The organism is Flavobacterium sp. 11 (assembly GCF_002754315.1).
GTDB classification, from domain to species: domain Bacteria; phylum Bacteroidota; class Bacteroidia; order Flavobacteriales; family Flavobacteriaceae; genus Flavobacterium; species Flavobacterium algoritolerans.
In genome coordinates this window covers 173,015-403,700 of the sequence record NZ_PEFE01000001.1, presented here as the reverse complement: position 1 = coordinate 403,700, position 230,686 = coordinate 173,015, and the positions used below count along the sequence as shown (strand labels likewise).

The window sequence follows — 230,686 nt, the reverse complement described above, 5'->3', positions numbered from 1 at the left end:
ATACAGCCGATAACACTTGTGTAACTTCATCTGGATCTGTAACAACAATTAATGCAATTCCAACTCCACCAGTAGTTCCAACAACGGCAAGTGTAACTCAACCTACGTGTGGAATGCCATTAGGAAGCATTACCATAACAGCACAAACAGGGGTAGAATATAGTTTGAATGGTACAACGTATCAAGCTTCAAATCTCTTCACAGGATTGGCTCCAGGAACTACTTATACTTTGTATGTAAGAAATCTTTCTGATCCTACTTGTGTCACTTCTTCGGCATCAACAACAACAATTAATCCTATACAAGTAGTGCTAGTGCCAACAGCAGTTAGCGTGGTACAACCAACATGTGCTGTGCAATCAGGAACTATTGTAATAACTACACAACCTGGAGTTGCGTATAGTTTAAATGGTTTAACGTATCAGGCTTCAAATACATTTGCAGGATTGGCTCCGGGTAATTATACCTTGTATGTAAGAAACACAGCTGATATTAGCTGTTTAAATACATCAACATCTGCGGTAACGATTAATGCAATTCCAACTCCTCCCGTAGTTCCAACAACTTCTAGCGTTGTTCAGCCAACATGTTCCGTTACATCTGGGACTATTGTAATAGCAGCTCAATCTGGAGTCGAATATAGTTTGAATGGAACAACCTATCAAGCTTCAAATACATTTACAGGATTAGCTCCAAATAATTATATATTATATGTTAGAAATATTGCGGACAATACATGTTCAGTTCAAAGTCTGACAAGTGTAACTATTAATCCACTTCCTTTATTACCGTCAACTCCAACTTTGGTTCAAGTTGTACAACCAACATGTTTAGTACCATCAGGAAGCATTACAATTAGTACTCAAGCAAACGTTCAGTACAGTTTAGGTAATGGTTATCAAAACAGCAATGTGTTTAATAATTTGGCGCCAGGGAAATATACAATGAGTGTGCGATTTACAAATAGTATTGCCTGTATAACTATAGGTGCTGAAATAACTATAAACGCGATTCCTCCACAAATTCAATTTGAAACAATAGGTGATTGCGAAAATAAAGAATATGTTATAACAGCAAATCCACTATTAGGCTCATATGATCCAAACAATGTGTCTTACCAATGGAAGGATAATACTGGAGCTCCTATCGGAACTAATTCAAATGTGTTAAACGTAACTGATGTGATAGCATCAACTCCAAGCGGACAAGTAGTGTTCCCTGTAACATATACCCTTACTGTAACTTCTACGAATACGGGTTGTGAAACATCAAATAATGTAGTTATAGAGTCTGTTTATTGTAATATCCAAAAAGGAATTTCCCCTGATGGGAACGGTTCAAATGACTTCTTTGATTTAAGATTGATGGATGTTAAAAAACTGGAAATATTTAATAGATATGGTATCAAGGTTTACAATCAGACCAATTATACAGACCAATGGAAAGGTCAGTCAAACAAAGGAGAAGATCTTCCAAGTGCTACCTATTATTATGTGATAGAATTTAATAGTGGAGAACCAAAAACAGGTTGGATTTATTTAATCAGAGAAAAACAGTAATTAATATATTTATTTGTCTGTAAATTTTTAAATAGACCAATAAACCGAAAAATAAATAGATATGAACAAAAAAATATTGATGTCTCTTTTAATTCTTATTGCCTATATGGATGTAAAAGCGCAACAAGACCCACATTATACTCAGTACATGTATAATATGAATGTTATTAATCCAGCCTATGCAGGTTCTAATGAGAGTATTTCTTTTGGTCTTTTATATAGAAAACAATGGGTAAACATTGAAGATTCACCAGCTTCATTTACTTTCGCAGGTCATACTCCAGCGGGAAAGAATGTAGGTGTTGGTCTATCATTTATATCAGATAAGATTGGACCGGTAACAGAGCAAAATGTATTTGGAGACTTCTCTTATACTTTGAAATTAGGAGACACACAAAGATTGGCATTTGGTTTAAAAGCTGGAGTCTCTTTTCACAAAGTAGGGCTCAGGGATATTCAATCCAGTTTGCCAGACCCTAATGAAGGTATTTTTGGAGAAGATATCAACGATACATCATTTAATTTAGGATCAGGGTTGTTTTATTACACAGACAAATATTACGTATCTTTTTCGATTCCAAATATGATTAAATCAGCGCACTTAGATTATAATGGACGTGAATATGGTTCAGATGTGTCTCACTATTTTTTAACCGCAGGTTATGTTTTTGATCTTAATTATGAATTGAAATTCAAGCCTTCGTTAATGTTAAAATCGGCGTTTAATGTATCTCCGTCTTTAGATGTTTCCGCCAATTTTTTATATCAAGAAAAATTTGAGATTGGAGCAACTTATAGATTGGAAGACAGTTTTGGCGGAATGGTCAATTTTGCTATCACACCTGAATTAAGAATTGGGTATGCTTACGATCATATTATTTCAGATTTGAAAGTAACTTCTCCATCATCACATGAATTCATATTGTTATATGATTTATTTGAATCGAAAAAAGTTTCACGTTCTCCTAGATTTTTCTAAAATTTAATTTTTATAATTAATGAAAAAAAATACACTTTTACTGTTTTTTGTGCTGGCAGGTTTCTCACTTTGCGCACAAAATAAAGAGACTAAAAATGCAGATAAATTATTTGAAAGCTACGATTATGTTGAAGCTGTTGAAGGATATCTAGCTTTAGTTGAAAAAGGAAATACAGATGCTTATGTGACTAAACAACTTGGTGATAGTTATTATTATATGCACAATACCGTAGAATCCGAAAAATGGTACGCCAAAGCTGTACAAACAAAACAAGATGCAGAAACGTATTATAGATACGCTCAAATGTTGAAATCTAACGGTAAATACGCGGAGTCTAATGCTCAAATGAAAACATTTTCAGCTTTAGTACCAGACGATCAGAGAGCTAAACAATTCAATAAGAATCCAAATTACCTTTCGGAGCTATTGAATAAAGAAAAACTTTTTGTTGTAGATAAAATTTCAGTTAATTCTCAAAGATCAGATTTTGGAGCAAGTCTTTATGGAGATATACTCTATTTTGCAAGTGCCAGAAATGAAAGCAATAAAATATACGGTTGGAATAACGAACCTTATTTAGACATTTATCAGTCTACTTATAATGCTGATGGAAGCTATTCAGAGCCAATTCCTGTAGATGAATTAAACAGTAGGTTTCATGAAGGTCCTGTTACAATGACCAAAGACGGTAATGTTGTTTATTTTTCAAGCGAAAGTTTCAAAGATAAATTATTCGAGAAAGATAAAACACACAAGCTGAAATTTGGTCAAGTGAATCTTTACAAAGCTGTTAAAGAAAACGGTAAATGGGGATCTATTACTCCACTGCCATTCAATAGTAAAAGTTATTCTATGGGGAATCCATCTATAGATGCAGATGGGAAGGTTCTTTATTTTGCTTCTAATATGTCTGGTTCTGTAGGAGGAACTGATATTTGGAAAGTAACAGTGAATAATGATGGAACATATGGCGTGCCAGAAAATCTAGGGAATAAAATTAATACAGCTGGTGACGAGAATTTTCCTTTTGTAACAGAGGATGCTATTTTATATTTTTCTTCAAACGGCTTGACTGGTTTTGGAAGCTTAGATGTTTTTTCTGTTGATTTAAATAAAGATGAGGAACCATATAACATTGGAAAACCTGTAAATACGGAGAAAGATGATTTTGCTTTTACATTTAATAAAGAAAAAAATATTGGTTATTTATCCAGTAATCGTAGTGGTGTAGACCATATCTATAGTTCTATTCCAGTATGTAAAGGGCAGATTCTTAGTGTGGTAAAAAATGCCAAAACTGGAGAGTTATTAGCTAATTCTAAAGTTGTTATTTTAGATGCGACTAACACAGTTTTAGATACTCAAATGTCTAATATGAATGGAGAAGTTCTTTATGACGTAGAATGTCAGAAGCCATATACTATAGAAGTTTTTAAAGATGGTTATGTTTCAAAATCTTTTCCTGTAGCTAAAATTAGTGAAGGGAAAGTTACCGTTGATGCAGTAATTGATCCAATTGAAGTTATAATTACTGAAACCGAAATTATTTTAAATCCTATTTATTTCGAATACAACAAAAGCAATATAACTAAGAATGGTGCTGCAGAACTTGATAAATTGGTTTATGTAATGTCTCAAAATGATAAACTGAAAATTTATGTTAAGGCACATACTGATTCTAGAGGTACTGATGAATTTAACTTAGATCTTTCTGAGAGAAGAGCAAATGCTACTGTAGCATACATTATTTCAAAAGGAATTAGTGGTGATAAAATAACTGGAAAAGGTTTTGGCGAATCAGAATTTAAAGTGGATTGTCAGGAAAATTGTACCGAAGAAGAACATGCCTTAAACAGACGTTCTGAGTTCATGATTGTGAAATAAGCTTCTTATAATAGTAAATATTAAAAAACAGGATGCCGTAGAGCATCCTGTTTTTTGTTTAATATAATATTTTTTAATTAACCGTGAATCGTTTCTTGTTTACCATAATTCGTGATAATCGAAGTTTCAAATTCAATCCATTCCTTCCAGCGTTTGTCTACATCAATGTTGTCAGCATATTTTCGAGCGAAACCCAAGAAAGTGGTATAGTGTCCCGCTTCGGAAATCATGAGGTCTCTGTAAAAAGTGGCTAATTCGACATCTTTTATGTTTTCTGATAAAACTTTAAACCGCTCACAACTTCTGGCTTCAATCATAGCTGAAAATAACAATCGATCACAAAGAGCATCTTTTCGGCTGCCATCTTTTTTCATAAATTTAAAAAGTTCATTTACATAATGATCTTTCCTTTCTCTGCCTAAAGTCAGTCCTTTGCTTTTGATTAAATTATGAACTAATTGCAAGTGATCTAATTCTTCTTTTGCAATAATCAGCATCTCGGTTACTAATTCTTCCAATTCGGAGTTATAAGTAACCAGACTTATCGCATTTGATGCTGCCTTTTGTTCACACCAAGCATGATCCGTCAAGATTTCTTCTATATTCGATTCGACTATATTTACCCAACGAGGGTCTGTGGCTAATTTTAATCCTAACATGATACTGAAATTTATTTAGAACAAAATTAGTGTTTTCTAATCTATTTTTTGTCCAAATGACGGGATTGAACACAAAATAGCATTATTTTGCAATTGAAATTTATAATAATATGAATCAGGTTCAAAAGCTTTTAATTATTGGTTTTGTTTGGCCGGAGCCAAATTCGTCCGCAGCAGGAGGAAGGATGATGCAGCTGATTTCACTTTTTAAAGCACAAGGTTTTAGCATTACGTTTGCCAGTCCTGCGCAAAACAGTGATTTTATGGTTGATTTAGGCGAATATGAGGTGGATAAAAAATCAATCGAACTGAACAATTCCAGTTTTGATATTTTTGTAAAAGAACTGAATCCAGCTGTAGTTTTGTTTGATCGTTTTATGATGGAGGAGCAATTTGGTTGGCGTGTAGCTGAAAATTGCCCTGATGCGTTGCGAATATTAGATACTGAAGATTTACATTGTTTGCGATTGGCTCGCCAGAAAGCGTTTAAGGAAAATCGTTCTTTTAGTACAACTGATTTATTTGTAGAAGAGGTTGCGAAACGTGAAATTGCCAGTATTTTACGTTGTGATTTGTCTTTAATGATTTCCGAATTTGAAATGGAATTATTAGAATCTACATTCAAAATAGATAAAGCATTATTGTATTATTTGCCTTTTCTATTGGAACCAATCTTGAGTTCTGAAATAGAGGAACTGCCTTCTTTCGAAAATCGAAAAAACTTTATTTTTATCGGAAATTTTCTTCATGAGCCCAATTGGAATGCGGTTCAGTATTTAAAGGAAACGATTTGGCCTTTAATAAAAAAGCAAGTGCCAGAATCTGTTTTGAACGTATATGGTGCTTATCCTTCACAAAAAGTAATGCAATTGAATAATGGCAAAGATAGTTTTTTAATTATGGGACGAGCTAGCAACGCTCAAGACGTAGTTAAGGAAGCGCGAGTTGTTTTGGCTCCTTTGCGTTTTGGAGCCGGTATTAAAGGGAAGTTATTGGAAGCGATGCAATGTGGAACGCCAAGCGTAACGACTACTATTGGTTCAGAATCCATGCACGGGGATTTGCCTTGGAATGGCTTTATTACGGATGATGTAGCTGATTTTGTCGATGCAGCAGTACAATTGTATCTAGACAAAACAGTTTGGGTTAAAGCCCAAAAAAACGGAATTGAGATTGTCAATCAACGATATTCTAAAGGTTTGTTCGAAACTGACTTTAGTACTAAAATAGAATTTTTACGAACTAATTTTGAGCAACATCGGTTGAGCAATTTTATGGGAGCTATGTTGCAACATCATACTTTAAAAAGTACCAAATATATGTCTCGTTGGATTGAGGAGAAGAATAAATAAAAAATCCCGTCAAGTTTTTGAAACAAGACGGGATTTGTATTTTAAGAACCAAGTTATTACGCAAGCATTGTAACTGGGTTTTCTATAAATTGTTTCAATGTTTGTAAAAATTGAGCTCCAGTTGCACCATCAATTGTTCTGTGGTCGCAAGCTAAAGATAACATCATTGTGTTTCCTACGACAATCTGACCATTTTTCACAACCGGTTTTTCTACAATAGCTCCTACGGATAGGATAGCAGAATTAGGTTGATTGATGATAGAGTTGAATTCTGTAATACCAAACATTCCAAGATTAGAAACTGTAAAAGTACTTCCTTCCATTTCTGTAGGCAATAATTTTTTGTTTTTAGCTCTTCCTGCAAGATCTCTAACGCTTCCGCCAATTTGAGATAAACTCATAGCATCTGTAAAACGTAATACAGGAACTACTAATCCGTCTTCAACAGCTACAGCAACTCCAATATTCACGTGATGGTTGATGATGATAGCATCTTCTCTCCATTGAGAATTTATTTTTGGATGTTTTTTCAATGCTAATGCACACGCTTTTATCACCATATCGTTGAATGATACTTTTGTATCAGGAACGCTGTTAATGATAGCTCTTGATTTCATTGCTTCGTCCATAGTTACCTCAATTACTAAGTTGTAATGTGGAGCAGTGAATAAAGACTCTGCTAAACGTTTTGCAATGATTTTTCGCATTTGCGAATTTTTGATTTCTTCTGTGAAAACTTCTCCTGCAGGTACAAATGGTTTTGCAGCAGCTACAGTTTCTGCTTTGGCTGGAGCAGCACTTGTCGGTGCTGGAGCAGCGCTAGTTTGTGGTGTGAAGTTTTCGATATCGCTTTTTACAATACGTCCGTTTTCACCAGAACCTTTTACTTGAGTCAATTGAATTCCTTTGTCACTTGCAATTTTCTTTGCCAATGGTGATGCTAAAATTCGTTGACCGTCAGTTGATGGTTCTTGAACGATTGGTTCCGAAGCTTTTTCTGTTGAAGCAACTTCTTTTTCTTCTGCTACGGCAGGAGCTGCTTGTGGCGCTCCGCCAGTTTTATAATTTTCAGCAATTCCGCTGATATCAGTTCCTGCAGGTCCAATGATTGCCAAAAGACTATCAACTGGTGCAGTATTTCCTTCTTCGATTCCTACGTATAATAAAGTTCCTTCGTTGAAAGATTCGAATTCCATTGTTGCTTTGTCGGTTTCGATTTCAGCAAGAATGTCTCCTTCGCTTACTTTATCACCTACTTTTTTCAACCAGGTAGCTACTGTTCCTTCTGTCATGGTGTCGCTTAAACGAGGCATCGTGATAACTACAACTCCTTTTGGTAATGAAGCTGTAGCAGGTGCTGCGGCTTTTGTAACTTCTGGAGTAGTTGCTGTTTCTTCAGTAACTTTTGTTTCTTCTTTAGCTGGAGCTGCATCAGCTGGTTTTCCTGCTAATAATGCCGAAATATCCTCGCCTTCTTTTCCTATAATTGCTAATAAAGAGTCAACCGGTGCAGTTTCACCAGCAGGGATTCCTATGTGTAAAAGTGTTCCTTCGTTGAAAGACTCAAATTCCATTGTTGCTTTGTCAGTTTCAATTTCTGCAAGGATATCACCTTCGCTTACTTTATCACCTACTTTTTTTAGCCAAGTCGCTACCGTTCCTTCCGTCATCGTATCGCTCAAACGAGGCATTGTAATTATTGTTGCCATAATTGATTTATAGTTTATGAGGTAAAAATGGATAGTTCTCTTGTTCGTATACTACATCGTATAGCTGTTCAATAGGAGGGTATTCAGATTCTTCGGCAAATGTTACACACTCTTCCACTAAATCTTTTACTCTTTGATCAATTGCTTCGATTTCTTCTTCTGTAGCATATTTTTGATCTTTAATTACATCTAAAACTTGAGTAATTGGATCAATTTTTTTGTACTCTTCTACTTCTTCTTTCGAACGGTATAATTGTGCATCCGACATAGAGTGACCTCTATAACGGTATGTTTTCATTTCTAGAAAAGTTGGTCCGTCTCCACGACGTGCTCTGTCAATTGCTTCAGTCATTGCTTCAGCAACTTTTACAGGGTTCATTCCGTCAACTGGTCCACAAGGCATTTCGTATCCTAAACCTAATTTCCAAATATCAGTATGATTGGCTGTTCTTTCTACAGAAGTTCCCATAGCGTAACCATTGTTTTCAACAATGAAAACCACTGGAAGTTTCCATAACATAGCCATGTTAAAAGCTTCGTGTAAAGATCCTTGACGTGCTGCTCCATCACCAAAATAAGTCATAGTAACACCGCCAGTTTCAAAATATTTGTCTGCAAAAGCTAATCCTGCACCTACAGGAATTTGCCCTCCTACAATTCCGTGCCCACCATAAAAACGGTGCTCTTTTGAAAAGATGTGCATAGAACCACCCATACCTTTTGAAGTTCCGGTAACTTTTCCTAAAAGTTCTGCCATTACGCGTCTAGGATCAACTCCCATACCTATTGGCTGAACGTGATTTCTGTAAGCAGTAATCATTTTGTCTTTTGTCAAGTCCATTGCGTGCAATGCACCAGCTAATACGGCCTCTTGACCATTGTATAAATGTAGAAATCCTCTAACTTTTTGTTGGATGTATAATGCTGCAAGTTTGTCCTCAAACTTTCTCCAAAGCAGCATATCTTCATACCACTTTAAATATACTTCTTTTGTAACTTCTTTCATCTGAATTTTTCTTTTGCTAAAGTGTTATTGTATTATCAATTTGTACCTATAACGCAAAATAGTTTCCTCCCACAAATTTGCGAAATGCAAAAATAAGACATTCCAAGTAAGAACTAAAATTTAATAGGCAATTTTTGGAATTTTTACAAGAATTTTTTATCGAACATAAATGGAAGCAAGTTTTTCAGGGATTCTGATTTGTAAATTGCACCAATTTCTCCCATAAAATAGATTTCGATAGGGGTCTCTTGTTTGATTTCGTATTCGGCGATAGATTGTCTGCAAGATCCGCAAGGAGGAATCGGAGCTGTAGTTTGATTCGAGTCAGAAGCAGCTGTAATTGCCATTTTTAAAATTTTGGCTTCCGGATACACTGCTCCGGCATAAAAAATAGCGACACGTTCCGCGCACAGTCCCGAAGGATAAGCTGCATTTTCTTGGTTTGAACCTAAGACAATTTTACCGTTGTCTAAAAAAATTGCAACTCCAACTCTGAATTTTGAATAGGGAGCGTAAGCATTTTTTCGAACTTCAACGGCTTGCGTCATTAATTCCTGAATGTCATTTGGTAAATCTTGAATAGAATCGAATACTTTGAATTGAGTGGTAATTGTTATTTCTTTCATACTTTTTTAAGGAAAAAAAATCCAAACTTCATAGTGTTGAAATTTGGATTGTTATTTGTGGATTTTATTTATGTTTAATATTCGTCATATTTGTCTCCAAAATTGAAGGTAAGAGAAAAACGAAGCGTGTTCTCTAAAGGGTTTTTTACTTTTGATGCCGAGAATAAATACGAAACATCTACTTTGACAACATTGTATTTGAAACCTGCTCCAAGCGATAAAAATTGTCGAGCTCCTTTTAGAGGGCTTTCGTGAAAATATCCTAAACGCATCGCAAAGGAATCTTGGTACAAATATTCGGCACCTACAGCGTAAGTAACTTCTTTTAATTCCTCACTAAATCCATCAGGAGCATCACCAAATGATTCGAAAACACCGGAAGTCCACCCAATAGCACGGTAATTCTGGTTGTTTTGATTGCGTTCTTCAGTTGTTACGGTTCCGTCACCATTTAAATCAGGGTCTTGTGGTGTAGGAACTAACAATTTGTTAAATTCAACATTGACAGCAACCTTATTATAGTCGTCTAAAATAAAATCAAAACCAGTTCCAATTTTTAAATTGGCAGGTATGAAGTTATTGTTAAAGTCATCGTTGTCATAGCTGATTTTTGGACCTAAATTTTGGATATTAAATCCCGCTCTCCATCTTCCGTTGAATTCGTTGTACGCTATTTCTTCGGATTGGTAAAAACCGGCTACATCAACAGCAAATGTGCTTGCAGATGATGCGTCGTTATTATCTGAGGCCACTTTTAGATTTGAATTTATAAACCGTCCAGCAATAGCCATAGAGAATTTCTCGCTTAGCTTTAAGGAATAAGAACCATCAATAGCAAACTCGTTTGGAGAAACTATTCTAGGTGCTTCGTTAGGATCACCTGTTTCGCGTAATTCAATTTCACCTAAACCAAAGTAACGAAGGCTTCCTGCAAAGGCACTTCTTTCATTTAATTTTTGATAATAGGTCAATTGTCCTAATGATATATCATTAACCAGGTCAGTAAGGTAAGGTGTGTAGCTTATAGAAAATCCTTTTTGGTCCGTTGCAAAAGCATATTTAGCCGGATTCCATTGTTGTGAAAAAGCATCAGCTGATGTTGCAACTCCTACGTCTGCCATACCTGCAGCTCTAGCGTCGGCTGCAACTAATAAAAAGGGAACCCCCGGGTTTATAACTCTATCTTGTGCTTTTGTAAAAGAAATTACAAATAAAAAGATAAAAAGTAATGTTATTTTTTTCATTATTGTAGGAAGTTTTATTAAACAAATATAGTATTTTATTAAAGTATAACAAGTTTTTCAAATTTTTCAGTTTTCTTATTTGTTAGACTTGATTTGACGGTTAGTTTGTAGACATAAACGCCTTTCCCTATTTTATCTCCAAAATCATCTTTGCCATCCCAAGTGATTTCTTTTGATAAAAATCCTTCAGTTGTGATAATTTGATTTTTTGTCCAAACCACTTTTCCTGTTATTGTCATTACTTGAACCTGAACGTCCAATGGTTCAAATGGTCTGTTGTGTGTAAACCAAAACTCAGTATAATTAACGAACGGATTTGGATAATTCAACACATGTGTCAATGTTATCGTTTCATCACCTACAACAATAAACTGAATCTCAGCGGTTATCGGGTTGTTGTATACATCCCACGCTTTGAATGTTATAGTGTGTAATCCCGGAGCTAAATTGCGCAACGGAAACCGGAGAGTTCCACTTGTAAAATCGTCTAATGTTGTTTGATAATAATCATTCAGTACAAAGGGATTGCTTACATCTCCATCAAGAATAGCAACAATATCATGACCTATTCCGCTTGCCGTATTTATTCCGTTTTCATCTTCAAGCAGTGCAACAAGAAATGGGGATTCATTAGTTGTTCCGCCAGAAACAAAAGTCTCGTCATTCATATATAACTTAACTCTTGGACTAATATTGTCTGCGGTTGCATTTTCATTTATTCCGCCTATTTTTATTGTTGAATCATACCCGGTTTCGTTCTGTAATAACTGATTTTTTTTGGAATAAAAACTAATCCTTCCGTTGGCCAATGGAACTCTAATGTCTCTAGGTACAACAAAACTAAACTCAAACTGGCCATTAGTGACTGATGCGTTTCCTCTGAATATTGTTTCGCCTAAAACATTGAAATTAATAGGCGGACTATTACCGTCATTGTTATATGTTGTTCTTGAAACTGTTTTGTCAAAAATAGTTGTAGAAACTTCTCCGTTATAATTCGTCAACAAGTTATTGTTTTCATCTGTAACTTCTCCTGTCAGTTTCATTTTTGCCAATGATTTGAAGTCGTCGATGGTTTGGGTTACCGGAATGTCATTTACTTTAGTTAATCTAATTTTTGGTCTTGGAATTGCAAGCATCAATGCTGGATCGCCAATATAAAAAACAACATTGGTGGCTGAATTTGGATTGCTGTTTTTTGAAATTCGCAGCGCCTCTGCAATTGAAGTATATTGGTTCGAATTGTACGATAATAAATTTTTTGTCAGAGCGTCGTTGAAATTTTCTGCACTGAATTGTCCAATGGATCGAATGGTAGTAATCATTGCGATTGCTCCGCCTTTAGGATTCCAATAGGTATATTCTCCAGCGGTTGGTCTTAAAGGATTGTCAAAACGGGAAAATTCACAAGTGATAGTTATAAATAAAGGATACTTGTATTGATTGCTCAAGTTCTGTCCATCTGATTTTTCCCAAATGCGTTCGCCTGATAAGCCATCTTCGCCACCGTGTCCTAAATAATTAAAGACCAAAGCCCCTTTTTCGAAAGCATTGAAGAAGTCCGTTCTTGCTTTTGGATATCTGGAACCTCCTGCGGATGCTTCTTGGACATAAGAATCTAAAAGAATTTTAGTCACATTTAGAAATGGTTTTTCGGAAGCAATTGTATTTGCAAGGCTATTTTGTCTGTTTTGTAAACTGGCATCAGATGCTATGTCTGAATCATCAGAAACCAATGCGAAGTTATTTCTCCAGCTTCCGTAGGATTTCAAGTCGTGATATTCGATGACTTTATTTACCATTTCGTCAGCTTGTTTGGCATCATTCACCAGCATTCTGCCCACAGCAATATCAATTCCTCCAAAATACGAAACAACATTTCCTTCTGTAGCATCCATTAATCCAAAAAAATCATCTGAAGCAAAAGAGGATTCACCCGTAGTGCTACTGTTTAAGGCGTGGTAAATGGGTACGACATTAGTGTTGTTTGTGATTCTATTTTTAAAATCATAAGAGGCATCTCCAAAAAGATTGACAAACTTTACTCTTTTCTCCGGTGCCGAAGCATTTTCATAGATGTACTTAATGCAATTTCGGATTGCTGCAACATCTTGCTTTCCAGAAGAAAATTCTTGATAGATGGACTCTAATGAAATTACTTTTACATTTAAATTGGATTGGGTGCGATGAAAAGTGGCTAATTTTTCAGCTTGTGTGGCTAAAAAAGTGGGTGTGATAATCACGTAATCGATGTCTTGAAATTGACCTTGTCCGTTTTTTAATACTGTTCCTTTTAGGTTTTGATTAGTGACTTTTGATTTGGTATCTTTTAAAGGAGTGTAATAATCCGAAGCATCTAAAGCAATATATTTTCTGAGCTCTCCCAAGTTTGCTTTAAAATTTATTGTGCTTTGATTTGAGTTTTCGATTGTGGTTACATTATAAATATCGGTGACATCCCAAATTTGTGGAATATCTGTTGTGTTTGAAAGGCTGTAATTCACAATTCCAAAACTTGAATTGGATTGATCGTATTGAAAATGAAACTGTTTTCCGTAGCCTTGCAGTTTTCGCTTGGCGATAAGCCTGATGTTGTCCAGAAAACCTTTGGAACCCGGAACACCATTATTATTGTATTTCAATTTTATTTTTATGTTTTCGGCACCATTAAAGCTGGTGTTGTTTGGTAAAGAACCTAAATAAAACTCAGTTCCGGAATTATTGTTTAAAGCAGGAAAAGAAATAGTGCCAACTGCAGTTCCATTTGCAGTCACATTCAAAGTAGTTGGGGTAAATGCAGCTGAAGCGGCCGTTAATAGTACTTTTACAGGAGTTGAAGGATCAAAATTCGGAAAATTAAAATCGAATTCCTGTTCGTCTTTGACTTCAAATGATTCACCAAACCATTGGCGACCTAATCGCGCTACATTAATAAGGTCTACCTCGTGGTATTGTTGATTGTCAAAAGAAGTGATGTTTAAAGTGCTGCTTCCGGAAGGTTGAGCCATAGGAGCGATTCTTTTTCCATCGGCACCTTGAATAGTAATGTAATAATAAGACTTTGTATCGTACAGATTAGTAAAAGTCAAACTTTCTTGGTTCCAAGTGTCAACTCCTTCGGCATAAAAAAGAATATAATCGTCGTTGTTGAAAATTCCGTCAACTTCGCCATTGATTTGAATTGCGTTTTCGGATAGGTCGTTTGGATAAAAAATATTGTTTGATAACGGAAGCATTCGTCCTCCATTACCATAAATTTTTATTTTTCGCGGGTCTAATGTATTTGGGTCTAACCCTAATTGTTGTAAAAAAGTTTTAGTGATTTTATATACACCGGATTTTTCAACATAAAATTGATACCAGTTGCCTGTTGCTAAAACAGAATTGATGATGCTATTTGTGCTTGCGCTTTTGCTGGATTGTGATATTCTTGCAGTATTGGCGTCTACTTCATAGGAAAAAGACTTTATGCGTTTAAAACCGAAATCGTCCTTAATTATAGGTGAAAGATTGATAAAAGCGTCTTTGATATCTCTTGAAATGCTTACATTTAGAGATGCATTTATTGTTTTAGGAATATTTTCGGAAGCCAAATCACCAAGTTGTGAAGTTGTGATTGTTTCGTAAGCTACATTTGTGATTGTGACTTTCCCTTCGTTAAAAGAGATTGGCTCTTTTATTTTTAAGGTATAAAGCAATGCCTTTTGGGAAGCATCATAATGAAAATTATTTCCTGTAAATTGAGGGATAATGACTTTGAAATCGCCATAGGACATTTCTTTTTTATCTGTCCATTCAATGACTGCGTCACCTTTAATTTGAGCAAAAGAAACAAAAGGAATCAGGCATAAATAAGCCAAAAGTATTTTTCTCATCGTTTTTTTAACGTGATTAATAGTGAGTTATTATTTATCAGTAAAAATAAACCATTTCGTGTGATTTAAATAATAAATATTATAAATTTGCGTTTTGATATATAATTTATTGTTAAAATTACATCGGCGAAAATTATTTAAAAGTATGATGTTGATTAATGGTTAATTATTATATTGCGGCACTTAAATTATTACCTACTATTATTACCTACTAAAGAGTATGAAAGCAAACAAAATTATGGGCTTACGATTGTTGATATCAATCCTGTTAGTAATTGGTTTTTCCAGTTGCAGTAAAAAGTCCAGCTCCAAAAACACCTCAAGAGCAACCGGTTGGAATATGGACAGCAAAAAAGCAGGTTCAAGTAAAAAACAACAAGCAGGGCCAGGTTTGGTTTTTGTGGAAGGTGGTACATTTACTATGGGAAAAGTAGAGGATGATGTTATGCATGATTGGAATAATACGCCAACACAACAGCACGTTCAGTCTTTTTATATGGATGAGACTGAAGTTACAAACTCTATGTATTTAGATTACTTAGATTGGTTGAAAAGTGTTTACCCACCCACTGAAGAAAATTATAAAAACATATACGAAGGCGCCTCACCTGATACGTTAGTTTGGAGAAATAGATTGGGTTACAATGAAACGATGACTAATAATTATTTAAGACATCCTTCTTATGCAGAATATCCTGTTGTTGGAGTAAATTGGATTCAAGCAGTTGAATTCAGTAACTGGAGAACGCAACGTGTAAATGAAGCACTTTTGGAAAAAAACGGATATCTTAAAAAGAATGCAAAGACTTTAGATGTAACAGCTGACAGTAATTTTGATACAGAAACGTATTTGAATTCACCTACTTTGGCATACGGAGGAAATGAAGAAATTGTATTAAAAGGAAAAAATGGAGGTAAAAAAGCTCCTAAAGCTGGAAAAGACGGTAAAGTTATTGAGCCTAAAAATGTTTATGCACAACGCTCTTCTGGAATACTTCTTCCTGAATACAGACTACCAACTGAAGCAGAATGGGAATATGCAGCTGCTGCCGATGTAGGACAAAGAGAATACAATATCTATAAAGGTCAAAAAAAATACCCTTGGTCAGGAGGTTATACTCGTTCAGGTAAAAGACAAAGTAAAGGAGATCAGTTAGCCAATTTCAAACAAGGTAATGGAGATTACGGTGGAATTGCAGGTTGGTCCGATGATGGTGCAGATATTACCAATGAAGTTAAAAAATACCCTGCAAATGATTTTGGATTGTATGATATGGCTGGAAATGTTGCTGAATGGGTACAAGATGTTTACAGACCTATAATCGACAATGAAGCAAATGATTTTAACTATTTTAGAGGAAATCAATACACTAAAAATAAAATCGGAGCAGACGGTAAGGTTGAAATTGTTACTAAAGAGAATATGAAATTTGATACTTTAAGTAACGGTAGAATAGTTGCCAGAAAATTCCCGGGTCAAATTGCTCAAGTTCCTGTTGATGAAAAAGAGACGTATTTGAGACAGAATTTCGACAAAAGTGATAATACTAATTACAGAGATGGTGATAAACAATCTACCAGATATTATAACTTTGGATCTTCTGAAGCGGATACTGAAAAACAAAAAGATGAGAAAATCATGTATAACTCACCTAAACACAATGTTACTACAGACAGTTTAGGTAAAATGGTTAGAAAATATGATAAATCAAGCAAGAGAACAACTTTGATAAATGATGAAGTTAGAGTTTATAAGGGTGGTTCTTGGAGAGATAGAGCTTATTGGTTAGATCCTGCACAAAGAAGGTATTTTCCACAAGATATGGCTACAGATTACATCGGTTTTAGATGCGCTATGTCTAGAGTAGGGCCTAAAGCAGACAAGAAAAAAACAGCTAGAAATTAATTTTTTTATAAAATAAAAATAAAAGCCCTTTGATTAGGGCTTTTATTTTTTTAAATCGTTTCAAATGGATATTAGTTACATTCATAGTTTATTTTTAAAATGTAAATCGGTTTCGATTGATACCCGTAAGATTGAGTTCAACTCCTTATTTGTCGCCATAAAAGGGGAGCGTTTTGATGCTAATACATTTGCGAAAGAAGCATTAGATAAAGGTGCTTCTTATGTAATAATTGACGATGAATCTTATTTTATTGACCAAAGAACAATCTTAGTTGATGACAGTTTAATAGCCTTACAGGAACTGGCTAAGTTTCACCGTGAATATTTGAAACTCCCTATAATTGCCCTTACCGGAAGTAATGGAAAAACTACGACCAAAGAACTGATTCATGTTGTTCTTTCTAAAAAATTTAATATTAAAGCTACCGTTGGAAACCTTAACAATCACATTGGTGTTCCGTTGACATTGCTTTCGTTTAATTCAGAAACAGAAATTGGAATTGTTGAAATGGGGGCGAACCACAAAAAAGAAATTGAATTTCTATGTGAATTAGCAAAACCGGATTATGGCTACATCACTAATTTTGGAAAAGCGCATTTAGAAGGTTTTGGTGGTGTTGAAGGAGTGATTGAAGGAAAAAGCGAAATGTATCAGTACCTTTCGGTAAATGATAAACTTGCTTTTATAAATCTAGAAGATCCTATTCAAGTTGAAAAGTCAATGTCGTTAAAGGCCTATTCTTTTGGCATAAATAAAACAAACGCGAATGTAAATATTACCTCAGTCAAAGCAAATCCATTTGTGGCAATAAACTATTCTGATCTAACTATTTCAACGCATTTAATAGGCTTGTATAATGCCAATAACATCAATGCGGCGCTTACTATAGGAAAGTATTTTAAAATTGATGATATCGCAATAAAAGAAGCTTTAGAAAGCTATGTCCCTGAGAATAACAGGTCGCAATTATTGACAAAAGGAACTAACCAAATTATTCTGGACGCCTATAATGCAAACCCAAGCAGTATGGCTGTAGCTATTGAGAATTTTCTGCAGTTAGAGAGTTCAAATAAAGCAATGATTTTGGGAGACATGTTTGAGTTAGGAAGGGAAAGTCAGCAAGAGCATAAAGCAATAGTTGACCTGCTTTCGAATGAAGATAACGTGAAATGTTATTTTATCGGTTCAGCATTTTATGCCAATAAATTTGAAAAAAGCAACTTTTGGTTTTACAATACATTTGAAGAATTTTCAAATCATTTACCAATGACTGAATTCAATAATTGTACTATCTTGATAAAAGGATCCAGGGGAATGGCATTGGAGCGAACTTTAAATTTCTTGACATAAAGAACAGCTGTTTTTATAATAGAAATGCCATCATAGTAATTTATGATGGCATTTTTGGTTTTTATTAAATGCTCATTAGAAATCCAATTAGATTTTCTTTTTTATTGAGTCCTAGTTTTTTTCTCAATCGGTAACGTGCCAGTTCTACTCCTCCGTTTGAGATATTCATGATTTCGGCAATCTCTTTCGTTGACATATTCATTAATAGATAGGTTGATAAATCCAGTTCTCGAGGAGATATTGTAGGATATTTTTCCTTTAATCTTTTCAGGAAATCAAAATGGACATTCTTAATGTGTTTTTCTAAGTCTTTCCAGCTTTTGTCTGCATTCACTTCTTTGGTGATGCTTTTATTCAATTTTGTAAATTGAAACTTGGTAGAATCATCAAAAGATTCGACATTGATATCTTTTAATTTGTAAATGATGCCATTTAGGATTTTGTTTTTCTTAACTACTTGCAGCGAATTATTGACTAATTCTTTGTCCTTAGCTAAAATCTTAATTTGCAACTTGTCACTTTTTAATTTTTCGATTTCTTTTTCCAGTTCGTATTGTTCCTGTCTTATTTTTGATTCCTTTTCTAAATAAAGTCTTCGTTGTTCAATTGTCTCATAATATTTGTTTTTTCGTATCTTCATTTTTACTCTGTTGCGAATGAAAAACACAGAAGCAACAATTAGTAAAAGATAAAATAAATATGCCAAAAAATGCCTGTACCAAGGTGGGGAAACAGTAAAAGTAGCAATTGCTTCTTGCGATTGAATCCCATGACTGTTTCTCACTTTTAATTTCATTTTGTAATCACCTTCTCTTAAGTTAGTGTATTCTTTAATTGAAATGGAAGACCAAGCGCTCCATCGATCATCAAAACCTTCCAGTTGGTAGGAGAATTCTACATTCTCCAGATTTTCATAAGTTGGAGACGAGAACGTGAATTTTACGCGATTTGCTGAATAAGGTATTTTGAGCATGTCAATCTTATTTTGCCCGTTTCCTAAGATTATTGTATCTCCAGGATAAGAAAAACTTCGTATAAATGCTATTGGTTTTGACACGGAATAATTCTGTAGTTTCGGATTATAATGGGCTAAACCATCGGTTAAACCAATTAATATATTTTCAGGATTAATCGTGTTTACGGAGATGTAGTTGTTTACGAGATTGCCTGTTAAACTGGAAAAAGGCGCAATAGAGTTTTTATAAGTGCCATTTTTCTGTTTCATTAAAACGCCTAATGATTCGCTGAAAATATACCAGATATTACCATAATTATCTTCAGTTAAAGAATATATTTTTGGAACATCTTTAAATACCGCGCTAATTTTTTTATCTTCAAAAAACAAATCTTGTTCTTGTGAATACTTATAAAAACGATTATCTGTTTGAAAGTATACGTTGTTTTTCATTCGTTGTAAACTCCCTATTCCCTTAACTGAGTTGGATAGATTTTTATGTGTTTTTATAGATTTAAATTTGTTTAAACCATCTGATAGGGTTAGCTGGTAAAGTAAATTGTCTTTTTTTAACCATAAATTAAGCTCATCTATTTCAAATGTATTGGCCGATAGGTCAAATCCTTCTACTTGATTTTTATAGCTCCATCCGCCGGATGTTTTTTCAAATATGGTAAATCCGTAGTAGGTTGACCCAATTAAGTAATTAGGGCGGTTAGGAATTGGCTTAAAGCCAAAATGCCCTTTGTTGTCTAATGTTTTAATAACTTTTCCTCCCGAAACCAACAAAGCGCCTCTATTGTGAGCACAGATTAGCTGATCGTCTATCACTTGAATATTCCAAGCCTGACCTGTAGTTCCTTCAACAAGTTTAAAAGTGTCTTCTTTAATGCTATTGCTCCAAGAATGGTAAAAAAGACCTTGATTAGTGGCTACGTAAAGGTTTCCTTTATAAGCAGCAGAAGCATAAACGGTACTTAAATCATAACTGAAACCAAAATAGGTAAATGGAGAATTTTCATTAATAAAGGCAATTCCATTGTCTAGTCCCAGCCAAAGGTTGTTTTTACTGTCAATAAATGAAGTCAGTACGGTGTTGTTTTGCAATCCCTTTTTATGATTGATGTGCTGAATTATATTTCCGTTTAAGTCGCAAATGATCATGCCGTCTAATACGGAATTCAGAATGATGAACTTATCTTTTATAGTTACCCCGCCAAGGGAACTGTTTTTTTTGATAAAATAATTTGCTTCGGTATTCCATGAAGTGATTTTTTCATTGTCATATATAAAAAGCCCTTTGTCTAAAGTTGTAATAAGTATTTTATTATCTGGCATAGGGAACATTCCCCAGATTTCTGTAGTGTTCAAAACGGTAGTTCCTTTTAACGGAAACAATTTTCCATTTTTATATTCCAATATTCCTGCAGAAATATCCTGAAAATAAAGTTGGTTTTTTACGTGAAATGAAAACTGAAATCTGTTTGGGGATTCCAGTAATTTAAGCTTCTGGTTTTTGAAAATATAGGCTCTTGTGAACGATTGAAATAGTACTTCTCCTTTGTGAATATGAATTTTCCAGATGAAGTCAATTGCCTTGATGTTGTCCTTGTTTATTAGTTTTGAAACTGAAAAATAAACCAGTTTTCCTTTAGAATCAGCTTTGAAATATCCAAATTCATCATAGCCTCCAACAAAAATTCTCCCGGAGTCATCAATCTTCAAACATCTGATAGCAGATAAATTTGGTAAACTGTATTTTTTCCATGATGATCCGTCAAATTGGAAAAGACCATTATTATTCGCAAAATATAAATTGCCGTTTTTATCTTGATCTATGTTCCAGTTTTGAGTACCACCTTTATAGTCGGTTCTTTTATAGTTTCTAATTTCCGGCAAGCCAATATTTTTCACCTGTCCATAGATTGTTGTAAAGGATGATAAAATCAAAAAAATCAGAATATGGAGTTTGGTAAATCTCATGATTGAAGTCTAAGTGTAATGAGTTGATTGTTATTAAAAAAGGGCAATTATTATTGTTTATAAAACGATGGTTTTTCAATGAATTCAATAAATAAAACGCAATTTCTCTTTATTTCATAAATGTAGTGGTTTTTATTTAAATTAACATTTAAATAACAAAGCAAAAAAATATTTAATCTATTTAAAAACAAGTATTTATAAATTTTTTGATGTGTTTTTGTTAAGTATTAAAAATGTATTTGATGTGTTTTTGTAGTAAATAATTAAAATGAATATAGAAAAAATAGTGATAATATTGCTTCAAATTACTAATTAATTAACCAAAATTTTTAGAAATATGAAATTTACAAAACTGTTCATTTTTTGTCTTTTATCTATTCTATTCTCAGTTTATGCACAAGCACAAGATGTTACTGTAAACGGAAAAGTATATGACGAAAACGGGCTGCCCATCCCAGGAGTAAGCGTTTTAATTAAAGGAACTTCCAAAGCTGCGGCTACGGATTTTGATGGGAACTATCAAATTAAGGCTGATTCAAAAGCCACTTTAGAGTTTAGCTATGTAGGCTATATTACTTCAAAGGAAGCTATCAATGGAAGAAGTCGAGTTGATGTTAAACTTAAATCTTCAACAGAAAACTTGCAGGAAGTTGTCGTTGTAGGTTACGGAACTCAAAAGAAAAGTGTTGTTACTGGAGCAATATCGAGCGTAAAAGCAAAAGATCTTGAGAAAGTACCAAATGGTCGTATCGAGCAAGCTTTACAAGGTAGAGTTTCCGGTGTTACTATTGCTGCCAGTTCTGGGCAACCAGGTTCTGGATCAACAATCCGTGTCAGAGGGGTAACTACTTTTGGCGATGGTGGTAATAATCCACTTTGGGTTGTAGACGGAGTTGTTGTAGATGGTGGTGGAATAGGATTCCTTAATCAATCTGATATTGAGTCGATTGAAGTACTTAAGGATGCTGCTTCTGCTGCGATTTATGGTACTCGTGCTGCAACAGGAGTAATTTTGGTAACAACCAAAAAAGGAAAATCAGGAAAAATTTCTGTGAACTACAATGGTTTTTCAGGAATTTCATCTCCAGAAAAAACGTTAAATTTACTGAACGCCACACAATATGGTGCTTTGTTAAATGAAAAATCAGTTGCGGCCGGTGGACCTGCAATATTCCCTAATTTATCTGCTTTAGGAGTTGGTACAGATTGGCAAAAAGCAATTTTTAATACAAGCGCTTTCCGTTATTCACATGAATTGAGTATCAGCGGTGGATCTGATGTTTCTAATTTTTATGCTTCTTTTGGACTTCAAGAACAAGAAGGAATTGTTTCAACAGAAATATCAAATTACAGCAAAAAGAATTTCCGTTTAAACTCAACACATAAAATATCTAAAGTATTTACTTTCGGACAAACATTGGGTTTTTCGAGACAAAAAACAATTGGTATCGGAAATACAAACAGTGAGTTTGGTGGGCCGTTAAGTTCAGCAATCAACTTAGACCCAACTACTCCTTTGGTAGAAACGGATCCTGTAAAAGCGAATGATGCGCCTTATGCTACTAATCCTGTAATTCGTGATGCAAACGGAAATCCTTATGGAATTTCAAGTTTGGTTGGTCAAGAAATGACGAATCCTTTGGCTTATGCCAAAACAAGATTAGGAAGTTATGGAACTTCAGATGACATCGTTGGTAACGCATATATTGAAGCGGCTATAACAAGTCATATAAAAGTGAGATCAACTTTTGGAGCAAAATTAGCAACATGGGGAGGTCAAGGATTTACACCTGTTTTCTATTTAAGTGCAACTTCAAATGTGCTAAAAAATAACTACAGCAAATATGAAAACAAAAGTTTTGCGTGGAATGTTGAAAATATATTGACGTATACAAATCAATTTGGGGATCATAACTTAACGGTTTTATTGGGTCAGGGATCTTATGTTGATAATATTGGTGGAGGTCTTGGTGCTACATTGTTTGGATTGCCTGTGACCAATTATAAAGATGCCTCTTTTAACTTTGATATACCACAATCTGACAGAAGCAGTTATACGTACGATTCTACGCATCATAAATTGAACTCTTTATTTTCACGTGTGAATTACGATTACAAAGAGAAATATTTATTTACAGGGATTATTCGTCGTGATGGTTCTACACGTTTCGGTGGTAACAATAAATTCGGTGTATTTCCATCGTTTAATTTAGGGTGGGTTTTAACCAAAGAAGATTTTTGGAAAGAAAGTAAAGTACTTAATACTTTTAAAATAAGAGGTGGATACGGAGTCGTTGGAAATGATGCCATACCAGATTTTAGATACCTTTCTCTAGTTGAAGGTGGTTATAATTATTCTTTTGGAAACGCAGGAGCAATTACGACTGGTTATGCTAACCTTACACTTGATAACCCAGATTTGAGATGGGAGGAAACTTCTCAGGCAAATGTTGGTTTTGAATCCAAACTTTTTAATGACATAAGTCTTACTGTAGACTTGTACAAAAAATCAACCAAAGGGATTTTACGTCCAATAAATATTCCGGGTTATGTAGGTGTGACTGCAAGTCCAATAGGTAATGTTGCCGATATGGACAATAAAGGAATCGAGGTTGAATTAGGATATAAAAAGACTTTTGGTGACTTTAATTTCTCTGCTAATGGGAACGTTGCTTACTTAGAAAACAAAGTTACTTATGTGGCAGCAGATTCTAATTATTTAGTGGGCGATGCTTCTTTTCAATCTATGGGAGCAGTAACAAGAACACAAGTTGGACTATCATATAATTCATTTTATGGATTTAAAACAGCAGGTATTTTTCAAAATCAAGCAGAAATTGATGCTTATACAAATTCATCTGGAGGTTTGATTCAGCCAGCTGCCCGTCCTGGAGATTTCCGTTGGGTAGATACAGACGGTAATGGTTCAATTGGAGATGATGACAAACAATTTTTAGGAAGTAATATTCCAAAATACACTTTTGGTCTGACCTTAAATTTAGATTATAAAAACTTCGATTTGATGGCATTTGCTCAAGGAGCAGCAGGAAATAAAATTTTCCAGGGCTTGCGAAGACTGGATGTAGGAAATGCAAACTATCAAACGATTGCTTTAAGCAGATGGACAGGTGAAGGAACTTCAAATGATTATCCTAGACTAACTAATGATGATACCAATGGAAATTTTGGAAAGATGTCAGATTTTTACTTGGAAAAAGGAGATTATCTAAGACTTAAACTAGTTCAACTTGGATATTCATTGCCTAGTAGTGTGGTGAGTAAAATTGGAGCCAATAAAGTACGTTTTTATTTAACTGCCGAGAACTTATTGACTATAACTAAATACACGGGTTATGATCCAGAAATTGGTGGCGGTGTATTCGGGATAGACAAAGGAATTTATCCACAAGCAAGAACATTTATGCTTGGAGCTAATTTACAATTTTAATACAATCAAGAATTATGAAAACGATAAAATTTAAATATTTATTTATTGCAGCAGCTGTGGTTTCATTCGGTTCCTGTACGGAAGAATTTGTAGATATAACGCCAAAGGGGTCATTTCTTTCGGATAACTATTATGCGAATCAAGACCAAGCTACAGCAGCTTTGGTAGGAGTTTATGATGCGATTAGAAAAAACACGGGTGGTTTTGAAAACATGGTAGGTATGATGAATGCTGGTTCTGATGACTTCTACGCAGGTGGAGGTGGTTCTACAGATGGAGCTGGAATACAGGGTTTTTCTACGCATACACTTACAGGTACAATAGTTCCGGGAAGTTTTTGGAATGATCATTACCAAGGAATTTTTAGAGCAAACACTTTATTATTGAAATTACCGGGTGTTGCCATGCCAGATGATGTGAAAGCGCGATTTGCAGGAGAATCAAAAGCATTGAGAGCCATGTATTATTTCAACTTGGTTAGATTGTTCAAGAATGTTCCATTATTATTGGAGCCTTTGACCGCTACTAATATGTATGAAGTGGAGCAAGCGACATCAGAAGCAGTTTATGCTCAAATCGAGAAAGATTTGATTGAGGCAATAGCCACTTTACCAACAACTGTTCCTGCTGATACAGAATCTGGACGTCTAACAAAAGGTGCTGCACAGGCATTGCTTGGAAAAGTGTATTTACAAGAAGGTAAAAAATCCGAAGCAGCAGCTATTCTTGCCTTAGTAAATGGTACGCCGGGTGGAACAAATCAATATGGGAATAAATTGCTGACCAATTTTAGTGATTTATGGGTAGTTTCTAATAAGTTTAATACGGAGTCACTTATTGAAGTTTCTCACACCAGTGCCGGTAATTCTGACTGGGGATTCTGGGGTTCAGGTAGAGACGAAGGGAATTCATTGAATGTTATGGTAGGCCCTAGAAGTTATTCAAGACCATCAGGTTCAACAGCACCTGATTTACCATCAGGATGGAGTTTTAATGTTATCACTCAAGATTTATATGACGCCATTAAGTTAGACCCAAGATTTGGTGCTACAATATTGGATTTGAAAGCTTTAAAAGCAGCTGGTAAAGCTGATTATATTGGTGGATATCAAGATACAGGATATTTCTTAAACAAATTCCTTCCTAGAAAAGAAGATGTAAGAACTGGTGGTGGAGCAGCAGAATTGAATTACAGACAAAATTCTTATATCATAAGATTAGCAGATACTTATTTGATGGAAGCCGAAGCATTAGGTTCAGGAGCAAGAGCTCAAGCTTTACTTGATGCAGTTAGATCAAGAGTTGGTTTGCCTTCTGTTCCGGTTACACTTGCAGCCATTAAAAATGAAAGAAGAATGGAACTTGCAGGTGAAGGACACCGATTTTTTGATCTTGTTCGATGGGGTGATGCAGCGTCTAAATTATCAAACAGAGGTTTCGTTGCCGGTAAAGATGAAATTTTTCCTATACCAGTAAGAGAACTTCAAGGGACTAAATTGAAACAAAACCCTGGCTATAATTAATAAAAGATAAAATTATGAAAAAGATAAAATTAATTTTCAGCTTTATACTAGTACTGCTTGTAGCTCTAAGTTGTACTGTGGAGGGAATCAACGAAGATACTGCTCTTTTAGGTGCGGAATCATCGGCTAATCTCAATAAGATATTTGACATCAGCACTGATAATTCAGGAAAAGTAACAATAACTCCTACTGCAGATGGAGCTGTTTCTTTCAAAGTAGAATACGGACATGGAACAGTATCGTCAGTTAAAGTAGCTCCTGGAGCAAGTACAACCCATGTTTATCCAGAAGGGAAATATACGGTAAAAATCACTGCGACATCAATTTCTGGATCGACAACTGAGCAAACATTCCCGTTAGATGTTGTGTATAGAGCGCCAGAAAACTTAGCGGTTACTTTAAATAAAAACATTCACAATTTAAAAGTAAAAGCCAAAGCGGATTATGCAAAATCGTATTTAGTTTATTTTGGAGATGTTCCTAATGAAGTTGGAACGCCATTAGCTACTGATGGAGAAGTTGCTCATGATTATGCAGTTGCCGGAACGTATAATGTAAAAGTTGTTGCGTTAAGCGGTGGCGCTGCCAAAACCGAAAAAACGACACCAACTATTATTTACAATGCGTACGGGTTACCAATTACCTATGAATTAACAACTCAAAATTATGGAGTTGGTGGAACTTTTGGTGGAATTTCAACTGCAGTAATAGCAAATCCTTTTCCAACAGGATTAAACACTAGTGCTACAGTTTGGAAATATACAAAATCAACAGGAGCAGAAACTTGGAGTGGAACTTATACTCCTTTAGATTCTCCGATAGATTTTGCAACTGGAAATAAAATCAAATTATTGATGTATGCAACAGAAGTGGGTAAAAATCTAAATGTAGAATTAGAATGGGCAGTAGGCGGAACACCTGCAAATGGTGTTGCAGTTTTAAAAGTAGCCAATACTGTTGCCAATTCTTGGCAAGAATTAGTATTTGATTTCAGTACAATTGCAGCAATTCCGGCTAATGCCAAATTTACTCAACTTGTATTTAGATACGATGATTCAGCAAAAGGATCAGGAGAAGTAATTTATATAGACAATATTAGATTAACTAATTAAAAAAAATATGAAAACAAATATCAAATACATTTTAGGGCTTTTCATAGTAGCACTAACATTTATTAGCTGCAACGAAGAAGAGTATAGTTTGGGGGAATTATCGGCACCAGCAAATGTTGTCATAAATGCTGAGGTTGTCGGAGTAGATGCGACGCATCCAAACGGTGATGGTTCTGGAAGTGTAAAAATTTCGGTGACAGGAGACAATGCTCTTTCGTATAAAATCGATTATGATGCAAGTACTCCATTGGATTTAGTTTATTTACCAACAGGTAAGGCTACTAAGAAATACACTTCTGTTGGGGTAAACACTTATAGAATAACTGTTGTAGCTTATGGCAAAGGAGGATCTTCTACTAATGTTACTAAAGACGTTACTGTAAGAAGTGATTTTACTGTTGCTCCGGAAATTGTTACTGCATTAACAAATAATGCTTCAAAAAGGTGGGTAGTAGATAAAAGTGTAGCAGGTCATCTTGGCGTAGGTCCTTGGAATGTTGCTTCTATCAGACCAGAATGGTGGGCCGGTGGTGTTAATGAAAAAGTAGCTTCTGCAAATTGTTTTTACACAGCCACTTTTACTTTTGCTAAAGTTGCAGCTTCGGGAACATACTCCTTGCAAGTTACTACTCCGGACGGTGCATTTACAAAAACAGGTTCACTAACAACTCTTCCGGGTATTCCGGGTTCAGGAGATGAAGGATGTTATAATTACGGAGGCGGAACTTCTGCTTTTAGTTTTGTACCCGCATCATCAGGTGCGCCGGTAGTAGTTACTAATGCTGATAATTCAACGTCTACCCAAACGAGTATTTTATTGTCAGGTGTAGATACTTTCATAGGATATGGTGCAGTTCAAAAAGAATATGAAATCTTGGTTATTACATCAACTTACATGTATCTTAGAGTACAAGGAACCGAAACTGGAAATGCTTGGTATCTAAAATTGAAACCAGCACTTTAATAAATTATAAAATGTAAGCTCAGAATTGTCAAAAATTCTGAGCTTTATTTTAATCATAAAAAGCTTTTAAAGGATGGGAAATAATATGGTACTTCAATTTTCGAAAAATAAAAATTATATGTTTTTATTGGCTTTGGCTAATTTTTTCATGTTGTTATCATGCAGTGGTAGTAATAATACCGAAGAAGAAACGGTAACTGCGCCTTCAAATCTTTCGGTTTCAGCAACAGTAGCTGGTGCAACTGCACAAAATCCAAATGGCGATGGAAGCGGAACAGTAAATTTTAACATCAGTGCGACTAATGCGACTTCTTATAAAATTTTACTTGGTAATGGAGAAACTAAAGAGCTAACAAATGGAAGTTTTACTTATACCTATACAACAGCGGGTACAAATACCTATGTTATATATGTGTCAGCATATAATTCAGGACAGTTTGTTTCTTCCACTATTTCAGTAACGGTTTTTGTGGGTTCTGCTTTAGTTTGGTCAGATGAGTTTAATGTCAATGGCGCTCCCGATAGTTCAAAATGGGGTTATGATTTAGGTGCTGGTGGCTGGGGAAACAATGAATCCCAATATTACACGAACAGACCGGAAAATGTAATTGTTCAGGATGGTTTGTTAAAAATTAAAACGCTGAAAGAAAGTTTTAGCGGAAGCAATTATACTTCGGCTCGAATTCTTTCAAAAGATAAATTTTCGTTCAAATACGGAAGAGTGGAAATTAAGGCAAAACTGGCTTTGGGTGCTGGAACTTGGTCTGCTTTATGGATGTTAGGAAGTAATATAAGCACAACTGCTTGGCCCGCATGTGGAGAAGTTGATATTATGGAGCATGTTGGCAACAGCCAAAACAAGGTTCATGGGTCTTTGCATTCTCCCGGACGTTCAGGAAATACTCCTGATACAAGTACGGTTATGGTTCCTAATGCTTCAACAGAGTTTCATATTTATTCAATAGATTGGTCAGCTACATCAATTAAGTTTTACGTTGATAATCAATTGTTTTATACGTTTGCAAACTCGGCTAGTCTTCCTTTTAATCAGAATTTTTTCTTAATCATAAATTGTGCAATGGGAGGGAATTTTGGCGGAGCAATAGATCCTAATTTTACGGCTTCCACTTTTGAGGTCGATTACATTAGGGTTTACAATTAATTATATTTTTGTTTAGTTAGGTCTTCATTGGGAGCTTCTATTTGTAAGTTGGATAGAAGCTCTAATGAAGTGTTATATTTGGTATCAAATATTAATTCATCAAAAAATAGTATACATGAATCAGGTAAAAAAAATAATTGTTTCGGGAGTTTTTCTGCTAATGGGAATTTTTTCTAATGGGCAAACATTGAAAGTGATGACGTATAATATTCGCTTAGATGTCGCCAGTGACGGAGAGAATGCTTGGAGTCTTCGCAAAGATTATTTCATTTCTCAAATTCAATTTTACAATCCTGATATTTTTGGAGTCCAAGAAGCAAGACCCAATCAGGTTGTTGATATTACAAATTCACTTCCGGAATATAATAATGTAGGTATTGGAAGAGACGGAATTGGGCAAGGAGAATCGTCTAATATTTTTTATAAAAAAGAAAGATTTACAGTTAAAGAAAGCAATACGTTCTGGCTTTCTGAAACACCCAACACAATTTCAAAAGGTTGGGACGCTGCCTACAATAGAGTTTGTACGTATGCATTGTTCAAAGATTTGAAAACAAAACAATTCTTTTGGATTTTTAACACACATTTGGATCACATAGGCGAAGAAGCCAGAACCAAAGGAATCCAATTAATTCTTTCGAAAATTAAGGAACTAAACACAAAAAAATATCCTGTGATTCTTATGGGTGATTTAAATTCAGAGCCTAAAGAGGACAGAATAATACTGCTTAAAAAAGCAATGGATGACGCAAGAGAAGTTTCGCAAGAGAAACCTTTCGGGCCTTATGGAACATTTAATAATTTTAAACACAACGAACCCGTAACTAAATTGATTGATTATATTTTTATTTCGAAGAATAGCATTTTGAAAGTAAAAAAATATGCCGTTTTGAGTGATTCAAAAGACTTGAAATATCCATCAGATCATTTGCCGGTTTATGTTGAAGTAAACTTTAAATAAATTATGAACACTATAAAAAACACTATGAAATTTTTAGTTGTATTAACCCTTATGTTGCTTATGTCAAAGTGTTCTCCGTCTGGAGATACTGTTGATCCGGCTCCAGCACCTACGCCAACTCCGCCAGTGGCAGTCACAAATGAAATGGATTTTTGGTTGACAAAAGGCAATCAAAATGCGGTGCTTCAAAAACAAACATCAGTTTTAGCATTTGGCACAGCCTATAATACCTATGCTAATATTGAGGTTGACGATTCTAAAGTGTTTCAAACAATCGATGGTTTCGGATATACCTTAACAGGAGGAAGCGCTCAGGTTATTAATCAATTAAATACCCAAAAGCGACAAGAATTATTAAAAGAATTATTTGGAACCAATGACAATTCCATTGCAATAAGCTATTTAAGAATTAGCATTGGTGCATCCGATTTGAATGCCGCGCCATTTACGTATGATGATTTACCAAGCGGGCAAACGGATATGAATCTGGACAATTTTAGTTTAGCATCAGATAAAACGGATTTGATTCCAATGCTGAAAGAAATTGTAGCAATCAATCCAAATATTAAAATAATGGCTACTCCGTGGTCTCCTCCAGTTTGGATGAAAGACAACAATGGTTTTGTTGGCGGAAGCTTGAAGCCAGAATATTATGCGGTTTATGCAAAATATTTTGTAAAATACATTCAAACTATGAAAGCCGAAGGGATTGCCATTGATGCTGTTACGCCTCAAAACGAACCCTTGCATCCGGGCAATAATCCAAGTATGTTGATGATTGCATTACATCAGGCTGATTTTATAAAAAATCATTTAGGTCCTGCTTTCAAAACTGCAAACTTATCGACTAAAATTGTGGCGTACGACCATAATTGCAACAAACCGGAATATCCTATTGCAGTGCTGAATGATCCAGGAGCAAATCCTTATGTTGATGGTTCTGCATTTCATTTGTACGAAGGAGATATAAGTGCTTTGTCTACAGTTCACAGTGCTTTTCCCAATAAAAACATCTATTTCACGGAGCAATACACGTCTTCAACAGGAAGTTTTGAAGGGGATTTGAAATGGCATGTGAAAAATGTAATTATCGGCTCGATGCGTAATTGGAGTAAAACAGCATTAGAATGGAACTTAGCCAATAATGCTTCTTTTGGACCAAATACTCCGGGCGGTTGTACCACTTGTAAAGGCGCATTGACGATTAACAGCAGTGATAGTTTTACAAGAAATGTAGGATATTATATCATTGCCCATGCTTCTAAATTTGTTCCTGCCGGTTCAGTGAGAATTTCGAGTAACTTTAGTGGAAATTTAAACAATGTGGCTTTTAAAACGCCAAGTGGGAAAAAAGTTTTAATTGTTGAAAATGATGGAAATACTTCCGAAATTTTCAATATCAAATACAATGGAAACTGGGTAAAAACTTCACTCGAAGCAGGTTCGGTAGGAACGTATATCTGGTAAATAAAATAGATAATAATATCATGAAAAGAATAACGACAGTAGTACTTTTGGCAACATCTTTTTTTGCTTTTTCTCAGCAAAAAAGCCAAGCTAAACTTAAATCTTTTTCTACAAAAGACAAAACGATTACCGTTTATACTACAGCAGAAAATACAAAGTTGCGATTAACACAAACCGATAAATTGAGTTTTAGCAGTTCCAAACAACCTTTAGAAACAGAGATTTCTGTTTTTGTGGAACCAACTAAAACATTCCAAAACTTCATGGGAATCGGTGGAGCAATCACGGATGCAAGTGCTGAGGTTTTTGCAAAATTGAGCAAAGAGAAACAGCAAGAACTTTTGAATGCCTACTATGATAAAGAAAAAGGTATTGGGTATTCGTTATTGAGAACCACCATTCATAGTTCTGATTTTTCGAGCGGAAGCTATACGTATATCAAAGATGGAGACAAGGATTTAAAAACGTTCAATATTGATCACGACAGACAATATCGCATTCCAATGCTTAAAGAAGCCATAAAAACGGCTGGTGGAAAATTATTGCTTTATGTTTCGCCATGGAGTCCTCCCGCTTTTATGAAAAGCAATGGCAACATGCTAAAAGGAGGAACGTTACTTCCGGAATACTATCAATCTTGGGCAAATTATTACACAAAATTTATCAAAGCGTATGAGAAAGAGGGAATGCCAATTTGGGGATTGACCGTTCAAAACGAACCTATGGCAACCCAAACCTGGGAATCATGTGTATATTCTGCAGAAGCCGAAAGAGATTTCTTGAAGAATTTCCTTGGGCCAACAATGAAAAAAGAAGGTTTAGGAAGTAAAAAAATTGTGGTTTGGGATCACAACCGTGATTTGATGAACCAGAGAGCCAATGTTATTTTTTCTGATCCGGAAGCTTCAAAATATGCTTGGGGAATGGGATTTCATTGGTACGAAACTTGGGCAGGAGGTGAACCAATGTTTGATAATGTTCGAAAAGTACACGAAGCCTATCCATCTAAGAATTTAATGTTTACCGAAGGTTGCGTCGAAAAATTTGATGCTAAGAAATACCAATTTTGGGCAAACGGAGAACGATATGGAACTTCTATGATTAATGATTTTAATAATGGAACTGTCGGTTGGACGGATTGGAATATTCTTTTGGACCAAAATGGTGGACCAAATCACGTAGGGAATTTTTGTTTTGCACCCATTCATGCAGATACTAATTCAGGAGAATTAATTTACACACCTTCGTATTATTACATCGGACATTTTTCAAAATTCATTCGACCAGATGCTAAAAGAGTCAGTACAGCAGTAAGCCGAAGCAGTTTGATAAGTACTTCATTCCTGAATAAAGATGGAAAAATGGTTACTGTAGTAATGAATCATAGCGATAAAAGTGTTACGTATAATTTAATTATTGCTACTGAGAAAACGGTTGTTGTAATTCCTGCTCATGGGATTCAAACATTAGTGTATTAAATTTTAAACGGTCTTATTCTAAAACCTACTTTATGAAGAAAATAGTTTTAATGGTCTTTATTTCTTTTTCAATTGCCTCGTTTGGACAGGGATTTTTACATAGAAATGGACAAGAAATTGTCGATGGAAACGGGAAAAATATTGTGTTGCGTGGTTTGGGATTGGGCGGATGGATGGTTCAGGAAGGATATATGCTTCAAACCGGTTCATTTGCAGGTCCTCAACATGTAATTAAACAAAAAATAACGGATTTAATTGGGGCCAAAAATACCAAAGAATTTTATGATGCCTATAAAGCAAATGGAATAACAAAGAGAGATATTGATTCATTGGCGGCTTGGGGTTTCAACTCTGTTCGTTTGCCAATGCATTACAATTTATACACCTTGCCTCTTGAACAAGAAGCGGTTTCTGGTCAGAATACTTGGCTGGAGGAAGGTTTCAAAATGACCGATGATTTATTAAGCTGGTGTGCTGCCAATAAAATATATCTGATTCTGGATTTGCATGCAGCTCCGGGTGGACAAGGAAAAGATGCTAATATCTCTGATTATGATTCTGCAAAACCATCACTTTGGGAAAGTAAGGCCAATCAGGATAAAATGGTGGCGCTTTGGGAAAAATTAGCAGAGCGTTACAAAGACAATCCTTGGGTAGGAGCTTACGATATTATCAATGAACCCAATTGGAATTTTACGGGAACAAATCAAAATGGTTGCGATGAAACATCGAATGCGCCTTTAAGAGCTTTGCAAGTTAGGGTTACAAATGCCATTCGAGCCATCGATAAAAATCATTTAACTTTCATTGAAGGGAATTGCTGGGGAAATAATTACAACGGAATGTTTCCGCTTTGGGATGAAAATATGGCGTTGAGTTTTCATAAATATTGGAATCAAAATGACACAGCTTCGATACAAAAAATGTTGGATTACAGAACCCAATACAATGTGCCAATTTGGTTGGGAGAAAGTGGTGAAAATTCTAATGTTTGGTTCAAGGAAGCTATCTCTTTAGTGGAGACAAATAATATTGGTTGGGCTTTTTGGCCAATGAAAAAAATTGAAAATTTAGCTGGAGTTACTTCGGTTACAAAAACTCCGGAATACGATCAATTGTTGAAATATTGGAATAATGAAAGAGCGAAGCCTACTGTAGATTTTGCCAAAAAAGGAGTAATGGATATCGCTGAAAACTTCAAAATGAAAAATCTGACTATAAGATATGATGTGATTGATGCCATGTTCAGACAAGTTCAAACAACCGATACTAAGAAATACAAAAAACATTCTTTGCCAGGGAAAGTATTCGCAACTGAATATGATTTAGGACAAAACGGATATGCTTATTTGGATAAAGATGTCGCTAATTATGACGGGACAAAGTTTACTAAATGGAACAAAGGCGGAATGATGCGAAATGATGGAGTTGATATTGAGTCTTGCAATGATACAATGACAAACGGATTTCAGGTTGCTTTTATTGAAGATGGTGAATGGTTGCAATACACCGTTGAGGTGAAATCGAAAACTACTTTTGATGTTGCTATTCGTTATGCGAGTGAGGCTTCAGGTGGAAAACTTTATTTAGAAGATGAAAACGGGAAAATCTCTGAAACAATAACAATTCCATCTTCAGGCGGAAAAGACAATTGGAAAACGGTGATTTTAAAAAATGTGGTTTTAAAACAAGGGACGAATAAAGTTAAAGTACATTTCGAAAAAGGAAATTTCAATTTGAACTTTTTGGAATTTAAAAAAGCAAAAAAATAAAGGCATACAAGACTATAAACTCGTTTCATACTATTCTAAATAGCTAGTGAAACAACAAAGAAATTTGAAATGAAAAAAATAGGAACTACAGTTCTTTTATTGGTTTTTTTTATTGGGTTTTCCCAACAAAAAACAGTTGACCAAAAAGTGAATGCTTTGCTTAAGCAAATGACACTCGAAGAGAAAATTGGACAACTTAATCAATATACGGGAAACAATCAAGCGACTGGACCTATAACCATAAATCCAAATAAGGAAACCGAAATTAAAAAAGGTTTAATTGGATCGATGTTGAATATTTTAGGAACTAAATATACGCGACAGTATCAAGAATTAGCGATGCAATCTCGATTAAAAATCCCATTGTTGTTTGGTCAGGATGTGGTGCATGGATACAAGACTACATTTCCACTTCCTTTAGCAGAAGCTGCAAGTTGGGATTTAGAAGCGATGGAACTTTCAGCAAGAATTGCTGCTGTAGAAGCATCGGCAAGTGGAATTCACTGGACATTTGCGCCCATGGTTGATATTTCTCGTGATCCGCGTTGGGGACGAGTAATGGAAGGTGCTGGAGAAGATACTTATTTAGGTTCGAGAATTGCTTACACCAGAGTCAAAGGTTTTCAGGGTAATTTAGGTGATGTCAATTCGGTAATGGCTTGCGTGAAACATTTTGCAGCCTATGGAGCAGCTGTTGGCGGGAGAGATTATAACTCAGTAGATATGAGCGAAAGAATGCTTTGGGAAACGTATTTGCCTCCTTTTAAAGCAGCGCTAGATGCAGGAGCCGCAACATTTATGAATTCGTTTAATGATATTAACGGAATTCCAGCTACAGCAAATAAATACCTGCAAAGAGACATTCTTAAAGGAAAATGGAACTTTCAAGGTTTTGTAGTTTCTGATTGGGGTTCGATAGGAGAAATGGTCAATCACGGATATTCAAAAGACAATAAAGAAGCCGCGTTACAAGCCATAACTGCAGGAAGTGATATGGATATGGAAAGCAATGCGTATCGATACCATTTAGCGGAGTTGGTTAAAGAAAATAAAGTGCCAATTGCCTTGATTGATGATGCCGTAAAAAGAATTTTACGCAAAAAATTTGAATTAGGACTTTTTGATAATCCTTATAAATACTCGAATCCGGAGAGAGAGCAAGCTGCATTGAACAATCCGGAGCACAGAAAAGCAGCAAGGGATATTGCGGCAAAAAGTATCGTGTTATTGAAGAATGAGAAAAACATTTTACCACTTTCCAAAGACACAAAAACAATTGCTTTTATTGGACCTTTGGTTAAAGAGCACAAACAAAATATGGGTTTTTGGGCTGTAGAATTGCCAGAACTAGATTATGACAAACAAGTGGTTTCGCAATGGGAAGGTTTTCAAAATAAAGTAAGTAGTTCAACTAAATTGCTTTACGCCAAAGGGTGTGAAATTGAAGGGGATAACAAAGATGGTTTTGCGGAAGCAATTGCTGTTGCCAATCAAGCCGATGTTGTGATTTTGAGTATTGGTGAAAGAGCAGATATGAGTGGCGAAGCTAAAAGTCGCAGTAATATTCATTTGCCTGGAGTTCAGGAAGAACTGGTAAAAGCGATTCAAGCAACCGGGAAACCTGTCGTGGTTTTGATTAATGCGGGAAGACCGCTTGTTTTTAATTGGACTGCAGATAATGTCCCAGCAATTGCTTACACCTGGTGGTTAGGAAGCGAAGCAGGTAATGCTATTGCTGATGTTTTGTTTGGCGATTACAATCCTTCGGGAAAATTGCCAATGTCTTTTCCAAGAGAAGAAGGACAAATTCCTATTTATTACAATCATTTTAATACAGGAAGACCAGCTCCTAATGAAACGGCTTCCAATTATGTTTCTGCGTATACTGATTTAAAAAATAGTCCTAGATTTCCTTTTGGCTTTGGATTGAGTTATACCACTTTCGAATATTCAGATTTGAAATTATCCAAAAATAAAATTAAAAATACTGAAAAAATCGAGGTTTCATTAAACGTGAAAAATTCTGGAAAAGTAGCTGGTGAAGAAGTAGTTCAGTTGTATTTGAGAGACAAAGTAGGATCAGTTGTCAGACCAATAATTGAACTGAAAGATTTTCAAAAGATAAAACTGAATGCGGGTGAAACAAAAACCATCAAATTTATCATTGACAAAGAAAAGTTATCTTTTTACAATACTGCACTACAATGGATTGCTGAGCCGGGAGATTTTGATTTGATGATTGGTTCTTCTTCTTCAGATATTCGTTTAAAAACGACTTTTGAATTAGTGAAATAAAAAAAACTCAATCGACAGTATTTCTAAGAATACTGTCGATTGAGTTCTAAAATAAAAAAAAGTATTGACTCTACATCTATTGCCTAACGAACTTGTAGTTATGGTATTTAATTAGGGAAATAGACTTGATGAGAGGGAATTTAATTTAGATGTGCTCTATAGACGATATCCAATTAAATTCTTTTTCAATACTTTTTTAACAACAATTAATAACAATTTTTAATTTTGGTTGACAGCTTTCAAAATACCATCCAGATTTTCTTCTGTGAATTTTCCTCCTGATAATAAAAGAAATTTATTGATTGGCATATCGGCTAACATTGCCTCTAAAAATGAAGCTGCTTTTTTCTCATCTTCCGTTTCTGGTTTTTTATTGGCACCAGTGAAACTTTGAACCAGTTGTTCGTATATCGCTTGACTGTTTGGAGATTTTTTGAATTCCTTAAATAATGATTCACGTGTCAGCACTATTTTTGCAGCTTTTGTAGATTCAATAGTGATGGTTTGTTTTAAAGGCAAATCACGAGAGGAACTTCCAATAAGGATGTCAAATTTCCCTGATTTTATAGCCCAATCATGAGATTTTGAATTGAAATAAGCAAAGTCACGTGAAGTCAATTGAAATGTAACTGTTTTTTCTTCTCCGGCTAGCAATGCTACTTTTTCAAAGTGTTTCAGTTCGTTTTCGGGTCTTGATACTTCGCTTTCTTGTTCATGAACATAAAGTTGAACAACTTCTTTACCTGCAATTTTACCTGTATTTTTTACTTTTACTGATATGGTGATTGCATCAGAATCTTTAGCTGCTGTAGTATTGGCTTTAATATCAGAATACGAAAAAGAGGTATAACTCAAACCATAACCAAAAGGAAAGTTAGGTTCGATTTTCTTTTTGTCATAATAACGGTATCCAATAAAAATTCCTTCACCATAATTTGCATTTCCGTCTTTTGAAGGGAAATCCATTGCAGTTGGAGTATCTTCCAAGCGTGTAGGAAAGGTTTCAGATAATTTTCCGGAAGGGTTTACTTTTCCAGTCAACACGTCAGCAATTGCACCACCACCGGCTTGACCACCAAGATACGCTTCGACAATTGCAGCAACATCGTTTTTCCATGGCATAGAAACAGCAGCGCCATTCATCAATACCACTACAATGTTTTTGTTAACTTTTGCTACTTCTGAAATCAATTTGTTGTGACCTGCAGGCAAGTCCATGTTGTTTCTGTCAAAACCTTCTGATTCATAACTGTCCGGTAAACCAGCAAAAACAATCACTAATTCTGAATTTTTTGCATTTTGAACTGCTTCAGCAATTTTAGCATCATCTGTTTCTCCAGCAGTATTATACCCTGTTGAAAAGGAAAATTGAGTTCCTTTTGCCATTTTTTGTAATTCATTCAGTGCATTTACAATTTGTGTAGGTCTCACTTGTGAGCTTCCTGCTCCTTGATAACGAGGATTTTTCGCAAAATCACCAACAATAGCTATCTTTTTTAAAGCTGATTTTAGTGGTAAAATCGCATTGTCGTTTTTCAATAGAACAATGCATTCGCCACTTACTTGTCTGGCTAATTCATTGTGTTTTACTTTGTCCACAACGATTCCTTTTTTGTGGCTGTCTTTTGCTTTTAGAGTAATGGCAAGTAAATCAGTTACAATTTCATCCAATCTGGCTTCCGCCAAAGTTCCTTTTTTTACAGCTTCAACAATTTTTTTATCATTAAAACCTCCGCTTGCAGGCATTTCTAAATGCAATCCGGCACCAACTCCTAGAGCTCTTTCGTTTACTGCGCCCCAATCAGAAACTACAAAGCCTTGTAAGCCCCATTTTTCTTTTAGCATTTGATTCAATAAATAGGAGTTTTCAGATGCGTATGTTCCATTAAGTTTATTGTATGAACACATTACCGTCCAAGGTTGTGCTTCTTTTACGGCCATTTCAAAGGCTGGAAAATATATTTCGTTCAAGGTACGTTCGTCAACATTAGAACTATTAGACATACGTTCAGCTTCCTGACTGTTTGCTGCAAAGTGTTTCATGGAAGTTCCCACACCTTGACTTTGAACTCCATTTATAAAACCGATAGCGATTTTTCCGGCTAGAACTGGATCTTCAGAAAAATACTCAAAGTTTCTTCCACCAAGAGGGGAACGCTTCATATTTACTCCTGGGCCTAATAATATTTGAACATCGTTAGCTTGAGATTCGATTCCTAAAGCTTCTCCCATTTTTTGTGCCAAAGCAGGATTCCATGAGGAAGCAAGTGCAGATGCGGTTGGGAAACATGTAGAAGGAACGCTGTTGGTAAAGTCAAAACCTTCCGCTTTACGTAAACCATGTGGCCCGTCAGTCATAAAAATAGAAGGAATTCCTAGTCTGGTTATGGCTTTTGTGGACCAAGCTGTTTCACCGGAACACAAAGAAGCTTTTTCTTCTAAGGTCATTTGAGAAACTAATTTTTTTGCCTTAGCGCGATAATCTACTGCTTGGGCATACGATTGTGAAGACAATACAAGTCCAATAAGTAGTAAAATGATTTTTTTCATAGTCTTTAATTTGGTTGTTTTTTGGTAACTATTTTAAATAATAATCTTATGTGTTATTTTGACGCAATGTACATCTTTTTTTGATTCACAATGCATTCACTATAAAATTTCACAATTTTTTTTGTAAATGATTTTTTTTTACTATTTTTTTGTGCAAATATGTTTTCTTGTTGATTGGATTTGTTTCTTTGCCGAAATATTTTTTTGGTTTAAACCAAAAAGTAATAATGATGAATTTTCAAAATTGGGCGCACTTTTATTTTCTTAAAAAAAATAAACTAAATTGCGTCTTTCAAAGGGTATATTAATTACTAGAATAAATCACATGTTAAAAACCATTTTAGATAACAAGGAAGAATATCAGCCGGGTTTATCAATAGATTGTGTGATTTTCGGATTTCATGACAATCAACTCAAAGTGTTATTGATAAAAACAAAGTACAGCGATAAATGGGCTTTGCCTGGCGGTTTTGTACCTGTAAATGAAGATATTGATGAGGCTGCTGTAACTGTGTTACATGGCAGAACAGGATTGAAAGGAATTTTTCTGAGGCAGTTTTCTACCTTCGGAGCAGCTAGAAGGTGTAGTGTTGATGTTAGTAATGCTGTTCTGGATTTTTACGGAATCCCTTTAGACGAAGGAAAATGGTATGCTAGTCGTTTTGTAACGGTTGGGTATTATGCCTTAGTCGATTTTTTACAAACGGTTCCGCAGCCTGAAGGCAAAAATGAAATTGTGGAGTGGATTGACCATAATTCGGTACCGGAATTGATTTTGGATCACAGACAAATTCTGGACACAGCATTGGAAACCCTTCGCATGGAGTTGAATTTGATGCCGGTAGGATATAATTTACTTCCCGAAAAATTTACTATTCCGGAATTACAAAAATTATATGAAACCATATTGGGCCGAAAACTCGACCGTAGAAATTTTCTGCGAAAGATAATGGCAATCGGAATCTTGACAAAGTTGGACGAGAAGAAGAGTAATGTAGCGCACAAAGCTCCAAATTTATATAGTTTCGATAAAGAAAAATATGAAGAAGTCGTTAAGAACGGATTGACGCAGGGTTGGTAATCTGAAGAAATAAACATAAAAAACTCCATTAGAAATAATGGAGTTTTTTGTGTATTGCTATTTTTTTTGTTGAGGTTATCTAATCTTTTTATATGACCTCCAACTTTTGAACTTGATCCTATTACAGGAGGGGGAAATATTTGACATAAAAAAACTCCATTATTTCTAATGGAGTTTCTTGTGGGCGATGAGGGGTTCGAACCCCCGACCACTTCCGATAGAATCGGAATGCTCTGAAGCAGCAAAACTAATCTTTTTTTGAAATTAGTTTCTGAATTTTAATCCTGCTTTTCCAAGATTTGATTTGTAATTCTCTTTGTTGAGCTAATTCTTTTGTTTCGTGTTTTTCGATATAAACAACTTTCCAATCATTTACGTTGCCGGTAAAACCTTTGCTTTTTTGATTGTGTCGAATAATACGTTCTTCTAAATTAGAAGTGAAACCAATATAATATCTATTTTTAATTCCGCTAAAAAGGATGTAGGTAATGTGTTCCATAAACTATTAGACATAAAAAAAACTCCATTATTTCTAATGGAGTTTTTTGTGGGCGATGAGGGGTTCGAACCCCCGACCACTTCCGATAGAATCGGAATGCTCTGAACCAGCTGAACTAATCTTTTTTTGAAATTAGTTCCTGAATTTTAATCCTGCTTTTCCAAGATTTGATTTGTAATTCTCTTTGTTGAGCTAATTCTTTTGTTTCGTGTTTTTCGATATAAACAACTTTCCAATCATTTACGTTGCCGGTAAAACCTTTGCTTTTTTGATTGTGTCGAATAATACGTTCTTCTAAATTAGAAGTGAAACCAATATAATATCTATTTTTAATTCCGCTAAAAAGGATGTAGGTAATGTGTTCCATAAACTATTAGACATAAAAAAAACTCCATTATTTCTAATGGAGTTTTTTGTGGAGTATCAGGGATTGGAATCGAACACTTAATACCAATTTTGACATTTTTTGAAAGTATAAAATGATATTCTAAATTTTAGAATTTAAAAAAATTACGTTCCAAAGATTTATATCTTTTGTGTATTTTTAAACTAGTGTCAAAAAAATAAACAAAAGTTAAAAAAAAGCAAAGCCACTGTCTTCCACTGGCTTTGTTTGTCTTTCTGTGGAGTCGATGGGGCTACAATGGAACACCTTATACCGATCTTAACTTTTTTTGATTGCTTGAAATTATGAGTTAGTTTATTGTTTTGCAGTTATTTGATTTTTTTTAATGATTCATCTTTAATTTTAAAATATTTAGCTAAGTGTTTATAACGTTTTTTAATAATTCCAAGTTTTTTAAAGGTAAAAAATTGTAGCCAAAAGAGATGTTAGAATTTTACAGTTAAGCACTTTAGGGATTAAAGTAATAGAAAAAATCGCATAATTAAACTTACCTTTTAATGTTAATATTTTAGGAGGGTATAGTTTTATCTAAGTATGATTCTTAGTATGTAACTTATTTCCCAATTGAGTTTTGACTACTATTTTCAGAAATTGTAGATCCTGATATAAGCGTTCTAAATACCTGTTTAGTAATCGATTTTATTTTTTTACGAACCGTTTTTATATTCTCCTTTATTTGCCCAATATATTTTCGTTTTATAATATAATATTGTATTGCTATTTTTCCCTTATTTCATTCTAATCAGAATATCTAATTATGCTTTAAATAGCAAATAATTTAATATGCTAAGACGCAATTTTTAGATTGTAAATTGTTATTATACTATCAATTCTAAAAATATTAAAAAGTTATTTTTACTTTATTTTAATTTAATTTTTTTTGAATGATACTAAAAAATTTTTTGTTACTTTTTTTTCTATACTTTGGTTTATCTTGCTCTGCCCAAATAGATGATATAAACGATACTTTTCATTATGCTGGAAGAGTAGAGTTACAAGAGAATAACAAAGTATTATTAATAGCTTCAGCTTCCTCAGTTTCTTTTGATTTTGAAGGAAGTACTTGTGTTATAAACTTGCAAAGTGTCGATACTTATGAACATCATAATTTTGTTTCATTAGAATTAGATGGTGAATATATAGGAAGAGTTCTAATTAAAAAAGGGGTAGCTCAAAAAATTCCTGTAACTATTACAAACAAAAATAAAAAACACCGTTTAACCATATATAAAGCTACTGAAGCGGCAAATGGAGCCGTATTATTCATTGGAACTACCGCTAAATTAATAGAAAGTGTAGTGCCAAAGAAAAAGAAAATTGAATTTATAGGTGATTCTATTACTTGTGGTTTTGGTAATGATACTGCCGAAATTCTATGTGGGAATGGCGAATGGTATGATCAACATAATGGGTATTGGGCATACGGAGCTATAGCATCACGTAGTTTAGATGTTGATTATGTATTGAGTGCTGTATCTGGATTTGGGATGTATCGCAACTGGAATGATGAGCATAAAGAAGAAGCTATTATTCCTGATGTTTATGAAAATTTATATTTAAATAAAGACAATTCTAAACCATACAATTTTGTTTTTCAGCCGGATTTAGTGAGCATTTGTTTGGGAACAAATGACCTTTCTGATGGAGATGGAAAAAAAGAAAGATTGCCTTTTAATGAAGAAAAATACGTGTCAAATTATATTGCTTTTATCAAAACGGTATACAAACATGCACCTAAAACTAGAATTGTTCTATTGAACAGTCCTATGGTTTCTGGAGATAGAAATGTAGTTTTAGTACGTTGTTTGAAAAAAGTAATTGAGGCTTTTGATCATGACAAACAACATAAAACGATTGCTTTATTTGAATTTAAATCGATGAAACCAAACGGTTGTGGCTCTCATCCTGATATTGCCGACGACAAAATAATGGCTGACCAATTAATTCCTTACTTTAAAAAATTACTTGATGAAAAATAATCTTCTTGCCTTAACTCTTATACTAATGTTGTCAAATACTGTTTTCCCAAATGTTACGCTTCCAAATGTGTTTTCAGATAATATGGTGTTACAGCGCAATACCGAAGTTACCATTTGGGGTTGGGCAAATCCACAGGAAGAGGTAGTAGTCACGCCAAGTTGGAATCATCAAGAATATAAATTTAAAGCCAACAATCAAGCCAAATGGGAAATTAAAATTCCAACTCCAAAAGAAGGAGGGCCTTACATTGTCATTGTAAAAGGCTATAACGAAATCATATTAAAAAACATCCTAATTGGCGAAGTATGGATTTGCTCTGGACAATCGAATATGGAAATGTCAGCAAGTTGGGGGATAGAAAATGGGGAAGAGGCGGTAAAAAATGCCACTAATCCCAATATCCGTTTTTTTTCTATACCTAAATTAACAGCTACATCACCACAAAATAATGTGCCAGGAAGTTGGACCGAAAGTACTCCAGAAACCATTAGAAATTTTAGTGCTGCTGGTTATTTTTTTGCAAAGCGATTACAAGAAGAATTAAAAAATGTTCCAATTGGTTTGATATCATCCAATTGGGGAGGAACGCCAGCAGAGATTTGGATGCCGGAAGAAGTCATTCAAAATGATGCGGTTTTACTAGCAAGCGCCAAAACAAGAAAAGAAGAAACCTATGGTCCCAACCAACCAGGACGCGCTTTTAATGCGATGATTTATCCTTTGGTAGGATTTAAAATTGCAGGTGTAATTTGGTATCAAGGGGAATCAAATGTTGGATCTGCAGTTTATGATAAAACTTTTTCGGCTTTAATTTCTTCTTGGAGAAAATTATGGAATTACGAGTTTCCTTTTTATTATGTACAAATTGCTCCTTATCAATATGGTGATGATCATTTTGGCGGAGTCGAAGTTAGAAATGCACAGCGTAAAGTGTTGCAAGAAATTCCTAATACCGGAATGGTATTGACTAGTGATATTTCACCAATTGATGACATACATCCTAAAGATAAGAAAACAGTAGGAACTAGATTGGCTAATTTGGCTTTGGTGAAAACATATAAAACTAACACGGATTTGGTAAACGGACCGCTTTATAAAAATATTAAAATAGAAAAAAATACAGTAATTGTTGCTTTTGATTATACTGAGGGATTGCATTTTTTAAATAAGAAATCAAATCAATTTGAAATTGCAGGTGCTGATAATGTCTTTTATGTTGCAGACGCAAGTATAAAAAACAATGCTGTTTTATTGACCTCTAAAAAAGTTCCAAATCCATTAAAAGTTCGTTTTTCATGGAAGAACACAGCACAATCTGATTTATTCAATAAAGCAAATTTGCCTGCATCGTCTTTTATAACAGAATAGTAATAGGAAATTATGACTGCGTGAGGGATTCCTTAACTATATTCTATTTTTGAAGAGGAGTTCAGTGATTATAGTTGTAGGCTATATCCTCGTAACGGAGTGAAGAGATAAAGCCGTGTAGCCCGGTCCGAAGTTTTTAAGAAGAGTCACGCCAATAAAAAAACCAAACCAAACTAAAATAAATTATGAACGCAAAAAAATTAATTACAACAGGGATTTTTACCCTGATTACCATTGGAACTATGAATGCACAGAATAAATCTTATTTAGATAAAACAAAACCTACTGAAGAACGTATCGATTTGTTGGTGAGACAAATGACGCTGGAGGAGAAAGTAGGACAAATGAATCAATACAACGGTTTTTGGGAAGTGACTGGACCGGCTCCCACTGGAGGAAATGCCGAATTGAAATACAAGCACTTGCGTGCTGGATTAGTAGGATCCATGTTATCTGTTCGTGGAGTGAAGGAGGTAAAAGCGGTACAAAAAATTGCTGTTGAAGAAACACGTTTAGGGATTCCATTAATCATTGGATTTGACGTAATTCACGGCTATAAAACGTTAAGTCCAATTCCGCTCGCTGAAGCAGCGAGTTGGGATTTGGAAGCAATTAAAAAATCAGCTCAAGTGGCTGCAGCCGAAGCTTCGGCAGTGGGGATTAACTGGACTTTTGGACCTAATGTTGATGTATCACATGATGCACGTTGGGGTCGAGTAATGGAAGGAGCAGGTGAAGATGCCTATTTAGGAAGTAAAATAGCGACTGCTAGGGTTACCGGTTTTCAAGGTGATTCTAAAGCTGATTTGCTAAAAGTAAATACCATCGCGGCTTGCGCCAAACACTTTGCTGCTTATGGTTTTGCCGAAGCAGGGAAGGAATATAATACTGTGGATATTAGTAATTCTAGATTGTATAATGAAGTATTGCCTCCGTTTTATGCAGCTAAGGAAGCGGGTGTTCGTACGTTTATGAACTCGTTTAATATCTTAAACGGGGTTCCCGCTACAGGAAATGCTTTTTTGCAAAGAGATATTTTAAAAGGAAAATGGAACTTTGACGGATTTGTGGTTTCAGACTGGGCTTCGGTTCGTGAAATGATTAACCATGGTTATGCAAAAGATGGTGTAGATGCCACACAAAAAGCCGTAACAGCTGGTTCAGATATGGATATGGAATCCTCTATGTATGTAGCTGAATTGGCAAAATTAGTTCAAGAAGGAAAAGTAAAAGAATCATTAGTTGATGATGCCGTTCGTAGAATTTTAAGAGTGAAATTTGAATTGGGATTATTTGATGATCCTTACAGATATTGTGACGAGAAACGGGAAAAAGCTACAATTGGGAACAAAGCCAATAATGACGGAGTATTGGACATGGCCAAAAAATCGATCGTGTTATTGAAGAATGAGTCTAATTTACTTCCGCTAAAAAAATCAGGACAAAAAATTGCTTTAATTGGTGCTTTGGCAAATGATAAAAACAGTCCGTTAGGAAGCTGGAGAATAGCTTCTGATGATAATACTGCAGTTTCGGTATTAGAAGGAATGCAACAATATAAAGGGAATCAGTTGACTTTTGAAAAAGGAGCTGATTTGACTATCGGTAAAACTGCATTTATCGAAGAATTGGTTTTTAATACTACTGATAGAAGCGGTTTTGATGCTGCTAAAAAAGCAGCAGCTAGTGCTGATGTTGTAGTGATGGTATTAGGAGAACATGGATTTCAATCAGGGGAGGGACGTAGTAGAACAAATCTTGATTTACCAGGTTTGCAACAAGAATTATTAGAAGAAATATATAAAGTAAATCCAAATATTGTTTTGGTTTTAAACAATGGAAGACCCTTAGCATTGCCTTGGGCAGCAGCGCATATCCCTTCTATTGTTGAAGCATGGCATTTAGGAACTCAAACAGGAAATGCGGTAGCTCAAGTTTTATATGGGGATTATAATCCAAGTGGTAAATTACCAATGTCATTCCCTAGAAATGTAGGCCAAGTACCAATTTACTACAACAATTACAGTACAGGAAGACCAACTAATGGAGAAGGAAATGTGTTTTGGTCTCACTATACGGATGTTGAGAAAACGCCACAATTTCCTTTTGGTTTTGGATTAAGTTATACGACTTTTGAGTACAAAAACTTAAAATTAGATAAAACTGCTATTGCTTTAGGAGAAGCGGTAAAAGTATCTGTAGATGTTACTAATACAGGAAATTATGATGGTAAAGAGGTCGTTCAATTATATATTCATGATGAGGTAGCAAGTTTAGCTCGTCCGGTAAAAGAACTGAAAGGTTTTGAATTAGTTGATTTGAAAAAAGGGGAAACTAAAACAATAACGTTAACATTAACAGACAAAGAATTAGGTTTCTTTGATAATGATGGTAATTACCTTGTAGAGCATGGGACTTTTAAAATCATGGTAGGAGGAAGCTCAGACAAAGGTTTAGAAAGCAGTTTTGAGATAAAATAATTTTTATAGAATACAATATTTAAACCCGACAGCTTAAGAAACAGGTCGGGTTTATTTGTGTTATATACTTATGAATGCGAATTTTACGAATTAGAAAATTGAAATCAAATTTTTTAAATTAATGCAATGGAATACAATAGATGCGGAAAAAGTGGTTTATTATTACCACAAATTTCTTTAGGATTATGGCATAACTTCGGTTCAGTAGATAATTTTGAAAACGGAGAAAATATTGTCAAAGAAGCTTTTGATAAAGGAATAACACATTTTGATTTAGCCAACAATTACGGACCAATACCAGGTTCTGCAGAGACTAATTTTGGTAACATTTTAAAAAATAATTTCCAAGGCAATTTGCGTGATGAATTGGTGATTGCTACAAAGGCAGGCTATAAAATGTGGGAAGGTCCTTATGGAGAATGGGGATCAAGAAAATACTTAATAACGAGTTTAAATCAAAGTTTAAAGAGAATGAACCTCGATTATGTAGATATCTTTTATTCACATCGTTATGACTCAAATACGCCTTTAGAAGAGACTATGATGGCATTAGACTATGCAGTACGAAGCGGAAAAGCGTTGTATGCAGGAATTTCTAATTATCCAGCAGAACAAACGAATCAAGCTACTGAAATTTTGCAACAACTAGGGACACCTTGTTTAATTCATCAAGAAAAATACTCCATGTTTGTGCGTACCTGTGAGGAAGGTTTACTGGACGTTTTAGAAGATAAAGGAGTAGGATGTATTGCTTTTTCGCCATTGGCACAAGGACTACTTACCGATAAATATTTAAAAGGAATTCCAGAAAATTCTCGTGCTTTTAATCCTAATGGTCATTTACAATTAGAAGAAGTATCTGATGAGAAAGTGGTCAAAATAGTGGCCTTGAATAAAATTGCAAAAAACAGAAATCAATCTTTGGCACAAATGGCTCTGGCTTGGTTGTTAAAAGATAACCGTATCACTTCGGTCCTAATTGGAGCGAGTTCAGTAGGGCAGTTAAACAATAATATTGATAGTTTGCAAAACCTTGATTTTACTCTAGATGAGTTGAATGAAATTGAGCAAATTTTAAAATAAACAAACGCTATTCCGTAGTTACTAAATTTAAGATTAAAAACTAAGGCTCCATTTTTTAGAATTGGAGCCTTTTTTTAATTTTAGGGTAAATTGATTTAAAACGATACCTAATTTTGAGGTATTGTCTAATCAACTGTATCAGTTTAAAATTAGTCTTTAAAAAAGTGTATTTCGGTAATTTACTTAAATTTAAATTAGAGTTAGTTTTAAAAATAATGGATTGGTTTTTAAATATTTTTTTCTTTTTTCACCTCGTACGGAGCTGAGTTAAATAGGTTGTCGATTTAGGGGCGGTGATTACTTCTTTGGTTCCCCATCACTCATTTATAAATTGAGTAAAAATAAAACAAATAAAAGCCAAAAAAGTTGTGTTTTTTTACTGTGTTACAGGCTTGTTATTTTGAGTAATATGCTTGTCTGATTGAAAATTCTAGATAAAAAAGTAATATCCGCAGGGGTGATCTTATCTGAGAATCAATTGATAAAAAAGTATCATCATATTTAGGTTAATAAGCTTAATTTTCAGAATTCAAATAAATATTTTTAATTATGAATAAAAAAGTATTTTATAATACTCTATGTACAGTATCCTTTTTATTGGTAGGAAATTTTGTTTCCGGTCAGATCGACAAAGATGCAACTAAAGAAACCAAAGCCTTATACAAAAACCTGAAGGATATCTCTAAAAGGAGCATACTGTTTGCACATCAACATGCTACTGAATATGGACATGGTTGGAGTGGTGATGCCAATCGCTCAGATGTAAAATCGGTTACTGGATCATTTCCTGCAATGGTTGGTATCGATTTTAGCGGATTATCTGGGAGATCAGAAGCAGATATCGAAAAAACTAAAGAAGGCTTAAAAAAAAATGTTGTAGATACTTACAATAGAGGCGGGGTAACTACAGCTGCATGGCATTTTTCAAATCCAGCTTCTAAAGATGGGTTTTATTGGAAAGAGGGGGTATCTTTAGCTTCAATGCCATTGATCAAGCCTGGAGGTTCAAAACACGAAGAGTATAAAAAAATTTTAAAGACAATTGCAGATTTTGCTAATTCTGTAAAAGGGAGTAACGGCAAATTGGCTCCTATAATCTTTAGGCCTTATCATGAATTTGACGGAGAATGGTTTTGGTGGGGAAAACCGTATGCCTCTCGTGAAGATTTTATCGCCGTCTGGCAGTTCACAGTTTCTTACTTAAGAGATACTTTAAAGGTTCATAATTTTATATATGCATTTTCACCCGATAACAAATTTAATACGGAAGAGGAGTTTTTAGAGCGTTTTCCCGGTAATGATTATGTGGATATGGTAGGTATGGATAATTATGGTGACTTTGGAAGAGATGGGAATTATAATATTGAAAGAGCTATCAAGAAACTTAAAATAGTTTCAGACTACGGTATTAAGAGTAATAAATTAGCAGCGTTAACAGAAACTGGATTAGAATCGATTCCAAATCCAATATGGTGGACAGAAACTTTGCTAAAAGTATTGAAATCTGAAAACATGCAATTGTCATATGTGTTAGTTTGGAGAAATGATACACAAAGTCCAACACATTATTATGCACCATTTCCTGGGCAAAATAGTGTTCCTGATTTCTTGAAATTTTATAATGACCCCTTTACTATTTTTGAAAAAGATTTAAAGAAAATATACAAGCGTAAATTTTTAGGGATATTCTAATTTTTCAAAATATACTGTCCAGAGCTGAAAGAGCGATAGTGGATTAATAAAAAGTATAATTTTTTAAACAGTAGTAAACCAATGTTAACTACTGTTTTTTTGTGTTATAAGTTCTTATTTTGATTTGCTCATAAAATTAACCCGTTGGTCGTAATTCGAAAATATTTCTTTTTACTAATAATTTTGGAGAAAGAATTTTTGTTGCAAAAGTAAATTTATAACTACGTCCGGAACAAGAATGAATTCATGAACTGGAGAAAAAGGCTCAAAAATGCCGAGTTAGAGCGAGATATATTGAAAAAAGTAATAGGTGTTTTTGCCAATAGCGGTCGATGATTAGTAGTTTCATTAAAAACAGGAAATGCTAAAAAATAAAAAGGACAACATTAAAGCCTATGTTTTTTATGTTATGAATTTAAAGTAGTGGACTATGTTTCTATTTAAGTTTCAAATTATATTTTTTCACCAATTCCAATGTTAATTTGTCTGTCGAGAAAACAGTATTCAAACCTTGTGGTTCCTGCGGTGGATCAGTAGTAAAAGGGTCACCAATATTCCATTTCCCGGAAGTATTAACAGCTTTTCCTTCGCCGCCAAAACCCCAAAAATTAACACCGCGCAACGCCTCATTATTGCTGCGACTTAAAATCAATTTTTCAAAGAAAGCTTTGTAAAATGCGTTTCTATCCAATACCGAGGAATTTGGTAGTAGGCTTTCATAGGCTCTTGGTAATCCAAATTCTTCAATAACAATGGGGCGACCTAATTTTTTGGCTACATCGACATGCTCGTTTATGTATGCTGTAGCTTTTTGAATCGCAATTTGCAAAGTAGTTTTTGCGTCTTCAGCGTTGAACCAACCCCAGTTTTTTGGCCAGATATGCATAGTTAAATAATCAATCTTCGGATTCATGTGCGTGCGTTCATAGGTAGCCAAATCATCATTTGATCCCGCTTTACCTTCAGAACCTGTTGAAATCAAATGATTGGAATCTAAACTATCAATCAAATCAACAGTTTTGTTCAGCCAAGCCGTAAATTTTTTTTCGTTTTCGATACTAAGAACGCGGGGTTCATTGCCTATTTGCCATGCCATAATCGCATTGTCTTCAGTATATTTCTTGTTTGTATAGGCATTAGTTCGGCCCAAAATATATTTTATATGATTTTCAAAAGCCACCATACAAGGCTCACAACTGTGGTACTGTTTTACATAATCCATGAATTGAGGCCAAGAGTTGGGTTTAATGTTTGGATTCGGAATTTTTCCGAAGCCGTTCCATTCTAAATATTGCGACATACCGCCTGACCATTCCCAGTTGTTGTTGAGGTATAAAACCGCATACATATTGCGTTTTCCCATTTCGGCAATCAAGAAATCCAAACCATCCAGCAAATCGGCATTGTATTTTCCCTGCTCGTATTGTAAGGCTGGACTAACCGTGTAATCATAGGTTCCACCATCAGCGCCCACTAAGATTCTTAAATTGTCAATACCATTTTTCTTCATTAAATCTAGTTCCCGAAGCAGTCTTTTTCGGTCGCCTACTTTTTTAGATGCCAATAAACCACCATACCAATAATTGGTGCCAACATACGAATACAATTTGTCACCTTTGTAAAATTGCGTTCCTTTTACAGTTATTGCAGGCTGTTGTTTTTGTGCTTGGCAACTAATATTGGTCAAACAAAAAATTCCAAAAAATATTTTTAATACTAATTTCTTCATAATTAATTTATTTCAGGAGCTTTTTCCTGCTATTCGTTACAATCTTTTTTTGGTTGTAAAACCTCAAAAAAAGGATTTTCATGGCTATTATGGCTTCGTTATTTGTTATTATTAAAAAGTTAGACTTTGACTTTTGGTTTTAATTAGGTAGAACATACATTTTAGGCAATGTATTCACTAATACCGACTTTGGTTTACTGGTAAAACTTGTGAAGTCAGGTGCATTAGTAACAGAAGGAGTTGGTACATAATAACCATCTCGAGTATTGTTCCAAAACATTACAAAACTAATCTCGATATTATTTGCAGTTAGAGCATTGTATAAATAATTAGAGAACCATCCAGATATAGGAGTATTTGTAGTTGTTACTTGGTAACCAGTTTCGGTCAATGCGGCAATTTTCACCTTGCTTTTAGCTAAATCGGAGACCATCTTCAATTTTGTATTGGCTCTGTCTGAACCGGCTTGTCCTTGATTGTTAAAATCACCATAATTATCCATACCTAAAACATCAACAAACGCATCGCCTGGGTAGCGACTCAAATAATTAGTTGATGTTGAGTATGTATTGTCAGGAGAAAATGCATACAATACATTGTGAAGACCTTTGCTGTTTTTAAGATAATTAACAGTAAACTGAAAACCGGTTTTGTATTCCTCGGGTGAGCAATAATCAGCACCCCACCAAAACCAATTTCCGTCAAACTCATGAAAAGGTCTAAAGATGATAGGGATTAACTCACCATTGCTTCCTTTTAAATTAGAAATTACCGATGCTATTTTATCGAGTTTTAACTTATACCAATCATGCTTTGAGCCTCCAGGCAAAATACTTTTGAAAGCAGTAGCTTTTTCGGCTGCACTCATGTCATTAGCATAGAAACTGTCTTCTTTGTTTGGCTCTCTCAAATGCCAGCAGAAAACATTAATCATACCTTTTGCGTAAGCTTGTTTGGCATCATCCGTAATCTTTTTTTCTTGTTGGTAAAACCAGTTGTCGTTTTGACCCGTATTATTTTTATCGGTAATAAACATGAAGTCAGAACCTAATAGTGCAGGATCATTTCCGGTTGTTTTTTTGATGTCGGACAGTGATGATGAACCATTGTTGTAAAAAGCATTGAATGCATCTTGTTGTCCAATGGCAAATTTAGTTTTAGCAAGTTTCTTTAGATTGTAAAATAAAGCAACCGTTTCTGCTGTAGCACTAGCATCAACCATATGTGTTTTTACATTCACGGTAGTTAAAGCATCTGTATCAGAAACTGGTGTAGTGACTGGTGGCGATACAATAGTATCAGGAGTATCAAGACCTGAAGAGCAACCTGAAATAAAGAATGTATAGCAAAGTACTGTTATTAAAAGATATAATTTATTCATTTTTAATTGATTTAATGCGGTTAATGATTTCTATACAAGCACGACCATTGTGATACGGGCATTTCCAGAAACCAGCTTTGTCTTTTTTTATTACTGAATAATCAGCATTAATCCCCAATACCATTCTCCATTAAGGGTATCAAGAATATATGTTTTAACAAAATCCCAATTTTTTAATACAATATCTAAATAGGATGTATCACTTGTTAATTGATAAGCATTAAAAAAACCTATCATCAGTTCTGCTTGTGGCCACCAGTGTTTTTCGGCAATTAATTGATTGCTTTCTGGGTCTAATTCATACCATAAACCGCCATCTACATCAATTCCTTCTTTTGTACTGTTAGTGAGTTGAATAGCGTGTATTTTGTAACGTGCAATCAATGTAGCGTCTTCTGAAATCTCGGCACATTGTAATAGGAGCCAGGCAGCTTCAATATCATGGCCATAAGAAATTACGTCGGGTTTTTCTATCCAGTTTTCATCAAAAAATAGCTTTAAATGCCCCGTTTCTTCGTTTATAAAATGAGTGTCGATAACCTGTAATATTTCGATGATATCTTTTTGTAAGGTCACATCTTTCCATACTTTATACAAATTTGCATAGGCTTCCACTATATGCAAATGTGTATTCATTGTTTTCTTTTCATTAGCGTCTTTGTCACTTAAACGTAAATCGTCAATGTTTTTCCAGTTTTGGGAGAAGGCTTCAAGATATCCTTTGTTAATTGAATCAAAACTGTACTTTTGGATCTTCTTGTACAAATCAATGGCTACTTCTAGTGCTTTCTCCTCTTTGGAAACAGCATAATATTCTGTCATACCATAGATAACAAATGCTATTGCATAGATTTGGTTTTTGGTGTCTTTTGGAGTTCCATCGGAATGAAGACTCCAAAAAATTCCGCCAAATTCAATATCATAAAAATGTGATAATATATAATCAAAAGCTCTTTTTGCAATTATTTTATGTTCTTCGTTTTTGGTTATTTTAAAAGCTGATGAAAACGTCCATAGGATTCGTGCATTTAAAACAGAGCCTTTTTCGGCTTCGATATTAATAATTTCATTATTATCAATTTGACCAATGAAACCTCCATTTTTGGTGTCCATAGTAAACTTCGACCAATACCAAAGGATAGAATTGAGTTCAATAGTAAGTTCTGACTGTAATTGTTTTATAGGTGACGACACGTTTATGAAATTGCTTTGTTTTTATCTACTAGTCGAATAATAGTATTCACAGAACCAGCTGATGTAAAGGTATCTTCGGGAGTGTTTATGACATAATCAATCAATTTTTCAACGGATGAAACGGCAACATGCATTCTAGTATCTGAAGAGGCATAATAGATATATACAGTTCCGTCGCTGTCTTCAATCCAACCATTAGAAAACACTACATTTGAGACATCGCCAATTCTTTCTATTTCTTCAGGAGCCATAAAATGTCCTGCAGGTTTATAGATTACTTTTGAAATATCATTTAAATCTGTCATGAACATATATAGTGTATAACGCAATCCTGCAGCAGTATTTCTTACGCCATGTGCTAAATGCAACCAACCCTTTTCTGTTTTTATGGGAGCTGGTCCTAAACCATTTTTAAGTTCATAAACAGTATGGTATTGTTTTCCGTAGATGATGGCTTCGTTTTGTACAATTGGATTTGTCATATCGTCAACATAACCTAATCCTACACCACCACCGTTTCCTATGTCAATAAAACCGTCTTGTGGACGAGTGTATAAAGCATACTTCCCATTGACAAACTCAGGATGTAAAACTACATTTCGTTGTTGACCTGTATTTGAAATTAGATCTGGTAATCTTTCAAAATTAATTAAATCTTTGGTGCGAACAATTCCTGCGTTTGCAATAGCGGAACTAGTATCTCCAGCGGGGGCTTTGGGATCTTTTCTCTCAGTACAAAAAATGCCGTAAATCCAACCATCTTCATGGTTGACCAAACGCATATCGTACACATTAGTATCTGGTTCCTCTGTTTGTGGTAAAACACATGGCTTCTCCCAGAATTTAAAATTATCTAATCCGTTTGGACTTTCGGCGATTGCAATAAAAGATTTTCGATCGAAACCTTCTACGCGAACGGCAAGAATAAATTTATTATTCCATTTCATAGCACCAGAATTGAACGCAGCATTAATGCCAATTCGTTCTAGTAATAAAGGATTTGTATTCGCATTTAAATCATATCGCCATTCAATAGGAGTATGGCTTGCTGTAATGATGGGATTTTTATAACGAACGAATATACCGTTGCCAACAGATGACTGAGATTCGTTTTTTTGCTCAATAAGCTGCTGAAATTCATTTTCAATTTCAGTTTTTCTTTTTTGGAAACGGGTAATTACTGTTTTTGTATTCATAGTTGAAAGTTCTAGAATAAAGTATTAATTAGTTAAATTTCTTTTGCTGTTAAGTTCTTGTTCAATAATCTGTAATTTTTTTTCTGTTAGTGGGTAAAACACAATAAATAGTACTGAAATCACAGCGGCTAACGCTGGAAGTATACTAAGCATGAGTTGGATACCGTTTTGTGTAACCGCAGTTTGTTCAATATTTGCTTGGAATCCGTAGTATGCAAGTAGCCATCCAGTCGCAGCGCCTCCGATCGTCCATCCAAATTTTTGAGACATCGAAGAAGCTGAAAATACAAGTCCTGTAGCACGTCTTCCTTGTTTCCATTCGGAATAATCAGCACTATCGGCATACATTGACCATATCAAAGGAAAGATGCAGCCCGCGCAAATACTTATTAATACCTGGAAAATCATAATTAGTAAAACTTCTTCTTTTCCAAAAAAGTAAAAAATCATACTCAAAATCGCAGCCAAAGACATTGATCCCAAAAAGGTGTTCTTTTTACCAATTCTATTAGCAATTGGCGTTGCTGCAATTACTCCAATTATATTTGCTGCTTGTCCCAAAACCAAGTAAAGAGAAGTTGGTGTCATCGCAAAGGTTTCTCCAAAGAGATTAAAGCTATAATTTAGCGTATTGCTGACATAGTATTTAAAATAATAAACTGCTGCACCATCGCGGATTGAATTAAAGATTAATGCCCCAATTCCTGCACCAAGAAGGATCCACCAAGGTTTATTTTTCCAAAGATCTTTAAGGTCTTCTTTTAAGTCAGTTTTTTCATCTGAAATTGGTTGGACTCTTTCTTTGGTTAAAAAAAAGCAACCCCAGAAAAAGAAAGTAGTGATAATTCCAAAGATTATAATGGTATACAACCAACCTTTTTCTGAATTCATGTTCCCTCCAAAATAATTCACCAAAGGTTCGATGAGCCATAACGCTAATAAACTTCCTGCGAAAGCAAAAACCATTCTATAGGATGAGAGAGTAGTCCGTTCTTTTCTATCGGATGAAAGTACTCCAAGTAATGAGGCGTATGGTACATTTATGATGGAATAAACCATCATCATTAGTGAATAGGTGATGTAGGCGTAGATTATTTTCCCTTTTTCATCAAAATCAGGTGTATAAAAAGTTAAAACTCCGATTACTGCAAAAGGGATTGCAGTCCATAAAAGATAGGGTCTGAATTTTCCCCAGCGCGTTTTTGTACGGTCAGCAATTATTCCTACTAGTGGATCAAAACAAGAATCCCATATTCTAGTAATTAGAAACATAGTTCCTACAACTGCTGGTGCCAAACCAAAAACATCAGTGTAAAAAAACATGAGATACATACTGAATATTTTCCAGAACATGGAGGAAGCAGCATCTCCTAAGCCATAACCAACTTTTTCTTTTATACTTATTTTATTGTGCATTTTTTATGGTTTATAGGTCTAGTTTTAATAAATTATTTTTGATACAGGTTTTCTTTTGCAGCTTCTTTTTCGAATAAAATTCGATCAAGATTATAAAAATCTATGAAGTCTTTTTCACTTATCTGTCCTTTATAAGGTGCATAATAGTGCATTTTTTGTTCTTTTTCCTGCCATCCGTGGTTTCTCCATACTAATACGTAGGAAATTTTATAGTCACCTATGGCTTTCATGAGCGTATTAGTCCACCACTTATCATAAGGAATTGCTTCATAACCAGTTTCAGCAAATGCCATTATTTTATTTTGCTCTTTCGCAACTTCATTCATTATTTTAAATTGATTTTGACAATTTTCAACAAAGGAGTTATCTATTTTAGGATCAGTGTATTGGTATTTGTCAAAGCTCAAGATATCCGCATAATTTGAACCTGGATAATATTCTAAAAATTCATCCTTCGTTTTAAAATCAGCAGTATTGTAGACATAAATTAAATTATGTACTCCTTTTTTTTGTAAATAATTAATGGTGAATCTCCATAAAAGTTTGAATTCAGCAGGATTCCCGTTGTTCTTACACCACCAAAACCAATTTCCTGTTAATTCATGGTAAGGGCGATACAAGATTGGAATTGGTTTCCCTTTACTGTCTTTTAAAGTTAAAATGTATTTTGCAGCTTCATCAAGCCAAGATCTGAATTTTTCATGGCTTTCTCCTCCTGGTAAAGCAGAAACTAATGATTTTGGAGTGGTGTCCCATGCGTTATTTCCAGTTAAGGGATTGTCTAAATGCCAACTTAATGTTACAACGCCGCCTCGTGTGTGAGCATCTTTAATAAATTTCCTCATTTTGTCAAAAGGAACACCGTCAATATTAGTTGTAGCTTTTTTTTCCAAGCCTCCGAGATCCCATCCGTAAACTGCAGGATAGTCTCCAGTAACATCTTTAACGTCACTTCTTTGTGTTTTATATTTCCAATTTACACCATAAGCTAGATCGTCTTGATGCCCAAAAAGAATTCCTTTTTCTGTATTTATTGTCAGTTTTTTGTATAGTATTATTGTTTCTGCTGTCGCATTTCTATCAGTGAGAGATAATTTTGTATCAATACTTTGTGCTTTTGTAGAACAGGAGGTCGCAATGTGAGTGCATATAAGAATTACATAAAGTATTTTTTTCATTAGTAGTCAATTGTGAGGGTTGTTTTAGTATACTTAGTTTTTTACAATACAATCAGCCCTAAAATATGTGAAAATTATTTTTAGGACTTTAACTGCTAAAACTATAAAAATAGTGTGTAATAAAAATGATTCGTATTTAATATTCATATTCTTTTTAAAAAAATGATAATTGTATTTTTCAAAGATAATTGCATGACTCGCATTTAATTAATATTATTTTATCAATTATATATCATATTATTGCAGGTAAAAAAAAACGATATGAGCAATTTAAAGAAATTTTACCGAGAAATTCCACCATTATCATCAGGCGATAGTTTTTTGGTATTTGACAGAGTAAAAGACAATTTTGACTTTCCGGTCCATTATCATCCTGAATTTGAGATAAATTTTATACAAAATGGTAAAGGTGTTAAAAGAGTTGTGGGCGATAATATAGAAGAAATTGATAATATTGAATTGGTATTAATTGGCCCCAATTTATACCATGGGTGGGAATTACATAAGTGTACTAATAAGCAAATTCATGAAATTACCATACAATTTCATAATGATTTATTTGATGAAACTTTATTGTCAAGACGCATAATGAATCCTATAAAAGACATGTTTAATCGATCTATTCATGGTATTTTATTTTCAAAAAAAACTGCAGAAGAGCTTTCTTCACGATTGATTAAAATTTCAAAGTTAGATGGTATGGATTATTTTCTTGAAATCACATCAATACTCTATGATTTAGCAAATTCAAGAAATCAAAGGTTATTGTCAACATTTACTGTCGATTACGACACTTTTGACGATTATGATAAAATGAAATTAGTGTATGAGTATGTTCAAAAAAATTTTGCAGAGAAAATATCTCTAGATGATGTATCGAATGTAGCGAGTATGACTAGTATATCGTTCAATCGATTTATTAAGAAGAGAACTGGAAAAACATTTGTTAATTATATCAATGATATTCGAATTGGTTATGCTGCCAGATGGTTGGTAGAAAAAGATCTTAGTATTTCAGAAATAGCTTTTAAATCAGGCTTTAATAATATTGCAAATTTCAACAGAAGCTTTAAGTCTATAAAAAAATGTACTCCAAGTCAGTATAGAGAAGATTTTTCTGGTTTGAAAAGAATTCTATAGGTAATTTGTTCTTATTTCCCTGTTACTACTTCGTTTTAAATTGAAATAGATGTTATTGTTGCTTATCTCTTAATTCCTTTTATGTTATTATTTAGTCAATAAAATTATGTTATGTATAATTTAATTAGGTTATTATTTTGATATGTTTTACTATTTGTGTCTAAAGTAAAAATATTATCATTAAATGATATAATACTATTAATTTAATGTTTACATGTGTTATAGATTTGTTAATTATAAATCAGAATAATTAATATGCATTTTATTTCTGAAATATGTTTTTCAGAAATTAACAATCTTAACTAACTAAACATTTATTATGAAAAAACTATTGTCTAATTTAATTCATTGGAACGGCAATCACAGAGCAATTCCTTTGTTATTATTTTTACTGCTTACAAGCAATTTTATTACAGCCCAAGCTAAAGTTCAAGGTGTTGTAACTGATGAAAAGGGTCTTACCATACCTGGTGTGAATGTATTGGTCATAGGGTCAAGCAAATCTGCATCGACAGATATTGATGGTAAATATGAAATTGATGCTCCCGTTAATGCTACATTATCATTTTCTTTTATTGGATTTGAAACCCAAAATATTGCAGTAAAAGGGAAATCTAAAATCAATGTGTCATTGAAGTCTACTTCACAAAATCTACAAGAAGTTGTGGTTATAGGTTATGGTACTCAAAAAAGAGGCGATATAACGAGTGCAATATCTTCTGTAAAAGCTAAGGATCTTGAAAATTTGAAGCAGGTGTCTGTGGATCAGATGTTACAGGGTAAAGCTGCAGGAGTAACAGTGACTAGTAATTCTGGTCAACCCGGGAGCAACACTTCTGTGAAAATTAGAGGTATTTCTTCTCTTGGAGGTACAAATGAGCCATTATATGTTGTGGATGGTGTACCAATTTCTGGTGACGCCACCAGTAAGTCAACTACAGGTAAACCGCTGGTAGGAAATGATTTTAGTGAGGGTAGTACGTCGACGGGGAATAGTTCTGTAAGCCCAATTGCTTTTTTAAATCCCAATGATATTGAGTCGATGGATATTCTGAAAGACGCTTCAGCAACAGCTATATATGGATCTCGTGGCGCTAATGGTGTGGTAATTATAACTACAAAATCAGGAAAAAAAGGATCAGGTAAATTGACTTACGATCATAGCTACTCGATTCAAGAGCAAACAAATTTAATCGATGTTCTGGATTTACAAGGGTACGCCAGATTACAAAATGGGTTGATTGATGCTTTAACCCCAACAGCATTAAAAAATGATAATTTTTCACATCCGGAGTTATTAGGCAAAGGTACTAATTGGCAAGATGAAATCTACAGAATTGCCATCATGAAATCGCATCAATTGTCTATTTCTGGAGGAAAAGAAGGAGTGAGTTATTATGTATCTGGAGGTTATATAGATCAGGAAGGTACTGTGATAGGATCTGGATTTAAAAAATATACTTTTCGAACTAATGTGGATGCTAAAGTTAAGGATTGGTTGAAGGTGGGTGCATTTGTGAATACTGGAATTACTAACGAAAATATCACATTAAATGGAAGCCAAAATGGAATAGTTAGTACATCATTGTTGAGTACTCCTGACGTAGTTGTTTATAATGCAGATGGAACTTATGCCGGTCCTCCAACAAATTCTCAAGGAATATATTTTAGAAATCCAATCGCTGAAGCGTTGTCAAACACAAATAAATTGGTCAGAAAGAATTTTTCTGGAAATGTTTTTACTGAAGCAAGGTTAATGAAAGGTTTAGAGTACCGTTTTGAGATAGGCGGATACGCAGAATTTAGTGAAGGAAATGAATTTCGTCCAACTTATAATTGGGGAGCTGCAAGTAATAATACAGCTTCACTTACTTCAAGAACAAATAGTTTTTATTCACTAAACATTAAAAACTTACTAACCTATAAAACTGAAATTGGAAAGCATAGCTTTAATATTTTAGCAGGCCAAGAGGCTAATGAAGGCAACTGGAAAGGTTTGGCTGTAACTGGAATTGGATTTTTCGATAATTCGTTACCTGAATTACCTGTGGCTGCAGAACTGCAAAAAGTTGAACCAGGCTTCGCCTATAGTGGTTCACAACGATTGTATTCACTTTTTGGAAAAGCAGTTTATGATTATGGAGGACGCTACAGTATTTCCGGTTCTATTAGGGCAGATGGTTCATCAAAGTTCGCAAAAGGAAATAAATGGGGCTATTTCCCAGCTATTTCGGGGTCATGGAAATTATCTAATGAGGAATTCATGCAGGACTTTAATGCTGTTAAAAATATAAAAGTTAGAGCTGGTTATGGTGAGACTGGAAATCAGCAAATTGCGAATAATTTATATGCCCCGGCATTGACTTTGGTACAATCTCCTTTAGGTGCAGGTTTTCAGCTTTCCAGATCTCCAAATCCTGAATTGACTTGGGAATCTCAAAAACAAATAAATATTGGATTAGACTTCTCACTTTTTAACTCAGGATTAAATGCTTCGATAGATGTTTATAAAAAGACTTCTAAAGATTTCTTGTATCAAATTCCTTTGCCATTATTTCTTACTGGAAGTGGCGATGGTGGTGGAGTAGCCTCAGCTTTTGGAAATATTGGAACATTGGAAAATAAAGGAATTGAAATGTCTGTGAACTACAGTACCAAATTAGATAGTGGTTTTTCTTGGAATTCTACATTAGTCGTGTCTAAGTATGTAAATAAGTTAGTTGAGATTTCTAACAGTTCATTGCTTATTAAATATGCTCTTATAAATGATTATACAAGAAAACCAATTACTAAAACACTAGTCGGAGGTCCTATAGGTACTTTTTATGGATTGAATTCATTAGGAATTTATACCTCGGATGCCGATGCCAGCGCAGGGCCTAAAAACGGTTTTGGTGCCAGCCCGGTTGATTTTATTGCTGGTGATATGAAATATGCAGATAATAATAATGATGGTGTGATAAATGAATTAGATTATACTACGATTGGAGATCCAAATCCAGATTTCACATTCGGTTTTACTAACAATTTTGCATACAAAAATTTTGATTTTTCAGTATTTTTGCAAGGCTCTGTTGGAAATGATTTATTTAATCTTACAAGGAGAGCTGGAACATCAAATTCTAATTTGTATCAGAATCAGTTTGCTTCTGCTTTGGATTTTTATTCTCCTTCTAACCTCGATGCAAGTTTACCAAGACCTACATCTTATGATCATCCTAATTTAATTTTTTCTGATCGTTTCGTTGAAGACGGTTCTTACCTAAGAGTACAAAATATTACGGTTGGATACACATTACCGACGGATATTATCTCGCAAGCTAAGTTGACTAGACTTAAATTATATGCAAGTGTGCAAAACTTGTACACGTTCACAAAATATACTGGTTATGATCCGGAAGTTGGATCGTTCAATCAAGACGCTTTATTGTCCGGTGTTGATAATGGTCGTTATCCAACTCCAAGAGTTATTTCAGTGGGAGTAAATGTTGAATTCTAATACTTAAAAAAAATGAAAAAATATTTAATAAATTATAAAACATTAGTTGTTTTATGCTCGATTTTAGTCATATCATCTTGCTCAGACGAGTTTATAGATGTAGTTCCTAAGGATTCTTATGACGCTGCGACATATTATGATTCTGATGAGAAAGTAGCTTCAAGTACTAATATACTTTATGGAAAAGCTTGGTTTGAATTAACGGTAAAGCCGTACTTTGCTTTAACTGACATGGCATCTGGAAATTTAGTGAACACATCTTCTGAATTTAATCAGTTTAATACATTGTTGTTTCAAACTAGTGATGAGAATTTACTTGGAGCTTGGTCTTCCTGTTTTGGGGTGGTTGCAAATGCAAACACCTTAATTTTGGCTTTACCTAATATTAATAATCCAAAGGTAAGTGAAGCCGCCATCAATAATTCGCTAGGTGAAGCTCATTTTATGAGAGCTTTAGCTTATTTTAATTTGGTTCGATTTTTTGGACCTGTACCAATTGTTGAGAATGCAGCAGATTTTGCTGCTAATCCTCAAATTAATACTAATCTTGTTTCGGATGTTTATAAGTTTATCGAAAACGATTTGATATTTGCTAGAGACAATTTGAAAGCAAAAGTCAGAGGAGGTAGTTATCAGGATAATGCCAGAGTTTCTTCAGGCTCAGCAAAAGCACTTCTGGCAAAGGTCTATTTATATCAAAAGAAATATGCCGAGGCTAGAGCTCTCGCAGAAGAAGTAATCAACAGCGGAGAGTTTAAACTATTCGGTACAGATGTACCAGCTACTAATTACGGAGATTTATTTCTTCCAAAATATAACAACAATGAAGAATCTATCATTGCTTTTCAGTGGATGCCAGGTCTTTACTTCTACGGAAATTCATTGAATACACAATTTGCAAGTAATAGAAATCTAACAGAAGCCAGCTATGCTGGAGTTGTAGGTCCCTCTCAAGATTTGATTAATAATGCTTTTGAGCCAGGAGATTTGCGCAGAAAAGAAACATTTATGAAACCGGGAGATAATTACCCTAAATTATCAGCATCAGCAAATTATGACGGAACTGGGGCAATAACATTGGGATATACTATGCCAGATTTAGATCAAGATGGGCAAACTAATTTCGCACAAGGTTCTGGTGCTGCAATGAAAAAATATGTATGTGGTAGAAGTAATGCTGACATTACTGGGGTATATAATGCCCTATCAAATGGATTTACTAAGCAAAATACATATGTGATGCGATATGCTGAATTATTATTGATCCATGCCGAGGCAATTTTAGGTTCTCAATCTGGTAGTACTTCAAACGGTGCAGCACTGACCTCCTACAATAAAGTTAGAGTTAGAGCTGGGTTAGTGCCTAAAACAGTGATAACTTTTGAAGATATCTTCAAAGAAAGAAGAGCTGAATTGGCTGCGGAGAATGATTATTGGTTTGATTTGGGTAGACTTGATTTTGCTGTTGCAAAAGCTAAATTGGAAGCTCAAGACAGAGGGACAAAAATTGCACCAACTAAAATTTCTTCTTTACCCATTACAACACTTATATATCCTTATCCTGCAAATGAGCTGTTGCAGAATCCAAAATTACGAGAACCTGCAGTTCCTTATGTTTTTAAATAACCTAAAAAAAATATACTATTATGAAAAATCTTAAAGCAAAATATTTACATACCTTTCTTACCTTTTTCTTGGTGGCAAGTATGTTGTTTTCCTGTTCATCAGATGACAATGAGGGGTCTTCAGGAACATTGGCAATTGACAGTGTCAGCAAAGCTGGTGCAGGAGAACTAGTTCCAACAACATCTGGATTGCCTAAAAATGTATATGTAATTCAAGGTTCTGGTTTTGCCACCCTTGAAAAAATTTATTTTAATGATGTGGATACGTATTTCAATCCAACTTTAGTTACCGATAAAGCCATATTTGTTACAATTGATGAAAGTACTCCTTACGCAAATGCATCGAATGAATTAAAAATAGTTACAAAATTTGGTACTGTAATTTATCCATTTATAATTGCTCCACCAGCTCCTACTTTTGGAAGTTACAATCCCATAAATGCAGTTGCAGGCGATGTTATAACAATCAGTGGAAAATATTTCTTAAACCCCTCCGTTAAAATTGGTGATATTAACGCTACAGTAATTTCATCATCATTGACAGAAATTAAGGTAACAGTTCCTGCTGGTGTCACACAATATAAGTACGTTACCGTAACAAATATATCTGGTTTCGCAACCTCTACTCAAGCTATAGGGACAGCAATTTATGATGATACTCCGGCTTCATTTGTTGAAAATTATTTAGGACCTTGGGATGGAAGTGGTTATAAAGTCAATACTACAGAAAAATTACAAGGTCAAAATTCTATAGAAACTACATTTACGGGATACACGGGTTTTAAATTCCCAATGTTCGCTGCTCCAGTTGCAACAGCTTCTTACAAAGCGCTTAGGGTTTCATTTAAAAGTACGAAGGCAACGGGTAAATTTAAAGTTGTATTAAATGGTAATTTTGGTGCTGGAAAAGAGGTTTCATTTGATAATAAATGGACTAGCGTAGTGATACCATTTAGCGATCTAGGTGGTGCACCTGCAGAAATTAATGAAATTGTTTTTCAAGAATTTGGAAATGATAATGGGGATAAAATTTTTATTGATGATGTAGGTTTTGTTTTAAAGTAAATATTTGGTTTTGTTTGAGTTTGTTTAAGATATTCCCTAATTCAACAATTAGGGAATTCTTTTTAGAAATAATTTTTAAATATAAAAATACAAAGATGAAAAAAATAATCTGTTCTTTTTTTATGGTTGCTTTTTCGTTGTCCGCATCAAGCCAAGGAAATGTAATAGCACAAAAAAGTACCAAATACAATGATTTAGCTTTAACTCCGCCTATGGGATGGAATTCATGGAACACTTTTGAAACAAATATTGATGAAAATTTGGTAAAAGAAACTGCTGATATAATGGTGGCTTCCGGCATGGCGGCTGCAGGTTACACTTATATTGTACTAGATGATGGCTGGATGGCCAAAGAGCGCGATGCTAATGGTAATTTAGTTCCAGATCCAATAAAATTCCCTAGCGGAATGAAATCATTAGTGGAATATATTCATGCCAAAGGACTGAAATTTGGTTTGTATAATTGTGCAGGCACGCACACTTGTGCCGGATATCCTGGAACTCGTGGGTATGAATATCAAGATGCCCGTTTTTATGCAAACTTAAATATTGATTTTTTAAAATATGATTGGTGCAATACTGAAGGAATCAATGCAAAAGAAGCCTATACCACAATGAGTAACGCATTGAAAACAGCAGGTAAACCAATCGTTTTCAGTTTATGTGAATGGGGTGACAATCAGCCTTGGGATTGGGGAAAACCTGTTGGTAATCTTTGGAGAATCTCCGGAGATATTTATCCGTGTTTTGATTGTGAATTTAAACATGAGCAAGGAAATTGGTCGTCATGGGGATTTATGAAAATTATCGAAATGCGTAAAAACATTCGTAAGTTTTCCGGACCGGATCATTGGAATGATTTCGATATGTTGGAGGTGGGTAATAGCATGACAAATAACGAAGATAGAGCACATTTCACAATGTGGTCTATGATGTCTTCACCTTTAATAGCTGGAAATGATTTCAGAAAAATGTCTAAAGAAACATTGGCAATTTTATCAAACAAGGAACTAATTGCTGTAAATCAGGATAAATTGGGGATTCAAGGGTTTAAATATTCCGCTAAGGATGGATTGGAAATTTGGGTTAAACCTTTATCTGATGGAAATTGGGTAATAACTTTTTTGAATCGAAGTGATGTTACGAAGAACATATATTTCGATTGGAAAAAAGAGGTGATACGAGATGTCGATTTCAATCTAGAAACTAATTTTAATACGACAAATTATAAAATTATTGACCTTTGGAAAAACAAAGAGGTTGGAAACACAAAAAAAATATTTATTTCTGATTTATCCTCGCATGATGTAATTACTTTGAAATTAAATAAAATTTAAAAATGGACGTAAAATCGAAAATTACGGGATTGTTCTTTTTGCTCTGCTGTTGCTTTTCTAACGCTCAATTTGTGAAAAATCATGGGCAATTGAAACTTGAAGGAACACAGCTTGTCGATACTCACGGAGAAGATGTTGTGCTTCGTGGATTGAGTTTTGGTTGGCATAGTTTCTGGCCAAGATTTTATAATGAAAAAGCGGTTAAATGGCTCAAAAAAGATTTTAAATGTAATGTAGTTCGCGCTGCAATGGGAATTGAGGTAGGGGACAAACCTTATTTGAAAGAACGTGAATTTTCGAAAGCCAAAGTTAAAGCTGTTATTGAGGGTGCAATTCAAGCGGATATTTATGTAATAATAGATTGGCACAGCCACAACATAAATTTAGAAGAAGCTAAAGAATTTTTTGCAGAAATGTCGAAAATTTATGGTAGGTACCCCAATGTAATTTATGAAATTTTTAATGAGCCTGATTATGAATCTTGGGAAGAAATAAAGGCCTATTCGGAAGAGGTTATAAAAGTTATTCGCGAGAATGATTTAGATAATATTATTCTTGTAGGTTGCCCCAAATGGGATCAGGATATTCATTTACCAGCTGCAAATCCTATAAAAGGATTCGATAATTTAATGTATACCATGCATTTCTACGCAGGAACCCATGGAAAATGGTTGCGTGACAGAACGGATGACGCAATAAAAAGTGGACTGCCAGTTTTTGTCTCAGAATCTGCTGGGATGCAGGCCACTGGGGATGGTCCCCTCGACCATGAATCTTGGCAAGATTATATAGATTGGATGGAAAGTAGAAAACTGAGTTGGATTACATGGTCAGTATCGGACAAAGATGAAACATGTTCTATTTTAAGAAAATCTGCTAAAACGGAAGGGAAATGGAAAAAGAATGATTTGAAAGAATCTGGTGTTAAAATTAGATCACTATTGAGACACTATAATGGAAAAACCGGTCAAATTGACCACCCTATTCCAGTGTAAATTGACCACCAGTTTCGGAGCAAACTGACCACCACTTTCCAGTGCAAATTGACCACCTGATTTTGGGGTACAATTGACCATTAAAAACTACTAACTTTTTCATGTTGTTAGCACCATACATTCGTTAAAAAAATACGGATTATGGCAAACAAAATAACAGACATGAGTAAAATTAGAAAAGCAATTAAATTCTATTGTAACGGCAAGAGTAAGTTGTTTATAAGTAGCTACTTATCCCTTTCTAGGAATACGGTAAAGAAGTATATTTCTTTATTTGAAGTCCTAGGATTAAGTATTGAAGTGATTAATGAAAAAACAGATGCAGAACTGGAACTTTTGTTTTCACACACTACCGTGGAATCAATTAGTCCCAAATTGCAGATACTTCATGATTTTTTTCCTAAAATGGAACGCGAACTAAAAAAAGTTGGTGTTACCGTACAACATATGTGGGAGCAATATATTGCCGTAAACCCTGATGGTTACAGGAGTTCACAATTTGGTCATCATTACAAAACATGGGGTAAACGAGTCAATCCAGTGATGCACATGAATCACAAAGCTGGTGATAAAATGTATGTGGATTATGCAGGAAAAACACTCTCCCTTATTGATAAAGACACGGGAGAAATCAAAGAAGTACAATTTTTTGTAGCCATATTGGGAGCCAGTCAATACACCTATGCCGAAGCTTCTATGAGCCAACAAAAGGAAGATTTTGTTACATCGGTAGAAAATGCCATGCGTTTTTTTGAAGGCACTCCTGCGGCAATTGTCCCCGATAATTTAAAATCTGCAGTGATAAAAAGCAGTCGTTTTGAACCAACAATTAATGAAACCTTGGCTGATTTAGCCGAACATTACGAAACTACTATCTTGCCTGCCAGGGCTTATAAACCAAGAGATAAATCATTGGTTGAAGGAGCTGTCAAGATATTGTACCGAAGGATTTATGTAAATCTAAAAGAAACTAAATTCTTTTCTCTGGAAGAACTAAACCAGCAGGTATGGGATTTACTTGACTCTCATAATGGTAGAAAACTCACAGGACGTCCTTATTCTCGCCTGGAATTATTTTTAGAAGATGAGAAACAAAAACTACGTCCACTACCACAAGAACGTTTTGAAATCAAATACCAATCCTTTGCAACAGTAATGCAAAACGGGCATGTTCAATTAAGTCAAGACAAAAATTACTACAGCGTTCCGTATCAATACGTAAAGAAAAAAGCGAAACTATTGTATACCAAATCAACCGTAGAGATCTATCACAAATACAATCGGGTAGCTGTCCATGCACGAAATTACAAACCTTATGTCTATACCACCACCCCGGAACATTTAGCCAGTACGCATCAATTTGTAGCTCAGTGGAGCGCTGCTCGCTTCATTGATTGGGCTAATAGTATTGATGAGTCAGTAGGAGAATATATTATGCAGATAATCGAAAGTAGAAACCATCCTGAACAGGCCTATAAAAGTTGTTTAGGAATACTAAGCTTCGAGAAAAAGGTAGGGAAAGAGCGATTAATAAATGCCTGCAGGCGGGCACTTGATTTTAAAATTTACAATTTTAAGACCATTCAAAATATTTTAGAAAACAACCTAGACCATATTGATTTTGAACAGGAACCCGAGCAGGAACTCCCGAGTCACGGTAACATAAGAGGAAAACAGTATTATAATTAAATTAAAACCAAGTAATCATGAATGAATCCACAGTAACAAAAATGAAACAAATGAAGCTTTATGGCATGTTCAATGCTTTTAAAACAGCCATTGAAAGCGGAAAAACAGACCATTACACGCTCGATCAGTTTGTATCGATGATTATTGATGCCGAATGGGACGAAAGGCACAATCGTCGTATTCAGCGCAGTATCACCAATGCCCGATTCCATTACAAATCAAATATTGAAAGTATCAATTTTGACCAAACCCGTAATCTTGACCGAAACGTAGTACTGCGTCTGGCAGAATGTGAATTTGTAGAGAAAAACGAAAACATTTTAATCACGGGAAGTACCGGTGTAGGTAAAAGTTATTTAGGTACCGCATTGGGTTACCAAGCCTGCATACAAGGTTTTAAAGTAAGTTATTTTAATACCTCGAAGTTGTTTGCTAAATTAAAAATGGCCAAAGCAGATGGTTCTTACCTACGAGAATTGGCCAAAATAGAACGGCAAGATGTCATTATATTAGACGATTTTGGACTCCAAGCACTAGACAGTCATAACAGAATTACCCTTTTAGAGATCATTGAAGACAGGCATAATAATGGTTCTATAATTGTAACATCACAAATCCCGGTACAAGGCTGGTATGACATCATTGGAGAAAAAACCATAGCTGATGCAATTCTGGATAGACTCATACATCAATCTCACCGACTCGAATTACATGGAGAATCTATGAGAAAGAAAAGAGGAATAAACAAAGGGTAATATTTTAAGTATATTTGAACACTAATTAACAGATGAAAAAAAGTAGTTTTTGATGTAAAATGTAGGTGGTCATTTTGCTCCGGAATTAGGTGGTCATTTTGAATTGGAATCAGGTGCTCACTTTAAATTGGAATTGGGTGGTCAATATCACTGGAATTTGCACTTTGAGTTCCATCTTCTGCAATTAGTACATATTCACCGTTATGAGTATAGCCTTCAACATAATCTTGGATATTATTTGCTCCATAATACGGCACTTTTCCTTGTGATCGCTCTGATGCCTTAACTGGCTTGCGACCGGAATTTGCAATTTCAATGAAACTTTCGTTCCCTAAATATTTCCACTCTACGTTAACACCGACCAATAACTTTTCTAAATAATTCATGCTTCAATTTCGTTTATAATTACATCAATATCTGCACGAAGTTTATCTATTCTTATTACTGTTTTGGTAACTTCTTTGTTTAATTCAACTATATTAGTTTTCTCGCGGTTATTTTTGGGTTCTACATAGCAACTTACTGATAAATTATAATCGTTTTCAGCAATTTTAGTATTGTCGATAGATTTTGCAACATGTTCTACATCAACCTTACTATCAAATAACTCCATTATTTTATCAATATGTGTATCGGTCATCATATTGTTATTGGTTACCTTCTTGAAGAAATCTTCACCACTTGCGTCAATAAACTGTGTTGTATTATCTGTCTTATGTTTTGAAAGTACCAGAATTGTGACCGCTATAGAAGTTCCATAAAATAAATTAGGAGCTACAGAGATAATTGTTTCTACAAAATTATTATCCACTAAATACTTTCTAATTTTTTGTTCGGCACCACCACGGTAAAAAATACCAGGAAAACACACTAAGGCTGCACGTCCTTTACTGGAAAGATAACTCAGTGCATGCAATACAAATGCAAAATCGGCTTTTGATTTAGGAGCAAGCACTCCAGCAGGAGCAAAACGGTCGTCATTTATAAGTGTTGGGTCATCATCTCCAATCCATTTTATTGAATAAGGAGGATTTGATACAATAGCATCAAAAGGTTTATCATCAATAAAGTGAGGATGGTGAAGTGTATCGCCTAAAGCTATATTAAACTTGTCGTAGTTGACATTGTGTAAAAACATGTTCATACGAGCCAAGTTATAAGTCGTATGGTTAATTTCTTGACCAAAAAATCCTTCTTCAATGATATGCGCATCGAAGTGCTTTTTGGCTTGCAGCAGTAAAGAACCTGAACCCGCCGCAGGATCATAAATTTTATTTACCTTTTCTTGTTTGTGCATTGCCAATTGTGCAATAAGCTTAGACACGTGTACTGGTGTAAAAAACTCACCACCGGACTTACCTGCATTGGCGGCATAATTGCCAATAAGAATTTCATAGGCATCGCCAAAAAGGTCAATTTTATTGTCTTCAAAATTACCGAAATTTAGTTCTTCAACACCTTTCAAAACAGCAGCTAAACGGCTGTTTTTACTTTCAACGGTATTCCCTAATCGTGAACTTGTAGTGTCAAAATCTGCAAATAAACCTTTTATAGCTTCTTCCGATGGATACCCATTTGCAGAACTTTCAATTGCTGTAAAAATGGCTTTTAAATCCGTATTAAGGTTTGGATTAGTATTAGCAGTTTTAGCAATATTTACATAAAATTGACTAGGATAGATAAAATATCCTTTTGTTTTAATTGCATCATCTTTTATTTCTGGTGTAATTACATCATCCGATAAGCTAGCGTAATCAATGCTATCATCACCAGCCTCTATATAATTCGTAAAGTTCTCACTAATGTAGCGATAGAAAAGTGTTCCCAATACAAATTGTTTGAAATCCCATCCATCTACAGCCCCACGAACCTCGTTGGCTATTTTCCATATTTTGGCTAGTAATTCTGCTCTTTGTGCGGTGCTTGTCATTATTTTTCTTTTGTTTATTTCGTTGGTTAAACCATAAAATTTTTAATCTTTCTACTCACTTCTCTTTCCACTTGCTCAAAATCGGGTAAATCTTTTATTTGATCACTCATCGATTTTTGCCATCGTGCTTTGTATTGGGGTAATTTTTGTTCTAGTTTTTTATGAAAATCATCCGGATTTTGTTGTTTGCTTATGCATTTATTTCGGAATTCATTCGTAAAATATTCAACCTCCATTCCTTCAACTTCTACTAAATACCAAATATCATAGTAATCTCTTGGTTGCATACGTTGCATCGTACAACGTAATTTTTCTACTAATAATTCTTCTAAAGGATAACATAGTAAAGTGTATTCTTCTAAATCTGAGTAGTCTATAATTGCCTCTTTTTGTATTGGCTCAAACTCTAATTTTTCACTTCTTGAGATATCTATTTTCACTTTTTTGTTGTTTCCAAAACCACCCAATGGGCCAACATAACCTATGTAGAAGTTTAAACCGTCTTCTTTCTCCTCTTTTAGTTTGTTTTCATCGTCTTCATCATCGTCAATCTTTTTTAGTGGTATGTTTGCTTCCTCCTTGATTAGATCAAATATTTCGTTGAACCATTCGAAAATTTGTTCGTTTGAAATTTCGTTATTTAGTAATGTAAAATCTAAATCTTCTGAGAAACGATAATCTTCGAAATAGACTTTCTTTAATACTGTTCCTCCTTTGAATACTACTGTTTTTGAAAGTTGTTCGTGATTTGCTACCCCCCAAAGTATCCAAGATAAAATGTAATCTTTCTCGATTTGTTGGTCACGAACTCCAACTTGGTTTGCTTTCTTTTGTATTTCGCCCGGTTTGATCATGTGTAAATGGCTGACTTAATTGTTTCTGTTTCTAAATTTTGTTGAATACTCCAACGACTTATCATTTTACCCGATTTTGGCAATTCTGTATCAAGTTGTATGTAAGAGGCTGTTTTCATATTCAATAGCTCTTGGACAATTTCATTGTCTATTTCCAAGATTTCCAAGAGAAACCCCAATCGTTTTACAACCGCTTGAGATTTGAATTTTATAGTATATTCCAAGAGTTTTTTAAAGTTAATTTTGTCTCTCGTTTCGTATATTGCTCTAGCAATTTCGACGATTCCTCCCGCATAGTCCGGCTTGAACAAACAATCCACTATAGTTTTTTCTAAATCAGAACACAACACTTTATTAAAATCATCAATCCAAATTTTCTTTTCACCGAAGAAATGATTTTCATTGTGATAAATAAATTGAAATGTGATGTCTTTAATTTTAATTTCCGATGGCCTCATTTGTTTTGAAACAACAATTTGCTCTTTAAGGGAGGGTTGAGTAATTAGATTGTGGATTTGCAAAGCAGAGTAATAACCAATGTAATACTTTGCGCCCTTTACGAGATATTGCGCAATCAAGTGCCAATCGGGCATAAAAGTTTGCGCATTCTCTTCATAGGGTATTATGTAATAAACGCCCTCTTTCAGCCGCATTAAAAGCCCTCTTTTGGTCATATCGCTAAGCAATTCTCTTACCGCACTTTCTTTTGATTCAGGCAAAGCTTGTAGTGCTGCCTTAGAATCAAAACACGGTATGTCCTTACTATTAAAATAGGAAAGAATTTCATTAGATTGTGTAGATATATATTTATGCCTCATAGTCAACATATCAGGTTTAACCTGACTACAATGATACAAAATATAATAATATCAATAATCATTTATTTAGCAAAATTTACATACCATAGCTACATTGTCAGGTTTAACCTGACAATATGAATACGAAACACAATTACAACAACCCGTTTATCTCTTTTCTTCTGTTTCTATATCAAAAACAATCGAATGAAACATCTAACTTAAACATGAACAATCCCGATTTCCACAAGCGTTTTCTAATTCGGATGGCGATAAATTTGTGGTAATGTGAGTTACTGAATTGTTTTCGACAAACTGCTCGCAGCGACTGATTAGAATTTTGACCATTACATTGCAATCGTTTCCGAAATGCTTGATTTGCTGTTCGGCTCCTAAATCGTCGAAGCAATTGCTCGTTAAATGAAGTTATTGATTTGATTTTTAGATATATGGCTACAAAGCTTCAAAAACGTATTGCAAATCCCAACAATATTGACCACCCAATACACGCAGTTGCAGGTATCCATACTTAAGTTTATTTTCTCCTTTGGTTGGAGATTTTTAAGCTCATAAAAAAAAACTTTAAAAATGATTTTTAAATGTCTTTTGAAAGTGTACGCTTCTCAAAATCATATGAAGATAACAGGAAAAAGAAGCGTACTTTTTCAAACAATATTACTTTTGAAATCCACAAAATACTGACTGTTTTCAGGAAGGTTTTTGCACATGATTTGAAAAAAGTACCGCAATCAAAAATCATTTATTTGTTTTCTTCAAGTAAAGAAATAGTATCGGCAAGATTATGGTCTGTAATATAGTTTAAAACAAAATGTTCCACCTCTTTTTTATTCTCAGGGGAAGTGGAAAATGAATTAAGATAATACTCTGTATTTTCATCAGCAATATGAATAATTTCAGTGTATCCTTTTGAAATTAGAGAGCCTTTTAATTTCAAAACTTTAAGCTCACTGCTATTATCAATTTCTTTTTTAACTCTTAGCTTAATAGTTTTATCCATCGGTTTATTTTTTGATTTTCATTTTACGCACAATAATAATATATTACGCTAATAAAACTTGATTTACTTTCTATTCTACAAACAAAAAAGAGACTTGTGAGGTCTCTTTTTGGAATTAATTATATCTTTTATAAAAGGTTTATTTAGCCTTCAATAATTTTTCCAAATACTCAACCTTATCTTTTTCTGCCTGAACTAAACGTTCATATAACTCAACTACTTTATCCAGGGGATTAAAATTTGGCTGAATATTAATTGCATTAATTGTTGAACTATCATGACTAGTGAAAGTATTATTGATAACATTTAATACAGTTTCATCGCTATAATTTTTTATTGCTTCAGGTGAAACCCCAAGAACTTCAGAAATTGCCTTTAATTTTTCTTCATCAACTGTTTCGCTTCCTTCAATGTTGGAAACTGACTGTTGACTTACACCAATAGCAATAGCCAATGCTTCTTGTTTCATACCTCTAAGCTCTCTGATTCGGCTTATATTCCTACCAATGTGTTTTGGTTTTGTTGCTGTTTCCATTGTTCAAAGATATTTAAAATTCTCTAATTTTTTTCAAATCGGTAAAATACAAGCTTGAATTAGTATGATACAATTCCGTTTAGTTCGGTACGGTACAATCTATTGTTTACTTGCATTGTGTTTTGAACAAAAATACAATTTTTCGAATAAGTATTAATTAAAAAAGCAAAATTATGAATGCAATTGAATTTTCACAGCAAAAAGAGTTGAAGGAAGTAATTACTGAGCACATTAAAACATCTGCGATTTATTGTTTTGGCAGGCATGCAACAGCATATAGCTCCAGCAGGAAAATTTATCCTGATAAAGAACTGCAAAAAGAACATAGTCATTTATACCTCTTAGTTTTTGTACAAGAAACCAAAGATAATGCTGTCAGTGATATAAGTGATAAGATAAAAGCAAAGACTCAGGGTACTTTGACCGCTACTGTTCTTATACACCACGTGCAGAGTCTAAAAGACCTCTTCCAAGACCAGCAGTTTTTCTTTTGGCAGATTATGCAGAACGCAGAGCTGTTATTTCAAGATATTAACAAGCCTCCTTATTTAAATATTAGCGAAGCTCCCAAAAGAAATTTAAAATCAACATCGCATTACATAGCATGGAGGAGGAATAATATTGCTACAATCTGGGGCTGGGTATATAATGATGATGATGCTTCTAGTTCGGATGAAGTAAAAATGTCCGCTCTTCATCAAATAGTGGAGCAAATCTGTTTGTCTTTGATCCGTGTCTTTGTGGGCTACACTCCTAATCATTTTGCATTAGAGTATTTATTTAATCTCTGTGAATACTTTACTACCATAACTGCAGATTTTTTTCCCCGACAAACACGGGAAGACAAATCCATATTTAAACTTCTTAAGCAACAGCCCAACACCTTACGTTTTAGTAAGACTAACGATGTTGATTATTTATATTATCAGGTAGTGGAAGAAAGATGCAAAAATTTTAAAAATCAAGCGGATATAGTGATACAAAAAGAATTCGAGAGGTTAAGTCAAATTGAAATTATTGAAAATAAAATAATTGAAAATAAGAAATAATCATGGAAACAGATGGAGTTAAAAATATTGAAGCTATCAAGAGATTAACAGATATGTGTCTGAGAACCTTAAAACCTGCAGGGAACAAAAGCGGTTTATATACTGCAGAAATTAGAGTGTTTGATTTTTTGGAACTTGCCTCAATTATTAGAAATCTTATAAAGTTATGTATTGTGGCTCTGGATCAAGATGGAGCTGAAGTACCCCTTACGATAAAAAATCAGTCAATTGACGTCGGCCTTATACTGGGAATTGCCTTGCAGTTATTTCCAATTAATGAATTTGAACTGCTAAATGAAATCAGCATATTATTCCCTGCTGATTCTAGAAAGGAAGATGAAAATATAATAAAAGACTAACAATCTATATAAGAATTACATTAGCAATTAACCTGTTTCCATTTATAAGTTTAATAAAACACCGACTTCGGAGGTGTTTTCCAGTCCCGTACGGGCAAGTGGTTTTGAGCTGCGGAAAGTATTTCAAGCAGCTCAAAACACAACTTGCTATTTTCCTGCGAAAATATTATTGGATATGGTTTTAAAGGAAAGGGCTTGAGGCCCTTTTTTTGTTTTGCGGATATTTAGGAATTGTTATGTGTTGTGATTGGTTTGAACAAATCAGCCTTGATAAGGCTGTGTAGAAATAGGATAGTGTTGGCATTCCTGGCTTTAATGGGTTCACCTCTATTAATTCCAGAGAAGCTTAACTGCAGTTATCTGCCGAATTAGAAAATATGCAGATGCGTATCTTCAAACATAAATATTTAAATATATCTTCTCATGCCTATTGAGGTATCAATGCAATTCTGTACGGATGCACTGATTTATAGATGTATTTAATCCCATAAGTAAATGCGCTTGTATAGCTGTATGTATGTACATACGCTTTTACATACGTATGCTTTTATACAAAGACATGAATGCTCCCTTATGTAAATAAGTTAATAAATAGACTTTTAGATACTCACATATACCCCTATCTAAAAACATAAATATTTTTTCCAAAGAAAACCGAAAATCGGAAAAAAGAAAAAGAAAGCAATTTCAAAGGACGGGATGCAGACAGGACAAAAGGAAACGGAATAAGTCCCGAAGGGTGGTTTGTGAGGCACGAGCTAACCATTATGCCGTAGTCTTTTGGACAGGCTCATCGAGCACGTCCTACCTTGGTTTTCTTTTTAATATTTCTTTGAGTAAAATATAAAGTCCAACCCGTCCAAAGAGACTGAACAAAGCAAAGATGAGAATTAAATAAACCAAGAAAAACCCGTTTAGGGATTTAGGTATTCACTAAATCCAGTGATAGGGTTTGTCTTTGCGGTTCAGATAGCAATACATCTCTTCCTTTTTGAGTTCGGGAAAGAATTTAAGAGCATTCTCAATGGCATAGTTGGGAAGAAAGAAAATCTCGTCACGGATAGAAGTAATTACTTTTTCACGACCATAAAAACGGACGATTTCGTCAATTTGATCCTGACCTCCACGCTCAACAATACGGGCAATTACCATTTTATATCCTCCATCCCAGTCAATACTGTCGAATCTAAAATCCCAAAAGAATTTAGGGTGAAGATTAGGTATATGTTTGGTTAATGGCTTCATTATTTTTTTAATTGGTGTAGTATCAAATATAAGTATTTTTTGCTTAATTACCTGCGAAATCCTCTCTTTTTGTTGGGATTAATCGGTAAATCCTGGCTTTCTGATTTAAATTTATACAACGGATTTTTTACTGCCAGTTCCAGCCGTTTTTGGATAATTTTCCAGTTTTGCTCTTTTTCTTTCAGCATATCTATACCTTCAAAGGTACTAATCTTGTCATATGTATTGAGACCTATGGAAGCCCAGTAGGAATCCTTATCATATTTTCTCTGATAGGCTTGTAGGTAGAACTTTAATGGTTCTCGTTCAAGCATAAAGTACATGTCAACAAAATCCTTGTACCTGTCTCCGCTCTGATGAATCGCATGGAGTTTCATTGCTCCAATATCTTCATTGGAAATCATGCGGACTCCTTCAGCTGTTTCCACGGAATTCAGAAGAGGGTAATTGTGTGTAACAATATCGACTTTTATATCATCGATGTAGGTAAGAACAGTGTTCGGGAAGAACTGGCTTTCCTTTTCATTTACATCGTAAGTGTCATGCAGATATTTGAGCATCATCTGCGAATTAAAAGTTTTTGTTGTAAAAAGATCTAGATCCACTGATAAGCGATGTCCCAGTCGTAAGGCTAACGCCGTACCGCCGACCAATATATAGTCTTTCAATTTTTCATCTTTCATAAGCCTTTGGAGAAGTTCCCACATCTCCTTGCTAACTGTTTCTTTGTAGAGCATAATTTCACGTTTCTCATGAAATTAATCCCGAAAGCGAGGCACTCTTAGAAAGGGTCCTGTCGTGGCTTTGTTTGACGGAAGTTGTCCTTAAGGCGAAAATCAACATGCGGAAATAGTAAGCCAAATGCTTCCATATTCTCCAATATCCAGAGGTCATTACTAATGATAAAGTATATTGGTTTTTAAATTGTTTAAACGAAACCAGTAATAACGGTAATGGAAAGCAACGGCAAAACTACCTCGCATAAAGGAGGCAGGCATCCCAAGAAAGATCCCGCCGTTCACCGCTATTCTATAAGCCTTAGTGCTGAGGAAAATGCACGATTCCTTTCTCTCTATGAAGCTTCACGAATGGATGTAATGGCCCATTTTATTACGGCATGTGTCTTCCAAAAAGGCATTACAATCGTAACGGTTGACAAGGCAACCATGGATTACTATATGCGCCTGACCACCCTATTCGGACAGTTCAGGGCTGTAGGAACCAATTATAACCAAGTGGTAAAAATACTGTACCGCAATTTTTCTGAAAAGAAAGCCGCAGCCTATCTCTATAAATTGGAAAAACAGACAGCAGAAATGGCGGTATTGTGCCAAAAAATCATTCTACTAACCCAGGAGTTTGAAGCAAAATACCTGAAAAAATGATAGCGAAAATCGGAAGAGGGAGCAATCTGTATGGTGCATTGGTGTACAATCAACTCAAAGTGGAAAATGAAAATGGGCAGGTTTTGTATACCAATAAGATAATTGAAACTCCTGATGGCAGTTATGCCACCAGTCAACTGTTGCGTTCTTTTGAACCGTACTTGCTTGCCAATCGAAAGACTGAAAAACCAATATTACATATCTCTCTCAATCCTGATCCGAAGGATAAAGTAAGTGATGAACAATTTGAAAAGCTGGCTCAGGAGTATATGCAGAAAATGGGTTACGCTGAACAGCCTTTTGTGGTATTCAAGCATACAGATCTTGAGCGGACCCATATTCATATCGTATCAGTTTGTGTGGATGAAAATGGCAGGAAAATATCTGATAAATTTGAAAAAAGGCGTTCGATGGATGTCTGTCGCGAATTGGAAAAACAATACTGCCTGATATCGGCTATCGAGAAAAAGCAAAATCCACAAAATCAAATATTCAAACCCGTTGATTATAAGGCTGGTGACATAAAGAGCCAGATGGCTTCGGTAATCCGTCATTTACCAAAGAACTATAAATTTGAGGGTTTCGGCACCTACAATGCCCTGCTTTCCCTTTTCAATATTACCGCTGAAGAAGTCAAGGGTGAATTTAATGGAATCCCAAAACAAGGACTGGTATATTTTGCATTAAATGAAAAGGGAGAAAAAGCAAGCAATCCCTTTAAGGCTTCGCTGTTCGGTAAACAGGCAGGATATGTTCAGCTTCAACAACACTATGCCCAGTCCAAAGAATTGTTGAAAAATGAGCCATCCGAAGCTTTGCTTAAGACAACCATTGAGATGTGCTTGCAGACGGCATCGAATGAAAAAGAATTCAAAAAACGGTTGTTGGAACGAGGTATTAATACCGTTGTAAGACGAAATACCGAAGGCAGAGTTTATGGAATAACGTTTATTGACCATAGTTCAAAATCCGTGTGGAATGGTTCGCAATTAGGCAAAAACCTTTCGGCTAACGTTTTCAATGAATGGTGGAATAATGGCAATAAAATAGAGCAACCTGTGCAGGGAAATGGTGCTTCAAAGAAAAATGCGACTATAAATGAAGATATCAAACAATCACACAAGCTGTTTGACTTTTTGGTTAAGGAAAATATGTCCTATAGCCACGAAGAAAACAACCTTATTGAAGTCTTTGGAGGGTTATTATCCAATGGAAAAGCAGAAGACTATGATGAAGAATTATTTGTCAACCAAATGAAAAAGAAAGCCAGACGCAAAAAAAGATAGTGCATACTATCAATTTTAATCGCCAGCCTTTTTGTTGATTCACGACAAAGGAGTGATTCATCAAATTGGCTGTACCAACTCTTTTTAAAAACAAAGACTGTCCTGACGATAAGGAGGGATTGTCTTTGTTTTTTTACAACTGTTTCTAATATTGCTTTGAGACTAATGCAGCCAAAGAGTTCCTAGGTGAGACTGTAATTACTCCTAAGCTGTCAGATGGTTTAAATTCATAAGAATTAAAAACAAACATCGTTTTAACAAAAGGCAAAGGAGGTGAAAAATGAAACAGGAATTTATCAAACAGACTGATGTAGAAGAATATATCTCAAAAAATTATGAAGATATAGAACGGGAAAAAGAACAAAAATTCGTAGATTTAATGATTGAAATTATTGTATCATTAACATTGAAAGAATTATATGAAGAGGGCGATTAGATATTTAAGATTTAGTCAATTAGGGCAAAGTAATGGCTCGATTGAAAGACAGGAATTGTATACCGATCAATACCTGCAATATAATAATATACAGTTGGTGGATTCCTTCATTGACAGGGGTAAAAGTGCCAAGACTTTTGACCGTCCAGATTTTATAAAATTACAGGCATTCATTGCCAGGCATTATAAATCGGTGGATTACCTACTTGTAGACCAGCTTGACCGTTTCAGCAGGGATGCGGGTGAAGCTATGAGTTTGGTCAAACAATTTCAAAAAAAATACAGTATTCAGATTATCAGCGTGACTGAAGGGATCGTTTTTGATTATGATACACCGGGAAGCTTTTTCCGAGCAGGCTTACAATTGTTGCTAGCTGAAGAAGACAATATCAACAGGAGTATAAAAGTGCGTGGCGGACTCTATACAGCCCGTGCAAAAGAAGGTCGTTTCCTTACCAGAGAAAAACCTTTCGGCTACAGCAAGGTTGGAGAAGGAAAACAGCGCCACCTTGAAGTAAATGAGATAGAAGCTAAAATTGTCAAAACAATTTATGATATGTATCTGCGTGATGTGCCGTTATATAAAATCAAAGAAATAGCTTATCAATCAGGTTTTGACAGGAAAGGCAACATGGCTATTGATCGTGTGCTTGCAAATCCTGTTTATGCAGGGCTTGTAAGGGTTGAGCCGTTCAAAGATCTGCCGGGAGGTCTTTTTCCAGCCATTCATGAGCCAATAGTTGATAAGACAACATGGACAATGGTACAGTCCAAAATGAAGAAAGTTGATAAAGTAAAGGTAGTTATCGATGATGAAATACCGCTACGGGGCGTTGTAAAATGCCATTGTGGAACTCCGCTTACTGGTGCGCCTTCTCGTGGTAAATCTGGAAAATACTTCTACTATTATAAATGCAAGCATTCAAAACATAACAATATAAGTGCAATCAAAGCACATGAGCAATTCTTAAATGTCTGCGATCTCATGAGCGTTCCCGAAAGACAGATTAAAGAGATAAGAGATGGCAGTTACGCCTCAATTGAACAGGAAGTAAAGGCAAACAAGAAAAAAGTAGCAGACAAAAAACATGAGCTGGAGGGAGTACAGCAGCTATTAAATGCAGTAGAAGAAAAATGGTTTAGGGACGAGATAAACAAGGATACCTACGAAAGATGGTATTCAACCTACAGTGACCATATATTGACCATTACAGCAGCAATAGAAAGACTTAGCCCAAATCAAGGGAAGGCCTTCGAGATTTTAGACCGTAATCTGGATTTATTGGGTGATGTCAAACATGTCTACACGAGGTCAGATACTCTGCAAAAGCGTGAGTTTGTAAAGATGGTGTTCAATGGTAACTTATACTACCAAGAGGGTATATATCGAACACCTACAATTTTAGATATATTTTCTCATAATGCCAGTAAAATGGAGGAAAAGGGATGTCTTATATACAAAAAAAAGAGGGAAAACCTTTCGGTAATCCCTCACAGTGGGCGATGAGGGGTTCGAACCCCCGACCACTTCCGATAGAATCGGAATGCTCTGAACCAGCTGAACTAATCTTTTTTTGAAATTAGTTCCTGAATTTTAATCCTGCTTTTCCAAGATTTGATTTGTAATTCTCTTTGTTGAGCTAATTCTTTTGTTTCGTGTTTTTCGATATAAACAACTTTCCAATCATTTACGTTGCCGGTAAAACCTTTGCTTTTTTGATTGTGTCGAATAATACGTTCTTCTAAATCAGAAGTGAAACCAATATAATATCTATTTTTAATTCCGCTAAAAAGGATGTAGGTAATGTGTTCCATAAACTATTAGACATAAAAAAAACTCCATTATTTCTAATGGAGTTTTTTGTGGGCGATGAGGGGTTCGAACCCCCGACCACTTCCGATAGAATCGGAATGCTCTGAACCAGCTGAACTAATCTTTTTTTGAAATTAGTTCCTGAATTTTAATCCTGCTTTTCCAAGATTTGATTTGTAATTCTCTTTGTTGAGCTAATTCTTTTGTTTCGTGTTTTTCGATATAAACAACTTTCCAATCATTTACGTTGCCGGTAAAACCTTTGCTTTTTTGATTGTGTCGAATAATACGTTCTTCTAAATCAGAAGTGAAACCAATATAATATCTATTTTTAATTCCGCTAAAAAGGATGTAGGTAATGTGTTCCATAAACTATTAGACATAAAAAAAACTCCATTATTTCTAATGGAGTTTCTTGTGGGCGATGAGGGGTTCGAACCCCCGACCCCCTCGGTGTAAACGAGGTGCTCTGAACCAGCTGAGCTAATCGCCCTAAACAATTTGGTTACTTTCGTTTCCGTTATTGCGTGTGCAAATATACGCCACTTTTCTAGATTTGCAAGTAAAAACCAAAAAAATTATAAAATTTCTGCTACTACAAAGGTGCTTCCGCCAATGTATATAAAATCAGATTTTGCTGCGTTTTCAATTGCTCTTTTATAAGCTTCTGAAACAGAATTATATACTTCGCCTTTCAGTTCGAAAGTTGCTGCTTTTTGTTTTAAAATTAGAACGTCCAGCCCGCGAGGAATATTGGCTTTACAGAAATAATAGATTGCTTTTTTAGGGAATAATGGTAAGATTTCATCTAAATCTTTGTCATTTACAACTCCCAAAACAATATGTAAAGTATCAAAATCTTCTTTTTGTATTTGATTCAATACAATTTCCAGTCCGTTTTTATTGTGTGCCGTGTCGCAAATAACTTTTGGGAACTCATTCAATTGTTGCCATCTTCCCTGAAGTCCGGTGTTTTTTACCACGTTCAACAAACCAAATTTTGTATTTTCGGGAGTGATTTTAAATTCGCTCTGACTATTTAAAACAGTGATGGTTTGTAAAACTGTCTTTTTATTGTGTATTTGATAATCGCCAATTAAATCAGAAGGATAGGTTTCTGAAATTAAATCAGCAGCAAAATAAATTTCCGAATTGCATTCTTTGGCTTTAGCCAAAAAGACAGGTTTGGTTTCAGGAGTGTATTCTCCTATTATTACAGGAATGTTGGGTTTGATAATCCCCGCTTTTTCGAAAGCGACAGCTTCTAATGTATTTCCTAAAAATTGTGTGTGATCCAATCCTATATTGGTAATTACCGAAACTAATGGAGTGATAATATTGGTAGCATCTAATCTTCCGCCCATTCCCACTTCAATAACGGCGATGTCTACTTTTTCTTTGGCAAAATAATCGAAGGCTAATCCAACGGTCATTTCGAAAAAACTCATGTCATTGGATTCAAAAAAACTTTTGTGCTCATTGATGAAATCAGTGACAAATTCTTCAGATATATCCTTTCCGTTAATTTTTATGCGTTCCCGGAAATCCTTTAAATGTGGTGAAGTGTACAATCCAACTTTATAACCAGCCTCTTGAAGTATGGATGCTAACATGTGTGATGTCGAGCCTTTTCCGTTAGTTCCCGCAACATGAATGCACTTTAGTTTTTCTTGTGGATGATGAAGATGAGCTATGAGTAAATGCGTGTTAGTTAAATCTTTTTTATAGGCCGAAGCGCCCTGAAGTTGGTACATCGGGAGTTGATTAAACATCCAATTTATGGTTTCCTGATAGTTCATTTTTGTAATAAAATAGTAGTTGTTTAAAATATTTTTCGATTTTTTTAGTTTAATAGTACATCGAAAAGTATCTTTAGTGCAAAATTGAAATAATTTTTAGAATTAATGATTAAAATACAATAATATTATATGTTTAGTTTTATACAATTACAGGCCGACACCATTACCAACGCTGCTTCAAACGTAGTTATCGAAAAAATTGCTCCAAATACCGAAATATCCACTTTGGGATTCCTTTTAAAAGGTGGTGTGTGGCTTATCCCAATCGGGATTCTATTATTTTACACTTTCTATCTGATTATTGAACGCTATTTGTACATCAGTAAAGCATCAAAAATTGATGCACTTTTGATGCGCGATGTTCGGGATAATCTAAATTCAGGAAATCTTGATTTGGCTCGATCCATTGCAGAAAGAAATAATACCGCTTCGGGTAATATTGTAAAAGAAGGTATTTTGGTTATTGGGAGACCTATTATTGAGATTGAATCTAATATGGATCGTGCTGCAGATATCGAAATAGGAGGAATGGAAAAGCATTTAGGTCATTTGGGACTTATTGCCGGTATTGCACCTACATTAGGATTTATTGGAACTATTTCTGGAGTTATTAAAATATTTTACAGTATTTCGGTAACTGAAAACATTAGTATTGGTAATATTTCTGGAGGATTGTATGAGAAAATGATCAGTAGTGGTGCTGGATTAATTGTAGGTATTATTGCGTATAGCGGATATCATTTATTAAACGGTAAGATTGATAATTTTGCTTTAAAAATTCAAAAACAAATATTAGAATTTGTAAATATTATTCAAAGATCATAATATGTCTATAAAAAGAAAAAGAAGATTTCATGCCGAGGTCGCGACTTCTTCATTAAGTGATATTATGTTTTTCCTGTTGTTGTTTTTCTTGATTATATCAACATTGGCGAATCCTAATGTTATCAAGATGACGTTGCCAAAAGCACAATCAAACGAAAAAACAAACAAGCAATACATTAGTTTATCTGTCACAGAAGATAAAAAATTCTACATCGACAAGCAACCTGTTTCATTTGAAGAACTGGAAACAACCTTGATGTCTAAGATGGATTCATCAAAGGACCAAACTGTAATTGTTCGCATTCCATTCAATTTACAAGTACAAGACTTAGTTGACGTACTGCAAATAGGAGTTAAGAACAATCTGAAGTTTGTGATTGCCACCAGTCCTAAGTGATTTCATTAAGAGTTTTACAAAGTAAATTAGTTAAGCTGATTTTAAAATAAAAAAAATGCCTCGATATTTCGAGGCATTTTTTATGTAGCTTTATATGATTTTAATTCAAATTGAAATTGTAAACAATCTTACCGACTTGCTTTTCCGGGGCATCGCTGCTGGCATCCCATCTCGTGTTCATTGCAGCAATTCTGGCTTGATCTAATAAACATTTTGCGGTATTCGTAGTTCCTTTTACACCGGCAACTGCATTTACAGTCCTTCCGGTTCTGTCAACAGAAACTTCTACAACTACTTTCCCTTGTTCATTACATGTGTATTTTGGTGCAGGTTTAGAGAGTGCTTTTCGGTTTCCTAAGGAGTATCCAACTCCTCCGCCTGAACCACTTCCGGTTCCTCCTCCGCTTCCGGAGCCATAGCCACTGCCAGTTCCTATTCCGGTTCCGGTACCATTTCCTCCGCCTGTTCCTCCACCGGAACCACCCGTTCCATAATAACCGTTAGAACTCAAGCTTCCGTTGGCTTTTCCTTTGTTTCCGGCTGCTTTGTCATCGCCATCGCCACCTTTATTAGAACCTTTTAGAATGCTGGATAAAGCATCATTGGTATTGTTAGAAACTTTAGGTTTTACAACTACTGGTTTTGTTTCTTCTTTTACAACGACTATTGGTTTTTTAGTTTTTTCTTTCGTCGGAATGACAACAGTTTCTTCGGTGCTGTTTTCTTGGGATAAAATAGCTTCGTCAGGAGTTGATTTTGCAGGCGTTTGTCTGGTTTGGTTTTTTACTTCCAAAACTTCACTTTTATAATTCGCACCCGATCCTAAATCGCTGTCACCAAAATTTACTGTAACGCCACCGCCACCACCGCCGCCAGCAAGTTCATCCATGTTTGCGGGAGGCCAAAAGCGGATGAAAAATAAAATTAACAACATTGTCGCATACAAAAGAATGGATAGTGCTAACGATTTCTTTTGATCTGATGAAATGGTGGAACTCATTTGTATTTTAAATTTTAAAAAGTGTATTACTAAAAAACGTTGAAAAGTACTAAAAATTGTCAAGAGTAAAAAGCGACTGCCAGAATATAAATAATATTGCTTTCGCTTAAAACTAGAAATAAGAAAAGGGATTAAATAGATTTTAAAATCTGCTTAATCCCAGTTCCGATAAATAGTAAAAAAAACTATTTTATTTTAAGTAAGCTGCTTCAATGCGATTTCAAAAGCAGTGGCACTAATATTTGTTTTACTTGGATTCAAAGCATGTGCTTTTTCAATTGCTTTTTTGATGATTTCCGAAGTGTCTTGGAAGATAGCTTCATCCGTCATTTGTACTTTCTTTTCCATGAAGTAAGCAAAAACACGCGCCATACCACAATTAGAAATAAAGTCAGGAATTAAACTCACTTTATGATCTACATGTTCCATAATTGGACCAAAAAAGATTGCTGTGTCGGCAAAAGGAACATTTGCACCACACGAAATTACTTCAAGGCCATTCGCAATCAAGCTGTCAATTTGAGATTGAGTTACTAGTCTGGAAGCGGCACACGGAGTGAATATTTCAGCGCCAATAGTCCATATTTTTTGATTGATTTCTTCAAAAGGAATCATGTTTTCAGCAACCAGTTTGTTTCCGTCTTTTGCAAGAAATAAAGCTCTTATTTCTTCGAAAGAGAATCCTTCTTCGTTGATTAATCCTCCGTCTCTGTCGATAATACCAATTACTTTAGCGCCCATTTCGGCTAAGTAAAAAGCGGCAGCAGAACCTACATTTCCAAAACCTTGTACGATTGCTTTCTTTCCTTTTACGTCTCCACCATAGATTGTATAATAATTACGAACAGCTTCTGCAACGCCATAACCGGTAATCATATCAGCAATAGTATATTTTCTGGAAACATCTGGTGAGAATTTTGGATTTTCAATCACTTTCACCACACCTTGACGCAATTGTCCAATTCTGTTGATTTTGTCTGCTTCGGTCGGTTTGAAATGACCGTTAAAAACACCTTCTTGCGGATGCCAAACACCACATTCTTCCGTCATCGGAATTACTTCGTGAATTTCATCTACATTTAAATCTCCACCCGTTCCGTAGTAACTTTTCAATAAAGGAGAAACGGCTTTATACCAACGTTGTAAAACGCCTTTTTTTCTTGGGTCATTCGGGTCAAAATTAATTCCAGATTTTGCTCCGCCAATAGCAGGTCCAGAAACTGAAAATTTCACTTCCATGGTTTTTGCCAAAGACAAAACTTCATTCATATCCAACCCTTTTCTCATACGAGTTCCACCACCGGCAGCACCACCACGAAGCGAATTGATGACTGTCCATCCTTCGGCTTCTGTTTCAGCATCTTTCCAATGGAAAACTATTTCAGGTTCTTTATTTTCGAATTTCTTTAATAAATCTTTCATTTGTTGCGATATGTTTAATTTAGGCAAATATAAAAAATAGAATAATGTGAATTATTTATTTTTTTGAATAATTTCAAACAATAATTTTTATTGACCTAATAAATTCTTTTTAAGGTTTTCACCCACAGGATTATCCGAAAGCCAAATTCCAAAGAATGCTTTTTTGAAATCAAATCCTGCTATTTTACCTTTTAATTTGTCGTTTTTGTAGACCCAAAGAGAAGTATCATTAGGATTATAAATCAAATTAAAAATGTCATTCTCTACAATTTCATCGCTTAGCATACCTTTAAGTTGTTCCATTCTTGGGACTAAAGTAGGAAGAACATCTTTAGAAGACTGTTCGAAACCTTTATTTAAATTTCGGGTTAACTTAGCTGATGAAACCATTGAAGAGGTGATTTGTATTCTGATAGCCATTTCAGTATTACTGTCAATAATATCTTTTGCATCTTGGGAAAGTATTGTTAAATATAATGCTTGAACATATACTTCAATCATCATTTTTGATCTGGTTCCAAACCCGTTAAGCTGAAGCGTTTTATTTTGGAATTTTATTTCTCTTGGAATAATAACACCATTGACATCAAATTGGCTTTGCGCTGTAACGATGTTGGATTGAATAAGTAAAAACAGTGTAAATAGGGGTAATAAGAGTTTTTTCATGAGTTGTGTAGGTTAAATTTTTGCTAAAATTAGTCTTTTAAGCGATGAGGGAATATAGTTTAGTTAAAATATTCAATTGTTATAAATAACTCCAGAACTGTGATCTGTTTTTGCACCTGTAAAGCTGCTCAAAACATTGATTTCTCCGCGTAATTTTAAAACACCGAGTAATGCAAAAATCAGTGCTTCTTTGAATTCCAATATTTTAGCTGACGGAATAATGAGCTTCATTTTGGGTAAATGATACTGAACTCTCTCTATAAGAAAATCATTGTAAGCACCGCCACCAGTTATAAAAAGGCTTCCGTTTTTATTGGGCAAAGCCAAAGCAATTTGCAACGCCACATGTTCGGTGAAAGTGTGTAATTTGTCTTCAATGGGAATGGAATATTTTTCGATAATAGGTAAAACAGTTTCTTTTACAAATTCGAAGCCCAATGATTTAGGGTGTTTCTTTTGGTAGAAATCCAACGCATTTAGTTCATTTAATAAATCTTTATTACAAATTCCGGTTCTTGAAATACTTCCTTTGTCATCATAATCTAATCCCAATTGATTCGCATAAAAATTTAAAACGGTGTTTACAGGCGAAATATCAAAGGCGATTCTTTTGTTATTCTGTTCAAAAGAAACATTCGAAAAACCACCTAAATTCATGCAATACTCATATTCAGAAAATAAAATTCGGTCGCCAATAGGAACCAAAGGTGCGCCTTGACCGCCAAATTGTACGTCTTGAACTCTGAAATCACAAACGACAGTTTGGTTAATTAAAGTAGCTATTTCGGGTAAATTACCAATTTGAAGTGTGAATCCGTTTTGTGGTTGGTGCAAAATAGTATGTCCGTGGGAACAAACAGCATCGAGGTCTTTTATTTCGTATTTTTCGATAAAATCAGAAATAATAACAGCCAGAAGTTGCGTGTAGTCTTGATTTAATTTTTCGAGAGCAGCTTCAGAAAAATCGACAGCTATTTTCAATTTGTTTAACCAATCAATGCTATACGAAACGGTTTCAGATTCCAGGATTTGAAAGTCCCATTTGTTGTTTTTGACAGTAAAGACAATATGCGCCAAATCGACTCCGTCCAGCGAGGTTCCGGACATAACACCTATAATAGTATACTTTTCTTTAAACATTGGCTAAATTTACGAAATCGTTTGAAATTTGATATTTAATAATTACTTTTGACGACAAATTTAAGAACATTTAATTTACAATAAAAATATGGATTTTAATCTAACCGAAGAGCATTTAATGATTCAACAAGCCGCTAAAGATTTTGCTGTAGTAGAATTATTACCTGGTGTTATTGAACGTGATGAACATTCAAAATTTCCTACTGAGCAAGTGAAAATGATGGCCGATTTAGGTTTTATGGGAATGATGGTCGATCCTAAATACGGTGGGTCTGGTTTAGACAGTATTTCGTATGTTTTGGCAATGACAGAAATCGCAAAAGTGGATGCTTCAGCAGCTGTAATCATGTCAGTTAATAATTCTTTAGTTTGCGCTGGTCTTGAAAAATATTGCAACGAAGAGCAAAAAATGAAATATTTGGTTCCGCTTGCAAAAGGGGAAGTTATTGGAGCTTTTTGTTTATCAGAGCCTGAAGCTGGAAGTGATGCGACTTCGCAAAAAACGACTGCGATAGATAAAGGAGATTATTACTTATTAAATGGTACTAAAAACTGGATTACTAACGGGTCAACTGCATCAACATATTTAGTTATTGCTCAAACGGATATTGAAAAAGGACACAAAGGAATCAATGCTTTTATTGTTGAAAAAGGTTGGGCTGGATTTGATATTGGACCAAAAGAAAAGAAAATGGGAATTCGCGGAAGTGATACGCATTCATTAATGTTTTCGGATGTAAAAGTTCCTAAAGAAAATAGAATTGGTGTTGACGGATTTGGATTTGCTTTTGCAATGAATGTCTTAAATGGCGGAAGAATAGGGATTGCATCTCAAGCGTTAGGAATTGCAACTGGAGCGTACGAAATTGCTTTAAAATATTCTCACGAGAGAAAAGCATTTGGAAAAGAAATTTTCAATCATCAGGCTATTGCTTTTAAACTGGCTGATATGTATGTAAAAGTAACTGCTGCAAAATTATTGGTAATGAAAGCGGCTTGTGAAAAAGATGAAGGTAAAGATATCGCACATTCTGGTGCTATGGCAAAGTTATACGCGTCAGAAATAGCTTTAGAAGTAGCAAATGAAGCGGTTCAAATTCATGGAGGAAACGGTTATGTTGCTGAATATCATGTGGAACGTATGATGCGTGACTCTAAAATTACTCAAATTTATGAAGGAACTTCTGAAATACAACGAATTGTAATTTCAAGAGGATTAGTTTCTTAAAGGATATAAAATAGTTCATCAAAACCCTTTCCAATTTCGGCTGGAAAGGGTTTTGTTTTTTAAATCGTTTTTTTAATACATTTACTGAAAGAATTTTTTTATGTATGAGGATTTAAAATATTGGTATTTGCGCGATCACAAATTGTTTCGAACGTTGAGTTTTGGACAAATCAGACAATTGTGTATTATCACCGGTTTTAAAAAAGCAAAGAAAGGTGAGATTATCTATTTCTCTTCTTCGGATTTGCCAAGAATTTTTCTGCTGAAAAAAGGAAATATAAAGATTGTTGCGGTCGATGAAGACGGCAATGAAACGATTAAAGATATTATTCAAAAAGGAGATTTATTTGGAGAACTGACTTTGGAAGCTGACAGCCAGTCCAATGAATATGCAAAAGTGCTTTCGGATGATGTGGCTATTTGTAGTTTTCTAATGTCGGATTTTGAAGATTTATTGTTGCGAAATCCAAGTCTGGCTTTGTCCTATACAAAGTTCGTAGGGCTAAAAATGAAACGGATTAAGAACAGTTATTCTAATTTGATTTCTAAAGACGCAAAAACCAGATTGTTTCAGTTCCTAAAAGATTGGGCTGAAAAAGAAGGTAAAAAAATAGGAGATAAAGTGGTAATTGAAAATTATCTGACCCAAAACGATATTGCGCAAATTATTTGTACTTCAAGGCAAACAGCGACTCAATTGCTTAATGAAATGGAAACGAATGGTACCATCATTTATAGTAGGAAAGAAATCATTATAACGGATATTCGTAAATTATAATTATTTTAGTGGAACTGTAATCTAGCCGACAAATCTATTCGAAATTGCACAGTAGTTTTACAACATCAAAAAGTAACACTATGAAAAAAATAATTTGTCTGGCTTTATTTGCAATTGGATTATCCGTTCAGGCTCAAAATGATTTACCAAAATTGGCTACGGAAATTGCTCCACTACTTATTGGAGAAAAAATTCCTAATGTCACTTTGAAATCTGTAGAAAATACAAATGTTAATTTAACGGAATTAATCAGTAAGAAAAAGACCGTTTTAGTGTTTTACCGTGGTGGTTGGTGCCCGTATTGTAATGCTCATTTAGCAGCCTTGGCTGAAGCCGAAAAAGAATTATTGGATTTGGGATATCAAATTATTGCAATAAGTCCCGATGCTCCAAAAAGCTTGAAAGTTACAGATGATAAAGAAAAATTAAATTATTTGTTATTGTCAGATAGTACAGGCGAATTATCTAAAGCTGTTGGTATTGCTTTTCAAGCCCCAGAAAATTATAAGGCTACAATTGCTAAAGGTTCTGATGGTGTGAATAATTCTTTTTTGCCTGTGCCGTCGGTGTTTATTTTAAATATAAATGCTGAAATTGAGTTTGAACACATCGCTCCAAATTTCAAAAACAGAATTTCAAATGATTTGTTGATTGCCGTTGCAAAATCTTTAAATAAATAATCATGAAAAAGCTACTATTTATTCTAATTGCATTCTGTACTCTTTCTGTATTTGCTCAAAAAGACAGTAAGCGAATGACTCATTTTAATCTTGAAAAAAATGTGGCTATTCAAGGATATGATCCTGTGGCTTACTTCAAACAAGGAAAAGCAGTGAAAGGCAAAAAAGAAATAACAGCATTGCATGAAGGCGTGGTTTATTATTTTTCGATGCCAGTAAATAAAGAATATTTCTTGAAGAATCCTTCAAAATTTGAACCGCAATATGGAGGTTGGTGTGCTTTTGCGATGGGCGATTCTAATGAAAAAGTGTCTATAAATCCGGAAACTTTCAAAATTAGTAATGGGAAATTGTATTTGTTTTACAACGCTTTCTTTAATAACACATTGAAAAGCTGGAACAAGAACGAATCTGGATTGATGATGAAGGCCGATGCGAATTGGAGTAAAAGGATTAAATAAAAATAGAAATCATGAAACTATCTCTTTTTTTCTGGTTGCTGAAACTTACAGTAGCAGTAATTTTAGTGCAAACCTTGTACTTTAAATTTACGGCTAGTGAAGAATCAGTTTATATTTTTTCTGCTTTGGGAATAGAGCCTTACGGAAGGATTGGTACCGGAATTGCCGAGTTGATTGCGGTAATTTTGATTTTAATACCAAGAACTTCATTGTTTGGGGCTATAATGGGCTGTGGTGTTATGGTTGGTGCGATTTTTGCTCATCTGTTTGTGCTTGGGATTGAAGTAAAAAATGATGGTGGTACACTTTTTATTTTGGCACTAATTACCTTTCTTTGTTGTATTACTTTAGTTTTTAAGGATAAAACTAAAGTGATGAATTTGTTGAATTAAAACTTAAATATGCTAATACCTTCTATTAATAATAGTTTAAACGAACTGATTGATTTGCTGAAGCAATTGTCACAAAATGAATATTCAAATTCTTGTGCGGAATTAAGTAATGCAACTATTGGGGAGCATACAAGACATATTATTGAAATGTTTCAGTGCTTAGAAAATCAATATGATTTAGGCATTGTAAATTATGACAAAAGAGAACGAAATATTCGTATTCAAACGGATACTGCTTTTGCTATTGAAAACATTGTCTCGATTCAACAAAATTTAGATAAAAAAAATAAAAATATCGAGTTATTGCAAATTATTGATGGAGAGGAAATTCGAATTGAAAGCAATTATTTTAGAGAATTACTGTATAATCTAGAACATTGCATTCACCATCAGGCGCTTATAAAAGTAGCTATTTTGCAATGTGAAACAGTAACAATTGACCCTAATTTTGGGGTTGCCCGCTCTACCATAGAATATAGAAATCAATGTGCACAGTAAGTTTTGTAGCAACGAATGATAAAATTATCATTACTTCAAATCGGGATGAAAAAACAGTAAGACCGAGTGCAATACCACCAAGAAGTTATACCGTAAATGGAAAAAATCTTATTTTTCCAAAGGATCCAAAAGCAGGAGGAACGTGGTTTGTGGCTAATGCTGACGGAGTAATTTTGGTGCTTCTAAATGGTGCCGACGAAAAGCATGAAGTACAGCTTCCGTATCGAAAAAGCCGTGGCTTGATTGTTTTAGACATGATTAGCAGCTCATCGCCAAAGGATTTTTGGGGCGAAATTGATTTGGAAAACATAGAACCTTTTACGTTAGTTTTATTTCAAAACAATGCTCTTTTTCAATTGCGCTGGAACGGAAAAGAGAAAGAAACAATTACTTTAGATATTCATCAAAATCATATTTGGTCTTCATCGACTTTGTATTCCTCATCGATTCGTGAAAAACGTGCCAACTGGTTTCATACTTTTATGGATGGAAATTCTGAGATTTCCGAATCAAAAATGCACGATTTTCATCGCTACACCGAAGAAGAAAATGATGAAAACGGTTTGGTTATCAATAGAAATGATGAAATGAAAACGTTGAGCATTACACAAGCGGTTATTGAAAAAAATAAAGTAGCTATATTGCATTACGATTTGATTGCGCAACAGGATTTTTCGACCTCATTTATCACCGTTTAAAGAACTTATATTGACCCGAGTTATGACGAACAGGCGAAGCAAACTATTTTTTCATAAAATTACGCACTGGGAATATTGGCCTTTCCAGATTGTTTACATTCCAATTTATTTTCTTTGGTCCTATTATTCCATCAAGGCAAAATCTATTTTTTTCTTTAATGCTTCTAATCCAACCATAAAAAATGGCGGTTTTATGATGGAGTCTAAAAAAGAAATTTACAATTTGATTCCACAACAGTATTACCCAAAAACGGAATTGATAAAAGAAGGAACCGCTCTTGAAGAAATTTTAAATACTATTCAAGAATCAAAAATAAAATATCCTTTGATTGCAAAACCAGATATTGGACTGCGAGGATCTGGGGTCAAAAAAATCAATACCGTTCAAGATTTAAAAGAATATGCTGAAAAAGCAAATTTCGATTATGTAGTGCAGGATTTAATTCCGTTCGATAACGAAGTTGGGATTTTCTATGTGCGTTATCCTCATGAAAAAGTAGGTAGAATTACAGGAATAGTTTCCAAAGAATTTCTGATTATTACCGGAAACGGATTCTCTACTGTAGAAGAATTAATCAAAGAAAATCCTCGATATGAACTGCAATTAAAGGTTTTGAAACAGGAATACGGAAAAAAACTACTCGATATTCTTCCAAAAGGGGAAAAATTGAATTTGGTGCCTTATGGGAATCATGCACGAGGTGCAAAATTCATTGATGGAAGTCATTGGATTACACCAAAATTGACGGAAACAATAAACGAAATGTGTCTGCAAATTCCAGGTTTCTACTTTGGCAGGTTGGATGTTATGTACAATACAATTGAAGAATTAGAACAAGGATTGAACTTTTCAGTTGTGGAATTGAATGGTGCTGCAAGCGAGCCTACCCATATTTATGACCCAAAGCATTCTTTGTTTTTTGCTTGGAAAGAACTCGCGCGTCATATTACGTATATGTATGAAATAAGTGTGGCAAACCATAAAAATGGCGCTCCATATTTACTGCATAAAGAGGGTATGAAGGAATACAGAATGCATCTGGAACAAAGCAATAAAATTGTAAATTTCTGAAATTATGAAAGCTTTAAAGAACATTTTTATTGGTTTTTTAGTGAGCTTTATCGGTTCGATACCCTTAGGATATTTGAATGTTGTAGGTTTTGAAATCTATTCAAAACTAGGAATGAACAGCTTAGTTTTCTTTTTATTAGGAGTGATTTTTGTGGAGATGTTTGTGATTTATTTCACTTTAATTTTCGCAAAGCAATTAGTCAATAATAAAAAATTAATGAAAATTATTGATTTTTTTGCTGTTTTCTTTCTGTTGATTTTAGGGTATTCTTTTTATGCTAATTCCAATCAAACAATGGAAGAACAAGGAATTTTAGAGAAATATGCAATGTATTCTCCTTTCCTGATTGGCGTGTTTTTGAATTGTATCAATTTTCTTCAATTGCCGTTTTGGACCGGTTGGAATCTTTATTTGATGAATGGAAATTATATTTCCATTGTAAATAAGCTTAAACTATATTATGTTTCAGGGACTTTGATAGGTACATTTTTTGGGATGTTAACTTTGGTTTTGGTGTTAAACACGTTGTCTCAAAACACTACCAGTTTTTCTAAATATGTAATGCCAGTAATAATTCCGTCATTTTTTGTGATTTTAGCTTTTGTTCAAATGGTGAAAGTTTACAAGAAATATTATAGAAATAAAGTCACATTATAAAAAATAAATCTCAATATCATGAAAAAAGTATTCCTATCTCTTTCTTTCGTTTTCTTATCAAATTCAGTTATAATTGCCCAAACAGCTAGTCTAGCATCATTAAAAACAATTGATACTGAATATAAAGTGAAAGAGAATAATGTTGCCGAAATATTAAAATATTTAGCCTCGGATGAATTAGAAGGTAGGGAAACCGGAAAGCCTGGAATGGTAAAAGCTGCTGATTATTTGGAGCAAATTTTCAAGGATAATAATGTGAAACCGTATTTTAAATCGTATCGCGATACGTTATCAATTTTTAAGGGATCCGCTTTTAATATTGTCGGTTTTATTGAAGGAAACGACCCAGTTCTTAAAAATGAATTTATAATACTAAGCGCGCATTACGATCATATTGGTTTGGGTAAAAAAGGGGTAAACGGTGATTTTATAAACAATGGAGCCAATGATGATGCTTCAGGAACAACTGCAGTTGCTGAAATGGCAAAATATTTTAGCATTGCTAAAAACAATAAACGCAGCATTCTTTTTGTATTTTTTGTAGGAGAAGAAAAAGGTTTGTTGGGTTCTAAACATTTAGCCAAAAAACTGAAAGCACAAGATTTTAAATTATACACTCAGTTCAACATTGAAATGATTGGTGTGCCAATGAAAAGAGAGTATCTAGCTTATATTACTGGTTTTGATAAATCCAATATGGCTGGTAAAATCAATGAATATACTGGTAAAAACACAATTGGTTTTCTTCCAAAAGAAGCTGAATTTCAATTGTTTTACAGATCAGATAATTACTCTTTTTATGATGTTTTCAAAGTGCCTTGCCAATCTGTAAGTACGTTTGATTTTGAAAATTTTGAATTCTACCATCATGTTTCTGATGATTTCAAAGCGATGGATATTCTGCACATGACTTCCTTTATTCAGGAATTATTACCTGCTGTTACGCAAATGGCAAACACGCCAACACAAGAAATAATAATGCTTAAATAGTTAAGAAACTGGTTGATTCATATCATACGCCAAAATAAAATACTCATTATTGTTGAATTGAAAATCCCCAATAATTGTCCATTTTAGTTTTTCGGTATGCGCTTTCGTTGACGGAATGTTGATTTTGTTGATGAAAGTTAAGGCCAATGGATATTTATGCAGCATGTGCGTTCTCATGAATTCAAACAGTGGCGTTATCAATCCCTTTCCTCTATATTCCTTGTGAATGCAAATGGGCCCGTATTGAAAACTATTGTGTGTCGTGATTTCAAAATCTAAAAAAATCAGTTCCGGAAACAATGAACTCATGTAATTGAAAATGGGCCATTGTTTGAAAAAATCCCAACTTCCTGCAAAAATGTAAGCAATGATTTTGTTATTGTCTTTGGCAATAAACAAGTTGTTTTCATTGATGACTTCGGTTAGTTGTTCAATGGTAAATGGCGTGGTAACAAACCCGGAAGCTTTTTCTTCTTCGGATAAATTAGCTACAAGGTACAATTCCTGTAATGCCAATACGCCATCAATATCACTTATTTTTGCAGTCTCGAATTGTATGCTTTCTGTCATTTTATGAAAATTCAGATGTTAATTTGGTTTGTCAAAAATAAGTAAAATTATAGGAATCTTTAATTTTTATTACAGCAAGAATCCTTTGCGTAAAGCATTAGTTTTTTATCGTTTTTGTTTATTTTTGCTCTATGAAAAATATCATCATCACAGGAACGAGTAGGGGAATAGGATTTGAGTTGGCATTGCAATTTGCTAATGCGGGACATCAAGTGTTAGCCATTTCCAGAAAAATTCCTCAAGCTTTATTGGGTAATGAAAATATTACCTGTCTTTCGGTTGATTTAGCTACGGAGTCTGAATTAGTGAAAGTAAGCGATTTTTTATCCAAATCTTGGAAACAAATAGACGCAGTCATTCATAACGCAGGAAGTTTATTGTTGAAACCTTTTTCAGAAACGACTCAAGATGATTTTGAAAACATCTATAAAGTCAATGTTTTTGGAGTTGCTAATTTGACTCGAATTTGCCTGCCTTATTTACAAAAAGGAAGCCACGTAGTGACTATAAGTTCTATGGGTGGGATTCAGGGAAGTTTAAAGTTTGCCGGATTGGCAGTCTATAGTTCAAGTAAAGGAGCTGTTATTACGCTATCAGAATTATTAGCTGAAGAATATAAGGAACGTGGGATTTCGTTTAATGTTTTGGCTTTGGGTTCTGTGCAAACAGAAATGCTGGCTGAAGCTTTTCCAGGCTATCAAGCTCCAATAACAGCGGGTGAAATGGCAAACTATATTTATGATTTCACTTTGACCGGAAATAAATATTTCAACGGCAAAGTGTTGCAAGTTTCTTCTACCAATCCGTAACTAATTTCATAACTACTTTGAGCGAAACTTTAGCCAGATATTTACCAGAGCATGCGGTAAAACCCGTTTTCGAACTTATTGTTGCCAATCAAGTGCATCTTAAGATTGTAAACGAGCGTCAGACGCGTCATGGTGATTATCGAAAAGGGTTGAATGGAAAACATGAAATCACGGTAAATTCAAATCTGAATAAGTACAAGTTTTTGATTACATTGATTCATGAAATTTCGCATTTGGTGGCTTTCGAAAAATTTGGTAGAAATATAAAACCTCATGGTAACGAGTGGAAATATTCTTTTCAACGGTTGATGATTCCTTACATTCGACCAGAAATTTTCCCGAATCACCTATTGCCTTTATTGGCGAGGCATTTCAAAAACCCAACAGCCAGCAGTGATACGGATGCTACTTTAGCTTTGGCACTGAAACAATTTGATCAGCAAAATGATAAAAATTATGTGTTTGAAATTCCTTATGGAAGTGTTTTCCGAATCCAAAACGGAAAGATTTTCAAGAAAATAGCCATAAGAACCAAGCGTTTTGAATGCTTGGAAATGAGTTCCGGAAAGACTTATTTATTCAATCCAAATGCTGAGGTAGAATTGTTGAAATCAAGCTAGATTTACTCTTTCAAATATGCTTCTCGTACTTTTTTGAATAAATTAGAAGAATAAACAAAGGCAACGACAGCTTCGTTATCAGTTCTAAAAATTTCTTCTTTGGTTCCTTCCCAAGCCTTTAAACCATCTTTTAAGAATAAAATTTTCTCTCCAATTTCCATCACGGAGTTCATATCGTGTGTATTTATCACTGTCGTGATATTGTATTCTTCGGTAATTTCTTTGATAAGATTATCAATTAAAATAGCTGTATTTGGATCTAAACCAGAGTTTGGTTCATCACAAAACAGGTATTTTGGATTGTTTACAATCGCGCGTGCAATCGCAACTCTTTTTTGCATTCCTCCCGAAATTTCCGAAGGTAGTTTTTTATGGGCGTCAGTTAAGTTGACTCTTTTTAATACAAAGTCTACGCGCTCCTGAATTTTTGAATTGTTGTCTTTGGTGAACATTTTCAACGGAAAACCCACGTTTTCGGCTACTGTCATGGAATCAAACAAGGCACTTCCTTGAAAAACCATTCCTATTTCAGTTCGTAAATCGCGTTTCTCATCTGGATTTAATTCAGAATAAATTCTCCCATCAAATGAAATGGTTCCTGACTCTGGAGTGTGAATTCCTAGAAGACTTTTAAGCAAGACGGTTTTACCAGAGCCACTTTGTCCAATAATTAAATTCGTTTTTCCTGTTTCAAAAATCGTGGAAACGCCTTTAAGGATTTTGATACCGCCAAATGATTTTTCTATGTTTTTTACTTCTATCATGAGCCAAGTAACAATTGAGTTAATATGTAATTAAAAGTAATTATGGTAACTGAGGTCCAAACAAAGGATACGGTACTTGCGCGTCCTACTTCGAGTGCGCCACCTTTCATATAATACCCGTGAAAAGAAGGGATAGTTGCTAATAACATGGCAAAAATCAATGTTTTAAGGAAAGCATAAACGATGTGGAATGGAATAAAATCCAATTGAGCCCCATTTATAAACTCGTCACTTGAAGTAAATCCGCCATAAACACCAGCCATCCAGCCGCCTAAAACACCCAGAAACATACTGATTCCAATAACGAAAGGATAAAGTAGTAAAGCTATTATTTTTGGGAAAACCAAATAGTTTAAGGAGTTAACTCCCATCACTTCTAGAGCGTCAATTTGTTCGGTTACTCTCATGGTTCCAATACTTGATGTGATAAAAGAACCCATTTTTCCAGCCATAATCACTGAGATAAAAGTAGGTGCAAATTCTAATATTACAGATTGTCTTGTGGCAAAGCCAATAAGGTATTTTGGAATTAATGGATTGGTCAAGTTCAATGCAGTTTGTATGGCAACAACACCTCCAACAAAGAAAGAAATGAATGCTACAATACCAAGGGAGCCAATAATTAAATCATCTATTTCCTTAAAAATTAGATTTCTCATCACAGACCATTTTGTCTGTTTATTGAAAATTTCTTTTAGCATTAAGAAGTATCTTCCTATCTGCGTTATATATCGAATGAGCATCATAGTTTTGTGAATATGGGCTAAATTACAAAAATAGTTATGAGTTATAAGTTATGCGTTCGTAGTTTTCGTTAGAAAATTTTTTCTTTCATTTTCTTCAAACGATACTTGCGAATAAATTTAGCTTGTTCTGCCGTTACCAATAATGGTGTTTTAGCTGCTTTTGCTTTCCAAAAACCTTTGATGTAATCTAAAAAGAGTAACGGTTTCTTTTTCATCATCGCCAGTTTTGCAGAAGCTATCGAAGTGATTAAAAATCCGTAGCCTAAAGTATAAAACGCTTCCCCTTGTTTATAACGAGCCGTTTTATTGTAATTAGCTCCAGTTGGTTTTAAATGTTTCACAATTAAGGAAGCATCGGTAACGACTTTCCAATCGTAAAATTTTGATAATAACTCATCAACGGTGTCCCAACCCATAGCTGGTTTTAAATTTCCTATTTGTTGGAAACATGCTTTTCTATAGGCTTTAAACGCACCACGAATATGATCTTTATCGGTTAGATTTTCCAGAATCCATTCGCCATTTTTTTCAATGTAGGCAAATCCGCCAGCCATTCCTATTGTTGCATCTTTTTCGAAAATGTTTAAGATAGTTTCGAAATAGTTGTTGGGTAGAATTAAGTCGGCATCCAGTTTTACGATAACATCATACTCTTCGTCCAATGTTTCGAATCCTTTATGAAAAGCCTGAATAACTTTACTTCCCGGTAAATGTATTGCGCTGGAAGTTTTGTTTACTAAAGAGATAAACGGATTTTCTTTGGCGTAAGCGGTTACTATTTCAGCTGTTTTATCAGTAGAATTATCATTGACAATCACTACTTTTTTTGGTAAAACAGTTTGAGAAATCAAAGAATCTAAAGTTAAAGCGATGAAAGCTTCTTCGTTATGAGCCGGAATAACAATATAATAATTCATTTAAAATATTTTTGAATGAAGATTAACGATTCTTGATTTCAGATTTTTACATCCATTATCACAATCATAAATCCACATTCGTTAAGCAACAATCTTAAATCTTAGCCCTTTCAGCGTAAACAATATAATATCTATTGGTAAATTTTCTCAATAAAGGACGAAGACCAAATTTCTTTACGGGATTTGTCCATTTTTCACGGTCGATTATTTTCCAACCTGTTTTTTCCAAAAGCCAGTCCAATTGCCAATCTTCAAATTCATGGTAATGTCTGTCCCACATATCGGTTTTGCTTCGATAAGCTGGTGAAAACCACAAGCGCATTGGGATAGATATAAAAAGTTTATCCGATTTTATTTCGCTTAAAATCGTGTAAGGGTTTAGTAAATGTTCAAAGATTTCGAAAGCGGTTACGACATCTTTTTTTTCTGTTGAAAATACGGATTGGTCTTTGTCTAAGTCTTCTCCTGTTGTATTTGTAACTGCAAATCCTTCGGATTTCATGATTTTAGAAAAAGGATTTTCTACGCCTAAATCTAATATGGTTTCTGAAGTTGAGACGTGTTTTTTTAGAAATTCTAAAGTATGTTTGAATCTTTTATTGGGAAACGTTTTTTCGTACATGTTTTTTTGATTTTGCCGCTAGGGCACGAAGGCACAAATATAGTAATAAATGTGTTTTTGGGCATTGTTTTTTAGCCCGGATGGGAATGAAAATCCCGGAACTTCAAAATGTAGTTTTTCAAGGTGCAAAAAGCGACTGAAAGAAGCTTTCTTGCACCTTAGAAAAACAAGTTTTGTAGTGAGGAATTGTAGTGTACAGCCGGATTAGCTCCTGATTGTTGTGTTCCTCACAATTTTAATATCTGTAAACAAATGCGTTAATGTTCATTCCTGCTCCTACGGATGCAAAGATTAGAACATCGCCTTTTTGTATGGATTGGTTTTCTATTTCTCCACGAATTAACAAGTCGAAAAGGGTAGGAACGGTGGCTACACTGCTATTTCCTAGTTCATGAATGCTCATGGGCATGATGTCTTTTGGAACGGGTCTGTCGTATAATTTGTAAAAACGTTGAATTATAGCTTCATCCATTTTTTCATTGGCTTGATGGATAAGGATTTTTTTTACGTCATCAATGCCTAATCCGCTTTTGTCCAAACAACTTTTCATTGCAGCAGGAACTTGGCTTAATGCAAATTCGTAGATTTTACGTCCATACATTTTTATGTAACGAATGTCTGGATCTAAATCTGGGTTGTATGATTTTCCAAAGAACAAGTAATTAGCTTCATCATTTGCGTAAGTAGCACTTTCGTAAGCCAACATTCCTGTTTCATCATCAGAAGCTTCAATGATAGAAGCACCGGCGCCATCAGAATAAATCATGGAGTCTCTGTCATGCGCATCAACTACTCTGGAAAGGGTTTCAGCACCAATTACCAAACAGCGTTTAGCCATGCCGGATTTTATAAATGCATTGGCTTGAAGTACGCCTTCAATCCAGCCCGGGCATCCAAAAAGGATATCGTAAGCAACGCATTTTGGGTTTTTTATTTGTAATTTATTTTTAACACGTGTGGCTAAACTCGGAATCATATCGGATTGAGTTGTTCCGGATTTTACATCACCAAAATTATGAGCAAAGATGATATAGTCAATCGTTTCCGGATCAATTCCTGCATTTTCTATTGCTTTTTGAGAAGCAAAAAAAGCTAAATCAGAAGAAGTGTATTGGTCTTCGGCATAACGTCTGTGTTCTATACCGGTAATTCCTTTAAATTTATTAATGACTACTTCATTAGGGTATCCAAAAGCTGTTCCGTCTTCATTCAAAAAAACATGTTCACTAAAGTCAGTATTGCTTACTTTTTTCTCAGGAATATAACTTCCTATTCCAGTTATTTTTATTTTCATCGGGTTGTTTTTCCAAAAATTCAGGCTAATTTAATGATAAATAAATTAGTACACTCACAAAATTTACTATGCATGCATATAATTATGAAATAATAATTTATTGGCAAAAATATTGATTATTTTATTACGAATTGCAAAAAACGATGCGATATTTATTTCCTAATTGTTGCAATTGATAAAATTGATATTTTGAGGATTAGGATTTCATGTTTATTTACAATGAAGCGTATGTTAAATTATTTCCCGCAGGTTTTTAGCTATAATCTTAATTTTGTAGGATTATAATTTCTTTATTAAATGTTATTGGTTTTGTAAGTTTTTTTATATTTTTGATAATTATAAATAACTAATTAATAAAAAATGAAAAAAATTATTTTATTGTTTTCTATGATTTTAACTGCAACTTTAGCAAGTGCTCAAGTTGATGTTATCACAAAACACAGTGGTGAAATCGTAAATGGAAAAGTTATGCGTGTAGATGAATACACGGTTGTTTTTAAATATGATGGTGAAGATGCTGAAAATTCTATCGGGAAATATGCAATTGAAAAAATTGTTTATGGTAAAAGTGGTAGAGTAGAAGAGGTTACTGAAAAAATAGTTGTTGCTGGTGAAGCTGATTGGGAAAAAGTGATTATTCTTGAAGAAAAATCATACATCGCTGGTTTGAAAAAAGTAGGCGAAGTTAGGGGAAAAACAGGAATGATTAATCTTCAAACAGGTAATACAGGTGACAAAAAAGCAGAGAAAAAGCTTAAAATGTCCGCTGCAATATTGGGTTGTCCTTTTGTATTGATGATTTCTGATAAAACTACAGTTGGAGCAAATTCTAATCAATTTGGTGGAACACAAGCGATAAAAACTGGTTTAGGATATAAATACTAGATTTAGAATATTCTTATAAAAAAAATGCCTCGATATATCGAGGCATTTTTGTTTTTTCTAAAATATTTAAGAATTAGTTTTCCATATACGCTTCAATTGGCGCACATGAACAAACTAAATTTCTATCGCCGTATGCTTCATCTGCTCTACGAACGGTAGGCCAGAATTTATTTTCGGCAATGTATTCTAGTGGAAATGCTGCTGCTTCACGAGTGTATGGGAAATTCCAACTATCAGTAGTTACCATCATCAAAGTATGTGGTGCATTTTTTAATACATTATTTGGATTGTCTAAAGTAGCAGCTTCAATTTCTTTTCTGATCGCAATCATAGCATCACAAAAACGATCTAACTCTTCTAAGTTTTCACTTTCAGTAGGTTCAATCATTAAAGTTCCGGCAACTGGGAAAGAAACGGTTGGAGCATGAAAACCATAATCCATCAAACGTTTAGCAATATCAGTTACTTCAATTCCTTTTTCTTTAAATGGACGGCATTCCAAAATCATTTCGTGTGCCGCACGACCCATTTCTCCAGAATACAACGTATCATAGTGACCGTTTAATTTCTCTTTAATGTAGTTTGCATTTAAAATTGCATATTCAGTAGATTTTTTCACACCTTCAGCGCCAAGCATGCAGATGTAACCGTACGATATCAAACAAACCAAAGCAGAACCCCAAGGTGCGGCAGAAATAGCTGTAATAGCGTTTTCTCCACCTGTTGGAATTACTGGATTTGTAGGTAAAAATGGCACTAATTGTGGTGCAACACATATTGGTCCTACACCAGGTCCTCCGCCACCGTGAGGAATAGCGAATGTTTTGTGTAAGTTCAAGTGACAAACATCAGCCCCAATAGTTGCAGGATTTGTTAATCCAACTTGAGCATTCATGTTGGCACCATCCATATATACTTGTCCACCGTTATCGTGGATCAATTGTGTGATTTCTTTGATTGCGCTTTCAAAAACACCATGAGTTGATGGATACGTTACCATCAAACAAGAAAGATTGTCTTTGTGAAGAATTGCTTTTTCACGTAAATCTTCTACATCAATATTTCCATTTTCCAATGTTTTAGTAACCACAACTTTCATTCCTGCCATAGCCGCCGAAGCTGGATTTGTTCCGTGAGCCGATGATGGAATTAAAGCAATGTTTCTATGGTGATCTCCTCTAGATTGGTGGTACGCACGAATAACCATTAATCCGGCATATTCCCCTTGAGCACCTGAATTAGGTTGTAATGTTGTTCCTGCAAAACCAGTAATAACATTTAATTGTTGTTCTAATTTAGCCAACATTTCTTGGTATCCTTGCGCTTGATCTAATGGAGCAAACGGGTGAATGTTATTCCATTGTGCCATGCTTAAAGGCAACATTTCTGAAGCGGCATTCAGTTTCATGGTACAAGATCCCAATGAAATCATAGAATGATTCAACGCCAAATCTTTTCTTTCCAACATTTTGATGTAACGCATCAAAGCGGTTTCTGAATGGTGTTTATTGAAAACATCGTGTTGCAAGAACGTTGATGTTCTGTTTACATTTTCTGGGAAATGATTGGTTTCTGATAAACTGTCAATTGTAGTTCCTTGAGTGCCTTTTGCGGAAGCGAAAACGGCAATAATTTTATTTAAATCAGCAATACTTGTAGTTTCGTTCAAAGAAATTGAAACGGTATTTTCGTCGATGTAATAAAAGTTAATTTCGTTTTGTTCAGCAATCGCTTTTACTTTCTGTGTATCAGCTTTAACAACAATTGTGTCAAAGAAAGCAGTATTGGTTTGTTGTAAACCTAATTTTTCTAATGCATTTGCCAATGTTGCTGCCGAAGCATGTACTTTATTAGCAATATATTGCAATCCTTTTGGACCATGATAAACAGCATACATTCCTGCCATAACTGACAATAGAACTTGTGCTGTACAAATATTTGAAGTGGCTTTATCACGTTTAATGTGTTGCTCACGTGTTTGTAATGCCATACGCAAAGCACGATTTCCATCCGTATCAACAGTTACACCGATGATTCTTCCGGGCATACTTCTTTTGTATTCTTCTTTTGTGGCAAAATAAGCAGCGTGTGGACCACCGTAACCTAACGGAATTCCGAAACGTTGTGTAGTTCCAAGAACTACTGCAGCACCCATTTCTCCCGGAGGAGTCAGTTTTGCCAAACTTAAAATATCAGCAGCAACGGCTACTTTTATTTCGCTTGCAGCCGCTTTAGCGATAAATGCGGTATAATCATGAACTTGTCCAAATTTCCCTGGATATTGAAGGATTGCTCCAAAATATTCCGATGAAAAATCGAATGATTCATGGTTTCCAATCACTAATTCAACCCCGATTGGCGTAGAACGTGTTTGTAAAACCGATAAAGTTTGTGGTAATATTTCCTCAGAAACGAAAAATTTATTGATGTTGTTTTTCTTTTGATCGCGAGAACGAACGTCAAAAAGTAACGCCATTGCTTCAGCAGCAGCAGTTCCTTCGTCTAATAAAGAGGCATTAGCGATTTCCATTCCGGTTAATTCGATAACCATCGTTTGAAAATTCAAAATCGCTTCTAAACGACCTTGCGCGATTTCAGCTTGATATGGCGTATAAGCAGTATACCATCCTGGATTTTCAAATACATTTCTTTGGATTACCGCAGGGATAATGGCTGCATTGTATCCTAAACCAATGTACGATTGAAAAACTTTATTTTTATTCCCTAATTTTTGAATGTGATTTGCAAACTCATATTCAGTCATTGCAGGCTCTAAGTCCAAATCAGATTTTAAACGAATATCACTTGGGATAGTTTCATGTATCAATTGGTCAAGTGTTGCTGCCCCAATTGTCTTCAACATATGTTCTAGATCATTTTCTCTTGGGCCAATGTGTCTTAATGCAAAAGCGTCTGTTTTCATTATATATAAAATGGGTTGTGTGTTTCTTGTTTTAAAAGGCTGTAAAAATAAATATTAATCTGCTATTAAAAGACTTTTTTAACTTGATTTTCTGTGAATTTTTCAACTAAAAGCCATTCTTGTTAACACTTTGATTAATTTTGTCTAATGAGGTTTTTGAAACTAATATTCGATTTTTACATTAATAGTAGCATTCACGTGGGTTTGTCTTGTTATGCCTTGGTTAGAATGACGCAACACATGTTCCACATTCCAGTAGATGAGCCAGTTGCTAACTTTGCTTTTTTTGGAACAATTGTAGGATATAATTTTGTAAAATACGATGCGTTGGCCAGAGTTCAAAGGTTGCAAATGCGTAAGCAGTTAAAAACGATTGCTTTATTTAGCTTTTTTGCTCTTTTTTTAGTCGGATATTATTTTTTTAAGCTGCAAAGTATAACCCAAATAGTCGCAGTAGTTTTCTTGAGTGTTACATTATTGTACACACTTTCCTTTTTTCCAAATAAGAAAAATGCCAGGAATTGGGCAGGTGTTAAAATTTATATTGTAGCATTGTGTTGGGTTGGAGTGACATTGGCTTTGCCAGTTTTGAATGCTCATGTTCCAATTACTTCCGATTTCTATTTAAAATGTATGCAACGCTTTATCTTGATTTTTGTATTGGTACTTATTTTTGAAATTATTGATTTGGCAAAAGACGATCCGCATTTAAAAACAGTACCGCAGCAAATAGGAGTGAAGCGCACTAAAATATTAGGGTTATTACTTTTACTTCCGTTTTATTTTTTAGAATTTTTTAAAAGTAATTTTGACAAAAATCAATTGATTATCAACTTGATTTTAGTGATTATCATTTCATTATTTATGCTTTTTGCAAATGAAAAACGGTCTAAATATTACACTTCCTTTTGGGTAGAAAGTGTCCCGATTGTTTGGTGGTTATTGCTTCTCATTTTCTGATAAAGCTTTCAAGGTTTTATTTCTTTCGATGATAAAATTAATCATGTGATTTTTTAAAAACAATAAATCAAATAATTCTCCAAAGAATCCATAGGGAACTTCATAGTGTAATTTATCCTTCATTATAGTAACTCCGTCTTTTTCATTAAATATATGTTCATGTCGGAATGATTTGAATTTTCCTTCTTCCATTTCATCAACAAAATAGTCGTATAAATTCATGGCTGTGATTCGGCTTTTATGAGTCAAATAAACACCAAAATGTTTGCCTCGCCAAGTAACGGTTTCGTTGTAATTGATTAGTCCGGAAGTGATGCCGTCAATTGCAGTTTCTTTAGTGAAATTGACAGATTCTTGGTGTGTGTCAATGTCTCTGGATAGATCAAAAACAGTTTGTATTGGGGCATTTATTTTAGTTAAAACCTTAATAGTTGTTATCATATCAAATGTTTTTTGTTTTTAATAATACATTTAAAGTAATGCAAGAATAAATTGTTGTTTTTAGCTTTCTGTGCTAAAAGTGTATTAAAAAACCCGAAGCATTATACTTCGGGTTTCAAATATTTATACTTATACCAATCCTGCTCTTCTCAATAATGCTTCCGGTTTAGGTTCTTGTCCTCTAAAGCGTTTGTACAAAATCATCGGATGTTCTGTTCCGCCTTTAGACAGCACGTTTTCTTTGAATTTTGTAGCTACTTCTTTATTGAAAATACCTTTTTCCTGAAAATATTCAAAAGCATCAGCATCCAGAACTTCGGCCCATTTATAACTGTAATACCCTGAAGAATAGCCGCCTTGAAAAATATGGGAGAAAGAGGTGCTCATCGCATTTTCTTTTACTTCAGGATACAATTGTGTGGCTGCAAACTGTTCGTTTTCAAAAGCTTTGATGTCTTTGATATTGGAAGGATCTTGCGCATGCCACCCCATATCCAATAATCCAAAACTCAATTGACGCATCGTTGCAATTCCTTCTTGGAAACTGGCACTTTCTTTAATTTTATGTACTAATTCCATCGGAATCATTTCGCCAGTTTGATAATGATACGCAAACAAAGCCAAAGCTTCCGGTTCGTAACACCAGTTTTCTAAAATCTGGCTTGGTAATTCTACAAAATCCCAATATACACTTGTTCCGGATAAACTTGGGTATGTCGTGTTTGCCAACATTCCGTGCAGCGCATGACCAAATTCATGAAACAAAGTCGTTACTTCATTAAAAGTCAATAATGATGGTTTTGTTTCGGTAGGTTTCGTGAAATTGCACACAATTGAAATATGTGGTCTTTCGTTGATTTCTTTTTTTATGTATTGCGATTTAAAAGACGTCATCCAAGCACCGTTTCTTTTGCCTTTTCTTGGAAAGAAATCAGCATAAAAAACAGCAACCAGTTGGTCTTCCTCGTCTTTTACTTCGTATGTTTTTACTTCCTCATGGTATTTATCCACTTCAAAAATTTCTTCGAAAGTGATTCCGTATAATTTTTGCGCTACTGCAAAAGCACCGTCCAGAACTTTCTCTAATTGAAAATAAGGTTTTAATATTTCATCATCCAAATTGAATAATTGTTGCTTCAATTTCTCCGAATAATACGCGCCATCCCATTTCTCTAGTTGTTCGATTCCGTGAAGTTCTTTTGCGAAAGCGGTTAATTGTGCAAATTCTTTCAAAGCTGCCGGTTTCGCTTTTTCCAATAAATCATTCGAAAATGTTTTCACTTTCTCCGGACTTTCTGCCATTCGTTCTTCAAGTACAAAATGAGCATGAGTGGCATAACCTAAAACCTGTGCTCTGTCAAAACGCAATTTTGCAATTTTAAGTACAATTTCCTGATTGTCAAATTCATTGTTTTGAAAACCTTTCGCGCCAAAAGCGATTGCCATTTTCTTGCGCAATTCACGATTATCAGCATAGGTCACAAACGGAACATAACTTGGGTAATCCAGCGTGAAAATCCAACCTTCTTTTTCTTGGCTTTTAGCCAAAGAATGAGCGGCTTCGATAGTTCCTTCCGGTAAACCAGCTAAATCTGCTTCATTGGTAATATGCAATTGATAGGCTTGCGTTTCGGCCAAAACATTTTCGCCAAACTGCAAACTCAATTTCGATAATTCTTTGTCTATTTCTCGTAATTGATTCTTTTTGTCTTCTGGCAAATTCGCTCCGTTTCTGGAGAAGCTTTTGTATTTTTTATCCAAAAGTGTGATTTGTTCTGGATTTAGATTCAGTTTTTCTCGTTGCTCATAAACCGTTTTTACTCGGGCGAATAAATCAGGGTTAAGACGAACATCATTTCCGAATTCAGATAATAACGGAGAAACTTCCTGAGCGATTTTTTGAATCTCATCATTGGTTTCTGCTGAATTCAAATTAAAAAAGATGCTTGAAATTCTATCCAAAACATCTCCGCTGAAAGCTAATGCTTCAATGGTGTTTTCGAAAGTAGGCTGTATGGGATTTCTAACAATAGCATCGATTTCGGCTTTTGCCAATTCGATTCCTTTTTGAAAAGCAGGAAGAAAATCTTCGTTTTTAATTTTCGAAAAAGGCGCAGTATTATACTTTGTATTGAAATGGTGTGTTAAGATGCTCATTTGTATTTTTTAATAAAAATAATTCGATGTTTAAAGATAACAAATGTACGGATTTAATGAAAAAAATAAAGTTGATAAAGCAATTGATTTATTTCAAAATGCCATTGCTGATTGTGTTATTTAAATGTTATTTATTTCGTTCCACGGTAATAAAGCCCTAAATTGTAAAAAAAAGATGGGTTTCTGAAGAGACAAATCGAAACAAGAAATAAATATTCAAAGAAAACATGAACTATCAAATTACAATAAATAGCGCAAATACTGTAGACGAAATTGAAACCTATTGGACAAATGATGATTATATTAAACTGCTTGAAAAGTTCGATTATCCGGATGCTTCAGATGCAGATGCTTCCAGTTTAAGAGAATTATTATTTATGGCAATTTCTGATTTTGAACCCAAAGAGGCAGCCGTAATCGTGTTAGAATATAAATTATCAGAACATTTAAACGAAGGGCAAATTCACCAAATTTCTAATGATATGTTTTTGGATAAAGTGTGTGAAGAATATCCTGAAATAGGATTACATTCAACTTTGTTTCATATCAATCAATTGCTTTTCAAAGCCTATAACGGTAAATTTCCCAATGCAAAAGCAACAATCATAACGGTTACAATTGCGCCATTAGAAAGTGAAAATGAGATGCAGTTGACCAAAGAGAATGTGCTTAAATTATTGAGCAAAGGATTATCTGACACTAATCTGATTAAAAGATTGTTTGATCACGCAATGAATGAAAATGCTCCTTTTCCGGAAGCTGAGGATGTTTTGTGGGATTTAACAACTACAGATAATCTGAATTATACCATTACCACCTCTGAGTATTGGCTGAATAAAGAAGATATAATTGCTTCGGAATTTGAAGGAGTTTTAGAAATAGCAGTAGATGTTGAATAAATGATTCAAGATTTTAAATAAAAAAAGCTCCGTAATGGAGCTTTTTTTATTTTTTTAGACTTTCAGCAGCTATGTTAACCGCTTCTTTCAATCCTGTTTTGTATTTAATGATTTTTTCCATCACGCTTTTATTGTGGCTTCCTATAATTTGAGCGGCAAGAATTCCTGCATTTTTTGCGCCGTTTAATGCTACAGTTGCTACGGGAACTCCACCTGGCATTTGTAAAATGGATAAAACACTATCCCAACCATCGATTGAATTGCTTGATTTTATAGGTACGCCAATTACTGGAAGTGGCGACATAGAAGCTACCATTCCTGGCAAATGCGCTGCTCCGCCAGCACCAGCTATTACTACCGAAATTCCACGAGTGTGTGCATTGTTGCTGAAATCAAATAATTTTTCGGGAGTTCTGTGTGCTGATACAATATCGACTTCTATTTCTATATCGAATGCTTTTAAAATGTCTATTGCTTCTTGCATTACGGGCATATCAGAAATGCTTCCCATGATTACGGCTACTTTCATTATTTTTTATTTAAAGATTTAAAGATTTAAGTATTTAAAGATTTTTTGAAAAACTCAATTTAGTTGGTATTCTGAATTTTTCAATCTTTTAATTTTTTCAATCTTTCAACTAACTTATTACTCTTATCGTGTTTTTTACATTTTCAGCTATTCTTCGAGCTTCATTGATGTCTGGATTTACTATCGTTACATGTCCCATTTTTCTAAAAGGACGTGTCTGTTTTTTGCCATAAATGTGAGGTGTAACTCCGTTCCAACCTAATATTTTTTCAATATTTTCATACACAACATCACCGGAATAGCCTTCTTCACCCGAAAGATTTACCATAATTCCAGCAACTTTACTGTCGGTATTTCCCAAAGGCAAATTAAGAATTGCTCTCAAATGGTTTTCAAATTGTGAAGTATAACTGGCTTCAATGGAATAATGACCTGAATTGTGTGGGCGAGGAGCAACTTCGTTTACAAGGATTTCATCGTCTTCAGTTTGAAACATTTCAACTGCTAATAAACCAACATGATTGAACTTTTCGGAAACATTCAATGCGATTGCTCTTGCTTTTTCGGCAACTTTATCATCAATACGAGCAGGACAAATCACATATTCCACTTGATTGGCTTCTGGATGAAATTCCATTTCTACCACAGGATAAGTTTTTATTTCGCCTGATGGATTGCGACAAACGATAACGGCTAGTTCATTTTTGAACGGAACCATTTCTTCGGCGATACATTCTACATTGGCTAAATTGTCTAAATCCGAGATTTGTCGAATCACTTTTACACCATTTCCATCATAACCAAATTCCGTACATTTCCATACAAACGGTAGTTTTGTTTTAGAATCTAAAATATCAACAATTAGACTTTTTAGATTCTCAAATCGTTTATAATTTGCAGTTGGAATTGTGTGTTGCGTGTAGAAATCTTTCTGAATTCCTTTGTTTTGAATCAATTTCAACGTTTTTGGCGAAGGAAATACTTTTACTCCCTCTTCCTCTAGTTTTACTAAAGCTTCAAGATTTACCAATTCAATTTCAAAAGTTAAAACATCAACTTTTTTACCAAAGTTATACACCGTTTCAAAATCCATTAAATCACCTTTAAAGAATTTATTACAGGCTATCTTGCATGGTGCTTCATCACTTGGATCAAGAACATAAGTTTGTATGTCGAATTTTCGGGTGTCAAACAACAGCATTTTACCAAGTTGCCCTCCGCCGAGAATTCCCAATTTAAAATCAGAAGAAAAATAATTCATTGTGTAGTTGTATGTTTATGCAAAGATACTTTATAATGATTGAATCCGAAAATGCTATTTTATTTTCTTCATAATTTCTATTGTATCATTTGTTGCTTTTAATACATTTTGACTCGTTTTTTTGTGGAATTTACTTAAAATTAGAAATTAATGCCCATTTATCAATTGTCAAATCCGAATTCTGTATCTTTGCGCATTATTTTAAACACGAAAATAATGATACAACTTCACGATAAACAATTTGTTCCGTTTATTTCTGCCAAAGAAATTGATTTTGCCATCGCTAAAATGGTTTCGCAAGTAGAAGCTGATTTTGCTGATGAAACGCCGGTATTTGTGGGAGTATTGAATGGAGCTTTTATGGTTGTTTCTGATTTTATGAAACAATATAAAAAACCATGTGAAGTATCTTTCATTAAAATGGCATCATACGAAGGAACTTCTACTACAAACGAAGTGAAACAATTAATAGGTATAAATCAGGATTTAACTGGACGTTCTGTTGTCATAATCGAAGATATAGTTGACACCGGAAATACATTGGTTGAACTGAAAGAATTATTCAAAAAGCAAAATGTAAAACATTTTAAAATAGCAACACTTTTTTTTAAACCTGAAGCATACACAAAAGACATCAAAATAGATTACATTGGGATTAGAATTCCAAATAAATTTATTGTGGGTTTTGGCTTAGACTACGATGGATTAGGAAGAAATTTACCCGAAGTATATAAACTAAAAGAATAACGACACAACAACATGACTAACATTGTTTTATTTGGAAAACCAGGAGCTGGTAAAGGAACTCAAGCAGAGTTTTTGAAAGAAAAATACAAATTAACACATATATCAACGGGCGATGTATTTCGTTTTAATTTAAAAAACGATACAGAACTTGGCAAACAAGCAAGAGTATTTATGGATGCTGGAGATTTAGTTCCAGATGAATTGACTACAAAAATGCTGATTGATGAGGTAAATAAACACCCGGATACTAATGGAATATTGTTTGACGGATATCCAAGAACAATTTCACAAGCCGAAGCTTTAGATGCATTTCTTACGTCAATAGGTTCTAAAGTTGCAGCGACAATTGCACTCGAAGCCGATGATGAGATTCTGGTAAAACGTCTATTGGAAAGAGGGAAAACAAGTGGTAGAATTGATGATCAAGATGAAGAAAAAATCAGAAATCGCTACCAGGAATACAATGAAAAAACAGCGCCTTTAATGAGTTATTATGAGGAGCAAGGTAAATTTTATGCAGTAAACGGAATAGGTACAATCGCTGAAATTACAGAAAGAGTAAGCAACGTGATTGATAATTTATAGTAGCAATTCCAGCTGTACATTACAAGTCCTCGTTAAAAAATCTATTTTTCTAAGCCATAAAAGGAGCTTCCTTTGGTCGCTCTTTTTTGACAAGAAAAATTAGCTTTTTTAACTCCGGGCTTTTCATTCCCATCTGGGCTAAAATCCAGACTGGAGATTTCAGAAAATCAAATTCAGAAATCAGATTTTAAATAAAAAACGAATCAACTAAAAAATTGGAAATACTAATAATATTTTTTCTAATACTATTAAATGGGGTTTTCTCTATGTCAGAAATCGCATTGATTTCAGCAAGAAAAAACAGATTAGAGACCGCGGCAAAAAAAGGGAATAAAAGTGCTAAAATCGCATTGGATTTGGCGAACTCACCAAACAAATTTTTATCAACCGTACAAATAGGAATAACGCTAATAGGAATTCTTACCGGTATTTATAGTGGTGATAAAATCACAATGGATGTAGAGACTTTTGTAAGCGGATTTGAATTTTTAAAACCATACGCACCATCAGTTGCGGTGGGGATTGTTGTAGTAGTTTTAACCTTTTTCTCTTTAGTTCTAGGAGAATTATTACCTAAAAGAATCGGTTTGAATCATCCGGAATCCATTGCCAAAGCAGTGGCATTACCCATGAAAATTGTTTCAATTGTAACGGCACCATTTATTTGGTTGTTAACACATTCTACAGATTTTTTATTGGATATTTTACAAATAAAGCCTACCGCTGACGGTAAAGTAACCGAAGAGGAAATAAAAGCGATAATAAAAGAAGGAACCGAAGGAGGAGAAGTTCAAGAAATTGAACAAGATATTGTGGAGCGCGTTTTCCATATTGGAGACAGAAAAATAAATTCATTGATGACACACAGGAAGTCAGTGGTTTTTTTACCTTTGCATTCTGATAAAGAACAGGTTAAGGAATTTATGCTCAAAGAATTGCATTCTATTTATCCGGTTTACGGTGAAAATTATGATGATATTGTTGGAGTTGTTAACCTGAAAAATATTTTCGCCCATTTTGAAAATGAAAACTTCAATTTGGCGGATATAATGACCGAAGCTCCTTTTATGATGGAGCAAACCACCGCATATATAGCCTTAGAAAACTTTAAAAAAACAGGCATTCATTATGCATTTGTCTCAGATGAATATGGTGTTTTTCAGGGAGTAATTACTTTGAATGATATTTTGGAAGCATTGGTTGGTGATGCTTCTGATTTTTATAAAGATGATTTTCAGTTGATTGAAAGAGAAGACGGAAGCTGGTTGGTTGACGGACACTATTCGTTGCATGATTTCTTGACTTACTTTGAATTAGATGAATTAATCAATGATTATGAAGTAACCACTGTGAGTGGATTAATAATGACGGAGCTCTCTCATATTCCTAAACAAGGAGAAAAATTGATTTGGCAAAAATTTGAGTTAGAAGTCATTGATATGGATGGCGTGAAGATTGATAAAGTGATGGTGAAAGCATTAAAAAATTAAATAGCTTAGGGTTAAATTGCTCAAAATGAGTACTAAATACTAAAGCTGAACATTGAATATTAGAAAAAATGACTGAAGGGAATTTTGTAGATTACGTTAAAATATATGTTTCTTCCGGAAAAGGAGGAAAAGGATCTACGCATTTGCATAGAGAAAAGTTTATTGAAAAAGGTGGGCCAGATGGAGGAGATGGAGGTCGTGGAGGACATGTTTATCTTGTAGGAAACAAAGGTCTATGGACATTATTTCACCTTAAATTTGCGCGTCATATTAAAGCCGGTAATGGTGGAGATGGAAGTGGCGACAGAAGTACAGGTGCAGATGGAGATGATAAATTCATTGAAGTTCCATTAGGAACGGTAGTAAAAGATAAGGAAACCGGAGAAATATTATTTGAAATTACCGAAGATGGTGAAAAGCAAATACTTTCTCGTGGTGGAAAAGGTGGTTTAGGAAACTGGCACTTTAGAAGTTCTACCAATCAAACGCCTAGATATTCACAACCAGGTTTGCCTGGTGTTGAAATGGACGTGATTCTAGAACTAAAAGTACTTGCTGATGTAGGTTTGGTAGGTTTTCCTAATGCAGGAAAATCAACATTATTATCTGTATTAACTTCTGCTAAACCAAAAATTGCGGATTATCCGTTTACAACTTTAAAACCAAATCTTGGAATCGTAGCCTACAGAGATTTTCAATCTTTTGTAATTGCTGATATTCCCGGAATTATTGAAGGTGCTGCCGAAGGAAAAGGTCTTGGACATTATTTCTTGCGTCACATTGAACGTAATTCGACTTTGCTATTTTTAGTTCCAGTAGATACTCCAGATATCAAAGCAGAATATGATATTTTGGTAAACGAATTGACAAAATACAATCCTGAAATGCTTGATAAAGAACGTTTGTTGGTGATTTCTAAATGCGATATGCTGGATGATGAGTTGAAAGCAGAATTAAAAACAGAATTAGACGTTGCTTTCAAGGATGTACCATATATGTTTATTTCTTCTGTTGCTCAACAAGGACTAACAGAATTGAAAGACAAATTATGGAAAATGTTGAATGACTAATTCTTGATTTTTTAAATAAATTATAAAAGCCGTCTCGTATGATATATGTGACGGCTTTTTTTATAAAAAATAGTTAAACCTTTCACAGCCTTGGAGAATTACAATTATAAATTTCCTTATTTTTGGAGGATGAAACATATTATACTGGTCTTTTTGTTATTTCCTATTATGATTTGGTCTCAATCCAATTTTGATAAAGCAGAAAAACTGTTTAAAGAGGAAAAGTACGAACAGGCACAATACCTGTTTGAATCTGTTTTGAAGTCCAATTCTTCAGATTTGAAAACAATCGAATATTTAGGAGATATTGCAGGTTATAATAAATCATGGGATAAAGCGATTGTTTATTACAAAAAACTAAAAATTTTAAAACCTTCAGAAGCCGATTATTATTATAAATATGGTGGAGCTTTAGGGATGAAAGCCAAAGAAACAAGTAAATTCAAAGCGCTTGGTATGATTGATGAAGTCAAAGGTTCTTTTGAAAAAGCGATAAGTCTTAATCCAAAACACATTGAATCACGTTGGGCTTTGATCGAATTATATATTCAGTTGCCAGGAATTGTAGGAGGTAGTGAATCCAAAGCTATAAAATATTCAAATGAATTGTTGCGATTATCACCTGTTGATGGTTATTTGTCCAGAGGTCATATTGAGGAATATTTTAAAAGATATAAAGTTGCAGAGCAACAGTATAAAAAAGCGATACTTATTGGAGGTTCAAAAATAAGTTATCAAAAGCTAGCTAACTTATACAAGAACAAAATGAGAGAGCCAGAAAAAGCAAAATTAGTATTAGAAACCTATAATAAAAAAAGTTCAAGATAGATTTTAATCTCTCTCGAATTCAACAACCATAAACCAAAAATTAGAATGCGTACACATTTTATAGCTATCGGAGGAAGCGCCATGCACAATCTGGCTTTAGCATTACACAACAAAGGGTATCAAGTTACGGGAAGTGACGATGCTATTTTTGAACCATCAAAATCAAGATTAGATAAAAAAGGAATTTTGCCTCCAGAATTGGGCTGGTTTCCAGAAAAAATAACATCAGATATTGAAGCAGTTATTCTTGGCATGCATGCAAAAGCTGATAATCCTGAATTACTAAAAGCACAAGAATTAGGACTTAAAATATATTCTTATCCCGAGTTTTTGTACGAACAATCCAAAAATAAAACACGTGTAGTTATTGGCGGTTCACATGGAAAAACAACAATAACTTCAATGATTTTACATGTGATGCATTACCATGATATAGCAGTAGATTATATGGTTGGCGCACAATTGGAAGGTTTCGATACGATGGTACATCTTACGGAGGAGAATGACTTTATCGTTTTGGAAGGAGATGAATATTTGTCTTCGCCAATTGATAGAAGACCCAAATTTCATTTGTATCAACCAAACATCGCCCTAATTTCAGGAATTGCTTGGGATCATATTAATGTTTTTCCAACGTATGAGAACTATGTAGAACAGTTTGAAATTTTTATTGGCAAAATTACCAATGGCGGAATTTTAGTTTACAATGAAGACGATGCTGAAGTAAAACGTGTGTCCGAAGCTGCTACGAACCCAATCCGTAAACTAGCGTATCATACTCCAAAATATTCTGTTAATGATGGTGTGACACTTCTAGAAACACCAGAAGGCGATATGCCAATTGAAGTTTTTGGAGCACATAATCTTAATAATTTGGCTGGAGCCAAATGGATTTGCCAAAACATGGGAGTCGATGAAGCTGATTTTTATGAAGCCATTGCCAGTTTTAAAGGAGCATCAAAACGATTGGAAAAAATTGCAGAAAGCAAAACAAAAGTTGCCTATAAGGATTTTGCGCATTCACCAAGTAAAGTTGTCGCAACTACTAAAGCAGTTAAAGAGCAATATCCAAACAGAACTTTGGTGGCTTGTCTAGAATTGCATACCTATAGCAGTTTGAATGCAGAGTTTCTAAAAGAATATGAAGGTGCATTAGAATATGCGGATAAAGCAGTAGTTTTCTATTCCCCTGACGCTGTAAAAATCAAACAGCTTGAAGAAGTTACATACGACCAAATTGCTAAATCTTTTAATCGTGAAGATTTAATTATTTATACGAATCCAAAAGATTTCAAAGACTATTTATTTAATTTAAATCTTGAAAATTCTGCTTTGTTGTTGATGAGTTCCGGTAATTATGGCGGATTAAACTTTGATGAGGTAAAGGAATTGGTAAAGTAAAAGTGATATGAGTGATACTATAAGAATTTCTAAAACTACAAGTGAAAATCCCGATTTTATAAATCTCATTGGCGCATTAGATAAAAGTTTGTGGGAGCGTTATCCGGAATTGAAAACAGATTATTGGGGTAATAATATTATTGAATTAAATCCAAATGTTGTTGTTATTTATTTGGAAAACAATCCTGTAGCATGTGGTTGTTTTAAGAAATACGATAAGGATACAATTGAAATAAAGCGTATGTTTGTTTCTCTTGAAGCCAGAGGAATGGGTTTAGCTCAAAATATTTTACGTGAGCTAGAACTTTGGGCTCATGATTTAGGATATTCATTTTCTGTTTTGGAAACATTATACAAACAAAAGGAAGCTATCGCTTTATATCAAAAAACAGGATATAGCATAGTTGATAATTATGAGCCTTATGTGGGTTTAGAAAATAGTATTTGCATGCGGAAACAAATTTAAATAACAAATGAATGGCTGAAAATTCCTTTTTTCCTATAACGAATTGGTCCGAAGATGATAAGCCACGAGAAAAACTAATGCTGAAAGGCAAAAGTGTTTTAAGTGACGCAGAATTGATTGCCATTTTGATTGGATCAGGAAGTAGAAACGAATCGGCTGTTGATTTGAGTAAAAGGATTTTAGCAAGTGTAGACAATAATTTGAATGCATTAGGTAAATTATCCATTTCGCAATTAATGAATTTCAAAGGAATTGGTGAAGCGAAAGCCATTTCGATTATAGCTGCTTTAGAATTAGGAAGAAGAAGAAGGGCGGAAGATGCGGTAGATTTAAAGAAAGTGACTTCCAGTAAAATCATTTTCGAAATTATGCAGCCTATTATTGGTGAATTGCCACACGAGGAATTTTGGATTATTTATTTGAATAACTCGAATAAGGTTATTTCTAAATCCCAGTTGAGTAAAGGCGGTATTACCGGAACATTAGTAGATGTTCGCATCGTTTTTAAAACAGCGCTAGAGATGGGTGCAACAGGATTAATCTTGTGTCACAATCATCCATCGGGAACTCTGATTCCAAGTGATGCAGACAAACAGATTACAAGAAAATTAAAATTGGCAGGCGATAGTTTAGAAATAAAAGTACTAGATCATTTGATTGTTACTGAAAAAAACTATTTTAGTTTTGCTGATGAAGGAATATTTTAAAACATAAAATGAAACATACTATAATAACTGATGTTTTCTTTGATTTAGATCATACGCTTTGGGATTTTGATAAAAATTCAGAGTTGACATTTGAGACTATTTTTAATAAAAATCATCCCGCAATTGAAACCAAAGTTTTTATTGAAAAATATGTGCCAATAAACCAAGAATGTTGGAAGCTATATCAATATGATAAAATTACGCATGAAGAGTTGCGTTATAATCGATTGAAGTATTCTTTTGATGCTCTTGATTATTCGATTTCTGACGAAGAAATTGATGCCATAGCAAATGATTATATTCGTTTTTTACCTGAAAACAATCATCTTTTTGACGGTACTTTTGAAGTTTTAGACTATTTGAATCAAAAATATAATCTTCATATAATTACAAATGGATTTGCTGAGGTTCAATACAAAAAGATACATAATTCTAATATTGGGAGTTATTTTCAAACCGTCACAAATTCTGAAATGGCAGGCGTAAAAAAACCAAATCCAATTATTTTTGATTATGCCTTAGATTTAGCCAAAGCCAAAAAAGAAAATAGTATTATGATAGGGGATAGCTTAGATGCAGATGTGCAAGGTGCTCTTGACGCGGGATTAGATGCTATTTTTTTTAATGAAAGTAAAATACAAGTTGAGCAGCAAATTAAACAAATTAATCATTTATTAGAACTTAAAAAATATTTATAAATATGAAAAAGCAATTTTTATTATTGTTATTATTGGTCGTTAGTTATTCCTATTCTCAATCTGTGAACGATTACAAAGCTGTAATTGTTCCTTTGAAATACGATTTTCTCAATGGCGAAAACCAATTCCGGTTGAATACATTAACCAAGTTTAATTTAAATAAAGCAGGTTTCGTTTCATTTTATGCCAGTGAAACTATACCGGCCGAGTATAATGAAAGATGCAGTTTGTTATATGTTGATGTGGTTAAAGATAACGGCTTTTTGACGACAAAACTTTTTATAACACTGAAAGATTGTTATGGAAAAATAATATTCCAATCGATAATTGGAAAAAGTAAAGAGAAAGAATATAAGGTTGCTTACACAGAAGCTTTAAATGAAGCATTTAAATCTGTTTACGCTTTGCAATATAAATACAATGGAAATGTGGCTGCTAAAGTCGAACCTGTGATACAAACAGAAGTTGTTAAGCCTATGGCATCTCCTGTTGCTGTGGTTAAAAATGTAGTGAGTGAGCCAGTTGTGGTCAATACTGTAGTTGGAGATTCTAATTTATTGTATGCACAACCTACGGCTACAGGTTTTCAATTGATAGATAGCACACCAAAGGTTGTTATGAAGTTATTCAAAACCTCTCAACCAAATTCCTTTATTGCAATGAAAGACACCGTTCAAGGGTCATTAATTCTAAAAGATAATCAGTGGTATTTTGAATATTATCAAAACGATAAATTGATTTCTGAAAAAGTAGATGTTAAGTTTTAAACTTCAGAAAGCTGTTATCTAAAATAGTTTCATAAAAAAGGTCTTGAGAAATCAAGACCTTTTTTATGAAACTTAATATCCGTATTTATCTTTCCAACGGTTTTTAAGAAATTCCCTGATGCTATTTTCTCTGGAATTGTTCCCAGGAATATATATAGGTGTTTTGCTTAATGCTTCAGGTAAAAATTCCTGTTCAGCAAAATTATTGGTGTAATCGTGCGAGTATTTGTATTCTTCACCATAGCCTAATTCTTTCATTAGTTTTGTTGGAGCATTGCGTAAATGAATTGGAACCGGTAAATCTCCAGTTTGCTTTACAAGTTGTTGTGCCGTTCCGATGGCTAAATAGGAAGCATTACTTTTAGGTGAAGTCGCTAAATAAACGGCGCATTGGCTCAAAATAATTCTACTTTCAGGATATCCAATTGTAGCAACTGCCTGAAAAGTATTATTTGCCATAATAAAAGCCGTTGGATTAGCATTTCCTATATCTTCACTACTTAGAATTAGCATTCTTCGTGCTATAAACTTTACATCTTCTCCGCCTTCAATCATTCGGGCAAGCCAATATACAGCTCCATTAGGATCACTACCTCGAATGGATTTGATAAAAGCAGAAACTATGTCATAATGTTGTTCGCCAGTTTTGTCATACAAAACGGTATTTTGTTGCACCAAGGCAAAAACACGATCATTTGTGATTACAATTTCGTCTTCATTGGACGCATTTACGACAAGTTCAAATATATTTAATAGCTTTCGTCCATCGCCACCGGAAAGTCTCAGTAGCGCTTCTGTTTCGCTTAAAACAATATTTTTTGTAGATAAATAAGCGTCTGTTTTCATGGCGCGTTCCAGCAAAGACTCTAAATCTTTTTTGGTAAAGGCATTCAAAATATAAACCTGACAACGGGAAAGTAATGCAGGAATCACTTCAAAACTCGGGTTTTCTGTAGTGGCGCCAATAAGTGTTATCCAACCTTTTTCTACTGCTGCCAGCAAAGAATCTTGTTGTGATTTGCTAAAACGGTGAATCTCATCAATAAATAAAATAGGATTTTTAGCGGTAAACAAACCACCGCTTTGCTTCGCTTTTTCAATCACATCACGAATATCTTTTACACCAGAATTGATGGCGCTCAAAATATAAAATGGTCGTTTCGATTCTTGCGCAATAATTTGTGCTAATGTAGTTTTTCCAGTTCCCGGTGGTCCCCAAAATATTAACGATGGGATGATTCCTTTTGCAATTTGTTGTGTCAATGAACCATTTGGTCCTACAAGGTGGGATTGACTGATGTAGTCTTCTAATTTTTGTGGTCGTATGCGTTCTGCAAGTGGTGCTTCCATAACGTAAAATTACTGTTTTTTTTAATCTGAACTTGTCTTGGATTGTCAAAATTTGTTTCGTTAGGAGCTATTTCCAGCTGTACACTATATCTTTTACATCTCGTTGAAAAAACGAGATATAAAAGGATGTCGTTTCCATCTGGGCTAGGTAGTAGCATTAAAAAATGGTTTTCAGTTTAAATATGACAAAATAGCATTAAATTGCTTTTGGATAAGTTTTTGAATTAAAACCAGAATATAAAACTTCTCGCTATTCATGGAAAAGCATTTTAAATTTACCAATTCAGTTATTGGGTTACCACTTTTTTTTGTGGTATTCCTGTGGTTTGTTTTTTGGCTGGAAATTCGATTTGATTTTGACTTTGTCCAAAACGGAATTTATCCTAGAACTTTTGCAGGTTTACAAGGCGTTTTTCTTAGTCCGTTTATACATGCTGATATGGAGCACCTGTATAATAATTCGATTCCTTTATTAATTTTATTGGCAGCTTTACAATTTTTTTATGCAGAGCAATCGGTAAAGGTTATTGGATACGGAATTTTAGTTTCGGGATGTATCACTTGGGTTATTGGTAGAGATAATTACCACATAGGGGCAAGCGGATTGATTTATGTTCTCTTTAGTTTTATTTTTTTTAAAGGCATACAAACTAAATACAATCGATTGGTAGCTTTGTCACTTGCTGTGATAGTTGTGTATGGAGGTTTGGTTTGGTATGTTTTTCCAAGTCCTGAAATTACAGGAAATAAATCTATTTCTTGGGAAGGTCATTTGGGAGGATTGCTCACAGGTTTTTTTCTTTCGTTAGTTTATAAAACTCCTGAATATAAAAAAGTCATTAAATATGATTGGGAACGCCCAGATTTTGATCCTTCAGAAGATAAATTTATGCAGCGTTTCGATGCTGATGGAAATTTTGTAAATATCCCAAAAATTGAAGAAAATGAAGAACAACAGGAATTCTCAACGTATTATACTTCTAGTCTTCCAGTAGATTATGAGATTGTCACAAATGGAAAAAATGAATCAAAACATAAGTCTTAATTCATTTTAGTAAATAGTTTAGAGAATATAGTATTCTAAAAATCTAAGAAGTCCAACAATCTAAGATCGTTGTCTTACAGCTTCATATAAAAAAGCTCCACAAGCCACTGATACATTTAGTGAACCAATAGTTCCAAACATAGGAAGTTTAGCTTTCTCATCAACAATTTTAAGTACTGATGGGTTTACACCTCTATCTTCCGATCCCATAATGATTGCTACAGGTTCGTTTAATGAAATGTCATAAATATTTTGATCTGTTTTCTCAGTAGCTGCTACAGTTTTTATACCACTAGCTTGCAAAAGAAAAATAGCGTCCTTAATGTGTTCTACTTTACAAATGGGAATATTAAATACTGCTCCGGCTGATGTTTTTACAGTATCGCCATTTACAGGTGCCGAACCTGCTTTTTGAACAATGATTCCGTTCACTCCAGTACACTCAGCAGTTCTGATTATAGCACCAAAATTACGTGCATCAGATATTTGATCTAAAATCAAAAACAAAGGTTTTTTTCCGTTTTCGATTACTGTTTCTATCAAAGATTCTAAGTCAAAGAATGATATAGGGGATATGGTAGCCACCGCACCTTGATGGTTATTTGGTGTCAATCTATTTAGTTTTTCAACTGGTACATAAGAAAAATTAATATTACCACGCTTCATAACTTTCATCAGGTCTTTCATCAGTTCGCTGCTCGCTTCCTTTTGAATATAGACTTTGTCTACAGTTGCACCCGCTTGTATAGCTTCAATTATTGCTCTAATCCCAAATATTTGATGTTCTTTTTCCATGGCGCAAAGATATAAAAAAAAACCACCCCAAAAAATGGGATGGTTTTTAATAATTGAATTAAGTGATAATTAGAATTTATCCCAGAATACTTTTGTTGTTTGCGTATCGCCACCAATTGCTGCAGATGCTGCTGTATAGTTGACTTTGTTTAAGTTTTGTTCGCTAATAGGATAAGTATATCTTGTTGGAACAGGATCTTCAGAAACAGCTGGAAGGTTAAATCCAGGCATATCATAAGTTCTCCAAGCAGTCCATGCTTCGTAACCTCTGTTGTACATTGCTAACCAAAGTTGATTTCCAATTTTTACTTTCCAAGTTCCTGGAGCTGTTGCATAATTTACAGCAGGATTTGCTAAATAAGTAGCTACATTAGGGGCTCCCCAATAGTCGAATGATGCAGTAATACCTGCATTATAAAACAGAGCAGCATTAACAGGTGTTCCTGAAATAGAACGTTCCGCTGCATCTGCTAAGTAAAAACACACTTCTGAATAGTCAATCAAAGATGCTGGATTTGTTGGGTCTATTACTCTATCACTTACATGAGTGTATGATGAGAAAGCATTGTTATCTCCATAAGGTCCTCCTTCATAAACACCAGTCCCTAAATTTTGATCAAAATATACAGCTCTTCTTGGATCAGAAAGATTATTCATGAAATCTACTAATGTATTAGCAATAACAAAATCCGATCTTCCGCTTTGTACTAGATCAACCCAAACAGGATTGGTATTAGGTGTTGCATTAGAATAAACTAAACTTGCATTATCTGCATTTGATGTAAATACACCACCACTAACAGCTGCTTTAATAGCCGCTGTTGATTTAGTAGCCAAAGCAGGAACATCTGCAACTCGTACACCCATTCTCAACATTAATGAATTTCCGAATTTTTTCCATTTAGCAGTATCTCCACCATAAATTTTGTCTGCTGTACCAAAACCACTATCAGTTAAATTTGGTATTGCAACAGCTATACGAGTAAGTAAATCGCTATAAATGGTTGCAGCGTCATCGTATACTGGTAATACATACTGACCCGCATTTAACGCTTGAGAATAAGGAATATCCCCAAATGTTTCAACCATTTGTGCCCAAGCATAAACAGTCAATATCTCAATTTGAGCATTTTTTGTTTTTTTGGTTTCAGCTGATATAGTAAGATCTGCATCATTATTTATTTTTGCTGTAGCTAGATCTGCCAAAACATCTCTGTAGATTTCAGACCAGTGACTTTGTGTGATATTACGTGTATTGAAATCGTAATTAGCTTCATCTACGTAAGTTGTTTCTGTCCAATGCTGACCTAACATCCTATAGATGTTATTGTTCACATTTGTGCTTGTCATTTGATCAAATAAACTCTTGGTTGCTGCATTGAATAAAAATTCTGAGCTAACCTGTGTAGGGTTTTTTGGATCTCTATTTTTATCTTCATATTTGTCATCTGATTGACAAGATATTAAAGTAATAATAGTTAATGTTGTTAATATTATTTTTTTCATAATTTAATTTTTTAAAACTGTAGTTTAAGACTTGCTCCGATTTCTCTTATAGATGGATAAGCTCCAGATTGGTACCCTTGAACATTCCCAGAACTTAGACCAGCTTCTGGATCAGTATAAGGAGTGTTTTTGTCGATAATCCATAGATTTCTTCCAATTAATGAAAAAGATGCATTAGTGAAAGGAAGTTGTTTTAACATTTTACTATCAAAATTGTAAGTTAAACTTGCTTCACGCAACTTAACATAACCAGCGTCATAAACATGTAATTTATTAGGAGCTCTTGCGTAACCTTCAGCAGTAGTGTAGACACTTGCATTTGCTCTAGCTTGATTTGGTGTTCCATCAGGAGCAACACCTGGCATAATAACACCACCACTGTTAGCACCGTAGTTTCCAAGTGTTCCAACTATTGGGTCTCTTCTTGGATTTCCTAAATCATTGTTAGCTGCAGAGAAGTCATACATACCTGTTGCATAACCATACCAAGTATCTAGAGAGAAAACATCTCCACCTTTTTGCATGTCAATTAAGAAACTTAAATTCAAGTTTTTATAAGTGAAACTATTATTAAGACCTGCTTTCCAATCTGGGTTGATATCTCCAATCACAACATTACTTGCAGCTGTTCTTTGGTATGTACCAATTCTAGATCCAGTTTGATTAACAATTGGTTGGCCATTTGCAGCATAAATAAAATCACTTCCTCGGATAGTTCCGTAAGGTTGTCCTGGTGTCGCATTGATAGATACACCACCCTGTAATGCTGCTAATTGTAAGTTTTCAATACCGTTAAGTAATGAAACAACTAAGCTTTTATTTTGAGACCAGTTTAGATTTAAATCCCATTTGAAAGAATTAGTTTTAAATGGAGTAGCATTAAACTGTACTTCTAATCCTTTGTTTTCAATAGTTCCAGCATTTAATACAGCTGAATTATATCCAGTTGCTGTTGATAATGGAATACTTGTAATTTGATTGATGTTTTGGTCGTTATAATAAGATACATCAAAACCAAGACGTCTGTTTAAAAAAGACATTTCTAAACCAAATTCATAACTTTCTTGTCTCTCAGGTAAAAGGTTCAAGTTGTTTTGAGCCCCTGGGTTTGAAGCAACACCAGTTCCGTCAAATGGAGTTCCAATATCAAATGTATTAAAAACTCTATAAGGACTTGTATCACTACCTACTTCAGCATAATTTGCTCTTAATTTACCAAATGTTAACCATTTTGCTTCAATGAATTTAGAGAACACTAAACTTCCAGAAACTGAGAAATAATTGTATCTGTTGTCAGCTTTTGGTAAATTAGATGAACGGTCAGTTCTAAAAGTACCCTCTAAGTAAGCATAACCATCATAACCTAAACTCGCTCTAATGTATTCGCCATCTACCATGCTGTTTGCGTCATATTCAACAGGAGCAAGAATAGGACTTACACTATTTGAAAGAGAGTATAGACGTGCTTTGTTTAAACCTCCGTTAGTAGCAGCAAAAATGCTGTTTTGGATGTTGTTTCTTAAACTCCAACCAATGTTTCCTTCTAAATTTAATTTTTCAGTTAAATTTTTATTGAAATTCAACATTAAATCATAATTATATTCAGCAACAGTGTTGTTATATCTTGAATACTTAGATACATCTGAGCTTCCAACATTTATTCTTTCTTCTTGTAATTCGCTATAGCTATCAAAAGAAAATCTACCCATTATACTCAACCAATCTGTTAACTTATCTTCTAAGGCAACATTTCCAAAGTATCTTGATCTTGTATCTGTCTCATAATTTTCATAGAAAGTCCAGTACGGATTGTCAGAGTAAATTGGTTTTAAATTCGTAGATGAGTTAGGATTCCAAGTAATATTTTCTCTAGTAAGAAAATAAGCTTCTTTTTGTTCATTGAAATCAACATTCATTTGATTCCATTGTCTAAATTGTTGCATTACGTTATTAGAAGAATAACCTGTACCATTTCTACCTTTTCCGTCAGTTTTTACAAAATTGAAACTTGTAGATGCTTTTAATTTATCTGTTAAATTTTGAGATCCTGAAAAAGATATCGTATTTCTTTTAAGACTACCGTTTGGTAAGTTACCTTCTTGCATTAAGTTAGTAAAACCTAATCTAAATGCGCTTGTATCTGTACCTCCATCTAATGAAACAGAGTTTACAGTAGTACTTGCAGTACCCCAAACAGAATTAGGGTTGCTTTTACCAGCTACCCATGGAGTTGCTTTTCCGTAACCAGGTAATTGAGGATAAATAGAATTCCATTGGTAAACCAATAAACTTGGATCAAATGCAGCACCATATGATGCATCTTCTGTAAAAGGAGTTGTTAAATCATCTATACCATCTCCGTTTATATCAGCTAAGCCAAAATAACCATCAGCCGAGTCATAGTATGGTCCATAACCTGCTCCATATTTATTTTGATATTTAGGTAAAGTTTCTTTATCTGCAGTTCCTAAAGTTACGCTTGAATTAATTGTAACGCCAATACCTTTTTGACTCTTCCCTTTTTTAGTAGTAATCATTACTACACCATTAGAAGCACGAGAACCATAAAGTGCTGTTGCAGCAGCTCCTTTTAGAACGTTGATAGTTTCAATGTCATCAGGATTGATGTCAGATGCAGCATTTCCGTAGTCAAAACCACCTCCACCAGTTTTTTGGCTTGATGTGTTTGAATTGCTATTGTCTATCGGAACACCGTCAACAACAAATAAAGCTTGGTTGTTACCTGCAATAGAGTTATTACCTCTAATAACTACTTGGGTAGAACCACCTAAATTTCCTGATGTTTTAATTTCCATACCGGCAACTTTACCAGATAGTGAGTTTACAAAGTTTGAGCTTTTTACGTTAGAAACAGCGTCACCTTTAACCTCTTGAGTAGAGTAACCTAGAGATTTTTTCTCTCTTTTAATACCTAAAGCTGTTACCACCACGCTTTCAAGTTCTAATGCGCTACTTGCTAACTTTACATTAACAGTTGATGAACTAGCTGTAACTTCTTGGGTTTTCATCCCAATGTAGCTAAATACCAAGACTTGGCTTGGAGAAGCTTTGATAGAGTATTTTCCATCAAAATCAGTTTGTGTTCCTGAATTTGTTCCCTTTACTAATACACTCACGCCTGGTATCGGCAATCCTGCATTATCAGAAACAACACCTGAAACAGATCTTTCTTGCGCAAAAGTTAGTTGCGCCATAAGTACTACTAATAGTACTAAGATTCCATTGAACTTTAGTTTCATTTTTTAATATTTTGAATTAGTCTCGCAAACTTCTTAATAATTTGTTAACTTTCCTAATATATAAATCTCTATTTTTTATTGTAATTAAAATTTAACATTATAACAGATGTGGATTATAGTGTTATAAATTTCAATTTCTTGGTCTTCTGTGCTACCATTTGCAATAGCAAATTTTAACAACCCATTTTTTGTTTGTAGTCCAAATCCAAGTCCTATTCCTAGTAGTTTTTCGGTGTTGTCTGTTTGTTCAATGTCTGATTTGTTCTTGTAGATGCTGTAATCTAGTATTGAATGTACATATAGATTGGTAGAGAGTAAGTATCTGTATTCTGTAAGAATTGAAGTTGCGAAATATGCTTGTAGACTGTTTTCTGTAAAGCCTCTTATGCTGTTGAGTCCTCCAAAACGAAAAAGTTCATTTGCAAGATAACGATTGCTTTGTAAATAATAATTCTGGCTATTTATATTTATTATATTCTTTTTGTTTAAGGTAAAGTTATGAGTGGCTTGAATATTTAAAAAAAATTGATTGCTTTTGTTGGTGTTTTTTGGTTTATTGTCGATTTCTCGTTTTCCGATTCCGGCGGTTATTGAAAAAAATGATTTTATAGGGAAGGTAAAATTGGTTAAATCTAATTTGGTGTAATTAAAGCTGGATGTTAAAAAGGAATTGTTGAAATCGCTTATCGAAGTGCCGATTGAGTTTTGAATGTCGCTTGACTCTGTAGTTTGGTATCCTATATAGAAACGTGTATTGTAGTTTGTAAAGTAGCTTAAGTCGATTGCTGTTTTTGTGTTTTGAAAAGTGCTGTCTTGTCTGAATAATTGAATTTGTGCTTTTAATCCTATCGGAGTTTTAAATAAATAAGGTAGTTCAATACTGGCATTAAATGTTTTTTGGTCGTTACCATCGCTTTTCCAATAAACGGATAATTGTTCGCCAGAGCCTAAAATATTTTCTAGGTTTACGTCTAAATAACCATTTAGAGTTGTTTTTTTATTTTCATTATTTGAAAATCCAATAAAACCATCAAAAGTGTTGGATTTTTTTTTCTCAAGATATACAAAAACTTTTGTCGTGTCTTTTGTGAATAAAATTTCGGGATATTTTACTTGATTGGTAAATCCGAATTTTTCAAAATCATTATAAATTTGGTCTACTATTTTTTGATTGAAAATGCTGTTCTTGTATTTTTTGTTGATTTGTGCTAAATGTCCACTTGGGAATTTATTTGATCGGTTGTTTTCTGTATAATTTATTATTATGGAGTTTAGTGTTCTTTTTTGGTCTGAATCTAGTTTTAAATCTGCATAAATTTCGGTATCGATTCTTTTAATGTTAATCAGTTTTAATTTTGCTAATGCAAATCCGTTTTGCTCTAGTTTTTGAACGGCTTCTTTTAGAAAAGAATTAATTTTTGTGTAGGGTAGCGTTAGAGTGTCTTTTTTGCTTAGATCTGACAAGTTGTTGAATAGATTATTTGTACCTATATATATATGTATAAATTTTATTTTTTTTCCTAACTCAAAATTCGCAACGTAACTAGAGTCTTCTTTTTTAGTAAATTCTAAAATAGTGTTGTCGATATAGCCTATTTCGGATAGTTTTTCTGAAAGTTTGTGTATTTCCTCGCTAATGGATTTCGTGTTTTTGTGTTTTGTGTTGTATTTTAAGGAATCTATAGTTTTTGTTTCTGATGAATTACTTCCGGTTATCAATAATCGAAAATTTTGCGCAGAAGAATTAAGGCAAAAATTCAGAAAGAAAAGTAAAATAAAAGTGGATTTCAAATGAGTATGTATTTTTAATAAAAGTAACGCAAATATCTATTGTTTGTGATAAAAATCAAATGATAAAATAATCTTATTGAAAATTAATGAATTAACGTTTGTAGAGTAAAAAATATTTTCTACATTTGCAACCCCGTAAAAAGCGGGAATTTAATATAATAAGAAATTTTTAGTATTAATTATGCCAACAATTCAACAATTAGTAAGAACAGGAAGAACTCAGATAACTAAGAAGAGTAAATCGGTTGCTTTAGATTCTTGTCCTCAAAGAAGAGGGGTTTGTACGCGTGTTTACACTACAACACCAAAAAAACCAAACTCTGCAATGCGTAAAGTAGCGCGTGTACGTTTGACAAATGGTAATGAAGTGAATGCTTACATCCCTGGTGAAGGACACAATTTACAAGAGCACTCGATAGTATTAGTTAGGGGTGGAAGGGTAAAAGATTTACCAGGAGTTAGATATCACATCGTTCGTGGTGCGCTTGATACGTCAGGAGTAGCAGGAAGAACGCAAAGAAGATCTAAGTACGGAGCAAAACGCCCAAAAGAAGCAAAAAAGTAATTTAAAAAGTTATTTCTTGTAGAGATGTGATTCGTCACAACTGTATGGGTATGACATTTTATTAAAAAAAAGACATGAGAAAAAGAGCGGCAAAGAAAAGACCACTTTTACCAGATCCAAGGTTTAATGACCAACTGGTAACACGTTTTGTGAACAACTTAATGTGGGATGGAAAAAAATCGACAGCGTTTAAAGTATTTTATGATGCAATTGACATCATTGAGTCTAAAAAACAAGATGCAGAGAAACCGTCATTAGAAATTTGGAAAGATGCGTTAACTAATGTTATGCCTCACGTAGAAGTACGTAGTCGTAGAGTTGGTGGAGCTACATTTCAAATTCCAATGCAAATTAGACCAGACAGAAAAATTTCTATGGCAATGAAATGGTTGATTCTTTATTCAAGAAGAAGAAACGAAAAATCAATGGCTCAGAGATTGGCTTCAGAATGTTTAGCTGCGGCTAAAGAAGAAGGAGCTGCAGTTAAGAAAAGAATGGATACTCACAAAATGGCAGAAGCTAACAAAGCATTCTCTCACTTTAGATTTTAATTCTTAAGAAATGGCTAGAGATCTTAAATATACAAGAAACATAGGAATTGCTGCTCACATTGATGCTGGTAAAACAACAACAACAGAGCGTATATTGTTCTATACTGGAAAATCACACAAAATTGGTGAAGTACACGATGGTGCTGCAACAATGGACTGGATGGCACAAGAGCAAGAAAGAGGTATTACAATTACTTCTGCTGCTACAACTTGTGAATGGAATTTTCCAACTACACAAGGTAAAATTTTACCTGAAACATTACCTTATCACTTCAATATTATCGATACACCGGGACACGTTGACTTTACAGTTGAAGTAAACCGTTCTTTGCGTGTACTTGATGGTTTGGTTTTCTTATTTAGTGCTGTTGATGGTGTTGAGCCACAATCAGAAACTAACTGGAGATTAGCAGATCAATACAGAGTTCCACGTATTGGATTCGTTAATAAAATGGATAGACAAGGATCTAACTTTTTGATGGTATGTCAACAAGTAAGAGATATGTTGAAATCAAATGCAGTTGCGATCACTTTGCCAATTGGTGAAGAAAATGATTTCAAAGGTGTTGTGGATTTAGTTAAAAACCAAGCTATAGTATGGCATGAAGAAGGTTTAGGGGCAACTTATGATATTGTGCCTATTCCAGAAGATATGCTTGAAGAAGTTAAAGAATACAGATCGATTCTTATTGAAGCAGTAGCTGATTATGATGAGACTTTGCTTGAAAAATTCATGGAAGATGAAAACTCTATTACAGAGGAAGAAATCAACATTGCATTAAGAGCAGCTGTAATGGATATGGCTATCATTCCTATGATTGCTGGTTCTTCTTTCAAAAATAAAGGAGTTCAATTCATGTTAGATGCAGTATGTAAATACTTACCTTCTCCAATGGATAAAGATGGTATCGAAGGAATTCATCCTGATGATGCTGATTTATTAGAAGAAGATCAAACTAAAATTTTGCGTAAGCCAGATGTTAAAGAGCCATTCGCTGCTTTAGCTTTTAAAATTGCTACTGACCCATTCGTAGGTCGTTTAGCTTTCTTTCGTGCTTATTCAGGACGTTTAGATGCTGGTTCTTATGTTTTGAACACTCGTTCAGGAAATAAAGAAAGAATTTCTCGTATCTATCAAATGCATGCTAACAAGCAAAACCCAATCGAATATATCGAAGCAGGTGATATTGGAGCAGCAGTTGGATTTAAAGATATTAAAACTGGAGATACATTGTGTGATGAAAAGAACCCAATTATCTTAGAAAGTATGAAATTCCCTGCGCCGGTAATTGGTATTGCAATTGAGCCTAAAACTAAGGCTGACGTAGATAAAATGGGTATGGCTTTGGCTAAATTGGCTGAAGAAGATCCTACTTTTACAGTTAGAACAGATGAAGCTTCGGGTCAAACTATTATCTCAGGTATGGGTGAGCTTCACTTAGATATCTTAGTGGATAGAATGAGACGTGAATTCAAAGTTGAAGTGAACCAAGGTGAGCCTCAAGTTGAATACAAAGAAGCTTTTACTAAGAAAGCACAACATAGAGAAACATACAAAAAACAATCTGGAGGTCGTGGTAAATTCGGTGATATCGTATTTATACTTGAGCCAGCAGATGAAGTTGACGGTAAAGCTCCAGTTGGATTGCAGTTTGTAAATGCAGTAAAAGGTGGTAACGTTCCTAAAGAATATATTCCATCAGTTGAAAAAGGTTTTAGAGAAGCTATGAAAACAGGTCCTTTAGCAGGATACCAAGTAGATAGTTTGAAAGTAACTTTATTAGACGGATCTTTCCACCCTGTGGATTCTGATGCACTTTCTTTTGAGCTTGCAGCAAGAATGGGTTATAGAGAGGTAGCTAAAGCAGCTGGTGCTGTTATATTAGAGCCAATCATGAAAATGGAAGTGATTACACCAGAAGAAAACATGGGAGATATCGTAGGTGATATCAACCGTCGTAGAGGTCAGGTGAATGATATGGGTGATAGAGCTGGTGCTAAAACTATTAAGGCAGATGTGCCATTATCTGAAATGTTTGGATACGTTACTACGTTAAGAACGCTTTCTTCAGGTAGAGCAACATCTACTATGGAATTTTCACACTACTCTGAAACGCCTTCTAATATTTCAGAAGCAGTTATCAAAAAAGCAAAAGGAAACGCATAATCTTTAAGAAAATGAGTCAAAAAATCAGAATAAAATTAAAATCTTACGATCACATGTTGGTAGACAAGTCTGCTGAGAAGATTGTAAAAACGGTAAAAAGTACCGGTGCAGTTGTTACAGGACCAATTCCATTACCAACACACAAAAAACTTTTTACAGTACTACGTTCTCCACACGTTAACAAAAAAGCGAGAGAGCAATTTGAAGTAATGTCATACAAGAGATTAATTGACATTTATTCATCTTCATCAAAAACTATTGATGCTTTGATGAAACTTGAATTGCCTAGCGGTGTTGAAGTAGAGATCAAAGTTTAAATAGCTTACTAGTAAGAAAGGAACGCTGTTTTTAAGCGAAAAATATTTTTTTGGTTTGTGTGTAAATAAGTTATACATTTGCACCCACTTAAAAAAATAGGATTCGGTTAAAAGCTGCGTTCTATATTTATATTTAATAATTAATAATTAATATTTATGTCTGGGTTAATTGGTAGAAAAATCGGCATGACTAGCATTTTCGACGAGAACGGGAAGAATATTCCTTGTACAGTAATCGAAGCTGGACCATGTGTTGTTACCCAAGTCAGAACCAAAGGTGTTGACGGGTACGAAGCGTTGCAACTTGGTTTCGATGACAAAAACGAGAAACATTCCACAAAAGCGGCTTTAGGTCACTTTAAAAAAGCGGGAACTGTAGCTAAGAAAAAAGTCGTTGAATTCCAAGATTTCGCAACAGAGCAAAAATTAGGAGATCTTATTGATGTTTCTATTTTTTCTGAAGGAGAATTTGTAGATGTACAAGGTGTATCTAAAGGTAAAGGTTTTCAAGGGGTTGTAAAACGTCACGGTTTTGGTGGTGTTGGTCAAGCAACTCACGGTCAACACAACCGTTTAAGAGCGCCAGGTTCTGTAGGAGCTTCTTCTTATCCATCTAGAGTATTCAAAGGAATGCGTATGGCTGGAAGAATGGGAGGAGACAATGTAAAAGTTCAAAACCTTAGAGTTTTAAAAGTAGTGGCTGATAAGAACCTACTTGTTATTAAAGGATGTGTTCCTGGTCATAACAACTCTTATGTAATCATTCAGAAGTAATGGAAGCAAAAGTATTAGATTTCAACGGAAAAGATACTGGAAGAAAAGTTCAACTTTCTGATTCAGTATTTGGTATAGAACCAAACAATCACGCAGTATACCTTGATGTTAAGCAATATCTTGCTAATCAAAGACAAGGAACGCACAAAGCTAAAGAAAGAGCTGAAGTAGCGGGAAGTACTCGTAAGATTAAAAAACAAAAAGGAACTGGTACTGCTCGTGCGGGTAGTGCAAAGAATCCATTGTTTAAAGGTGGTGGAACAGTTTTTGGACCAAGACCAAGAAGTTATTCATTCAAATTGAATAAAAGCTTGAAACGTTTGGCTAGAAAATCTGCTTTCTCAATTAAAGCAAAAGAGTCGAACATTATCGTTCTTGAAGACTTTAATTTTGAAACTCCAAACACTAAAAATTTCATCAACGTTTTGAAAGCTTTAGAGTTAGAGAATAAAAAATCCCTGTTTGTGTTGGGTGATACAAATAAAAATGTATATTTGTCGTCACGCAATTTAAAAGGCTCTAGCGTAGTAAGTAGCTTAGAATTAAGTACTTACGCTATATTAAACGCTAATAATTTAGTGCTTTTAGAGAGTTCTTTGGAGATAATTGAAGAAAATTTAAGTAAATAATAGGATATGAGCATCATAATTAAGCCTATAGTAACGGAAAAAGTAACCAAAGAAAGTGAAGTTTTAAACCGCTTCGGATTCGTTGTTGACAAAAAAGCAAACAAAGTGCAAATTAAGAAAGCTGTTGAAGCTGCTTACGGAGTAACTATTTTGAGTGTTAACACGATGAACGTAAGACCGGATAGAACTACTAAATACACTAAAAGTGGTTTAATCAGTGGAAAGACGAATGCAATTAAAAAAGCAATTGTTCAAGTACAAGAAGGAGAAACAATTGATTTTTACAACAATATCTAAGATAAAATGTCAGTAAGAAAATTAAAACCTATTACCCCAGGTCAGCGATTTAGAGTTGTGAATGGTTATGACGCCATTACAACTGATAAGCCGGAACGCTCTTTGATAGCGCCGATAAAAAACTCTGGTGGTAGAAATAGTCAAGGAAAGATGACCATGCGTTATACGGGTGGTGGTCACAAGCAGAGATATCGTATCATTGATTTTAAACGTACTAAAGAAGGAATTCCTGCTACGGTTAAATCAATTGAATATGATCCAAATCGTACTGCATTTATCGCTTTGTTGGCGTATGCTGATGGAGAGAAAACGTATGTTATTGCTCAAAACGGATTGAAAGTTGGTCAGAAATTAGTTTCTGGTCCAGAATCTCAACCTGAAATTGGTAATACTTTACCTTTAAGTAGAGTTCCACTTGGAACTGTTATTTCTTGTATCGAATTGAGACCAGGACAAGGAGCTGTAATTGCTCGTTCTGCTGGAACATTTGCTCAATTAATGGCAAGAGATGGAAAATATGCTACAATTAAAATGCCTTCTGGTGAAACAAGATTAATCTTGTTGACTTGTTCGGCTACAATTGGAGCGGTTTCTAATTCAGACCACCAATTAGTTGTATCTGGTAAAGCAGGTAGAACAAGATGGTTAGGAAGAAGACCTAGAACAAGACCTGTTGCAATGAACCCTGTCGATCACCCAATGGGTGGTGGTGAAGGACGTTCTTCTGGTGGACATCCACGTTCAAGAAATGGAATACCAGCTAAAGGTTATAGAACTCGTTCTAAGAAAAACCCGAGTAACAAGTATATCGTAGAACGTAGAAAGAAATAATAAGATATGGCACGTTCATTAAAAAAAGGACCTTTCGTTCATTATAAGTTAGACAAGAAAGTTCAAGAAAACATCGCAGGTGGAAATAAAGGAGTGGTTAAGACATGGTCTAGAGCTTCTATGATTACTCCAGACTTTGTTGGACAAACTATCGCAGTTCATAACGGTCGTCAATTTGTACCAGTTTACGTAACAGAAAACATGGTAGGTCACAAATTAGGAGAATTTTCACCAACTAGATCTTTTAGAGGTCATGCTGGAGCAAAAAATAAAGGTAAAAAATAAGAAGCAATGGGAGTTCGTAAAAGAGAAACAGCAGACGCAAGAAAAGAGGCTAACAAGTCTTTGGCCTTCGCAAAGTTAAATAACTGCCCTACTTCACCTAGAAAAATGCGCTTAGTAGCAGATCTAGTAAGAGGTCAGAAGGTAGAAAGAGCACTAAACATCTTAAGATTTAGTTCTAAAGAAGCTTCAAGAAAATTAGAAAAATTGGTTTTATCTGTAATTGCCAACTGGCAAGCAAAAAACCCTGAAGCTAATATGGAAGAAGCAGGTTTATTCGTAAAAGAGATCAGAGTAGATGGTGGAATGATGTTGAAAAGACTTCGTCCAGCTCCTCAAGGTCGTGCACACAGAATAAGAAAACGTTCTAACCACGTAACAATCGTGCTTGGAGCTATCAATAACACACAAAGCAATTCTTAAGCAGCATGGGACAAAAGACAAATCCAATTGGAAATAGACTTGGTATCATCAGAGGATGGGACTCAAACTGGTATGGTGGAAATGATTACGGTGATAAACTTGCCGAAGATCACAAAATCAGAAAGTACATCCATGCTCGTTTATCAAAAGCTAGTGTATCGAAAGTAATCATCGAGAGAACTTTAAAACTTGTAACCGTTACTATCACTACTGCTAGACCTGGTATCATTATCGGAAAAGGTGGACAAGAGGTAGACAAGTTGAAAGAAGAACTTAAAAAGATTACTGACAAAGAGGTTCAAATCAACATCTTTGAAATTAAAAGACCTGAACTTGACGCGTATCTAGTTGCTACAAGCATCTGTCGTCAAATCGAAAGCAGAATTTCTTACAGACGTGCAATCAAAATGGCTATTGCTGCTTCTATGCGTATGAACGCAGAAGGTATCAAAGTTTTGATTTCTGGTCGTTTGAATGGTGCAGAGATGGCACGTTCAGAAGGTTTCAAAGAAGGTAGAATTCCTCTATCAACTTTCAGAGCTGATATTGATTATGCTTTGGCTGAAGCTCATACTACTTATGGTAGAATGGGTATCAAAGTATGGATCATGAAAGGTGAAGTTTATGGAAAGAGAGATCTTTCTCCACTTGCCGGAATGGACAAAAAACAATCTGGTGCTGGTGGTAAAGGTGGTGATTCTCCTAGAGGAGACAGAAAACCTTTTAATAAAGGTGGAAAACCAGACGCTCGTAAACGAAAGTAAATTTTTAAACTAAAGAAAAATGTTACAGCCTAAAAGAACAAAATACCGTAAGGTACAAAAAGGTAAAATGAAAGGGAACTCTCAAAGAGGACATGAACTTTCTAATGGAATGTTTGGTATTAAATCTGTACATGAAGATGGAATGTTCTTAACCTCTCGTCAAATCGAAGCTGCGCGTATTGCTGCAACTCGTTTTATGAAAAGAGAAGGACAATTATGGATCAAAATATTTCCAGACAAACCTATCACTAAGAAACCTCTTGAGGTACGTATGGGTAAAGGTAAAGGTGCCGTTGAATATTGGGCAGCTGTTGTTAAACCCGGAAGAATTATGTTTGAAGTTGGAGGAGTACCTTTGTCAGTTGCAAAAGAGGCGTTACGTCTTGCTGCTCAAAAGCTTCCAGTAAAAACTAAATTCGTCGTTGCTAGAGATTTCGAAGCATAATCTATATTATATTATGAAACAATCAGAAATAAAAGATCTTTCTGCAGCGGAGTTGCAAGAAAAACTTAGCCAGACTAAGAAGGCATATGCCGACCTAAAAATGGCTCACGCTATTTCTCCAATTGAGAACCCACTTCAAATTAGAAGTGTAAGAAGAACAGTTGCAAGATTAGCTACGGAACTTACTAAAAGAGAGTTGCAATAATTGTAATCTGCTGAAAGATGGAAGAAAAAAGAAATTTAAGAAAAGAAAGAGTTGGTGTTGTAACTTCAGACAAAATGGACAAGTCTATTGTTGTTGCTGAAGTACGTAAAGTAAAGCACCCATTATACGGTAAGTTCGTGTTGAAAACTAAAAAGTATCACGCACACGACGAAAAGAACGACTGTAACATTGGAGATACTGTAAGGATTAGCGAAACGCGTCCTATGAGTAAAACAAAATGTTGGAGGTTAGTTGAAATCCTAGAAAGAGCTAAATAATTATGGTACAACAAGAATCAAGACTAAAAGTAGCAGATAACACTGGAGCAAAGGAAGTTTTAACTATCCGTGTTTTAGGAGGTACCAAAAGAAGGTATGCCTCTGTTGGTGACAAGATTGTAGTTTCTATCAAAGATACTGCTCCTAACGGAAGCGTTAAAAAAGGAGCTGTTTCAACTGCAGTTGTTGTACGTACCAAAAAAGAAGTAAGAAGAGCCGATGGTTCATACATTAGATTTGATGACAACGCATGTGTGTTATTAAATGCTGCTGGTGAAATGAGAGGAACTCGTGTTTTTGGTCCGGTAGCAAGAGAACTTCGTGAAAAACAATTCATGAAAATTGTATCATTAGCACCAGAAGTGCTTTAATTCGTTTTTAAGATGATAAAGCTAAAAATAAAATCAGGTGACATCGTAAGAGTAATTGCTGGAGACCATAAAGGTGCTGAAGGTAAAGTTTTACGTGTTTACCGTGAGAAAAACAAAGCGATAGTTGAAGGTGTAAACATGGTTTCAAAACATACGAAACCAAGCGCGAAAAGCCCTCAAGGTGGTATCGTAAAGAAAGAAGCTTCTATACAAATATCTAATATATCTTTAATTGATCCTAAAACTAAGGAAACAACTAGAGTTGGTATTAGAGTAGAAGGAGATAAGAAAGTAAGATTTTCAAAAAAATCTAATCAAGTACTATAGTAATGGCGTATATACCTAGACTAAAAGAAGAATATAAGAGCAGAGTAATTGCTGCTCTTAAAGAGGAATTCGGATACGTAAACGTAATGCAAGTTCCAAAATTGGAAAAAATCGTTTTAAGTAAAGGAGTTGGTGCAGCTGTATCTGATAAAAAACTAATTGACTATGCAGTTGATGAGTTAACAAAGATCACTGGACAGAAAGCAGTATCTACAATCTCAAAGAAAGACGTTGCGTCATTCAAATTGAGAAAAGGGATGCCTATTGGAGCAAAAGTTACTTTGCGTGGAGAAAGAATGTATGAGTTTTTAGATAGACTTATCACTTCTGCTTTACCACGTGTTAGAGATTTTAGCGGAATTAAAGCTACTGGTTTTGACGGAAGAGGTAATTACAACCTTGGTGTTTTGGAGCAAATCATTTTCCCAGAAATTGATATTGACAAAGTAAACAAAATATCAGGAATGGATATATCTTTTGTTACTTCTGCAAAAACTGATAAAGAAGCAAAATCACTATTGGCTGAATTAGGTTTACCTTTTAAAAAGAATTAAGATATGGCTAAAGAATCAATGAAAGCCCGTGAGGTTAAGAGAGAAAAAACTGTAGCAAAGTATGCTGAGAAAAGAAAAGCTTTGTTAGAAGCTGGAGATTTCGTAGGTTTGCAAAAATTACCGAAAAATGCTTCTCCGGTTCGTTTGCACAATCGTTGCAAATTGACAGGTAGACCAAGAGGATATATGCGTCAATTTGGTATTTCACGTGTAACATTTCGTGAAATGGCAAATAACGGATTAATCCCAGGTGTTAAAAAAGCATCTTGGTAGACTGTAACTCAGTTACGTCAATACAAACACATTTATAAATTGGTTAAAGGTTCATAGGATGAGTATCCTATGAAAACCATAACCGCAAATTAATACACATGTATACAGATCCTATTGCAGATTATTTGACAAGAGTTCGTAACGCTGTGGCTGCAAACCACAAAGTTGTTGAAATTCCTGCATCTAATCTAAAAAAAGAAATAACTAAGATCTTATTTGATCAAGGTTATATCTTGAGTTACAAATTTGAGGACAACGCTGTTCAGGGTTCAATCAAAATCGCTTTGAAGTATGATAAAGATACTAAAGAGTCTGTAATTAAAGATATCCAAAGAATTAGTAAACCAGGTTTACGTAAGTATTCAGGTTCTTCATCAATTCCTAGAATCCTTAACGGATTAGGAATTGCTATTGTTTCTACATCAAAAGGTTTGATGACAGGAAAACAAGCCAAACAGTTAAATGTTGGTGGTGAAGTAATTTGTTACGTTTACTAATCATTAAAATAGTAGAAGATGTCAAGAATAGGTAAAAATCCGGTTGTAATCCCTGCTGGTGTAACTGTTGAAGTTGCAAATGGTATTATTACAGTAAAAGGAAAAAATGGTCAACTTACACAGGAGTTCTCGGACGTTACTGTAACGGTTGAAGACGGTCAAGTTCAAGTTGATAGATCGTCTGATCACAAAGACCAAAGAGCAAAACACGGTTTATATAGATCTTTAATCAATAACATGATTATTGGTGTAAACGAAGGTTTTACTAAATCTTTAGAGTTGGTAGGAGTTGGTTACAGAGCTTCAAATCAAGGACAAAAGTTAGATTTAGCTCTTGGATATTCTCATAATATTGTTTTAGAAATTGCTCCAGAAGTAACTTTAGAAACAATATCTGAAAAAGGTAAAAATCCAATTGTTAAATTAACATCATTTGACAAACAACTTTTAGGTCAAGTAGCTGCGAAAATCAGAGGTTTCCGTAAGCCTGAGCCGTACAAAGGAAAAGGTGTTAAATTTGTAGGTGAAGTATTAAGAAGAAAAGCAGGTAAATCAGCTTAAAAAATAAGATTATGTCATTAACAAAACCTGAAAGAAGACAACGAATTAGATTCAGAATTAGAAAAACAATTAGTGGTACTGCTACTAATCCAAGACTATCTGTATTTAGAAGTAACAAAGAAATTTACGCTCAACTTATTGATGACGTAAACGGAGTTACTTTATTGGCAGCTTCTTCAAGAGAAAAAGAAATAGGTAACGGTACGAACATTGAAGTTGCTACAGCGGTTGGAAAACTAGTTGCTGAAAAAGCTTTAAAAGCTGGGATAGACGTAGTGACTTTCGATAGAGGAGGTTATTTATATCACGGTCGTATTAAATCATTAGCGGAAGGCGCAAGAGCGGCTGGACTTAAATTCTAATATAGTATGTCTAATAGTAAATACAAGAATGTAGAGTTAGTAAAACCAAGTGGTCTTGAATTAAAAGATCGTTTGGTAAGTGTAAATCGTGTTACTAAGGTTACAAAGGGAGGTAGAGCTTTTGGTTTTTCTGCTATTGTAGTTGTAGGTGATGAAAATGGAGTGGTTGGACACGGATTAGGAAAATCTAAAGACGTTTCTGAAGCAATTGCGAAAGCAGTAGAAGATGCTAAGAAAAATTTAGTAAAAATTCCTTTGAATGGTCAATCAGTTCCTCACGAACAAAAAGGTAAATTTGGTGGTGCACGTGTATTTTTAATTCCTGCCTCTCATGGTACAGGAGTTATTGCTGGTGGAGCTGTTCGTTCAGTTCTTGAATCAGTAGGAATTCATGATGTATTATCTAAATCTCAAGGATCTTCAAATCCTCACAACGTAGTGAAAGCAACTTTTGATGCTTTATTACAAATGAGAAGCGCTTATACTGTTGCAAAACAAAGAGGTGTTTCTTTAGAAAAAGTTTTTAAAGGTTAATTCAAGGAAATTATGGCTAAATTATTAGTAAAACAAGTTAGAAGCAAAATCAACTGTCCTCTTACTCAAAAAAGAGGATTAGAAGCTTTAGGTCTACGTAAAATGGGACAAGTTGTAGAGCATGATTCAAACCCTACAATCCTTGGGATGATAAATAAAGTTAAACACTTAGTTTCTGTTGAAGAAACTAAATAACAAATACTGTTATGAATTTAAGTAACTTACAACCTGCTGAAGGTTCTACACACAATCAAAATAAAAGATTAGGTAGAGGAGAAGGTTCTGGAAAAGGTGGTACTTCTGCAAGAGGTCACAAAGGAGCAAAATCTCGTTCTGGTTATTCTAAAAAGATTGGTTTTGAAGGTGGACAAATGCCACTTCAAAGACGTGTGCCTAAGTTTGGTTTTACAAACATCAATCGTAAAGATTACGAAGGTGTAAATCTTGATACACTTCAACTTTTAGTTGATAATGGTGTTATTAAAGATACTGTTGATATGACAGTTTATGTTGCTAATCGTTTAGCTACTAAAAATGAAATCGTTAAGATTTTAGGTAGAGGTGAATTGACAGCAAAATTAAAAGTAACCGCTCACAAATTTACTGCTACTGCAAAAGCTGCTATTGAAGCTGCTGGTGGAGAAGCTGTAACAATGTAATTTTTCAATTAATATGAAGAAATTTATTGAATCAATAAGTAATGTTTGGAAAATCGAAGAACTGAAAAATAGAATCCTAATAACATTGGGTTTGCTTTTAGTTTATCGTTTTGGGGCTCAAGTAACCCTGCCAGGTATTGATGCTACACAGTTAGGTAATTTAGCTGGGCAAACTAAAGAAGGAATTGGTTCAATTCTTGACATGTTTACTGGAGGTGCATTCTCTCAAGCTTCTGTTTTTGCTTTGGGGATTATGCCTTATATTTCTGCTTCAATTGTTGTTCAGTTAATGGGAATTGCGATTCCTTATTTGCAAAAACTTCAAAGTGACGGAGAAAGCGGTAGAAAAAAGATTAATCAAATTACTCGTTGGTTGACAATAGGAATTACTTTAGTTCAAGGTCCAACTTATATCTATAATTTATATAGAACATTACCTAGTAATGCATTTTTATTGGGATTCAATTCATTTGAATTCTTATTTTCTTCAGTAGTTATTTTAGTTACAGGGACAATTTTTGCCATGTGGTTAGGAGAAAAAATTACTGATAAAGGAATTGGAAATGGTATTTCTTTGTTAATCATGGTTGGAATTTTGGCTAGATTACCTCAGGCTTTTATTCAAGAGTTTACAACAAGAGTTACCAATAATAATGGTGGACCAATGTTGTTAGTTATTGAAATTATCATTTGGTTATTAGTTATCATTTGTTGTGTGTTATTGGTTATGGCGATCAGGAAGATTCCTGTTCAATATGCACGTCGTACAACATCAGGTGATTTTGAACAAGACATGTTGGGTGGAAACAGACAATGGATTCCTTTGAAGCTTAATGCTTCTGGGGTTATGCCAATAATTTTTGCGCAAGCAATTATGTTTATTCCAGCAGCCTTAGCAGGTTTGTCTAAATCAGATGCATCACAATCAATCGTTGGCGCTTTTAGTAATATGTTTGGATTTTGGTATAACTTTGTATTTGCAACTTTAATAATTGTATTTACTTTCTTTTATACTGCAATCACAGTTCCTACTAACAAAATGTCTGATGATTTAAAGAGAAGTGGTGGTTTTATTCCAGGTATCAGACCAGGAGTTGAAACTTCTGATTATCTTGACAAAGTGATGTCCTTGATAACTTTTCCAGGATCTTTATTTCTTGCTTTGATAGCTGTGTTCCCAGCAATTGTTGTGAGTCTTATGGATGTTCAACAATCTTGGGCAATGTTTTTTGGAGGTACTTCATTAATAATTATGGTTGGAGTTGCCATAGACACAATGCAGCAAATTAATTCATACTTGTTGAATAAACATTATGATGGTTTGATGAAGAGTGGTAAAAATAGAAAAGCAGTAGCTTAACTTATGGCAAAACAATCAGCAATAGAACAAGACGGATCAATCATTGAGGCATTGTCAAATGCAATGTTCCGTGTAGAGTTAGAAAATGGACATATTGTAATCGCACATATATCTGGAAAAATGCGTATGCATTACATCAAATTATTACCTGGTGATAAAGTGAAACTAGAAATGAGCCCTTACGATTTGTCAAAAGCAAGAATTACTTATAGATATTAAAGGATATTCAAAATGAAAGTTAGAGCTTCAGTAAAAAAGAGAAGTCCCGAGTGCAAAATTGTGCGAAGAAAAGGGAGATTGTACGTAATAAACAAAAAGAATCCTAGATTTAAACAAAGACAAGGATAGTTATGGCAAGAATAGCAGGGGTAGATATCCCAAAAAATAAGAGAGGTGTTATAGCACTTACCTATATCTTCGGATTAGGAAAAAGTAGAGCTGTTGAGATTTTAGAAAAAGCTCAAGTTAGCCAAGATAAAAAAGTTCAAGATTGGAATGATGACGAGATCGGAGCAATTCGTGAGGCGGTATCAACTTTTAAAATTGAAGGAGAATTACGTTCTGAAGTTTCTTTAAACATCAAACGTTTAATGGATATTGGATGTTATAGAGGTATCCGTCATAGAACTGGTCTTCCATTAAGAGGACAAAGAACTAAAAACAACTCTAGAACAAGAAAAGGTAAGAGAAAAACTGTTGCCAACAAGAAAAAAGCAACTAAATAATAAGTAATATGGCTAAAGCAACTGCAAAAAAACGTAAAGTTATCGTTGAATCAACGGGAGAAGCTCATATTTCTGCTACTTTTAACAATATCATCATTTCTTTGACAAACAAAAAAGGTGAAGTTATTTCTTGGTCTTCAGCTGGTAAAATGGGTTTTAGAGGTTCTAAAAAGAATACTCCATACGCAGCCCAAATGGCAGCAGAAGATTGTAGTAAAGTAGCTCTTGAAGCTGGACTTAAAAAAGTAAAAGTTTATGTAAAAGGACCAGGAAACGGACGTGAGTCTGCTATTCGTTCTTTGCATAACGGTGGAATTGAAGTTACAGAGATTATCGATGTTACTCCAATGCCTCACAATGGATGTCGTCCTCCTAAAAGACGTAGAGTTTAGTACTCAAAATATTTATAGTATAACCTAGGTAGAATATAGATTATCGAAGGATAAGACCTGAATTCATAATCTCTACCTTAAACAATTTAAAATGGCAAGATATACTGGTCCAAGTACAAGAATTGCTCGTAAATTTGGCGAGGCAATTTTCGGAGACGATAAAGCTTTCGAAAAAAGAAATTACCCACCCGGACAACACGGGATGGCTAAAAAAAGAGGAAAAAAATCTGAATATGCTGTCCAGTTAATGGAAAAGCAAAAAGCTAAATATTCTTACGGAATATTAGAAAAACAATTCAGAAATTTATTCGAAAAAGCATCAGCTACTAAAGGAGTTACTGGTGAAGTTTTATTACAATTGTGTGAAGCAAGATTAGATAACGTTGTTTTCAGAATGGGTATTGCTCCTTCTAGAAGAGGTGCTCGTCAAATCGTTTCTCACAGACACGTTACTGTAAATGGTGAAGTGGTTAATATTCCTTCTTACCACCTTAAGCCTGGTGATAAAGTTGCTGTTCGTGAAAAGTCTAAATCATTAGAAGCTATCGAACGTTCTTTATCTAATTCAAGTCATGTTTATGAATGGATTACTTGGAATAATGATATCAAAGAAGGTACTTTCGTTTCTGTACCTGCGAGACTTCAAATCCCAGAAAACATTAAAGAACAATTAATCGTAGAGTTGTACAACAAATAATAATTGACTTAGTCGAAATTTATGGCAATATTTAATTTTCAGAAGCCCGATAAAGTTATCATGATCGATTCAACCGATTTTGAAGGTAAATTTGAATTTAGACCTTTAGAACCAGGTTACGGATTGACCGTTGGTAATGCACTTAGAAGAGTTTTGCTTTCAGCATTAGAAGGTTATGCAATTACATCTGTTCGCATTGAAGGTGTAGATCATGAGTTTTCTACTATTTCAGGAGTTGTTGAAGACGTTACCGAAATTATCCTTAATCTTAAACAAGTACGTTTCAAACGTCAAATTGAAGATATCGATAATGAATCAGTTACTATTTCTGTTTCAGGTAAAGACCAATTAACAGCTGGTGATTTTCAAAAATTTATTTCAGGTTTTCAAGTTTTGAATCCAGAACTAGTTATCTGTAATTTAGACAGTAAAATCAAACTTAATTTTGATTTAACGATCGAAAAAGGTAGAGGATATGTTCCTGCTGAAGAGAACAAAAAACAGAATGCTGCAATTGGAACTATTTTTACAGATTCAATTTTTACTCCGGTAAAAAATGTAAAATATGCCATTGAAAACTTCCGTGTAGAGCAAAAAACAGATTACGAAAAATTAGTTTTTGAAATAAAAACTGATGGTTCTATCAATCCAAAAGATGCCCTTACTGAAGCTGCAAAAGTTTTAATTCACCATTTCATGTTGTTCTCTGACGAAAGAATTACACTCGAGGCTGACGAAATTGCACAAACAGAATCATATGATGAAGAATCATTACATATGAGACAATTGCTTAAAACTAAGCTTGTTGATATGGATCTTTCTGTAAGAGCACTAAATTGTTTGAAAGCGGCTGAAGTTGATACACTTGGTGATTTAGTATCGTTCAATAAAAATGACCTAATGAAATTCCGTAATTTCGGTAAAAAATCTTTAACTGAACTAGATGAACTTGTTGCAGTTAAAAATTTGAACTTCGGTATGGATTTAGCAAAATACAAACTAGATAAAGAATAATCTAAGCCGCAAGGTTTAAATTTACATAGCAATGAGACACGGAAAAAAATTCAATCACTTAAGCAGACAGACTGCACATAGAAAATCTATGTTAGCTAATATGGCTTGTTCTCTTATCGAGCACAAACGTATTAACACTACTGTCGCTAAAGCAAAAGCGCTTAAACAATTCGTTGAGCCGCTTATAACAAAATCTAAAGCTGATACGACTCACAATCGTCGTATCGTTTTTGCTTACTTACGTAGCAAATATGCCGTAACTGACTTGTTCAGAGACGTAGCTGCTAAAGTAGGAGACCGTCCAGGTGGATACACTCGTATCATTAAAGTTGGAAATCGTTTAGGAGATAATGCTGATATGGCAATGATCGAATTAGTAGATTTCAATGAACTTTACAATGGTGGTAAAAAAGAAGTTAAAAAAGCAAAAAGCCGTCGTGGTGGAAAAGCTAAGAAAGATGAAGCTACTGAAGCTCCAGCTGCTGAAACTGAAACAACTACAGACACTGCTGAGTAATTATGAAAATAATCATTCAATAAAAATCAAGGATAAGCTAGTACTAGTTTATCCTTTTTTTTTGGTTTTTTTTGGAGCAAAAACCTTGGGATTTAATTGCGCATCTTCCTGCTGTCCACTGTATCTTTTGCTTTTAAAGAAAAGCAAAAGGATGCCGTTCCCATCAGGGCTAGATTAGAATGTTTTTATTTTACAATAAATTTCAAAAACTTGCATCCATTGCTTTAAAGGATTAAATTTGCACAATATTTAACTACAGATGAAACTAGCTTTGCGAGTTCCATGAGACTATTAAAAAAATAATAGAAATCAAAGAATGAAATATACAACACGACAAAAAGCAATTCTTTTATTAAGTGACGGAACCATATTCCATGGAAAATCTATTGGGATAAGTGGAACCACTTTTGGAGAAGTTTGTTTTAACACTGGAATGACAGGTTACCAAGAAATTTTCACTGACCCATCTTATTTTGGTCAATTAATGGTAGCCACCAATGCCCATATTGGAAATTATGGGGTAAATGATTCAGAAGTTGAATCAGAAAGTATTAAAATAGCGGGATTGGTTTGTAAAAACTTTAGCTTCAATTATTCTCGTGAAGATGCTTCAGGGAGTTTAGAAGACTATTTTATCAAGCAAAACCTAATCTGTATCTCTGACGTAGACACACGTGCGCTAGTAAGTTATATTCGTGACAATGGCGCTATGAATGCAGTCATTTGTACTGATGAAACTTCAATAGAAGAACTAAAAATTGCATTGGCAAAAGTTCCAGACATGAAAGGTTTAGAATTAGCTTCTAAAGTTTCTACCACGGAACCTTACTTTTTTGGAGATGAAAATGCAACTTATAAAATTGCGGCGCTTGATTTAGGGATTAAAACGAATATCCTTCGTAATCTTGCCAAAAGAGATTGCTACATCAAAGTATTTCCTTTTGATTCTTCGTACCAAGATTTAGCAGCATTTAATCCAGATGGATACTTTTTATCTAATGGACCTGGTGATCCGGAACCACTTTCTGGAGCTATTCAAGTTGCAAAAGAAATCCTTGAAAATGACAAGCCTTTATTCGGAATTTGTTTAGGACATCAAGTTATTGGTTTAGCAAACGGAATTTCTACTTATAAAATGTTTAATGGTCACAGAGGGATCAACCATCCTGTAAAAAACATCATTACCGGAAAAGGAGAAATAACTTCTCAAAATCATGGTTTTGCTGTTAATAAGGAAGAACTGGATAATCATCCTGATTTAGAGATTACTCATCTTCATCTAAATGATGGAACGGTTGCAGGTATGCGAATTAAAAACAAAAATTGTTTCTCAGTTCAATACCATCCGGAAGCAAGTCCAGGACCACATGATTCTTCTTATTTGTTTGATCAATTTATAGAGAACATAAAAGGATAAATTAGAATAAATTTCAAAATTAAATAGTAATAAAAAGGGTTTGACTTAATTAAAAGTCAAACCCTTTTTTTAATTACAATTACATTCCAAAAGGATATGTTTCCGGAATTTGGTTTCCGTCTGGCTGTATGTGTATGGGATGTAATGCACTTGTTTCGTCTAGAAAAATAAAAGCATCGTATCTTTTTGGTAATATTGTGGGAACATAATTTCCGAATCTTTCGTGTTCAGGATTGTAGACAACTCCTATTGCACGATGTCCTATATAAGATGAAAGACATTCTTCATCCTTTACTTTATTCATTAATAATAATTTGTTTTTGCCATTGCCAGCAAGATGAAAAGCATGTTTCCAACTGCCCACAACTGCTTCGGGAACTTTTATTTTTCGCATCGAATCACCCCATTCTCTGCCGGCAACGACACTTCCTTTATAGGAGCCAAATCCTACCGCGACAACTCCATCATTCAAATGTTGTTCTCTCATTAGCTGTCCTACATTTACCATTCCTTCGGAAGCCATTTCTGTAGCACGGGCATCGCCAATGTGGGTGTTGTGTTCCCAAACAATAATTTTAGCATCTTTTCCATGAAATTTCATAAGTCGTTTTATAGTTGAGACCATGTGTTCATCTCTAATGTTCCATGAGGCAGATCCTCTTTTTATCATGGCGCGATAATATTTTTCGGCATTTCTGGCAATAAATGCATTTTGTTCTGTGCTTAAAACATTTTCTGTATCATGGTTGTAATTGGGTACATTTTTAATGATTTCCGTAAGCATGTGCAGGATTTCTTTCTCGCATAATTCTGGAACGTATGAAGAGGCTCTGGCATAAGATTGCCCATCGTCTTTATTTTAGGGTTCAAAACATTTCATAGCTGTTTTTGCAACTGCAAGTGCTTTTGGATCATTTTTTTCTAAATATTGAATGATCGAATTCATAGATTCCCTAAAACTGTATACATCCAATCCGTAAAATCCTATTCTTTTATCAGCAGAAAGGCTTTCGTTATATACCTTGAGCCAATCTATGAATGCTGCTGTTTCCCAATTTGCCCACATCCAAGTAGGCCATCTTTTAAACTCATTCATAACGCTAAAAATATCTTTCTCGGAATCTAAATATCCTTTTGCATACCGATTTAAACGATAGCAATCCGGCCAATCTCCTTCGACTCCTACAAATGAAAATCCTTTCTCCTGAATGAGTCGTTGTGTTATTTTAGCTCTCCATGTATAATATTCATGTGTGCCATGTGACGCTTCACCTAAAAGGACATATTTTGCATCTCCTATATAGTCTATTAGTGGGTCTAAATCTGTTGAATTTTCCAATGAAGAAGCCGTTTTATTCAATAATGCTACAATTTCACTAGAATTCATTAAATTGTTAAGGTTTTTTAAAGCTTCCATCACATATTTATTTTTTAATTTAGAAATTGAATTATAAAAATTGCTAATCTGGAATGCTGTAATAGTACGTGGATTTTTTGGTTTTAAAAAAGCTGTATAAATTTAATGTATATAATTTATAATGAGGCTATTTGTGTTGATTTGTTTGCTGAAATCAATTGATTTTATGCTTAAGTAAGTGTCATTAATTTTTAGTTAATGTAGCACGCATTTCCTGAATTAGATTTTAAAGGAATTGAAAAAAATAACAGATAATGTAAAAATAAATTCTTAAAATAGCTTAAATGTTTTGTTTGCCAAAAAATTATAACGTTTTCGTTAATAACATTCATTATTTTCATAAAATCATTCAAAAAGATAGAATATATTTGTATTTTAAAATTTAAAATTTTAGTATATGAGTATTATTATCAAAATTCACGCAAGACAAATTTTCGATTCAAGAGGAAATCCTACAATAGAAGTAGATGTAATTACAGACAATGGTGTTTTAGGAAGAGCAGCAGTACCATCTGGAGCTTCAACAGGAGAGCATGAAGCAGTTGAGTTACGTGATGGAGGAAAAGCATTTCTTGGAAAAGGAGTTTTGAATGCTGTGAAAAATGTGAATACCATTATTTCTGAAGAACTTGTTGGTGTTTCAGTTTTCGAACAAAATCTAATTGATCAAATGATGATTGATTTAGATGGCACTCCAAATAAATCAAACTTAGGAGCAAATGCAATTTTAGGTGTTTCACTAGCTGTAGCAAAGGCTGCTGCTAATGAATTAGGATTGCCTTTATACAGATACGTAGGTGGTGTCTCTGCAAATACATTGCCGGTTCCAATGATGAATATCATCAATGGAGGATCACATTCTGATGCGCCTATCGCGTTTCAAGAATTCATGATTTTCCCTGTGAAAGCAACTTCTTTTTCACATGCAATGCAAATGGGAACTGAAATTTTTCATAGCTTGAAAAAAGTGTTACACGATAGAGGACTTTCTACAGCAGTAGGTGATGAAGGTGGTTTTGCACCAAATCTAGCTGGAGGAACTGAAGACGCTTTAGATACTATCAAAAAAGCTGTTGAAACTGCAGGATATACTTTTGGAGATGAAATCATGATTGCTTTGGATTGTGCTTCTGCTGAGTTTTACGTAAATGGAAAATACGATTATTCTAAATTTGAAGGAGAAACTGGTAAAGTGAGATCTTCTGCTGAACAAGTAGAATATTTAGCTGAATTAGTAGCTAAATACCCTATCATTTCTATTGAAGATGGAATGGATGAAAATGACTGGGATGGATGGAAATTACTTACAGAGAAAATTGGAGATAAAGTACAATTAGTAGGTGATGATTTATTTGTTACTAATGTAACACGTTTGTCTACTGGTATCGAAAAAGGAATTGCTAATTCAATCCTTATTAAAGTAAACCAAATTGGAACTTTGACTGAAACTATTGCAGCTGTTAATATGGCTAAAAATGCGGGTTACACTTCAGTAATGTCACACCGTTCAGGAGAGACAGAAGATAATACAATTGCAGATTTAGCAGTAGCTTTGAACTGTGGTCAAATAAAAACAGGTTCAGCATCTCGTTCTGATCGTATGGCGAAATACAATCAATTATTAAGAATTGAGGAAGAATTAGGAAATACAGCTTATTTTCCTGGTAAAAATGCTTTCAAAATCAAATAATTTCTTACGATATTTTTATTTAAAGCCATTCACGTTTTGTGAGTGGCTTTTTTTTATAATATTTAACAATTTCATTGTGTTATTCTCTTTTTAATTAGTGTTTAATTCCCTAGATTTGATAAATTATTATTTTAAAAGTTTATTTTCAATTATATTATGTCAAAAATAGCAACATTAGAAATTGATGGTAAAAAATTTGAACTGCCGATCATTGTAGGAAGTGAAAATGAAGTTGCCATTGATATTAACAAATTACGTGATTTATCAGGTGTAATTACACTTGATCCAGGTTATAAAAATTCAGGTTCTTGTAAAAGTGATATTACTTTTTTAGATGGAGAGCTTGGAATCCTTCGTTATAGAGGATATTCAATTGAGGATTTAGCTGAAAAAGCAGATTTTCTAGAAGTATCATACCTTTTAATTTTCGGGGAGTTGCCTACTGTTGATCAGTTAGCACAATTTGAAACTGATATTAGAAAATACACTTTGGTCAATGAAGAAATGAAAAACATCATTGATGGTTTTCCTAAAACAGCTCATCCAATGGGTGTTTTAGCTGCGTTGACAAGTGCATTAACAGCATTCAACCCAAAGTCGGTAAATGTTGAGAACGAAAAAGAAATGTATGAGGCTGTGTGTAAAACTATGGGTAAATTCCTTGTTATAGCAACTTGGACGTATAGAAAAAGCATGGGCTATCCTTTGAATTATTACGATAATACTAAAGGTTATGTAGAGAACTTCATGCGTTTAATGTTTGAATTGCCTACAGAACCTTACACTGCAAATCCTGTAGTAATTGATGCATTAGATAAATTATTTATTCTTCACGGAGATCATGAACAAAACTGTTCTACATCTACAGTTAGAATGGTTGGTTCTTCTCATGCAGGATTATTTGCTTCAATATCTGCTGGAGTTTCTGCGCTTTGGGGTCCATTACACGGAGGAGCAAATCAAGCAGTTCTTGAAATGTTAGAAGAAATCCATAGAAATGGTGGAGATGCTGATAAATATATGGCTAAAGCCAAAGACAAGAATGACCCTTTCAGATTGATGGGCTTTGGTCATAGAGTCTACAAAAATTTTGATCCAAGAGCAAAAATCATCAAAAAAGCAGCTAATGAAGTTTTATCAACTTTAGGAGTTGAAGATCCAATTCTTGCAATTGCTAAGAAACTAGAAGAATCAGCTTTAGAAGATGAGTATTTCAAATCAAGAAATTTATATCCTAATGTAGATTTCTATTCTGGAATTATTTATAGAGCTTTAGGAATTCCTACCGATATGTTTACTGTAATGTTTGCAATAGGACGTTTACCGGGTTGGATCGCACAATGGAAAGAAATGCGTGAAAATAAGGAGCCTATCGGAAGGCCAAGGCAAGTTTATACGGGTCACCCTTTGAGGGATTTTGTACCAACAGATAAAAGATAAAATCAGTTTAAAAAGCTTCACTAATTAGTGAAGCTTTTTTTATATTTGCCAAAAGCTAAAATACATGTTAGAGTTAAATATAAAGAATGAAACTTCGAGACTTAGAGCCGTAGTTCTGGGTTCAGCAGTCAATAATGGACCTACGCCAAAGGTTGAAGATGCCTATGATCCAAAATCATTAGAACATATTTTAGCAGGCACTTATCCGCAGGAGAAAGACATGGTAAACGAAATGGAAGCATTCAATACTGTGCTGAAAAAATATAACGTGACCGTTTATCGTCCGGAAATGATTGAAAATTACAATCAGATATTTACAAGAGATATTGGTTTTGTAATTGATGATGTTTTTGTGAAATCAAATATTTTGCCGGATAGAGAGCGAGAATTAGATGCTATTCAATATATAATTGACCAAATTAATCCTAAAAAAGTGGTGCGACCTCCAGAGGAAGTTCACATAGAAGGTGGTGATGTGATGTTGTGGAACGATTATATTTTTATTGGAACCTATAAAGGCAGTGATTACAAAGATTATATTACTGCACGAACGAATGTGCAAGGAGTGCAATATATTAAGGATTTGTTCCCAAATAAAATTGTTAAAGAATTTGATTTGGTAAAATCTAAAATTGAAGCCCGCGACAATGCATTGCATTTAGATTGTTGTTTTCAGCCGGTAGGTAACGATAAAGGGATTATCTACAAAAATGGATTCCGTGAAGAAGCAGATTATTTGTTTTTGGTAAATCTTTTTGGAAAAGAAAACCTATTTCATATTACCAGAGAAGAAATGTACAATATGAATTCCAATGTTTTTTCTATTGATACAAATGTTGTCGTTTCAGAAAGAAATTTTACCAGGCTTAACAATTGGTTGCGTGCAAACGGTTTTGTAGTCGAAGAGATTCCATACGCAGAAATTGCAAAACAAGAAGGATTATTACGGTGTTCTACCTTACCTTTAATTAGAGATTAAATATTTGTTTAGGGTTTAAAGTTTAACGTTGCCCAACATTAAACTTTAAACTGTTAAACATTAAACTAAAAATAATATGAAACAAACAACAAATTCCATATTGATGATTCGCCCGGTTGCGTTTAGAATGAACGAACAAACGGCAGTTAATAATTATTACCAAAAAGTATTAGACGGACTTTTGCCTGCAACTGTAAATGCTAAAGCGCAACAAGAATTTGATGCTTTTGTCGAAAAACTTACAGCAGCAGGTGTTGATGTTACTGTTGTTGATGATACATTGAATCCAGATACGCCGGACAGTATTTTTCCGAACAACTGGATTTCTTTTCATGAGAATGGAGATGTGGCTTTATATCCAATGTTTGCAGAAAACAGAAGGCAGGAACGTCGCGAAGATATTCTGGATATCTTGGAAGATAAAGGTTTCGTGATTAACAATATTGTAGATTATACATCGGCTGAGGAAGATGGTTTTTTCTTGGAAGGAACAGGAAGTTTGCTTTTGGACAGAGCCAACGCAAAAGCGTACTGCGCATTATCTCCCAGAGCCGATGAAGAATTATTTATCGAATTCTGTGAAGATTTTGATTATGCACCAGTAATTTTTGAAGCTTTTCAAACTGTTGATTCAGAACGAAAACTGATTTACCATACCAATGTGATGATGTGCTTGGGAGAAACTTTTGCAGTCATTTGTGCAGATTGTATCGATGATAAAAAAGAACGCAAAATGGTTTTGGATAATCTAAAAGAAAACGGAAAAGAAATCATTTTGATTACTGAGGCCCAAATGAATAATTTTGCGGGTAATATGCTTGAAGTTCGTGGAGCAAATGACAAACGGTATTTAGTTATGAGCGCAGCTGCACATCAAAGTTTGACTCCAAAACAAATGGAACAATTAGAAAAACATGCTGAAATTTTGAGTTCAAGTTTAGATACAATTGAAGCTTGTGGCGGAGGAAGCGCCAGATGTATGATGGCAGAAATTTTCTTGCCTAGAAATTAAAAAAAAACCGGATAAGATTCTGAATCTTATCCGTTTTTTTTTTTTTTTTTGGTTTTAATTTAGGATAGATTCCCTTTTATAATATTGATAATTGCACTCACGATATATTGTATTCCTATCGCAATTACAATGAAACCTACAATTCTGGATATCGCAACAATTCCAGATGCTCCAAGTATTTTTGCTAAATAATGGGCGCTTTTTAGGATGATAAAAATAGCAACTGCAATGGCAAGAATAGCAATTGAAGAAATGATGATCTCCATACTTGTATTGTGTTCCTGATAAAATGCGATAAGTAAAGAAATAGAACCAGGACCTGCAAGCATAGGGATTGCAAGCGGAGTCAAGGCAATATCATTCCTTTTTTGTGCATCAGTTTCTGCCTTTTTATTGATACCTCTCTTTTTATTAAACTTTCCTGAAAGCAAGGAAAATCCAGAACTCACAATAATAATTCCGCCAGCAATTCTTAGTGCATCAATACTGATTCCAAAAAAAAGTAATACATATTGTCCAATAAAAAACGAGACGATAAGGATGATAAATACATTTATCGCCGTCCATAAAGAAATTCTGGAACGCTCCTTTTTAGTGTCATTTTGGGTCAGTCCTACAAAGATAGGAACGGTTCCAATAGGATTTAATACCGAAAAAAGTGCGACAAACAGATAAATAAATAGATCCATATTTTGTTTTTTGATAGTGTAAAAGTACTCTTTTTTTACTTTTTAATGTTAGCGTAATGTTTTTTCTTACTTTTATAACTAAACCTGATAATTGCTAAACTCATGGGTCTTTTTTCATTACTTTTGCAAAATATAATTACAGAAAATGATAAAAAATAAAAAAACGCTAGTTCTTGGAGCTTCAACAAAACCTGCTAGATATTCTTTCATAGCGATTGAAAAACTGGTTGATAAAGGACATTCAGTTCTTGCTATCGGTCAAAACGCGGGTGAAGTAGCCGGAATAAAAATCCAGACCAAAGCTATTCCACTAAAAAATATCGATACGGTTACGCTGTACCTAAATCCTTTGCGTCAGCGTGATTACTATAATTATATCGTTGAGGCACAACCAAAACGTGTTATTTTTAATCCAGGAACTGAGAATCCTGAGTTCTATCAATTGTTGAAATTAAATGACATCAAAGTCGAGATAGGGTGTACATTGGTTATGTTGGCAACAAATCAATATTAGTTTTTTTGGAGCTATTCCAGCTATCCGTTGCAATCTTTTATAAAGCTGGAAGCTTTCAAAAGGCTTCCAGCTTTATAAAAGGATTTTCACTTCTATCTGGGCTAAAACTAAAATCGTGTTCCAGAAGTCGCTTTCTTGCTAATCATTAACAATCCAAGAAAAGTGATTAGCCCGTTTACGATAATCAATTCGTTATCGAAAACATATCCAAAAAATAATGCTTTAGAATTTTCACTGATAAAGTAAGTTACTGCCGGAGATAATAAGCATATAATCGGAACAAATTTGTCTTTGACTGTTTTTGATTTTACAAACAATCCAAAACAATACAACCCTAAAAGTGGACCATACGTATAGGATGCAACCCTAAAAATCATTCCTACAACAGAGCTGTCATTGATGGCATTAAAGAAAATAATCACCAGAAACATTAGGAACGAAAAGGCAATATGAACAAAATGTCTAGTTCGTACTACATTTGGTTTCGCTAGATTTTCTACTTTATCCATTCCTAAAAAATCCACACAAAACGAAGTTGTTAGCGCTGTTAACGCGGAATCCGTTGTGGCAAAAGTTGCGGCCGTTAATCCCAACAAGAAAATAACGGATGGAATTAGTGTTAAATGGTTAAAGGCTATTTCGGGAAATAGCAAATCGGTTCTGGGTTTTCCGGTAACTAAATCAGTTGGAACTTCAATTCCGTTTTTAGTGGCATAAATATAAAGTAAAGCACCTACGCTGAGGAAAAAAATATTGATAAGTACAAATATTCCAGTGAACGTAAACATGTTTTTTTGAGCTTCGCCAATGTTCTTACAACTCAGGTTTTTCTGCATTAAATCCTGATCCAAACCTACCATGGCAATAGTAACAAAAATTCCTCCCAGAATTTGTTTTACAAAATGAAACTTACTCGATATGAAATCTTCAAAGAAAAATACTTTTGAATAATTACTATTTTTTACTTCTTCAAAAGCTTCAAAAATATTAAGGTTTAAACTTCTGCAAATAAAGAAAATTGTCAAGAAAACCGAAGTGACCAAGAAAAAAGTTTGCAAAGTGTCAGTAATAATAATGGTTTTCAATCCGCCTCGATAGGTATAAGCAAATATCAAAGCCAGCGAAATTAAAACCGTTACTGCAAATGGAACTCCGTAAAAGTCAAAAACAAAACGTTGCAAAACAATCACAACAAGATACAATCTGAATGCAGATCCAATGGTTCGGCTAATCAAGAAAATAGTTGCGGCGGTTTTATAGGAATAAATCCCTAGTCGATGTTCGATATAACCATAAATCGAAGTTAGATTCATCCGATAATATAGTGGTAGCAGTACTTTTGCAATAATGACGAAACCAATAGCATTGCCTAGTACGAACTGAAAATACTTGAATTGTTCCCCATTTGGAGAGCCAACTTCTCCCGGTACTGAAATAAAAGTCACTCCGGAAAGTGCCGTTCCAATCATTCCAAAAGCAACTAAGTACCATTTGGAGTTTTTATTGGCTTTAAAAAAAGCATCGTTTCCGCTGTCTTTTTTGCTTACAGCATGAGAGATGTAAAATAAAATTCCAAAATAAACGATTATAAGTATTAGAATGGTGCTGGGAGTCATTTTGTATAAAAATTGTTTGGACCAAATTACATAAATAATCTTCAAATTTTCAAATTATCTATCCCGAACGTTCGGGACAAATTAACTACTTTTGCTGTTATGGAATTTTCTTCAAAACTTATAGAAAAAGCAGTTAACGAAATGTCTCAGTTGCCGGGAATTGGTAAACGAACTGCGCTGCGATTGGTATTGCATTTGCTAAAACAGCCAAAAGAGCAAACAGGTTTTTTATCTCAAGCCCTAGTTGCTATGCGTGAGGATATTAAATATTGCAATAGTTGTCATAATATTTCGGATAGTATACTGTGTGAAATTTGTGCTAATCAGAGTAGAAATCACCAAATCATTTGTATTGTTGAGGATATTCGGGATGTTATGGCAATTGAAAATACAGGTCAGTTTAGAGGTATTTATCATGTTTTGGGAGGTAAAATTTCCCCTATTGATGGTGTTGGTCCCAGTCAGTTGAACATTACTACATTGGTCGATAAAGTAAAATCAGGTAGTGTCAACGAAATAATTTTTGCGTTAAGCTCTACAATGGAGGGCGATACCACCAATTTTTATATCTATAAACAAATCGCTGATTGTGAAATAATCATGTCAACAATTGCAAGAGGGATTTCTGTAGGAGATGAGCTGGAATATGCTGATGAAGTTACCTTGGGAAGAAGTATTTTGCAAAGAGTGCCTTTTGAAAAGTCTTTTAAAAATAATTAATCCATTTAATGAATAGCGATGCTTTTTAAATAGTAAATGAAAAGCTATATTTGTCGTTAAAAATATTGAAAATGAGCAAGTCCGTACTCTATTTGTTGTTGTTTATTAGTGTGTTGTTTTCTTCTTGTATTTCAACTCAAGATTTAATTTACCTTCAGAAAAAGAATAATTCAGATGGTGAAACTATGATTGCGGCAGTTGAGTCAAAACCATACCGATTGCAAACTAATGACGTTTTGAGTATTACCATAAAAGCAATAGATCCTAAATTAGTTGCTATTTTTAGTCCTTCAAATGATGGAGGTGCTGGAGGTAAATCAGAGTCAGGATTGTATTTTGACGGTTTTACAGTGGATGATCATGGAAATATAAGAATTCCTGTTTTGGGAGAACTAAATGTCATCGGTTATACGCTGGATGAAATTAGGGTTAGAGTTGAAAAGCAATTATTAGCAGAGTATTTTAATAAGGAGGCTAATATTTTTGTAACGGTTAAATTAGCAGGTTTTAGATATGTTATTAATGGAGAAATTGGGAGTACAGGAACTAAAACTTTGTTTCAAGAGCAGGTAACCATTATGGAAGCTATTGCTAATTCTGGAGATATTACTATTACTGGAGATAGAAAGGCAGTTACAATTATGCGAAAAACACCAACTGGAGTTCAAATGCATGATTTAGATCTTACCGATATAAATGTGATGCAATCACCTTATTTTTATTTACAGCCAAATGATTATATTTATGTAAAACCATTGAAGCAAAAAACTTGGGGAACCGGAAAGACAGGGATAGAATCTTTGGGGACAATCATTACATTGTTGTCTTTAGCTACAACCACTTTTTTACTATTAAAAAATTAAAACAGCGCTCAAAAAATGTTAGATATAAAAGATTTTTCGATTTTTGAAAACCAAGTAAGCTTTGACTTCAAGGGTTTCTTAATAAAAATCGGAAGTTATTGGAAGTGGTTTTTAATAAGTTTATTAATCACTTTCACGATTGCTTATCAGGTGAATATTCGTAAAGAAAAAATTTACGGTATGGAAACACTTATTTCTGTAAAAGAAGAAAGCAATCCGCTTTTTACCTCAAATACCAGCTTGGTCTTTAATTGGGGAGGAACTTCAGATCAGGTTCAGACCATATCAACGACTTTGCAGTCCAGATCTCACAATGAGCTGGTTGTTGATAAATTACAATATTATATTAATTACTTAGTTCAAGGTGAATATAATTTGGTAGATGCTTATGGATCAGTTCCTTTTTATGTAAATATTGATAAATCGAAAGGGCAACTGGCAGGAACTTTAATAGGTATTAAGTTTATAAGTGAAAACACATATGAAATTAGAATTCCGTTTCAGAGCCAAAATGTTTCTATAATTACGTATTCTGATAATTCATACAGTAATACAGCAGTAGCAACAGGAGATTTTGTAAAAAGGTATAAGGTTGGCGAAAAAGTTTCTTTGCCCTTTTTAAATTGGAAGTTGCAAATAAATGAAAATCCAGGTTTCTATAAAGGAAATGAATACTTTGTGCAGTTTAATGATTTTAACGGAACAGTATCAGGGTATAAAGGAATAAGCGTAAGGTCAGATGATAAAGGCGGTTCTATAATTACCTTAGGTATGCAGGGAACTAATAAAGCGAGAATGGTTGAGTATTTGAATGCAACTGTTAAAATGCTTATCAAAAGGCAGTTAGATAGTAAAAACCAGTTTGCGACCAATACTATTGCCTTTATAGATAGTACATTAGTAACGATGGAATCCCAACTTAAGGAAACTGGGAATGAGCTAAAAAGCTTTAGAAAAGGTAAGAATATATACGATATAGAAGAAGGTGGAGCTAAATTTTCTGAAAAGATTTTAGAATTTGATGTCAAAAAAGACGAGGTTAATCGCAAAATGGCATATTATAATTCTTTGAAAGCATATTTAAAAAACAGTGTAAACTATGCTAAACTTCCCGCACCTTCGGTTGCAGGAATAGAAGATCCAAATATTGTAGTAAATGTTTCAAAATTAATTGCATTGTCTACACAAAGATCTGAAATGGCTTATGCTGTAAAGAGTGATAAAATATTTAAGGATTTTGACAATCAAATGGAGGCTGTCAAAAATGTTTTATTAGAGAATATAGCAACAGCAAAGACTTCTCTTCAGTATGATTTAGCTATGGTGAGCAGCAAAATAAATGAAACTGAAAGTACAATAAAGCAACTTCCAGAGGATCAGCAAGAGCTTATTAAAATTAAAAGAAAATATGATTTAAGTGATAATATTTACAGCACTTTTCTTCAAAAAAGAAGCGAAGCAGACATTGTTAAGGCGGCAAATTTATCAGATGTTCATTTTATAGATCCCGCTAAGGATGTTGGCGGAGGACTTATAGGACCAAAAACATCAGTTAATTATGTATTGGCTTTATTTCTGGGGATACTTTTTCCGTTAGTTTTTGTATTTGCAGTTTTCTTTATCAATAATTCGATTCAGAATGCTGAGGATATTAGTAAGATGACAAAAATTCCTTTATTAGGTGTTGTTGGAGTCAATAAAGAGAATACCAATTTAGCTGTTTATGATAAGCCAAAATCAGCTTTATCTGAGTCCTTTAGAGCCATTCGTTCTTCTCTTCAGTTTCTCTATAAGCAACAAAATTTAGATGGAGCAAAGACACTAATGATCACCTCTTCGGTGAGTGGTGAAGGGAAAACATTTTGTTCTATAAATATCGCTACGGTATTTGCACTTAGCGAGAAAAAAACAGTGGTTATTGGTTTAGATTTAAGAAAACCAAAACTCTCTACTGAATTTAATTTGTCGAATGAAGTTGGGGTAGTAAATTATCTGATTAAACAAAAAACGATTGACGAAATCATAAATCATACACACATACCTTTTCTAGATGTTATTTTGTCAGGGCCAATTCCTCCAAATCCTGCTGAAATGATAATGAGTGAAGGAATGGGAGAATTGATAGGAGAGTTAAAGAAAAAATACGATTATATTGTTTTGGATACGCCTCCAGTTGGTTTGGTGTCAGATGCTTTGGAGTTAGCCCAATATTGTGATGTTACCTTATATATAGTAAGACAGAATTTTACTAAAAAAGATATGATTACGCTGTTAAACAACAGAGTGAAACGCGGAGAGTTGAATAATACCAGTATTATTTTGAATGGTTTAGAGAATAAAGCAAAATATGGTACTGGTTATGGGTACGGTTATGGATACGGCTATGGCTATGGTACGTATGCAAATGGATACTATGAAGAAGGTAAAACTAAAAGTATTTATCAAAGAATAGCACAGAAAATTTTGAAAAAACAAATTAAGTAATTGATTGTTTTAAAATAAAAACAGATGCAAGCAGAAACAAAAAGTTCCGTTTTAATTACAGGAGGTGCAGGATTTATCGGTTCTAATCTTTGTGAATATTTTTTGTCTAAAGAGTATGAGGTTGTTTGTTTTGATAATTTTGCAACTGGATATAGACATAATTTAAAAGACTTTATAAATCATCCGAATTTTCGTTTAATAGAAGGCGATATTCGTAATGCTATTGAATGTCAAAATGCAGTACAAGGAGTAGATTATGTTTTACATCAGGCTGCTTTGGGTTCTGTACCTAGATCTATTAATGATCCAGTTACTACAAATGATGTAAATGTCTCCGGTTTTTTGAACATGTTAGTGGCGTCAAGGGATGCAAAAGTTAAACGATTTATTTACGCGGCAAGTTCTTCTACCTATGGTGACTCAGAAGCTTTGCCTAAAGTTGAAGCGGTAATTGGAAAGCCGCTGTCTCCATATGCAATTACAAAATATGTAAATGAGCTCTATGCTGAAATTTTTAGCAGAACCTATGGTTTAGAGACAATCGGGTTGCGTTATTTTAATGTTTTTGGTCGAAAGCAAGATCCAAACGGAGCTTATGCAGCGGTCATTCCCAAATTTGTAATGCAATTGATGCAATTAGAAAGTCCAAAGATAAATGGAGATGGGAATTACTCTCGTGATTTTACTTACATCGATAATGTGATTCAAATGAATGAGTTGGCTATGCTGACAAAAAATCCAGAGGCAATAAACACGGTATACAATACTGCCTATGGAGACAGGAATACGTTGAATAATTTAGTAGATTATTTAAAGGAATTTTTGGCAGAATATGATCCAAAAATTGCGGCAGTTGCCATAGAATACGGCCCTAATAGGGCTGGTGATATTCCACATTCTTTGGCAAGTATTGAGAAGGCTAAATTATTATTGGGTTATAATCCAAAATATTCGATGCAAGAAGGATTGAAAGAAGCAGTTGAATGGTATTGGAATAATCTTAGGTAAAAAGTATTTTATTTATTAAGAAAAAAGATCACAATAAATTAAAATATATTTGCAAATTAAAATTTGAATAAATGAAAATCACAAAAATTTGTTGCATTGGAGCTGGATATGTAGGTGGCCCAACGATGGCAGTTATAGCTCAAAAATGCCCACAAATACAAGTTACTGTAGTAGACTTAAATGAAGAACGTATAGCAGCTTGGAACGATGAAAATACAGATAATATTCCCATTTATGAGCCTGGATTAGATAAAATTGTTGGTGAGGCAAGAGGCAGAAATCTATTTTTTTCCACTGAAGTGGACAAAGCAATCGACGAAGCACAGATTATTTTTATATCAGTAAATACGCCTACAAAAACCTATGGAAAAGGGAAGGGGATGGCAGCTGATTTGAAGTATATTGAATTGTGTGCGAGACAAATTGCCAGAGTAGCTAAAGACAACAAAATTGTAGTTGAAAAATCTACACTTCCTGTTAGAACAGCTGAAGCAATAAAAAGTATTTTAGACAATACCGGAAATGGCGTTCAGTTTCAAATTCTTTCTAACCCGGAGTTTTTGGCTGAAGGGACTGCTGTTCAGGATTTATTGAATCCGGATAGAATTTTAATTGGAGGCGATCCTTCAGAAGAAGGGCAAAAAGCGATACAGGCACTTGTTGATGTGTATTCGAATTGGGTCGCGTCTGAGAAAATATTAACTACTAATTTATGGTCATCAGAGTTATCAAAACTGACTGCTAATGCATTTTTGGCACAAAGAATTTCATCAATTAATGCAATGTCTGAGCTTTGTGAAAAAACTGGGGCAGATGTAAATGAAGTGGCGAAAGCTATAGGAATGGATAGCAGAATTGGATCAAAATTCCTGAAAGCTTCAGTTGGATTCGGTGGTTCTTGTTTTCAAAAAGACATATTAAATTTGGTTTACATCGCAAAATCATATGGATTACATGAAGTTGCTGATTATTGGGAGCAGGTAATTATAATGAATGATCATCAGAAAAGACGTTTTTCGAACAATATAGTTCAAACACTTTACAATACGGTTTCTGATAAAAAAATAACCTTTCTTGGTTGGGCTTTCAAAAAAGATACGAATGACACTAGAGAATCTGCTGCTATTTATGTTGCAGATGATTTGATAAATGAACATGCAAAAATTGCTGTATACGACCCCAAGGTATCTAATAAAAAGATTATTAACGATTTAAATTATTTAGAAACCAGAAGTGCTGAGTTAAATGTAAATAGTGTTAGTTCTTTTGATAATCCTTATGATGCATGCCATAATGCTCATGCTATAGCAGTACTCACTGAATGGGATGAATTTATTAATTATGATTGGCAAAAGATATACGATTCCATGCAAAAACCTGCTTTTGTTTTTGATGGTAGAAACTTGTTGAATGCATCAGAATTAAGAGCTATAGGTTTTGTATATCAGGCTATAGGTTCCTAAAAAAAAACAGATTGTAAAGAAGCAAAAATAACAAAGAGACAGAGTTAAAGTGTTATTATGAATAAAGTGGAGACTTATTGTCTCATCCAGAAGTTTGTTTCGTTCAATGACACTAAAACTATTAGCGTAATACAAAATATAAGATGAATTGGTATGTAGTTTATACAAAGCCCAAATGGGAGAAAAAAGTTGCAGAACAATTAAGAAATAAAGGAATAGAGTGCTATTGTCCTTTGATTGTACAAGTTAGGCAATGGTCAGATAGAAAGAAAAAAGTAGAAGTCCCGCTTTTTAATTCCTATGTTTTTGTTCAACTGCCAGATTCGGAAAGAAATGCAGTATTTCAATCTGTTGGAGTGGTGCGTTATTTGTTTTGGTTAGGAAAACCAGCTATAGTTCGTGATGAAGAGATCAGTACTATAAAGAAATGGCTGGATCCCTCTGAGGGTAATGATGTTTCAGTACTTTCTTTTCAAATTGGAGATTCAATACAATTAGATTCCGGACCATTTTCAAATCAAAAAGCAATTGTTCAAGAGGTTACTAATACCCATTACGTATTGGTTTTGGAATCGTTGGGTTGCGTCTTAAAAATGAAGTATAAATAATAGCCATTCTCACATTTTTTGAGTAGTTGATATTAGGTGCCTTCTATAATTGTCTATGATTTTTAAAAACACGAAAGCCTAGCTCAATTGAGCTAGGCTTTCGTGTTTTTAAAATAAATATGGATTCGGAATTAGCAGTAATTTTTATATTTAAATAATTTATTGCACTTTCAGTCTTATAAATGTCACTATTAGTTTCGATTTTATAAGGGTTAGTTTAAGATCTCTTTTGTGTGTGTTTTATCACCTATTTAGGTGATTTTTTTGAGGTAGTTTAATTGGTTTTTAAAGCGTTTATTGTTGATTTTTAGTTGTTTATGTTTGTGCTTGGTTTTTGTGAAAGCATAGTAGTATTTTGAGAGGTAAATAATAGATGAAAAATCGGCATATTGTACCTATATTTGCCCTCTTAAATTATTCTGTTTTCAGCTCATTTCTGTGAGTGTGAAATGCGAAGCAGTGTAATAAAGTTAACGATAGTTACTTATAATTGTTTAAAAAATGGATTCTAATACAAAAATAGCTGTAATTGGTTTGGGTTATGTAGGTTTGCCATTGGCAAGATTGTTTGCCACCAAACATGCTGTTGTTGGATTTGACATCAATCAATCTAGGGTTGGTTCATTAAAATCAGGTACTGATACTACATTTGAAGTAGATGACGTTACCTTGCAAAAAGTGTTATTGGAGCAGCCAAGTGATGCTATTGGTTTGTACTGTACTACTGATGTTAATGATATTGCAGATTGTAATTATTATATTGTTACGGTGCCTACTCCGGTTGATAAAAATAACCGCCCAGATTTAACTCCATTATATAAATCCAGCGAAACTGTTGGTGCATTTTTAAAAAAAGGAGATATCGTTATTTATGAATCTACCGTTTATCCTGGGGTAACTGAGGAAGAATGTGTACCTGTTTTAGAGCGTATTTCTGGATTGAAATTTAATGTAGATTTTTTCGCGGGTTATTCTCCTGAAAGAATTAATCCGGGAGACAAAGAACATACAGTTGAGAAAATTTTAAAAATCACTTCAGGCTCAACTTTCGAGATTGGCCAAAAAGTAAATGAATTATATAAGTCAGTTATTACTGCAGGTACACATTTGGCACCATCTATCAAGGTTGCCGAAGCTGCCAAAGTAATCGAAAACTCTCAGCGTGACATCAATATTGCTTTTGTAAACGAGTTGGCTAAAATATTCAATTTGATGAATATAGATACGCAAGCCGTTTTAGAAGCAGCGAGAACCAAATGGAATTTCCTGCCTTTTAAACCCGGTTTAGTTGGAGGTCATTGCATTGGGGTAGATCCTTATTACTTGGCTCAACGAGCACAAGAATTTGGTTATCACCCTGAAATTATTTTAGCCGGAAGGCGATTGAATGATAGTATGGGCGAATATGTAGCTTCACAAGTAGTGAAGTTGATGATTAAAAAAGGAATTTCGGTTAATGGAGCTACAGTTTTAATGCTAGGAATTACCTTCAAAGAAAATTGTCCAGATGTTCGCAACACAAAAATTGTAGATGTAATAGCCGCTTTAACAGATTATGGAATTACAGTGACGACTTACGATCCTTTAGCGAATCCATTGGAAGTGCAAAAAGAATATAATTTAGTTACAACAAATTTAGTTCCGACTCAGAAATTTGACGCGGTCGTTTTAGGAGTGGCACATAGCCAATTTTTAGATTTAGATTTATCCGTATTACAAAATACTACTAGTTTGTTGTATGATGTAAAAGGAGTTTTGGGTGATGACGTGGATGGGAGGTTGTAAAATATCAGTTTGTGTTATAATTAAAAACACACCCCTAGCCCCTCTCAAGAGGGGAATGCGTATAACAGACAATGATTCTCGAACAGTGAATCTCGAATAAAACATGGAAAATAAACAATCAATTACACATGTCATTCTTACTGGTGGAGTAGGAAGTCGGTTGTGGCCATTATCCCGTAAAAGTAAGCCTAAACAGTATCTTGAATTATTTGATGGAAAGTCATTATTTGAGATGACAGTGGAGCGTAACCGCAATATTGCGGACACCGTTATGGTAGTAGGGAATATTGATAATTGTCACCTTAGTAAAAAAGTTTTAGAAAAGTCGCATACGTCTTATATTGACATCGTTGAATCCACTCCCAGAAATACGGCTGCTGCCATAGCTTTTGCCGCTTTTGCTTCTGCTCCGGATGCTATTTTAATCGTTACCCCATCGGATCATATTATTGACGACATGGAAGCATATGAAACTGCAATTCAAGAAGCAGTTGCAAAAGCATCACAAGGATATATTGTTACTTTTGGGATTATTCCCACTAAACCGGAAACGGGATATGGTTATATTGAGCGCAAAGGAGATGATGTGATTTCTTTTCGGGAGAAGCCAAACAAAGTAACCGCTACTGATTTTATAGCCAAAGGAAATTTTCTTTGGAATAGCGGTATGTTTTGTTTTAAAGCAGGAGTGTATCTGAATGAGTTAAAATTCTTCACACCTGATGTTTATGAAAAGTCAAAAACAGCATGGGATGCAAATAGAGATGGAAATTTGGATTTAGATTTGTCTCTTGAAATCCCTTCTATCAGTATTGATTATGCGGTTATGGAACGAAGTAAAAAAATAAAAGTAGTATCCTCAAAATTTGCGTGGTCTGATTTGGGTTCGTTTGAATCGGTTTATGATTATTTGGTTTCTACCGGTCATCCTGTTGATAAAAATGGGAATATGGTTATTGGAACCAACAATTATACTGCTTTTGTTGGATTGAAAAATACTATTTTCGTTTCTACCGATACTGCTAATTTGATTTTACAAAAAGAAAGGTCTCAGGATGTCAAGAATATATATAATGAGTTGGAACGAGGAAATTCAGATTTGTTAAGTTGAAAAATGGACCTTCTTGGTTTTGCCCCAACCCTAAAGGGAGCCCAAGAAGGAGTGTTCCCAAGATTATTTGTTTAGCATAACGGATATTTCTTGGTTTTGCCCCAGCTCTAAAGGGAGCCAAGAAGGTGGGTATTCAAGGTTATTTGTTTTGCTTTTTTATGGAAGAGGGAAAAACGATAAATTTAGATTTTCAAAATTGAAGTATGGACACGAATGATTTGCAACATGGTGATAGCATGTGGAAAGGAGCTCCTATGAGTGGGTTTTCAAAGGCTCAATCTTTACGTGCAAACATGACAGAAGCAGAGATATATTTGTGGAATAGATTAAAATTAAATCAGTTTTTAGAATTAAAATTTAGAAGGCAACATCCTATTGGTATTTATATTGTAGATTTTTATTGCCATCAATATAAACTTATTATTGAAGTAGATGGTGATTATCATTTGAATTTAGACCAAATTGAAAAAGATAAAAACCGAAGCGATTTTCTAAGTTTTCAGGGGTTAAAGGTTGTTCGTTTTTCAAATGAGCAAGTAATCAATAAAATAGAATCTGTTTTGGATAAAATTGAAGAATGTTGTAAAAATGATTTCTGAATATTTCTATAATGAATGTTCTTGGTTTTGCCCCAGCCCTAAAGGGAGCCCAAGAAGGAGGGTTTTCAAGGTTGTTTGTTTTTAAGTATAACGGATATTTCTTGATTTTGTCCCAGCCCTAAAGAGAGTCGAGAAGGTGGGTTTTCAAGGTTGTTTGTTTATTTGAGGTTTTTAAGGAGAAGAATTTAAAATTATTTAATGTCCTTAAAAGAGAATAAAAAAGGGCAAAAAAACATTAATTTAAAATTTTAATTTTTATAAAATTACATGCTTGTTTAATGGGTTGGTATTTAATTATTTGTAAGAATAGGATGAAATATATCTTATGTAGATTTTTCGTTTAATAAATAGTAGATTAAATCTTTTAAACTAAATTTGCTGTCGAAAAGAAAATCTGGTAAAGCCCAATGGGGACTTAGCAAGGCGAAGCCATTGGGGCTTGTTGCTATTTTTATTGCCATATAATACATTGTACTACAATAGGACTAACAAATTGTAGATTTGAAGAATTTAAATTTTAGAATAGATATGAGAAAAATAATTACAGTCACTTTATTGTTTATAGCACTTTTTCAGTCCTCCACTTTGTTGGCGCAAGATTTGTTAAAAAGCACTGATTTAAGCACATTAAAAGTAGATTATTTAACCGATGGTGATGTAGCTAAAATAAAAGCACAGTTGCAAAGTAATAACATGACTATTGAACAGGCGGAACCTATAGCTTTAGCAAAGGGGATGTCTGCTACGGAGTTTGCAAAATTAAAAGCGAGATTGGGAGCGCAGGCCACAAATACAGAGACTGCAAAAAATGGTACTGCATCTGAGGGGGAATTAAGCCGAAAACAAGATAAAATAGTCAATACAAAAGTAAAAGACACGCTAAATGCCTTAATTTTTGGTTCGGAACTGTTTGATAATCCCACTTTAAATTTTGAACCTAATCTGAAATTGGCCACACCCGTTAATTACATTTTAGGACCCGGTGATGAATTACAAGTCAGTGTTTATGGTGTGCAGGAATTTAACGCCAGCATTCCTGTGAGTGTTGAGGGAAAAGTAACAATTCAATATGTGGGTCAGATTCCGGTTTCGGGAATGACTATCGAGGCTGCCACCCAAAAAATTAGAAATGCTATAGCGGGTGTTTATAGCACTGTACGTTCAGGGCAATCACAGGTAACGGTTAATCTTACTCGTATCAGAACAATTAAAGTTACATTAATCGGCAGTAAGCAACCAGGGAACTATTCTATTTCTTCTTTGGCAACGGTTTATAATGCGTTGTTTTTAGGCGGTGGACCCGGAAAGAATGGCAGTTATAGAAATATTGAATTGATTCGAAATAACAAAGTGTTTACTAAAGTAGATATTTATAATTTTTTAGTCAATGGAGACCAATCTGACAATGTTGGGTTGAAAGACAATGATGTTATTCGGATTCCAGCCTATAATCAGAGAGTCACCCTTGAAGGACAGGTTAAGCGTCCGGGTATTTTTGAGATGAAAAAAGGGGAAACGTTTAACGATTTATTGTCATTTGCTTCTGGTTTCAATGAATTTGCTTACACAGCATCCGTGAATGTATTGCAAAAAACGGATAAAGAATTTAAAGTGCGAGACATAAAATCGACAGAATTTAATTCTTATAAACCACTTTCAGGAGATGTGTTTAGAGTGTCAAAAATATTAAACCGTTTCGAAAATCGTATCAAAATTGACGGTGCCGTTTTTAGACCGGATACCTATTCTTTTTATGAAGGCATGCGCATCTCTGATTTGATTGCAAAAGCCGAAGGGTTAAAAGAAGATGCTTATAGCAATAGAGCCAGAATCATTCGATTGCAATCAGACTTGACTACGGAAATCGTCAACGTGAATTTGGCGAAAGCCTTAGAAGGAGATTTAGAAGCTGATATTGCCTTGCATAAAGAAGACATCGTAACGGTGTATTCTATTTTAGATTTCGTTGAAGACTATAAAATAACGATTGACGGTGAAATTAAAAAACCCGGGGTTTATGAGTATCATGAGAATCTTACTTTAAATGATTTATTGGTACAGGCTGGCGGATTAACCGGTTCTGCTTCTAAAAGAGTGGAAGTTGCGCGAATGATTCAATCAGAAGAAATTGATGACCTTAATCCTAATAAAGCGGAATTGTTTAATATCGAAATTACGGCCAATAACAACGAGCAGTTAAAAAACTTTGAATTGCAGCCATTTGATGTGGTTAATATCCGTAAAATGGCGGTATATGACAAACCGGAAATGGTATCGGTAAACGGAGCGGTGCATTATGCTGGTAAATATGTATTGGCACATAAGAAAGACAAAGTATATGATGTTGTGCAAAGAGCTGGCGGATTGACTTCTTTGGCAAATGTAGAAGGTGTTAAAATAAAAAGACCTATTCAAGCGAAACAAATTGAAGCGGTAGAAAGCGTAGATTTGAATTTGGGTGCCAAAGACAGTATTCAAAATAAGCTCGCTAAAAAATTGAAAGAAGACTTGAAGTTTGCTATAATTCCTGTAGATTGGAAAGCCATTGTTAAAAATCAAAATAGCAGCACCAATGTGACTTTGTTCCCCGGTGATGAAATTGAAGTGGCGACTTTTAATGAAGGCGTTAAAGTGACAGGGAATGTATTGTTGACTTCTGAGATTCCTTATGATAAAGGAAAGTCATTTGCTTATTATTTAGATGCTGTAGGTGGCGTAGATGCGAAAGGCTGGAAGAAAAAAGCCTATATTATTTATCCTAATGGTAAAGCGGATGTAGCCAGTTCGTTTCTATTCATTAGATCCTATCCCAAAGTGAAACCAGGTTCTCAAATTATAGTGCCTGAAAAACCGGAACGAAAAAAGTTGGGTACCGGTGAGGTGGTGAGTATTGCGGGTGTACTGGCGAGTTTGGCAGGGATTGTGATTGCACTTATTAGGTAATAGTGAGTAGTGAGAAGTGAAAGATGATAGATAGCAGATTTCATTTGTTTTACCCCGACCCTAAAGGGAGACAAATGAAAACAGACAACCCGTTTTTGTCGACACCGTTTAGAATACACATTTAAATAATTAATAAAATACAAGCGTAAAATCTTGATAAAAATGAACGAACAAAATCCCAACGACGAAATATCTTTAAAAGAATTACTGGAAAAAGGAAGAGAATGGTTTGCTTATTTACTTTCACAATGGAAAATTATTGTTTTAGCAGGAATTATAGGAGCAGGTTTGGGCTTGGCCTATTCTTTTAGTAAAAAACCGGTTTATACGGCTACTTTGTCTTTTGCATTAGAAGACGAAAAAGGAGGAGGCGGATTGGGAGGTGCTTTAGGCTTGGCGAGTTCGTTTGGGATTGATTTAGGTGGCGGTGGCGGCAGTATCTTTACCGGATCCAATTTGACTGAGTTGTTCAAGTCCCGTGCTATGGTGGAACAAACCTTATTGAGCCCAGTCGTTATTGATGGAAAGGCTATTTCTTTGGCGGAGATGTATATTCAGAATAACGGATGGAGAGACCAATGGAACGACAAACCGAAATTTAAGGCTATCCAGTTTTTACCCGATACCAAGCGTACCTATTTTACCAGAGTGCATGACAGTATCTTGGGTGTTATGTATCAAGACTTGTCTAAAACTGGATTAGTTGTAGGTCAAAAAGATAAAAAAGTAGCGATTATAACTATTGATATGTCTTCGCCCAATGAATTGTTCGCCAAATATTTTACCGAAGCCTTAGTTAAAGAGGTATCTGATTTTTATGTGACTACTAAAAGTAAAAAAGCACGCGAGAATATGGATATTCTGGAACGACAAACGGATTCCATTCGTGGTGCCCTTAATGGAGCGATTACCGGTGTGGCGGTTGCCAATGACAATACTTTTGGTTTGAACCCCGCCATGAATGTACGTCGTGCTCCTTCTGCCCGCAGACAGGTAGATGTACAGGCGAATACGGCTATCTTAACTGAATTGGTCAAACAAACTGAATTGGCTAAAGTGACGTTACGTAAAGAAACGCCATTAATTCAAGTGATTGATCGACCTATTTTGCCTTTGAAAAAAGAGAAATTTGGGAAAGCAAAAGGGATTGTAATGGGTGGTTTTTTAGCGGGATTTTTAGTGGTGTTGGGTTTAATATTTAAGAAACTAATAAAGTCTATTTCATGAAAATTTTAATAACGGGAGGAGCTGGTTTTATAGGGTCAAACTTAAGTGAGTACTTTTTGAATAAAGGCTATCAAGTGGTTTGTCTAGATAATTTTGCCACTGGACATAGGTATAACTTAGCTGCTTGTTTCGATAATCCTAATTTTACCTTGATAGAAGGTGATATTCGTAATTTATCAGATTGTCAAAAGGCAGTAGAAGGAGTTGATTATGTTTTGCATCAAGCCGCTTTAGGTTCTGTTCCACGTTCTATCAATGATCCCATTACAACTAATGACGTAAATGTTTCCGGTTTTTTAAATATGCTTACCGCTTCGCGTGATGCAAAAGTAAAACGATTTGTGTATGCGGCAAGTTCGTCCACTTATGGAGATTCTGTGGGATTGCCAAAAGTAGAAGAAGTAATAGGGAAACCGCTTTCTCCTTATGCCATAACTAAATATGTGAATGAGTTGTATGCTGAAATTTTCAGCAAAACGTATGGCTTAGAAACAATAGGCTTGCGTTATTTTAATGTATTTGGAAGAAAACAAGATCCCAACGGTGCTTATGCAGCTGTTATACCAAAGTTTGTCATGCAATTTATGAATTATGAAAGTCCTATTATCAATGGTGATGGTAATTATTCTCGTGATTTTACTTATATCGATAATGTAATCCAAATGAATGAATTGGCTATGACCACTCAAAATCCAGAGGCTATTAATACGGTTTACAATACCGCTTTTGGAGACAGGACCACTCTAACTCAATTGGTAGGCCTATTGAAAGAAAATTTATCGGCTTTTGATTCTAAAATAGGAGATGTTGAAGTGATACATGGCTCTAATAGGGCTGGAGACATTCCCCATTCTTTGGCCAGTATTAAGAAAGCTAAAAAGTTATTGGGGTATGAACCTCAATTTTCGATTCAAGACGGGCTAAAAGAAGCGGTTTCTTGGTATTATAATAATTTAAAACGATAAGTCGTTAAAGGTGTGTCACTTTGAAATAATTAGTGGAGTATGTTACCTAAATTTCTAGATTAAAATATAAAATGAAAAAAATTGCCATTATTGGACTAGGTTATGTAGGGCTTCCTTTAGCTAGATTATTTGCTACTAAATACCCTACTGTAGGATTTGACATAAATAAAGTCAGAATTTCGGAACTAAATGTAGGTCACGATAGTACTCTTGAAGTGGAAGATGAAATTTTACAAGCAGTTTTAGTAGATACTTTTTCAAATAAAAATGGACTTTATTGTACAAATGATTTAGAAACTCTAAAGGGGTGTAATATATATATTGTTACTGTCCCGACACCAGTTGATAAAAACAATCGACCTGATTTAACCCCACTTTATAAAGCAAGTGAAACAGTTGGGAAGGTTTTGAAAAAAGGAGATATAGTAGTATATGAGTCTACCGTATATCCTGGAGTGACAGAAGAAGAATGTGTGCCTGTTTTGGAGAAAATATCAGGATTAAAATTTAACGTTGATTTTTTTGCGGGCTATTCTCCAGAAAGAATTAATCCAGGAGACAAAGAACATACGGTAGAAAAAATTTTAAAAGTTACTGCTGGTTCTACTCCTGAAATAGGTGTTGTAGTAGATGAATTGTACAAAAGTGTCATTACTGCTGGGACTCATTTAGCCCCTTGTATTAAAGTTGCAGAAGCGGCCAAAGTAATTGAAAATTCACAGCGTGATATCAATATTGCTTTTGTAAATGAATTGGCTAAAATATTTAATTTAATGGATATTGATACCCACGCAGTTTTAGAAGCAGCTGGCACCAAATGGAATTTTTTACCATTTAAGCCTGGTTTGGTGGGAGGACACTGTATAGGGGTGGATCCCTATTATTTAGCGCAACGTGCTCAGGAATTTGGATATCATCCTGAAATTATATTGGCTGGTCGTAGATTGAATGATAGTATGGGAGAATATGTAGCTTCACAAATCGTGAAACTAATGATTAAAAAAGGAATTGTTGTGAATGGAGGCAGTCTATTGATGTTAGGTATTACTTTTAAAGAAAATTGTCCCGATGTTCGTAATACTAAAATTGTCGATGTCATAACAGCATTAACGGATTATGGAATTAAGGTAAATATTTATGATCCGTGGGCAAATCCAAAAGTAGTAAAATATGAATATGAACTGGAAAGTACTACTAATTTACCTAATAAAAAATTTGATGTAGTTGTATTAGGAGTTGCGCATAAAGAGTTTTTATTATTAGATTTTACAGCGTTACAAAATAAAACGAGTGTGTTATATGATGTTAAAGGGATTTTGGGAGTTGAAACGGATGGTAAATTATAATAATTAATAGATTATGTTTAAAGATAAAGTTTTATTAATCACTGGTGGAACAGGCTCCTTTGGAAGTGCTGTTTTGAACCGTTTTTTGCATACCGATCATTTTAAAGAAATCCGTATTTTTTCACGTGATGAAAAAAAGCAAGATGACATGCGTAATTTTTATAAAAATGATAAAATTAAATATTTTATTGGTGATGTAAGAGATTACAATAGTATACAATATGCTATGCACGATGTTGATTATGTATTCCATGCAGCAGCATTAAAACAAGTGCCATCTTGTGAATTTTTCCCTATGCAGGCCGTAAAAACCAATGTAGAAGGGACACAAAATGTTATTCGTGCAGCAGCTTCCAATAAGGTTAATAAAGTGATCTGTTTGTCAACCGATAAAGCAGCTTATCCAATCAACGCTATGGGGATTTCTAAAGCCATGATGGAAAAAGTTGCGATAGCAGAAGCGCGAAACTTAACAGATACTACAGTTTGTCTGACCCGTTACGGAAACGTAATGGCTTCTCGTGGTTCCGTTATTCCGTTGTTTTTATCTCAAATCAAAAAAGGGGAAGTGTTAACTGTTACTGATCCTAATATGACCCGTTTTTTAATGTCGTTAGAAGAAGCTGTTGAATTGGTATTATTTGCCTTTGAACACGGTAACTCAGGTGATTTATTCGTAAATAAAGCTCCTGCTGCCACAATAGGTGATTTAGCTGAAGCTGTCTGTCAATTAAAAAACATAAAAAGCGAAATTAAAGTTATAGGAACCAGACACGGAGAAAAACTTTATGAAACTTTATGTACTCGTGAAGAAATGATGAAAGCAGAAGATATGGGTGATTTTTATCGTATCCCATCTGACAACCGTGATTTAAATTACGCTAAATATTTCTCCGAAGGAAAAGAGATTCAACCAGAAATTGAAGATTACAATTCGCATAACACAAAACGAGAAGATGTTGAAGGGGTAAAAGTGCTATTAAAAAAACTTGACCTATTTCAAGACTAAATAAAAATGCTTACTACAATAATTGGAAATACTTTTGCAGATGAAAGAGGCACATTATCATTTAATAATGAACTGGATCTTTCTGAGGTAAAACGCATGTATTTTATCGAGAATGCGGATTTATCAATACAAAGAGCATGGCAAGGCCATCAAATTGAAAAAAGATGGTTTATTGCAGTTAAAGGCAAATTTTTAATCAAATTAGTGGAAATTGATAATTTTGAATGTCCTTCTGATGGTCTAGAAGTAAGGTCGTTTGAGCTTGACTCTAAAACACTGGATGTCTTACTTGTTGAGGCGGGTTATGCTTCTTCTATCCAGGCTTTAGAAGCTGATTCTAAATTGCTGGTTTTTTCCAATTATAAGATGGGAGAAGTAGCGGATAATTATAAATTTAATCCAACTCAATGGAAATAAATATGAAGAAATTAAAAGTAGCAACAATTTTAGGAACGCGCCCTGAAATTATACGTTTAGCTGAATGTATCAAAAAATGTGATATCTATTTTGAGCATGTTTTAATTCATACGGGCCAAAATTACGATTACGAATTAAACGAAATCTTTTTTGAAGATTTAGGTTTGAGAAAACCAGATTATTTTTTGAATGTTGCGGGAAATCATTTAGGAGAAACGATTGGCAACGTAATTTCAAAATCGTATGAAATTTTATCAAAAGAGCTGCCTGATGCTTTATTAGTTTTAGGAGATACCAACAGCGTGTTGAGTACTATTGCCGCTAAGCGATTGAAAATTCCTATTTTCCATATGGAAGCGGGTAACCGTTGTTTTGACCAAAATGTGCCTGAAGAAATTAATCGTAAGATTTCGGATCATATCAGTGATATTAATTTAACTTATACAGAGAATAGCCGTCGTTATTTACTGAGTGAAGGTTTTCGAAAAGATCATGTATTTGTTACGGGATCTCCTTTGAAAGAAGTCTTATTAAAATATAAGGAGCAAATTCTAAATAGTGACGTTGTTTTCCGCTTGGATTTAAAAAATCAGCACTATATAGTAGTGAGCGCGCATCGTGAAGAAAATATTGATTTGGATAATCATTTTGAAATATTAGCGGAATCTTTAAATCAAGTAGCTGAAAAATATCAGATGCCCGTTATCTTTTCTACACACCCCCGTACAAAGAATCGGATTGAAAAAAATAAAATAAAATTTCATCCGTTAATTTCCAATGTACCGCCTTTAGGCTTTTTTGATTACGTTCAGTTGCAAAAAAATGCTTTTGTTGTACTTTCGGACAGTGGAACCATTAGCGAGGAATCAGCGATGATGGGGTTTCCAGCTGTAAGTATTCGAACAAGTACAGAAAGACCTGAAGCAATAGACGCAGGGACTATTGTTTTGGGAGGGATAACTACAGATCAAGTATTGAACGCCATTGAAATTTCCAGAGGTCTGTTTGATGTAAATATTGAATTACCAAAGGAATACGAAGTGACTAACACTTCTGCCCGTGTCATTAAAGCAATTCAGAGTTACACTTCAATTATTAATAAAGTAATTTGGGATAAATAATTTATCAAATGAAAAAAATATTAGTAATAGGGATTAAAGGCATGGCAGGTCATATGCTTTACAATTATTTTGAGGAAAGTAAATTGTATGATGTTTATGGTTTAGCCAGAAATATTGAATCAACTCCTAAACTGTTTGATATTGATGTTTCAGATACTGCACAATTGCGTTCTCTTTTTATAGCAAATCAATTTGATTATGTGGTAAATTGTATCGGAATTTTAAATAAAGATGCAGAGGACTATCCATCAAAAGCCATTTGGTTTAATAGTTATTTCCCTCATTATTTAGAAGGAATTACAAAAGAAATACAGACGAAAGTAATTCACATTAGTACCGATTGTGTTTTTTCGGGTAAAGAAGGCGGATATACTGAAAATGACATCAAAAATGGAACTGGTTTTTATGCCCAGTCTAAAGCATTAGGAGAATTAACAAATGCTAAAGATGTAACGATTCGTACCTCTATTATAGGACCAGAATTGAATCAAAATGGCATCGGTTTATTTCATTGGTTTATGTCTCAATCAGATGGGGAAGTATTAAAAGGGTTTACGAATGCTTTTTGGTCCGGCTTAACCACTTTGGAATTAGCAAAAGTTGTACTTGAAATTATTAACCAAAATATTAGTGGCTTAATTCAAGTAGCGCCCTCTTCTAAGATTGATAAATATAATTTAATCTCTCTATTTAATTCTATTTATAAAAATGGTAAAATGACAATTGAGCCTAACGGGAATTACCACGTTGATAAAAGTTTAGTGAGTATCCGAACTGATTTTGACTATCAAGTGCCTAATTATGAAAAGATGTTGGAAAGTCAAAAGGACTGGATTTTACAGCATGCCAGTATTTATTCTCACTATTTATAAAATTTTATTATGATTTCTGTAGTGACTGCTTATTTTAATCGCAGAAAGTTATTGATTCGTACTTTAGAGAGTATGAATTCGAATTATGGTACGATTGATTTTGAATTTATTGTTGTTGATGACGGCAGTGAGGAAGAAGAGCGGTTGGAAGATTTACAACAAATTTATCCCTTTTTAAGAATTATTCGTTTAGAAAAGTCTGATAAATGGTACAGTAATCCCTGTATTCCATTTAATAGGGGTTTTGAAGAAGCTAAAGGAGATAAAATAATACTTCAAAATCCGGAATGTTATCACTTTGATAATATACTGGAATATGTAGCCACCCATCTAAAAACAAATGATTACTTAAGTTTCGGTTGTTATTCTTTAGATAAAAAAAATACAGATGATGATGAGTTATTTTTTGATAGTGACAATATCTTATCACTAATTGCAAATAATTCACACGTAGTACAAACGGATGGAGGTTTAGGATGGTATAATCATTCTAGATATCGTCCTAGTTCTTATCATTTTTGTACCGCTATAATGACAAGTGATTTAGTAGATTTAGGAGGTTTTGATCCACGGTATGCTTTAGGACATGGATATGATGATGATGAGTTTATATTTAGGGTTAAACAAAAACGAATGCATATTAAGTTTGTTGATAATAATAAAGTTATTCATCAAAATCATTATGTAAAACAAATCTCTGTAGATGATCAAAAAGAGAAATATATAAATGAGAAGGCCTCAAGAAATAAAAGTATTTTTAATAACATAACTAAAAATTCGTTCCATTATAGGGCTAATTTCCTAACTATAGGCAATCATCGCCAAAACAATAAACGGTATGTTATTCTAACTATTAGGAACTATTGGCTCAAGATAAGATATGAAATGCAAAGAAAATTTTAGAATAATTTCCTAATAATGAATTTAATAAAAGTTAATGGAGCCTTCTAAAAATAGAACTCTTCTAAAGAATATTGCCTCTTTAGGTATTGTTCAAGTGGTTAACTATATTTTTCCGTTAATAACTATACCATATGTTTCAAGAATAATAGGGCCTGAGGGTTTTGGAGTGATAAATTATATTACAGCCTTTGTTAGTTATTTTATTCTGATAATAAATTATGGTTTTGATTTTACAGCGACAAGAAAGATTGCAGTTGATCCGGACAATTTAGAGATTCGTTCTATAGTTTTTTCCGAAGTAACTTGCGCTAGAGTATTATTGTTTATCGTGTCGGTAGCCGCTTTTTTGATTTGTGTTAGTGTAATACCTCTTTTAAGTAAAAATCTAATGCTATCATTGATATTATTTTTAAATGTTATTTCAGCTCTTTTGACTCCTCAGTACATATTTCAAGGATTGCAAAAATTACCTATATTAAGTGTAGTAACGGTGTTAAAAGGTATTATTAATACAAGTTTAATTTTTCTTTTTGTGTCGAAAAAGGATGATTTGCAATTATATGCTAGTATAGGTGTTTTTAGTAATTTTTTAATCAGCTTGATTTCTATTTTATATGTAATATTTGTTATTAAAATTAAATTTAATTTTTATTCTATAAAGCACTCATTAAATATTTTAAAGGAGGTAAGGTCAGTTTTCTTTTCTTCAATAATTTTTTCACTTTATACAACAACAAATATAATTATTTTGGGACTTTTTCAAGAAACTAAAACCATAGGTTATTATACCACCGCTGTTAGCTTTATAATTATAGTTCAAGGTGTTGTTAATATTCCACTTGCATCATCACTATATCCATATATTGGCAGGGCTTTTTCAGAAAGCCAAGAAAACGGTATAAACAAGTTAAGAAAAATTGTACCTCTAGTTTTTTATTTTACAGCTACAGTTTGTCTTGGGATTTTGATATTAGCCCCTTTTGTTGTTTTTTTAATATATGGAAAAAGTTTTGAAGGGTCAATAATTAGTGTACAGATTTTAAGTTTTCTTCCTTTAATTTCTGCAATGAGTAGCTTAATGGGAATTCAAACTATGCTTAATTTAAATATGGATAATTTGTTTTTAAAAATCACCAGCTTTGCAGCTTGCTTTAGTGTCGTGTTAAACTTAATATTGGGCTATTATTTTAGTTATATTGGAACAAGTATAAGTTATCTGTTTACAGAAGTATTAATTTGTATTTCATTTTATATTATTTTAAGAAACAGAGGTCTAGTTTTATTTAAAAAAGACAATTTTAAATTTAAAAATGTAATATCACAAATTACAAATATTAAAAATATATAATTTAATTGTTTTGATAAAAAATATATGAGTAAATGAAGTAAAAAGTTAATTGATAAAATTTATGATCAATTAAAAAAGATATTTGGGATGCTCTAGCTTTTATGGAGATATAGATCTGGAGTTGGTAAGTTTTAAAATATTACTTAAAAATGAGAATTTAAATTTAGATAATTGATTGTTATTAATGAATAAGATATATTATATAGGACATTTTTTAGAAGGTTTTAATGATGGTGGACAGTCTAGAAACAAGGCTTTTAGGGAGTATTTTACTCAGAAGGATGCATTAGTACTACCTGTTTACAGCTCAAATCCTTTTGTTCGATTTGCCTTTTTGTTAAGTATTTTGAGAATTATGCTATTCTCTAAGGATAATGAATTTTTTATTCATCAAGGAACTCTAATCGTTTTATTTCCTATACCTATTTTGAAATATGATTGGATAAGAACACTTGTATTTAAATTAATGGAATATACTTCAAATCGTAATGATGTAACTATTGAAGTTAATGATTTACCTTATGAACAGGCCAAGGACTTAGAACTGGTTGTTCAAGAAATCTACAAAATTTTTCAAGATAAATTATATAATTTAAAGAATACAAAATACATATTTGCTTCTCATGAAATGGGGAAATATATTAATGATAAATTTAAATTAAATTATGAAGTGATAATTAATGGCTCAAATGAGATAAAATATTTTTCGAATTCTGAGCCATTGCATAATTGTTTCAGTTCTGCCGAAACTAAGTTTGTTTACGCTGGAGGTTTGAATAAAGGTAGACAAATTGAGGCTTTAATTTCAAAGTTTAACAATAGAAAAGAAATTTTAATTCTTATGGGTGAATGGGGCGAATGGATGTTAGATTATGGGCTATCTGATAATATTTTTTACTTAGGAAAATTTCAGGAAGATTATGCTCATTATTTAATTTCTAAATGCGATGTCGGAATAATACCTTACGATGAATCAAGATTTTATTATAATATTTGTTATCCTACTAAAGCATCTTTTTATATTACAGCTGGGATTCCATTTTTATCGACTCCATTATTGGAATTAAAAAATGTTTTTGAGGGGAGTGAGATGGTTTTTTTTGTTCCTTTCGATAGTTGGAATATATTTATAGATAATTTTGACAAATCTAGGTTGTTTGAGATTAAAGAAAAAGTAAATAAAGAAAAACATAAATTTTACTGGAAAGATTTGTTAAGCAAGTATTTTAAATATAATTCAAAAAAATAAATGTATTTTATTATTAGTTTTATTTTGCTTTTTTTGTCTTACTTTGAATTCTATCTTAATAAGAAATATTTATTTAGAATAACAATCACTTTTATTGTAGGATTATTGTTTTTTATCCTTTTAGGTTGTAATACATTTTCACCGGATCTTGATAATTATAAAATACATTTCGAAGATCTTGATCAAGATTATATAAAATTGCGAGTTGAGCCATTTATACTTTTTCTGATGGAAACTTGTAAAAATTTAGGACTTTCTTTTCAAGGATATCAATTAGTTTTCTCTTTTTTAACTTTTTCATTGTTTTTATATTCTATATTTAAATATAGCCCCCTTCCCGTTTTTGTGTTATTTAATTTTTTTTTTATCCCATTTTTCCCTGACATTACCCAAATTCGTTTTTTTTTAGGGTTTACAATATTTTTGTTTTCTCTGCAATTTTTCAAGAAGAAAAAGCTGGTGTTCTATATTTTGATTGTGCTAGCCTTTCTATGTCATCTTTCGATATTTATGATGTTAATATTTCTTATATTAAGGAATTTTAAATTTTTTAGAAGACAAGTTACTTGTAATATAATAATTATAGTTGGGACTTGTTTGTTAGGACTTACACCCAAAAGCATAATAGATCCATTATTGGTTTTAGTTGACCCCAAATTACTTCTTTATGCAGAATCAGAAATTGTTGGGACTTTTGCTGGAACGATTGCCTTATTTCTTCCTTTTTTTATTATTAATAATATTGTTATCTATTTCCATAATAAATATTCTAGTGTATACTATCCGCTCCTTGAAGAAAAATATGTTAAAAATATTCCGTTATTTATTGATCTTATTCAATTTTCCAATTTCATGATTCTGTTTCAGTATTTTATACGTGATTTTTCTAGAATAACTCAAAATATTCATATTATTGTAATTGTTTATTTATCAATAATTATATATGCATTTATTAAGAGCAAGAAAAGGTTTTCAGCTAAATTAATTGTAATTGGAGTCATTTTTTGTAATTTGAGTCTTTTTTACATACAATTTTTAATGGTTAATAATTTCGAATATTTTGAAGTAATAAATAAAACGTTTACTAGTAATTATTTTTTTGATTCTATTGCTGAACTTTTTAATTTTGAAAATTTATGAAAATATTATTCTTAACAAAATATAACAGCGATGGTGCCTCGTCAAGATATAGAGCGTATAATTACAAACGATATTTTGATGAAAATGAGATACAGTATTATTTCAAGCCATTGCTTGACAGTAATTATGTTTTGGATTTGTATAGAGAAAAAAAAATAAAATCTTTAATTCAAAGTGTTTTTTCAGTTTTAACAAGAATTATTTTTTTACTGTTTAATTCGAAACAGTATGATCTGATAATAATAGAAAAAGAATTATTCCCTAATGCGCCTTATTTTATTGAATCTTTTTTTCTAAAATCGAAATTGTATGCATTAGATTTTGATGATTATATTGCAACACAGTATAAAGAAAATAAATTTAAACGTCTTTTTTTAGGAAATAAAATACAAAAATTAGTTATGGACGCTAAGTTTGTAACCGTAGGAAATCATTGGTATTTTGAAGAATTTAAAAGCAATAATTTAATCTATTTACCCACAGTTGTTAATTTAGATGATTACAGGAAAGTGAAGCAAGATTATCAAATCAAAGTAGTTACTATAGTTTGGATCGGTTCCCCATCTACTGTTAAATATCTTCAAATTGTAATTCCAGTTTTGCAACAGTTGTCTAAAAAATACTTAATAAAATTAAAAGTGATTGGTGCGGATATAATTATTGAAGGTGTAGATGTAGAATTGGTAGAGTGGAATTCTGAGACTGAGGCTGATGAACTGGTTTCTGCAGATATCGGAATTATGCCTTTGAAAAGTACAATGTGGGAAAATGGCAAGTGTGGTTTTAAGCTAATTCAATACATGGCTTCAGGTCTGCCAGTTGTTGCGTCCGCAGCTCCAGCAAATGAAGAAATTGTTAAGAACGGAATGGATGGATTTATAATTAAGGATGATAAAGATTGGTACAATAAACTAGAAGAACTTATTTTGAATGAATCTCTTAGAGAGCGATTTGGTAAATCAGGAAGAAATAAAATTGAGTCAGACTATTCATATCAAGTTTGGGGTAATCGTTATATAAATATTATTAAAAATGCATAGAGTAGATGTGTTATTGCCGACATATAACGGAGAAAAATTTATAGAGGAACAAATTAAATCCTTACTTAATCAAACTTATAAAAATATTAATATCCTTATAAGAGATGATGGTAGTGAAGATGAAACAAATAGCATTATTCAAAGATTAGCAAAAATTGATGATAGGATAATTATATTTACTGACACGGGAAGAAATTTAGGACTGGTTTCTAATGTTAATTTTTTATTAGGAATTAGTGATGCTGAATACATAATGTATTGTGATCAAGATGATGTTTGGATAGAAAACAAAATTGAATTGCTATTAGAAGAGATGTTGAGAAGGGAAACGGAATTAAACACACACACACCTATTTTAATCCATTCAGATTGTTACGTAACGGATGAGAATTTAAAAATAAAAGGCTTGTTTAAAGGAAATAAACCGATGCAATATGGGTTGAATAAATCACTGTTTAAATTTTATGTTCAAGGAGCTTCGTCACTTATAAACAAATCATTAAAAGAAGAAATTTACCCATTTATAAATAATGTGTACCTTCATGATCGATATACACATCTTTGTGCGGAAATTATGGGCTTTAGGTTTTATGTAAACCAACCATTAATGAATTATAGGCAACATTCTTCAAATTTAGTTGGAAGTTCAAGTTTTATTAAGAAACTTAAAAACAACTTTTTAGCTGAACGGTTTGATTTTTTTCAAATAGAGGATAGAAAACTCATCGAGTCACTGTTTAATGAAAAATATCCTAAAAATAAGTTGCTTGAGGGCTATCTTAAAATTACGTCCCAAGAAACTTCTTTATTGCAGAAAATTAAAATTATGCGATGCTATAATATGAGTATGAGGTTCAAAGAGTTTTTTATCATGATTATTAAATTTTAGTTTTTTATGTGCGGTATTAATGGAATTATAAGTTCAGTTCGGGATAGTCAATTAATAAATGTTCTTTCAGATATGAATAATTTGATTATTCATAGAGGCCCTGATCAGGATGGATTTTTTAATTGTGAGAATCGTATTTTTATGGGAATGCGAAGGTTATCTATTATTGATCTTAGTAGTGGAAAGCAGCCGATATCAAACAATGATGATACAATAAGTATTGTATTTAATGGAGAGATTTATAATTATGTTGAATTACGCAAAAAATTAATTAATAAGGGGGTTGCTTTTAAAACGAATTCAGATACCGAAGTAGTTTTGAAAATGTATGAATTTTACGGAAAAGAATTCTTGAAGGATCTAGATGGAATGTTTGCCTTTAGCATATATGATAAAAAACTAAATACAGTCTTAATAGCAAGAGATTTTTTTGGAGAAAAACCACTATATTATACTAAGAGCAACAACACTTTTATGTGGGCTTCTGAATTGAAATCGATTATTAAAGCACTACCAACTAAGCCAAATATTAATAAAAGGAGTTTAAATCTTTTTTTGCAATTAACCTACATACCTGCACCTTATACGATTTATGATGGCATTCATAAATTGGAAGCAAATCATTATCTTGAATTTGATTGTAATAATTTCAGTTTTCAGATTCATGAGGTGAATCAGAAATTTAAAGCATATTCTGAAATTTCAAAATCAGAAGCAAAGAAATTAACCCATGATATGGTGCAAGAAAGTGTTTCTTCCAGATCAATTGCTGATGTGTCTTTAGGCACGTTTCTTTCGGGGGGTGTTGATTCTTCTATTGTTTCTTTATGCCTAGCTCAACAATCAAGTACTAAAATAGAAACCTTTTCAATAGGCTTTGATGAAAAATCTTTTGATGAAACCGATAAATCTAGAACGGTAGCCAAACTTATCAATAGTAATCATCATGAATTTATTATTTCTGAAAAAGATTTAACAGCAAATATCGATGAAATTATCCTGAATTTTGATGAACCTTTTGCTGATTCTTCGGCTTTGGCTAGCTATGTGGTTTCCAATAAAACCAAAGAATATGTAACAGTAGCCCTTACTGGTGATGGTGGAGATGAGGTTTTTGGAGGCTACAATAAATACTATATGGGGAGTTTGAATGATAAATATACAAAGTTCATTCCTAAAACATTACACAATTGTTTTTTATCTGGAATCAGTAGTTTACTGAATACAAATCAAGATAATAGAGGTAAGCGTTTTAAAATTAATAGATTATTAAAATCAATAAATTACGAAGGTGATTTTTATTATAATATAATTTCATTGGGATTTCATGAGAGTGAAGTGAAAGAATTTTTAAAAGAAAATTTGTACAATGAAAATTCATTAGCTTATTATAAAAACAAAATAGGAGATAAGAATAAAACCTTATCTGATTTTAGAAATATTGACCGAATTATCAGTCTTGAGGGGGATATGATAGTTAAGGTTGACAGAACCAGTATGTTGACTTCTTTAGAATGTCGCGCTCCTTTTTTAAATAAAGAAATTTGGAATTTCACCAGTCAACTACCAGAAAAATATTTAATAAACGGTTGGGATAAAAAACATATTTTAAAAGAATCTTTCAAAGACTATTTTCCTAAAGATTTTTTAAATAAATCTAAAAAAGGTTTTGGAGTACCAGTTGGTGATTGGTTGAGAGCAAATTTAAAAAGTGAATTGCTTTCCTATATTGATAAATCGTTTATTGAAAAACAAAATATTTTTTATTTTGAAACGGTTTCAAATTTAGTTAATAATCATTTGCAGGGTAAAATTGATAATACATTCAGAGTTTGGACATTCTATTGTTTTCAAAAATGGTATAAGCAAACTTATGAAAAGTAAAAATAAACTTATTCGTATTACCACAGTTCCAGTTTCGTTGAAGACTTTATTGAAAGGACAGCATCAATTTATGTCAAATCATTATGAAGTTGTTGGGATTTCCTCAGAAGGGCAAGAGTTAAGAGATGTTAAAAACCAGGAGGGTATTCGTGTAATTCCGATAGAAATGACCCGAACCATTTCTCTACTTAAAGATTTTAAATCATTATGGGAATTATATAAAATTCTTAAAAAAGAAAAGCCATTAATTGTACATTCCCATACGCCAAAGGCTGGGATTGTTGGGATGTTAGCAGCTAAGTTAGCAGGAGTTCCATATCGGTTACATACGGTTGCGGGTTTACCGTTGATGGAAGCTACAGGAAGTAAAAGAAAATTGCTTGATTTTGTAGAACAACTAACATACAATTGTGCAACAAAAGTGTATCCTAATTCTAAAGTATTGAGTGATTTTATACTAAAAAATAATTTTACCAAGCCAGATAAATTAAAAGTTATTGCAAACGGTAGTTCTAACGGAATCAATACAAGTCATTTTGACTCAGCCATGTTCTCTGCAACTGATCTGCAAACTTTAAAAGATAATTTGGGAATTACTAAGCATAACTTTGTATTTGTTTTTGTAGGGCGTTTGGTAAGCGATAAAGGTATTAATGAGTTAGTACAAGCTTTTGAGAAGTTGTCAAAGCAAAGTATAGATGTGAAATTACTATTGGTGGGGTCTTTAGAATCGGATTTAGATCCTTTACAACTTCAAACTTTGCACGAAATAAAGTACAATGCAAATATCATTTCAGTAGGTTTTCAGAAAGACGTCCGTCCGTATTTTTCAATTTCAAATACTTTGGTTTTTCCAAGTTATCGCGAAGGTTTTCCTAATGTGGTCATGCAAGCAGGAGCCATGGGATTACCAAGTATTGTAACTAATATTAATGGCTGTAATGAAATTGTTGAAGAAGGAATAAATGGAATAATCATTCCTGTGAAAGATAGCGATGCTATTTACTCAGCCATGCAGAAAATGATATCTGATAATTATTTTAGGACTCAATTACAAAAAAAAGCTAGAGCAATGATTGTTTCACGGTATGAGCAACGAGTAGTTTGGGAGGCAATTTTGGCAGAATATAAAAGTTTAGAACAGAATGTATAAATCTTTTTTTAAAATAATGATTGACTTTAGTTGTGCTATAATAGGATTACTATTATTAAGCCCTTTGTTTCTTATTGTAACTATTGGTTTGTATTTTGCTAACCAAGGCAAACCTTTTTTCTTTCAATTCCGCCCTGGCAAAAATGGAAAAATTTTCGAAATTATTAAGTTCAGAACCATGAATGACAAAAAGGATATAGTTGGGAATTTACTGTCTGATGATCAACGTTTGACAAAAATCGGTAAATTCGTTCGAAAAACATCTTTGGATGAAATTCCGCAGTTACTCAATGTGCTAAAAGGAGATATGAGCCTGATAGGGCCACGACCTTTATTGCCAGAATATTTGGCGTTGTATGATGAAGAACAAAAAAAGCGTCATGAAGTAAAACCTGGTATAACGGGTTGGGCACAAGTTCATGGGAGGAATGCGATTTCTTGGCGACAAAAGTTTGAGTATGATGTTTGGTATGTAGAAAATTTAAATTTTTTTTTAGATATTAAGATATTATTTTTGACTGTAAAAAAAGTACTTAAGTCGGAAGGTATAAATGCAAACGGTTCAGTAACAACAGAATCTTTTAAAGGGAATTAAGATGTATTTATTTGGTGGGAGTGGGCATTGTAAAGTTATAATTGACATTATTAAAAAATCAAACGAATATCCAATTGAAGGGGTATTTGATGATAATCCTAAATTTAATGTAATTTTTGATGTACCGGTTTTTAAAACTAAAACTTTAGACTTTTTTATAGACAAACAATTAATTATATCAGTTGGAAATAATAAGATAAGAAAAAAAATTTCTAAAAAAATTTCTGCCCTATATGTGAAAGCAATCCATCCTAATGCTATCGTTTCATATGATGTAGATATTAATGAAGGGACTGTAATAATGGCTGGAGCAATTCTTAATGCTTCAGTGAATATTGGGAAACATTGTATTATAAATACAGGAGCTGTTGTGGATCACGATTGTATTCTAAATGATTTTGTTCATATTTCTCCTAATGCTTCTTTAGCGGGTGGTGTTTTGGTAGGAGAGGGTAGTCAGATAGGAATTGGAGCAACAGTTATTCAAGGGGTTAAAATAGGAAAATGGGTTACTATTGGAGCCGGGGCAGTAATTATAAAGGATGTTCCTGATTATGCCATTGTGGTCGGTAATCCAGGCAAAATAATAAAATTTAATTTACAAGTAAATGAATAATTCAAAAATATGGCTTTCTTCACCACACATGGGTGGAAACGAACGAAAATTTGTTAAAGAGGCATTTGATGCCAATTGGGTAGCCCCATTGGGCCCCAATGTAAATGGTTTAGAGCAAGATTTAGAAAATTATTTAGAGAATCAAGCTTTTGTGGGTGCTTTGAGTTCTGGAACCGCCGCCATCCATTTAGGCTTAATTTTATTAGGAGTTCAAGCGGGAGATGAGGTAATTTGTCAAAGTATGACTTTTTCAGCTTCGGCAAATCCAATTTTGTATCAAGGCGCAACTCCTATTTTTATTGACAGCGAGATTGATACTTGGAATTTATGTCCCATTGCTTTAGAGGAAGCTATTATCGACCGTATTGCCAAAGGAAAAACTCCAAAAGCAATTATTGCAGTGCATCTGTACGGTGTACCTTATAAAGTTGAAGAAATTCGAGTTGTGGCTGATAAATACGGGATTCCAATTTTAGAAGATAGTGCTGAAGCATTAGGTAGCAGTTATAAGGGGCAAAAATGTGGTACTTTCGGAGATATTGGGGTTTTGTCTTTTAATGGGAATAAAATTATTACTACTTCAGGAGGAGGAGCAATTGTTACGCCGACTGCATCCTTAAAGGACAAGGCTGTATTTTATGCAACCCAATCAAGAGATAACGCTCCGCATTATCAGCATAGTGAAATAGGATATAATTACAGAATGAGTAACATTTGCGCTGGTATTGGCCGTGGGCAAATGGAGGTATTGGATGATCACGTGGGTTTACGTAGAAAAATGAATACTTTTTATGTTGATTTGTTCAAGGATATTGCAGCAGTCACCGTTTTTACAGCTCCAAACGATGATTATTTTGCTAATTACTGGCTGAGTGCCATTGTGGTGGAACCTAGTTCAGAAGATGGTATAAACAGAGAAGCATTGCGTTTGGCTTTTGAAGCTGCCAATATAGAATCACGACCATTGTGGAAACCGATGCACGTACAACCTATTTTTTCAACGTATCCGTATTATGGAAATAAAATATCGGAGACCTTATTTGAAAATGGTTTGTGTCTGCCATCCGGATCAAATCTTACGGATGTGGAGAGAGAAAGAATTGCGGCAGTGATTGCGAATTTCTTTAAATAATAAATTAGAATTGAATTTTAACATGAAAATTGAAAAAACGTTTATAAAAGATTTAGTAATTGTAGAACCAATTGTTTTTGGAGATGAAAGAGGCTATTTTTTTGAAGCATATAGCAAGACAAAATTTACCGATTTAGGTATAGATATTGAATTTGTTCAGGATAATCAATCTTTTTCTAAAAGAGGAACTTTGCGTGGCTTGCATTATCAAAACCCACCTTTTGCACAAACGAAATTGGTTCGTGTACTTCAAGGAGAAATTATTGATGTGGCAGTTGATTTGAGAAAAGATTCGCCTACTTATGGAAAACATTTCGGAGTGAAATTAACAGCCGAAAATAAAAAACAATTGTTGGTGCCACAAGGTTTTGCCCATGGTTTTTCGGTATTGAGTGAAACGGCTGTCGTGATGTACAAATGCGATCAGTTTTATAACAAACAAAGTGAGGGTGGAATTCGTTTTGATGATCCAACCTTGAATATCGATTGGGGAATGGATTTAGCGGATGCAATTGTATCTGAAAAGGATTTAGTTTTACCTAATTTTGCTAATTGTAACAGCCAGTTTTAAGTTGTGAAAAGTGAGTTGTGAAAAGTGAGTAGGTGTAAAATTTTCGTTTTGCCCCGGCCCTAAAGAGAGCCGAAAATTCAGAATGCATTTTTGTCTCTCGACTGCGCTCGAGATGACAGTAGGGAGTGTTCAGTGTTCGTTCAGAGGGTAGTAGTGAATAGTGAGTAGGTGTAAAATTTTCGTTTTGCCCCGACCCTAAAGGGAGCCGAAAATTCAGAACGTAAATTTGTCTCGACGGGTCAAGTATAAATGATTTAAGATACTATTGTGTATGAAACAAAGTCAGTCCTTACAGTTGTTTGAAAATAAAAAAGTGCGGACTCTATGGGATGCCGATCAAGAAAAATGGTATTTTTCTATTGTAGATACAATTGCAGTTTTGAGTGAAACCCCTAATGCCAGAAAATATTGGAGTGTTCTGAAAATGCGTTTAAAAAAGGAAGGGAGTCAGTTGACTACAAATTGTAGTCAACTGAAAATGCAATCTGCCGATGGGAAGTATTATAAGACCGATGTAGCCGATACGGAACAATTGTTTAGGTTAATACAATCCATACCTTCGCCAAAAGCTGAACCTTTTAAACTTTGGCTGGCACAAATAGCTTCGGAGCGCTTGGATGAAATGCAAGACCCAGAACTGACCATCGATCGCGCATTGGAACAATATCTACAATTGGGCTATTCTCAAAATTGGATCAATCAACGTTTAAAAAGTATTGAGGTTCGAAAAGAGTTAACTGACGAATGGAAAAGCAGGGGATTGAAAGAAGGAATCCAATTTGCTACATTGACTGATATTATCTCCAAAGCCTGGTCAGACAAAACGACTAAAGAGTATAAAGTGTTGAAAGGGCTGAAGAAAGAAAATCTTAGGGATAACATGACGAATACGGAATTAATTCTAAATATGTTGGCTGAAGCTTCTACGAAAGACATTTCTCAAGCTGTGAATCCCGAAAGTTTCGAAGAGAGTCAAAAAGTAGCTCAGCAAGGAGGCAATGTAGCCAAAGTAGCACTTCAAGAATTAGAAGCTAGAACAGGTAAAAAGGTAGTAACAGGATTGAATGCAAGACAGGTTTTGGATGCTAAAAATAAAGAACAAAAGGAGTAGTTTGTCGAATCGGTAATGGGTCCCCAGTTCGTTAAAAAGAGTTTACCGTTTAAAGTTGTTGTGTAAAATTTTCGTTTTACCCCGATCCGCCACGGCGGAAGCCGAAAATTCAGAACGTAAATTTGTATCGACACAAAGGGTAGTAGTGTCCTTCTACTTCGCTCAGGATGACAGTGAGAAGTGAATAGTTAGTAGAGAAAAGTATTCGTGTCTTGAAAATTGAAAAGATTAAAAAATAAATGAAAAAAATACTAATTACAGGAGGGAATGGACAGCTTGGGTCTGAATTAAGGCTTTTGTCAAAAGTGTATACCCAGTTTGAATGGATTTTTACAGATTATCAGGAATTAGATTTGTGTAATCTGGAAAAATTAGAAACGGAATTAACTAAAATTAACCCACAGATTATTATCAATTGTGCGGCACATACCGCGGTTGATAAAGCAGAATCGGAGTTTGAATTGTCGGATGTGTTGAATCATAAGTCGGTGGCTGTATTGGCCAAATGGAGTAATGTGAATGATTGTCAATTGATTCATGTTTCCACCGATTATGTTTTTGATGGAACAGCGGCTACTGCTTTAACAGAAACTGCCCAGCCTAATCCGATTAATGTGTATGGGGTAACTAAGTTGGCTGGGGAAAAGGCTTGTATAAAGTACAATCCGGATTCAATTATTATCCGAACTTCCTGGGTATATTCGAGTTTTGGAACAAATTTTGTGAAAACCATGTCGAAACTGATGCAAGAAAGAGACAGTTTGAATGTGGTCAATGACCAAATAGGGAGCCCCACTTATGCCGCAGATTTGGCGCAGGCTATTATGACGATTCTGACCCATGCTCATTGGCAGGCCGGGATTTATCATTTTTCCAATGAAGGAGCAATCAGCTGGTATGAGTTTGCTTTGGCGATTCAAGAAATTGGTGGTTTTGATGTTGAAATCAGCGGGATTTCAACATCGGCTTATCCAACACCAGCTAAGCGTCCGCAATATTCGTTATTGGATAAAAGTAAAATTAAATCTGTTTATGGGGTGGTGGTTCCTGAGTATATAACCAGTTTGAGGAAATGTATGGGGTTGTTGGGGTAGTTGTCGGTTATCAGTTATCGGTTGTGAGTTCTCTGTTATGAGAATGAGTAGTCGTTTTTAACCGAAAAGGGTGCGTGAATAGTGAGGAATTGGTTTTGGAAATCGTATATCGAACATCGTATATGAAATAGCCAATAAATAGTTTTTTTGAAGAGAGTCTTTACTTTTTTTCTTGATAAAAAAAGAAACAAAAAAATATTCATGGGTTATTATTGTTTTTTTGTATTCATGAATCTTCGATTTCAAGCCTGTAAATAAAAAGGTTAAAAACTACATCAAAGTGCCGTTCCGCAGCCCGAGCCGTTCGTCCTTCGTCCTCAACTCGCGGACTGCTGCCACTTTACTTTTTCGTTGTTTTTTTGACGTTTTTAATTTAAGGGCGGGCTAGGAGTTTTAGGTATGGGTTTTAGTGAGATGAGAACAGGTTTACAATTTTCGTTTTACCCCAGCCCTAAAGGGAGCCGAAAATTCAGGACATAATTTTGTTTCTCGACTACGCTCGAAATGAAAGTGAATGGTGAGAAGTGAATAGTGGGTGAAATGCGAAGTGGTCAGTGTTCAGTAAAAGTGTTCAGGTATTCCGTGTATAATTCTTTGTTCTTTGCTGGAAACTTTGTGGTTTTTGTGGGTTCACTTTTTGTGTTTAAATAAAAAATAATAAAATGAAAAAAATATTAATTACCGGTGGAGCCGGTTTTATAGGGTCTCATGTTGTGCGACTTTTTGTGAAGAAGTATCCTCAGTATCAAATCTTTAATTTAGATGCGTTGACCTATGCTGGGAATTTAGAGAATATTGCCGATATAGAGGTTGCACCCAATTATACTTTTATCAAAGGGGATATCGTTGATGCGCCATTTATAGATCAATTGTTTGCGGAGCATCAATTTGATGGGGTTTTGCATTTGGCTGCCGAATCTCATGTAGATCGTTCCATAACGGATCCTTTATCGTTTGTGAAAACCAATGTTATTGGAACCATGAATTTATTGAATGCGGCTAAAGCTACTTGGCAAGGCAATTATGAAGGGAAACGTTTTTATCACATCAGTACTGATGAGGTTTATGGCAGTTTGGGTGCTGAAGGATTATTCACTGAGACCACGGCTTATGATCCTAATTCGCCTTACTCGGCTTCTAAAGCCAGTTCCGATCATTTTGTTCGTGCTTATGGAGAAACGTATGGTTTACCTTATGTGTTGACGAATTGTTCCAATAATTATGGACCCTACCATTTTCCGGAAAAATTGATTCCTTTATTTATCAATAATATCATTCAAAATAAACCTTTGCCGGTTTATGGCGATGGGAAATATACTCGTGATTGGCTGTTTGTTGAAGATCATGCCGTAGCGATTGATTTGGTTTTCCATGAAGGCAAAAATCATGATACCTATAATATTGGTGGTTTTAATGAATGGCAGAATATCGATTTGGTTAAATTGCTTTGCAAAATAATGGATGAAAAATTAGGCCGTGCAGCAGGTTCATCGGAACAATTGATTTCCTATGTAAAAGACCGGCCAGGCCATGACTTGAGATATGCCATCGATGCGTCTAAGATCAATAAAGAATTGGGATGGAAGCCTTCGGTTACTTTTGAACAAGGATTGGAACGTACGGTGAACTGGTATTTGGAAAATCAAGTCTGGTTGCATAATATTACTTCGGGGAATATGCCAGTTATTACGAGAAACAATATCGTTAGTCGAAAGTCAAATGTCGAAAGTTATAAAGTCAAAAAAAATATGAAAGGAATTATACTAGCCGGTGGATCCGGTACCCGATTGCATCCGTTGACCTTGGCGATGAGCAAGCAAATGATGCCAGTTTATGACAAACCTATGATTTATTATCCGTTGTCTACTTTGATGATGGCGGGAATTCATGAAATATTAATTATTTCTACTCCTCACGATCTGCCTAATTTTAAAAAACTTTTGGGAGACGGATCTGCTATTGGTTGCCAATTCAGTTATGCGGAGCAGGCTATTCCCAATGGACTGGCACAAGCTTTTGTTATTGGAGAAGAGTTCATTGGGAAAGATAGTGTAGCACTGGTTTTGGGAGATAATATTTTCTTTGGAGCCAATATGCACGAGTTGTTACAATCCAATACCCATCCGGAAGGGGGAGTTGTTTTTGCTTATCATGTTTCGGATCCGGAACGGTACGGTGTGGTGGAGTTTGATAAAAACCTCAAAGCTCTTTCTATTGAAGAAAAACCAGTAGAACCCAAATCTAATTATGCGGTACCCGGTTTGTATTTTTATGATAATTCGGTGGTCGAAATTGCTAAGAATATCAAGCCAAGTGCTCGTGGAGAATATGAAATCACCGATGTGAACAAAATATATTTAGAAAAAGGAAAACTAAAAGTGGGGATTTTGAGTAGAGGAACTGCTTGGTTGGATACCGGAACTTTTAACAGCCTGATGCAAGCGGGACAATTTGTTCAGGTTCTTGAGGAACGTCAGGGCTTGAAAGTAGGCTGTATTGAAGAAATTGCCTGGAGGCAAGGTTTTATTACAGAACAACAACTTAAAGAATTAGCCGAACCTTTGAAAAAATCAGGTTATGGGGAGTATCTTTTGGGATTGTTGAAGCATAAGTTGTAGAGAACAGATTGCTTATTATTATTATTATTATTATTATTATTAAAATGGTTTTCGACACCTTTTTTGTTGCGTTTTACTCCACAAAAAATCTCCAAGTGTCTGGACGAACTGACAAAACACAATTGAACTGACGAAAATTTATTGTAAAAAAAACTAATTGCACCCAAAGGATTCAACTATTTTATTTTTGAGATTTAATGAGAATTTAGGCTGATATTAAGGGATGTACTGCCTCTCTTTTTTTATTTATTCGAATTTTAAATCAAATTGAATCAATAAGATTTTTTTTTCCATTCATTAAATGTTATTTTTGGGGCATTGAAAGGAAATAATCTTTAAAAAAAATACTTTGGGTACTACTAAAAATACGGATTCACCATCAGCCAACCCTAATTTTTTTTCAAGGGAGAACTTGAAATTCAGCATTCATAATTTGAGCTATCTTCCCAGATGGATCATTATTATGATGGATTTTTCGGTTTTGGTACTATCATTTTTTTTACCATTCTTATCTTTAAGGGAACGGGATTGGATTACATCATTACGCCAAATAGCTTTGCATTTATAGCCGCTTTATTTAGTGTAAATGTTTTCTTTTTCTGGCTGTTTAGAACTTATTCCGGTATTATCAGACACTCTTCCTATATAGATGCCGTTAAGCTTTTGTTTTCCCAAATGGCAGTTTTGGTGCTGTTTCTTTTTTTTAATTTTGGGTACGAGTTGTTGCATGGAGAGAAGGCATTTTTGAACACTGCTTTTTTTATCAACATTGTACTTTCTTTTTGCGGATTGTTTTTATATCGGGTAATAATCAAACAAACTTTTGAAATCTATTTTTCTGAACAAGGAACTAACAAATTAATCAGAACCATCATTTATGGCACGGATGCCAATGCCATATCGGTAGCTAATGCTTTAAAATTTGAAACTCCATCCCGATTTAAGATTGTTGGGTTTGTGGATAAAAATAATCAAAATGCAACAAAGCGTATGCTGGATTTGCCAATTTTGATTAAAAAGAAAAAATTACCACCATTAATGCGTTCCGTAAACGCTCAAGCTGTTATCATTGCTGATAAAAGTTTATCGAAAGAGGAGCGATTAGTAATTGTAGATCAATGTTTAGAATTCAATTATACGGTATATACTGTACCATTAATTTCCGATTGGGAGAATCAAAAAGAGATTAGCCAAAAAGTAAAAAATATTCAAATTGAAGATTTACTGGAAAGAAAACCTATCGTATTAGATAACAAATCGATTTCTAAACAATTAAAAGATAAAACCGTTTTAATCACTGGTGCGGCAGGATCCATAGGTAGTGAAATTGTTCGCCAGGTATTAGGTTTTAGCCCTAAGGTTGTTATTATTTTAGATCAGGCCGAAACGCCGCTGCATCACATGTGTCTTGAAATGAGTGGTTTAGATTCTAGTTCTAAGATGCATGCGGTAATTGCTGATGTAAGGAATAAAGAAGCCATGAATAGTGTTTTTAAAAAATATGAGCCTCAAGTAGTTTTTCACGCAGCGGCTTATAAGCATGTTCCCTTGATGGAAGAAAATCCTTCTCAAGCTATTCTTACCAACATAGAGGGTACTAAAATTATTGCCGATTTGTCGTGCTTCTATAAAGTCAAAAAATTTGTAATGGTTTCTACTGATAAAGCAGTAAATCCAAGTAATGTAATGGGAGCCAGTAAAAGAATTGCTGAAAAGTATGTGCAATCCTTACAATTGAAAAACAAGAATAACGGTGAAAAGAATGCAACTAAATTTATTACCACTCGTTTTGGAAATGTTTTAGGATCTAATGGATCTGTTGTTCCTTTGTTTACCAAGCAAATTGCAAATGGTGGACCTATTACGATTACACATCCTGATATCATAAGGTACTTTATGACGATACCTGAGGCTTGTCAATTAGTTTTAGAGGCCGGAGCAATGGGTAATGGAGGAGAGATTTATATTTTTGATATGGGTAAACCAGTTAAAATTATTGATTTGGCAAGAAAGATGATTAAGCTAGCCGGTTTTATTCCGGACAAGGATATCAAAATACAAATTGTCGGATTGAGACCAGGAGAGAAATTATATGAAGAATTATTGAATGATACCTCAAAAACACTTCCAACGTATCATGAAAAAATTATGATTTCTGAAGAAATTTTAGACGAGTTTGATGTTTTGAGTACAGATATTGAAGAGCTTATAAGTATTGCAAATCATTTTGATAACGACCAAATTGTGCTAAAAATGAAACAAATTGTACCTGAGTTTAAAAGTATGAATTCGACTTTTGAGTTGTTGGATAAGTAGCAAAAGTATTTAATAGATTAAAAAGGGCCCAAAGTAATATTACTTTGGGCCCTTTTTTTTATTTATAAAACTATGATTATCCCAATTTGAAAAATTGATTATTGGCTATTGCTTCTTTAAGTGGTGCTAAATCTTTTAGATTTACTTTTTGTTTGAAAGCGGTAATATGATTGTCATGGTGTACATCAGAACCTACATAGGTGTACATTCCTTTTTGTAATAATTGTTCTGTAATTTTAGTGATTCCAGCGCCATAATATCCAACTACCGATAATAAATTCAGCTGGAATAAACAGCCGGCTCTTTTTAGCTTAAGGTATTCGTTGAAATTATTATGATAAAATAAGTACCGTTCCGGATGCGCCAATACAGGAATATAACCTGCCACCTGTAAATCAAATAGGATAGAATATAACTGAATTGGCGGGTTGATGTATGACATTTCTACCAGAACGTAGTTGTCTTTTAAAGTCAATAAATCATGTGATTCAAAAAGTTTTACAAACTGATCATCCATAAGATATTCGGCAGCCGCTTTAAATGGAACTGTAATGCTGTTCTTTTCCAGTTCTATAACTGTTGTGGCTTTCTTTTCCAGAATTTGCTCATGAGTGTTATCCCAAACATGTTGAATAATATGAGGGGTCGTAATAAACTCTGAAATACCTATTTCCTGAAGCGCCTGAGTTAGCCTTAGGGTATCTCCAAAAGTTCTTGCGCCATCATCAATACCCGGTAATAAATGAGAGTGGATATCAATATGGTAATCTGGAATTAAATCTCTAAGTATGGGTTTTGATTTGAAGAATGTTAACATACTGCAAAGTTAATAAAAAGTGTTCGGTTTTGAGTAATCGTTGTTCAGTTTTGAGTGTTTAGAAAATAATTCTTTTACTTATTGATGCTGTAAATGTTGATGATTCAGAGTTTTCGATAGAGTAGTATTTTTCTATTCTTTTAAGATAAACAAACCGAAGGAAGATGCAACATGGAAATTTGGACTTTCTGTATTTGGGTTTATCCAAGTAATCCAGTTAGGTTCAAAACATTCATTTTGGGTCTTTATATACTTAGCTCGAAAAACACCGGTTTCTATCCTGTTGTTTTTTACCAGATTAAAACTTTTTAAAGATTCAATGCTAATTGATCCCTCAACGATAAAAGAGCCAGTATTTACAGATGATTTTACTACTAAATCATTTTTGGGCCAGTTCCAATCGAAATCAAAATTCTTATTAGGATACGCTATAAAATCCATTATTCGACCAGTAGTGTCTATCTCTAAACAATAATAGGGGTTCAGTGCATCATCGGTTCTGAAAAAGAGCTCAACTCTATCGGAGTTTCCAATACTCTCAAAACTGTCATCTTTTTTTTCTATGTGGATTTCGGTATCTAAAACAGTAAAATTAAAAAATAAATTTTCTCCATCCCAAAGTGCTTTAAATGTTATTTCCGTTCCTTTTTTGTTATTCCATGGGGAACAAAAATCAGTCAAAATCTGGGCATTATCCCATGCTGTATCATCTCCATTTCCGGAGATAGTCAGTTGTTTGTTTTTGATTAATTGTACTTCATATTCTTTCATTTCTGGAATCATTTTATGCGGCATTTAGTGTTTCTATAAAACGGTTTTTGAACAAATTTTTTCGAAATATAGTTAAAAGAAATTTCAATGAATCTCTTTGTCAATTTTTTTCTTTTCTCCTAACCTAATTAGAAGACTTAGATGCATCTGTTTTGTGTTGAATTCAATACCAAATAACGGGAAATTTAGATTAAAAGTAAATTCAATTATATAGAACTACTGTTGAATTTTTAATTTTTAGATTTAAAAATTCCGAATTTCTTATAATTTAATTAGTATGTCCTGTTTTACTTAAAAAAAAGAGATGGAATTGAGCTGCACTCGATTATTAAAAAATTAGAATTTTATTATTAAAAAAACGTTTCACGCAATATTTATGTGCTCGAGAACACAAATAACATGTGTTCGAGCACATTTTTTGTGTTTTTCCTTGTTTAATAAAAATTTAATCTATAGTTTCGTCACATGTTAAAAAATAACATCTCTTTTATTAGGTCAAAATTTGATGTTTTTGAAGATTATATAAGAACATAAATTTAGAAATGTGCATTAAAAAAAGATGGCAGATTTAGGTAAAAACTAACTCCGTTAAAAAATTATAAATCAAATTTTTTAGAGTTCATTTTTCTTAATTTAAAAATAGACATACGACACTTAAAACAGAATAAACCAACAAACAATTATTAACTAAAAACCATTTCAAGAGTATGAAATTATTAACCCAAAAAAAACCTAGGGATTTAGTGATTAACAATCTGTCCCACAAAGAAATCAAACTAACACTTCTTTCTTTATTAGCTTTAACTTTTCAAGTTTCCACAGCTTCGACAATAAAAACGGTTGCGTCATACGATATTAATTTATCATTAGTTCAGAAAGTTGTAAAAGGAAAAGTAACCGATGAAAGTGGTGCGCCTCTTCCTGGAGCGAATGTACTTATCAAAGGAACTACGATAGGAGTACAGACAGATGCTGACGGTAATTTTTCTATTGAAGTATTGGAAAATAGTAACACTTTGGTCGTTTCGTTTATTGGAATGGAAGAGCAAGAAGTTGCCATTGGTGTAGGCCCATTAAAAATTGTTTTAAAAGAAACAGGTCAAAAATTAAATGAAGTAGTTATTGTAGGTTACAGTACGGTCAAAAAAGAGAGTCTTACCGGTTCATTACAAACAATTAATAACAAGAAGCTTACAGATGCGACAACACCTTCTGTTGAAAATTTATTAGCAGGAAAAGCTACAGGAGTTTATGTAAACTCTGGATCTGGACAACCAGGTGAAGCCGGAAAAATAATTATTAGAGGAAAAACAACAGTAAACGGAAGCACTGATCCTTTATGGGTAGTTGATGGAGTTATCGTAGGAAGTAGTGCCGGTAGTATTAATCCTTCGGATATTGAAACTATGACGATACTTAAAGACGCAGCTTCAACTGCGGTATATGGTTCGCAAGGTGCAAACGGAGTTATTGTTGTTACCACAAAAAGTGGAAAATCAGGTAAAGCAACCATTAATTTCTCCACTAAAATGGCTGCGACAACTTTAAATACCGGTAATTTCAACTTGATGAATGGAGCAGAATTATATGACTTGTATGATTCTTTTTCGAATAAACAGGATTTTTCAAATGCATGGTGGTGGACTCCCGAATTAAGAAATAAAAATTTTGATTGGTGGGACAATGCTACCAGAACAGGCTTAGCTACGGATCATAATCTTTCTATAAGTGGTGGTAATGAAAGTCTAAAAAGCTATATTTCTCTTGGTGTTTATGATGAAACAGCCGCTATAAGAGGATATGATTACACGCGTTATAATGCCCTTTTGAAATTTAGTTACAAAGTAAATAATTGGTTGACAGTCCGTCCACAAATTAATGCTACACGCAGAGATGTATTAGACAGACAACATTCTGTAGGCGCTATGTATGGCAATATGCCTTGGGATAACCCTTATTTAGCAGACGGTACTTTGGTGGGGAATCAACCAAATCCTACTTGGGTAAATACAACTGGATCGAACTATTTGTATGATTTACAATGGGACTACAGCGAATCTGAAGCATACGATGTTAGAAGTAATTTTGATTTTGATATAAAACTTACGGATTGGTTAACATTTGCATCAGTAAACAACTATATTTTTTCAAATTCAAATTCTATGGCTTATTCAGATCCACGATCTTCCAGCGGATTAGCAGTAAAAGGTAGAATTGAGGATTACATGAGTTCTTATAATAGAGTGTATACTAATCAATTATTTAAATTCAATAAATCATACGGAAAGCACGACTTTAATGCCATTGCCGGATATGAATGGAATGAGTTTAACTCAAAAAGTACGGTAGGAATTGCTACTGGATTTGCTCCGGGATTTATAGTTGGTGATGTAGCTTCGATTCCTGAAAAAGTAAAAGGAAGCAGAGCACAATGGGCTGTACAATCTTTACTATCGAATGTAAATTATACCTATGATAATAAATACTTAGCGCAAGTTTCGCTTAGACGTGACGGAGCTTCAAATTTTGGGGTTAATTCACAATATGGAAATTTTTTCTCAGTAAGTGGTGGATGGAATATTCATAAAGAAGACTTTTTTAAAGCGGATTATATTACAAACTTAAAACTTAGAGCCAGTTACGGATCAGTAGGAAATAGACCAAACAGTCTTTATCCACATTATGCCTTGTATTCTTTAACGACAGGTTACAACGAAAATCCAGGAGCCCTAATTTCTCAAATTGCAAATCCTGATTTAAGTTGGGAAAAAACATATACAGCCGGAGTTGGTTTAGACATTAGTTTTTTAAAACGATTCAACCTTACTTTAGATTATTATGATAAAGACACTTCTGGTTTATTGTATCAAGTTCCTTTGCCAGGAGTTATTGGAGTTACCAGCATTTGGAAAAACGTTGGGGCAGTAAGCAACAAAGGTTTTGAAGCTGCACTTAATGTTGAAATCGTTAAAAACGAAGATTGGAGATGGGCTGTTGATGCTAATATTGGCGTGAATAAAAACAAAGTAACCAGTCTTTATGGTGAAAGAAAGCAAATCATCGTGGGCGATGGTTCTGGAATTGCCGGTTCAGCTTCTAAATTATTGACTCCAGGAAAAGATGTTGATACGTGGTACCTGACCGAATGGGCTGGTGTAGATCCAGAGACCGGAAGACCTCAATGGTTTGAAACCAATGCAAACGGGGAACGCGTAAAAACATTTAGTTATAGTAATGCTTCAAAAACACCGATTGCTATGGGAGCCTATACTCCTTCGTTTTTTGGTGGATTTTCAACAAATTTAGATTATAAGAGTTTTGATTTATCAGCCATATTTACCTATTCTGTAGGAGGTGAAATTTATAATTATGCCAGAGCAGAATTTGATTCAGATGGAGCATATACTGATCGTAACCAAATGAATCTTCACAGCGGATGGAGCCGATGGGAAAAACCGGGAGATATTGCGACTCATCCTCAAGCGAGTTATAACAATCAAAGTAACTCAAATAAAGCTTCGTCTCGTTTCTTAGAAACTGGAACCTATCTAAAAATGAGAAGTCTTTCTTTAGGATATAACTTAAATGTGGAGCGTTTGAATATCTCTAATCTTAGATTATTTGTATCTGCAGAAAACTTATTTACAATTTCTCACTTCTCTGGAGTTGATCCTGAGATACCACCTAGTAATGGTCAAATAACAGGAGTTGCAACATCAGTATATCCTCAGACACGCAAATTTGTATTAGGTCTTAATCTTACTCTTTAAAAAAATAAATCATGAAAAAGATATTTATATTATTCATTACAATTAGTTTCTTATACTCTTGTGAGCTAGAGAGAGAGCCATTTAATTCGTACACCGAGGATAAAATTCTTGCTGATAAAGAAGCGGCAGTCGAAGTACTTTTAAATGGTTGTTATGCACAACTTAAAGGATGGTCTGACGTTATGCACAGAGTAGGAGAATATCCTAGCGATAATATTATGATACGTGGAACATCTACAGATTCATTCTATTCCTTTATTTCGTATCAACACATACCGGATAACGGAAGATTATCCGTTTTTTGGAACAACAGTTATAAAATTATTTCACAATCAAGTGACTTAATCAAAATTATTTCAGAAGGTGAAAATGCACAAATTGACCAACAATTGGGTGAGGCTTATTATTTAAGAGGAATGATTTACTTTTATTTATCTCGTACCTACGGCAGACCTTATTCACAATCTCCAGAAACTAATTTGGGAGTACCCATTGTAAACGGAATGCCTGCTGACATCGATAATTTACGTCTACCAGACAGATCCACAATTAAAGACAGTTATCAACAAGCTATAAATGATTTGAAAAAAGCAGAAACGCTAATGACCGTAAAACGCAGTGCGACTTATGCAACCAAGGAAGCTGCACAAGCAATGCTATCAAGAATATATTTGTATATGAGTGGTACCTATCAAAATCCAAATCAAGAATATGCTTCTCTAGCTATAGAGTATGCAAATAAAGTAATTGCAAGCGGGAATTACAATTTGCTTAGCAGAGCTGATTTTATGAAATACAACACGTTTGCTCCTGATGCTGCCGGACAAACGGAAACTATTTTTGCGGTTAAACGTGTAGCTTCAGAGTTTTCAGGTTTTGATCATTATTATGGTATTGGCGGGATGTATGCTAATATACAAGGCCAAGGTTGGGGCGAAATGTATGCTAGTGCTAAATATTTAGATTTACTACGTAAGTCAGGTAAGAAAAATGATGCTCGTTGGGCATTTATTGAGCCTCAATATTCAGTTGATGCATCAAATAATAAAACAGAAGCATTCCGTTTTGTGCATGATTCTTATAATGCCAGCGGAGTACAAACGGGTTATAACTATCTGCAACAACCTCTGAAACGTAATGCTGATGGTACATTCTATATCAATATTGGAACAGATAAATACGATCTGACAGAAGTTGATGCTGCTGAGAATAGTTATTCTATTGTTTATAAAGGAAAAACGTATGTTGGTGAAAAAGATTTTATGATGTTATTGAACCGCGTATATCCAATGTACTATATCACTAAATGTTCTTTACAGGATAATGATTCACATCTTCATTCTCCAATCATTTCAAGATTATCTGAAATGTATTTGAATATGGCGGAAGCATATGCTAAAAAAGGAGATTACACAAATGCTCGCATCAATCTGAATATAGTAAGAGAAAGATCAATTCCTGGTGCTGGATACACTACATTAACTAGTGCCAATGCTATTCAACTTATTGATGAAGAGCGTCAATTAGAATTAGCCTTCGAAGCACATAGAGGCTACGATGTATATAGAAACGGACAAACTATGACGCGTCATTATCCAGGACCACACCGTGCAATGGAAGATATTCCTGCATCAAGTTTACGCGTGATACAATACATTCCTCAATCAGAAATAAATGCTTATCCCGGAACGCTAACCCAAAATCAATAATAAAAAGGTTAGAATAATGTTGTTAAAACGTCCATTTGGTTAAGAATAAAAGGTGTCAGAAAAGGTAAATTCCTGAATAGAAATAAGTATAAAAAATTAGAGATGAAAAAAAGATTCTTTACAAAACTATTAGCAATCGTATTATTGATTCCATTAACTTCTTGCAGCGGTGGTGAAAGAACTGGCGCTATTGGTGAGGACGATTCTAAAATGATAACTGAATTTTCTTTGCCTCTTGGTGGAAATGCTTTTAGTTCAACTCCCTTAGCGAAAGTTGAAACCATTACAAAAAATGGAATTGAGTATTGGACCAATTCTGAAGAATATTTTACTGCTTATTTTCGAATTTCTGAACCAGGAGTTTTCCAATTTTCCATAAATAAGGAGTCATTGGTTGTTCTTGGTAAATCAACTTTAGAATTCACCATTAACAATGAATCCAAGAGAGTTGAATTCAACGACACCAAAAAAGATTCTTACCAAATAGGACGTTGGGAAATTACTGAACCGGGTTATGTTGCTTTAAAAATAAAAGGAATCAGCAAGAATAAAAGTAATTTTCCTTCTATTTCAAGTGTAACAATTAACAGCTCGATTGCTAAAGACAAAATTGCATTTGTTGAAAATGACGAAGGTAGTTTTTACCATTGGGGAAGAAGAGGACCTTCCGTACACTTAAATTATCAAGTCCCAACAGATGCAACTATTGAATGGTATTACAACGAAGTTACGGTGCCAAAAGGCCAAGATATTATAGGCTCTTATTATATGGCAAATGGTTTCGCAGAAGGCTATTTTGGTATTCAAGTTAATTCGGATACAGAGCGCAGAGTATTATTCTCTGTTTGGAGCCCATTTGTAACGGATGATCCAGCAACTATTCCAGATTCTAAAAAAATTAAACTTCTTAAAAAAGGAGCAGGAGTTACAACAGGAGAATTTGGCAATGAGGGTTCCGGCGGACAAAGTTATTTGAAGTACAATTGGATTGCAGGAAATACGTATCAGTTTTTACTACGTGGAATTCCTCAAAACGATAATTCAACAACCTATACCGCTTACTTTTTTGCACCCGAATTAAACAAATGGCAATTAATAGCCAGCTTTAACCGTCCGGAAACCAATACTTATTTAAAACGATTTCATTCGTTTTTAGAAAATTTTTCTCCGGAACAAGGGAATAAATCTCGCGAAGTGTTATTCAATAATCAATGGTATTGTGACGCTAAAGGGAATTGGACAGAGATAAACTCCGCGAAATTCACAACTGACAATACGGGCACTATAGGATACCGTATGGATTATTCCGGTGGCCTGCTAAATAACGAATCATTCTATTTGAAAAACGGGGGCTTTTTTAATAATTTTACCAAAGCGCAAAGCGTTTTTACAAGACCTTTACATCAAAAAAAACCGGATATTGATTTTAACGCATTACCGTAAAGAGTACTCACAGTTTAAGCTAAAAATAATACTAAAGTATTGCAGAATGGGTAATCTACAGCTTGATTATCTTCCTTTTTTTAAATAAATAAATTAAATTATGAAAACTACAATTTTTAAATCACTACTAATTATTTGTTGCCTTTTAGGATGGGTAGGGTCATCTGCCCAAATGATAAAGACTCCTGCTCCAAAACGTGCTAAAGGACAAACGGATGTTTTGCGTCTTGCTACAGCTCCAATCCCTACTGTTCGTATTGCGTTCATCGGTTTAGGGATGCGTGGTCCTGGAGCAGTTGAGCGTATGACCCATATTCCGGGAGTGGAGATTGTTGCATTGTGCGATATGCTAGAAACCAACACGAAATCGGCAAACGAAATTCTTACCAAAGCGGGACTTCCAAAAGCTAAAGAATTTTTTGGGGATGAAAATGCTTGGAGAAAAGTAACGGCACTTCCTAATGTAGATCTTGTGTATGTAGCAACCGATTGGAAAAACCATGCAAAAATTGGCGTTCAAGCCATGAAAGATGGTAAAAATGTAGCCATTGAAGTTCCTGGTGCCATGACAATGGAAGAAATTTGGGACTTAATCAATACTTCCGAAAAAACGCGTAAGCACTGTATGCAATTGGAAAATTGTGTGTATGATTTCTTTGAATTGACGACATTAAATATGGCTCAACAAGGATTGTTTGGCGAAATTATGCATGCTGAAGGGGCTTATATCCACGGACTTCAGCCTTTCTGGGGCGAGTACTGGAATAACTGGCGTATGGATTACAATAGAAAACACCGTGGTGATATTTATGCAACCCATGGAATGGGACCAGCGTGTCAAGCATTGAATATTCACCGTGGTGACAAAATGAATTTTTTAGTTTCTATGGATACTAAAGCCGTTGGTAATCCTGCTTATATTAAAGAAAAATCAGGAATAGAAGTGACAGATTTTAGAAACGGAGATCATACGATGACAATGATTCGTACCGAAAAAGGAAAAACAATCCAAATTCAACATGATGTAACTTCCCCTCGTCCATACAGCCGTATGTATCAACTTAGCGGAACAAAAGGGTTTGCCAATAAATATCCTTTAGAGGGTTATGCCTTGGATTCTAAATCAGTAGGTTCAGATATTACACCCAATCATGAAAAATTGAATGCCCATAGTTTTGTCCCTGCTGATGTGAAAAAAGCTTTGATGGAAAAGTACAAACACCCGATTGTAGCGGGAATAGAAGAAAAAGCCAAAAAAGTTGGCGGTCATGGAGGTATGGATTTTATAATGGATTATCGTTTGATTTATTGTTTACAAAATGGACTTCCATTGGATATGGATGTGTATGACTTGGCTGAATGGTCCTGTCTTGCTCCTTTGACAGAAATTTCTTTGGATAACAATTCTGCACCAGTTGAGATTCCTGATTTCACTCGTGGAGGTTGGCAAAAATTGAAAGGTTTAGAGTTTTCTAAATAAGAAATGAATACTGAGTTTAGCTAAAAAAAAGAGGGTGATACACTATGTATTGCTCTCTTTTGTATGTTGAATAAATACTTTTTATCCCAGCTGCCATTTCAAATATTGCAATTAAATAATTTTAAATAGTTAGCAATGAAATTTTTTATAAGTAGAAAGTGAACATAATTACTTCAACTGACGAAAAATTATTGTTAAAAACTAATAACTATCAACAGCTTAAAGTAATCTAAAAAAACTAACATGGATAAAATTTGGAAAACACTCTTCGTCTGTTTGATTACAAGTTTGGTATTTGCCCAGCAAAAGCCAAATGTCATCTACATCTATGCCGATGATATGGGATATGGGGAATTAGGCTCTTATGGGCAACAAAAAATAAAGACACCGCATTTAGATAAAATTGCCAAGGAAGGGATGAAATTTACGCAGCATTATGCCAGTGCTCCAGTTTGCGCACCTTCCCGATGTATGTTGATGACGGGAAAGAATAGTGGACATTCTTATATTCGGGGCAATTATGAATTAGGAGGCTTTGAAGATCAGAACGAAGGAGGACAAATGCCATTACCGGAAGGTACTTTTACGATTGCAAAGTTGATGAAACAGGCTGGTTATACAACTGGAGCCATTGGTAAATGGGGATTGGGAATGCACAACACTACCGGCGATCCTAATAAACAGGGTTTTGATTATTTTTATGGCTACCTCTGTCAGAAACAGGCACATAATTTTTACCCTACCCATCTTTGGGAAAATGGGAAATGGGATACATTGAATAATCCATATATCCAAGTGCATAAACCTTTAGCAAAAGATGCTCCAGATATCGCTTTTGATTATTTCAAAGGGTCAGCCTATTCAGTAACAAAAATGGCTGAAAAAACAGTGGAGTTTATCAAAGAAAATAGGAAGAAACCGTTTTTTTTATACTTGCCATACACTGGCCCCCACGTATCGCTTCAGGCTCCGGATGAAGCGATAAGAGAGTATCTTGGACAATTTGACGAAAAACCGTACCGTGGCGAGAAAGGGTATTCTTCTGCACTTTACCCCAGAGCTACTTATGCGGCCATGATTACTTATATGGATAAGCAAGTGGGAGAAATCATGAAATTGTTGAAAGAACTCGGATTGGACAAAAATACTATCGTAATGTTCTCCAGTGATAACGGTGCTACATTTGATGCAGGAGGTGCTGATATTAATTTTTTTAATAGTGTTGCCGGATTAAGGGGAAGAAAACAAGATTTATACGAAGGAGGTATTCGTGTGCCTTTTATCGCTCGTTGGCCAGGTAAAATTCCTTCAGGCAAAGTAAATAATCATATTTCTGCACAATATGATTTGATGGCCACTTTATCTGAAATAACAGGGGTAAAGGCTTGGGATAATGATGGAATTTCGTTTTTACCAACTTTGCTTGGGAATGATAATAAGCAAAAGGAGCACGAGTACCTTTATTTTGAATTCCCTGAAAAAGGAGGACAGGTAGCTGTTCGTTTTGGAGATTGGAAAGGCGTGAAAAGCAATATGAAGAAGAATAAAAATGCCTCTTGGGAAATTTATAATCTTAAGACGGATGAAAAAGAAACGACTGACGTTGCCTCTGATAATCCGGAACTTGCAAAGAAGTTTGAGGCGATATTGAAGAAAGAGCATCAGCCATCACATATAAGAGATTGGGAATTTATAGCTCCTAAATTCTCTGAAAAGGAATAATAACGTGTCCATCATTTGATTTACAAAAATAATAGTTTTCATTTTTTACCTTTCTGAAAACAAAGAATTTTATCTGGAGATACTGTATTGGATACCATAAAATATTAAAATGAAATATAAAACGATCATTTTGGGATTACTAATAGTTTCACTAGCTGCTTGTACTAATAAACCAAGTATAGATTCTAGTGTGATTCATGATAGTGCGATGTCCTGCGAATCGGCATTGCCTTCCCGTTTTTCCATCACAAAAGATATTACCAGGGGCAACACATCAAAGGTGGTTTCTTACGATGGAATGGTACAAATACCTGGAGGTGAATTTTTAATGGGCGCTTCTGATAATGAAGGAAGAGCCGATGAATATCCGCAACACAAGGTAAAAATAAAAAGTTTTTGGATGGATGCCGCCGAAGTAACCAATGCACAATTCAAAAAATTTGTTGATGCTACGGGCTATGTTACCACTGCGGAGATAAAACCGGATTGGGAAGAGATTAAGAAACAATTGCCGCCGGGAACACCAAAACCGGATGAAGGATTATTGGTGGCTGCTTCATTGGTTTTTAAACCAACTGCCACTGCTGTCGATTTAAATGATGCCTCACAATGGTGGAGCTGGAGCAAAGGGGCCAGTTGGAAACATCCACAAGGACCGTCGAGTACTATCGCAGGAAAAGATGCTTATCCAGTAGTACATATTTCATGGTATGATGCCCAGGCGTATGCAAAATGGTGTGGAAAAAGATTGCCAACTGAAGCTGAATGGGAATATGCTTCACGTGGCGGTTTAGTTGATAAGAAGTATTTTTGGGGCGATGAAGATCCCGAAAAGGGGAAACCAAAAGCAAATATCTGGCAAGGAAAATTCCCCTATTTGAATACGTCCATAGATCGTTTTAAAGGAGCCGCTCCAGTGAAATCTTTTGTACCAAACAAATTTGGATTGTATGATATGGCAGGAAATGTTTGGGAATGGTGTAGTGATTGGTACACCCCAGAATACTACAAGGAATTGAGTAGTAGTGTTTCGGCTAATCCGCAAGGTCCTGCTAAAAGTTATGATCCTATGGAACCCACTGTTCCCAAAAAAGTGGTGCGAGGCGGTTCGTTTCTTTGCAACGCTTCCTATTGTAAAGGGTATCGGGTTACGTCACGGATGAAATCGTCTCCTGATACGGGATTAGAACACACCGGTTTTAGATGTGTTGCGGATGCTGAATAAGTAGTATCTATTTAAATCCAGAAAACATTTTTGTTGATGCATAAAAAATGTACTACCGTTGCTATAATCATGAAAAAATTAATAATGAATGTAATTAAAAACTCGGTTATTCTAGTCGCTTTATGTTGTGGCTTGACGTCAAATTTGTCGGCTCAAGATAAGGCTGACAACTCCAAAAAAAGACCCAATATTGTTATTATAGTTTCAGATGATCATGCTTATCAGGCCATTAGTGCCTATGGCAATAAGTTGATGCAAACTCCAAACATTGACCGTATTGCCAAAGAAGGAGTTTTGTTTACTAAAGGATATGTAACCAATTCTATCTGCGGCCCCAGTCGTGCGGTTATTTTGACGGGTAAATACAGTCACAAAAATGGCTTCAAGGATAATGAGAATTCCAGTTTTGACGGCAGTCAGGACTCTTTTATAAAACAGTTGAAGGCTTCCTGTTATCAGACTGCCTGGATTGGCAAATGGCATTTGGAAACACAACCCCAAGGTTTTGATTTCTGGCAAATATTACCCGGACAGGGACAATATTACAATCCGGATTTTTATATGATGGATGGTACTAAGAAACAAAGTGACGGTTATGTGTCTGATGTTATTGAGGGTGTTTCAGAAAATTGGCTGAACAATCGCGATCAGGATAAGCCTTTTTGTTTGGTAATTGGGCATAAGGCTACACACCGAACATGGATTCCGGATGGACAAGATATGGGAAAATTTGATCACGTTACATTCCCTTTGCCTGCTAATTTTTATGATGAATATAAAAATCGAGAAGCAGCTAAAGTGCAAGATATGTCCATATCTAAAACCATGAGAATGGGATATGATTTGAAGGTTTTTGATGATGTAAATGAAGCCAACAAAGAGGGTAACATTGCACGAATGAATCAGGAACAGCGACAAAAATTCGATTCTTATTATGATCCTATTGCAGTAGATCTGAAAAAGAGAAACTTGAGTGGCAAGGAACTGATCGAATGGAAATACCAACGGTATATGAGGGATTATCTTAGCACAGCGGTTTCTTTAGACAGAAATATAGGTCGTACACTGGATTATTTAGACAAAAATGATTTGACAAAAAATACCATTGTAATTTATCTTTCGGATCAGGGATTTTATTTGGGAGAGCATGGCTGGTTTGATAAGCGTTTCATTTATGAAGAATCTTTCAGGACACCTATGATGATGCGGTATCCCGGAGTGATCAAGCCCGGTACGGTATCGAATGATTTTGTAATGAATCTGGATATTGCTCCTACGATGCTGGATGCGGCGGGAGTTGTCATACCAAAAGATGAACAGGGACAATCAATGCTACCGTTACTTAAAGATAAAAAGGCCAAAGGACGTGAGGCAATGTATTATCATTATTATGAAAATGGGGAACATTCCGTTTCCCCGCATTTTGGCATACGTACCAAACGTTACAAATTAGTTCGTTTCTATAAAAGGGTAAGCTCTTGGGAGCTTTATGATTTACAGAAAGACCCAAATGAAATGAATAATATGTATGGACATAAGAGTTATAAAAAAATCACTGAGGCTATGAATATTCAACTTCATAAGTTAATTGATCAATATGATGACCAGGATGCGAAAAAAATTTTGATGAAGGAATAGATTTTTTTTCTACATAAAATGCAGGGCTTCTGTTTATTATTGCCTGTTTAAATACCTATTTCATATTTATTGACAATTTTATAGGAATATGGATTTCATGCAGGATATAACGACCATCAAATTTAAAAAAAAAACAACAAATTTCATGATGGTAATTTAATAGATTATTACATGTTTTTCTTTAAAAAAGGTAATACTATTAACGAAATTATACGATAAAAAACAGTTTATGTATTTTTTTTGTGTTCGAGCACATTTTTTTGTATTTTCCTTGTTTACTATAAATATAATATATAGTTTCGTGGCTTATAGGTGTATAATGAAATTTTGATTAGGCTATTTCAATGGTCTTTCAGTGAAGAAAAAAACTAATAAATAGTTATTGATTGAAATAGATTATAGATAAGTCATTTTGCAATCAGTTTTATTTGACTTTTAAAATTGATAATGGTAACTCATCGAGGAAATGAATGTCTAAAAAAAATATGGATTAAGAAAGAGGGATGCAACCAAATTTTTTAATCAATTGATAAAATTGAAATGAAGAAACAAATTATAATGAATGGTATGGATATTACAGAACAACAACAAAACCGTATTAAAAGTACTGAGGTGGGAAGTATAAAACAAATTGTGATGACAGTATTTATGCTGCTGCTATCGACTACTATTTTTGCTCAACTACCTGCTGAATTGTTAAATCCTGAAATTATTTCCATAAACCGGATGCCAATGCGTAATAATGCTTTTGGTTTTGAAAACATGGAGAAAGCAAAGCAGTATGACAGGGAAAAGTCAGCAAATTTCTTGTCATTAAACGGCAGTTGGAAATTCAATTGGGTGCAAGATCCTAACCAACGCCCTCAAAATTTTCAAGCCCTTAGTTATGATGATGCCAAATGGACTGATTTTCGAATACCTGCCAGTTGGGAAGTAAACGGATATGGTTTGCCTATTTATGTGAATCAGCCGTATGATTTTGCAGGTCATAATTTGCGTTACGCCAAAATGAACCCGCCTTTCGATATCCCAGCCAACAATAATCCGGTAGGGTCATATCGTAAAAAAATAAATCTGCCTGCCAACTGGAAAGGAAAACAGGTTTTTATTCATGTTGGGAACGCAAAATCGTGTCTGTTTGTATGGGTAAATGGAAAAAAAGTAGGCTATAGCGAAGACAGTAAATTGGCTGCCGAATTTGATATCACCGATTTTTTGAAAGAAGGGGAGAATCTGATTGCTTTCCAGGTTTATAGATGGAGTGATGCCAGTTATTTGGAATGTCAGGATATGTTCCGTTTTTCAGGAATAGAAAGAGATGTTTTTTTGTATGCAACAGAAAAGTTGAATATTCGAGACACGAAGATTGTCAGTACACTGGATGCTACTTATACTGATGGTTTGTTTTCCATCAATACCGAGATTAATAATTATAAAAGAGAGAATGGAACCTACAGTAAGAAAGACAGTTTTACGGTTGAAGTAAGCTTAGAAGATGCTAAAGGAAATATTGTTTATCAAGACAAAACAAAAGATTTCAGAACGGTTCTTGGAAAATACAAGACCAATATTGAATTCCAGACAACCCTAAAAAATGTTCAAAAATGGACTGCCGAAACACCTTATCTGTACAGATTATTTATCACTCTAAAAGATGTAAAAGGAGCAGTATTGCAAGTGGTACCGCTTCGTATAGGTTTCAAAAAAATAGAAATCAAGGGAGCTGACTTTTTGGTAAATGGCAAGAGAGTTTTCATAAAAGGAGTGAACCGCCATGAGCATCATCCAACAAACGGGCATGCGCTCAGCAAGGAGGATATGCGTAAAGATATGGAGATGATGAAGAAATTGAACATCAATGCTGTTCGTCATTCTCATTATACTCCGGATCCTTATTGGATGGAACTTTGTGACGAATATGGTTTGTATGTTGTGGATGAAGCCAATATTGAATCGCACGGATTGGGTTATGATTTAGATGTGACTTTGGCTAATAAGCCGCTTTGGAAAGAAGCTCATTTGCAGCGTATCCAGCGCATGTATGAAAGAGACAAGAATCATGCAAGTGTGGTTACTTGGTCTTTAGGAAATGAAGCGGGTGATGGCAGCAATTTTTATGCAGCTTACGATTGGTTGAGACAAAAAACAGATTTGCCTATCCAGTACGAAAGGGACATTAATTATGGTGCTCCTAATGATACTCATTTCTCTGAGATTTTTTGTCCGCAATATATGTCTCCTGACGATCTATTGGCTTATTCCAAAAGTGATGCTAAAATTCCAAATATCCAAAGTGAGTATGCCCATATTATGGGGAATAGCTTAGGGAATTTCAAGGATTATTGGGATATAGTGGAAAATAATCCAAAGCTTCAAGGTGGTTTTATCTGGGAATGGATTGATCAGTCCATTGACACCCTTAAAAATGGTAAACGTATTAAAGCTTATGGAGGAGATTTTCCGTTGGAAGGTCCGGTTGATGAGAATTTAAGCGATAATAATTTTTGTGTAAAAGGAGTGGTTACCGCTTATCGCGAGATTACGCCAATGGCTTTGGAAGTCAAACAGGTCTACCAAAATATAAAAACAAGCTATATTGGTAATAATACCATCTCGATTAAAAACGGTTTTTTCTTTAAGAATCTGGATAACGTGATGCTGCGTTGGGTATTACAGGAAAATGGCGTTGCAAAAGAAAAAGGTGTTCTCAATACTATTTCATTACAGCCACAAGAAGAAAATAATTTTAAGCTGGCGATAAAAACCGTTCAAAAAGCCGATAAAGAATATCAGTTGAATGTGTATTACGTATTGAAGTCCGAAGAGCCTTTCTTGCCTAAACAATATGAAATTGCCGCTGATCAGCTTTTGTTGAAAACGTTGCCTGCCGTCGCTGCTGTTTTCAGCTCAAAAAAAGCGTTGCAATTGAAAGAAACGAAAGAGTTTTATACTATTTCAGGTAACAATTTTGAAGTTATTTTCGATTTAAAAAAAGGAATACTTTCAGGCTACAGTGTCAAAGGAGAGCAATTTATAACACAAGGACCTTTGCCTTCTTTCTGGAGAGCACCAACGGATAACGACATTGGAGCCGGTTTTAATACCAGTTTAAGGAAATGGAGAAATGCGTATGAAAACGGCAGCGAATTGCAATCGTCCGTAACAAAAATCAATGATGGTTCAATTCAAATAAAATTGACAAAGAAATTAGTTGATGGCGATGCATCTCATCAGCAAACATTCACGGTTTACGGTGATGGAAAAATCAAAGTTGATAATGAATTCACTGCTATAAAAGGAAAAAATCCGCTGTTGTTGCGAGCAGGAACTGATTTGGTTATCAATAAAAGTTTTAATAAAATCAATTGGTACGGCCGTGGTCCGGGAGAAAGTTATTGGGACAGAAAGACAAACACTTTCATTGGTCAATTCCATCAATCCGTGGAGGAACAATATTATCCTTACGCAAGACCGCAGGAAAGTGGTAATAAAACAGAAGTGCGTTGGGTAAGTTTCAGTAATGCAAAAGGAAGAAAAGTACAGTTCGCATTTATAAATAATTTATTGAGTTTTTCTGCTTTGCCTTATCAATTGGATGATTTAGATCCTGAGGCACAAAAGAAACAATACCATAGCGGTGAACTTAATAAAAGAGACGAAATCTACCTCCACATGGACTTGCAGCAAACTGGTTTACAGGGAATGGACAGTTGGGGATCGTGGCCAATGAAAAAATACAGGATTCCGTTTGAAAATTACAATTATAGTTATTGGATAAAATTTGAGTAATGTATTTGTGTCGAAAAAAGGAACTGAATCAGCAGTACTTTTGATTTAAAAATGGAAAAGAGATTCCTCTAAAAAATAGTTTAAATAATGAAAAAACAAATTCTTAGCCTTATTGTGATTCTGCTCTGCCTGAGTAACGGAACTGCTCAAACACAAATAACAAACGGTTCTTTATTGGCACCGACACCGCCAATGGGTTGGATGACTTGGAATTATTTTGCTGATGCTATTAATGAAAAAGACATACGCGAAATGGCAGATGCCATTGTAAGTACAGGCATGTTAAAAGCCGGTTATGATCATGTATTCATTGATGATGGTTGGCAGGGCGGAAGAGACAACAGAAATACTATTATTGCGGATCCAATGAAATTTCCGTCTGGAATAAAAGCACTTGCTGATTACGTGCATAGCAAAGGATTAAAATTAGGGATTTATTCGGATGCAGCACCGCTTACTTGTGCGGGTTATACGGCCAGTTTGAATTTTGAAGATCAGGATGCCAAAACGTTTGCCAGTTGGGGAATTGATTATTTGAAATACGATTACTGCGGTGCCCCGGATGATACGGAAATTGCTAAAACCCGTTATAAAAAAATGGCAGATGCTTTACGCAAAAGCGGACGTGACATTGCCTTGGGTATTTGTGAATGGGGAGATCACAAACCATGGCTCTGGGGGCAGCAAGTTGGCGGTCAATTATGGCGCACCACCGCAGATGTAAGGGATAAATGGAAAAGCCTTAAAACGGTTAAGACTGCTAAAGAATTACATTCAGTAGGCGCCGGAATAATAGATATTGTAGATTTTTCACAAGATTATGCTGCTTATGCAAAACCTGGATATTGGAATGATATGGATATGCTTGTAGTAGGACTTTATGGTAAAAAAGGACCTTCGGGTGATTTAGGTGGTGTTGGTTGTACCGATACGGAATACCAGAGTCAAATGAGCCTTTGGAGTATCATGAATTCGCCTTTGGCAGCAACCAATGATGTACGAACAATGAATGCCGAAACCAAACGTATTTTGTTAAATGAAGAGGTGATAGCCATAAACCAGGATGCTTTAGGAAAGCAAGCGGTTTGTAAAATCAAGAATGAGTTGTGGAGTGTTTTTGTAAGGCCATTAGCTAATGGTGATTTTGCCATTGCTATTCTGAATCGTTCTGAAATTGCACAAAATTCTAAAATTGACTTTGCTGAATTGGGATTTAATAGTACTTATGAAATAAAAGATTTGTGGCAACATAAAGTGATAGGGAAAGGTAAAAAATGGAACGGTAAGGTACTTCCTCATGAGACAAAATTGTTTCGATTGAAAAAAATATAAGGACTGTTATGAAAAATGCAATTCATTTAGTACTGTCTTTTTTTGTGCCTTTATTATATATGCAGGCACAAACCGATCAGGAAATTAAGTTTGATCGGCCGGCAACTCATTTTACCCAATCGATTCCATTGGGGAATGGCCACTTGGGCGCTATGGTTTATGGAAATCCTGTTAAAGAACGAATTGTAATAAACGAAAACTCGATGTGGTCCGGTGGAATTGAAAATCCGAACAGAGAAGATGCTTCACAACATTTACCGGAAATTCAGCGATTGCTAAAAGAAGGAAAAAACAAAGAAGCCCAACAATTGTTGCAAAAATATTTTGTCAGCGCCGGTCAAGGTTCTGCTTATGGGAATGGTGCCAATGCAAAGTTTGGTTGCTATCAAATTTTTGGAGACTTATTGATTAACTGGAAAGATACGCAGGGAACAGTTTCAGAGTACAAGAGAACCTTGCATTTGGATAAAGCATTGGCCGTGACCGAGTGGAAATTAGGCGGAGTTACGTATAAAGAGGAAGTATTTGCAAGTGCTCCTCACAATGCAATCATCATTCGTTTGAGTTCAAACAAAACCAAAGCATTGCATTTTAAACTAGCATTGGATAGGAAAGAAAATGCAAAATTTGTGTCCAAAGGCAGCGCGATTACGATGACCGGACAATTGCCGGGCGGAAATAGTGATTTGGGTATTCGTTTTGCCGGATATGTCCAAGCCAATACTGCCGACGGAAAAGTGATTTCTGAAAATAATAGTTTGACAGTTTCGGGTGCTACCGAATGTATTATTGTGCTAAGTGCCGCAACAGATTTGAACTGGCCAACGGTTGAAAAACGCGGAGAAGATCCTTTGCCTGTGGTTCAAAAAGCAGTAAAATCAGCCAGTAAAATTTCTTGGACTGTTTTAAAAAATAAGCATATAGCTGATTATCAGTCGTATTATAATCGTTCTAAAATACAGTTTACAACTCAACAAAATCAAGCTATCTCAAATTTGTCTACAGCGCAGCGTTTAGTTCGTTTTTCTAAAGGGGAAAGCGATGCAAACTTGCCTTTATTGTACTTTAATTTTGGAAGATATTTATTGATTTCGTCTTCCCGTCCAGGTGGATTACCGGCTAATTTGCAAGGACTTTGGGCTGAAGAATATCAAACGCCGTGGAACGGGGATTATCATTTGAATATTAATTTGCAAATGAATTATTGGCCTGCGGAAGTCACGAATTTAGCTGATTGCCATAAGCCATTAATTGAGTTTACCAAGCAATTAGTGCAATCTGGGAACAAAACGGCCAAGGCTTATTATAATTCAGATGGTTGGGTAGCACACGTAATTACAAATCCTTGGAAATTTACCGCGCCTGGTGAAGGGGCAGACTGGGGCTCAACCTTATCTGGTGGAGCTTGGTTGTGCGAACATTTGTGGCAGCATTATATGTACAATCCCGATGTGGCTGTTTTAAAAGAAATTTATCCTGTTTTAAGAGGCGCTTCCCAATTCTATAAAGACATTTTAATAGAAGATCCAAAAAACAAATGGCTGGTTACGGCTCCTTCCAACTCACCTGAGAACTCCTATAAAACCGAAGATGGATTTGTAGGACAGACAACTATGGGACCTACGATGGATATGCAAATAGGACGAGAGTTATTTACTAATACCATTACAGCAGCCAGATTGCTTGGTATCGATGAAGCTTTTGCGGATACTTTAGAACAATTGAAAGTGCGTTTGGCTCCAAATCAAATCAGTGAAAAAACAGGTAGAGTTCAAGAATGGATTCGCGATTATGATGAAACAGAACCTACGCATCGTCACGTTTCACAACTGTATGGACTTTATCCTTACTATGAAATTAATGCTGCGGAAACGCCTTTGATGGTTGATGCTGCACGTCAAACATTGTTAAGAAGAGGCGATGAAGGTACAGGTTGGTCAAGAGCTTGGAAGATTAATTTTTGGGCAAGGCTAGAAGATGGTAACCACGCATTGAAAGTTTTAAAAGGGTTGCTGACACCTGCTTTCAATGAGGAGGGTTCTAATTATACAGCTAAAGGTGCGGGTACTTATCCGAACCTTTTTTGTGCTCATCCACCTTTTCAAATCGATGGAAATTTTGGAGGAACTGCTGCTATTGCCGAAATGCTTTTCCAAAGTAATGGGAAGAATTCCGTAATTCGTTTATTACCCGCTTTGCCAACCAGCGCTGATTGGAGCAAAGGAAATGTAAAAGGACTGCGTGCCAGAAATGGTTTTGAAGTACATTTTGATTGGACTGATGGCAAGCTAAAAAAGGCAGCAATCATTTCTGTGACAGGAAATAATTGTTATGTTAAACTTCCTTCAGGGATGACAGTTTACGCTTCAAATGGCACTAAAGTAAATGTAAAATCGGAGGGAAACAGTGTCGTTTGGTTTGCAACTAAAAAAGGAAAGAGTTACTATATAAAATAAAATAGATATGATGGAATTAAACAGAAACTGTAAAAATATACTGTATAAGCGTCTTCATAAATTACTATTAGGACTGGCTTTTACTTCAATTACCTTGACGTGCTATTCACAGCATAAGAATTTTGTTGTGATTAATTCGGCTATGTCGGAGAAAGAGTTGGTTGAGATTGCAGCTAATATTGTGCCTTCACCACAACAGTTGCGCTGGCAACGTTTGGAGTTGACAGGATTCATTCATTTTGGCATCAACACGTTTACGGGTCGTGAATGGGGAAATGGGAAAGAAGACCCTAAAATATTTAATCCTAAGGAATTAGACGCAAGACAATGGGTAAAAGTCTGTAAAGAAGCCTGTATCAAACAAGTAATTCTGACCGCCAAGCATCACGATGGTTTTTGCTTGTGGCCAACTAAAACTACAGAACATTCTGTTAAAAACAGCCCTTGGAAAAACGGAAAAGGTGATGTTGTAAAAGAAGTGGCCGATGCCTGTAGGGAAATGGGTGTAGGTTTTGGAGTGTATCTGTCTCCTTGGGATATGAATAATGCTTCTTATGGAACAGAGGCATACAATGATTTTTTTATCAATCAGTTGACGGAATTGCTTACCCAATACGGGAAAGTGGATGAGGTATGGTTTGACGGAGCCAATGGGGAAGGTCCCAATGGAAAAAAACAGGTTTATGATTTTGAAAGATGGTATGCCCATATTCGAAAATTACAGCCACAGGCGGTGATTGCAGTTTCCGGACCTGATGTACGTTGGGTTGGAACCGAGACCGGACATGGACGTGAGGAGGAATGGAGTGTCGTGCCAATGGGTAAAAAGAATGTATCAACAGCCGGTTCTCAAACCAAAGCAGATGAAGCACCTGCAGGTGACATGACGGGTCAGGTTTTAGGAAGTCGTGACCAATTGAAAGATGGAGATGCATTAAAATGGTATCCTGCAGAAACTGATGTGTCGATTCGTCCGGGATGGTTTTATCATGAATCAGAAGATAAAAAAGTGAAAACACCAGAGTATCTAAAGGAAATTTATTTTAATTCAGTAGGAAGAAATGGAGTGTTGCTGTTGAATATTCCACCAGATAAAAGAGGATTGCTTTCGGATTTTGATGTTTCGGCATTAAAAGGCTGGAGAGAAAAGTTGGATGCTATTTTTGCCGTAAATCTTTTGAAAGAGGCAAAAGCAATCGGAGCGGTAAAAAAAATAAAACCTTTGTTGGACGACAATGACGCTACCCATTATTTATTTCCGATGAAAGGAAATAAAAATACCGTTGAAATGGATTTGAACGAGGAAAAAACATTCAACGTTTTATTACTTCAGGAAAACATTACCATCGGACAAAGAGTAGAGAAATTTGTGCTTGAATATTGGGGTAATAACCAATGGATAAAGGCTACGGAAGGTACTACAATTGGTTTTAAACGCCTGTTGGAATTTCCAACTATAACTGCATCTAAAGTGCGATTTCGTATTGTATCATCGCGATTAAAACCGGCCTTGTCTGAAATAGGATTGTATTTTAATAAAGAGAGTAAAAAAGGATAATTATGAAAGTACTTAGTGTAATGAATATGATTATGAAACGTTCTATTTTTCTTGGAATACCCTTCCTTTTTATGTTAAACCTAATGATTGTTCCAACACTGTTTGCACAAAATAAATCCATAGTCAGAATGGGCGCAACAGATACCCAATCTTTTGATGAAAACTGGTTGTTTTCCCGTTATGGTTTGCAGTCTGATGGTTCCAGAAAAGAAGAACCGAAAAATTTAGAAAGCGAGAACTACAATGATACCGCTTGGCAAAAACTGGATTTACCACACGATTGGGCTATCACAGGGCCATTTCGGAGTGACTTGACTGGAGAAACCGGGAAGTTGCCTTGGAAAGGGATTGGCTGGTACCGCAAACATTTCACGATTCCTGCAACTGATGCCGGCAAACAAATTTTTGTTGATTTTGACGGAGCTATGGCTTACGCCAAAATCTGGCTTAACGGGAAATACGTTGGCACTTGGCCTTATGGTTATAATTCCTTTAGAATGGATTTAACACCCTTTATCAAACCGGGACAGAAAAATATAATAGCGGTACGTCTTGACACTGAAAGTTGGGATTCAAGATGGTATCCAGGAGGCGGTATCTACCGACATGTGTGGTTAGTAAAAACAAATCCGGTACATGTAGGGCATTGGGGAACGTATATCACAACTCCAAAAATAACAGCTAAAAGTGCTACGGTACAACTGGCTGTAACAGTTGATAATGCGACCAAAAAAAATGTGACTGCAAAAGTGCGCACCGTATTATTTGAATTAGACAAAAACAACACGCCTAAGTCGAAAGCGGCAGCTACCAAAGAATCGGTTCTAGAGCTGAAAGCCGGAGCTTCTGCGGTATTGGAATCACAAGCAACTATTGCGAATCCTAAACGTTGGGATATTAAAAGTCCTAATCGTTATGTGGCGCAAACCACGATTAGTATGAACGGTAAAGTGGTGGATACTTACAATACTCCTTTTGGAATTCGAACTATAGAATTTTCAGCAACAAAAGGTTTCTTGTTGAATGGTCAAAAAGTTGAAATTAAAGGGACTTGCAATCACCATGATTTAGGCGCATTGGGTGCAGCCATCAATACCAGTGGATTAAAAAGACAGCTCAAAATGTTGCAGGATATGGGCTGTAACTCCTTGCGTACGTCACACAATGTACCCGCGCCGGAGTTATTGGAACTGGCAGATCAAATGGGATTCTTGGTTTGGGATGAAGCTTTTGATACCTGGAAAGTAGGGAAGAAGAAAAACGATTACAACAAGATTTTTGATGAGTGGCATAAAAAGGATTTGAATGCAATGGTTCACCGTGATCGCAATCATCCATCCGTATTTATTTGGTCAATCGGTAATGAAGTGCCGGATCAACAAAATGTAGCATTAACGAAACAGTTGGCTGATATTGTTCGAAAAGAAGACCCGACAAGACCAGTTTCTAATGGGTATAACGACCCCGATGGTGGTCGTGGAAGCGGAGCAGCACAGGCAATGGATGTGATGGGAGTGAATTATTTTTTCAGTAAACAAGCCCAATGGGATGCCGATCCCCGTTACACAAATATGCCTACTTTGGGAAGCGAAACGGCCTCAACAGTGAGTTCACGCGGCGAATATTTCTTTGGTAAGGAATACGAAAATTGGCAAATTTCCTCTTACGATACTGCTCATCCGGGTTGGGGCTGTACACCAGACGAACAGTTTCGAACGAATGCTAAATTTCCAAATATGTTAGGGGAATACGTTTGGACGGGATTTGATTATTTGGGAGAACCAACTCCTTATAATTCGGATGAAACGAACTTACTTAATTTTAGATCTGATCCTTCGAAAATAGCAGAGTTAGAGAAGAAATTAGAAGAACTGAGAAAATCAAATCCGCCATCCAGAAGTAGTTATTTCGGAATTATTGATTTGGCGGGATTCCCAAAAGACCGTTTCTATAGTTATCAATCAAAGTGGAGACCTGAATTGCCGGTAGCTCATATTTTTCCACATTGGAATTGGAAGGAACGAATTGGATTAGTGACTCCAGTGCATGTGTATACTTCGGGAGATGAAGCTGAATTGTTTTTGAACGGAAAAAGTCTTGGCAGAAAAGTAAAAACTCCTGGGATTGATTTTCGCTTGATATGGAACGATGTTGTATATACGCCGGGTGAATTGAAAGTGGTTTGTTATAAAAATGGAAAAGAATGGGCAACTGATATGGTGAAAACTACGGGCAAGGCTGCACAACTTAATGCTTCTGCTGACCGTTCTGTTATCACGGACGATGGAAGTGATTTGTCTTTCATTACCATTAAAGTCACCGATAAAGACGGATTAATGATTCCTCGTTCGAATTCGTTAATTAAATTTTCCATAGAAGGAGCTGGAGAAATTGTAGCGACAGACAATGGTGATGCCACGAGTTTTGTTCCTTTTCAAAGTCACGAACGACAAGCTTATAACGGGATGGCTTTGGTAATTGTAAAAGCAAAGAAAGGACAAAAGGGGCAATTTAAAGTAAAAGCAGAAAGTGAAGGATTAAGCACTTCTTTTGTAACTATTAAAATCAAATAGTTTGGAGTCAAAGTTTTTTTGCCTCTTAAAATAATCAGTTTTCTACCTGGATTGGTTTATATAAACCTTCAGAAGGAGTTCAGGATAAATATAGAACTGTTTTAAAATGGAAATTGGACAAACGTATAGTATTGTATCATGGACCGTGTTGGTTGAAAAAAAATATTCACCTAGTTTTTGCTATTTTATCAGCAATAATCTAAATTAGTCTCAAACAGATTGGGACTGTGTGAAATTTGAAATAATTAAAATGAATAATTAATTAATAAAAACGTAAATATGATAAAGTCATTTTTCTTTTCGCTTCTTTTATGTAGCGCATTCTCATTTGCTCAAGAAGTAAAAATTATTCCTCAGCCAGCTGAAGTTATTACTAATACGGGCAGTTTTGTTATTAGCCCTAAAACAAGCCTGGTGGTTTCCAACAAAGGAGATAAAGCTTCGGCAGCTTTCTTTAATACATATTTATTGGAGTATTATGGATTTGAATTAGCAGTAGTTCAAAAAGCCTCTAAAAACAGTATTGTACTGAAAAGTCTTCAAAATATTGATGGTATTAAAGGGGAAGGTTATAGTTTAAAATCGGACAAGGACGGCGTATTGATTGAAGGGAATTCAAATCAAGGAACTTTTTATGGAATGCAAACGCTAATTCAATTGCTTCCTACAGAGAAAAGCAATAGTCTAACGATTGCTTCGGTACAAGTAAAAGATGAACCACGTTTTGCCTATAGAGGTTCGATGTTGGATGTTAGTCGTCATTTTTTCCCGGTTTCATTCGTTAAAAAGTATATTGATTATTTAGCCTTACATAAAATGAATTATTTCCATTGGCACCTGACCGAAGATCAAGGTTGGAGAATCGAAATAAAAAAATATCCCAGACTTACTGAAATAGGTTCTAAAAGAAATGGATCTATCATAGGAAGGTATCCAGGCAAAGGAAGTGACAATACACCCGAAGAAGGTTTTTATACCCAAGAGGAAGTAAAAGATATTGTGAAGTATGCTTCAGACCGATTTGTAACGGTAATTCCAGAAATTGAAATGCCGGGACATAGTAGTGCCGCTATTGCCGCTTATCCGATGTTGAGTTGTTTTCCAAATGAAAAAACAGTTATACCAGATGCTATGATTTCTGAAAAAAGCAAGCAGGAATTAGCAAATGGCAGGGTGAAACTGGTTCAGGAAACTTGGGGTGTTTTTACCGATGTGTATGCTCCAACCGAATATACTTTCAACTTTCTTGAAGACGTTCTTGATGAGGTAATGGCGTTGTTTCCTTCAAAATATATCCATGTTGGTGGGGATGAATCTCCTAAAGATGCCTGGAAAAGAAGCGAATTTTGTCAGCAGTTGATAAAAGAAAAAGGGCTGAAGGACGAACATGAACTTCAAAGTTATTTTATCCAACGCATGGAAAAATACATTAATAAAAACGGAAGAACCTTAATAGGTTGGGACGAAATATTAGAAGGTGGTTTGGCTCCAAATGCAATTGTTATGAGCTGGAGAGGAGAAGCTGGCGGAATAGCGGCAGCCAAAGAAAATCATCAGGTGATTATGACCCCGGGAAGCCACGTTTATCTGGATCATTCCCAAACAAAAAATGAAAAAGAAGTTACCATTGGAGGTTTTACCTCATTGGAAAAAATATACAGTTATGAGCCTATTCCTAAAGAATTGAATGCGCAACAAGCTAAATATGTACTAGGTGCCCAAGGAAATGTGTGGACAGAATATATGACTAATCCATCCAAAGTAGAATATATGATATTCCCACGTTTGAGTGCGCTTAGTGAAGTATTATGGTCGCCAAAGGAAAATAAAAATTGGCCTGCTTTTCAAACTAAAATTGAGACGATGAAAAAAAGATATGATATGTGGGGCGCTAATTATTTTAAAGAAAAGGAATAATAATTACACCCAACAGGTTAATGTTTTAGACTAAATATGTTAAATAAAAAGAGGCTGTCCGAAAAGGCAGCCTCTTTTTATACATCGCCAGTTTCTGTACTATTGAAAAAGCAGTAAAAAAGAAGCTCCGAAGCAGGATGATTTCATTTGGTTGTGTTTAAAATATTCATTTTTCCCTTTTAAATTTGTTGTTCTTTGGAGCGTTCCAAAATTTTGCGAGAGTAGCAATGATTGATCTGTTTTTAATAATGCCATCTGACAAAAGCCTCCATTGCAGCATAATTAGACAATCCTAATTGTACATATAATTCTGCAGTTTCTCTATTTCTATCTTCTGCTCTTTGCCAAAATTCTCTGGCATCAGACCCTTGGAATACAACGCCGTCTTTTTGAGATTGGTGCTTGAAAATCCCGTGTCTTTTATCTAATACCTGATCCGGACTCATGGGTACAGCCATTTCAACTTCGTCGATTCCCCATTCCTGCCAAGCGCCTCTATACAACCAAACCCAGCAATCTTTGATGAAATCTTTTGTTTTTAATCGTTTTACAGCTTCAAAAATGGCATCCAAACATACTTTATGCGTTCCATGCGGATCAGCTAAATCACCTGCGGCATATATTTGATGCGGTTGTATTTTCTCGATAAGATCCATTGTCAACTGGATGTCTATTTCTCCCAAAGGTTTTTTCTCAATCGTTCCTGTTTCGTAGAAAGGCAATTCCATAAAGTGAATTTGCTCATCCGGCAAACCAACGAAATTACTGGTGGATCGCGCTTCTCCTTTTCGAATCAATCCTTTCAAATAGCGCACTTCAGAAATGTCTATTTCGCTTGCTTTTTTGTTTTTAAGAAAAGCCGTAGCTTTTTTATAAATATCCTCTGCTTCACTGCTTTTTATTCCAAATTTTTCATTGTAATCACATACAAATCTGGCAAATCGTAGGGCCTCATCATCAGCAACAGCAATATTTCCAGAGGTTTGGTACGCCACGTGCACTTCATGCCCTTGTTGTTGCAATCGCATAAAAGTGCCTCCCATACTGATAATATCATCATCCGGATGCGGACTAAAAATCAGCACTCTTTTTCTAGCCGGTTCCGCTCTTTCAGGTCTATTGGAGTCCTCTGCATTTGGTTTTCCTCCTGGCCATCCGGTAATTGTATTTTGTAATTTATTAAATATTTTGATGTTGATGTCGTACGCTGGTCCTGAA

Annotated in this window: 200 protein-coding genes, 5 tRNA genes and 2 pseudogenes (2 of these 207 cut by a window edge); 149 read left to right on the top strand and 58 right to left on the bottom strand. The window is 34.5% G+C overall.

Going from position 1 to position 230,686, the window contains the following annotated elements:
- From CLV00_RS01805 to CLV00_RS01795, 3 genes are all read left to right on the top strand, one after another.
- Positions 1–1,559, top strand: the final stretch of a protein-coding gene (locus tag CLV00_RS01805) for a gliding motility-associated C-terminal domain-containing protein (RefSeq protein ID WP_099713547.1). 3,979 nt of this gene lie to the left of the window's left edge; 1,559 of the gene's 5,538 nt are visible here — the last part of the coding sequence; its start codon lies beyond the left edge, outside the window; it ends in the stop codon at positions 1,557–1,559.
- Between the two features lie 61 nt (positions 1,560–1,620).
- Positions 1,621–2,538, top strand: coding sequence for a type IX secretion system membrane protein PorP/SprF (locus CLV00_RS01800; protein WP_099713546.1), 918 nt, complete (start codon positions 1,621–1,623; stop codon positions 2,536–2,538).
- A gap of 19 nt (positions 2,539–2,557) precedes the next feature.
- Positions 2,558–4,423, top strand: coding sequence for an OmpA family protein (locus tag CLV00_RS01795; protein ID WP_099713545.1), 1,866 nt, complete (start codon positions 2,558–2,560; stop codon positions 4,421–4,423).
- Positions 4,424–4,500: 77 nt separating this feature from the next.
- On the opposite strand, the gene CLV00_RS01790 is transcribed toward CLV00_RS01795, so the two are convergent.
- Positions 4,501–5,082, bottom strand: a complete 582-nt coding sequence (locus CLV00_RS01790) for a tRNA-(ms[2]io[6]A)-hydroxylase (RefSeq protein WP_099713544.1) — start codon at positions 5,080–5,082, stop codon at positions 4,501–4,503.
- Between the two features lie 110 nt (positions 5,083–5,192).
- Between CLV00_RS01790 and CLV00_RS01785 the strand changes: the two genes are divergently transcribed.
- A complete protein-coding gene (locus CLV00_RS01785; protein WP_099713543.1) occupies positions 5,193–6,434 on the top strand; it encodes a glycosyltransferase in 1,242 nt (413 codons plus the stop codon).
- Between the two features lie 56 nt (positions 6,435–6,490).
- Here CLV00_RS01785 and CLV00_RS01780 read toward each other — a convergent pair whose 3' ends face one another.
- From CLV00_RS01780 to porU, 5 genes are all read right to left on the bottom strand, one after another.
- Positions 6,491–8,143 carry a pyruvate dehydrogenase complex dihydrolipoamide acetyltransferase gene (locus CLV00_RS01780; RefSeq protein ID WP_099713542.1) on the bottom strand — a complete coding sequence of 551 codons (1,653 nt, stop codon included), beginning with the start codon at positions 8,141–8,143 and terminating at the stop codon, positions 6,491–6,493.
- A 7-nt stretch (positions 8,144–8,150) separates the two neighbouring features.
- The gene (pdhA, locus tag CLV00_RS01775) at positions 8,151–9,149 is read right to left on the bottom strand and encodes a pyruvate dehydrogenase (acetyl-transferring) E1 component subunit alpha (protein ID WP_099713541.1); all 999 of its coding nucleotides are present in this window, start codon (positions 9,147–9,149) and stop codon (positions 8,151–8,153) included.
- 143 nt (positions 9,150–9,292) lie between these two features.
- Positions 9,293–9,775, bottom strand: coding sequence for a cytidine deaminase (gene cdd / locus CLV00_RS01770; protein WP_099713540.1), 483 nt, complete (start codon positions 9,773–9,775; stop codon positions 9,293–9,295).
- 74 nt (positions 9,776–9,849) lie between these two features.
- A complete protein-coding gene (gene porV, locus CLV00_RS01765) occupies positions 9,850–11,019 on the bottom strand; it encodes a type IX secretion system outer membrane channel protein PorV (protein ID WP_099713539.1) in 1,170 nt (389 codons plus the stop codon).
- A gap of 38 nt (positions 11,020–11,057) precedes the next feature.
- Entirely contained in the window at positions 11,058–14,894 is a 3,837-nt protein-coding gene (gene porU / locus CLV00_RS01760; protein WP_099713538.1) for a type IX secretion system sortase PorU, read from the bottom strand.
- A gap of 220 nt (positions 14,895–15,114) precedes the next feature.
- Between porU and gldJ the strand changes: the two genes are divergently transcribed.
- Together gldJ and murF are read left to right on the top strand one after the other, a co-directional pair.
- Positions 15,115–16,800 carry a gliding motility lipoprotein GldJ gene (gene gldJ, locus CLV00_RS01755; RefSeq protein ID WP_099713537.1) on the top strand — a complete coding sequence of 562 codons (1,686 nt, stop codon included), beginning with the start codon at positions 15,115–15,117 and terminating at the stop codon, positions 16,798–16,800.
- Positions 16,801–16,864: 64 nt separating this feature from the next.
- Positions 16,865–18,151 (top strand): UDP-N-acetylmuramoyl-tripeptide--D-alanyl-D-alanine ligase, encoded by a 1,287-nt coding sequence (gene murF, locus CLV00_RS01750; RefSeq protein WP_099713536.1) that lies wholly within the window; start codon positions 16,865–16,867, stop codon positions 18,149–18,151.
- Positions 18,152–18,215: 64 nt separating this feature from the next.
- Here murF and CLV00_RS01745 read toward each other — a convergent pair whose 3' ends face one another.
- The gene (locus tag CLV00_RS01745; protein WP_099713535.1) at positions 18,216–21,089 is read right to left on the bottom strand and encodes a triple tyrosine motif-containing protein; all 2,874 of its coding nucleotides are present in this window, start codon (positions 21,087–21,089) and stop codon (positions 18,216–18,218) included.
- Positions 21,090–21,426: 337 nt separating this feature from the next.
- Between CLV00_RS01745 and CLV00_RS01740 the strand changes: the two genes are divergently transcribed.
- From CLV00_RS01740 to bglX (CLV00_RS01695), 10 genes are all read left to right on the top strand, one after another.
- A complete protein-coding gene (locus tag CLV00_RS01740; protein WP_099713534.1) occupies positions 21,427–24,537 on the top strand; it encodes a TonB-dependent receptor in 3,111 nt (1,036 codons plus the stop codon).
- A 14-nt stretch (positions 24,538–24,551) separates the two neighbouring features.
- On the top strand, positions 24,552–26,060 hold the full coding sequence (locus CLV00_RS01735; protein WP_099713533.1) for a RagB/SusD family nutrient uptake outer membrane protein: 1,509 nt from the start codon (positions 24,552–24,554) through the stop codon (positions 26,058–26,060).
- 14 nt (positions 26,061–26,074) lie between these two features.
- Positions 26,075–27,172, top strand: a complete 1,098-nt coding sequence (locus CLV00_RS01730; protein WP_143394869.1) for a hypothetical protein — start codon at positions 26,075–26,077, stop codon at positions 27,170–27,172.
- A 7-nt stretch (positions 27,173–27,179) separates the two neighbouring features.
- A complete protein-coding gene (locus CLV00_RS01725; protein ID WP_099713531.1) occupies positions 27,180–28,136 on the top strand; it encodes a hypothetical protein in 957 nt (318 codons plus the stop codon).
- A 73-nt stretch (positions 28,137–28,209) separates the two neighbouring features.
- Positions 28,210–29,298, top strand: coding sequence for a family 16 glycosylhydrolase (locus CLV00_RS01720; protein ID WP_233206842.1), 1,089 nt, complete (start codon positions 28,210–28,212; stop codon positions 29,296–29,298).
- Between the two features lie 115 nt (positions 29,299–29,413).
- A complete protein-coding gene (locus CLV00_RS01715; RefSeq protein WP_099716190.1) occupies positions 29,414–30,259 on the top strand; it encodes an endonuclease/exonuclease/phosphatase family protein in 846 nt (281 codons plus the stop codon).
- A 60-nt stretch (positions 30,260–30,319) separates the two neighbouring features.
- Positions 30,320–31,726: a glycoside hydrolase family 30 beta sandwich domain-containing protein gene (locus tag CLV00_RS01710; RefSeq protein ID WP_233206841.1), complete on the top strand. Its 1,407-nt coding sequence runs from the start codon at positions 30,320–30,322 to the stop codon at positions 31,724–31,726.
- 20 nt (positions 31,727–31,746) lie between these two features.
- Entirely contained in the window at positions 31,747–33,204 is a 1,458-nt protein-coding gene (locus CLV00_RS01705) for a glycoside hydrolase family 30 beta sandwich domain-containing protein (protein WP_099713530.1), read from the top strand.
- 32 nt (positions 33,205–33,236) lie between these two features.
- Entirely contained in the window at positions 33,237–34,976 is a 1,740-nt protein-coding gene (locus CLV00_RS01700; protein ID WP_099713529.1) for a cellulase family glycosylhydrolase, read from the top strand.
- A 69-nt stretch (positions 34,977–35,045) separates the two neighbouring features.
- A complete protein-coding gene (gene bglX / locus CLV00_RS01695; protein WP_099713528.1) occupies positions 35,046–37,271 on the top strand; it encodes a beta-glucosidase BglX in 2,226 nt (741 codons plus the stop codon).
- Positions 37,272–37,490: 219 nt separating this feature from the next.
- On the opposite strand, the gene CLV00_RS01690 is transcribed toward bglX (CLV00_RS01695), so the two are convergent.
- Positions 37,491–39,821: a glycoside hydrolase family 3 C-terminal domain-containing protein gene (locus CLV00_RS01690; RefSeq protein ID WP_199074746.1), complete on the bottom strand. Its 2,331-nt coding sequence runs from the start codon at positions 39,819–39,821 to the stop codon at positions 37,491–37,493.
- A gap of 325 nt (positions 39,822–40,146) precedes the next feature.
- On the opposite strand from CLV00_RS01690, the gene CLV00_RS01685 reads away from it, so the two are divergent.
- Entirely contained in the window at positions 40,147–40,902 is a 756-nt protein-coding gene (locus CLV00_RS01685; RefSeq protein ID WP_099713527.1) for an NUDIX domain-containing protein, read from the top strand.
- A 181-nt stretch (positions 40,903–41,083) separates the two neighbouring features.
- Here the strand turns inward: CLV00_RS01685 and CLV00_RS16360 are convergent.
- The 4 genes from CLV00_RS16360 to CLV00_RS01670 all read right to left on the bottom strand — a co-directional run bounded on the left by CLV00_RS16360 (position 41,084) and on the right by CLV00_RS01670 (position 41,768).
- A tRNA-Arg gene (locus CLV00_RS16360) sits at positions 41,084–41,155 on the bottom strand.
- Positions 41,150–41,401: a GIY-YIG nuclease family protein gene (locus CLV00_RS01680; protein ID WP_099713526.1), complete on the bottom strand. Its 252-nt coding sequence runs from the start codon at positions 41,399–41,401 to the stop codon at positions 41,150–41,152. Before CLV00_RS01680 ends, CLV00_RS16360 begins: the two co-directional genes overlap by 6 nt.
- Positions 41,402–41,450: 49 nt before the next feature.
- Positions 41,451–41,522 (bottom strand) — tRNA-Arg (locus CLV00_RS01675).
- Positions 41,517–41,768, bottom strand: a complete 252-nt coding sequence (locus CLV00_RS01670; RefSeq protein WP_099713525.1) for a GIY-YIG nuclease family protein — start codon at positions 41,766–41,768, stop codon at positions 41,517–41,519. Before CLV00_RS01670 ends, CLV00_RS01675 begins: the two co-directional genes overlap by 6 nt.
- Positions 41,769–42,691: 923 nt before the next feature.
- Here CLV00_RS01670 and CLV00_RS01665 point away from each other — a divergent pair.
- The 5 genes from CLV00_RS01665 (at position 42,692) to CLV00_RS01645 (ending at position 50,410) form a co-directional block, all read left to right on the top strand.
- On the top strand, positions 42,692–43,786 hold the full coding sequence (locus tag CLV00_RS01665) for an SGNH/GDSL hydrolase family protein (RefSeq protein ID WP_099713524.1): 1,095 nt from the start codon (positions 42,692–42,694) through the stop codon (positions 43,784–43,786).
- Entirely contained in the window at positions 43,776–45,155 is a 1,380-nt protein-coding gene (locus tag CLV00_RS01660; protein ID WP_099713523.1) for a sialate O-acetylesterase, read from the top strand. The genes CLV00_RS01665 and CLV00_RS01660 overlap by 11 nt, the downstream gene beginning before the upstream one ends.
- A gap of 185 nt (positions 45,156–45,340) precedes the next feature.
- Positions 45,341–47,635 (top strand): beta-glucosidase BglX, encoded by a 2,295-nt coding sequence (gene bglX / locus CLV00_RS01655; RefSeq protein WP_099713522.1) that lies wholly within the window; start codon positions 45,341–45,343, stop codon positions 47,633–47,635.
- A gap of 126 nt (positions 47,636–47,761) precedes the next feature.
- A complete protein-coding gene (locus tag CLV00_RS01650) occupies positions 47,762–48,718 on the top strand; it encodes an aldo/keto reductase (protein WP_099713521.1) in 957 nt (318 codons plus the stop codon).
- Between the two features lie 549 nt (positions 48,719–49,267).
- Positions 49,268–50,410 (top strand): glycoside hydrolase family 26 protein, encoded by a 1,143-nt coding sequence (locus tag CLV00_RS01645; protein ID WP_099713520.1) that lies wholly within the window; start codon positions 49,268–49,270, stop codon positions 50,408–50,410.
- 436 nt (positions 50,411–50,846) lie between these two features.
- Here the strand turns inward: CLV00_RS01645 and CLV00_RS01640 are convergent, their stop codons facing one another.
- From CLV00_RS01640 to CLV00_RS01615, 6 genes are all read right to left on the bottom strand, one after another.
- On the bottom strand, positions 50,847–52,139 hold the full coding sequence (locus tag CLV00_RS01640; protein ID WP_099713519.1) for a cellulase family glycosylhydrolase: 1,293 nt from the start codon (positions 52,137–52,139) through the stop codon (positions 50,847–50,849).
- Between the two features lie 139 nt (positions 52,140–52,278).
- Entirely contained in the window at positions 52,279–53,520 is a 1,242-nt protein-coding gene (locus CLV00_RS01635) for a glycoside hydrolase family 26 protein (protein ID WP_099713518.1), read from the bottom strand.
- A 90-nt stretch (positions 53,521–53,610) separates the two neighbouring features.
- Positions 53,611–54,714 carry an AGE family epimerase/isomerase gene (locus CLV00_RS01630; protein ID WP_233206840.1) on the bottom strand — a complete coding sequence of 368 codons (1,104 nt, stop codon included), beginning with the start codon at positions 54,712–54,714 and terminating at the stop codon, positions 53,611–53,613.
- Positions 54,715–54,716: 2 nt separating this feature from the next.
- Positions 54,717–55,910, bottom strand: coding sequence for a glycosidase (locus CLV00_RS01625; RefSeq protein ID WP_099713517.1), 1,194 nt, complete (start codon positions 55,908–55,910; stop codon positions 54,717–54,719).
- 24 nt (positions 55,911–55,934) lie between these two features.
- Positions 55,935–57,326 carry an MFS transporter gene (locus tag CLV00_RS01620; protein WP_099713516.1) on the bottom strand — a complete coding sequence of 464 codons (1,392 nt, stop codon included), beginning with the start codon at positions 57,324–57,326 and terminating at the stop codon, positions 55,935–55,937.
- Between the two features lie 32 nt (positions 57,327–57,358).
- Complete coding sequence (locus CLV00_RS01615; protein ID WP_099713515.1) at positions 57,359–58,504, bottom strand: glycoside hydrolase family 26 protein; 1,146 nt, start codon at positions 58,502–58,504, stop codon at positions 57,359–57,361.
- 261 nt (positions 58,505–58,765) lie between these two features.
- Between CLV00_RS01615 and CLV00_RS01610 the strand changes: the two genes are divergently transcribed.
- From CLV00_RS01610 to istB, 8 genes are all read left to right on the top strand, one after another.
- Positions 58,766–59,644 (top strand): AraC family transcriptional regulator, encoded by an 879-nt coding sequence (locus tag CLV00_RS01610; RefSeq protein WP_099713514.1) that lies wholly within the window; start codon positions 58,766–58,768, stop codon positions 59,642–59,644.
- A 319-nt stretch (positions 59,645–59,963) separates the two neighbouring features.
- On the top strand, positions 59,964–63,143 hold the full coding sequence (locus CLV00_RS01605) for a TonB-dependent receptor (protein ID WP_099713513.1): 3,180 nt from the start codon (positions 59,964–59,966) through the stop codon (positions 63,141–63,143).
- Between the two features lie 12 nt (positions 63,144–63,155).
- Positions 63,156–64,769, top strand: a complete 1,614-nt coding sequence (locus tag CLV00_RS01600; RefSeq protein ID WP_099713512.1) for a RagB/SusD family nutrient uptake outer membrane protein — start codon at positions 63,156–63,158, stop codon at positions 64,767–64,769.
- 20 nt (positions 64,770–64,789) lie between these two features.
- Positions 64,790–65,833 (top strand): IPT/TIG domain-containing protein, encoded by a 1,044-nt coding sequence (locus CLV00_RS01595; RefSeq protein ID WP_099713511.1) that lies wholly within the window; start codon positions 64,790–64,792, stop codon positions 65,831–65,833.
- A 95-nt stretch (positions 65,834–65,928) separates the two neighbouring features.
- The gene (locus CLV00_RS01590) at positions 65,929–67,170 is read left to right on the top strand and encodes a glycoside hydrolase family 27 protein (protein WP_099713510.1); all 1,242 of its coding nucleotides are present in this window, start codon (positions 65,929–65,931) and stop codon (positions 67,168–67,170) included.
- Positions 67,171–67,172: 2 nt separating this feature from the next.
- Positions 67,173–68,165 carry a glycoside hydrolase family 5 protein gene (locus tag CLV00_RS01585; protein WP_099713509.1) on the top strand — a complete coding sequence of 331 codons (993 nt, stop codon included), beginning with the start codon at positions 67,173–67,175 and terminating at the stop codon, positions 68,163–68,165.
- Positions 68,166–68,306: 141 nt separating this feature from the next.
- Positions 68,307–69,854 carry an IS21 family transposase gene (gene istA / locus CLV00_RS01580; RefSeq protein WP_099713508.1) on the top strand — a complete coding sequence of 516 codons (1,548 nt, stop codon included), beginning with the start codon at positions 68,307–68,309 and terminating at the stop codon, positions 69,852–69,854.
- A gap of 17 nt (positions 69,855–69,871) precedes the next feature.
- Entirely contained in the window at positions 69,872–70,609 is a 738-nt protein-coding gene (istB, locus tag CLV00_RS01575; protein WP_099713507.1) for an IS21-like element helper ATPase IstB, read from the top strand.
- A 122-nt stretch (positions 70,610–70,731) separates the two neighbouring features.
- Here the strand turns inward: istB and CLV00_RS01570 are convergent, their stop codons facing one another.
- The 6 genes from CLV00_RS01570 to CLV00_RS01540 form a co-directional block, all read right to left on the bottom strand.
- Positions 70,732–70,995 (bottom strand): restriction endonuclease subunit S, encoded by a 264-nt coding sequence (locus CLV00_RS01570; protein WP_099713506.1) that lies wholly within the window; start codon positions 70,993–70,995, stop codon positions 70,732–70,734.
- Positions 70,992–72,539, bottom strand: a complete 1,548-nt coding sequence (locus CLV00_RS01565) for a type I restriction-modification system subunit M (RefSeq protein ID WP_099713505.1) — start codon at positions 72,537–72,539, stop codon at positions 70,992–70,994. Before CLV00_RS01565 ends, CLV00_RS01570 begins: the two co-directional genes overlap by 4 nt.
- A gap of 26 nt (positions 72,540–72,565) precedes the next feature.
- The gene (locus tag CLV00_RS01560; protein ID WP_099713504.1) at positions 72,566–73,393 is read right to left on the bottom strand and encodes a nucleotidyl transferase AbiEii/AbiGii toxin family protein; all 828 of its coding nucleotides are present in this window, start codon (positions 73,391–73,393) and stop codon (positions 72,566–72,568) included.
- On the bottom strand, positions 73,390–74,211 hold the full coding sequence (locus CLV00_RS01555; RefSeq protein WP_099713503.1) for a type IV toxin-antitoxin system AbiEi family antitoxin: 822 nt from the start codon (positions 74,209–74,211) through the stop codon (positions 73,390–73,392). Before CLV00_RS01555 ends, CLV00_RS01560 begins: the two co-directional genes overlap by 4 nt.
- 739 nt (positions 74,212–74,950) lie before the next feature.
- Positions 74,951–75,208 carry a hypothetical protein gene (locus tag CLV00_RS01545; protein ID WP_099713502.1) on the bottom strand — a complete coding sequence of 86 codons (258 nt, stop codon included), beginning with the start codon at positions 75,206–75,208 and terminating at the stop codon, positions 74,951–74,953.
- Positions 75,209–75,347: 139 nt separating this feature from the next.
- The gene (locus tag CLV00_RS01540) at positions 75,348–75,743 is read right to left on the bottom strand and encodes a helix-turn-helix domain-containing protein (protein ID WP_099713501.1); all 396 of its coding nucleotides are present in this window, start codon (positions 75,741–75,743) and stop codon (positions 75,348–75,350) included.
- 173 nt (positions 75,744–75,916) lie between these two features.
- Between CLV00_RS01540 and CLV00_RS01535 the strand changes: the two genes are divergently transcribed.
- Positions 75,917–76,792 carry a hypothetical protein gene (locus tag CLV00_RS01535; protein ID WP_099713500.1) on the top strand — a complete coding sequence of 292 codons (876 nt, stop codon included), beginning with the start codon at positions 75,917–75,919 and terminating at the stop codon, positions 76,790–76,792.
- Positions 76,793–76,794: 2 nt separating this feature from the next.
- Positions 76,795–77,151 (top strand): hypothetical protein, encoded by a 357-nt coding sequence (locus tag CLV00_RS01530; protein ID WP_099713499.1) that lies wholly within the window; start codon positions 76,795–76,797, stop codon positions 77,149–77,151.
- Positions 77,152–78,084: 933 nt separating this feature from the next.
- Here CLV00_RS01530 and CLV00_RS01525 read toward each other — a convergent pair.
- Positions 78,085–78,396: a hypothetical protein gene (locus CLV00_RS01525; protein WP_099713498.1), complete on the bottom strand. Its 312-nt coding sequence runs from the start codon at positions 78,394–78,396 to the stop codon at positions 78,085–78,087.
- A 47-nt stretch (positions 78,397–78,443) separates the two neighbouring features.
- Positions 78,444–79,133: a nucleotidyl transferase AbiEii/AbiGii toxin family protein gene (locus tag CLV00_RS01520; protein WP_099713497.1), complete on the bottom strand. Its 690-nt coding sequence runs from the start codon at positions 79,131–79,133 to the stop codon at positions 78,444–78,446.
- 216 nt (positions 79,134–79,349) lie between these two features.
- On the opposite strand from CLV00_RS01520, the gene mobA reads away from it, so the two are divergent.
- The 4 genes from mobA to CLV00_RS01505 all read left to right on the top strand — a co-directional run bounded on the left by mobA (position 79,350) and on the right by CLV00_RS01505 (position 83,010).
- Positions 79,350–79,781 carry a conjugal transfer protein MobA gene (mobA, locus tag CLV00_RS01515; RefSeq protein ID WP_099713496.1) on the top strand — a complete coding sequence of 144 codons (432 nt, stop codon included), beginning with the start codon at positions 79,350–79,352 and terminating at the stop codon, positions 79,779–79,781.
- Entirely contained in the window at positions 79,778–81,067 is a 1,290-nt protein-coding gene (mobB, locus tag CLV00_RS01510; protein ID WP_099713495.1) for a conjugal transfer protein MobB, read from the top strand. The genes mobA and mobB overlap by 4 nt, the downstream gene beginning before the upstream one ends.
- A 280-nt stretch (positions 81,068–81,347) precedes the next feature.
- Positions 81,348–81,503: a hypothetical protein gene (locus CLV00_RS16355; RefSeq protein WP_158234581.1), complete on the top strand. Its 156-nt coding sequence runs from the start codon at positions 81,348–81,350 to the stop codon at positions 81,501–81,503.
- A complete protein-coding gene (locus tag CLV00_RS01505) occupies positions 81,487–83,010 on the top strand; it encodes a recombinase family protein (protein ID WP_099713494.1) in 1,524 nt (507 codons plus the stop codon). The genes CLV00_RS16355 and CLV00_RS01505 overlap by 17 nt, the downstream gene beginning before the upstream one ends.
- On the opposite strand, the gene CLV00_RS01500 is transcribed toward CLV00_RS01505, so the two are convergent.
- The 6 genes from CLV00_RS01500 to CLV00_RS01475 form a co-directional block, all read right to left on the bottom strand.
- Positions 83,001–83,072: transfer RNA gene (locus tag CLV00_RS01500), tRNA-Arg, on the bottom strand. The genes CLV00_RS01505 and CLV00_RS01500 overlap by 10 nt on opposite strands.
- Positions 83,067–83,318, bottom strand: a complete 252-nt coding sequence (locus tag CLV00_RS01495) for a GIY-YIG nuclease family protein (RefSeq protein ID WP_099713493.1) — start codon at positions 83,316–83,318, stop codon at positions 83,067–83,069. Before CLV00_RS01495 ends, CLV00_RS01500 begins: the two co-directional genes overlap by 6 nt.
- Positions 83,319–83,367: 49 nt before the next feature.
- Positions 83,368–83,439, bottom strand: a tRNA-Arg gene (locus CLV00_RS01490).
- A complete protein-coding gene (locus tag CLV00_RS01485) occupies positions 83,434–83,685 on the bottom strand; it encodes a GIY-YIG nuclease family protein (RefSeq protein WP_099713493.1) in 252 nt (83 codons plus the stop codon). Before CLV00_RS01485 ends, CLV00_RS01490 begins: the two co-directional genes overlap by 6 nt.
- A 49-nt stretch (positions 83,686–83,734) precedes the next feature.
- Positions 83,735–83,809, bottom strand: a tRNA-Val gene (locus tag CLV00_RS01480).
- 85 nt (positions 83,810–83,894) lie between these two features.
- Entirely contained in the window at positions 83,895–85,115 is a 1,221-nt protein-coding gene (locus tag CLV00_RS01475; RefSeq protein WP_099713492.1) for a folylpolyglutamate synthase/dihydrofolate synthase family protein, read from the bottom strand.
- 129 nt (positions 85,116–85,244) lie between these two features.
- Between CLV00_RS01475 and CLV00_RS01470 the strand changes: the two genes are divergently transcribed.
- Together CLV00_RS01470 and CLV00_RS01465 are read left to right on the top strand one after the other, a co-directional pair.
- Entirely contained in the window at positions 85,245–85,940 is a 696-nt protein-coding gene (locus tag CLV00_RS01470) for a MotA/TolQ/ExbB proton channel family protein (protein WP_099713491.1), read from the top strand.
- Position 85,941: 1 nt separating this feature from the next.
- The gene (locus CLV00_RS01465) at positions 85,942–86,337 is read left to right on the top strand and encodes a biopolymer transporter ExbD (RefSeq protein WP_099713490.1); all 396 of its coding nucleotides are present in this window, start codon (positions 85,942–85,944) and stop codon (positions 86,335–86,337) included.
- A 100-nt stretch (positions 86,338–86,437) separates the two neighbouring features.
- Here CLV00_RS01465 and CLV00_RS01460 read toward each other — a convergent pair whose 3' ends face one another.
- The 4 genes from CLV00_RS01460 to CLV00_RS01445 all read right to left on the bottom strand — a co-directional run bounded on the left by CLV00_RS01460 (position 86,438) and on the right by CLV00_RS01445 (position 90,565).
- A complete protein-coding gene (locus tag CLV00_RS01460; protein ID WP_099713489.1) occupies positions 86,438–87,337 on the bottom strand; it encodes a hypothetical protein in 900 nt (299 codons plus the stop codon).
- Between the two features lie 195 nt (positions 87,338–87,532).
- Positions 87,533–88,759 (bottom strand): Glu/Leu/Phe/Val dehydrogenase dimerization domain-containing protein, encoded by a 1,227-nt coding sequence (locus tag CLV00_RS01455; protein WP_099713488.1) that lies wholly within the window; start codon positions 88,757–88,759, stop codon positions 87,533–87,535.
- A gap of 87 nt (positions 88,760–88,846) precedes the next feature.
- Positions 88,847–89,425 (bottom strand): chalcone isomerase family protein, encoded by a 579-nt coding sequence (locus tag CLV00_RS01450; protein ID WP_099713487.1) that lies wholly within the window; start codon positions 89,423–89,425, stop codon positions 88,847–88,849.
- 72 nt (positions 89,426–89,497) lie between these two features.
- Positions 89,498–90,565 carry an anhydro-N-acetylmuramic acid kinase gene (locus CLV00_RS01445; protein WP_099713486.1) on the bottom strand — a complete coding sequence of 356 codons (1,068 nt, stop codon included), beginning with the start codon at positions 90,563–90,565 and terminating at the stop codon, positions 89,498–89,500.
- A gap of 88 nt (positions 90,566–90,653) precedes the next feature.
- On the opposite strand from CLV00_RS01445, the gene CLV00_RS01440 reads away from it, so the two are divergent.
- From CLV00_RS01440 to CLV00_RS01395, 10 genes are all read left to right on the top strand, one after another.
- Positions 90,654–91,793 carry an acyl-CoA dehydrogenase family protein gene (locus CLV00_RS01440; protein ID WP_099713485.1) on the top strand — a complete coding sequence of 380 codons (1,140 nt, stop codon included), beginning with the start codon at positions 90,654–90,656 and terminating at the stop codon, positions 91,791–91,793.
- 100 nt (positions 91,794–91,893) lie between these two features.
- On the top strand, positions 91,894–92,571 hold the full coding sequence (locus tag CLV00_RS01435; RefSeq protein ID WP_099713484.1) for a Crp/Fnr family transcriptional regulator: 678 nt from the start codon (positions 91,894–91,896) through the stop codon (positions 92,569–92,571).
- 80 nt (positions 92,572–92,651) lie between these two features.
- Positions 92,652–93,251 (top strand): peroxiredoxin-like family protein, encoded by a 600-nt coding sequence (locus CLV00_RS01430; protein WP_099713483.1) that lies wholly within the window; start codon positions 92,652–92,654, stop codon positions 93,249–93,251.
- A gap of 2 nt (positions 93,252–93,253) precedes the next feature.
- A complete protein-coding gene (locus tag CLV00_RS01425; RefSeq protein WP_099713482.1) occupies positions 93,254–93,712 on the top strand; it encodes a YHS domain-containing (seleno)protein in 459 nt (152 codons plus the stop codon).
- An 11-nt stretch (positions 93,713–93,723) separates the two neighbouring features.
- Positions 93,724–94,104 carry a DoxX family protein gene (locus CLV00_RS01420; protein WP_099713481.1) on the top strand — a complete coding sequence of 127 codons (381 nt, stop codon included), beginning with the start codon at positions 93,724–93,726 and terminating at the stop codon, positions 94,102–94,104.
- Between the two features lie 9 nt (positions 94,105–94,113).
- A complete protein-coding gene (locus tag CLV00_RS01415; RefSeq protein ID WP_099713480.1) occupies positions 94,114–94,602 on the top strand; it encodes a hypothetical protein in 489 nt (162 codons plus the stop codon).
- Entirely contained in the window at positions 94,590–95,300 is a 711-nt protein-coding gene (locus CLV00_RS01410) for an NRDE family protein (RefSeq protein WP_099713479.1), read from the top strand. Before CLV00_RS01415 ends, CLV00_RS01410 begins: the two co-directional genes overlap by 13 nt.
- Positions 95,301–95,322: 22 nt before the next feature.
- Complete coding sequence (locus tag CLV00_RS01405) at positions 95,323–96,372, top strand: D-alanine--D-alanine ligase (protein ID WP_099713478.1); 1,050 nt, start codon at positions 95,323–95,325, stop codon at positions 96,370–96,372.
- Between the two features lie 4 nt (positions 96,373–96,376).
- Positions 96,377–97,030, top strand: a complete 654-nt coding sequence (locus CLV00_RS01400) for a hypothetical protein (RefSeq protein WP_099713477.1) — start codon at positions 96,377–96,379, stop codon at positions 97,028–97,030.
- Positions 97,031–97,048: 18 nt separating this feature from the next.
- Positions 97,049–98,020 carry a M28 family peptidase gene (locus tag CLV00_RS01395; protein ID WP_099713476.1) on the top strand — a complete coding sequence of 324 codons (972 nt, stop codon included), beginning with the start codon at positions 97,049–97,051 and terminating at the stop codon, positions 98,018–98,020.
- On the opposite strand, the gene CLV00_RS01390 is transcribed toward CLV00_RS01395, so the two are convergent.
- Positions 98,021–98,590, bottom strand: a complete 570-nt coding sequence (locus tag CLV00_RS01390; protein WP_099713475.1) for a GNAT family acetyltransferase — start codon at positions 98,588–98,590, stop codon at positions 98,021–98,023.
- Between the two features lie 131 nt (positions 98,591–98,721).
- On the opposite strand from CLV00_RS01390, the gene CLV00_RS01385 reads away from it, so the two are divergent.
- Entirely contained in the window at positions 98,722–99,399 is a 678-nt protein-coding gene (locus CLV00_RS01385; protein WP_099713474.1) for an SDR family oxidoreductase, read from the top strand.
- Between the two features lie 17 nt (positions 99,400–99,416).
- Positions 99,417–100,019, top strand: coding sequence for a SprT-like domain-containing protein (locus CLV00_RS01380; protein WP_099713473.1), 603 nt, complete (start codon positions 99,417–99,419; stop codon positions 100,017–100,019).
- A 2-nt stretch (positions 100,020–100,021) separates the two neighbouring features.
- Here CLV00_RS01380 and CLV00_RS01375 read toward each other — a convergent pair whose 3' ends face one another.
- The 5 genes from CLV00_RS01375 to CLV00_RS01355 all read right to left on the bottom strand — a co-directional run bounded on the left by CLV00_RS01375 (position 100,022) and on the right by CLV00_RS01355 (position 104,362).
- On the bottom strand, positions 100,022–100,783 hold the full coding sequence (locus tag CLV00_RS01375) for an ABC transporter ATP-binding protein (protein WP_099713472.1): 762 nt from the start codon (positions 100,781–100,783) through the stop codon (positions 100,022–100,024).
- On the bottom strand, positions 100,780–101,529 hold the full coding sequence (locus CLV00_RS01370) for an ABC transporter permease (protein ID WP_099713471.1): 750 nt from the start codon (positions 101,527–101,529) through the stop codon (positions 100,780–100,782). Before CLV00_RS01370 ends, CLV00_RS01375 begins: the two co-directional genes overlap by 4 nt.
- A gap of 68 nt (positions 101,530–101,597) precedes the next feature.
- On the bottom strand, positions 101,598–102,446 hold the full coding sequence (locus CLV00_RS01365) for a glycosyltransferase family A protein (protein WP_099713470.1): 849 nt from the start codon (positions 102,444–102,446) through the stop codon (positions 101,598–101,600).
- A gap of 94 nt (positions 102,447–102,540) precedes the next feature.
- On the bottom strand, positions 102,541–103,068 hold the full coding sequence (locus CLV00_RS01360; protein WP_099713469.1) for a methyltransferase: 528 nt from the start codon (positions 103,066–103,068) through the stop codon (positions 102,541–102,543).
- 235 nt (positions 103,069–103,303) lie between these two features.
- Positions 103,304–104,362: a 3-oxoacyl-ACP synthase III family protein gene (locus CLV00_RS01355; RefSeq protein WP_099713468.1), complete on the bottom strand. Its 1,059-nt coding sequence runs from the start codon at positions 104,360–104,362 to the stop codon at positions 103,304–103,306.
- 360 nt (positions 104,363–104,722) lie between these two features.
- Here CLV00_RS01355 and CLV00_RS01350 point away from each other — a divergent pair, with 360 nt between their 5' ends.
- Positions 104,723–105,247: a hypothetical protein gene (locus CLV00_RS01350; protein ID WP_099713467.1), complete on the top strand. Its 525-nt coding sequence runs from the start codon at positions 104,723–104,725 to the stop codon at positions 105,245–105,247.
- Between the two features lie 73 nt (positions 105,248–105,320).
- Here the strand turns inward: CLV00_RS01350 and gcvP are convergent, their stop codons facing one another.
- Complete coding sequence (gene gcvP / locus CLV00_RS01345; RefSeq protein ID WP_099713466.1) at positions 105,321–108,170, bottom strand: aminomethyl-transferring glycine dehydrogenase; 2,850 nt, start codon at positions 108,168–108,170, stop codon at positions 105,321–105,323.
- 147 nt (positions 108,171–108,317) lie between these two features.
- Between gcvP and CLV00_RS01340 the strand changes: the two genes are divergently transcribed.
- Complete coding sequence (locus CLV00_RS01340; protein ID WP_099713465.1) at positions 108,318–109,130, top strand: hypothetical protein; 813 nt, start codon at positions 108,318–108,320, stop codon at positions 109,128–109,130.
- On the opposite strand, the gene CLV00_RS01335 is transcribed toward CLV00_RS01340, so the two are convergent.
- Positions 109,110–109,571 carry an SRPBCC family protein gene (locus tag CLV00_RS01335; protein WP_315167230.1) on the bottom strand — a complete coding sequence of 154 codons (462 nt, stop codon included), beginning with the start codon at positions 109,569–109,571 and terminating at the stop codon, positions 109,110–109,112. The two genes, CLV00_RS01340 and CLV00_RS01335, sit on opposite strands and share 21 nt — an antisense overlap.
- A gap of 129 nt (positions 109,572–109,700) precedes the next feature.
- Positions 109,701–111,728, bottom strand: a complete 2,028-nt coding sequence (locus tag CLV00_RS01330) for a M3 family metallopeptidase (protein WP_099713464.1) — start codon at positions 111,726–111,728, stop codon at positions 109,701–109,703.
- Positions 111,729–111,955: 227 nt separating this feature from the next.
- Between CLV00_RS01330 and CLV00_RS01325 the strand changes: the two genes are divergently transcribed.
- Positions 111,956–112,627 (top strand): hypothetical protein, encoded by a 672-nt coding sequence (locus CLV00_RS01325; RefSeq protein ID WP_099713463.1) that lies wholly within the window; start codon positions 111,956–111,958, stop codon positions 112,625–112,627.
- A gap of 46 nt (positions 112,628–112,673) precedes the next feature.
- Here CLV00_RS01325 and purE read toward each other — a convergent pair whose 3' ends face one another.
- Together purE and CLV00_RS01315 are read right to left on the bottom strand one after the other, a co-directional pair.
- A complete protein-coding gene (purE, locus tag CLV00_RS01320; RefSeq protein WP_199074816.1) occupies positions 112,674–113,159 on the bottom strand; it encodes a 5-(carboxyamino)imidazole ribonucleotide mutase in 486 nt (161 codons plus the stop codon).
- 106 nt (positions 113,160–113,265) lie between these two features.
- Complete coding sequence (locus CLV00_RS01315) at positions 113,266–114,417, bottom strand: 5-(carboxyamino)imidazole ribonucleotide synthase (RefSeq protein WP_099713461.1); 1,152 nt, start codon at positions 114,415–114,417, stop codon at positions 113,266–113,268.
- 216 nt (positions 114,418–114,633) lie between these two features.
- On the opposite strand from CLV00_RS01315, the gene hpt reads away from it, so the two are divergent.
- From hpt to CLV00_RS01265, 10 genes are all read left to right on the top strand, one after another.
- A complete protein-coding gene (gene hpt / locus CLV00_RS16515; protein WP_099716186.1) occupies positions 114,634–115,164 on the top strand; it encodes a hypoxanthine phosphoribosyltransferase in 531 nt (176 codons plus the stop codon).
- Between the two features lie 12 nt (positions 115,165–115,176).
- Positions 115,177–115,749 carry an adenylate kinase gene (locus CLV00_RS16510; RefSeq protein WP_099713460.1) on the top strand — a complete coding sequence of 191 codons (573 nt, stop codon included), beginning with the start codon at positions 115,177–115,179 and terminating at the stop codon, positions 115,747–115,749.
- Between the two features lie 215 nt (positions 115,750–115,964).
- A complete protein-coding gene (locus CLV00_RS01300; RefSeq protein WP_099713459.1) occupies positions 115,965–117,239 on the top strand; it encodes a hemolysin family protein in 1,275 nt (424 codons plus the stop codon).
- Positions 117,240–117,307: 68 nt separating this feature from the next.
- Complete coding sequence (gene obgE, locus CLV00_RS01295; protein WP_099713458.1) at positions 117,308–118,309, top strand: GTPase ObgE; 1,002 nt, start codon at positions 117,308–117,310, stop codon at positions 118,307–118,309.
- 129 nt (positions 118,310–118,438) lie between these two features.
- Positions 118,439–119,137, top strand: coding sequence for a lipopolysaccharide assembly protein LapB (locus tag CLV00_RS01290; RefSeq protein ID WP_099713457.1), 699 nt, complete (start codon positions 118,439–118,441; stop codon positions 119,135–119,137).
- A gap of 45 nt (positions 119,138–119,182) precedes the next feature.
- Positions 119,183–120,538 carry a UDP-N-acetylmuramate--L-alanine ligase gene (murC, locus tag CLV00_RS01285; protein ID WP_099713456.1) on the top strand — a complete coding sequence of 452 codons (1,356 nt, stop codon included), beginning with the start codon at positions 119,183–119,185 and terminating at the stop codon, positions 120,536–120,538.
- Between the two features lie 7 nt (positions 120,539–120,545).
- Complete coding sequence (locus tag CLV00_RS01280) at positions 120,546–121,004, top strand: GNAT family N-acetyltransferase (protein ID WP_099713455.1); 459 nt, start codon at positions 120,546–120,548, stop codon at positions 121,002–121,004.
- A gap of 11 nt (positions 121,005–121,015) precedes the next feature.
- Positions 121,016–121,711: a DNA repair protein RadC gene (gene radC / locus CLV00_RS01275; protein ID WP_099713454.1), complete on the top strand. Its 696-nt coding sequence runs from the start codon at positions 121,016–121,018 to the stop codon at positions 121,709–121,711.
- Between the two features lie 8 nt (positions 121,712–121,719).
- Positions 121,720–122,409 carry a YjjG family noncanonical pyrimidine nucleotidase gene (locus CLV00_RS01270; protein ID WP_099713453.1) on the top strand — a complete coding sequence of 230 codons (690 nt, stop codon included), beginning with the start codon at positions 121,720–121,722 and terminating at the stop codon, positions 122,407–122,409.
- Positions 122,410–122,411: 2 nt separating this feature from the next.
- On the top strand, positions 122,412–123,176 hold the full coding sequence (locus CLV00_RS01265; protein ID WP_099713452.1) for a hypothetical protein: 765 nt from the start codon (positions 122,412–122,414) through the stop codon (positions 123,174–123,176).
- A 72-nt stretch (positions 123,177–123,248) separates the two neighbouring features.
- On the opposite strand, the gene CLV00_RS01260 is transcribed toward CLV00_RS01265, so the two are convergent.
- On the bottom strand, positions 123,249–124,526 hold the full coding sequence (locus CLV00_RS01260; RefSeq protein ID WP_099713451.1) for a replication-associated recombination protein A: 1,278 nt from the start codon (positions 124,524–124,526) through the stop codon (positions 123,249–123,251).
- 256 nt (positions 124,527–124,782) lie between these two features.
- Here CLV00_RS01260 and CLV00_RS01255 point away from each other — a divergent pair, with 256 nt between their 5' ends.
- Positions 124,783–125,571, top strand: coding sequence for a rhomboid family intramembrane serine protease (locus CLV00_RS01255; protein WP_099713450.1), 789 nt, complete (start codon positions 124,783–124,785; stop codon positions 125,569–125,571).
- A gap of 60 nt (positions 125,572–125,631) precedes the next feature.
- On the opposite strand, the gene rlmB is transcribed toward CLV00_RS01255, so the two are convergent.
- From rlmB to CLV00_RS01235, 4 genes are all read right to left on the bottom strand, one after another.
- Positions 125,632–126,366, bottom strand: coding sequence for a 23S rRNA (guanosine(2251)-2'-O)-methyltransferase RlmB (gene rlmB / locus CLV00_RS01250; protein ID WP_099713449.1), 735 nt, complete (start codon positions 126,364–126,366; stop codon positions 125,632–125,634).
- Between the two features lie 69 nt (positions 126,367–126,435).
- Positions 126,436–127,872: a SusD/RagB family nutrient-binding outer membrane lipoprotein gene (locus CLV00_RS01245; protein WP_099713448.1), complete on the bottom strand. Its 1,437-nt coding sequence runs from the start codon at positions 127,870–127,872 to the stop codon at positions 126,436–126,438.
- Positions 127,873–127,883: 11 nt separating this feature from the next.
- On the bottom strand, positions 127,884–131,132 hold the full coding sequence (locus CLV00_RS01240; RefSeq protein ID WP_099713447.1) for a SusC/RagA family TonB-linked outer membrane protein: 3,249 nt from the start codon (positions 131,130–131,132) through the stop codon (positions 127,884–127,886).
- Between the two features lie 84 nt (positions 131,133–131,216).
- Positions 131,217–132,851 carry a hypothetical protein gene (locus tag CLV00_RS01235; protein ID WP_233206838.1) on the bottom strand — a complete coding sequence of 545 codons (1,635 nt, stop codon included), beginning with the start codon at positions 132,849–132,851 and terminating at the stop codon, positions 131,217–131,219.
- A gap of 253 nt (positions 132,852–133,104) precedes the next feature.
- Between CLV00_RS01235 and rpsL the strand changes: the two genes are divergently transcribed.
- The 33 genes from rpsL to carA all read left to right on the top strand — a co-directional run bounded on the left by rpsL (position 133,105) and on the right by carA (position 151,711).
- Complete coding sequence (gene rpsL, locus CLV00_RS01230; protein ID WP_007136570.1) at positions 133,105–133,488, top strand: 30S ribosomal protein S12; 384 nt, start codon at positions 133,105–133,107, stop codon at positions 133,486–133,488.
- Positions 133,489–133,562: 74 nt separating this feature from the next.
- Positions 133,563–134,039 (top strand): 30S ribosomal protein S7, encoded by a 477-nt coding sequence (gene rpsG / locus CLV00_RS01225; protein WP_035668130.1) that lies wholly within the window; start codon positions 133,563–133,565, stop codon positions 134,037–134,039.
- Positions 134,040–134,049: 10 nt separating this feature from the next.
- A complete protein-coding gene (fusA, locus tag CLV00_RS01220; RefSeq protein WP_099713445.1) occupies positions 134,050–136,206 on the top strand; it encodes an elongation factor G in 2,157 nt (718 codons plus the stop codon).
- 11 nt (positions 136,207–136,217) lie between these two features.
- Positions 136,218–136,523 (top strand): 30S ribosomal protein S10, encoded by a 306-nt coding sequence (gene rpsJ / locus CLV00_RS01215; RefSeq protein ID WP_011963470.1) that lies wholly within the window; start codon positions 136,218–136,220, stop codon positions 136,521–136,523.
- Positions 136,524–136,679: 156 nt separating this feature from the next.
- Positions 136,680–137,297, top strand: a complete 618-nt coding sequence (gene rplC / locus CLV00_RS01210; RefSeq protein WP_099713444.1) for a 50S ribosomal protein L3 — start codon at positions 136,680–136,682, stop codon at positions 137,295–137,297.
- Positions 137,297–137,926 carry a 50S ribosomal protein L4 gene (gene rplD / locus CLV00_RS01205; protein ID WP_035668126.1) on the top strand — a complete coding sequence of 210 codons (630 nt, stop codon included), beginning with the start codon at positions 137,297–137,299 and terminating at the stop codon, positions 137,924–137,926. The genes rplC and rplD overlap by 1 nt, the downstream gene beginning before the upstream one ends.
- Positions 137,927–137,932: 6 nt before the next feature.
- Entirely contained in the window at positions 137,933–138,223 is a 291-nt protein-coding gene (rplW, locus tag CLV00_RS01200) for a 50S ribosomal protein L23 (protein ID WP_035668124.1), read from the top strand.
- Positions 138,224–138,229: 6 nt separating this feature from the next.
- The gene (rplB, locus tag CLV00_RS01195) at positions 138,230–139,054 is read left to right on the top strand and encodes a 50S ribosomal protein L2 (RefSeq protein WP_035668122.1); all 825 of its coding nucleotides are present in this window, start codon (positions 138,230–138,232) and stop codon (positions 139,052–139,054) included.
- Between the two features lie 6 nt (positions 139,055–139,060).
- Positions 139,061–139,339 (top strand): 30S ribosomal protein S19, encoded by a 279-nt coding sequence (rpsS, locus tag CLV00_RS01190; protein ID WP_007136562.1) that lies wholly within the window; start codon positions 139,061–139,063, stop codon positions 139,337–139,339.
- Positions 139,340–139,345: 6 nt separating this feature from the next.
- Complete coding sequence (gene rplV / locus CLV00_RS01185) at positions 139,346–139,759, top strand: 50S ribosomal protein L22 (protein WP_035668120.1); 414 nt, start codon at positions 139,346–139,348, stop codon at positions 139,757–139,759.
- Positions 139,760–139,764: 5 nt separating this feature from the next.
- Entirely contained in the window at positions 139,765–140,523 is a 759-nt protein-coding gene (rpsC, locus tag CLV00_RS01180; RefSeq protein WP_035668118.1) for a 30S ribosomal protein S3, read from the top strand.
- Between the two features lie 19 nt (positions 140,524–140,542).
- Positions 140,543–140,968, top strand: a complete 426-nt coding sequence (rplP, locus tag CLV00_RS01175) for a 50S ribosomal protein L16 (protein WP_007803637.1) — start codon at positions 140,543–140,545, stop codon at positions 140,966–140,968.
- Positions 140,969–140,981: 13 nt separating this feature from the next.
- Positions 140,982–141,173 carry a 50S ribosomal protein L29 gene (rpmC, locus tag CLV00_RS01170; protein WP_035668115.1) on the top strand — a complete coding sequence of 64 codons (192 nt, stop codon included), beginning with the start codon at positions 140,982–140,984 and terminating at the stop codon, positions 141,171–141,173.
- A 17-nt stretch (positions 141,174–141,190) separates the two neighbouring features.
- Positions 141,191–141,451, top strand: coding sequence for a 30S ribosomal protein S17 (rpsQ, locus tag CLV00_RS01165; protein ID WP_039110222.1), 261 nt, complete (start codon positions 141,191–141,193; stop codon positions 141,449–141,451).
- A 2-nt stretch (positions 141,452–141,453) separates the two neighbouring features.
- On the top strand, positions 141,454–141,822 hold the full coding sequence (rplN, locus tag CLV00_RS01160; protein WP_026717863.1) for a 50S ribosomal protein L14: 369 nt from the start codon (positions 141,454–141,456) through the stop codon (positions 141,820–141,822).
- Between the two features lie 12 nt (positions 141,823–141,834).
- The gene (gene rplX / locus CLV00_RS01155; protein WP_035668111.1) at positions 141,835–142,149 is read left to right on the top strand and encodes a 50S ribosomal protein L24; all 315 of its coding nucleotides are present in this window, start codon (positions 141,835–141,837) and stop codon (positions 142,147–142,149) included.
- A gap of 2 nt (positions 142,150–142,151) precedes the next feature.
- Positions 142,152–142,703 carry a 50S ribosomal protein L5 gene (gene rplE / locus CLV00_RS01150; RefSeq protein WP_099713443.1) on the top strand — a complete coding sequence of 184 codons (552 nt, stop codon included), beginning with the start codon at positions 142,152–142,154 and terminating at the stop codon, positions 142,701–142,703.
- A 3-nt stretch (positions 142,704–142,706) separates the two neighbouring features.
- Entirely contained in the window at positions 142,707–142,976 is a 270-nt protein-coding gene (rpsN, locus tag CLV00_RS01145; protein WP_026707007.1) for a 30S ribosomal protein S14, read from the top strand.
- A 98-nt stretch (positions 142,977–143,074) separates the two neighbouring features.
- Entirely contained in the window at positions 143,075–143,473 is a 399-nt protein-coding gene (gene rpsH / locus CLV00_RS01140) for a 30S ribosomal protein S8 (protein WP_099713442.1), read from the top strand.
- An 18-nt stretch (positions 143,474–143,491) separates the two neighbouring features.
- Positions 143,492–144,034 carry a 50S ribosomal protein L6 gene (rplF, locus tag CLV00_RS01135; protein WP_099713441.1) on the top strand — a complete coding sequence of 181 codons (543 nt, stop codon included), beginning with the start codon at positions 143,492–143,494 and terminating at the stop codon, positions 144,032–144,034.
- Between the two features lie 11 nt (positions 144,035–144,045).
- Positions 144,046–144,396 carry a 50S ribosomal protein L18 gene (rplR, locus tag CLV00_RS01130; RefSeq protein ID WP_039110219.1) on the top strand — a complete coding sequence of 117 codons (351 nt, stop codon included), beginning with the start codon at positions 144,046–144,048 and terminating at the stop codon, positions 144,394–144,396.
- A 6-nt stretch (positions 144,397–144,402) separates the two neighbouring features.
- Positions 144,403–144,930, top strand: coding sequence for a 30S ribosomal protein S5 (rpsE, locus tag CLV00_RS01125; RefSeq protein WP_035668102.1), 528 nt, complete (start codon positions 144,403–144,405; stop codon positions 144,928–144,930).
- A gap of 12 nt (positions 144,931–144,942) precedes the next feature.
- Positions 144,943–145,125: a 50S ribosomal protein L30 gene (gene rpmD, locus CLV00_RS01120; protein WP_035668100.1), complete on the top strand. Its 183-nt coding sequence runs from the start codon at positions 144,943–144,945 to the stop codon at positions 145,123–145,125.
- An 11-nt stretch (positions 145,126–145,136) separates the two neighbouring features.
- Positions 145,137–145,589 (top strand): 50S ribosomal protein L15, encoded by a 453-nt coding sequence (rplO, locus tag CLV00_RS01115; RefSeq protein WP_066081007.1) that lies wholly within the window; start codon positions 145,137–145,139, stop codon positions 145,587–145,589.
- Positions 145,590–145,602: 13 nt separating this feature from the next.
- Positions 145,603–146,949 (top strand): preprotein translocase subunit SecY, encoded by a 1,347-nt coding sequence (secY, locus tag CLV00_RS01110; RefSeq protein WP_099713440.1) that lies wholly within the window; start codon positions 145,603–145,605, stop codon positions 146,947–146,949.
- Positions 146,950–146,952: 3 nt separating this feature from the next.
- Positions 146,953–147,168 (top strand): translation initiation factor IF-1, encoded by a 216-nt coding sequence (infA, locus tag CLV00_RS01105; protein ID WP_007136545.1) that lies wholly within the window; start codon positions 146,953–146,955, stop codon positions 147,166–147,168.
- A gap of 12 nt (positions 147,169–147,180) precedes the next feature.
- A complete protein-coding gene (ykgO, locus tag CLV00_RS01100) occupies positions 147,181–147,297 on the top strand; it encodes a type B 50S ribosomal protein L36 (RefSeq protein ID WP_008992256.1) in 117 nt (38 codons plus the stop codon).
- Positions 147,298–147,299: 2 nt separating this feature from the next.
- Positions 147,300–147,674, top strand: a complete 375-nt coding sequence (rpsM, locus tag CLV00_RS01095; RefSeq protein ID WP_091203660.1) for a 30S ribosomal protein S13 — start codon at positions 147,300–147,302, stop codon at positions 147,672–147,674.
- 8 nt (positions 147,675–147,682) lie between these two features.
- Positions 147,683–148,066, top strand: a complete 384-nt coding sequence (gene rpsK / locus CLV00_RS01090; RefSeq protein ID WP_024981527.1) for a 30S ribosomal protein S11 — start codon at positions 147,683–147,685, stop codon at positions 148,064–148,066.
- 91 nt (positions 148,067–148,157) lie between these two features.
- Positions 148,158–148,763, top strand: a complete 606-nt coding sequence (rpsD, locus tag CLV00_RS01085; RefSeq protein ID WP_099713439.1) for a 30S ribosomal protein S4 — start codon at positions 148,158–148,160, stop codon at positions 148,761–148,763.
- 21 nt (positions 148,764–148,784) lie between these two features.
- Entirely contained in the window at positions 148,785–149,777 is a 993-nt protein-coding gene (locus CLV00_RS01080) for a DNA-directed RNA polymerase subunit alpha (RefSeq protein ID WP_039110214.1), read from the top strand.
- Between the two features lie 31 nt (positions 149,778–149,808).
- Entirely contained in the window at positions 149,809–150,294 is a 486-nt protein-coding gene (rplQ, locus tag CLV00_RS01075) for a 50S ribosomal protein L17 (protein ID WP_099713438.1), read from the top strand.
- 316 nt (positions 150,295–150,610) lie between these two features.
- Positions 150,611–151,711 carry a glutamine-hydrolyzing carbamoyl-phosphate synthase small subunit gene (gene carA / locus CLV00_RS01070; protein WP_099713437.1) on the top strand — a complete coding sequence of 367 codons (1,101 nt, stop codon included), beginning with the start codon at positions 150,611–150,613 and terminating at the stop codon, positions 151,709–151,711.
- A 79-nt stretch (positions 151,712–151,790) separates the two neighbouring features.
- On the opposite strand, the pseudogene CLV00_RS16505 reads toward carA, so the two are convergent.
- Positions 151,791–153,098 (bottom strand): annotated as a pseudogene (locus CLV00_RS16505) (erythromycin esterase family protein).
- A 427-nt stretch (positions 153,099–153,525) separates the two neighbouring features.
- On the opposite strand from CLV00_RS16505, the gene eno reads away from it, so the two are divergent.
- From eno to ctlX, 4 genes are all read left to right on the top strand, one after another.
- Entirely contained in the window at positions 153,526–154,818 is a 1,293-nt protein-coding gene (gene eno / locus CLV00_RS01060) for a phosphopyruvate hydratase (protein WP_099713436.1), read from the top strand.
- 156 nt (positions 154,819–154,974) lie between these two features.
- Complete coding sequence (locus CLV00_RS01055; protein ID WP_099713435.1) at positions 154,975–156,258, top strand: citrate synthase; 1,284 nt, start codon at positions 154,975–154,977, stop codon at positions 156,256–156,258.
- A gap of 64 nt (positions 156,259–156,322) precedes the next feature.
- The gene (locus CLV00_RS01050; protein ID WP_099713434.1) at positions 156,323–157,237 is read left to right on the top strand and encodes a dimethylarginine dimethylaminohydrolase family protein; all 915 of its coding nucleotides are present in this window, start codon (positions 156,323–156,325) and stop codon (positions 157,235–157,237) included.
- 76 nt (positions 157,238–157,313) lie between these two features.
- Positions 157,314–158,249, top strand: coding sequence for a citrulline utilization hydrolase CtlX (gene ctlX, locus CLV00_RS01045; RefSeq protein ID WP_099713433.1), 936 nt, complete (start codon positions 157,314–157,316; stop codon positions 158,247–158,249).
- Positions 158,250–158,308: 59 nt separating this feature from the next.
- Here ctlX and CLV00_RS01040 read toward each other — a convergent pair whose 3' ends face one another.
- The gene (locus CLV00_RS01040) at positions 158,309–158,938 is read right to left on the bottom strand and encodes a MarC family NAAT transporter (RefSeq protein ID WP_099713432.1); all 630 of its coding nucleotides are present in this window, start codon (positions 158,936–158,938) and stop codon (positions 158,309–158,311) included.
- Between the two features lie 148 nt (positions 158,939–159,086).
- Between CLV00_RS01040 and CLV00_RS01035 the strand changes: the two genes are divergently transcribed.
- Positions 159,087–159,452, top strand: coding sequence for a CoA-binding protein (locus tag CLV00_RS01035; RefSeq protein WP_099716185.1), 366 nt, complete (start codon positions 159,087–159,089; stop codon positions 159,450–159,452).
- A 107-nt stretch (positions 159,453–159,559) separates the two neighbouring features.
- Here the strand turns inward: CLV00_RS01035 and CLV00_RS01030 are convergent, their stop codons facing one another.
- Positions 159,560–161,068 carry a sodium:solute symporter gene (locus CLV00_RS01030; RefSeq protein WP_099716184.1) on the bottom strand — a complete coding sequence of 503 codons (1,509 nt, stop codon included), beginning with the start codon at positions 161,066–161,068 and terminating at the stop codon, positions 159,560–159,562.
- Positions 161,069–161,167: 99 nt separating this feature from the next.
- Here CLV00_RS01030 and recR point away from each other — a divergent pair, with 99 nt between their 5' ends.
- The 34 genes and pseudogenes from recR (at position 161,168) to CLV00_RS00860 (ending at position 201,268) form a co-directional block, all read left to right on the top strand.
- Positions 161,168–161,788 carry a recombination mediator RecR gene (recR, locus tag CLV00_RS01025; protein ID WP_099716183.1) on the top strand — a complete coding sequence of 207 codons (621 nt, stop codon included), beginning with the start codon at positions 161,168–161,170 and terminating at the stop codon, positions 161,786–161,788.
- Positions 161,789–161,859: 71 nt separating this feature from the next.
- On the top strand, positions 161,860–162,651 hold the full coding sequence (locus tag CLV00_RS01020; protein WP_099713431.1) for a polysaccharide biosynthesis/export family protein: 792 nt from the start codon (positions 161,860–161,862) through the stop codon (positions 162,649–162,651).
- Positions 162,652–162,666: 15 nt separating this feature from the next.
- A complete protein-coding gene (locus CLV00_RS01015) occupies positions 162,667–165,135 on the top strand; it encodes a polysaccharide biosynthesis tyrosine autokinase (protein WP_099713430.1) in 2,469 nt (822 codons plus the stop codon).
- Between the two features lie 24 nt (positions 165,136–165,159).
- Entirely contained in the window at positions 165,160–166,143 is a 984-nt protein-coding gene (locus CLV00_RS01010; RefSeq protein ID WP_099713429.1) for an SDR family oxidoreductase, read from the top strand.
- Positions 166,144–166,214: 71 nt separating this feature from the next.
- Complete coding sequence (locus tag CLV00_RS01005) at positions 166,215–167,606, top strand: UDP-glucose 6-dehydrogenase (RefSeq protein ID WP_099713428.1); 1,392 nt, start codon at positions 166,215–166,217, stop codon at positions 167,604–167,606.
- Positions 167,607–167,749: 143 nt separating this feature from the next.
- Complete coding sequence (locus CLV00_RS01000) at positions 167,750–168,214, top strand: UpxY family transcription antiterminator (RefSeq protein WP_099713427.1); 465 nt, start codon at positions 167,750–167,752, stop codon at positions 168,212–168,214.
- A 501-nt stretch (positions 168,215–168,715) separates the two neighbouring features.
- Entirely contained in the window at positions 168,716–169,999 is a 1,284-nt protein-coding gene (locus CLV00_RS00995; protein ID WP_099713426.1) for a nucleotide sugar dehydrogenase, read from the top strand.
- Between the two features lie 103 nt (positions 170,000–170,102).
- A complete protein-coding gene (locus tag CLV00_RS00990) occupies positions 170,103–171,110 on the top strand; it encodes a mannose-1-phosphate guanylyltransferase (protein ID WP_099713425.1) in 1,008 nt (335 codons plus the stop codon).
- 203 nt (positions 171,111–171,313) lie between these two features.
- Positions 171,314–171,709: an endonuclease domain-containing protein gene (locus CLV00_RS00985; protein WP_233206837.1), complete on the top strand. Its 396-nt coding sequence runs from the start codon at positions 171,314–171,316 to the stop codon at positions 171,707–171,709.
- Between the two features lie 528 nt (positions 171,710–172,237).
- Complete coding sequence (locus CLV00_RS00980; RefSeq protein WP_099713424.1) at positions 172,238–174,652, top strand: SLBB domain-containing protein; 2,415 nt, start codon at positions 172,238–172,240, stop codon at positions 174,650–174,652.
- A gap of 162 nt (positions 174,653–174,814) precedes the next feature.
- Positions 174,815–175,879: a Wzz/FepE/Etk N-terminal domain-containing protein gene (locus CLV00_RS00975; RefSeq protein WP_099716181.1), complete on the top strand. Its 1,065-nt coding sequence runs from the start codon at positions 174,815–174,817 to the stop codon at positions 175,877–175,879.
- A complete protein-coding gene (locus CLV00_RS00970; RefSeq protein WP_099713423.1) occupies positions 175,876–176,844 on the top strand; it encodes an SDR family oxidoreductase in 969 nt (322 codons plus the stop codon). Before CLV00_RS00975 ends, CLV00_RS00970 begins: the two co-directional genes overlap by 4 nt.
- Positions 176,845–176,915: 71 nt before the next feature.
- Positions 176,916–178,190, top strand: coding sequence for a nucleotide sugar dehydrogenase (locus tag CLV00_RS00965; protein ID WP_099713422.1), 1,275 nt, complete (start codon positions 176,916–176,918; stop codon positions 178,188–178,190).
- Positions 178,191–178,203: 13 nt separating this feature from the next.
- Positions 178,204–179,199, top strand: coding sequence for a polysaccharide biosynthesis protein (locus tag CLV00_RS00960; RefSeq protein ID WP_099713421.1), 996 nt, complete (start codon positions 178,204–178,206; stop codon positions 179,197–179,199).
- Positions 179,200–179,205: 6 nt separating this feature from the next.
- On the top strand, positions 179,206–179,616 hold the full coding sequence (locus CLV00_RS00955) for a WxcM-like domain-containing protein (RefSeq protein ID WP_099713420.1): 411 nt from the start codon (positions 179,206–179,208) through the stop codon (positions 179,614–179,616).
- A 2-nt stretch (positions 179,617–179,618) separates the two neighbouring features.
- Positions 179,619–180,737: a non-hydrolyzing UDP-N-acetylglucosamine 2-epimerase gene (gene wecB / locus CLV00_RS00950; protein ID WP_099716180.1), complete on the top strand. Its 1,119-nt coding sequence runs from the start codon at positions 179,619–179,621 to the stop codon at positions 180,735–180,737.
- 8 nt (positions 180,738–180,745) lie between these two features.
- Positions 180,746–181,609, top strand: a complete 864-nt coding sequence (locus CLV00_RS00945; protein WP_099713419.1) for an SDR family oxidoreductase — start codon at positions 180,746–180,748, stop codon at positions 181,607–181,609.
- Positions 181,610–181,618: 9 nt separating this feature from the next.
- A complete protein-coding gene (locus tag CLV00_RS00940) occupies positions 181,619–182,512 on the top strand; it encodes a glycosyltransferase (RefSeq protein WP_099713418.1) in 894 nt (297 codons plus the stop codon).
- Positions 182,513–182,546: 34 nt separating this feature from the next.
- Complete coding sequence (locus CLV00_RS00935; RefSeq protein WP_099713417.1) at positions 182,547–183,860, top strand: oligosaccharide flippase family protein; 1,314 nt, start codon at positions 182,547–182,549, stop codon at positions 183,858–183,860.
- Between the two features lie 184 nt (positions 183,861–184,044).
- Positions 184,045–185,109: a hypothetical protein gene (locus CLV00_RS00930; RefSeq protein WP_099713416.1), complete on the top strand. Its 1,065-nt coding sequence runs from the start codon at positions 184,045–184,047 to the stop codon at positions 185,107–185,109.
- Positions 185,110–186,249, top strand: coding sequence for an EpsG family protein (locus CLV00_RS00925; protein WP_099713415.1), 1,140 nt, complete (start codon positions 185,110–185,112; stop codon positions 186,247–186,249). It begins immediately after the preceding gene.
- Positions 186,246–187,289 carry a glycosyltransferase family 4 protein gene (locus CLV00_RS00920; RefSeq protein ID WP_099713414.1) on the top strand — a complete coding sequence of 348 codons (1,044 nt, stop codon included), beginning with the start codon at positions 186,246–186,248 and terminating at the stop codon, positions 187,287–187,289. The genes CLV00_RS00925 and CLV00_RS00920 overlap by 4 nt, the downstream gene beginning before the upstream one ends.
- Complete coding sequence (locus CLV00_RS00915; protein ID WP_099713413.1) at positions 187,282–188,178, top strand: glycosyltransferase family 2 protein; 897 nt, start codon at positions 187,282–187,284, stop codon at positions 188,176–188,178. The genes CLV00_RS00920 and CLV00_RS00915 overlap by 8 nt, the downstream gene beginning before the upstream one ends.
- A 6-nt stretch (positions 188,179–188,184) precedes the next feature.
- Positions 188,185–190,062 carry an asparagine synthase (glutamine-hydrolyzing) gene (gene asnB, locus CLV00_RS00910; RefSeq protein ID WP_099713412.1) on the top strand — a complete coding sequence of 626 codons (1,878 nt, stop codon included), beginning with the start codon at positions 188,185–188,187 and terminating at the stop codon, positions 190,060–190,062.
- Positions 190,052–191,215, top strand: a complete 1,164-nt coding sequence (locus CLV00_RS00905) for a glycosyltransferase family 4 protein (RefSeq protein ID WP_099713411.1) — start codon at positions 190,052–190,054, stop codon at positions 191,213–191,215. The genes asnB and CLV00_RS00905 overlap by 11 nt, the downstream gene beginning before the upstream one ends.
- On the top strand, positions 191,208–191,810 hold the full coding sequence (locus CLV00_RS00900; protein ID WP_099713410.1) for a sugar transferase: 603 nt from the start codon (positions 191,208–191,210) through the stop codon (positions 191,808–191,810). Before CLV00_RS00905 ends, CLV00_RS00900 begins: the two co-directional genes overlap by 8 nt.
- Before the next feature lies 1 nt (position 191,811).
- Positions 191,812–192,426 carry an acetyltransferase gene (locus tag CLV00_RS00895; protein WP_099713409.1) on the top strand — a complete coding sequence of 205 codons (615 nt, stop codon included), beginning with the start codon at positions 191,812–191,814 and terminating at the stop codon, positions 192,424–192,426.
- On the top strand, positions 192,419–193,558 hold the full coding sequence (locus CLV00_RS00890; protein WP_099713408.1) for a DegT/DnrJ/EryC1/StrS aminotransferase family protein: 1,140 nt from the start codon (positions 192,419–192,421) through the stop codon (positions 193,556–193,558). The genes CLV00_RS00895 and CLV00_RS00890 overlap by 8 nt, the downstream gene beginning before the upstream one ends.
- A gap of 22 nt (positions 193,559–193,580) precedes the next feature.
- Positions 193,581–194,129, top strand: a complete 549-nt coding sequence (gene rfbC / locus CLV00_RS00885) for a dTDP-4-dehydrorhamnose 3,5-epimerase (protein WP_099716179.1) — start codon at positions 193,581–193,583, stop codon at positions 194,127–194,129.
- 271 nt (positions 194,130–194,400) lie between these two features.
- The gene (locus CLV00_RS00880; RefSeq protein WP_099713407.1) at positions 194,401–195,240 is read left to right on the top strand and encodes a Bro-N domain-containing protein; all 840 of its coding nucleotides are present in this window, start codon (positions 194,401–194,403) and stop codon (positions 195,238–195,240) included.
- A 239-nt stretch (positions 195,241–195,479) separates the two neighbouring features.
- Positions 195,480–196,334: a dTDP-4-dehydrorhamnose reductase gene (gene rfbD / locus CLV00_RS00875; RefSeq protein WP_099713406.1), complete on the top strand. Its 855-nt coding sequence runs from the start codon at positions 195,480–195,482 to the stop codon at positions 196,332–196,334.
- Positions 196,335–196,996: 662 nt separating this feature from the next.
- A pseudogene (rfbB, locus tag CLV00_RS00870) lies at positions 196,997–198,042 on the top strand (dTDP-glucose 4,6-dehydratase).
- Entirely contained in the window at positions 198,011–198,952 is a 942-nt protein-coding gene (gene rfbA, locus CLV00_RS00865; protein WP_369800887.1) for a glucose-1-phosphate thymidylyltransferase RfbA, read from the top strand. Before rfbB ends, rfbA begins: the two are co-directional and overlap by 32 nt.
- 450 nt (positions 198,953–199,402) lie before the next feature.
- A complete protein-coding gene (locus CLV00_RS00860; protein ID WP_099713405.1) occupies positions 199,403–201,268 on the top strand; it encodes a nucleoside-diphosphate sugar epimerase/dehydratase in 1,866 nt (621 codons plus the stop codon).
- Between the two features lie 76 nt (positions 201,269–201,344).
- Here CLV00_RS00860 and CLV00_RS00855 read toward each other — a convergent pair whose 3' ends face one another.
- Positions 201,345–202,085: a tyrosine-protein phosphatase gene (locus tag CLV00_RS00855; RefSeq protein WP_099713404.1), complete on the bottom strand. Its 741-nt coding sequence runs from the start codon at positions 202,083–202,085 to the stop codon at positions 201,345–201,347.
- A 132-nt stretch (positions 202,086–202,217) separates the two neighbouring features.
- A complete protein-coding gene (locus CLV00_RS00850) occupies positions 202,218–202,868 on the bottom strand; it encodes a sugar-binding protein (RefSeq protein WP_233206836.1) in 651 nt (216 codons plus the stop codon).
- 695 nt (positions 202,869–203,563) lie between these two features.
- On the opposite strand from CLV00_RS00850, the gene CLV00_RS00845 reads away from it, so the two are divergent.
- From CLV00_RS00845 to CLV00_RS00785, 13 genes are all read left to right on the top strand, one after another.
- Positions 203,564–206,626 (top strand): TonB-dependent receptor, encoded by a 3,063-nt coding sequence (locus tag CLV00_RS00845; RefSeq protein ID WP_099713403.1) that lies wholly within the window; start codon positions 203,564–203,566, stop codon positions 206,624–206,626.
- An 11-nt stretch (positions 206,627–206,637) separates the two neighbouring features.
- A complete protein-coding gene (locus CLV00_RS00840; RefSeq protein WP_099713402.1) occupies positions 206,638–208,335 on the top strand; it encodes a RagB/SusD family nutrient uptake outer membrane protein in 1,698 nt (565 codons plus the stop codon).
- 102 nt (positions 208,336–208,437) lie between these two features.
- Positions 208,438–209,778, top strand: coding sequence for a DUF3472 domain-containing protein (locus CLV00_RS00835; RefSeq protein WP_233206835.1), 1,341 nt, complete (start codon positions 208,438–208,440; stop codon positions 209,776–209,778).
- Between the two features lie 100 nt (positions 209,779–209,878).
- Positions 209,879–211,258: a Gfo/Idh/MocA family protein gene (locus CLV00_RS00830; RefSeq protein ID WP_099713401.1), complete on the top strand. Its 1,380-nt coding sequence runs from the start codon at positions 209,879–209,881 to the stop codon at positions 211,256–211,258.
- Between the two features lie 243 nt (positions 211,259–211,501).
- The gene (locus CLV00_RS00825; RefSeq protein WP_099713400.1) at positions 211,502–212,980 is read left to right on the top strand and encodes an arylsulfatase; all 1,479 of its coding nucleotides are present in this window, start codon (positions 211,502–211,504) and stop codon (positions 212,978–212,980) included.
- Positions 212,981–213,089: 109 nt separating this feature from the next.
- The gene (locus tag CLV00_RS00820; RefSeq protein ID WP_099713399.1) at positions 213,090–214,205 is read left to right on the top strand and encodes a formylglycine-generating enzyme family protein; all 1,116 of its coding nucleotides are present in this window, start codon (positions 213,090–213,092) and stop codon (positions 214,203–214,205) included.
- Positions 214,206–214,274: 69 nt separating this feature from the next.
- On the top strand, positions 214,275–215,843 hold the full coding sequence (locus CLV00_RS00815; RefSeq protein WP_233206834.1) for a sulfatase: 1,569 nt from the start codon (positions 214,275–214,277) through the stop codon (positions 215,841–215,843).
- Positions 215,844–216,383: 540 nt separating this feature from the next.
- A complete protein-coding gene (locus tag CLV00_RS00810) occupies positions 216,384–219,632 on the top strand; it encodes a glycoside hydrolase family 2 TIM barrel-domain containing protein (RefSeq protein WP_199074744.1) in 3,249 nt (1,082 codons plus the stop codon).
- 87 nt (positions 219,633–219,719) lie between these two features.
- A complete protein-coding gene (locus tag CLV00_RS00805; protein ID WP_099713398.1) occupies positions 219,720–220,964 on the top strand; it encodes a glycoside hydrolase family 27 protein in 1,245 nt (414 codons plus the stop codon).
- A gap of 8 nt (positions 220,965–220,972) precedes the next feature.
- Positions 220,973–223,420 carry a glycoside hydrolase N-terminal domain-containing protein gene (locus tag CLV00_RS00800; protein WP_099713397.1) on the top strand — a complete coding sequence of 816 codons (2,448 nt, stop codon included), beginning with the start codon at positions 220,973–220,975 and terminating at the stop codon, positions 223,418–223,420.
- A 7-nt stretch (positions 223,421–223,427) separates the two neighbouring features.
- Positions 223,428–224,978 carry an alpha-L-fucosidase gene (locus CLV00_RS00795; RefSeq protein ID WP_199074743.1) on the top strand — a complete coding sequence of 517 codons (1,551 nt, stop codon included), beginning with the start codon at positions 223,428–223,430 and terminating at the stop codon, positions 224,976–224,978.
- Between the two features lie 2 nt (positions 224,979–224,980).
- Entirely contained in the window at positions 224,981–227,551 is a 2,571-nt protein-coding gene (gene galB / locus CLV00_RS00790) for a beta-galactosidase GalB (RefSeq protein WP_199074742.1), read from the top strand.
- 279 nt (positions 227,552–227,830) lie between these two features.
- On the top strand, positions 227,831–229,468 hold the full coding sequence (locus CLV00_RS00785; RefSeq protein ID WP_099713396.1) for a beta-N-acetylhexosaminidase: 1,638 nt from the start codon (positions 227,831–227,833) through the stop codon (positions 229,466–229,468).
- Positions 229,469–229,710: 242 nt separating this feature from the next.
- Here the strand turns inward: CLV00_RS00785 and nagB are convergent, their stop codons facing one another.
- Positions 229,711–230,686, bottom strand: the 3' portion of a protein-coding gene (gene nagB, locus CLV00_RS00780; RefSeq protein WP_099713395.1) for a glucosamine-6-phosphate deaminase. It continues 953 nt past the right edge of the window; the window shows 976 of its 1,929 coding nt (coding positions 954–1,929); its start codon lies off the right edge, out of view; the stop codon is at positions 229,711–229,713.

Coding starts and splice junctions, on each gene's coding strand:
- CLV00_RS01040 (WP_099713432.1), bottom strand. CDS start 158,938: ATGGATCTATTTATTTATCTGTTTGTCGCACTTTTTTCGGTATTAAAT.
- CLV00_RS01410 (WP_099713479.1), top strand. CDS start 94,590: ATGTGCACAGTAAGTTTTGTAGCAACGAATGATAAAATTATCATTACT.
- CLV00_RS01780 (WP_099713542.1), bottom strand. CDS start 8,143: ATGGCAACAATAATTACAATGCCTCGTTTGAGCGATACGATGACGGAA.
- CLV00_RS01425 (WP_099713482.1), top strand. CDS start 93,254: ATGAAAAAGCTACTATTTATTCTAATTGCATTCTGTACTCTTTCTGTA.
- istA (WP_099713508.1), top strand. CDS start 68,307: ATGGCAAACAAAATAACAGACATGAGTAAAATTAGAAAAGCAATTAAA.
- CLV00_RS01330 (WP_099713464.1), bottom strand. CDS start 111,728: ATGAGCATCTTAACACACCATTTCAATACAAAGTATAATACTGCGCCT.
- CLV00_RS01420 (WP_099713481.1), top strand. CDS start 93,724: ATGAAACTATCTCTTTTTTTCTGGTTGCTGAAACTTACAGTAGCAGTA.
- CLV00_RS01360 (WP_099713469.1), bottom strand. CDS start 103,068: ATGTACGAAAAAACGTTTCCCAATAAAAGATTCAAACATACTTTAGAA.
- rfbA (WP_369800887.1), top strand. CDS start 198,011: ATGCCAGTTATTACGAGAAACAATATCGTTAGTCGAAAGTCAAATGTC.
- CLV00_RS00825 (WP_099713400.1), top strand. CDS start 211,502: ATGGATAAAATTTGGAAAACACTCTTCGTCTGTTTGATTACAAGTTTG.
- CLV00_RS01600 (WP_099713512.1), top strand. CDS start 63,156: ATGAAAAAATATTTAATAAATTATAAAACATTAGTTGTTTTATGCTCG.
- rplP (WP_007803637.1), top strand. CDS start 140,543: ATGTTACAGCCTAAAAGAACAAAATACCGTAAGGTACAAAAAGGTAAA.
- CLV00_RS00985 (WP_233206837.1), top strand. CDS start 171,314: ATGGACACGAATGATTTGCAACATGGTGATAGCATGTGGAAAGGAGCT.
- galB (WP_199074742.1), top strand. CDS start 224,981: ATGAAAGTACTTAGTGTAATGAATATGATTATGAAACGTTCTATTTTT.
- rfbC (WP_099716179.1), top strand. CDS start 193,581: ATGAAAATTGAAAAAACGTTTATAAAAGATTTAGTAATTGTAGAACCA.
- CLV00_RS01005 (WP_099713428.1), top strand. CDS start 166,215: ATGAAAATCACAAAAATTTGTTGCATTGGAGCTGGATATGTAGGTGGC.
- rplD (WP_035668126.1), top strand. CDS start 137,297: ATGGAAGCAAAAGTATTAGATTTCAACGGAAAAGATACTGGAAGAAAA.
- recR (WP_099716183.1), top strand. CDS start 161,168: ATGGAATTTTCTTCAAAACTTATAGAAAAAGCAGTTAACGAAATGTCT.
- CLV00_RS01315 (WP_099713461.1), bottom strand. CDS start 114,417: ATGAATTATTTTTCTTCTGATTTTAAATTGGGAATTCTCGGCGGAGGG.
- CLV00_RS01280 (WP_099713455.1), top strand. CDS start 120,546: ATGAGTGATACTATAAGAATTTCTAAAACTACAAGTGAAAATCCCGAT.
- hpt (WP_099716186.1), top strand. CDS start 114,634: ATGATACAACTTCACGATAAACAATTTGTTCCGTTTATTTCTGCCAAA.
- CLV00_RS01610 (WP_099713514.1), top strand. CDS start 58,766: ATGAGCAATTTAAAGAAATTTTACCGAGAAATTCCACCATTATCATCA.
- CLV00_RS01730 (WP_143394869.1), top strand. CDS start 26,075: ATGAAAAAGATAAAATTAATTTTCAGCTTTATACTAGTACTGCTTGTA.
- CLV00_RS01475 (WP_099713492.1), bottom strand. CDS start 85,115: ATGAACTATCAGGAAACCATAAATTGGATGTTTAATCAACTCCCGATG.
- mobB (WP_099713495.1), top strand. CDS start 79,778: ATGATAGCGAAAATCGGAAGAGGGAGCAATCTGTATGGTGCATTGGTG.
- CLV00_RS01645 (WP_099713520.1), top strand. CDS start 49,268: ATGAATAAAAAAGTATTTTATAATACTCTATGTACAGTATCCTTTTTA.
- cdd (WP_099713540.1), bottom strand. CDS start 9,775: ATGAAAGAAATAACAATTACCACTCAATTCAAAGTATTCGATTCTATT.
- CLV00_RS01615 (WP_099713515.1), bottom strand. CDS start 58,504: ATGAAAAAAATACTTTATGTAATTCTTATATGCACTCACATTGCGACC.
- CLV00_RS01700 (WP_099713529.1), top strand. CDS start 33,237: ATGAAGAAAATAGTTTTAATGGTCTTTATTTCTTTTTCAATTGCCTCG.
- CLV00_RS01735 (WP_099713533.1), top strand. CDS start 24,552: ATGAAAACGATAAAATTTAAATATTTATTTATTGCAGCAGCTGTGGTT.
- CLV00_RS01505 (WP_099713494.1), top strand. CDS start 81,487: ATGAAGAGGGCGATTAGATATTTAAGATTTAGTCAATTAGGGCAAAGT.
- CLV00_RS01680 (WP_099713526.1), bottom strand. CDS start 41,401: ATGGAACACATTACCTACATCCTTTTTAGCGGAATTAAAAATAGATAT.
- CLV00_RS01390 (WP_099713475.1), bottom strand. CDS start 98,590: ATGACAGAAAGCATACAATTCGAGACTGCAAAAATAAGTGATATTGAT.
- CLV00_RS01445 (WP_099713486.1), bottom strand. CDS start 90,565: ATGTTTAAAGAAAAGTATACTATTATAGGTGTTATGTCCGGAACCTCG.
- CLV00_RS00920 (WP_099713414.1), top strand. CDS start 186,246: ATGAAAATATTATTCTTAACAAAATATAACAGCGATGGTGCCTCGTCA.
- CLV00_RS00900 (WP_099713410.1), top strand. CDS start 191,208: ATGTATAAATCTTTTTTTAAAATAATGATTGACTTTAGTTGTGCTATA.
- CLV00_RS00800 (WP_099713397.1), top strand. CDS start 220,973: ATGAAAAATGCAATTCATTTAGTACTGTCTTTTTTTGTGCCTTTATTA.
- CLV00_RS01350 (WP_099713467.1), top strand. CDS start 104,723: ATGAAAAAAATTATTTTATTGTTTTCTATGATTTTAACTGCAACTTTA.
- CLV00_RS01020 (WP_099713431.1), top strand. CDS start 161,860: ATGAGCAAGTCCGTACTCTATTTGTTGTTGTTTATTAGTGTGTTGTTT.
- CLV00_RS01270 (WP_099713453.1), top strand. CDS start 121,720: ATGAAACATACTATAATAACTGATGTTTTCTTTGATTTAGATCATACG.
- CLV00_RS00935 (WP_099713417.1), top strand. CDS start 182,547: ATGGAGCCTTCTAAAAATAGAACTCTTCTAAAGAATATTGCCTCTTTA.
- CLV00_RS01585 (WP_099713509.1), top strand. CDS start 67,173: ATGGACGTAAAATCGAAAATTACGGGATTGTTCTTTTTGCTCTGCTGT.
- CLV00_RS01050 (WP_099713434.1), top strand. CDS start 156,323: ATGTTAGAGTTAAATATAAAGAATGAAACTTCGAGACTTAGAGCCGTA.
- CLV00_RS01660 (WP_099713523.1), top strand. CDS start 43,776: ATGAAAAATAATCTTCTTGCCTTAACTCTTATACTAATGTTGTCAAAT.
- CLV00_RS01335 (WP_315167230.1), bottom strand. CDS start 109,571: ATGATAACAACTATTAAGGTTTTAACTAAAATAAATGCCCCAATACAA.
- pdhA (WP_099713541.1), bottom strand. CDS start 9,149: ATGAAAGAAGTTACAAAAGAAGTATATTTAAAGTGGTATGAAGATATG.
- rpsD (WP_099713439.1), top strand. CDS start 148,158: ATGGCAAGATATACTGGTCCAAGTACAAGAATTGCTCGTAAATTTGGC.
- wecB (WP_099716180.1), top strand. CDS start 179,619: ATGAAGAAATTAAAAGTAGCAACAATTTTAGGAACGCGCCCTGAAATT.
- CLV00_RS01590 (WP_099713510.1), top strand. CDS start 65,929: ATGAAAAAAATAATCTGTTCTTTTTTTATGGTTGCTTTTTCGTTGTCC.
- fusA (WP_099713445.1), top strand. CDS start 134,050: ATGGCTAGAGATCTTAAATATACAAGAAACATAGGAATTGCTGCTCAC.
- CLV00_RS01715 (WP_099716190.1), top strand. CDS start 29,414: ATGAATCAGGTAAAAAAAATAATTGTTTCGGGAGTTTTTCTGCTAATG.
- rlmB (WP_099713449.1), bottom strand. CDS start 126,366: ATGGAAAAAGAACATCAAATATTTGGGATTAGAGCAATAATTGAAGCT.
- carA (WP_099713437.1), top strand. CDS start 150,611: ATGAAATATACAACACGACAAAAAGCAATTCTTTTATTAAGTGACGGA.
- CLV00_RS01340 (WP_099713465.1), top strand. CDS start 108,318: ATGAGGTTTTTGAAACTAATATTCGATTTTTACATTAATAGTAGCATT.
- CLV00_RS01385 (WP_099713474.1), top strand. CDS start 98,722: ATGAAAAATATCATCATCACAGGAACGAGTAGGGGAATAGGATTTGAG.
- CLV00_RS00835 (WP_233206835.1), top strand. CDS start 208,438: ATGAAAAAAAGATTCTTTACAAAACTATTAGCAATCGTATTATTGATT.
- rplN (WP_026717863.1), top strand. CDS start 141,454: ATGGTACAACAAGAATCAAGACTAAAAGTAGCAGATAACACTGGAGCA.
- rpsS (WP_007136562.1), top strand. CDS start 139,061: ATGGCACGTTCATTAAAAAAAGGACCTTTCGTTCATTATAAGTTAGAC.
- CLV00_RS01450 (WP_099713487.1), bottom strand. CDS start 89,425: ATGAAAAAACTCTTATTACCCCTATTTACACTGTTTTTACTTATTCAA.
- CLV00_RS00940 (WP_099713418.1), top strand. CDS start 181,619: ATGATTTCTGTAGTGACTGCTTATTTTAATCGCAGAAAGTTATTGATT.
- mobA (WP_099713496.1), top strand. CDS start 79,350: ATGGAAAGCAACGGCAAAACTACCTCGCATAAAGGAGGCAGGCATCCC.
- CLV00_RS00830 (WP_099713401.1), top strand. CDS start 209,879: ATGAAAACTACAATTTTTAAATCACTACTAATTATTTGTTGCCTTTTA.
- CLV00_RS01255 (WP_099713450.1), top strand. CDS start 124,783: ATGGAAAAGCATTTTAAATTTACCAATTCAGTTATTGGGTTACCACTT.
- porV (WP_099713539.1), bottom strand. CDS start 11,019: ATGAAAAAAATAACATTACTTTTTATCTTTTTATTTGTAATTTCTTTT.
- rpsQ (WP_039110222.1), top strand. CDS start 141,191: ATGGAAGAAAAAAGAAATTTAAGAAAAGAAAGAGTTGGTGTTGTAACT.
- CLV00_RS01800 (WP_099713546.1), top strand. CDS start 1,621: ATGAACAAAAAAATATTGATGTCTCTTTTAATTCTTATTGCCTATATG.
- CLV00_RS01375 (WP_099713472.1), bottom strand. CDS start 100,783: ATGATAGAAGTAAAAAACATAGAAAAATCATTTGGCGGTATCAAAATC.
- CLV00_RS00845 (WP_099713403.1), top strand. CDS start 203,564: ATGAAATTATTAACCCAAAAAAAACCTAGGGATTTAGTGATTAACAAT.
- CLV00_RS01785 (WP_099713543.1), top strand. CDS start 5,193: ATGAATCAGGTTCAAAAGCTTTTAATTATTGGTTTTGTTTGGCCGGAG.
- secY (WP_099713440.1), top strand. CDS start 145,603: ATGAAGAAATTTATTGAATCAATAAGTAATGTTTGGAAAATCGAAGAA.
- ctlX (WP_099713433.1), top strand. CDS start 157,314: ATGAAACAAACAACAAATTCCATATTGATGATTCGCCCGGTTGCGTTT.
- CLV00_RS01650 (WP_099713521.1), top strand. CDS start 47,762: ATGGAATACAATAGATGCGGAAAAAGTGGTTTATTATTACCACAAATT.
- CLV00_RS01290 (WP_099713457.1), top strand. CDS start 118,439: ATGAAACATATTATACTGGTCTTTTTGTTATTTCCTATTATGATTTGG.
- infA (WP_007136545.1), top strand. CDS start 146,953: ATGGCAAAACAATCAGCAATAGAACAAGACGGATCAATCATTGAGGCA.
- CLV00_RS01245 (WP_099713448.1), bottom strand. CDS start 127,872: ATGAAAAAAATAATATTAACAACATTAACTATTATTACTTTAATATCT.
- CLV00_RS01325 (WP_099713463.1), top strand. CDS start 111,956: ATGAACTATCAAATTACAATAAATAGCGCAAATACTGTAGACGAAATT.
- CLV00_RS01405 (WP_099713478.1), top strand. CDS start 95,323: ATGACGAACAGGCGAAGCAAACTATTTTTTCATAAAATTACGCACTGG.
- CLV00_RS01365 (WP_099713470.1), bottom strand. CDS start 102,446: ATGAATTATTATATTGTTATTCCGGCTCATAACGAAGAAGCTTTCATC.
- rpsM (WP_091203660.1), top strand. CDS start 147,300: ATGGCAAGAATAGCAGGGGTAGATATCCCAAAAAATAAGAGAGGTGTT.
- CLV00_RS01570 (WP_099713506.1), bottom strand. CDS start 70,995: ATGAATTATTTAGAAAAGTTATTGGTCGGTGTTAACGTAGAGTGGAAA.
- CLV00_RS01355 (WP_099713468.1), bottom strand. CDS start 104,362: ATGAAAATAAAAATAACTGGAATAGGAAGTTATATTCCTGAGAAAAAA.
- istB (WP_099713507.1), top strand. CDS start 69,872: ATGAATGAATCCACAGTAACAAAAATGAAACAAATGAAGCTTTATGGC.
- CLV00_RS16355 (WP_158234581.1), top strand. CDS start 81,348: ATGAAACAGGAATTTATCAAACAGACTGATGTAGAAGAATATATCTCA.
- CLV00_RS01485 (WP_099713493.1), bottom strand. CDS start 83,685: ATGGAACACATTACCTACATCCTTTTTAGCGGAATTAAAAATAGATAT.
- CLV00_RS00905 (WP_099713411.1), top strand. CDS start 190,052: ATGAAAAGTAAAAATAAACTTATTCGTATTACCACAGTTCCAGTTTCG.
- CLV00_RS00970 (WP_099713423.1), top strand. CDS start 175,876: ATGAAAATTTTAATAACGGGAGGAGCTGGTTTTATAGGGTCAAACTTA.
- asnB (WP_099713412.1), top strand. CDS start 188,185: ATGTGCGGTATTAATGGAATTATAAGTTCAGTTCGGGATAGTCAATTA.
- CLV00_RS00995 (WP_099713426.1), top strand. CDS start 168,716: ATGGATTCTAATACAAAAATAGCTGTAATTGGTTTGGGTTATGTAGGT.
- rplQ (WP_099713438.1), top strand. CDS start 149,809: ATGAGACACGGAAAAAAATTCAATCACTTAAGCAGACAGACTGCACAT.
- eno (WP_099713436.1), top strand. CDS start 153,526: ATGAGTATTATTATCAAAATTCACGCAAGACAAATTTTCGATTCAAGA.
- CLV00_RS00840 (WP_099713402.1), top strand. CDS start 206,638: ATGAAAAAGATATTTATATTATTCATTACAATTAGTTTCTTATACTCT.
- CLV00_RS01415 (WP_099713480.1), top strand. CDS start 94,114: ATGCTAATACCTTCTATTAATAATAGTTTAAACGAACTGATTGATTTG.
- CLV00_RS01015 (WP_099713430.1), top strand. CDS start 162,667: ATGTTAGATATAAAAGATTTTTCGATTTTTGAAAACCAAGTAAGCTTT.
- CLV00_RS00860 (WP_099713405.1), top strand. CDS start 199,403: ATGGATCATTATTATGATGGATTTTTCGGTTTTGGTACTATCATTTTT.
- CLV00_RS01685 (WP_099713527.1), top strand. CDS start 40,147: ATGTTAAAAACCATTTTAGATAACAAGGAAGAATATCAGCCGGGTTTA.
- rpsE (WP_035668102.1), top strand. CDS start 144,403: ATGTCTAATAGTAAATACAAGAATGTAGAGTTAGTAAAACCAAGTGGT.
- CLV00_RS00890 (WP_099713408.1), top strand. CDS start 192,419: ATGAATAATTCAAAAATATGGCTTTCTTCACCACACATGGGTGGAAAC.
- CLV00_RS00855 (WP_099713404.1), bottom strand. CDS start 202,085: ATGTTAACATTCTTCAAATCAAAACCCATACTTAGAGATTTAATTCCA.
- CLV00_RS01455 (WP_099713488.1), bottom strand. CDS start 88,759: ATGAAAGATTTATTAAAGAAATTCGAAAATAAAGAACCTGAAATAGTT.
- CLV00_RS01030 (WP_099716184.1), bottom strand. CDS start 161,068: ATGACTCCCAGCACCATTCTAATACTTATAATCGTTTATTTTGGAATT.
- ykgO (WP_008992256.1), top strand. CDS start 147,181: ATGAAAGTTAGAGCTTCAGTAAAAAAGAGAAGTCCCGAGTGCAAAATT.
- CLV00_RS00925 (WP_099713415.1), top strand. CDS start 185,110: ATGTATTTTATTATTAGTTTTATTTTGCTTTTTTTGTCTTACTTTGAA.
- CLV00_RS01790 (WP_099713544.1), bottom strand. CDS start 5,082: ATGTTAGGATTAAAATTAGCCACAGACCCTCGTTGGGTAAATATAGTC.
- porU (WP_099713538.1), bottom strand. CDS start 14,894: ATGAGAAAAATACTTTTGGCTTATTTATGCCTGATTCCTTTTGTTTCT.
- CLV00_RS01465 (WP_099713490.1), top strand. CDS start 85,942: ATGTCTATAAAAAGAAAAAGAAGATTTCATGCCGAGGTCGCGACTTCT.
- rpsH (WP_099713442.1), top strand. CDS start 143,075: ATGTATACAGATCCTATTGCAGATTATTTGACAAGAGTTCGTAACGCT.
- rplE (WP_099713443.1), top strand. CDS start 142,152: ATGGCGTATATACCTAGACTAAAAGAAGAATATAAGAGCAGAGTAATT.
- rplX (WP_035668111.1), top strand. CDS start 141,835: ATGATAAAGCTAAAAATAAAATCAGGTGACATCGTAAGAGTAATTGCT.
- CLV00_RS01670 (WP_099713525.1), bottom strand. CDS start 41,768: ATGGAACACATTACCTACATCCTTTTTAGCGGAATTAAAAATAGATAT.
- CLV00_RS00965 (WP_099713422.1), top strand. CDS start 176,916: ATGAAAAAAATTGCCATTATTGGACTAGGTTATGTAGGGCTTCCTTTA.
- CLV00_RS01535 (WP_099713500.1), top strand. CDS start 75,917: ATGAATGCAATTGAATTTTCACAGCAAAAAGAGTTGAAGGAAGTAATT.
- CLV00_RS01620 (WP_099713516.1), bottom strand. CDS start 57,326: ATGCACAATAAAATAAGTATAAAAGAAAAAGTTGGTTATGGCTTAGGA.
- CLV00_RS01705 (WP_099713530.1), top strand. CDS start 31,747: ATGAAAAGAATAACGACAGTAGTACTTTTGGCAACATCTTTTTTTGCT.
- CLV00_RS00945 (WP_099713419.1), top strand. CDS start 180,746: ATGAAAAAAATATTAGTAATAGGGATTAAAGGCATGGCAGGTCATATG.
- CLV00_RS16510 (WP_099713460.1), top strand. CDS start 115,177: ATGACTAACATTGTTTTATTTGGAAAACCAGGAGCTGGTAAAGGAACT.
- CLV00_RS01640 (WP_099713519.1), bottom strand. CDS start 52,139: ATGAAGAAATTAGTATTAAAAATATTTTTTGGAATTTTTTGTTTGACC.
- rplV (WP_035668120.1), top strand. CDS start 139,346: ATGGGAGTTCGTAAAAGAGAAACAGCAGACGCAAGAAAAGAGGCTAAC.
- CLV00_RS01000 (WP_099713427.1), top strand. CDS start 167,750: ATGAATTGGTATGTAGTTTATACAAAGCCCAAATGGGAGAAAAAAGTT.
- CLV00_RS01745 (WP_099713535.1), bottom strand. CDS start 21,089: ATGAGATTTACCAAACTCCATATTCTGATTTTTTTGATTTTATCATCC.
- bglX (WP_099713522.1), top strand. CDS start 45,341: ATGAACGCAAAAAAATTAATTACAACAGGGATTTTTACCCTGATTACC.
- rpsG (WP_035668130.1), top strand. CDS start 133,563: ATGAGAAAAAGAGCGGCAAAGAAAAGACCACTTTTACCAGATCCAAGG.
- CLV00_RS01520 (WP_099713497.1), bottom strand. CDS start 79,133: ATGCTCTACAAAGAAACAGTTAGCAAGGAGATGTGGGAACTTCTCCAA.
- rpmC (WP_035668115.1), top strand. CDS start 140,982: ATGAAACAATCAGAAATAAAAGATCTTTCTGCAGCGGAGTTGCAAGAA.
- rpsC (WP_035668118.1), top strand. CDS start 139,765: ATGGGACAAAAGACAAATCCAATTGGAAATAGACTTGGTATCATCAGA.
- CLV00_RS01710 (WP_233206841.1), top strand. CDS start 30,320: ATGTCAAAGTGTTCTCCGTCTGGAGATACTGTTGATCCGGCTCCAGCA.
- CLV00_RS01460 (WP_099713489.1), bottom strand. CDS start 87,337: ATGAGTTCCACCATTTCATCAGATCAAAAGAAATCGTTAGCACTATCC.
- CLV00_RS01665 (WP_099713524.1), top strand. CDS start 42,692: ATGATACTAAAAAATTTTTTGTTACTTTTTTTTCTATACTTTGGTTTA.
- CLV00_RS01010 (WP_099713429.1), top strand. CDS start 165,160: ATGCAAGCAGAAACAAAAAGTTCCGTTTTAATTACAGGAGGTGCAGGA.
- CLV00_RS01740 (WP_099713534.1), top strand. CDS start 21,427: ATGAAATTTACAAAACTGTTCATTTTTTGTCTTTTATCTATTCTATTC.
- CLV00_RS00960 (WP_099713421.1), top strand. CDS start 178,204: ATGTTTAAAGATAAAGTTTTATTAATCACTGGTGGAACAGGCTCCTTT.
- rfbD (WP_099713406.1), top strand. CDS start 195,480: ATGAAAAAAATACTAATTACAGGAGGGAATGGACAGCTTGGGTCTGAA.
- CLV00_RS01690 (WP_199074746.1), bottom strand. CDS start 39,821: ATGAAAAAAATCATTTTACTACTTATTGGACTTGTATTGTCTTCACAA.
- rplW (WP_035668124.1), top strand. CDS start 137,933: ATGAGCATCATAATTAAGCCTATAGTAACGGAAAAAGTAACCAAAGAA.
- CLV00_RS00815 (WP_233206834.1), top strand. CDS start 214,275: ATGAAAAAATTAATAATGAATGTAATTAAAAACTCGGTTATTCTAGTC.
- CLV00_RS00820 (WP_099713399.1), top strand. CDS start 213,090: ATGAAATATAAAACGATCATTTTGGGATTACTAATAGTTTCACTAGCT.
- CLV00_RS01625 (WP_099713517.1), bottom strand. CDS start 55,910: ATGAATACAAAAACAGTAATTACCCGTTTCCAAAAAAGAAAAACTGAA.
- rpsL (WP_007136570.1), top strand. CDS start 133,105: ATGCCAACAATTCAACAATTAGTAAGAACAGGAAGAACTCAGATAACT.
- CLV00_RS01265 (WP_099713452.1), top strand. CDS start 122,412: ATGAAAAAGCAATTTTTATTATTGTTATTATTGGTCGTTAGTTATTCC.
- CLV00_RS00805 (WP_099713398.1), top strand. CDS start 219,720: ATGAAAAAACAAATTCTTAGCCTTATTGTGATTCTGCTCTGCCTGAGT.
- CLV00_RS01370 (WP_099713471.1), bottom strand. CDS start 101,529: ATGATGCTCATTCGATATATAACGCAGATAGGAAGATACTTCTTAATG.
- CLV00_RS01530 (WP_099713499.1), top strand. CDS start 76,795: ATGGAAACAGATGGAGTTAAAAATATTGAAGCTATCAAGAGATTAACA.
- CLV00_RS01540 (WP_099713501.1), bottom strand. CDS start 75,743: ATGGAAACAGCAACAAAACCAAAACACATTGGTAGGAATATAAGCCGA.
- gldJ (WP_099713537.1), top strand. CDS start 15,115: ATGAAAGCAAACAAAATTATGGGCTTACGATTGTTGATATCAATCCTG.
- CLV00_RS01495 (WP_099713493.1), bottom strand. CDS start 83,318: ATGGAACACATTACCTACATCCTTTTTAGCGGAATTAAAAATAGATAT.
- CLV00_RS01560 (WP_099713504.1), bottom strand. CDS start 73,393: ATGATCAAACCGGGCGAAATACAAAAGAAAGCAAACCAAGTTGGAGTT.
- rplF (WP_099713441.1), top strand. CDS start 143,492: ATGTCAAGAATAGGTAAAAATCCGGTTGTAATCCCTGCTGGTGTAACT.
- CLV00_RS00955 (WP_099713420.1), top strand. CDS start 179,206: ATGCTTACTACAATAATTGGAAATACTTTTGCAGATGAAAGAGGCACA.
- obgE (WP_099713458.1), top strand. CDS start 117,308: ATGACTGAAGGGAATTTTGTAGATTACGTTAAAATATATGTTTCTTCC.
- CLV00_RS00895 (WP_099713409.1), top strand. CDS start 191,812: ATGTATTTATTTGGTGGGAGTGGGCATTGTAAAGTTATAATTGACATT.
- CLV00_RS00975 (WP_099716181.1), top strand. CDS start 174,815: ATGAACGAACAAAATCCCAACGACGAAATATCTTTAAAAGAATTACTG.
- CLV00_RS00880 (WP_099713407.1), top strand. CDS start 194,401: ATGAAACAAAGTCAGTCCTTACAGTTGTTTGAAAATAAAAAAGTGCGG.
- rpsN (WP_026707007.1), top strand. CDS start 142,707: ATGGCTAAAGAATCAATGAAAGCCCGTGAGGTTAAGAGAGAAAAAACT.
- CLV00_RS01400 (WP_099713477.1), top strand. CDS start 96,377: ATGAAAGCTTTAAAGAACATTTTTATTGGTTTTTTAGTGAGCTTTATC.
- CLV00_RS01605 (WP_099713513.1), top strand. CDS start 59,964: ATGAAAAAACTATTGTCTAATTTAATTCATTGGAACGGCAATCACAGA.
- CLV00_RS00915 (WP_099713413.1), top strand. CDS start 187,282: ATGCATAGAGTAGATGTGTTATTGCCGACATATAACGGAGAAAAATTT.
- CLV00_RS01545 (WP_099713502.1), bottom strand. CDS start 75,208: ATGGATAAAACTATTAAGCTAAGAGTTAAAAAAGAAATTGATAATAGC.
- CLV00_RS01795 (WP_099713545.1), top strand. CDS start 2,558: ATGAAAAAAAATACACTTTTACTGTTTTTTGTGCTGGCAGGTTTCTCA.
- CLV00_RS01595 (WP_099713511.1), top strand. CDS start 64,790: ATGAAAAATCTTAAAGCAAAATATTTACATACCTTTCTTACCTTTTTC.
- CLV00_RS01555 (WP_099713503.1), bottom strand. CDS start 74,211: ATGAGGCATAAATATATATCTACACAATCTAATGAAATTCTTTCCTAT.
- CLV00_RS01055 (WP_099713435.1), top strand. CDS start 154,975: ATGTCAAAAATAGCAACATTAGAAATTGATGGTAAAAAATTTGAACTG.
- murC (WP_099713456.1), top strand. CDS start 119,183: ATGCGTACACATTTTATAGCTATCGGAGGAAGCGCCATGCACAATCTG.
- CLV00_RS01525 (WP_099713498.1), bottom strand. CDS start 78,396: ATGAAGCCATTAACCAAACATATACCTAATCTTCACCCTAAATTCTTT.
- rplB (WP_035668122.1), top strand. CDS start 138,230: ATGTCAGTAAGAAAATTAAAACCTATTACCCCAGGTCAGCGATTTAGA.
- CLV00_RS01430 (WP_099713483.1), top strand. CDS start 92,652: ATGAAAAAAATAATTTGTCTGGCTTTATTTGCAATTGGATTATCCGTT.
- bglX (WP_099713528.1), top strand. CDS start 35,046: ATGAAAAAAATAGGAACTACAGTTCTTTTATTGGTTTTTTTTATTGGG.
- rplR (WP_039110219.1), top strand. CDS start 144,046: ATGTCATTAACAAAACCTGAAAGAAGACAACGAATTAGATTCAGAATT.
- CLV00_RS01440 (WP_099713485.1), top strand. CDS start 90,654: ATGGATTTTAATCTAACCGAAGAGCATTTAATGATTCAACAAGCCGCT.
- CLV00_RS00930 (WP_099713416.1), top strand. CDS start 184,045: ATGAATAAGATATATTATATAGGACATTTTTTAGAAGGTTTTAATGAT.
- CLV00_RS01725 (WP_099713531.1), top strand. CDS start 27,180: ATGAAAACAAATATCAAATACATTTTAGGGCTTTTCATAGTAGCACTA.
- CLV00_RS01240 (WP_099713447.1), bottom strand. CDS start 131,132: ATGAAACTAAAGTTCAATGGAATCTTAGTACTATTAGTAGTACTTATG.
- rpsJ (WP_011963470.1), top strand. CDS start 136,218: ATGAGTCAAAAAATCAGAATAAAATTAAAATCTTACGATCACATGTTG.
- CLV00_RS01435 (WP_099713484.1), top strand. CDS start 91,894: ATGTATGAGGATTTAAAATATTGGTATTTGCGCGATCACAAATTGTTT.
- CLV00_RS00810 (WP_199074744.1), top strand. CDS start 216,384: ATGAAGAAACAAATTATAATGAATGGTATGGATATTACAGAACAACAA.
- CLV00_RS01080 (WP_039110214.1), top strand. CDS start 148,785: ATGGCAATATTTAATTTTCAGAAGCCCGATAAAGTTATCATGATCGAT.
- CLV00_RS00795 (WP_199074743.1), top strand. CDS start 223,428: ATGATGGAATTAAACAGAAACTGTAAAAATATACTGTATAAGCGTCTT.
- CLV00_RS00850 (WP_233206836.1), bottom strand. CDS start 202,868: ATGATTCCAGAAATGAAAGAATATGAAGTACAATTAATCAAAAACAAA.
- rpsK (WP_024981527.1), top strand. CDS start 147,683: ATGGCTAAAGCAACTGCAAAAAAACGTAAAGTTATCGTTGAATCAACG.
- CLV00_RS01565 (WP_099713505.1), bottom strand. CDS start 72,539: ATGACAAGCACCGCACAAAGAGCAGAATTACTAGCCAAAATATGGAAA.
- CLV00_RS01260 (WP_099713451.1), bottom strand. CDS start 124,526: ATGGAAGCACCACTTGCAGAACGCATACGACCACAAAAATTAGAAGAC.
- murF (WP_099713536.1), top strand. CDS start 16,865: ATGGATATTAGTTACATTCATAGTTTATTTTTAAAATGTAAATCGGTT.
- CLV00_RS01720 (WP_233206842.1), top strand. CDS start 28,210: ATGGGAAATAATATGGTACTTCAATTTTCGAAAAATAAAAATTATATG.
- gcvP (WP_099713466.1), bottom strand. CDS start 108,170: ATGAAAACAGACGCTTTTGCATTAAGACACATTGGCCCAAGAGAAAAT.
- CLV00_RS00980 (WP_099713424.1), top strand. CDS start 172,238: ATGAGAAAAATAATTACAGTCACTTTATTGTTTATAGCACTTTTTCAG.
- rplO (WP_066081007.1), top strand. CDS start 145,137: ATGAATTTAAGTAACTTACAACCTGCTGAAGGTTCTACACACAATCAA.
- CLV00_RS01470 (WP_099713491.1), top strand. CDS start 85,245: ATGTTTAGTTTTATACAATTACAGGCCGACACCATTACCAACGCTGCT.
- CLV00_RS00990 (WP_099713425.1), top strand. CDS start 170,103: ATGGAAAATAAACAATCAATTACACATGTCATTCTTACTGGTGGAGTA.
- rpmD (WP_035668100.1), top strand. CDS start 144,943: ATGGCTAAATTATTAGTAAAACAAGTTAGAAGCAAAATCAACTGTCCT.
- radC (WP_099713454.1), top strand. CDS start 121,016: ATGGCTGAAAATTCCTTTTTTCCTATAACGAATTGGTCCGAAGATGAT.
- CLV00_RS01395 (WP_099713476.1), top strand. CDS start 97,049: ATGAAAAAAGTATTCCTATCTCTTTCTTTCGTTTTCTTATCAAATTCA.
- CLV00_RS01635 (WP_099713518.1), bottom strand. CDS start 53,520: ATGAATAAATTATATCTTTTAATAACAGTACTTTGCTATACATTCTTT.
- CLV00_RS00785 (WP_099713396.1), top strand. CDS start 227,831: ATGATAAAGTCATTTTTCTTTTCGCTTCTTTTATGTAGCGCATTCTCA.
- rplC (WP_099713444.1), top strand. CDS start 136,680: ATGTCTGGGTTAATTGGTAGAAAAATCGGCATGACTAGCATTTTCGAC.